Consider the following 230686-nt stretch of genomic DNA (forward strand, 5'->3'; position numbering starts at 1 on the left):
GCAATTACGTACAGAGTTTAGGAAACGAATTAACCTGCGCAATGATGCTATTATCGAGTTGCTTTACGTGATCGGAATTCGTATCGGCGAATTAGTGGGTATCGATATTGAACATATAGATCTGGAGGAAAAAACGGTATTGATCTTTGGGAAAGGTCGTAAAGAGCGTTTATTGTATATTTCCAGTAATGAGGTAATCCTCAAGATTAAAGCCTGGTTGCATCAACGTGAACATTTTGATCCCAATTCCAATGCTCTGTTTATCAACAAATATGGCGATCGACTTTCGATTTATTCCATAGAAGATATTTACTCGAAATACAGGGACTTATCTAAAGTCAGTAAAAAATCAACACCTCATTACCTCAGACATAGCTTTGCTACACACCTACTGAACAACGGGGCAGATTTGCGCTCAGTGCAGGAGATTCTTGGACATACGAACGTTAGTACAACTCAAATTTATACAGAGGTGTCTGTTGAACGCAAAAAAGATGTGCTCTCGCGGTTTAATCCGAGAAATAACTTAAAAGTGTAGAGTAAAACCTCCAAATAACTATAAATTATTTGGAGGTTTTATAGATTTGATTTCAAAGTTTGATTTTTTCTTTAGCTACTCAAGGTCTTCGTATGAAGGATTCAGTAAACATTTAATAAAAGATTTATCAACTTATGGAATTAAACTTTGGGTTGATATTCATAATGTTCCATTTGGTATAAACGTTCTAGAACATTTGAATGAGGTTCTAATTGAAACAAAGGAGTCTATTGGAGCAATTTTAATTATTAGTGATAGTTATTTCTTTAAAGAGTGGTGTCAAATTGAGTTTCAGTATTTCGTCAATAATAATATTCCTGTATTTCCGATATTATTTCAAATGACCAAGAAGGATATTCCTATGGAATACTCGTTTATAAAATCTCTAGATAGGGTAACAATTCATTCAATTAATGATGATAGTTATGAATATGCTATCAATAAAATTCTTACTGTTTATATTGAGAAAAATAAAAAGAAATACAATTTAACTAAAATTGAAAATACAATTTTTGAATCATTGATAAACAGTTATATAGAAACGCAGTATAAAGAATCTAATGTCATTTCTGCAAATAACATAGGGAGATACATTAATTACTTTTATAAGACAAACAAAATTGTCATTCCTAATTTCATTAATGTTTTAATAAACATAACGGAAATCAAGCTTCAATTTTATTTTAATGAAATGTTTACTCTTACTGACCTTGATGTTATTAACTTAGTGGGAAAAACTCTAATAGATTGTCATACTCAAAATCACGAATGTACTCTATTGTCTCTAAAATAGTATTAACTAACATATCAGGATCAGTTTCGGTATTTAATCGTGAGATAAACTTCTTTAAGTAATGAAAGTTATTGATGTTTAGTTCTATTTTTCCTGAAATGAACTTAGCAGCATATCCGGTCGCCCCGACTGGAATTATATACTTATTGTGTTCAAGTGCGCGAGAGTAATCACCTAGTACTCCCTTAGATACTTGAAGCTGTCCATCGTAGAAGTTATTTCCGAATAAGAATATTACTATCCCGACCTTCTTAATCATATCATCCTGGTACATTTTTTTTGCTTCAGTGTCTATATGATCGGCCTTACCCTTGATGAGGGGAAGCGTTTTTATAGATAAATACTTGCTTAAATCAACATTTTTCTCAGCAATGGCGTGTAGTGCACCACTTACTACTTGCGGACCTACTCCCTCAATTAAACCTGTAGAAATGTGATAGTCTTTTTTTATTAATCCTTCTCCTAGTTTACTCATCAAAATTGCAGCATCATGTTCAGTCCAAGCACCGTAATCTCTACAACTACCTGCTATGAAGATTCTTCTAGTGGCATTCTTCTTTTGAATTTGTGCTATTAATATAGGAATTTCTTTGTGATCATCTACAAATACAGTATTAATTCCAAACCTTTTCAAATCTTTTACTATGTGCCTTTGCTTCTCCATTTCATATAGACAATTGTCATATTCAACCTTCAGCTTTTTCTTTTCTGAAGTGTTGTCTGGGGTGTTTAAATATTTTTTTTCAATTTCTGAACTATCTATTCGTTTGGTTAAGCAATAATGTGTTCTAACATTTTTGGCTATTGCACGAATGGAGGATAATATCTGCAGAAAATCAGGGTCATTAAAACTATAGCCAATAAAGAGAAATGTTTTAGTTAAGAGTTGACCCGTGAGTGCGTTGATAAATAGTTGATGAGTACTATGAAAGGAACTATAATCATCTTTTGTTAAGACTATACTCTCTGGATTGCGTGAATCACCATGAAATTTATATATTGTCACATCAGAATTTTCTTTAGTTGTAGAGAAGTTTGAGTCAGAGATTTTCAGGTCATACTCTTTATTCTGTTTTTCAATACATTTCTCTATTATGTTGTCATAGTTAGTTGTCCAATACGTTTTAATTGGCATTGAAGCTAATATATCCATAGGGTCATTCTTTACATAATTATGAGAAAATTTTTGTAGAATGAGTGTTAATAACTCATGTTTACTTCCAGATCGACCATTCACGAAATATTGGGCAAGTGAAATTAAATCAGATTCCTTATCGACATCTAATTTAATTTCTCTAGCTAATTCTCGTAGAAGCTCTTTCCAATTAACAAAACCTGAATTTTGAGATAAACCAGCACCAGCAAAAATGGCGGCACTTTCCTGAAAAACAGCTTTTTCATAATCACGAATAAAAATTTCTTTGCTTATATCATCCATTAAACCCAAACCTTTCTTTTATTGATGTAGAACATAATCTTGTAAATTAAACATTACAGCACCTCATAAAGTCTTCTTAATCTTAGACCTCCAAATAATTTATAGTTATTAGTATGTAACTCCTCGATAGATTGCTTAATGCAATTCTAAGTCCTACTTTTATACCATATCTATAATTCGACACATTTCTATGAATTCCTCTAAAAATTTACAATAAAATCATAATTTCTGATTCAAAAGCCCTTTTTATACAATTTTGTAGGTATATAGATCCATGAACCTTGCAGTTTTACCATGAATTTTCCAAAAGGAGTTTGATCCCCTTTTATCGAATACAATATAAATAACAGCGGCACGGGAAAGGGTAATCTCACCCTTAACTTGTTGTTGATGTTTTCCAGTAAGATTCCCCAGTCCGTTTCGTGTTTAATGTTAAATAGGAGTAGTCTATTTCATTGTTCACGAGCTACACCTTAAGTTTTGCATCTAACATTCACCTCTGTAAGACAATCAAGGCAATTCTGCATGTATCGTCTACTTTCAGACATTACAAAGAACAACGTTTGGCTGCATTTCTAATGCAACACAGTCTGTACAGCATGCTCCTAATCATGACTAAAGTGTCCACACAACAGCATATCGGATTATGGGCTCTGAAATGAATTAGAACGAATGCACATGGAGGAGGCTGTAATGATGGCAAAAAAAGAAGTTGTAGCGATGCTGCTCGCTGGAGGGCAAGGCAAAAGATTAAAGGGATTGACCAAATCACTGGCCAAGCCTGCTGTTTATTTTGGCGGAACCTACCGCATCATTGATTTTCCTCTAAGTAATTGCTCCAATTCAGGCATCGACACCGTTGGAGTGTTAACTCAGTATGAGCCTCTGGTGCTGCACTCATATATCGGGATTGGCAGTGATTGGGACCTGGACCGCAAAAATGGCGGGGTATATGTGCTGCCTCCTCATGAACGTGAGGATGGAAGTAGCTGGTATCGTGGCACGGCGGATGCGATCTACCGTAACCTGAAGTTTATTGAACAGTTCGATCCTGAACATGTGCTCATTCTGTCTGGGGATCATATCTATAAAATGGATTACGAAAAAATGCTTCAATATCACAAGGACAAAGATGCAGACTGCACCATTTCGGTCATTGATGTGTCGCTGGAAGAAGCCAGCCGCTTCGGGGTGTTGAATACCTATGAGGACTACAGTATCTATGAATTCGAAGAAAAACCTCCTGAACCCAAGAGCACGCTCGCTTCCATGGGTATCTATCTCTTCAAGTGGGATGTGTTGAAACGTTTCCTGATCCAGGACGAGCAACAGGCATCCACCTCCTATGATTTTGGCAAAGATATCATTCCATTGTTGCTTGAAAATGAAAAATCACTATACGCTTATCCGTTTGAGGGTTATTGGAAGGACGTTGGTACCATTCGCAGTCTATGGGAATCCAATATGGATCTGCTGGATGAGGGTACGCCGTTTAATCTGAATGACCCGGACTGGCGCATTTTTACGCGGAATCCGAATCAGCCTGCACAATACATTTCACCATCAGCGAAGGTGCGAAATTGCATCATCAGCGAGGGCAGTGTAGTCCATGGAGAGGTCGATCATTCGGTCCTGTTCTACGGGATCGAGGTGGGTGCGAACAGTGCCGTAATTGATTCGGTCATCATGCCAAGAGTGAAAATTGGGCAAAATGTGCGTATTAACAGAGCGATTATCGCGGAAGGGCTGATCATTCCGGATGGCACACAAATCGCGCCTGCACCGGGTGATGAGGAGGATATACTGCTCGTGGACCAGGAAGAACTGGAACGCCAGCTTCGCGAGGGGATTTCGAGTAAAGCCTAAACAAAAGCCAAAAGGACGGTGCATGCGATGAAATCATTGATTGGAGTTATTAACCTTGACCATGAGCTTGAGGAATTGAAGGAATTGACGTATTTTCGCTGCGGTGCCGCCGTGCCTTATGCCGGTCGTTACCGTCTGATTGATTTTGTATTATCCAATATGATGAATGCAGGTATTGAGAGTATCGGTGTATTTGTTCGCAGGAAGTACCGTTCACTTATGGACCATCTGGGAGACGGCAAGCCGTGGGATCTGGACCGCAAGCATGGCGGCATGTTTATTTTGCCACCGGACTGGAACGATCCAACCGATACGTCACAAGGGGATTTGCAGCATTTTCACAATAATCTCGATTTCTTCCGCCGGGGTTCAGGGCAATATGTTGTCCATGCAGGTAGTCGGCACGTAACCAAAGCAGATCTGCAGGATGTGTACAGGTACCATATAAGCAAAGGCGCGGATGTAACGCTGGTCTGCAAAAAAGTGGATCAACTGCTGCCTGAGCATAACGCCTGTGTCAAAGTTGAAGATGACGGGAACGGTAATGTGGTGGACATTCACCAAAGCGCCGATCACCCGAATATATATACAGAAATTTTCATTATGGAAAAAGAACTGTTCCTGCGCCAGGTGCAGCGCTGCATCGCTCATGGGGAAAGCCATTTCTTCCGTGATGTAATTCAGAAAAACCCGGATGGCTTGAACATTGCGGCATATGCCTATGATGGCTATCATGCCGTGATCAATTCGATTGATAGCTATTACCGCAACAGTCTGGAACTGTTGAATAGCGGACTGTATGAGCAGCTGTTCAAGGAACAGCCTGTTCAAACCAAGATTAAATACGAGGCACCAGCCAAATACCTGGATACTGCCGAGGTGAAACATTCCTTGCTTGCGAACGGCTGCATTGTAGGTGGGGAAGTGGAAGACAGCATCCTGTTCCGTGGGGTGCATGTGGCGAAAGGTGCTAAAATTAAAGGCTCCATTATTATGCAAAAATGCTACATCGGAGAAGGCGCTGTTCTGGAGAACGTCATTCTCGACAAAGATGTGAAGCTAAGCGGCGGCCAGACGCTGATCGGCGACCCGTCGAACCCGTATATTCTGGCAAAGAGTACTATTATCTAATCCTAACACTTAACCGATATCATCTATAAATATATATAAAATAAAAATCCTGTAGGATGGATTTAAGGTTCATGGGCGAAAGTTGAAATGCAACTTCGATTGTGCCTGGCAACGTGCAAACGTAGTGGAGGGAACGAAATCGATTCTGAAGAAGCGTAGCGTTCGCCTTTGTCTCCAAATTTCAACCATGTATAAGGTTCATCAAGAAATTTGAGAGACAACAGCGATCGGAAGAACGATTCGTAACCGGAACGGGCTCTTAGCCGGAAGTGCAGCTTTGAAAGGTGTAGCACTCATGTGTAAGAAACAAGTATGAACCGCCACCATCCTACAGGATTTCACCGGGAGGAACCTTCTTTTGTTTGACAACAAGGAAACGTTCAAGAGTATTTTTAGACGCAATCTGGTCAGCAAATTAGGCAAACCATTAGCAGAAGCAACGCAGGAGGATGTCTATCACGTACTTGGAAGCATGATTCGCGAATATGTGGGTCAGGATTGGGCGGCGTCGAATCAGGGGTTTAAGCAGCGCCAGGATAAACAGGTCTATTACTTCTCGCTGGAATTCCTGATTGGACGTCTGCTCGGCAACAACCTGTTAAATGTGAATGAATTGGAACTCGTTCGTGACAGTCTGGCTGAACTGGGCTTCTCTTTGGAAGAAGTGGAAGAACAGGAGGCAGACGCAGGGCTCGGTAACGGAGGTCTGGGAAGGCTCGCAGCCTGTTTTCTGGATTCACTGGCTTCCCTCGGCTATGCGGGACATGGATGTGGAATCCGATATAAATATGGCTTGTTCGAGCAAAAAATTATTAACGGCAATCAGGTGGAATTACCCGATAATTGGCTCGAGAAGGGCAATGAATGGGAAGTGCGCCGTCCGGACAAAAAGGTGGAAGTACAGTTCTGGGGCCGTGTGGAAGCCTATGAACAGGATGGGCATTATCAATTTGTCATAAAGGATGCCGAATCGGTTGTAGCTGTACCTTATGATGTGCCTGTGATTGGTTATGGCCAGCCCCATGTAAACACTTTGCGATTGTGGAGTGCGGAGCCCAAGCGGGAGACTTCGCTCGATACACCTACGAACTATTACGGATATCTGGATTATAGCCGTTCGGTAGAATCGATTTCGGAGTTTTTGTACCCGGATGATTCCCAATACGAGGGCAAGCTGCTCCGTCTGAAACAGCAATATTTTATGTGTTCGGCAGGTGTACAGAGTGCTTTGCGTACATTTAACAAGCTGGAGCTTTCGTATGATCGATTGCCGGATAAAGTGGCGTTCCATATCAACGATACGCATCCAACACTCGTGATTCCCGAACTGATGCGGATTCTGATTGATGTCAAAGGTTATGGATGGGATGAAGCGTGGGATATTACGACCCGCACCGTATCGTATACCAACCATACAACGTTAAGTGAGGCGCTTGAAAAATGGCCTGTAGCCATGATTAGCAAGCTGCTGCCGCGCATTTACATGATTATTGAAGAGATCAACAAACGCTTTTGTGGCATGCTGCTAGAACGTTATCCCGGAGATCAGGATCGTATTCAGCATCTGGCGATTGTGGCGAACGATCAGGTGCGGATGGCTCATCTGGCGATTGTGGGCAGTCATAGCGTCAATGGTGTCGCGGCATTGCATACCGAAATTTTGAAAGAGCGGGAAATGGCTCCGTTCTATGCACTCTATCCCGAGCGCTTCAATAACAAAACCAATGGCATTACCCATCGCCGCTGGCTGATGCACGCCAATCCGAAGCTGTCGAATCTGATCACCGATACGATTGGAAGTGAGTGGATTAGGGAGCCGGGCAGACTGAATGAGCTGGTAGGTGTTGCAGGCGATGCTTCATTCCAGCAGCAGTTCCATTCCATTAAACGTAATAATAAGGAGCGACTGGCTGCGTACATCCTGGATCATACCGGAAAGGCGGTCAATCCGGATTCCATCTTTGATGTGCAGGTGAAAAGGCTGCATGGGTACAAACGGCAGCTGCTGAACATTCTGCATGTTATGCATTTGTATAACCGTCTCAAGAGCGATGCTTCGTTTGATATCGTGCCACGTACGTTTATTTTTGGAGCAAAGGCAGCGCCGAGTTATTATTTTGCCAAGAAAATTATCAAGTTGATTAACACGGTGGCAGATACGGTCAATCGCGATGCGGCCGTGAAAGATCGCCTGCAGGTATTTTTCCTGGAAAACTACTCGGTTTCTCTTGCCGAGAAAATCATTCCTGCCGCGGACGTCAGCGAACAGATTTCAACCGCAGGCAAAGAAGCCTCCGGCACGGGGAACATGAAGTTTATGATGAACGGTGCGCTAACCATTGGTACAATGGACGGCGCAAATGTCGAAATGGCAGAGCAGGTCGGTCAAGACAATATGTTTATCTTTGGTCTGAGTGCAGACGAGGTGCTTGATTATTACCGCTCCGGCAGTTATCGGCCGAATGAGATTGTGCAGCAGGATGAGCGAATTCGCGAGGTCGTGGAGCAACTGGTACATCCGGGAGCGTTCATTGACCGTGATGGTGAATTCTGGGATATTTATGATTCCTTGCTGGCACATGGAGACGAGTACTTTGTATTACGTGACTTTGCTGCCTATGCGGATGCGCATGCTGCCATTGATTTGGCCTACCGCGATGTAGCGGGCTGGACACGCAAGGCGGTGCTGAATACCGCTCAATCTGGCATTTTCTCCAGTGATCGCACCATCAGTGAATATGCGACGGACATCTGGGGCATTCATCCGGTGTCCGGACACTGGAAAGGTTAAATAATTATGGTTTAACAATCAAATCCCCTTGTACACTAGGTTGATCTCTGTTGGGTTCATCTACCTTCATCAGAGATCACTCCTTGTTGTACAAGGGGATTTTGGTATGTTGAGAGTTGGAATAGCCTGTTTTCATGTATGTATGGAAGTCCACGCCTGAGCAGCTGGACATGAAGATTGATATCCCTTTAAAATAGACCTTACCGCTGTGCGGAAAAAAAGGTCGGAGGATATGAGGAAATGAACGAAGGTTCATGGTTTTACTCCAGATGGATGCTCACAATCGTCGCATGTATGGCATTGTTATATGTGTTGATTATGGGTAACCTGCTCTTTGTGAGCGGGAGAACGCCTGGGATGAATTATCAATATAATCTGGTACCATTAGAGACAATCAAGCCTCTTCTTTTTGAGAAGAACAGATACCATACGGAAGCCTGGGTGAAGAACCTGTTCGGGAACATTGTTATGTTCATCCCGCTTGGGATATGGATTCCTTGGTTATTCCGCAGGTGTCGAACGTTTTTACCATTTACAGGTATTGTCGTCTTACTTTTGTTAGCTGTTGAGATTACGCAATTGATTACCCGTGTGGGTTCGTTTGATGTCGATGACATTATTTTGAATACGGTGGGTGCCTGGATTGGTTACATCGGGTTTGTCTTATTTATATACTCACAGAGAAGGACTCGAAATTAAACTGCGAATAGCAGTTAATGATCGGGTCTTTTGGTGTTCATGGATCTTTTCTGTTTATAAGAGGCACATTTCGGATAAAACATACTAACGGGTTATATAGTAAAGAGTGATGAAAGCGAGGTGGTCTATATCGTTTGGTGGAAAGAGAGTGTGGTGTACCAGATCTATCCCAACAGCTTCAAAGATTCGGATGGGGACGGTCAGGGTGACTTGCAGGGGATATATGACAAGCTCGATTATTTGACTGATCTGGGCGTGGATGTAATTTGGATTTGTCCAATCTACGATTCACCTGGTCATGATAACGGATACGATATCCGTGATTATTACTCCATTTTACGCAAGTATGGCACGATGGAGGATTTTGACCGTTTGCTGGCTGAGGCGCACAAGCGCGGTCTCAAGATCATGATGGATCTGGTGCTGAATCATACGTCGGATGAACATGCGTGGTTTGCCGAGTCACGTTCATCGAAAGTGAATCCGAAACGGGATTATTATATTTGGCGTTCAGGCAAAAATGGTCAGGTTCCAAACAACTGGGAGTCCTACTTTGGGGGTTCTGTGTGGAAGCTTGATCCGGAGACGAATGAATATTATTTGCATCTCTATACAGAACACCAGCCTGACCTGAATTGGAACAATCCGCAGATGGCAGAAGAGATGTATGAGATGGTGCATTGGTGGTTGGAAAAGGGTGTGGACGGTTTCCGTTTCGATGCGGTGGCGCATATCGCCAAGGCAGAGGGGTTACCCAGCGCACATAATCCGGATAATCTGCCGGTCGTTCCTGCGTACCAGCTTTTTTCCAACCTCGAGCAGGTGCATTCGATTCTGAATAAACTTAACGACATGATCCTGAAGCCTTATGGTCCAATGACTGTTGGGGAGACTTCCGGGCTTGGACCGGAACAGGCGCTGTCCTATGTGGGGACAGATCGGAATGAGCTCAATATGGTGTTCCAGTTTGAGCATATGTTTGTGGACGCTCAATCGTCAGGAATCGGCAAATGGAACGTTCGGGAGTGGAAGCTGCCCGAGCTGAAAGAAATTATGAGCCGCTGGCAGACCGTGCTGCATGACAGAGGCTGGAATGCCAATTACATGGGCAATCATGACCAGCCGCGTCCGGTATCCCGTTTCGGTGATGATGGAAAGTACAGGGTGCGCTCTGCCCAAATGCTGGCTACGTGGATGCTCACTCTGGAAGGTACGCCTTACATTTATCAAGGGGAAGAGATCGGCATGACCAATGTTGCTTTCCCTAATATTGAGGATTATCGGGATATTGAAACGATGAATTATTATCGGCAGCATATTGGACAAGGGCGAGCGAAACATGAAGTCATGCAAGCGATCTGGCGCAAAAGTCGTGATAATGCACGTACACCGATGCAGTGGGATGATACCAAACATGCCGGATTTACCGATGGTGAGCCATGGATACAGGTGAATGAGAACTATCCTGAGATTAATGTGGCGGATGCCGAACGTGATCCTCAGTCCATTTTGCATTATTACCGTAAACTAATCGCACTTCGCAAACAACATAAAGTTCTTATCTATGGGGTGTATGAGCTGCTTTTGCCGGATGATCCCGATATCTATGCCTATACCCGAACGCTGGATGATGAGCAGATGCTGGTTATTCTGAATTTCCGCGAACATGAGCCGGAGATGGAATGGCCTGAGGGATGGAATCAAGAAAATGCCAAGACGGTCATCAGCAATGTCAGCAGACGTTATTCCACCGATCAGGGTGCGATTTTTCTTCAGCCCTATGAAGCACGAGTTTACCGAATGCAGCGATGAGGTGTCATTTTGCTTTGGCGAAGAGTTTTGAATTATAATATGGGTTGAAAATCAAACCAAACGAACGCATATGTCAGGAGGATACCAAGTTGCTGAATATTACGTACCACGGACACTCCAGTGTACAACTGGGCACAGAAGAGAAGTCGTTGATCATTGATCCTTTCCTGCGTGGCAATGAACTTGCTGTCACCAAGCCGGAAGACATCAAGACCGATGCCGTTTTACTGACACATGCACATATGGATCACATTTTGGATGCTGAACCGATCGCCAAGGCCAACAATGCCAAGGTGGTTGCGATTGTGGAACTGGCTACATATATGTCATGGAAAGGTCTGGACACTATAGGCATGAATATGGGTGGAACGGTGGATCTTGGCTTTGCTCAAGCTAAAATGATTCAGGCTTTCCATACGTCCGGGATTGTGCTGGAAGAGGAACAACGGATCATGTACGCAGGATTGCCTGCAGGATATATTATTAACATAGGTGGCAAAACCATTTTGCATGCCGGTGACACTAGCTTGTTCGGTGATATGAAAATGATTGGTGACCGCCATGATATCGACGTAGCACTACTGCCTATTGGTGGACATTTCACCATGGGACCGGAGGATGCTTTGCAAGCCGCTGAATGGTTCAATGCGAAGCTGACAATTCCGGTGCATTATGATACGTTCCCGGTGATTCGTCAGGATGCCGAGAAGTTTGTGGAGCAGCTTGCTTCCAAAGGTCTGGAAGGCCGTGTGCTGGCACCGGGACAATCCCTAACCCTGTAATGCTCTTTTAATCACTGTTCAATCATAAAAGCAATACAAAGCTAAAGACGAATATCACGTCAAGATAACTGACGTGATATTCGTCTTTTTTCGGTTCCAAGTTCAATTTAGCACGCCATAGTTGGTCCGAATGACAAAAATCTTGAAATCCCATTGTTGAGGTTCAAGCTGCAATGTTATAAAAAATTACACGGAAACCAAACGGAAATCCGAATTGATCGAAAAACAGGGGGAGCGTTCATGTCATTTGTGAAATCATTGTTTTTTCAAATTATTGTAGCGGTTATCATCGGGATTGGTGTAGGCATTCTGTGGCCTGATCTGGGCAGTCTGCTGCAGCCGCTCGGAACAGGTTTCATCAAGTTGATCAAAATGATCATTGCTCCATTAATCTTTATGGTGATCGTGACAGGCATTGCCAAAATCGGTGATCTGAAATCAGTCGGACGCATTGGGTTTAAAGCTATTCTGTGGTTCGAAATCGCTACGACGGTTGCGCTGGTCCTTGGACTCGGCACAGCGAACCTGCTTCGTCCGGGTGCAAGCATGAACGTGGACCCCTCGACCCTTGATGCAAGTGGCATCGAAGCCAAAACCAATGGCTCTGAACTGCCGCATGTCGTCGACTTTATCATGAACATTATTCCAACAAGTGTTGTAGATGCCTTTGCACAAAATGCATTGCTGCAAGTGCTGCTCGTTGCCTGTTTGTTCGGGGTAGCATTAGCAGCAACGGAAAGTAAGGCGAAGGAGAATGTGCTGACGCTGATTGAAAATGTATTGGGAATCCTGTTCCGCATTATTGGGTACATTATGAAACTGGCACCGATCGGAGCATTCGGAGCCATGGCGTACACGGTTGGAGCGTATGGGGCATCCACACTGTCCTCCTTCGGCTTGCTGATTATTGCCTGTTACGGAGCAGCGTTACTGTTTCTGGTGATGCTTGCACTGGCTGCCTGGTGGATTACAGGGCTGAACTTACTGCAATTTGTAAAATATACACGTTCCGAAGTGATGCTGGCGATTGGCACAGGTTCCTCGGAAGTCGTTATGCCCCGCATGATGGACAAGCTGACCAAGGCAGGCTGTGACCGTGCTGTCGTCGGTCTCGTTGTCCCGACAGGGTACTCGTTCAATCTGGACGGAGCCTCGATCTACCTATCGCTAGCGACGGTTTTTCTGGCTCAGGCGGTTGGCATCGATCTGACACTGGGACAAGAGATTACGATTTTACTGGTGTTAATGCTTAGCTCGAAAGGTATGGCGGGTGTACCCGGCTCCGCATTCCTTGCTCTGTCTGCTACAGCTGTTGCTCTGAATGCATTCCCGGTAGCTGCAGTTGCCTTATTGCTTGGTGCGGATCGCTTCATGGATACGATGCGAGTATTCACGAATTTGATGGGCAACTGTGTTGCGGCATTTGTCGTGGCGAAATGGGAAGGGCTGCTGGACCAAAAACGCATGCGGGCTGTGCTTTCCGGGGAGATTAGTGCCGAAGAGCTGGAGAGAGAAGAACAAGCGTCCTTGTCCTCGGTGAAGTTGAACAAAAGGGAACAGGGGAAAGGAATGGTTTCGATGGACATGTTGTAAGAAACAGGAAGTGAACGAGCTTCGTATGAATTTTTAACTCATCATATTTTTAAATTTAAACCATCTGTTTACCCGCATGAAATTATGGGGGAACAGACGGTTTTTTTCATTTTAGATACAGATATCATGGAGTTCTCGAACGCAAGCAGCAAAATAAGTGTTACAGAGGAATCATTAATGGGGAATGTGTAGAAGAGGAAAAAGATAGCATATTGAAGTTTCAACTTGTATATACATGTTTAGTTATGTAATATATAAATGAAGTTAGGCCAAGAGAACCACATAAGCAATACAATTTATTGGAGGCGTTAACATGAGTTCAACCAACACAACTTCATCATCGTGGTGGAAGACTTCCACGGTGTATCAGGTATATCCCAAGAGTTTCAACGATACAACTGGATCGGGTACCGGAGACATTCGGGGATTGACCGAAAAGCTGGATTACTTGCAGCACCTCGGTATTGATATCGTGTGGCTGCAGCCCGTATATGTCTCACCACAGCATGATAACGGTTACGATGTGGCGGACTATTATCGGATTAATCCGGATTTTGGTACGATGGAGGATTTTGACGAACTGCTTAAAGGTCTGAAGGCACGTGACATGAAGCTGATGATTGATATCGTGGTGAATCACTCTTCTACGGACCACGAGTGGTTCCAGCAATCACGTTCTTCCAAGGATAACCCATATCGCGATTATTATATTTGGAAGGACCCCGCTCCGGACGGCGGTGTGCCGAATAACTGGCAATCCAAGTTCGGCGGACCTGCATGGCAGTATGATGAGCAGACAGGACAATATTTCCTGACGTTGTTTGACAAAACACAGGCTGATTTGAATTGGGAGAACGAGCAGGTACGCAAGGCAGTACGGGACATGATCAAGTTCTGGGCGGAGAAGGGTGTAGATGGTTTCCGTATGGACGTCATCAATCTGATCTCCAAGGACCAGCGTTTCCCCGACGATGATGGTAGCGTTTCCCCAGGCGACGGACGTAAGTTCTACACCGATGGACCACGTGTGCATGAGTACATTACAGAGATGTATGAAGAGGTGTTTGGACCACACAATATGGTAACGGTTGGGGAGATGTCCTCCACTACGCTGGAGCACTGTATCAAATATTCAAACCCTGCTTCCCGGGAATTCTCCATGACGTTTAACTTCCACCATCTGAAAGTGGATTATCCGAATGGACAGAAGTGGGAACTGATGCCTTACGATTTTGAAGCGATGAAACAGTTATTTAGTGAGTGGCAGACAGGTATGCAGGCAGGTGGGGGATGGAATGCGTTGTTCTTGAACAACCATGATCAACCGCGGGCGTTGTCTCGTTTCGCAGATGATGGCGATTACCGTGCTGAGAGTGCCAAAATGCTCGCTACGACCATTCATGGCATGCAGGGAACACCTTACGTATACCAAGGTGAAGAGATCGGGATGCCGAATCCAGTCTGGAATGACGTTAGCGAGTTCCGTGATATTGAATCGACCAATATGTACCGACTGCTTCAGGAAGAGCGGGGCAAATCCGCCGAGGAAGCATTCCAAATTGTGAAAGAGCGTTCACGGGACAATTCCCGTACACCGATGCAGTGGGATGGAAGCGAAAATGCCGGATTTACAACGGGTACACCGTGGATCAAAGTGGACGAACGATATCCGTCGATTCATGTGGCCCAGCAGATGGCTGATCCGAATTCGATCTATTATCATTATCGCAAGCTGATTGCTCTGCGCAAACAGGTTCGTGTGCTGACCGACGGTCTGTATGAACGTTTGGACGATGCACATCCGGATGTATTCGCATATGCGCGGACCAATGGAAGCGAGACGCTGCTTGTGGTATCCAACTTCAGCAAGCGAGACGTAAAATTTGCTTTCTCAGAAGCCGTCTGGAACGACCACATTGCGGATAAATCCGCAGAGCTGCTGATTGGCAATACGGAGGTATCGCCTGCACTTGAGCAAGAAATCTCCCTGAGCCCGTATTCATCCTATATGTGGCTTGTACCGCAACAGGACTAATTCACATTATATAAATGGGAAGTGACAATATGGCAATGGATAAAAAACAGGTTGAGGAGATCGTTCGCGCGGTCGGCGGCAAAGATAATATTGAAGCTGCAACGCATTGTGTCACACGCCTCCGGTTCGCCCTATACGACGAAAGTAAAGTAGATACGGAAAGTCTGGAACAGAACGATCTGGTCAAAGGCCAGTTCTCCTCTCAAGGACAATTCCAGGTAGTCATCGGACCTGGGCTTGTGGATAAAGTGTATGATGAAATGATTCAGATTACCGGAGGCGAACGCGCTTCCAAGGATGACGTGAAGGCCGTTGCGGGTAAAAAGCAAAACCCGATTCAGCGTGCGATCAAAACGCTATCTGACATTTTCATCCCGATCCTGCCAGCCATCATCACGGCCGGTCTCTTGCTCGGTATTAATAACATTCTGACAGGACCAGGCATATTCTTTGATGGAAAATCACTGGTGGATGTGTATCCGGCATGGAAGGATCTCGCATCTATTATTAATACCATCGCGAGCACAGCCTTTACCTTCCTGCCTGCGTTAATCGGTTGGTCCGCGGTAACAAGGTTCGGCGGCAGTCCGTTGCTCGGGATCGTCCTTGGTCTGATCCTGGTACATCCCGATCTGCTGAGTGCTTATGGCTACGCCAATGCAGTTAACGAAGGCACCGTGCCTACGTGGAATCTGTTCGGCTGGCATATTGAGAAGATCGGTTATCAGGGGCAGGTTCTGCCAGTATTGGTGTCAGCTTATCTGCTTGCCAAGCTGGAGATCTTCCTGAACAAAAGGGTTCATGATTCGATCAAATTGCTGGTCGTTGCACCTGTCACTTTATTGATTACCGGATTCCTGGCATTTACAATCATTGGTCCAGTTACATTTGCCATTGCGAATGGAATTACGTCCGGCTTGATCTATATTTACGATTCATACGCGGCTCTGGGCGGTCTGATCTATGGTGGACTGTACGCATTGCTTGTTATTACAGGAATGCATCATACATTCCTGGCGGTAGACGTACAGCTGATTGGTAGCCAAGGGGGAACGTTCCTGTGGCCGATGCTGGCATTGTCCAATATCGCGCAAGGTTCTGCCGCACTTGCCATGATGCTCGTGCTTCGTGAGAAGAAAATGAGAGGACTTGCGGCAACTTCATCCGTTTCAGCCTTCCTCGGGGTAACCGAGCCGGCGATCTTCGGGGTGAATATCCGTTATCGTTATCCGTTTATCTTCGGTATGGTCGGTTCTGCGATCGGCGGTGTACTGCTTACGATGAATAATGTTCAGGCAACCTCTATCGGTGTAGGTGGCGTACCTGGATTCCTGTCCATTTTCCCGAACAAATGGGGAGTCTTCTTCATCGGTATGGCGATTGTACTAGTTGTTCCATTCGTACTGACTGTTATTTTCGGAAGAGCGAAGTTGAGAAAAGAAGACCGCAACGCAGATCAAGCTACTGTAGCTGGTGGTCATACAACTTCAGCGAAATCAGCTTCTGGCACAACTACCACAAATGCAGTTGCAGAGCCACGCACACGCAGTGCTGCTCAGGTGGCGGATGAGCCTGTGAATACACTGGAAATCATGGCACCATTAACGGGTACAGCTGTTCCACTGGAACAAGTACCTGATCCGGCATTTGCAGAGAAACAAATGGGTGAGGGGGTTGCCATTGAACCTTCCGGCAATCAGGTCGTTGCCCCGTTTGACGCTCAGGTTGCCCATGTCATCAAGAGCAAACACGCTGTCATTCTTGAGCACGCGAGTGGCTTGCAGATTCTGATTCATGTCGGGATCAATACGGTTTCACTTAAAGGCGAAGGTTTTAACATGCACGTTGAAACTGGAGAGAAGGTAAGAGCCGGGCAAACGTTGCTTGAATTCGACCGCAAAGTGATTGAAGCTGCGGGATATCCGCTCATTACGCCAATCATTATTCCGGACGGTCAGGACATGGTTGATCGAGTGGAGGTCACTACTGGTGATGTAACATCCAACCAGAACGGTGTGCTTAAGGTTCATTTGAAAGGCTAAATTGACGAACAAATGGGAGCTGCGATATTCGCAGCTTCTTTTTTATCCTGATACGGAGATCAAGCTGAACCCATGCCATTTTTATGGAGTGACTCTTTATGGATTTCGTTTTTTTTATTTATAACGTGGTAAACTGTAGCTAGAATGTATGTGGCAAAGTTTCATGTTCACAGCGATCGGAAAGCTTGTTCATCAGGACTATGCATGTTCAGGTTGATAAATTCATATGGTTCAAAGAGAGTGGCTAGTCAATGGACGGAGGAGGAGAGCCATGACTCGTGTTGCGGTAATGGTCATTCATGGTCTGGGTATGCAAAAGGAAAATTATGCGGATACACTGATTTCGCGATTGCATAAGGAATTGGATCAGGTTATGGTGTTGCCGGGAGCAGCCAAACAGATGCTGGATATTGAGCCCGTATTTTGGGCTGACGTATTTGAGGATCGGGAAGAGGCGCTGTTTCAGCAGCTTGTCAGCTCTCAGGGATTGAACTATCAAGTGCTGCGTCGATTTGTTATACATTATCTGGCTGATGCAGTCGCGTATCAACCTGTGGAAAATCAAGGGCATAACTATGATGCGGTACATTATACGCTGAATCGGGCGATGCACGCACTTGCACAACGAAATGGGCCAGAAGCTCCACTCTGTATCATTGCACATAGTTTGGGAGCTGTGATTGCAAGTAATTTCTTCTATGATCTGCAATATCCGTCTAGTCGAACGCCCTCCATCGTGGATGTTACTTCCGCATTGGAACGGGGAGATACCTTAACGAGCTTTTATTCCTTTGGAACGACATTGCCATTATGGAGCTTACGGTATCATGATTTTAGCCGGCCGATTCAGGTACCTTCACCGTTGGCAGGGCAGTACTTTCCTGGGCTTGAAGGGGAATGGATTAACTTTTATGATCGGGATGATATTCTGGGTTACCCACTGCGACCTATTGATCCGGCCTATGAGGCAGCGGTCAACGAAGACGTGGAAATTAACTCTGGCGGTGTAATTGGGAGCTGGAATCCGTTGAGTCATGGTGGATATTTCTCGAATGGAACCATGAATCGGAGAATTGCACAGGGTTTGGCTCGAACGTGGACGTGGGTGAATCGTGGATCAAGTTAAATGTCAGATATGAAGGGAGGACAATAATTATGGAATGCAGGACAGGCTGTGCCGCATGCTGTATCGCGATTTCCATCTCATCGCCGATACCCGGGATGGCTGACGGCAAGCCCGCAGGTGTGCGCTGTGTACAACTGACGGAGGACAATCGCTGCGGAATCTTTGGTCAGAAAGAGCGCCCCGCTGTATGCAGCGGATTGCAGGCTTCGGAAGAGATGTGTGGCAGCACGGACCAGGAGGCGTTTGAGCGATTGAGCTGGCTGGAGCAGGAAACTGCCCCGAGTTCAGCGTGACAGAGTTGTTTTAAGGGAAAAGGATAATTATACTTAATATGGAAGGGGTTTGAGAAAAGAAAGGGGTATGGGATGAATGGGACTTGCCAAACGGTTTGTAATGGTCGTTGTGAATATGATTGGAGAACTGTGGATGGGATTCTACAGGCGAAACTCAGACTTCTATGACAAGCAGACATCAGGGGCAAAAAGCAAACTTGGCTATTATGCATTTATTATTGGGACGGCAGTTGTAACCGTGGGCGTTGTAAGCTGGATGTATAGTCGGGTTTATTCATAACTAAAACAAACACATAAAAGAGAGTATCCGCAGGCTGGAAATCAGTCGGATACTCTCTTTGCTATGTCTACTTATTATTTACGTGATCGAAGAGTGAGTGCTCGCCTCTTTTTTCCTCAACATATGCATGAGAATCATCATAAGGAGCCCGTCAGTGTTAATACAATAGAGTAACTCACGATTAGAATACCGTAGTCCCGAATGAAAGAGGGCCACATGAGCGGTTGGATGGTGATTGGCTCATTACGAAGCAGGACAGGAAGCTGATTCATCACTTGTCATCCACGGTCCTGCTGAATGGTTATCATTTATCTGTTCGCCGCAAGAACACGGGCAGAAGGCTTAGGTTCTTTGAACATCATATAGTACATCAGCGAGGAAATCACGTATAAACTGCCTGTAATGCTGAACGTGATCGCGTAACCCCAATACGTGCCGTAAGTGGTCACGAGGTAGGATTGAACGGGTCCCATGGTGGCCCATCCAATCATAAAGGCGGTCTGCATCAATGAATTGGCGATTCCACGGCGTTTGTCCGATACTCTGTCCACCAGAATAGCGGATTGAATCGGATTGGCTGCATTCATCAGCGCTTGTCTAAATAAGAAACTCACTGAAGCGATGAGCAGCAGATTCGTAAAGCCGGTCAACAGCAGGAAGGGCAGTGACATGACCTGGAAGATGACGACAGCTCGAACACTTCCCACCTTGGCCGCGAGTGTAGGTCCGATCAGCATCGATACAATGGTCATGATCTGACCCAATGAAATGAGCAGACTCATGGCACTTAAGGATACCGAAAAACGGTTGGTGAAATACAGATTCAAATAAGGTACAACCAGGCCAGAACCAAACCCGATTAATAATTGGGTTAAGACAAATTGACCGATCAAACGGGAATCTTTCTTTTGGCTAAGAGTAACGTTCTTGCTGCTTTGTTCTGCGGAATGAGCGACATCCTGTTTGCCATCCGTTGCAGATGTTGCAGATTCAGTGACAGGTTGCGCCGGAGTATACGCTTGTGGTGCCTTCTTATCCTCGGATACAAACAACATCGGAATAAACGCAACCAGTGTAGCTGCCCCACCTACGAACAATACCGTTTGCAAACCCGTGACTTTGGCAAGGCCAGCCGTATGAAGCAGGTCTGCAAATATGCCACCACCCAAGCTGCCGAGTACCTGAGAAGCGAGTACGAGGCAGGAGTAATAGCTGAACATCTTCAGTCGTTGACTTTTCTTCACATTCTCAGCGAGGAAGGGAATGGCCAGTACCTGAAATACGCCAGCGAAAAGTCCTGAAAATACAGCAAACCAGATCAGTCCGCTGGCAGAATAATCGAAGGAACGGCCAATCAGAAAGATTCCGCTGAATAATGCGCCGGTAATCAACAGCCGCTTACGGCTGAAGAAATCGCCGCATAGTCCGATAGGAACAAACATAATCGCTGTCGCAAGTGATTGAATACTTACAATCTGGCCGTTCATTGTATCATTGTAGCCTAGACCCTGAATGTACAGATTGTACAAGACAGAGAACATGCCATTTCCGATCTGATACAAGATGCTTGCCAGAAAAAACAATTGAATATTGCGGGACCAGCCCCGAATTTCAGCATGAATCTGTTGTAGAAGTCTCAAGTGGTTTCCCCCAGTCTGCCTGTGCAGTAATTTTAGTTTAACAGGAATGGGGGATTTGCGGAAGAATTGACCACTGTTTATTTTGTAGTAGGGGATTCCAGCACTCGGGCAATCACGAATCCATCGTAGCCTTTACTGCCTACAGTCTGTATTGCTGTAGCTTCAAGACGCGGGTTATCTGCAATTAATTTCAAGAAAGACTGAACGCCCTGAACTCTGTTGTCCGTACTGTCTGCATGGATAACTTCACCGTCCCTGACGATGTTGTCACCAATAATCAGACTTCCCGGACGAGCCAGACGCAGCGCCCATCGCAAATAGTCGGGATTACTCGGTTTGTCAGCATCGATGAATATGAAATCAAAGGGCTCTCTGTACTCTTCCTGAACGTCGGGAAGAGTAGTCAGGGCGGGACCCACTCGAAGGTCAACCTTGTGCATAAGTCCTGCACGCGTGAGGTTGGTTTGTGCCATCTCTGCATGGCGCGGCTCTGCCTCCAGTGTGACGATACGTCCGTTTTCGGGAAGGGCTCTTGCCATCCAGATCGTGCTGTACCCGCCAAGCGTCCCGATTTCGAGCACACGAGTTGCACCTTGTATTTGAAGCAGGAGCTGCAGCAATTTCCCTTGATTAGGTGCTACATCATGGGCGGGCAAGCCTGCGTCCACATTGGTACGTAGAGCCTGCTCCAGCAGGGAATCCGAGGGGATTAATAACGCGTTCAAATAGTCGTCGACTTGACTCCAGGTTTGCTGTTGAGTAGAACCATTCACATTGTTCATCGTTACACGTTCCTTTCCGATTGCATGTATTGGATTTCATACTTCAACTATAAAGTGAACAGATATATAAATAAAATATATATTATGTATGTTAATATAACTTTATATTATATAATTCAAGTGAAGAAGGTGTAGCGGTTGAATTTGCACGGATTACGATTGTTTCATGCCATTGTTAGATATGGGGGAGTCACGCGTGCGGCGGAAGAACTTAACATTAGCCAGCCAGCGGTATCCTCTCAGGTAAAGAAGTTTGAGCGGGAGTTGGGCATTCAACTATTTGCTTCGGAGGGGAGAAGACTGGTTCTTACCGATGCTGGAATGCAATTAACAGGTTACGCGGAACGTCTGTTCATGCTGGAGCAGGATGTAGAAAACTTTGTACAGGATTTTCGGGCAGGCAAGAAAGGACTAATTCGTCTTACCGCAACCTATTTGCCCTCGAATTTTCTGCTGCCGGGCTGGATTGCCCGTTTCAAGCAAATGCATGAGGATGTGGAGCTGGTTGTGAGCACAACCAATACCCGGATGGCTTTTGATCAACTGCTGCGTTATGAGGCCGAGATTGCGGTTTATGGTGGAAGTGGCATTACACATTCAGGTGTTGATTGGGACGAATTGTTTGAAGATGAAATGTGGTTTGTGGTACATCCCGATCACCCCTACGCGGGAAAGGAAATTGAGCTTCGGGAGATGGTGGCGGAGCCCTTCATCATGCGCGAAGAAGGCAGCGCTACACGGGAGCGTCTGGTCTCTCTTTGCACAACAAATAACCTGGCCGCTCCCCGCATTGCGCTTCAGTTCAATGGGTTGAACGAAACGATTAGTGCGGTAAAGGCAGGTTATGGGGCCAACTTTATTTCTTCTCTGGTCGTAAAGGAAGATGTACAACAGGGCAGGCTGGCACGAGTATTCGTTCGAGGTGTACAGTTGAAAAACACGGTAGCCGTCTGTACACGAGCAGGGGAAGTGTTATCTCCTGCTGCACAGCATCTGGTTGAACTCATCAGACAGGAAGCATCATTAATGAAATGAATCGTTCAATAATGGCATGAGAGCTAACTTTGAATGTCATCCGTCGACGCTGCTTTGGTTGTTCCTCTGGAGTATAACCGGGCGTACAGGGTGACTCCGCCAACGATCAGAGCAGGTATCCAGACTGCCATCATGGGTACGTGGTGGAACAACATCGCAGCTAGAATAACGCCGCCCAAATAGATCACAACGGCACCTGCACGAAGGTATGCATCTGCTGATAGCGCTTTGACCAGCGAGCGGATATTGGCGTGTCGAAGTCGCTGAAGGATGCTTACCGCATCCTCAACCACGGCGGCCAGATTATTGGTGAGTACGGTCGTTGAGATACCGGCAATCCCAATGCGGCGAGCCGCAGTCGTTTGCATCCCCATGGCGGCGGCCAGCATGGCAATCAGAAAATAGGATAGTTGTTCCGAATAAGGACTGATCATAGCGATGGCAAAGAGCAGAAGCAATATACTTTCTACAGTGAACACAGCTGTGACCCTGGCAGACCAGCCGTTTTTCGTCTGCACATGTCCGATCATGTATGCCGCAATGGCATTACCAGCAATAAAACCAATGAGGGCAAGGAGTGCACGCAGCACAACCAATTCCTGAGCACGGGCAATCGCAATCCCCAGCAGCACAATATTGCCCGTCATATTGGCTGTAAGCACATGCCCTAGTCCCAGATATCCGATCACATCGACCATTCCGGCAGACATGCATAGCAGCAGCATCGCGTACTTTTGGAGGGTATTTAGATTCATAATCATCCATCCTTTCCAAAAACGTAACCCCTCCAGTATACATCCACAACGCAAAATCCTTCAAAATGAAAATTGATGATGAAATGCACATTCCCCTTATCCGCTTATCAGCAAACTTGTTTAAATCGTGCCTACTTTGCAGCTAAGGTGCTGCAAGCCAGTCAAACATATTGTTCACTGCCGCCTCATGCATCCGCTCCTGAAAACGATGATCCTGTCCCCCATAAGCGTGAAATGTAACGTTGGCACCTCTACGTTTCAGCCAATGATACATCCGGGTTCCATGACTGTAATTCACCTGCGTATCAGACGTGCCATGCATGATCAGCACAGGACAATGGAGTTTGTGTGCCTTCGACAAGGGAGAACGGGCAAGATAAGCTTCCGGAACTGAACGTGGCGAACCGCCAAGCACCCTTTTCAAAGTACGTCTCAAGTCGGTTCGTTCATGATAGGTGCGTTCCACATCGGCGACACCGCTCCAAAGCACCAGTTTATATACCTGCCGAGGTCCTTCATTGTAGGTTGTTGCGGTATGTACGGCGTTAATGGCTCCACGCGAAAATCCCATCATTGAAATTCGCTTTGTATCGGCAAAGGGCCACTCTTGCACAAGTCGATAAGCGGCATGTACATCCTCGACATCTCGACCGCCATACTCGTCACGTCCTTCGCCACCCTCGTTACCACGATATGATGGAGCGAACACGATATAACCTTTATGGACAAATTGCTCCAGCCAAGCGGTATTTACCCCACCATAGTTGCCCAGCCCACCCCGGCAATAGATCAGAACCGGCCAACGTGCATCAATACCGTCCATGGTGTGTTGTTCTACAGGAGGGTAGCGGCTTGCGAGCTGTTGCATTTGCATGGATTCTTGGGTCACGGTGAAGCTTTGGAAGGCAGAGCTGCTATGGGGGTCTTCTAATGGCGAGAAGGCGGGTAAGGAGCACCCGTCAGGCAGGCATAAATAGCCTTTTACCCGAAGCGTATCGGACGAATACGTCACATGATAGAGCAGGGGGATCGACCTCTTTCATCGGAAATGTCGTGCCAATTGAGCATGATTCTTCTTTAGGATGCGCCTAAACGAGGTTCCCATACCTTTCCTTCAGCAACAGCCGTTCGGTGCGAGAAATTCGTTTATTGGCTCCATATGATTTATAATGGTTCAGGAGACATGTGAATTGACCTCTGTACTCTTATTTATAAAAACTAACTTTAGTGTGCACGAAGAAAGGAAGAAAACCATGATGAACGCTCCACATCCGATTGATCAATTCAAGAAATTTAAATATGAAATTACGAGATTTATGATGATCTATAAATTTGCTTTGGATCAAATGGAGACCAAAATTGAGGTGCTGAAGGAAGAATTTCAGTCCCTGCATGATTACAGCCCGATCGAACATACGAAATCCCGATTAAAGTCACCTGAGAGCATTATGAACAAGATGTTCCGTAAGAATCATGAGTTAACCTTTGAAAGCATCAAGGAAAATATTAAGGATATCGCCGGTGTGCGTATTACCTGCTCTTTTATCTCCGATATCTACCGGATTAAGGATATGCTGTGCAATCAGAGTGACCTGCGTGTGCTGGAAGTGAAAGATTATATCCAGAATCCGAAGCCAAATGGTTACCAAAGCCTTCATCTTCTGGTTGAGGTGCCTGTTTACATGTCTAATGGACAAGAGCGGGCGTGTGTGGAAATCCAAATTCGTACGATTGCGATGGATTTCTGGGCGAGCCTGGAGCATAAAATCTTTTATAAATATAATAAGGACGTTCCCGAGCGTTTAACGAAAGAATTGAAAAGTGCAGCAGACTCTGCTAACGCACTGGATCAACAAATGGAGAGACTGCACCGGGAGATTCAGGAGATCAAGGACGCCGATAACGAGCGTGATGAAGAAGAACTGCGCCGGATTATCATTAACAATCAACAGTTCACACTACCTTCCAACCTGCTCAAGCTGTTAGGAAACGGGGAACAATAAGGAAACGTGAGCTACCGCACGGAAAGGAATATGTTATTCATATGAAAAGTACACCAGCTTCATTAAGCACGAATTCTACATCCCGTGTACGTATGGCATTGATTCTGGGGACACTGTCGGCCTTTGGGCCGCTGTCCCTGGATATGTATTTGCCAGCACTGCCTACACTGGCCGATGAATTCCAATCATCCACTTCTTATGCCCAGCTCAGTCTTACAGCATGTATGGTCGGACTGGCGGCAGGGCAGCTGCTGGCTGGACCTCTAAGTGATGTACGTGGTCGTCGTATGCCGCTTATTGCAGGTCTTATTCTCTATACGATCGCCTCCATACTCTGCCTGGTCAGCCCAACGATGGGCTCTTTTGTTGTGCTGCGTTTCATTCAGGGAGCAGCGGGAGCAGCGGGAATAGTTATCTCGCGCGCAGTAGTGAGGGATGTGTATTCCGGGCCGGAGCTAACACGTTTCTTCTCCCTCTTAATGCTGATTAACGGGGTTGCACCAATTGCAGCACCAATTATCGGCGGGCAACTGCTCGCATATACGTCGTGGCGCGGTGTATTTATTTTGCTGAGTATTATTGGTATTTTGACTTTAGTTGCTGTTGTGGTTGGTCTAGGGGAGACACTGCCTGCAGAACGACGATCCAGCGGAGGACTGAAGCAGACGCTGGTTACATTCCGCAAAATCGCAGGGGATCGCCTGTTCATGGGTTACGCTTTAACCCAAGGTTTTGTATCTGCAGGCATGTTCGCTTACATATCGGGTTCGCCGTTCGTGCTTCAAAAAATATATGGCATCTCCCCGCAAATGTTCAGTATCTGCTTCGCCATTAACGGTCTGGGCATCATTTTGGCAAGTCAGATCGCCGGAAGACTTGCGGGTAAAGTATCTGAAACCCGTCTGTTGATCGCAGGACTGATAACGGCTGCGCTGGGAGGAACATCGCTGCTCATCGCCATTCTGGCAGGAGGTAATCTGATTTCGGTCCTGATCCCGTTATTTCTCGTGGTATCCAGTGTGGGTCTGGTCAATACGGCTTCCTTCTCACTGGCGATGGCCAATCAGGAGAAATCAGCAGGCAGTGCATCCGCACTTATTGGAGTGATGACGTTCCTATTCGGCGGTATTGTCGCTCCACTTGTGGGTCTTGGAGGAGAGGGCACAGCTGTACCAATGGGCATTGTAATCGCTTGTGCGGATCTGGGTGCATTGCTGATTTACGTTGTGATGGTAGGCAAAGGCAACATGGGGAAACGCCAGGGTAAACAGCGGCTGGCGTAAATTGTATAATGCGTAATTGCACTGATGAGAAAAATGACTTGCTGACAATACACTAAGAAAAAATGTAGCCATAAAAAAGCGCCCCAATTGAAGGCTCGTTCCTTCAACTGGGGCGCTTGTTCTATGTCTGAACGTGCTTTAGCAGAGAGCAAACAAAATCTGTGTATTAAGCAGGATACCTGGGGTAAGGAACGGATAGAAGTAACCGATGACAAAACCGAACAGATTGGTGGATGGCCACATTAAGTAAACGTCATTGTACGTGAATACAAGAGACCAGCGGTTATAACAGAAATTTTGCAGTACACGTTGCTCAGGATCACGTGGCGTTGCTACTCCTGATTGGGCAAATTGCACAGCCTGGGTCAGACTCTGTGGCTGTTGCTGGATAAATAGCGGTAGAAGGCCAGGGCTGCTTTTGATCAGGTTATACAGAAAAACCATCTCTGCCGGGGGTTGACCTACTGGACGAGGATAGGCACTAAGCAAGGTAGGCAGATTGCCTTGAGATAACTGTGCAGGCACACCCGGTGCCGTACCGGGGACGCCTCCAGGAAAGTAAGGAGGTTGACCGCCACTACCTCCGCCGGGAATGAATGGGGGATAGGAACCTGGTGCTCCCGGAAAACCTGGCACAGGCTGACCTCCTGGAGTGCCTCCCGGAAATAGTGGTGGCAATTGAAACGAACGATCCTCATCATATCCTGAATAGGTGTTATAAACGTAATTCATGTACGAACATCCTTCCTGTCGTCGTATTCTGGAATTAGCTTATGGCGGCATCCGCCTAAATGTGAATGGTTCGACTGAAGGGGCTTTCGACCTTGAAAGGCAAAGGCTGCATTGACAACTTCGTTGATAACAATTATCATTGTCAATGGAATTGGACAAAAGTACATACCAGTATTATATGCATGAATAATGTATAAACGTCTAAGTCTGTCATAACAACTCAATCCATTGAGGTGTTCATATTGAAAGGGGATAGTCACTTGTTTAAGAAAAATAAAAAAATGGTCATGCTTCTGATCACTGTAATGGTCATGTCCATCTGGCTGGCAGCATGCGGATCGAAGCCAGCAGACAACGGTACAGCAGCAGGAGAGAACAATACAGCAACGGAGACAGAGACACAGACAGAAGCTCCGACAGAACGTACATTGACAGATGCAATGGGTCACGAAGTGAAAATCCCTGCAAATCCGGAGCGGATCATCGCTTCGTATCTGGAAGATAATCTGGTTACACTTGGCGTTAAGCCAGTTGCCCAATGGTCCGTAGCCAACGGAATTCAGGAGTATTTGCAAAAAGATCTGGACGGCATTCCAACGATTGCCTTCGATCTTCCTTTCGAAGCGGTAACAAGCTTCAACCCGGATCTGATTATTATCGGTTCCGAAAGTGTGGTTGAAGGCGAGAAATACGCACAATACAGCAAGATCGCACCTACTTATGTACTTGGCGATGAGATCAACAGCGACTGGCGCAAAGCCCTGCTGAAAATCGGCGAAATTCTGAATAAAGGCGATGAAGCACAAAAAGCGCTGGATGATTACGAAGTGAAAGCCGCAGAAATTAAGGGAAAAATCAATACCGTTACAGGTGGAACGAAATCAGCAGCGGCCATCTGGTTGGTTAGCGGCAAATTCTTTATCGTAAGTGACAATGTATCCAGTGGTGAAGTGATGTACAAGGAACTGGGTCTTGCTGAGCCTGAAGTTGTGAAAGAAATCTCTGCGAATGCGACAGGTAACTGGTCTTCCATATCGCTCGAAAAATTGGCGGAAATGGATGTAGACTACTTGTTCTTTGTGAATAGTGATGAAGGTACTGGTTCAGAAGCACTGAAAGATCCGGTATGGCAAAGCATCCCGGCAGTGAAAAATGGTAACTTATTTGAATTTACCCGTTCGAGCAGCTGGTTGTATAGCGGAGTTCAAGCGAACCTTCAAATTATGGAAGACATTCAGAAAAGTATTGTAAAATAATAAATCAAATACGAAGCCGAATGTGTATACTCCTTGGTGCGATGAGCACCAGGGAGTTTTTTTGTGATTTCAATATTTTACGATATATAATAAAACAATGAAGCGAAGCTCGTGAGAGATGAGGTTCGTTTCACGATCACGAAAGGGGATAACTTATGATGCATACTTTGGACCCGCGAGAATTGACGGGCAGAGATAACTATAAACTGATGAGTGGTTCGGTGGTGCCACGCCCCATCGCATTTGTGACAACACTTTCTCATGATGGCAGCGTTATTAATGCAGCGCCCTTTAGTTTTTTTAATGTAGCCAGCTCTGATCCGCCGATATTATCCATATCCATTGCTCGCAAAGATGGCGTTATGAAAGATACGGCTCGCAATGTGCTTTCTGGGCAAGAACTCGTTGTACATATCTGTGATGAATCGATCGCTCTTGACATGAATGAGACTGCCGCCATGCTGGAGCCCCACGAAAGTGAGCTGGAACGGACAAATCTGACGACTGTACCCAGTACTGTGGTCTCCGTACCAGCAATACAGGAAGCACTCATTCGGATGGAGTGTAAGTTGCATCAGCATATTCCGATATCGAACGATGAGGGAAAACCTGTGAGTGATCTGCTTCTGGTTCGCATTGTACAATATCATTTCAGTGAGAACGTGTATGATCCTGCCACCAAATATATATTGATGGATCAGCTGAAACCGATCAGCAGACTGGCCGGGAATGACTATGCCAAACTTGGCGAGAGATTTACGGTGGTCAGGCCGGAGTAACAGCGGAGCAGGCTGAATGACCTGTTGAAGGACGGGTCTGGATAAAATAATAGTAATCGTCGTTTAATAAGGCGGACAACATGTGCGGAATTTGCATATGTTGTCCGCCTTTGCTTGTTTCATGAACATAAAGGGGGCAAGCGCTGAATAGACTTGTACTATATCTTGCACATGTGACAAGAACCTATTTTATATATAAGGAGGTTGGAGCCGATGAACCAACTTGATGGAACTGTAGCCGCAAGTATCATGGGAATTGGGACGGCATTGCCTGTTCACCGCATTGAGCAAAAGGATGTGTCTGCACGGCTCGCACAAGCGCTGGAGCATGAACCGGATTCCAGACGATGGGCCAAGCGAATATTCAACCAGTGCGGTGTCGAGACGCGTTATTCATGTGAACCGAACCTGCTGGAACCCGTAGAGTCTTGCCGTTATCTGCCCTTTACCCAGGCGGAGAACGTTCCGACCACAGCCGAACGTATGGCCAAATATAAGGAAGCAGCCGTTCCGCTTGGAATTCAGGCAGCACGTCAGGCACTCGAGGACGCTATCGTCTCGACTTCGGAGATTACACATCTCATTACCGTCAGTTGTACAGGGCAATTCCTGCCCGGTCTCGATGTGCGGCTGATTCAGCAGCTTGAACTATCGCCGCGTATTAACCGGATTCCGCTTGTGTTTCAGGGATGTGCGGCTGGTCTGAAAGCTATACAGTTGGCGAATACAATTGTGACGAGTGAGAGAGACGCTACGGTTCTTATCGTATGTGTGGAGCTGTGTACCCTTCATTTTCAGCCTTCCGCCAAGCGAGATGACCTGTTCGCAGCGTCCTTCTTCGGTGATGGCGCATCTGCCTGTGTTGTGGGCCTGTCCGGAACAGGACGCAAAGAACTATTTAGACTGGGGACCGGGCATTCCGTGTTGCTGCCAGACTGTTCGGAAGAGATGATCTGGGAAGTGGGCAATACCGGCTTCGATCTGTATCTCTCGCCACAGATTCCGAAGCTGCTCGGCTTACATCTTGGTCCAGAGGTCGAACGATTGCTGAACGGCAGCGATCTACCTGAGATCTGGGCGATCCACCCCGGAGGCAGAGGTATTGTGGATGCGGTGCAGAAGCTGTACCAGCTGTCAAATGAACAGGTCGCTTACAGCCGAAACATTTTACGGGATTATGGAAATCTATCCTCTGTGACCATTTTGTTTGTTTTACAAGCCATCCGCGATGATTATCGTAAAAATGAAGAAGCTTCCAGCGGAATAGCCCTTGCATTTGGACCGGGACTGACGGCTGAATTGCTTCCTTTTACTTATGTTCCTGCACCCGTTGAAGAAAGAGAACCAGTGAATCAAGGCGCGATTAAATAACGATTATAAAGAAACAGAATTACTAATCTGATAGCAGAGGAGCTTGGGTATGGGTTATCGCAGCCTTGCTGTCCTCATTAGCCGATATCCGCGGTTCATCATTCTCTGCTGGGTGTTTGTCATCGGGATGTCAGCCGTCTGGGCATGGAAATTGCCTGGCATTGTTCAGGATCATGGATTGAATGTGAACCAGGGAGATGCTCATGCTGTAGAGCTTATTCTGGAGAAAGAGTTCCATGTTCCTGCTGATCCGGTTATTCTTTTATTTGAAAAAAAAACCGGCACTACCTCCGCTGAATTCCGGGGCTGGATTAAAGATCGTCTGCAACAGGTGCGCACACTGTCAGGTGTAACGTCCATAATCTCTCCGCTTGAAGCACGTGGAAGCCGGATGCTGCGGGGGGATGTGGCTTATGCTTTGCTGGCGTTTGATGTACCGCCTCACAAGATGGGGGAGCCGCTGGAACAGCTGCGTTCCTTGCTTAAAACCGACGGTAAGGGAACGATCCGAATAACAGGGAAATCCGTTGTCCAGCAGGATGTAAACCGTCTCAGTTTTCGTGATTTGGAACGGGCAGAGGTTGTGGGATTGCCACTTGCCTTCGTCATTTTGTGTTTTGCATTCAGAGGTCTTTATGCAGCGCTGATTGCAGTCATTATGGGAGTATCCGGCGTCATAACGGCTATGGGAGTTACTTCCCTGATGGGTTACCATCTGGCGCTCTCCAACTTTGTAATCAACGTTATTCCAATGGTTGGAATGGCACTAAGTATAGACTTTGCCCTGATTATTCTCAGCAGATACAGAGAGGAACTCCAGCGAAGTCAGAATAGTGAAGAAACAGGTTCGGGCGACGAAGAGGTTCTCCAGAGAATGCTGCGTACAGCGGGAAGAGCCGTATTCTTTTCTGTGGCTTGTGTGCTGTTAGGGCTGCTCGGTCTGCTCTGGATTAGATTGCCGATGTTCGTAAGTGTATCCCTGGGAGCCATTGTCGTGCTCGTCCTATCGGTCCTGTTGAATATAACACTGCTGCCAGCCATATTATTCCTATTTACTGAGCGAATCTTTAGGCAACATTCCGGGAGTTCCATCTCTTCAAAACAGGGGCAGCATCAAAAATCGTTGCCGTCACGCTCGATTTGGGCATTATGGTCAGGTATGGTTATGAGACGGCCGATTCGAATGGCGCTGCTTGGAACGGGTACGCTGCTTGTTTTTGTTCTACCGGTTACCCGATTGGAGCTGGCCATTCCGGATGCTTCTTCCTTGCCTGACAGGATGGAGTCTCGGCAGGCGACTGAGCAGATCCAGCACATTTTTGGACAAGAAAACGTCTCTACAGTAGAAATTGTAATTGGTGGAACAGGAGAGCCGTTGACCGCATCCCACTGGCGAATGGCGCTGAGTAAAATGCGAGAGCTTCAGCAGGATTCGAATGTAGTGGCGGTTGAATCCGCATGGGGGATCATGCTGCCGGACAAGCTCTCAGGCCAAGCTCAAGCTCAAATGAACATTCCAGCACCTTCTTTGCGTGAAGCACTGAAAGAAACTACATCTCAGCAGCCTGCATGGTTGCGTTCGTATGTGTCCGACTCCTCCATTCGTATAGTGGCTACCATTCACGGAGTACCGGGCTCCGATGAAGCTGCATCCTGGCTCGAACAGATGAGGGCGAAGGACGTCGCTGACTCTATTTCTTCTATACCCCTGCGTTATGGGGGAGAGGCTGTCATGCAACATGAGATCATGCAGGAAGTTTCAGGCCAACTGCCCAAAGTGCTGGTGTTTGTTGTGGTATCCAATTATCTCGTATTGCTCGCAGCATTCCGTTCACTGCTCATTCCAATCAAAGCCATTCTGATGAATCTGCTCAGCTTGGCTGCTTCATTTGGCGTGCTCGTACTGGTCTTTAATCAGGGACATTTTGGCATGGAGCCATCTGCCATTGCCATTATGATTCCTGTGTTCATTGCCGGGCTTGTTTTTGGTATCTCGATGGACTATGGCGTATTTATGCTGACCCGCATTCAGGAGGTTTACAGACGAACAGGAGATAGTGATCTCGCCGTACAGCAAGGACTGGCTTCAACCGGACGTCTGATTACATCGGCGGCGGCGATTCTGCTGGCAGTGACTGTGCCGTTTGCGTTTGCTGACGTGGCGGGTGTCAAGCAGCTGGGAATCGGGATTACAGCGGCGGTGTTCATTGATGTAACCATGATCCGTCTGGTGCTGGTACCTGCACTTATGAAACTGATGGGCAGATGGAACTGGTGGCTACCAGGGCACAGGAAATAAATGGCTGATTAAGAAGGATGTTCTCGGAGCCTGAAGATCAGGTATTTGGGGATATCCTTTTTTTCATCAAAATAGTGTGAATTCAGACCAAAACAGGCAATAATGTTCAATTCACGGGCTGTACGGTGATTTATAATAGATTGGACAAGTCCAACATATATTTTTTTACATACGTCTATATAAATTGAACAATACATTTACACGAGAACGGAAAGGACAGAAATAACCTGAAGAAGCGGAGCTACAAGCTTTCTGAAAGAAAGCTCCATCGGAAGCATACACCGCGCCTTTATCCCCGGATTTTCCCCTTTGAAAAAGGGAATTCAAAAAATCTGGGGATAACAGCGATCGGAAGGTTGTTCTGTCATCGGAGTGGCAAGTGTAAATATTCTTTAGTTCAATTTATATATCATTTGAATCCACAGGAGGGATGAACGGCAATGTCGGATATTGAATCTTATTTGCAAAAACAAACAAGCCCGCGTGGACGCTCCGCTTACCAGACGGGTCAATCTCTTGAGCAATGGCGCAGTCAGTTGCGAGCACGGATTATAGATCGGCTGGGCGGTTTCCCAACCATGGCGGCGGAGCTGAATCCCGTATTGCTCGAACGCACCTCATGTGATGGCTACATTCGCGAGCGGGTTGAGATTACGACCTATGCAGGGTTGCGTATGCCCATTTATATGCTGATACCAAATGTGGTAAGCGCTACCAAAGAGTCGCGCCCAGCTATTATAGCCTGCCACGGTCACGGGTATGGCAGCAGGGAGATTTCTGGTATGGAACCTGACGGTTCACCGCGTAGAGGAGAGCCTGGACTGCACAAAGACTTTGCCGTCGCTCTTGTACAGCGTGGATATGTGGTAGCCGCTCCTGAATTGCTAGGATTTGGTGACCGAAGGCTGGAGGAGGATCGAGATGCACCACCTGGCGCAAGCTCCTGTACCAAAATTGCCGCCCATTTGCTCATGACAGGGCAGACCCTGGCCGGGCACCGAATCTATGAAACGATGCGTGTGCTGGATTACGTAGCCACACGTCCTGAAGCTGATCCAGCACGAATCGGCAGCATGGGCATCTCGGGTGGCGGACTCGTGACGGCATTTACTGCTGCATTGGATGAACGATGCCGTGCGGCTGTCGTGAGCGGTTACGCAAGTACTTTCCATGGCAGCATATTGGACAGAAATCATTGCCTCGACAATTATATTCCCGGAATTCTGAGGGAAGCCGAGCTGCCGGATATCATAGGTCTGATCGCACCCAGGCCGCTATTTATTGAAGCCGGAAGTGAAGATCAGGTTTTTCCCCTCCCAACAGCAAAAGAAGCCTACGCACGACTTACAGAGATCTATGAACAGGCGGGAGCACAGAAATGGCTTGATGCAGACTTTTTTACAGGTGGACATGAGATCAGTGGAGCGAAAGCCTATGACTGGCTGGATAACGTTCTATAAGGCAATCATACAAATGAACCCTTGAGAGGAGAGTTTAGTTATGAAATGGTCAAAATCCGTGCGGTATTTGCTCTGTCTTACCCTGTTTACTAGTCTGATTGGAGGTGCTCTGGCAGCTAATGGCGGACAGGTCGCCCAAGCTGCTGCGAATGAGTACAAATTTGATTTTGGTGCTGGAGCAGTTGAGAACGGTTACACTGGTGTGTCAGCAACGGAGGCCTACACTTCAGCAAAAGGTTATGGATTCAATACACCTGCCAATATGCGTAATGTCACTGCCTCTGGAACGGGTGTTGCAAGTGATGCCGTTCAGTTTGTCACGTTTGGCACGAAGAGTACGAATACGTTTAATGTGGATCTGTCCAATGGTCTTTACGAGGTCAAAGTGGTTCTCGGCAATACAGCCAGATCGAGTGTGGCGGCAGAAGATGTATACCAGATCATTAATATGACGGGTAATGGGGCAACCGATCAATTTCAAATTCCGGTGACGGATGGACAGTTAAATTTGCTGGTTACGGAAGGGAAAGAAGGCACGGCATTTACACTCAGCGCACTTGAAATTCGGAAAATATCGAATCAGACGGTGACGAACCGTACGATCTATATTGGTGGTGATTCGACGGTCTGCAATTACTATCCGCTAAGCAGCAGTGTACAGGGGGGCTGGGGACAGCTGTTTCCTTCCTACGTGAATACCAGTACATTTCAGGTTCGCAATATGGCCTCTAGTGGTCAATTTGCAAGAGGCTTCCGCGATGACGGACAGATGGAAGCGATTCTGAAGTATATTAAGCCAGGAGACTATTTTATTTTGCAGTTAGGCATTAATGATACCAATGCCAAGAACAATACAACCGAAGCAGAGTTTAAGGAGATCATGCGTGACATGGTGCGTCAGGCCAAAAATAAAGGAGCCACAGTTGTTCTATCGACGCCTCAGGGTCGGGCAACTGATTTCAATTCAGCCAATGTGCACACTGCGGAGAATCGCTGGTACAATGCATCTACACGTGCACTCGCTCTGGAAGAGGGCGTGACGCTTGTAGAACTGAACAAACTCAGTTCCGCTTATTTCACTTCCATTGGACCGGCTGCAACACTGGCCTTGTATATGACAGGAGACACGCTGCATCCGAATCGGAATGGTGCTGCCCAGCTTGCACGAATCGTTGCTGCTGATCTGAGAAGACAGGGACTGAATGGATTTTGATTCGGTCAAAATATAGCTTATTTCCCCTGCTCCACGAACATAGCTTGGACTAAGCTAAATCGTATAACCCCAAAATCCCCCCCAAGACGGCCACGTAACATACGGCATGTCCCGGGGGGATTGGATTGTAAACCAAGTGACTATTCCATCATATCCTTGGCTTCATGGTTGACCTTTTTACCTTTCAAGAGTGGTTCAAGTTCATCCTGGACACTCTGTTCCCATAGGGGTACGTCTGTGCGATAGGCAGCCCGTCCGTTGAGATGTCCGGCTACCGGTGCTGTGATAAATACAAACACAATGCCAAGCAATACCCGAGCACTGATATAGTTATCGAAATACCAGAAGAAGAGAAACGTTCCGCTCAGTACACAAAGTACGCCGAGTGTCGTGCTTTTGGTGGCGGCATGTGCCCGTAAATATACATCTGGCAGTCGGATCAGTCCGAATGCGCTAAATGCGCTCAGTAATGCTCCCAGCAAGACAATGAGCCCAATGACAATTCCGGCGGTTCCGTCAACGATCTCCTTCATTTTTGAATACCGCCCCCCGTTCAATGTATCGTGCAAATGCAACTGTGCTTAGAAAAGCGAGAATGCCAATCAGCAGAATGATATCCAGATAAGCTTGGGTATGAAGCATCATGGATAGAACAGCAACGATGGCAATGACGTTAATACCGATCGTATCCAGTGCCGTAATCCGGTCGGCCATGGAGGGGCCCCGCAGCACCCGGTACAGACAACCCAGGATTGCGAGGGAGAGAATAAGCAATGAAATGAACAACAGTGAGGATAACATTATCGTGTCACCTCCATAATGGCTTTTTCGAACGTATTTTTGATATCATCACTCATTTTCTGTTCGTCTTTGATATCCAGCGCATGAATAAACAATTTGCGTTGATTCCCCGAAATTTCAAGTGGAAGGGAACCGGGCGTCAGTGAGATGAGCAGACACAGGAGTGTAACTTCCCAGTCAGAGGACAGCTGTGTCTGATAGGTAAATATGCCGGGCCGAATATCAAGCTTCGGCTTCACGATCTGGCGAATAACTTCAATACTGGCCCGTACCAGTTCCTTGAACAGCAAGGCAATCAGCTTGATGATCGCCCAGACACGAACGATATAGAAGCGTTGCGGAAAGAACCGTCGCATGCTCCCAATCAGCAGCAGACCCAGCAGATAACCCGTGAGAAAGCCAACCCCATTCCACGCATTATTCAGAAACATCCATACAAAGGCTATGATCAAATTCAGTACAATCTGAAAGGACATACGCATCTACTCCTTCAAGACTGCATCAATATAAACATTAGGATGCAGCAGAATGTCGCCTGCGCGGGAGGTCAGTTGGAACATGCCCTCAGCCCCCACACCCATCGCGATGATGAACACAAACAGAATTCCGGCAGGGATGAGCAGGCCGTTCACAGCATAAGGTCTTCTCACTGCGCCTGCTGGCGGTTCACCCCAGAACGCCTGGATGAAGATGCGAAGAACCGAATACAACATCAGCAGGCTGGAAAGGACGGCAATGCCTGTCAGACCGTACAAGCCAGCCTGTAACCCGCCCTCAAATAGCAACAATTTCCCAGGAAATCCACTGAACGGTGGTATGCCTGCCAAGGCAAGTGCACTGATGAAGAACATCCAGCCAAGCAATGGGTAGCGGTGGATCAGTCCGCCCATATTGTCGAGTTTGGAGGTGCCTGCGACCGCGATCAGAGCGCCCCCGAGCAGAAATAGCAGTGTTTTGATGAGCATATCATGCAGCATGTAGAAGAGTAGACCTTCCAGCGAAGGACGACTGGCAGCAGCCATCCCGAAGGCTACAAATCCCACCCCTGCGATGACGTTGTAGATCAGAATTTTATTGACGTCACGATACGAAATCGCCCCGATTACCCCTAAAACCATCGTTGCTCCAGCCATCCAGCCGATAAGGGCGTGGAAGAAGTCCGGATCATGATAGAAAATCAGTGTGAATGTTCGCACAATGGCGTACAGGCCAACTTTGGTCAGCAAACCGGCGAATAGGGCGGTGACCACTGCCGGAGGGGCTGCGTAAGAGCCGGACAACCAGAAGAACAGGAACAATCCGGCCTTGATACTGAATACGATCAGAAAGAGGACTGCGATCAGGGTGATGACTCCACTCTGTCCAACTTCGGCGATCCGGTTGGACAAGTCGGCCATGTTTAATGTGCCGGTAACAGAATAGAGGAAGCCAATAGAAGCTACAAAAAGCGCTGAAGATACAATGTTAATCAAGACATACTTGATCGTTTCTCGTAACTGTCTTTCCGTACCTCCCAATACAATCAGTGCATAAGAAGAGATGAGCATCAGTTCAAAGCAGACAAACAGGTTAAACAGGTCTCCGGTAAGAAACGAACCGTTTACGCCCGCAATCAGGAAATGAAAGAACGGGTAAAAATGATGTTCTTCCCGTTCCTTATTCACACTGCGGAAGGCATAGAGCAAGCACGCCAGCGCAATGATCGAAGCGGCTACGACGAGCAACGCCGATACCATATCTGCAACCAGTACAATGCCGTAAGGTGGTTCCCAGCCTCCCATATTGAGCGTCTGTATGCCGGACTGTGTCACTTGGGTAATCAGCACGGTTGAAACGGCTGCCGTCAGCAAAAGGCCAATAACACTCACAACCCGCTGGATGTTTATTCGCCGGAAGAATAGAAGGGCTATAACCCCGGTAATCAGTGGCAGCAGAATGGGCAGAACAACAAGATTATTCATAAGGACGCCCCCTTACTTCTTCCATATCGTCTGTTTTCAGCTTCAAATAGGAACGATAGGAGAGTACAAAGAAAAAGGCGGTAAGTCCGAAATTAATGACAATGGATGTCAATATCAGCGCCTGGGGAAGTGGATCAACGTAGCGTTCTGCCTGTTCCCCAAGCAGTGGCGGTGCACCTGTTTTGAGACGGGACATCGTAATCAGCAGCAGATGCACCCCGTGAGTGAGTATGGACATGCCGAGCACGATCCGGAGCAGGCTCCGCGATAAGATTAAAAAGACGGCGACTGCAAACAAAATGCCAACGGCCACACACATCAATATTTCCATATCAGCGATCCTCCCCGATCTGTAGAATGATAGTCATGGTGACGCCCAGGACGGCGAGATATACGCCGAGGTCAAACAGCATCGCGGTGGCAAGTTCCGTTTCTCCGAGTATTGGAAGTTCGAAGTAGCCAAAGGTCTGGCTCAGGAAGGGTACGCCGAACAAAAACGAACCTGCTCCAGTCAATAAGGCAATGCCGAGCCCGATGGCCGTCAAGGTGCGAAAATCGATAGGTAACGCTTTGCGTACAGTATCTGTACTGAATGCCAGCGCAATTAACACGAGACCAGCGGCCGTCACCAGACCCCCAATGAACCCGCCACCCGGGTTATGATGTCCTGCAAAGAACAGATGCAGCGCGAAAGTCAAAATGATAAAGACCACAACCTTGGTCGTCGTTTGCAATAACACATCGTTGCTTTGCAGTGGAACGGTATCCCACGTTGACGAGCTGCGTTCACGGTTGCCATACTTTTTCGTATTGTCCGCTTTGTCATCCGCATTTTCATCGGTTTCTTCAGTCGGTTCTTTCTTGCGAAATTTCAGTCTAGCGCCAAGGTCCCTCGCTTCGAGATTCAGATTAATCATGGAGTAGATGGACAACGAAGCTACACCGAGTACCATGATTTCCAGTAGGGTATCGAAACCACGGAAGTCCACCAGCAACACGTTGACGACATTTTTGCCGCCAGCCAGATTGTAACTTTCCTGAATGAAAAAGTCGGAGATGCTCTCCAGTGACGCGGTTCCGCTCGCAGCTAATGCAACAAAGGTCATGACCACGCCTACCGCAATGGCAACGACCATATTCACACTAAGATAGCGTCGGCTTGATTTGCCCCGTTGCAGCTCAGGCAGATGGTAGAAGCAGAGCAGGAACAGTGCAACGGATACCGTTTCGACAATCATCTGGGTCAATGCCAGATCCGGCGCTCGGAACAGCACGAACAGTAATGTGACGAGGTAACCCACTGCGCCTGTCATAATGACTGCGGATAGCCTGTTCTTGGCAAAAGGGATCGAAACCGCTGCTGCAATCAGTGCGACGAGCAGTACTGCTTCATAGAAAGAAAAGGGGGCATTACCCTTGAAATTCCAGGTGATGTTTTCCCCTGAGCGGAAAAAGGCATAAACCAGCAATGCAACGGTGAACGAGAAAATGTATACCAGGTAATTACGAACCGAGCCATTCATATAGGCTTCGGTCCATTTGCGTGCATAATGCTGAAGATGATCGAGTACGACATGGTACATATTGTTTATCGTTAACCCTTGTGGGTAATGCTCATAAATCGTTCTCCAGCGCGGCAGCAGTTTGTACAATGTAATACCGAGGGCGATTACACCGATGGTCATGATTAATTCTGGTGTGATGCCATGCCATAGGGAGAAGTGAACATCAAAGTGTTCATTTCCGTTCAACAGTGATGGAAGTACAGCAGCCATCGCCGGTTCAATTAATGATCCAGCCAGCAGATTCGGGAATAGACCGAATATGATCACCAGTATCCCGAGAATAACCGGAGGAATCAACATGCCAACGGGAGCTTCATGCAGCTTCTCGGCAGGAATCTCGCTGCGGGTACGACCAAGGAACGTTTTGAACACAATAATAAGCGCGTAGATCAGAGTGAACACACTTGCAAGCCAGGCGAACACAGGCAGGAGTACACTCCATGATCCGAGTCCAAAGATGCGGAGGTGTGTTACTTCCACCATAGCCTGGAAGAACAGCTCCTTGCTTAGGAATCCGTTAAACGGCGGAATTCCGGCCATGGCGAGTGCTCCGACGAGCGCTACCGTAAAGGTCACTGGCATATATGAAGCAAGTCCGCCGAGTTTCCTTATGTCCCGCGTGCCTGTCTCATGATCCACAATGCCAACGACCATGAACAGTACCGCCTTGAAGGTAGCGTGATTAAACAGATGAAGCAGTGCTGCCGTAATGGCAACCGTGTACATCGCGGAGGATTCGCCATATCCGAAATAGATGGCCGCCGAGCCAACGCCGAGCAAGGACATAATTAGACCAAGCTGGGAGATGGTAGAATAGGCCAGGATGGCCTTAAGATCATTTTTTTTCACGGCAAGGAATGATCCATAACACAGGGTGAGCAGTCCAACCCCGGTGACGAGCCAAAACCATAATCCCTGTCCACCAAAGATGGGTGTAAACCGGGCGACGACATACAGCCCCGCCTTGACCATGGTCGCCGAATGCAGATAGGCGCTGACGGGTGTTGGAGCTTCCATGGCGTCAGGCAGCCAGATGTGGAACGGAAACTGCGCCGATTTCGTAAAAGCCCCAATTAGAATCAGCACAAGAGCAGGCAAGAATAGTGTACTGTCCTGAATCTGTCCCCATTCCGTAATGGTTGCCCGAATGCTGAACGTGCCCGTCATGAGATACATCAGCATGAATCCGGCAAGCATGGCGAATCCGCCAAATACGGTAATGAGGAACGACTTCTGTGCGCCTGAGGTGGATTCTTTACGTTTGTAGTGAAAAGCGATCAGGAGAAAGGACGTAATACTGGTCAACTCCCAGAATCCATACAACACAATCATATTGTCAGACAGCACCACGCCAAGCATGGCTCCCATAAACATCAGCAGATACAAGTAAAAACGGTTTAAGGCTTCTTTGGTATCCATGTAGAAAATGGAGTAGAGGACCACCAGCGTTCCTATTCCGGTGATTAACAATGTCAGCAGCAAACTTAGACCATCCAGATATAGATTAAATCCAATGTCCAGTGACGGAATCCAGGGGATATACCCGGATACCGTATTCTGCTGAGACACGGCGGGTACGAGGCTCGCAAAATAAACAAATAATAGGGCCGGGACAAGTAAAACCAGCCATCCCATATGTATTTTACGGAAGAAACGATGCAGCATGGCAAGTACAATACCAGCGGCAAAAGGCAGAATCACAGCAACATGAAGCAGGCTCAACATAACACCCCCAATGACTGAATTTCTAAAGCTCTTTGTTGTGGCAAACCGTGCTCATATGGCTCTGTGAGCATGCTTGCTCTCTATATTCATAACCCAAGTATGTATATACAGAATCGTGACTATTCTTTGAATGGAAGAAACACGGTGCGAATAGCGTTCCCATATTGTATGGATATGTATAATGAATACAGACATTATTTCCGATAAAGATGAAAACGAATAGGTGACATCCCGTAGTTCTTAACAGCATGAAATGATGTTGAAAAAAGCAAGCTGGTTTCACCGTTTATTGGAGGAAATTATGTCATTCAAGCTTAAAACTGTACTAACCATGACCTTCGCTGTGTTATCCCTGCTGGTCACATTGACGATTGGTTATATTCTCAGCCAGAAATCCTCTGTCGCTGTGGAAACCGAAATTGGTCACTCGCTGACGAGCACAGCTTCTCAGACCTCGGACAAGCTCGATCGCTTCATGTGGACGCGTTCAGGGGAGCTGGAGCTGCTGGGGCGAATGATTGCCCTCGAGGACCGCTTCGAACCTGCCGAAATGCAGGTGCTGCTCAATCAGCTACAAGATAGCTTTCCCACTTTCTCATGGGTTGGATTCATGAATCCAAAAGGAAAAGTGCTGGCTTCCACAAGCGGCATATTGCGCGGTGAAAATTTATCGGAACGACCTGTGTATCAGGAGGGCATCAAGGGTAAATTTATTGGAGATGTCCATGATGCAGTTCTTCTGGCGAAGCTGCTTCCAAACCCAACTGGCGAACCACTGCAATTTGTCGATATCAGCTTTCCGGTGAAATACAAGAACGGAGAGATTGCTGGCGTGCTTGCAGCACATTTGAGCTGGGCTTGGGCGAAAGAAGTGGAGGAAAGTGTTCTGGAACCGTTGAAGCATGAGGAAAAGGACATTGAGATGTTTATTGTCAGTCAAAAGGAAAATACGGTGCTGCTTGGTCCAAAAGAATGGATTGGCCGACCCTTGAAACTATCGGGTATTGAAACGGCGAGGCAGACTAAAAGCAGCTGGGCCATAGAAGAGTGGCCGGATGGTAAAGAATATGTTACGGGACTTGCAACCAGTCAGGGCCATCTGGACTATCCGGGTCTTGGGTGGACAGTAGTTATTCGTCAACTCAAATCAACGGCGTTTTCTTCCGTATCAGACATGCTTTGGTTTAATGTGTGGGCAGGACTCTCGGTTACAGTGTTGTTTGCACTTATTGGCTGGCTGATCTCTCGCCAGATCTCGGCCCCGATTGCGCGACTGACTCAAGTAGCGAATCGACTTGGTGCCGGAGAACAAATACAGATTCCGGAAAATCGAGGTTTCAGGGAAATTGAAGTGCTGTCACGTTCCCTGGGAGATATGTTGACTTCGCTGACGAATAAAGATTCGGAACTGGTTGTTATGCAAAATCTGGCACATTACGACCAATTGACGGGAATGCCGAACCGTACTGCGCTCGAACTCTATCTGGAGGAATCCTTGGAGATGGAAAGTGAAAATCACACGTTAACGTTCCTGTATATTGATTTGGACGGATTCAAAAGCGTGAATGATACGCTTGGACATCAGACCGGAGATGTTCTGCTGCAGAAAGTGGCTCAGCGCTTGACCAGTCTCAGTCATGACAAGGGGATCACGGTAAGGCTTGGCGGAGATGAGTTCCTCATTGTGCTCCGCTCCGTGGGAAGCAATCCAAGAGAGGAAGCACGTACTTATGCAGAAGATATCATACAGAGCCTGAATAAGCCGTTTATTATTGAATATGAGCGAATTCATATTGGCTGCAGCATTGGAGGCGCCGAGTATCCGACCAACAGTGGCAATCCAAGTGAAATTATCCGCATGGCAGATGAGGCGCTGTATGAATCGAAACGTACGGGCAAAAATAGAATGACATTCTATACAGAATTGAAGAACACAGTTAGAGAATAATATAATATAAAGTAAGAGGTAACTGATTAGCATACAGGCAAGGAGCGATGAGATGTCTGGAAAATATACCAATGTACCCTATGGCTATGAACCTCCTCCGGCTACCCGTAAAGGCACACTGATTTTCTATGATTCATTTGAGCATGTAACGGATGAACAGCTTGAACGCGCCGCTGCTACTGCGAACCAACGTTCTTTTGTGCAACTTGTACTCTATCCGTTGCATGAGAATACAGTGAAGCGAATGAGCAAGGACGGTGTGCAGGCATTTTACAAAAGGGAAGACCGTCTTCATGACTGGAGGAGGGAGCATGCATCCTTCCGTGTACGGGTGGAAGGCTGGGAAGGCAAGCGAAAGAAGTATACGCCGATCGAAGCAGCGCTGCGTCATATGGCAGAGGAATATCCCGCTCCCCATTTCCTGTATCTCACGGTGGAGATGGCAGATCAGTTCGCATCATTTGACTCGTTCAAAGATTGGATTAAGGAAGTACGTCTGATTATTGATGGAGAGCCCGTCAAGCTCCACCCCAAGCTGGAGCAAAATACACATCGCTGGGAATGGGCAGAGTGAACCGGTAAATTCGGAGTGACGATTAGCAATAAAAAAGTAGTGCTGTACAGCCGGTTTCCCGGTGAGCAGCACTACTTTTTTGCATTTTGTATGGAGTACTAGACCAGATCAAGGGACGTCATCGTTTTATTTTTCCCCGTTCGTTTGGCGGCATAGAGACATGCATCCACTTCCTCAAACAGCTTGTCCTTAGACAGATGGGAACTGTAGCTTTTGAGTCCGACACTTACCGTAATATAAGCGCCTTCAAGCTCCAGATGAACGATACGGGCAATCTTCTTGCGGATCTGCTCCACCAAGGCATAAGCTTGCTCGAAGGGTTGCTCAAACATTAAGAGTGCAAATTCTTCTCCACCATAACGCGCTGCGATATCGCTTGATGTGATGTTCTCCTGAATGACCAGGGAGACTCTCTCCAGAATGGCGTCTCCCACTCGATGCCCATATGTATCATTAATGGACTTGAAGTTGTCAATATCAATCAGAGCTAAATGCAGACTCATGCCATTATTTGCGTACTCAAACGCTTTTTCATAGTAGTCCTTAAAGGAGCTTTGATTATACAGATTGGTTAAGCCATCTGTCTTGGACTGCTTGCTCATAATTGCGTTTCGCACAATCAGATCCTGCTTGGCAAGCATACTGGCCTGAAGATCATCCAGTACCTCGACGCCGCTCGTAACAATCAATTGCGCAACATATGTACCTACAATGAGAAAAGCCGGAATGGAAACCATGTCAAACGAAGATAAATACAGCCGATAGGCTGGGTCACAGAGTACGATGACATAGCCAATCATCTGCATGAGGCATACCGTCCATACCCGTTTCTTGTTGAAGAACAGAACCGAAGCAAAGATCGGCAGCAGACATATGGCCAGTATAATGCGAATGTCGTAATTGACACGTATGATGGTCCAGGCAATCACCGTGCTGGCCACGGACATGGAATAGAAGGAGAAAAAACTGAAACGGCGTTCCACCCAACTGGCGATCAGAATGGATAAAGCGCTGGCTAATGTAGGCAAAAATAATACATGGATCATGAAGTCTTCCGGGGTGCGATCATAATCGAGAAACAGAAAGCAGCCTATTTGAATGACAACATGTGTTAAAATGACGACCCAGTAAGCGCGAAGCATTTTTTTAATCCATTTGGAATGCTTGAATTCGTACTCGGTTGGGATATGGTTGCTGCGTGAATGGGGACTCTTCAATATATCACCGCTGACTGCATCATAATGATACGACAGACGCTGCTCTCGTATACGTCAATTATAAAACACATTGCGCGAAACGCAAATCATTTAATTTGTTGTGTGAAAACTTATCTGACATCTTATAACGTGTTATCATCGATGAATTATTTGCTTGATTTCTGTGACATGACATTACACGAAGGTGAATGAATGGTATACTAATTAAATATGACCTCGGCAAATAACCCGTGGATTCGGGCGTCGGATTAGCTATAGAGGAGGCCGTACATTGGCAAAAGCAAAAGTTGCAAAAAGACCTACCCGGGATGAGTTTGAACTGGAAGAGTTGGGGAACCAACTGGTTGAGGCGTATCAAGAACGTTCGGAAGTGCTGCTGACCGTATGGGGTAAGGAAGATCAGGTTCATGGGGTGATTGTGAAGCTTGATTCACGTACTCGGCTAGTGCATGTGGAGTATACGGAAGAGGAATTTACGGCCAAAGTGCCGTTCTTGGACATTATGCGTATTGATTCACCACGGTACTGAACTGAACTGAATTGAGTTAGGTAATAGCATTTGAACAATGCGGGCATCCGCCCTGTCAAATCCATTCTCCCTGCATAAGATAACCCATACCTGTTGCAGAGGGGGTACGGTCAATGAGCGAAGTATTAGCTGGTGAAGGAAGAGGCTACGGCTATGGATATGGAGGTTTTACTTCTATAGGTGCCATTCTGGTTCTGTTCATCCTGTTGGTTATCATCTCCAAAGCATTCCTGGTATAATTATTATTCCAGATCAATAAAGGAAGCTCTGCCATCGCGGCAGAGCTTTTTTTGTTTATATATTATGTTGTCGTTTGCGACTGATCAATCCGTAGAGAACGACGATCACCACCGGGTAGAGAACAGCCCATCCGGCAAAAGGGAACACAATAGCTGTCGCCACAAAGGAAATCCAACTGATGGTTACCCCAGTACGACTGCCCTTAAGTAATTTAATGCCGGCTGCGCATCCACCAAGATAGGTGAGAATGAACGTTGCATTAGGCAACTGAATAAGTGTGGTGAGTGACACCAGACCTGATCCGTAGACACCCAACACAAGAGTGAAGCAGATGGCCAAGAATCCGATTGCAGCAATTGGTGTTTGGTAACGACTGGATAAGCGGGACATCCATTGTGGTGCAGATCCTTGTTTTGCCAGTGCATAGGCGACACGGGAAGCAGCACCAGCGTAGGCAATGACCGTAGCGGTGCAAATGAATATGCCAGTTAGCCCAGCAAGTAATCCTCCCCAGGAACCGAGAGCCTGACTAATGATCCATACGAGGGAGACATCTGCTCCGCCATGAAGGTAGCTTTGAGTTCCGACTGTCGCCAGTGCAGTCAGAAAATAGAGCACCCCTACAATGATGGCTGCGATCGTTACGCCTTTAATAGCCGCCTTGCGTGGATCAGTAAATTCTTCAGACAGGTGAGATACAGCTTCCCAACCGATAAAACACCAGAACAGAATGGCTCCAGCCTGGCCTACGCTGACCCAGCCACTCGGCATAAAAGGTGTGAAATGTATGGATTGCATATTCGGAATAGCAAATACAAATGCCATGACGAGCACGATAATAATTGCCAGCACAACGCCAATCTGTACCTTTCCGGCGACCTGCATGCCTACAATGTTAATGATCAATCCGGCCGCGAGCATGAGGGCAGCAATCACTGTTCTGTATCCTTCCCCGATTCCCAGCGCAGCCGTCATATAGCCTGCACCTGTAAGGGCAGCCACGGGAGCACCGATGGGAACGGACATGAGAAAGAACCAGCCCACTACGGCTCCTGCCCGTTGTCCAAAAGCGAGGGTAACGAAATGAGAAACGCCGCCTGCGTCCGGGTAACGGGCTGAGAGCAGTCCCATGGACAGGGCAAGCGGGAGAATTAGCAGCACCATGCCTCCCCAGGCGAGAAGTGAAGCCGGCCCTGCCAGTTCGGCAGCAAGTCCGGGTACGATCAGGACACCTGAACCGAGAACTGCACTTATATAAAGCGCAACAGCTTGCGGCATACCTATCGTTTTTTTGAGCTGCGAAGAAGATGTGTTCATGAAATAAAATGGCCTGCCTTCCAGAATGAAATGATTATAGAGCGAGAACTATGTAATTATATAGGAAGAGATGCAATCAGTCATTGGCGAATTTTGTAGAAATTTCGATGTCAGTCTTGTGGACGTTATGATAAAATAAAACCATCCCTAGAGAAAGAATGAGGTGTATGCCTAATGAGTAAAGAGTTGACAGAAGCTTTGAACGAACAGATGAACTTCGAATTTTATTCGGCTCACGTATATCAGGCGATGGCCGCTTACTGTTCCGGCGAAAGCCTGGACGGATTTGCCAACTTCTTCATCGTACAAGCAGAGGAAGAGCGGTTCCACGCGATGAAAATATACAAATTCCTGAATGACCGCGGACAACGCGCAACCCTTGCTGCATTGCCAGAGCCGAAGAATGAATATTCCTCGATGCTGGATGTATTTGAACACGGATATGCACACGAGCAGCAAAACACGAAGAAATTCTACAATCTGGCAGACATTGCTCTGAATGAGCGTGAACATGCCACGATGTATTTCCTGAAATGGTTCATCGATGAGCAAGTTGAAGAGGAAGCTCTGTTTGATAATATCATCCAGAAGTTGCGCCGCATCGAAAAAGACAGCAATGCTTTCTACATGCTGGACGCCGAATTTGGTAAACGCTCATTCACAGCTCCTGCGGAGTAAGAGGGGACTAAGCAAAAGTAATCAGGATATATTCGAATATATTTGAACGACACAAAAATCGATCTACATATGAAAAGTCTGCTTTCGAGCAGGCTTTTTTGTTATATCATTTTAAGCTTCTTCGCTTGTTTCATATCAATTCCAGACATGAATCTATCAGAACCCACAATTTGGGTTAATAGAATATATGTCAACATTGATCTATCCCGACGGATGTCCTTTTTCGAGCAAATCTATCAAATTCGTTTTATTTTTTTGGGTAATCTGACAAAAGTGTAACTCGAACGTAGCATTTGAAACGAGAATGGGCCGCACTCTTTTTGATAGTATTAGGAATATCGCCAAGGGCTGCAATGAGAGAAACATAGACACCCGGGGAAATACAAGACATAAGGGAGACTTTTATTATGCTACATATTCGTAAAACGTTCATCACCGCACTTGCTATTCTATTGATCATTCCGTTGCTATTGCCGCAGTCGGCTTCGGCTGCATCATCCGCATCTAAGAATGCTGGAAATAAAGCGAGCTCCAAGATCATATATCTAACTTTCGATGATGGGCCCACCGCTCACACGGGACAATTACTGGATATTCTGGATCAGTACAATGCCAAGGCGACATTCTTCATGCTTGGACCTCAGATGGAGAAGTTTCAGAAGGCGACCAAGCGTATTGTTGCAGACGGACATGGACTGGGCTTGCACGGCGTAACGCATGTTCCCGGTAAATTTTATAAATCCGCATACAGCGGTTTGAAAGAAATGCAGCAGGCCAATGAAAGCTTGAACAAAGTGGCAGGTGTCAAAACCAGTCTCGTTCGTACTCCATACGGCAGCAAACCGTATCTCAAACCGGCATATCGCAATGTTCTACTGGGTCAGGGTGGATTCCATCTGTGGGACTGGAATGTTGATTCCGAAGATTGGAAATACAAGAAGGATCATCAGAAAGTCTACAACAGCGTGATGAAGCAGATCCATAATGTGCAAAAGAGCGGAACCACCCCGGTGGTACTGATGCACGACCAGGAAGCGACATTGAAAGTACTTCCGCAAGTGTTAAAAACACTGAAAGCAGAAGGTTACCAATTTGAGGTGCTGACGAAGAAAATACAGCCCGTGAATTTCTGGAATGACAAACGTTAAAATGCTGCCAGATAACCAAATAAGCTAATCTCAATACCAGTTTCAAGGAGGACAACATGAGTAAACCTAAATTATGGATGACGATTCCTGTGACGACAGCAGTCCTGCTTGCTCTTGCGGGATGTGGTGGCCAGGATACCCAATCATCATCAACGGACAACATGTCCCCTGCGGTTGGCGAACAGGTTCAATCGGGCAGTGGAGGAGCTGATTTCTCCAGTGGAACCGAAGATAACGGAACAGATACAACGGAAACAACCGGGAAGGAAGGTTCTGCGGGAAGCGGGACATCGAGTTCGGAAACGGGCAGTAGCGGTCAAACCCAGCAAAGTGGGAACGATGTCATTCAGGACATTCGCAGTCAGCTGAAGATGAAGAACGCTTCGTTACCTACTTCATTTTCCCTGGAAAAGGGGAAACATCTGACTGCATCGATCACATCGAATACTTCAGATGCGTTCCACATTAACTTTTATTCCACTGACCAATCTGTTGCGGTTAACGATGCTTCGTTGACGGCCTCTGGCAGCAAGGTACCTGTTCTGGCATCCTATGAAGTGAAGACGTATAACGACCCGAACAGTACGGATATTTTCCCTGAGACAGATTTGAAAGACATTCCTGAGGACATGACTATGGATCTGGGACATGACATCAAGGGTGTGGCTGAAGGCGCGGCGGGCAGTCAGTATCTGACATGGACAGAAGGGAGATGGACGCTTCAAATTCGCTCGGTTTCCGAAGATAACATGAATAATCCGGGGATTGCGAAGAAAATGGTGGAATACCTGGAGTCCCATACACTGCCTGCACCAAAGGATAAAGGATTCGTAAATGTCGAGTACCCAAGTGGGGGGAAAAGCGTGAATGTAACGATCTCCTGGCAAGATGGCAAGCAGATTCATCAGCTCCAGACCGAGCAGGTGCCACTGGAAGCTTTGGGCATGGTTGTTTCTGTAAAATAAGCAAGGCTTTAAGTCAAGGCTTCAAAAGGAAATAGGCTGGTCGGAGTGAGTACTCCAGGCCAGCCTATCCTTGTATAAGCAAGGTACACCGATGGGACGGTGAACCTTGCTTATTTATGTTTCATTGGGTTAAAGCGGTACTTTCATTTAAACCACCCTTTTTCTTTGGAACGGGTAATGGCTTCAATGCGGTTACTCGCATTTAACTTGTTGAGGATAATAGAGATGTAATTTCGCACCGTACCGGTTGTAATAAAGAGATGTCCGGCAATTTCCTTTGTATTCTTTCCGTCTGCCATCAGGCCGAGAACGGCATTTTCCCGTTCGGTCAACGGGTTCTCCTGTACATAAGCCTCGTCCACCAGGTCGGGTGCAAAAATACGTCTCCCATTCATGACCTGACGGATTGCTTCGGCCAGTTCCTCGATCGGGCTATCCTTTAACAGATAACCGCGTACGCCGCCTTTCAAAGCACGTTCAAAATATCCGGTCCGGGCAAAGGTTGTCAAAATAATGACTTTACAGCTCATGCCTTTAAGTTCCTCAGCGGCCTCCAGGCCACTTTTGACTGGCATTTCAATGTCCATCAGACAGATGTCTGGTGTATGCTCCCTGACGAGAGCAAGAGCCTCCTGTCCATTGCTTGCGCGTCCTACCACTTCCATATCCTCTTCCAGATTGAGTAGGGAAGACAATGCCCCCAGCATCATACGCTGGTCTTCGGCGATTACGATCCTGATCATTGTTCATCCTCCTTTATCGGTTTGCGGACCAGCTTGGGAACATGGATGACAATGCCTGTACCTTGCATGTCTGTTCCGGAGCGAATATCCAGACAACCGTTCACAAATTCAAGTCGTTCTTTCATACCCAGGATTCCGGTACCGCGTCGTTCTTGCTTGCGGGTACGTTCTATTCCGACTCCGTTATCCTGAACCGTTAATACATTATCGGCCAGTGTCTCCTCGATACGGATGGTGCACACCGTTGCCTGACTGTGTTTGACGACATTCGTAACGGCTTCTTTCAGACACATGCCGAGCACATTTTCATTCAGCTGTGACGTATCCTGCAACTTCGGATTGCCTTCCAGTACAAATTCAATGGAAGCGGCTTTCAAAATCTGTTCGGCACGGAATAGTTCATCCACCAGTTGTGTGCCACGCATGTTGGTAACCATTTCCCGGACTTCCTTCAGGGCTGTACTTGCCGTCTGCCTCAGATCGTTCAGCTCAATCTCGGCTTGATCAGGATTATTGCGGAGCAGACGCTTCGCCAGATCGGTTTTCAGACCGATGAGAGAGAGCTTTTGTCCAAGTGTATCGTGCAGATCGCGTGCGATACGTTGCCGCTCTTCCATTTTCACCAGATCATCCAGCCGTTTGTTGGCATTCTCCAGTTGGCCTTCCAACTGTTCACGCTTGTTTTTGTTATACGTACTGATCGGAAGCAGAATGGATGCCATGAGACTAATGAATACAAACGGAAACTGACTGAGCAGCAGGGTGCTCTGCTTGATGAAACTATAATTGATGCTTAGAAAACTGGCTGCCAGATTCACCGAATAAAGGGTGAAGAAACCGGCTTTATTTTTAATATTCCCAATAAAGAAAGCAAGAAACAATGAGAAATAGGCATAATCATAAGCGATGGTCATCGTAATTGATATGGCAATCAACAGTCCAATCCACATATACACCTGCCAGCCCTTTGTGATGAAGGCAAGCAGATAACAAACAAAGAAGAACAGAATGATGAAAATTCCCGCCACCGTGGGCCACAATTTGGAATATTGTGAAATATAATAGAAGGGCAGGATGAAAAAGACGAGCCATACATACGGATTCAAACCTGTATTTTTATAAAAGAGCTGCATCCACTTTTGAATGAAAATTCTCCTCCTCGGACTTGCATTGTACTCAAACTTAGCCTGACTTTAGCATAAACTTCAGCCTGAATACAAGAAAACGAATCCGACAGAGTTAAGGCTTCTCTGTCAGACCCGCTGGGTTGTTTACTCGAATTGGCGGTTGAACGTAAGGCTTGCGAGATAAGCGTTTGATCTCTCTGAAACTGACAAATTGCTTGGATTCTTCGTCCCACAGACGGAAGCGCAGGGCAGCCAGACTAGAGCGCAGCGTAATCGTTGTAGCCTTTTGCAGTGGCGGTGTTGCATTATGTGCTTCTTCCAAATAATAGTTGGGAACACGCGGGCTCAAGTGATGCACATGGTGGAACCCAATATTGCCACTAATCCATTGCAGCAGTTTAGGCAATTTGTAATATGAACTACCTTCTACAGCAGCCTTCACATAACTCCATTCATCTTCATTCTCAAAGTACGTATCTTCAAATTGATGCTGTACGTAGAACAGCCAGATGCCGAAGAAACCGGAGAAGAAAAAGACGGGTGCCTGCACCATGACAAAAGCCTGCCAGCCGACGAGCCAGCACATAAAAGCATAGAGGCCAACGATCAGGACTGTTGTCAAATGGGTATTGATGCGTTCTTTGCGTCTTGCACCCTTACGGTTAAAACGATAAGCGAACAGAAACACATAAATCGGTCCAATACCGAATAAAACGACAGGATTACGATAAATCCGGTAGAACAGACGACCCCAAGGGGAAGCAGCTTTGTATTCCTCAACCGTCATTACCCAGATGTCACCAACACCGCGTTTATCCAGATTACCGCTGGTTGCGTGGTGAATGGAATGCTCGTTTTTCCATTGCAGATAAGGCGTCAGGGTTAATACACCTGTAATGGTGCCGAGAATGTCATTGGCACGCTTGCTTTTGAAGAATGAACCATGACAACAGTCATGGAAGATGATAAACGTTCTGAGGACAAATCCCGAGGCTACGAGGGCAATCGGAAATGCCAGCCAGTAGGACACAGACAGACTGTAATAGGCTGCGGCCCACAATAATAATAGTGGGAGTATGGAGTTGACTAATTGTTGGATACTTAGGCGAAGATTATTTTTCTCATAAGGGGTCACTTCTTTTTTAAGGGCCATTTCTTTGGTTCTGCTCATAGACGTACTTCCTCCTTCAATGGTCAATAACTGTAATCAGTTCTAACCTAACGCTTCCTGGGAAGATGTCTCCAAGTGAGGCGTTTTTATCATTGTATAAGAATGCGTCCAGTGCAGTAAGTCATAAGTGTCAGTACACTGTAATGATGAATATCAATGATGACCCATGACATTTGTCATGGGTGGTGAAGTGAAAATGCTCTGTAGAGCCTAAAATAACAGTAATTTCAGATTCCTTTGTACAATTCGCGCAACAATTTGTATTATGTATACAAATTTTGCTCATGGCATGGTAGAATCTATCTTTGAGTGGTTATGACAACTTATGAAACTGGTTGATAGGTTGATTTTCTGATGGATTGGATGGAGTGCATGATGAAGAAAAGAATAACGGATATTCTATTTATTATGGCGGGTGCATTTCTGTTTGCACTTGCGGTAAACCTGTTCGTCATCCCGAATGATCTGGCTGAAGGCGGCGTTACGGGAATTACAATTATTTTGTATTATCTCTTTGAATGGTCTCCTGGGCTGATGAACTTGCTCTTGAATGGTATTTTGCTACTAGTGGGGTACAAGTTTCTGGACAGAACAACAACGGTGTATACCATTATTGCGGTGGTATTCAACTCGCTGTTCCTGCACCTGACCGAGAGCTGGACGATTGCATCAGACGAGCTCTGGATTAATACCATTTTTGGTGGATTATTTGCCGGTCTGGGTATCGGCTTGATTGTTAGAGTAGGCGGCACAACGGCGGGGACGGTTATTTTGGCCCGACTTGCCAACAAATATCTGGATTGGAACATCAGTTATGGACTGTTATTCTTCGATCTGATCGTGGCGTTCTCGTCGTTCTTCATTATCGGGCCGCAAGGGTTGATGTGTACGATTGTTATGCTGTTCGTCGGCACGAAAACGATGGAGTTCATTATTGAAGGGCTCAATCCGAAAAAAGCAGTCACGATTATATCTACGAAACAGGATGCCATTGCTCAGCAGGTCATTGAGAAGATGGATCGGGGTGTCACTGTCCTGTCTGGTCATGGCTATTATACGAAGAATCCGAAAGAGATCTTATATATTGTCATTAGCAAACAAGAAGTTCCAATGCTCAAGAAGATTGTGCGAGCGGAGGATGAAATTGCTTTCATAACGATCCATGATGTGCGTGACGTATTTGGTGAAGGGTTCATTGAGTTGTCCAAATCGTAATAAAACGTATATATAAGGAAGTAAGGAGCTGCGGTGTTTTGGTCAAGACCCCATTTAGTAGACATTATAAAAAGACCCTAGGCTGCAAACTGGCGTCGGTACTCTACCGGTGTCAGTTTTTTCAGTTTTCGTTGTGGCCGTTTTCGGTTGTAAAAATGGATATATTTTTCGATTTTGCTTTGTGCTTCGGCAACCGTTCGTATATGATAAGGATTGAGTCCTTCCGTTTTGAGATGCGAGAAGAAACTCTCCATAGAGGCATTGTCATAACAATTTCCTCGGCGAGACATGCTGATTCGGGCGCCAACCTTTGGCAGCATGTCGTGGTAAGCATGAGATGTGTACTGGAATCCTTGGTCGCTGTGAACGATCAGTCCGGTCACGTCTTTTTGCTTCGTAAACGCCTTGCTGAATGTGCGGAGCACCAGTTCATTGTCGTTGCGTTCGCCTATTTCGTAAGCCACAATTTCGTTATTAAACAGATCCTTTATGGCTGAAAGATATACCCAGCGCTCTCCCACACGATACTGGGTAATGTCGGTCACCCATTTCTGATTCGGCTTTTCCGCACGGAAGTCGCGCTTCAAGAGGTTCTCTGCTACACGCTGCGCAGGTGCATACGAGCTGCTGGAGCGTCGTTTACGACGGATTCGAGATTGAATTCCGAGCCTTTGCATCAGGCGGAGCACCTTTTTGTGGTTCATCCAAATCCCTTGATCTTGCCAAAGGAACAACTGGAGCTGTCGATAACCATATTTGCCTTCATATCGTTGATACGTTTGAAGCACCTGCTTCTTCGCCTTTGCATCGCGATCGATTCGTTTACGTTTTACATAGGCATAAAACCCACTCCGGGACACGCCAAACACCTGGCATAGTTTCTGGATATCACCGTATGCCGCTACTTTTTCCATGATCTGAAATCTCTCTTGTTTGCTTCCTCCTTCCAGGTTACCAAGCACTTTTTTAGCAATTCATTCTCCCGTTTCAGGTTTTGCACATAGCGGTCTTGATCCAAGTATTCTTTCCGTCGACCTCGCTGATCCATCAGTCCAAACTCACCTTGTTCCCGATATTTTCGCATCCAGCGCTTCATTCGTCCTGGGTCATGAATCCCCAGATGTTCATTAATCTTTCGATAAGTCCACCCCTCAACCGTATGCAGACGAATAGCCTCATTTTTTATCTTCTCCGAATACGTTTTAAACTTTTGTCCTTTAATCGCCATAAAAAAATGCACCCCCTAGAATTTCATCGGCTAAACCCAGGGGTTTTTCCAATGTCTATTCTAAGGGGTGCACTTCATTTATCACTGCGGCTTTTTTGATTTATATGGTGTAAAGTCGAAATTAAATGATCACGATGAGATCAGGCCTTGATTTGTTAATCATATGATCCGATACAGAAAATAGCTCGTATCGCTGGACATTAAGCGGCACGGCAGCACGGATAATCTGGCAAGAGAACAGCGGTGAAAAATAAACGTAAAGAGAGCGGTCAGAATAATCTTACCTTTTGGGTTAAGTGGTATTCTGCCGCTCTCTTTCCGATGTGATATTTTCTAATCTGTAATTATAAGATATAATATGCATTAATCAGGCTATGGTATCCCTTCCTTCTGAACTCTTACAATGGTATTAGGGGACCGCTTCCCTGATTTTTTTAGTTTTTTGGACTGTGTCATACATATGAAGAATCGCCACGAGTTAGGCCAAGTTATACCAATGCTGAATATATTATCGTCATGTGGGAGAGTACAAGTGATGGACTTATTCTCAATCTATTTCAGCAGGAATTTGAAAGTGATCATCGCAGAGCGCGAGGGCAAGCTGCCTGTGCGTATATTGGCGACTGCACTGAGAAATTTGGAATCGCTGGGATATACGTTTTCGACGAAACTGATAGATGTGCTGCGCACCTGGGAACGTAATAGATTCATTTCCTGGTTCGAACGGCTGATGGACGAGCTTCGGCAGATAAAAGGAATCAACTTAAAGGAAACCCTTCTGTATCCCAGATTTCCCAAGAAAAAAATGAGTATTCAGGAAAGTCAATTTTATTTAAATACTTTGATGAATTCATGGAGACAGCAGCTTCTTGAAAAAAAGCAGGAACAGCGCATATTACTGCTGAACAAGCTGCGACTGCGTGTGATTCATCTCGGCAGTGAAGCAGATTTTTACCAAGTGGGAATGGACCTGCTTACAGCAAAATCTTCGCTGACGCCAGTTGCAAGAGAACAATTGATCTGGTTTGCAACAAAGTACGAAGGCTGGTCTGCATTTGAGCCTGAGGCAGGGCAAATACCTGTGAGGGAAAATGCAGCCGTTTATTGTGCGGCTTTATTGAAGGCAGGGCGTGCTTCGGTGAAGCAACTCCAGCGACATTTGCGCACAGCAACAGATATATTGCGGCTGGCAGTGGCGTGCTCCGAGGGAGATGTCAGTCTGAAGGAGAACACCCGCTTCCGTTCATTTACCCGATCTGAACGTCGGATAATACTTGCTTTATTGGAGGGTGCTTCGGACCCGTTACAAGATTTGTTTCGATATAAAGGGCGCTGGCAAAGATTGGCCGAGCGACTGCATCCGGGTGAATATCGTCACCGTTATCCAGGGGCCGTAGCGGCGCTGGACCAGTTGCGACGTGGGGAACGACCGCTTACCTTTCATGGCCGAGTGGAGCGGGCATTTGAACAGAAGGATAACCAGCTTATTCTGGAGACGCTTGCGGAACGTCCGGGAGAGATGGTCGGTCAGCTGGACCGAATGATACGTTCCGGTGTTCCGGTGCAGCAAGTGATCGGCAAAATGGAAACTGTGGGAGAGGAAGTATCAACAAGGGCGCTGCTTCGAGTGTTGGCCCATTTTGGCACACGGATGCAGTTTCAGGTCAGGAGGAGCTTTTTCCGCAAAGGCAACATGGCAAATCTGTATGTCTCCACTCAGCCGTTGCAGCCCCTCAACGTTGAGGATGTTCATGCGGTGACATCGACGGTAGAGCATACACTGTTGAAACGGTTTGCCTTGCTACCACCACTCGGTAATGTCTACATTGATGAAAGACTTCAAGAGTTTTCAGTTCCATGGGGAAAACGCCGGGCAAGCGAATCTCTTCGAGCTCTATCGCGTGCGTCATGGATATCGTTACCCACAGGAGATACCGTTCGTTTTTTTCTGTGGTGGAGAGAAGGCCTGGGCGGTGATGAGCGAATCGAGAGTGTGGATACCGATCTGTCGGGTGTACTGTATGATGAGGATTGGCGTTATATGGACCAAACATCCCGGACCCCTCTGCAATCGAATGAATATATAGCTGCAAATAGTGGGTTTATAGTGTCTGCACCGGATGGAGTGGCGAAGTATATGGATCTGCATTTGCCGTCCGTTTCTAGGTTAGGGGCACGTTATATTGTAATCATGGTTAACGCATTCAAGGATAATGCTATCCAGGATTTGCCGGAGTGTTATGCTGGCTGGATAATGCGTCAGGGGCCGCAGTCGGATGAAATGTTCGAACCTTCAACGGTGCAGGAGCGAATTGATCTGACGGCAACTTCCCGTAGTTGTATTCCGGCCATTATTGATGTACAGGAGCGGCGCATTTTGTGGTGCGATCTTGGATTGAAGAGACAGCCTAAAGCGCATCATCCGGTGGGGGACAACAAAGCCGATGTGGCCTTGATCGCCCGGGCAATGACGGAGTTGAAACGACCGGATTTATATACCTTATTCATGCTTCACGCTAAAGCGCGGGGAACATTAGTTGAGACATTAGGGATGGCCAATCTCGTATTTACAGCGGAACTGGAATCCAATCGTGTGGCTGAAGTGGCAGAGTATCTGACAGAAGGCCCACCGGTGGAACGCACTGTGATTACACCTCTGGAGCAAGAGTATATTATGAAGCAGTTTTTGTAACGAGGCAGGTTCGGATGTTTGGTCATAGTTCATTGTAAATAGGGGTATTTGTCACGTATGGACCTGCGCGGGTCACATGACAAGTACCCCTTTTGGGTGTGGATTATATTTCTGAGCATATAAGCAGCATGAAAGAGATACGGAGAAGTTAAAGGTGACTCCATTTCATATTTTATTCGTACATTCGTTGTTCGACTTCAGCAAAAGCGATATCAGGGCTCTCATCGGAGTTATCGATATAAGCCACGGCTGAGGAGGGCAACGGCCAAGCCACTTGTTTACGGGCAAGTGAAGCTGTGAAGGCATCCCAGTTCTCCAGCTTCCACTCATCCAGCGGGGATTGTCTGGCTGTAATCCGCTCATGATACAACGCTTCATTAGCAAGATAAATATAGGCCACACGTACATCCGTATCATCGAGGGAACGTCCAATTCGTGCGAGTTCCTGTTCGATCCAGTCTGGAGTTCCTATTTCTTTGGTAAAGGGCCCTACAACAACTGTATCGATACCCAATTGCACGTTGTCCAGTGCAGCATCCATCGTAATACGGTATCCCAAATCACGGCACAGCCGTTTGTATTCCGGTGAATCCCGATCGGATGGATCGAGTCCCTGCAGGGTCATTATTGCTTCAGCAGCTGGACGCAGCAGGATGTCCATATCAAAGAAAGCAGCTTTATGTTTACGCGAGAGGGCTTTGGCAAGGGTTGTTTTGCCGCTCCCGGCCCCGCCAAGAAAGAAAATCAGTTTGCTCATGGTTTGAATTGCCTCCTCATAATGAATAGAAAGAATATGTAATGTCTGAGTAAGAATAAGAGATTCATGATGATACCTCTGGTGTGAAATGACTTGTTTATTTTATCATAAACGCCTCCAATTGATAGCTTCCATGTTTGCGTTGCAAATCATCTATTCGTTAGCGATGACCACCGGGAAGGCTCCGATTCTTAGCATTGTTTTTCCTTTTATTGGATACGGAAATCACCTGATGTTTGATTATGCTATGCTCGGTTTACTTCTCGGTGTGTACCGTCGGAAGGATACCATTTCCAAGAAAAATGAAAAAAGACGGCAGAAGGTGGATGCCGACCCAACGACCAGTTCATAAGCATGCAAAATCATTACCGCATCTTGAAACGAAGGGATTGTAATGCTCGTTAAATGATTATTCACAGGAACCAGATGTGCCTGAGGTTTACCCATCCCTGGCTGTTGAAGGAGAGGCCACGAACGGAAGGCAGGTAGGCAGTCTCCACAGGTTTTTCAGTCAAATGGAATAATAGACTTTGTTGCGCCAAAAATTGTTCAATCCGGTTGAGTTCGGCAGTTCGGTCTGCGGATATTTGCGAAGCAACAACGGTTTGCAGCATCTCTTGTACACTCTTCTTGGAAGAGTCCTCCAGATGTTCGGATAAAGTGAGATAAAGATCGTATCTGCGCAATTCCTCATCCCGGTCCCGAATCAGGGAGAAGAGAATCAGATCGGATTCCAGTCTCAGGTTCCCTTTGAATTGCTCCATCGTGCCTATGCGGACAGTACATGTGAAGCCGTACATTTCCAATGACAATGCCAAACGTCTGGCATCCATCCGATATTGAGGAATGGTTGCGATGTGCAAAAGTATAGGGATGTCAAAAGTGCGGTGCTGAGACAAATGAGTTAACTTTTCTGCATTCATCAACACTTTATCAGCATCTGCTGGATCACCTTCATTACTTTCATTCATGCCATTCCCATATAATTCAGCAATACATGTCTGAACATGTGCTCTTATTTTCGGATCGCTTAGCGGTCCGGTTTTTTGTGTATTACAAGTAAGAAATTTGCGTACCATCACGCCTGCACTAATCTGTGTCCAGTCCTTACCCTCAGACGAGGATGGATTATGAACAAGGTGAAAGAAGGGAGATTCGATATCTTGCTTTTCATCCAAATGTGCAGGGGCACTCCACGGAATTTGTAGAATATCTACCCGGTCCAGATGGGCTCTGCCTTGAAAATACAACGGAAAAACTTCAAGTCTGCACAGGTGATCATCCCAGGTTGTGATCTTGAAAGGGCCTGTTCCTATAGGCTTTTGCATGGTAATCGGTAGATCAAGTTCATTGTCTCCATCTTTATGTTGCCCGTACGTGGCTTGTGAAACAATCGCTGCACGGCTCGTAGAAAGAAAGGGCAAAAACAGTTCATGAGGGGTTTTAAGCTTGAAACAAACGGTCAAGGGATCTGCTGCTTCAATCGATAGAATTTGTTTACTCACATCGCGGTATAATGTCCGCCGTTCTGTGGATTGCAGTCGTTCAAATGTATACACCACATCCGCGGCTGTCAGCAGATGTCCATTGTGAAAAGTAATCCCTTTACGCAAATAAAAAAACCATGTTTTCCGATCTGAACTGACATCCCAGGTATGAGACAGACAGGGAATAATCTCTCCGTGTTCATTACGTTGAACCAGCCCGTCGAACACATGACTGGTGACAAAAGATTCGGCCAGCAAATTGATATAAAGGGGATCAAGCGCATGCAGCTGTTGGCGGATCGGTAACCTGAGCGTATCAATTCGCTCATTATGGCTACCAGCTTCCGTATGGTGTCCAGAATAACCAAGCAGCCACTGGTTTAGGTGATCCTGCATTGTCATAGAACTGGAGAAAGCACCAACCTGTTCGGCAGCTTGCCTCAACTCGCGGCAATTCATGGCCTGCATCATGTATTCTGCTGCAATTTGATCAGCCGGAACAAGCAGGGTCAGCGTAGAACGCCGTCCACGTCCGCGCTGGGACACCCACCGAATCCATTCGTGGGCAACCATTTTTTTGACGATTGTTAACGTGTTACGGTGTGTACACTCGAGTAGTTCCGCGAGGTCAGATAGCGTTACTTCATGTTCTAATAGTTGACCAAACCGGCTATGAAGCAGCAAATATTGCTGATGTAATTTCAAGGTTTTGATTCCTCCTGGAGGTTGTAGCTGAACGCAATATAATAAAATAAGAAGTTTTATCGTTTTTAATTTCTATTTATATTCTTATTTTATCATCTAAAATGAAGCCTAGAAAGTTTAATGGAGGTTTTTCCCATGATTGATGCTTTTGCCCAGAGAGAGTACCCGAATTTGAAAGGGGAAATGTTGGAGCGTCAAGCGAGCTTCGACTTGGATGAAACAGACAGAGTTCCTGGGCTTCTTTTAATATGGCAATACATAGAGCTAAGCTAGAATTGTCCAAATTGAGAATGGAATAAATTCATCTATCTGTTTTCCAGCAATGAATTTATGCAAAATCCATATGTAAGTGTTATACTATAAAAACTAACCTATAAAGGGGGTGAATCCCTTGTTTGAACTTCAGGAATTGATACCGTATATATTTTCACTCGGACTCATTTTCACAGTCAGTTACGCGTATATTGCCCATCTGCATTGCGGCATTACAGAGTACTGGATGGAAGGTGGGGCCGGAGGTGGTCTGGAACCTGGATTGCCAACCTTGGCCTTGGACGGACAACACAGACCTGAAGCTTTAAGTCGAATCGTCAGACGAAGAGAATCCCCGGATGAAGATGAACCAGATTGCCATTCCTCGTTGTATGTACTTTCTACAAATCAACGAGGAGGATATATATGGAACATAAGACAAGCAAGGGGTTCACTTTTACATCTGGCAAGGGACGGATCTATGGCCTGATTGCAATTCTTTTTGCAGTGATGCTACTGGCTGGATGCAGTAACAACGTCTCAGAGATTAATTCATCAACACCGGGGTTCTTTAACCATTACGTTGTATTTCCATTGTCGTATCTCATTCAGCACATCGCAACGATATTTAATGGAAGTTATGGGGTAGCCATTATTGTGATTACCCTCGTAATCCGTCTTGCGTTGCTGCCATTGATGATGCGACAAGCAAAATCTCAGCAAGGTACCCGAGTGATCATGAATGCTATGAAGCCGGAGATGGATGCGCTCAAGAAAAAGTATGAGGGCAAAAACGACCCGGCCGATAAGCAGAAGCTTTCGCAGGAAACGATGGAGCTGTACAAGAAGCACAAGTTCAATCCGCTGAATATCGGATGCTTGCCAATGCTGATTCAGTTGCCTATTCTGTCAGGTATCTACACGGCTATTCGGCTTACGCCGGAGCTATCTTCTCACTCTTTTCTGTGGTTCAAATTAGGAGCGCCTGACTATGTGCTTGCAGTCGTGGTAGCAATAATTTATCTGATCCAAGCCAAAGTTTCGCAAGCCAATATGGCGCCGGAACAACGAAAACAATTCGCAATCATGGGATATATATCTCCTTTGATGATGGCCTTTTTCTCTTTGTCGGCACCTGCAGCGATGCCGCTGTATTGGACGATCGGCGGTTCATTCCTGGTCTTGCAGACGTTATTGTTCCGCAAATTGTATCCGGTTGAACACCCGCAAGAGCCCGTGGCTGTGCAGGTAAAGAACAAAAACATCAAACCTGCGAAGCCCGCTAAGTCCTAAGTGTTTACTCATGAGAATAGAATCATATAATTTAACGTATGCGTTGATATAACGGATATTCTGCACCATAATGTAGCGCAAAGATGCCTTGTCCCATGGGACAAGGCATCTTTTTTTGTATGTCCAGTTATAACATTCAAATAGCTGGTTCATCAGACAACTGGAAACGGGATACGAAATACCAGATTAACTCACGGCGGGAGGATACGTCTGTTTTGGCAAAAATGGATTTTAAATGATCCTGTACCGTGTAAGCTGATATATGCATCGCTTCCGCAATTTCTTTGGAAGAATAACTGCGCAGCACGTAACCCAATAGTTCTCGTTCCCGAATGGACAACCCATGACTCTCGGCGAGTAACGGCAGTAAGTCCTGCGGCATAGCCTGTTCAAGCCTGATCGCAATCTGCTCCGGACCTGAAAACTGCTGCATGCGGCTGGCATGAAGCACAAGGTAACGGCCATCCAGGAGTTGAATGCAGACTTTGGAAGGCGAATGAAGGATAGGTTCTTGGGCAATCATCAAATCGGTATCTGTACGAATCTGACGCAGTAAATGCGAACTGACTGCACGGACGGGGCGTGGCAATACATCTGGTCCCACCTGCTCCAGTAAACGTAATTGCGATAGCCAATACTGAGCGGGAGCATTCATGGATAACAGCTCGAAAGCGTCTGATGTGATCATAATACCTGGGTTCGAGGGACTTCCGCTCTTCATCTCGTCCATAAGAGTCAGACTTGTAGATCGTAACATCAATGCAATAGAAGGTGTCCAGGCTTGAATGCTCAGTCGTTCCTCTTCCGTGAATACGGGTTGTTCCGTCTTGCGATATAGGGTTAGATATCCCCAACAGGCTCCGCCACTGACCAGTACAGCCCGAAGTTCATCACCGAAACCTGCGGGTTGAAGGATGTTATGATACCGAGCGCTTGCTATAGGGTTTTCGCTTATCGATTCATGAAGGATTGCTGTATACTCACCGCTGCGAATCAAACCAGCATACTTATGTATGTCTTCTTCCATGTATTCATTAACGAACAGCAGATCATGAATGGCTTCAATGCCGTCTTCCGTCACGGCACCCGTTGAGAGAAGAGTCTGTGGATCAACCGTTGTGAAGCAATACGCGTCATAGGGAACGATATTCTGAATTTGTTTCAGTGCAGCTTCCCGGTAGGTGCGTGAGGTCCAGGTTCCTTTTTCGAGAGAAGTAATGAGTCGCTGGTTCCGTTCTATACGTGATGTCATAAAGCTTTCTCCTCTCCTCATGCAGATATCCCATTGTTCTGGGATTGTACGCTCTGCGTATCCTTTTATAATGAAATTAGACGAACGAAGAGTCAAGTCTAACTTGAATCCATGAGGAGTGTAGTATCAATGGACCACAATCAACCATCTATGAGCTGGGATACGGCGGATGAAAACCGTTACGAACAATCGATAGCCCTGAAAATTCCGGGTTATTCTCATATGCATGATCTGATGGAGCGACTGCTTGCCGCTTCTATCACGGATAACAACGAAGCTAAAATACTAATTGTCGGAGCAGGTGGAGGTAAGGAAATGGCTCTGCTTGGTTCTCGCCATGCGGGATGGACGTTTACCGGAGTAGATCCTTCCCAGCCGATGCTTCAGTTAGCAGAGAGAAGAGTCCGGGAGGCGGGGATCGAAGCCAGAGTGCAACTTAAATCCATGACGCTTGATGTGTTGCCGGAAGAGGGTGTATACGACGGGGCGACAAGCATGTTAATGCTTCATTTTATTCAGGGGATCGAGTCCAAAAGACGGTTCCTGTCCAATCTAGCGGCCAGACTCAAGCCTGGGGCGCCACTCATTATTGCAGCAGTGAATGCCGATCTTCATTCGCCTGTATATCCAACCATGATGCAAGCCTGGCAGGATCACATGTTAAGTAATGGTATTCAGCCTGAAGAATGGGAGCGGTTTGCAGCTTCCCTTGACCGAGAGTCGGACCCCATCTCATCTGAACAAATGATAGAGCTGATGAAAGAATGCGGATTCTCGCACATTACACGTTATTTCGGAGCATTCTGGGTGGAGGGATATTATGCGAAACGAAACTAAAACAGAGTCAGTGAAAGACCAGATTTGGGTTGTTGGCGGATATGGTCAGGTGGGGCAAATGATATGTACGCAACTGGGACGCTCATTTCCCGGCAAAGTATGGGCGGCAGGTACGCGGATGAACCGGGCTGAGGAATTCAGCCGATCTACGGGTGGTATAGTCCAGCCGCTTCAATTAGATGTACGAAAAGCGATAGATCCTGTTGTGCTTCAATCGGTCAAGTTGGTGATCATGTGTGTGGACCAGACGGATACCCGATTTGTCGAGGCTTGTGCGAAAGCAGGGACAGATTATATCGATATTTCGGCCAATTATGATTTTCTGGGTCAGGTCGAACAGCTGCATTCCAAAATGCAGCGTTCCAAAGCAACAGCCATGCTTAGTGTGGGACTGTCGCCTGGTGTGACCAATCTGCTTGTGCGTGAAGCAGGTGCCCATATGGAGCAAGTAGACGAAGCGGACATTACCGTCATGCTGGGACTGGGTGAGAAACACGGAAAAGCCGCGGTGGAGTGGACTGTGGATCAGATGAATGCTACCTATCAGGTCATGAAAAAGGGTAAGCCAGCCGAAGTGCAAAGTTTTCACGATGGTAAATGGATTGATTTTGGCGCAGATCTGGGCCGCAGGAAAGCATATCGGTTTAACTTTTCGGATCAACACGTCGTTGCTCGTACACTTGATATTCCAACGGTGTCCACCCGGTTATGTCTCGATTCCCGTTGGATGACCAGATCCATGGCAATCTCGAAACGTATTGGGCTGTTCACGCTACTGCGTATTCCCTCCCTTCGTAATGGTACGGTCAAGGCTTTTGGGATTATTCCAGGAGGCGAGCCGATGTTTGCAGTTAAGGTAGATGCAGTGGGATGGAAAAAGGGCAAACCAGTCCATGTGGAGCAGCTGCTGGTTGGTGAGCGTGAAGCAGATGCAACAGCAGCAGTTGCGGCGGCGGTAGCGGAGCGAATGTATCGGACGGAGCTGCCGCATGGCGTTTTTCACATTGAACAATGCCTTTCCTTGCAGCATATTCAGGAAGCACTTCGTTTTCCATTGAAAGTAACAACGAAGATTACGTAAATCATATATGTGGTTGGATCATTTTTTTGCTCAGGCTCTCCGATCTGCTATGATGGAACAAATAATCATGGATAGAACGGAGGCAGATCATGAACTGTATTGCTGTATTGCCTTATTACAAAGTACAGAGAGAAGTGACGGGGCTCGCACAGGAAGTACTGCATAGCGATCGGTCCATGATCCTGTACTCGGACAAGATTGTAACGAAATACCGCGAGTTTAATATTACGGAAGTGTTCGACATGTCCTTTCGGAGAATGGGGAATGAAGGTGGTTTTTTCTATCTACATACCAGCACCGGAGTCTATCCTTATATGGTCAACATAGATCCCAAGCCTTTTATCCAAAGTTTCAGAACGATGACGACTCAAAAATTAACTTAGTCTTGACCTTGCCGTTACGTGAAGGCTTATCCTCGGATTTGGAAGTAAGGCAATCCAAACCTAGAGGAGTTGTGAAACGAATGAGTATATTAATCCAGCAAGCCACAATCGTAACGATGAAAGACACCGATTCCCCCTTCAAGGGGGATATTCGCATTGTAGGCGACCGTATCGCAGAGATGGCTCCCCACATTCAGGCTCAACCGGGTGATGACATTATGGATGGTCAACATAAAGTGGCCATGCCGGGCTTGATCAATGCTCACCAGCATACACCGATGAGTCTGTTGCGGGGATTCTCGGATGATCTGAAGCTGATGGACTGGCTTGACCGTAAGATGCTTCCTGCAGAAGCAAGGATGACACCCGAAGATATATATTGGGGAGCACAATTATCCATCGCCGAGATGATCCGTTCAGGAACTACAGCTTACGCTGATATGTACATTCACATGAATGAAATCGCAGAAGCGGTAACGGAAACCGGTATTCGGGCATCGCTCACACGCGGCATGGTATTCATGGAGGATGACGGAGGGCGCAGATTACAGGAAGCGGTCGATTTGGTGCAACGTTGGTCGGGTAAGGCTGAGGGTCGAATCACGACGATGTATGGCCCGCATTCTCCCTATACTTGCCCAGTAGAACCTTTGCGGGAAGTCATCGCGATGGCGGAACAGGAGAACGTGCCTATCCATATTCATCTGGCTGAGACGAAAGAGGAAGTTGTGAAGATTCGTGAACGCTATGGTATGACGCCAACGGAGTATTTGGAAGAGGCAGGTATGTTCGAAAAACTACACGTACTGCTTGCGCATGGCGTACACCTGAATCGCAGAGATATTGGCAGATTGAAAGGCATGCGTGGTGGAGTAGCGCATAATCCGGTCAGCAATCTGAAGCTTGGCTGCGGAATTGCCCCAATTACCGAGATGATTGCACAGGGAATTAATGTGGGTCTTGGAACTGACGGGGCAGGCAGTGCGACAACCATCGATATGTTTGAAGAGATCAAGGCTGCGACCTGGCTGCAAAAGCTGGATTATGGTGATCCTACCCGGTTGTCGGCAAGAGAGGTACTACACATGTCTACACGGGGAAGTGCAGGTCTGTTGAACCTTCAGGATGAAGTAGGTGTGCTGGAAGTTGGGCGCAAGGCCGACCTGATTCTGATTGATCTGAAGAAACCGCATTTGCAGCCGGTTCACGAGCTGGAATCATTGCTTGCATACAGCGTGAATGGAGCTGATGTAGATACCACCATTGTGAATGGTCGTGTACTGATGAGAGGCAGGCAGCTGCTAACGATAGATGAGGAAGAACTTTTCCGTCAGGTAGAGGTTCGTTCGAAGCGTATTGTGGAAGGGATTTAAGTATTGGGACTGAAAATTGAATGGAATCGATCGTGTGAAACGTCTTGAACCATTGGTTCAAAGGCGTTTTTTTTCGTATTTTGCTAGGAATTGGTTTTTTCATGTTCAGAATCGGTTCAGAAGGGAGCGATATACTTGATTTATATTTTTAAAAATTTGAAATTTATCAAGGGGGTACATAAAGGTGAAGGATAAACCAATTGGAACAAGATTTGCGCCACTAATGAAAAAAAGTATGCTGACGGCGCTGGGGCTCGGAATCGCCTTGCCACTTGGAAGCACAATCCCTTCGGTGCAAGCTGGAGCACCATCAAGTCAAGCCATAATCACCGCACCTGTATTAAACGAAGATATTAACTGGCTGGCGGAAACCTCAGCTACGAACGGGAGTGAACAGAGATCCATAGTGGTAGATGGTTCGTTCGTAACCGTTGATTTGATGGATTATTTATCCTCCTTCGATCTGGTGAACGACAATGAACTGTACGCTGAATCGAACGATACCTCCGTTGCGTCAGCAAGGGTTAGAGAAGGACATTTGATTGTGCAAATCCAGAAAGCGGGTACAGTCACCATTAAGTTGCTTGCCAAACACACTTCGGGGACATCCATTCAGGATCATCTAGAGCTACAGGTTACGAAACAAGGAGATACCAACGGAGACGGTAAAGTTGACTCAAGAGATGCTAAAGCTATTTCGGATTTCCTAAACACGCCTAGATTTCGAGGACCAACGATGAGTGAACTCAATCGCATGGATGTAAATCGTGATAGTACGCTGAATATGACAGATTTGAGTGAGTTGTTTAGAGGATATACGCAGCGCAGTTTGGGAGCCACAGATAACCATTATGTCTTGACGTTTAAGCAGATTCAGGATGCTCCATATGCCGTGAACGCTGAACTGACGGGTGAGATGAAAATGGGAAGCACCATTACCGGTACATACAATTACTTGGACCTTGAGGGTGACGATCAGGGTGATAACCCATTGTATCAGTGGTACAGTGCTTCTGATGTTACAGGAATAGACAAGCAAGAAATTACAGGTGCCACGTCAAAAGAGTACTTGATCAGGGTTGAAGATATTGGAAAGTACCTGTTCCTGAAAATCACTCCACAAGCGATGAAGGGTGAGATTAAGGGAGAAGGGGTTATCGTGGGTGGAACCGCAGCTGTGACTCAGGGTGCTTTAAGTGCCGACGTACAAAGCTTGTCTCCAGTCAATGGAACTACTGGAGTTGGGGTCAATGATCCTTTGGTCATTACGTATACCGTTCCTGTTTATGATGTACCTCAGCGTTCCGGAATTTACATCAAGATCAGAGATTTAACAGAGAACCAAATCGTTAAGGAATACTCCGTTAAAGATCAAGATTACACCATAAACGATAATATTGTCACGATCACTAACCCAGGATTGACTTATGGTCACCAATATTCAATAGAAGTACCATGGTTTTTCTTTTATGGAGGCGAGGATTCTCATTATGTTAATCCAATCGGATTAAGCACACTGCTCATGTGGACATTTACAACCGAAGAAGGTCCACCACCAACTCCTTAATATTCACGTAGTTCAACTGTGGAGAAAGTTCAAAACACCAATAATAAATATCATCTCAAGTCACGAGAAGGAGGTCATTCCATGTTCCAAACCAGAAAGAAGCAGATCCGGGCCACTGGAAAAATATCCAAACTGCTTGTCATCATTGCACTGTTCTCATCCCTTGTGCTGCCAGGTGTGGCCGGAGCTGCACCGGACAGACCGGTGAAAATTACGCTTGATAACGTCAGTGTACAAGCAGGCCAGTCGGTGCACGTTCCCGTGAAATTTGAAGTACCTGATTATGGAAGAATCGGTGCCTATAATATGCAGGTGGAGTATGACGCATCTGCATTGCAGATTATAGCCATTACTCCAACGCACGGTAAGACTGAAATTCCGGCATGTCAAACGGACGAGCAAGGCTGCTTCCAGTCTTATTATGATAACGAAGCAGGTTGGGCTCGTATCATTTGGTCCGATTTCACAGGCGATCATCGGCTTACATCCACACAGCAGCTATTTGATATTGAGATTAAAGCTAAAAGCGGCACTGCTGCCGGGACAAAGCAATTGGTTATCGATACGTTAGACAGTGAGCATTTGAGCTTAAACGATTCAGGATATGGGGTCCTCAGCCAGCTTACAGGCGGAACGATAACGATTACATCTGGTACGACACCAGTAACACCATCTCCCGGATCAGGAAGTTCAACAGGTGGTTCTAACACCACTTCACCAGTCGTTACACCTGTTCCGTCTACTGCGGTAACAAGCAAAATTGTAGATATCTATGTAAACGGTCAAAAGCAGGAACAATCGGCAACCGCAGAGACCGCAACGGTAGAGAACCGAGTTGTAACTACGGTGAAGGTGGATAACGACAAAGTGCTGAACCAAATCAGCGACGGACTCAAAACGTTGTTGCTGCCAGTAAGCGGCACAGGAACCAATACAGTAATTGGTGAGCTGAATGGCAAACTGATTAAGGCCATGGAAAACAATAATGCAGAACTGGTTATTCAGACAGATCAAGGGACATACACCCTTCCTGCAAATCAAATTCGGATTGATTCAATTTCCAAACAATTGGGGACATCGGCTGACCTTGAGGATATCGTGATTCAACTGACGATTGCGCCAGGCTCTAAGGAAGAACAAGCAGCTGTGACAGCAGCGGTGAAGAAACAAAATAATGCATCTGTCGTAGCATCTCCGGTCGATTTTAAGGTGAGCGCAACTCATGGAGGAGTACGGGTAGACATTGATCAGTATAGCGCTTATGTTGAACGCTCGATTAATCTCCCGGAAGGCGTGGATTCGTCGAAGATCACAACGGGCGTAGTGCTTCTGCCAGACGGAAGCATTGTACATGTACCAACCAAAATCGTTCAGGCAAACGGAAAGTATTCTGCTGTCATTAACAGCCTGACCAACAGCACTTATGCGCTGATCTATCATCCGGTAACATTTGACGATGTATCGAATCACTGGAGCCGCAGTGACGTGCAGGATCTGGCATCACGCCTGATTGTGCAAGGTATAGGCGAGAACAGTTTCTCACCGGATCGCAGCATAACACGTGCGGAATTTACAGCCATCTTGCTGCGCGGCCTTGGACTTCATTCCACCAAAGGCACTGAAAAGACAGCATTCAAGGACGTGCAGACAGGAAGCTGGTATGAAAATGACGTACAAATTGCAGTTTCCTATGGACTGATTAGTGGTTATGCGGATGAAAGCTTCCATCCCAATGGCAACATTACACGGGCCGAAGCCATGACTATTATCTCACGTGCATTGGATTTGGTTGAATTGGAACAGGCGTCAGCATCCGAGACAGAAGAGTTGCTAAGCACCTTCACGGACAGTGGAATCGTACAAAACTGGGCTGCAGAAGGAATAGCTTCAGCCGTCAAGCAAGGTCTGGTGCAGGGCACAGATGGCAAGTTGATGGCGAATACCGCAATTAGTCGTTCACAAACTGCAGTCATCGTGAAAAGATTGCTTAGCAAAGCCGGACTAATCTGATATTTCTCTAAACGATGAACGTTTAAAGCGAATGAAGCAAAACGAAGCAAACGGAGTCCTAATGAAAGTAGGGCTCCGTTTGCTTTTCCTTACATATTGATTTTTGACAGCTACAATTCTTTTGCCAGGCAGACGCGAATGGTCCAGTTCATTATCAGTTCACACAAATTTGTTAGAATGTGAAATGGCCAATATAGATAGGGTGTATGACTTGGAGAGGAAGAGATCAAGATGACTATATTAGAAGTTAAACATGTGAAGAAATCATACACGCTGTATGGTAAGGAAAAGGTCCCTGTGCTCCACGATGTGAATTTGAGCTTTGAGACAGGAGAATTCGTCTCGATCCTTGGTGAATCGGGTTGCGGAAAGTCAACCCTCATGAATATTATTGGTGGAATGGACTCCGATTTTGAAGGGGAGATCCTTGTTCGTAGGAAGAACTTAAGTGCCATGACTGAGAAGGAAATGGATGATTATCGCAAGAATAATATCGGCTTTGTGTTTCAAAATTTCAATCTGATCCCGCATTTGTCTGTGCTGGAGAATGTTACGATTGCCATGCAAATGACGGATACAAGTGAAAAGGAACGAAACAAGCGCGCTATAGATATTTTGACCGAGGTCGGGCTGCAGGAACATCTGAATAAACGGCCCAATCAGCTGTCGGGTGGACAGAAGCAAAGGGTCTCCATTGCTCGTGCATTATCAAACAATCCAGACATTATTTTGGCGGATGAACCAACAGGTGCTCTGGATCGGGAAAATGGGGATCAAATTCTGGCTTTGCTGGACAGCATTGCGCAAAAAGGAATGTTGGTAATAGCCGTAACCCACTCTCAGAAAGTAGCTGATTCCGGTACACGTATTGTGAAGGTAGAGGAGGGACGAATTAAGGATGATATCCATTTAAAAGATCGTTCCTTGACTACCTACGAGGGTAGTCGTGGTGCTTCCAGAAACCTGGGCTTACTGGCTTCTTTCAAAATGGCTCTCAAAAATATGAAGCTCAACGGCAAGCGTAATGTACTGGTAGCATTAGGTGGGTCGATCGGGATTTTAAGTGTACTCCTGATGCTCTCCTTGGGTAATGGGATAACGACATATATGAACGACGAAATCAATTCAAGCATGGACCCGTTACTCGTGGATATAACGAAGCCGAGTGAAGAAGCCAAAGATATGCAAGGCCCCGAAGCCTTGATGGCAACAGGTGAACCGTTCACAGAAGCTGATATTGAGACCATTCGCAAATTCCCTAATGTGGATCATGTAGAGACGATCACTACCATTACAGGCAAATCGACTATGGTTCATGCAAAGCAAAGTGTGGCACTCACGCAGTTAACGACGTTAACGGACGCTTTTGATCCAGCAACGCTAACAACGGGTAAGCTTCCGGTAGAAAATGAGATGATGTTACCCCTCGATACGGCGAATAAATTAAGCGGAAATGACCAAGCTGAATCCATGATCGGCAAGTCTGTGTTTCTATATATCAGTGAGATGGATGGCAATAATAAACCGGTAACTTTGGAGAAAGAAATAACCATATCAGGTATTTATGAAGCGTCAGATCAAAGATCACCCATGCAGCAATCACCGGGTTACATTTCATCACACACGTTGGAGCAAATGTATACGGACAAAGGAATAACGATTGGGCCAATTCAGGTTAACGCTTATGCAACCGATATGAAATATGTCAATGATATTAATGCTGCTGCTGTTGATGCGGGCTTCTCAGGCTCCCAGACGGCAAAAGTTATGGAAAATATCACGACATATGTGAACATGGCCACGATCGTTCTGTCTGGTATTGCAGGCATTTCGTTGATTGTATCTGGTATTATGATACTGGTTGTGCTTTATATTAGTGTCGTGGAACGAACAAAGGAAATCGGAATCCTTCGTGCGATTGGAGCAAGAAAGAAGGATATCAAGCGAATTTTCTTTTCTGAATCGGCTCTATTGGGGGTATTCAGTGGTATCATTGCGGTAGTATTTGCGATAATTATTAGTTATGTTTTAAATATTCTTTTGGACAATGCGTTTGGAGCAAAACTAATTAACTTATCCGGATATTATATCTTGTTCGGAATCCTTGTAAGTACAGTGATTAGCATCATCGCTGGTTTGATGCCTTCATCGAAGGCTGCCAAGCTGGACCCGATGGAATCCTTACGATATGAATAAAACCAAGTATTGAATAATGAAAATTGCGGAAAGGATAATGGATACATGAACACGATTCTGGTGGTGGATGATGATTCCCATATCCGCAAATTAATCCGAATTTATCTCGAAAAAAATCAGTTTTCCGTCGTGGAAGCGCCGGATGGCCAAGAAGCACTGAACATCCTCTCTTATACCAAAATTGATTTAGCGATTGTAGATGTGATGATGCCCCGTGTAGATGGCATTGAACTGACCGAAGATATTCGATCTTATATGGATATTCCGATTCTGATGGTGACTGCCAAAGGCGAATCCAAGGATAAAGTCAGAGGATTTAATGCAGGGTCAGACGATTATTTAGTAAAACCTTTTGATCCTGTAGAGTTAATCTTGCGTGTGAAATCCTTAATGAAGAGATACAACAAGATTTCATCGAATGTTATTCATATAGGCAGTGCAACGATTGATTTGAGCAATTTGACGGTCGATGCAGGAGCACAAACGGTAGAATTGAAAAAAAAGGAATGTGAATTGTTGTTTGCTCTGGCGAGTTTGCCAGGGCAAATATTCACACGTACACAGCTTATAGAAGATATATGGGGAATCGATTATGAAGGTGATGAGCGTACCGTTGATGTGCATATTAAAAGGCTAAGAGAACGGCTGGAACCGATCCCCGAGCTGATCATTTCGACGATAAGAGGACTTGGATATCGTTTGGAGAGTGTATGAAAATCGTGAGGAAAAGCCTGCGTTTACGAATCGTAGTTACCTTTTTTGGTATTGTGATCGTCAGTTTAATTCTCTCCTTTATACTAAATATGCAGTCTCAGGCAAACACACCGAATCATTCCATGATTACGATTGCCGAAGATATAGCTACGATGATCAACCTGATCGATGATCCGGAAAAAGTGAAAACAAGCTTAAATGTTTTTGCGAGATACGGCTTGAATATAACTTCCGTGAATGAACAAAGTGAATTGCTTGCCTCATTACCAGATGATAAGGTTAATAAATTATTTGATAAGAATACGACGAAAGCGTTTATGATGTCCAACAAAGATGAAACAGCAATCGTCGGTGTTCCCAGGATGAATGAAGAGAAAGATGCGCTTCTGATCAAGATTAATTTTTCATCGATTTTTCATAATGTGAAACGTACATTATTTATATCGCTATTAACTGTCTTAGTCATAGGAAGCTTATTAATCATGTTCATGTCTGGGTACATTGTGAGACCTATTAAAAGGCTAACTGCTGCAGCTAAGAAAATGGCCTCAGGCGATCTGTCTGTCCGATTGAAACATAATAATCAGGATGAGTTTGGTGAGCTCATGGAGAGCTTTAATCATATGGCTAGTGAGTTGCAAAAAATAGACTCGGTGCGTGATGATTTTGTCAGTAACGTCTCTCATGAAATGCAGTCTCCACTAACATCGATCAGAGGATTTACAAGAGCGCTGCAAGATGGCGTCATCCCATTGGAAGAGCAGAAAGAGCATCTGGATATCATATATGAGGAAACATTACGCCTGTCCAGGTTAAGTGATAATTTACTTCGGTTAGCCTCGCTGGATTCAGAGCACCATCCGTTTAATCTCACCAGCTTCCAATTAGATGAACAATTAAGAAGAACGATTGTATTAGCGGAACCCCAGTGGGCGCACAAAAATATCAGGATTGAATTGGATTTATTGCCTTGCGAAATCACGGTCGATAAAGATCTGTTTGAGCAGGTCTGGCAGAATTTAATCAACAATGCGATAAAATATACGGGTCTCGATGGGGTCATCCACATCGCAATCGAGATGTCTACGTCATTCGTGAAGGTATCGATTAGAGATTCAGGACAAGGAATACCAGAGGAGGCCCTTCCGTATATTTTTGATCGATTTTATATGGTGGACAAAGCGCGGAGCAGTGCTCTTAGAGGCAATGGATTAGGTCTTTCCATCGTGATTAAAATTTTGAAATTGCATGATTGTACAATTGATGTGGAGAGCAGGGTTGGAGAAGGAACGCAGTTTACGGTTACGATCCCCAAAACTTTGACTACAATTAAGTAAGCTCTATTAGCAATATTGAAGCAACCGTGTCCGTATCATTACAGGACCCTGTTGCCTAAATATTGCTTTTTGTTGAGTGCTGCGTGAAATATCTCATATATTGTTTTGTTTAGTGGCAGATGATTTGATAAGATAGAAGAGATGCGAGTATCAATCCATTTGTAGGGTGACGAGAGTGAATTAGATTCAACGTTTATTCTATCCGCTCCCCCTGCACATCTATGTGAATATATGAACATAACAATTTATTATATACAGAATGGAGCCATCCAATGAAATATCGCAATATGGAAGATTGCATTAATGATCTGGAGCAGCACGGACATTTGATTCGCGTGAAGGAAGAAGTGGACCCTCATTTGGAGATGGCAGCGATACATATGAAAGTGCATGAGGCAAAAGGCCCAGCTCTGCTTTTCGAAAATGTGAAAGGCTCCAAGTTCCAGGCTGTTTCGAACCTGTTCGGTACACTGGAACGAAGCAAATTCATGTTCCGTGGAACGCTTGAAGGTGTACAACGTGTCATGGCTGTTCGGGATGATCCAATGAAGGCACTCAAGACGCCTTTTCAGCATATCAGCACCGGTCTTGCCGCCTGGCAGGCTCTTCCTAAGCAGAAGTCCATCAGTTTGCCTGTAACCGCGCAAGAAATTCAAATCTCGGATCTGCCGTTGATCAAGCATTGGCCCATGGATGGTGGGGCATTCGTTACGCTGCCTCAAGTCTATTCGGAGGACCCGGACAACCCAGGCATCATGAACTCCAATCTGGGCATGTACCGGGTACAGCTAAGTGGTAATGATTATGAACTGAATAAGGAAATTGGACTTCATTATCAGATCCATCGCGGAATTGGTATTCATCAGGCCAAAGCAGTCAAAAAGGGAGAACCCCTGAAAGTGAGTATATTCATTGGGGGTCCGCCTGCACATACACTTTCTGCAGTGATGCCTTTGCCTGAAGGACTCAGTGAGATGACTTTCGCGGGGCTACTTGCTGGCCGGCGTTTCCGTTACAGCTATAAGGATGGGTATTGCATCAGCAATGACGCCGATTTTGTCATCACGGGTGATATTTACCCGGACGAGACGAAGCCTGAAGGACCGTTTGGTGATCATCTTGGATATTACAGTCTGACCCATCCGTTCCCACTAATGAGAGTGCATAAAGTGTACGCCAAGCCGAATGCGATCTGGCCATTTACCGTGGTGGGTCGTCCTCCGCAAGAGGATACGGCATTTGGGGATCTGATTCACGAAATTACGGGTGATGCCATTAAACAGGAAGTTCCCGGTGTGAAAGAAGTCCATGCTGTCGATGCAGCAGGAGTGCATCCGCTTCTGTTCGCGATCGGAAGTGAGCGCTATACGCCCTATCAGACGGTAAAACAGCCAACAGAGCTGCTGACGATTGCAAGTCGCATTCTGGGCACAGGCCAGCTCAGTCTGGCAAAGTATTTGTTTATCACAGCTGAAGATCAGCAACCGCTGGATACGCACCGGGAAGTGGAATTCCTGACGTACATCCTGGAACGAATGGATCTGCAACGGGACATTCATTTCCATACCAACACAACGATCGATACGCTGGATTACTCGGGAACCGGGTTGAACAGCGGCAGTAAGGTTGTTTTTGCAGCCTATGGGGACAAGAAACGGGAATTGTGCCTTGAAGTACCAGAGACATTGAAGGATATCCGGGGGTATGACAATCCACAGCTCGTGATGCCAGGAATTGTAGCTATTCAGGGTGCGCCATTCAATAGTTATGCGGATACAGAACAAGAAATGAAGGCATTGACGGACATGCTGAAAGAAAAAGGAGACTTGTCTTCCTGTCCGATGATCGTCTTATGTGATGATAGTTCTTTCCTGAGTGCGAACCTCAGCAACTTCTTGTGGGCGACATTTACGCGAAGTAATCCTTCCCATGATATGTACGGTGTGAACAGCAGTTACAACTATAAACATTGGGGCTGTGATCAGATCATTATCGATGCCAGAGTGAAGCCGCACCAGGCGCCACCGTTAATTCCGGACCCATCTGTTGAGAAAGGCATTGAACGCTTTTTCGTACAGGGAGCGAGTCTGAGCTCGATCAAAATATAGTTGAATTCTGTGAAAGCCCAAAGATTTTTTTGGGCTTTTTGGTTATATATGTGTAAAACAAGATGTCCATGATCTAAACAAAAATTCAAACCGGGACTTTTTTGAAAATGGGACTGAGAATAAAGTCTTATACGTTCGTATTTCCTTTTACGATTAAGGTCGTTTGGACTATGGAGAAAAAGAATGTATTTATCGATATAAAGTAGTATAGGGATTTTTGGGACCCGGACTAACGGGTACTGTTGACTATAAATGATTGTTCAGGGGGAATACCGATTTGAGAATCCATATTATGAACCTGCAAGATGGAGACCGTCTGACTGCGGATACATTCAGCGAAGCGGGATTACACGTTCTGGGTCAGGGTACTGTGATCAAAAGTGAAGATATCACCTTGCTGATGCAGCACCGCGTAGACTATGTGGATATTGAACCACGCGAGGAAGAAATCACGGAAGCGGAATTCTTTGCTGCTGCGGCAAAATTTGCATCTGGAGCAAGCACAAGCACAAGTACAAGCACTAAGGAAGAACCGCCTGAAGAAGAAATGAAATCCCAATTTATACAAACTGTACATAATTATCAATCCGCGTTTCTCGAAGCGCTGACGGTGGGCAAGTTCAACGCAACCATGGTGGACGATGCGCTTCAACCGATGGTGGAGGGATTGGACGAGCAAAAGGATGTCGTACATCTCCTGATGATGCTGGAACGGGATGATGTCAATAACTACACACATTCCATTCAGGTTGGACTGTTGTCATTTTACCTGGCTAACTGGCTTGGTTATTCCCAAAAAGAAAGTTATCAAATCAGTCGTGGTGGCTATCTTCACGATATTGGCAAATGCAAGGTATCTCATCGGATACGCAACAAAGTGGAACCGTTAACCGCAGATGAACAGCTCGAATTGCAGCGTCACACGATATACGGACATGATATTATCAAAAGCTCCATGACCGATGAAGCTACGGCGCTTGTAGCTCTTCAGCATCATGAACTGGAGGATGGTACCGGATATCCGATGCAACTGAAGAAAGACGAAATTCATCCATATACACAGATCGTATCTGTCGCTGACATATACATCGGGATGAGATCCGGCAGTCACGGAAGCAGCAATCCGAACCTGATCAATAACTTGCGCGATATTTATGCGATGGGATTTGGCAAATTGAATGAGAAGCCGGTTCAAGCCTTGATGCAGCATCTGCTTCCTAATTTTATTGGTAAACAAGTACTGCTGAGCAACGGCGAGCGGGGTGTTATTGTCATGAACAATACATCCGATATTTTCAAACCACTGATTAAGGTGGAATCGGAACAATATCGTGATCTGTCCAAAGAACGCACGCTTGCCATTAATGAATTAATTATCTAAGTTTGAATAACAAATGAATGCATAAAGAAAACGGGCCTCCTATACGATAACAGGGGACCCGTTTTTAAGTTTTTGTCATACCCCTGGCGTTGTTCTTCATGGTGACCAGGAGTATACTTTGCAAAGACCTTAATCTTCCTTTTTAGGGAAAGGAAACAGAAAGGGAGTGATCGTCCTTGATTGAAGTGGTAACCGAGATTACAATACATGCGCCCATTGAGCGATGTTTTGACTATGCTCGGGACATTGATATTCATACCCGGACCGTCTGGAAACATACCCGTGAGCAGGCTGTAGCGGGTGTTACAACGGGCAGAATTGGTGAAGGCGATACGGTAACTTTCGAAGCGAGCCATTTCGGGATAAGACAGAAGCTGACTTCCCGGATCGCCGAGTACAATCCGCCGTATCTCTTTGTGGATCAGATGGAGAAAGGTGCTTTCAAGAGCATGAGACATGAACACAGCTTCAACAAGCTTGGAGAGCAGACCACTTCTATGAGGGACACACTGAGATTTGAAGCTCCCCTTGGTGTTCTGGGTTGGGTTGCAGAGCGGATTGTACTCAAGAGGTATATGCAGGCTTTCCTGGAGAGCCGTAATTTGAAGCTAAAGGCGTTACTAGAGAATAGATAGAGCCGATCTGTAAGGAGGAAATGATAGTTGATGGAAAACGAATATTTTGTAGGTTGGGGCACACTTGCCCTTATTAATGCCGGACTTGCTCAGGGAAAAAACAGAAGTGGTCTTAACTGGTTTCTGATTTCCCTGTTATTTGGTCCGTTAGCCACTCTGTTTATTGTGGTATGGAATAAGCTGGATTAAGTGCTTTTATTGATCCGAATTCCGATGGATATATCGATCAATGGTCCAGAACAGAAGCGCAGCGGCACTCACACCTGCACCCAGCCAGCAAACGCCAGTCCAACCTGCCCATGCATAAACTTGAGTAGAAGCAATGGAGCCGGTAGCACTTCCTATTGAATAAAAGATCATGTAGGCGCCCGTCAAACGGCTCTGCGCCTCAGGTCGAACTTCATAGATCAGACTCTGGTTGGTGACATGTACGGCCTGCACGGCAAGGTCCAGCATAATTACCCCAGCTACAAGCAGCCATAAAGAGTGGTGAACATAGCCAATGGGCAGCCAGGATAGAAGCAATATGACAAGAGCGACGCCCGTCGTCTTTTGTCCCAATCCCCGATCAGCCAGTTTTCCAGCACGTGCAGCAGCCAGCGCACCAGCAGCTCCCGCAAGACCAAAGGCTCCGATAGCAGTATGTGACAGGGAAAGGGGTGGAGCGCTAAGCGGCAGCACCATGGAAGTCCACAGGATGCTGAAGGCTGTGAAGATCAACGTGGCGAGAACGCCGCGTGTTCGCAGAATAGGCAGCTCCCGGTATAGTTGCAGGACAGAAACGATTAATTGGGTATAGGTGAGTTTCTCTCGCTTGGGTTCGTGTTTGGGCAATACAAGAAAAAGAGCGATAATTCCCAGTAATGTCAGACTGGCAGAGAAGAGATAGACCGATCTCCAGCCGATCCAATCGTTTAGGGTGCCTGCTACGGTTCGCGCCAGTAATATGCCTATGACGATCCCGCTTGTGACCAGACCGACGATACGCCCTCGTTCTGAAGGTGCAGCCAGGGAAGCGGCAAAGGCAACCAGTGTTTGTGTAATCACGGCAAGCAGCCCGATGGCGGCCATTCCAATGAATAGAATCTGGCTAGATGATGAGGTACCGACAGTAACCAGGGCGATTACGGATAAAAGCATCTGGATCATGATCAGCTTGCGCCGGTTCAATAGATCACCAAGTGGGACCAGTAATAACAATCCGAGGGCGTAACAAATCTGGGTTACGGTAATAACGATTCCAATAGAGGAATGAGAGATTCTAAACTCGTCAGCAATGGAGTCGAGCAAAGGCTGGGCATAATAAATGTTGGCTACCGCCAGTCCGCTGCACAGGGCAAATAACAGCGCGACAAGTCGGGACATGCCTGGACGTCCTTCGCTGAAGGGATGTGCTTGATGAGATGCATTTTGCATGGATGATTCACCTTTCTGTATTCGAATGTGGTAAGTTAGGTGGAGCGGTAAGAACACGGTTGAATTTAAATATACCGATCAGTACATTATGATTCCGAATAAACATACTTCACGCTTTGACACGATGTCAAGAAATAAAATGGAATGGTTGATTTTTCTTTTATAAATAAAGATATTTTTGACATGGAAATTGGATCTAGATTAAAATAGATGTATACTGATCGATACATAAAGAGGGTGAATACATGGTTAGACAACGGGAATTTGATACGGATCAGGCACTGGAAGCAGCGATGCAGATTTTCTGGGATAAGGGATTTGAAGCGACATCCTTAAGTGATTTGACAACAGCCATGGGGATTCAGCGGCCCAGTCTATATGCGGCTTTTGGTGATAAAAAGGAATTATTCGAAACGGCACTTCGCAGATATACGACGTTGCATGCCGCTCAGGTCAGATCCAGGCTGCAACATACATCTTCTGTAAAAGAAGCCTTCCGTGCTTTATTTGAACATATCGGAGCAGAAGGGGATGTGACAGATACTCGTCACGGCTGTTTTTGCATCAATACGATGGTTGAACTGGCTCCGCATGACCCCAAATTCGCTGTCCTGACACGCGAGCACCAGATGTATCTGGCGGCGATTTTCAAGGAGACGATTGAACGGGGGCAGGAAACAGGGGAATTGTCTAATGATCTCGACGCAAGTGCGCTGTCCAAGTCTCTGGTGGTATCGATGATTGGATTGACCGTAATGATGAAATCGGAGCCGGATCGCTCATTTGTGCAGCAGAGTATTAAGGTTACGTTATCGTTGCTTGAGGAATGAGGGGAGAATTTCATTTTTAGAAAGGGTGTTCATATGGAACGTTATTTTCATAGGATCTACCTTGTCGTTTTATATATTATAGGTGTGCTGCTAACAACGTACGGTGGGATGGGGATCATCGAGTTCAGTTTGATTGTAATTGCCGTGCTTGCTTTTATTGCTATTGTGGGTTCCCTGACAGAGAATAGCCAATCGAAATTGGATACGATTTTTGCGAAAATACGGTCCTTGTTTCTAGTGGCGATGGCCATTTTGGTCACGGCGCTGCTTTTCAAACTGTTTTGATGTGAAAGAGAGAAGCGGGAGCGTGTTCCTGCTCTTTTTTGTGTCTGGGGACATTGGGCAGATCGGGTCTGAGTTGATACAATACAGATAGGGTATAGATAAAATTAGGATGTATCATATGATTTACATCATATCAGGTAACATTTAAACATTGTTCGATGATGCACATATTGAGGAGGAGATTCAACCATGCAGACGAAGTTGCGTTGTGCCATATTGGATGATTATCAGAATGTAGCCCTTTCTTCGGCGGATTGGACTCCTATCCTGGATCGGGTTGAGGTTCAGACGTTCAATAATTACATGGGATCAGAAGAGAAGGTCGTTCAGGAACTGCAGGATTTTGAGATTATTGTCTTGATGCGTGAGCGTACCCCTTTTCCTGAATCCGTGATTACACAATTGCCCAAACTCAAGCTTCTGATTACAAGCGGCATGCGCAATGCCTCCATTGATCTCCAGGCCGCGGAAGAAAGTGGTGTAACCGTATGCGGCACGGAAGGTAGCTCGAATCCCCCGACGGAACTGACCTGGGCGCTGATTCTGGGTCTGTCCAGACAGCTGGTAACTGAAAATAACGCACTGCGTTCCAATCGGAATTGGCAGAGTACAGTGGGCATGGATTTGTACGGAAAGACACTGGGACTGCTCGGTTTAGGCAAGATTGGCAGCCGGATGGCAGAGATTGCACACGCCTTTGGCATGAACGTGATCGCCTGGAGTGAGAATTTGACACAGGAACGAGCGGAGGAACAGGGAGTCCAGTGGGCAGAGACGAAGGAACAGTTGCTGGAACAAAGCGATATTGTTTCCATTCATCTGGTGCTCAGTGATCGCACTCGTAATCTGATCGGACGAGCCGAGCTGCAACGGATGAAAAATACTGCTTTATTGATCAATACGTCCCGTGCAGGCATTGTGGATCAAGAGGCGATGGTCGAAGCTTTACAGAATGAGTGGATTGCCGGGGCCGGTCTAGACGTATATGAACAGGAACCTCTTCCTGTGAATCATATGTTGCGTACACTGCCAAATCTTCTGGCAACACCGCATTTGGGTTATGTGACTCAAGGAAACTATGCCATTTATTTTAACCATACCGTAGAGGATATTGAGATGTTTATGAAAGGAACACCGATTAGACAATTGCTTTCGAAGAAGTAATTGCTCGGAGGTGGGTTTGAGATAAAAGGGTGTGAATGAAGATAAAAAAAGGTGTTTCTCAGGACAAAATTCATTCCTGGTGAGCACCTTTTTGTGTTTATCGAAGGTTTGGACTGTCCATTAAATCCGGTGTCTTCGCAATCATTCTTATGCGCGTGGTCCTTGTGAAGATGAGCGGATCATGGCAACGCTGGACTCGCGCACAATTAACCGTGGCTCAAATTGAATATGTTCGTAATCCGTGGTGCTCATCTCTCGAATCCGTTTTAACAGCAATTCCGTAGCAAGTCGGGCCACTTCTTCGCCCATAATCGAGACTGAACTGATCTGCGGAGACGTAACGGTAGTCCATTGGTTATTATCAACGCCCACAACTGCGATATCTTCAGGGACACGAACGCCGAGTTCTTTAAACCGATTTACCAGTCCGATGGCGACCATATCGTTAATCGCGTATACGGCATCTGGCATGTGAGTCAGTCCATAGAAATAATCCGCTGCATTAGCTCCTGTATTCAATGAAAAATCTTCTCCGAAGTAAACAAGCGAGATATCTACATGTCCGAGTGCTTGCTCATAAGCCCGATAACGCTCTTCAATAATGTCTTTGGGAGCACCGGCATATGCAATGCGGGTCCGTCCAATCTTAATCAGATGTTCCATCACCAATTTCCCTTCAGGCTGTGAAAGAGAAACGACATCAGCTTTCATGCCAGGGTCCAGCTTTTTACCGTAATTGATCATGGAAATGGGAAGGGGAGCTTTATCAATTAAGCCAGGCAACGTTTTGGGATAAGCCAAAGGCATGAAAATAAGCCCGTCCACGTGCAATTTTTTGATCGTACGAATGGTTTCCAGTTCCGTTCGTGCATTACCCGCCGTATTGATTTGAACCACATGATACCCATGCTGCTTAGCCGTTTGTTCAACAGACCAAGAGATCTCGGGAATGATAGCATTGCGTATGTCGGGAACAACCAGTGCGATCTGATGTGTCTGGCGTATTTTCAAACTCTGGGCAGAGGTATTGGGGACAAATCCAAGCTCCTCAATGGCCTGCAAGACTTTATCCCGTGTTTTGTTGCTGATGCCATCGGAATTGTTAATGGCTCGGGAGACGGTAGCGATACCTACACCTGCAAGTTCTGCAACGTCCTTGATCGTAATCTTCTGATCTTTACTCACGTTTAGTTAACCTCACTTCATCGGAAACGATTCCTAATTTTGAAAATATGTACGAAGGGAAAGACAATCCTATACCTTGATTATAACATTCGAGCCAATAACTATCCCGTGAATACGATAGAAAGGACAGAGATGTCTGTTGGTTTTCCAAAAGAATCGAATGGATCAATAGAGATAAATCGCGCATTCTATATCCATTGAATTAAACATATACAAGAGAACGGACAGAAAGCCACAGAGCAAAAAATGATCGATATATTGAGAACGCCGTTATTACACCAGAATTATCGACGTGAAATTCATAAGATAGACATAAGTGTGACAAATTATGTTTGACAGCCTATTCAAAATGTGACATATTTAATTTACGGAAACGTTTCCGATTATATCAAAAATTATGATCTGGGAGATGAAACAAATGAAAGCATTGCGTTGGCATGGAGTAAAAGATTTGCGACTCGAAAATATTGATGAACCCCGCCCTGAACAGGGAAAGGTTAAAATAAAAGTCGAGTGGTGTGGGATCTGTGGCAGTGACTTGCACGAGTACACTGCTGGTCCAATCTTCATTCCGGCTCAAGCACCACATCCGCTAACAGGGGAACAAGCACCTGTTGTGATGGGGCATGAATTTTCAGGACAAGTCGTTGAAGTAGGAGAAGGCGTGACACGTTTTCGGCCAGGTGACCGCGTTGTGGTGGAACCAATCTATGCATGTGGTCATTGTGAAGCCTGTAAACAAGGGAAATATAACTTGTGTGATCAGATGGGTTTCTTGGGCCTGGCTGGGGGAGGCGGAGGTTTCTCGGAGTATGTAACGGCTGAGGAATATATGGTGCATGCCATTCCTGATTCGATCTCGTACGAGCAAGGAGCGTTGGTGGAGCCTTCCGCAGTAGCTCTTCATGCTGTTCGTCAAAGCAAACTGAAAGTCGGCGACACTGCGGCTGTTTTTGGTGCGGGTCCAATCGGGTTGCTGGTTATTGAAGCGTTGAAAGCTTCTGGCGCATCGGATATTTATGTTGTGGAATTATCCAAGGAACGTAAAGCCAAAGCGGAAGAACTTGGTGCCATTGTTATTGATCCTACACAATACAATGTGGTGGAAGAAATTCATGCACGTACACAAGGCGGCGTGAATGTAGCTTATGAAGTAACGGGTGTACCACCGGTACTGCAACAAGCGATTGATTCAACGCGTATTGGCGGTGAATTGATGATCGTCAGCATTTTTGAACAGGAAGCACCGATTGTGCCAAACTCCATTGTCATGAAGGAGCGTACGGTCAATGGCATTATCGGTTATCGTGACGTATTCCCGGCTGTGATTAGCTTGATGGCTAAAGGTTTCTTCCCAGCTGACAAGCTGGTAACCAAACGAATCAGTTTGGACGAAGTGGTAGAACATGGATTTGAAGCACTGCTGAAAGAGAAAAACCAGGTTAAAGTTTTGGTGAAAGCAGAGTAAATTTACCAAGCCAATAACAAGACGAAATAATAGAGTGGAAGTCCGCAACAGGCAAACAGCTAGAGCTCAACTGGAACTGATGTGCAAAGGGTAGGCAGCCACAACGAAAAATCACAAATAGACAACGCATCATGGGATGCGATTGTCTATTTTTTTTGCACAAAACGGGCGGAATTTGTTGCAAGTACGTTTCATTTTACATAATATAAAAAGATACAATTTGTATCATTTTGAAGTAAAGGTATTATCTTATAAAAATGAAGGAGGAGCGGACATGCAGAGGAATACGAAGTGGGCAGCCGTGATTTTGACGATCGTTGCAGGCATGGGCTGGCTGCTTATGGGTAATTCGAAACCCAAAAACAATGTTTCAACCGATCAGCAGCCGACTGCCGAACGGGCACTTGCCAAGGTGTCCAATGCACCCATCACATCAGCCGATGTGACGTCCAAGATCGAGTTGCTTGGAAGACCATTTAAGAAAGCACCGTATGCCAATAATGTCTGGGACTTGCAGCTGTACAGAGGAAAAATATATATGGGCCACGGGAACAGCAGTAATTTAGGTGTTTCACCTAATGCGGGTCCTATTCCAGTCATTTATTACGATACAGCCAATTCCAAATTTATAACCCAGTCCGTCACCAATAGCAATCCGAGCATCGTACCCTCGAATAAATTATTCGTAGATGAGGAACAAATTGATATTTATAAAGTGCTGAACGACAAATTATATATTCCCGGAAATGATTCGGATGGTGAGCAATGGGATATGGGAAACTTCTACCGGTTAGATGGAGATGTATGGACCAAGTATCGCAATCTGCCCTTAGGTGTACACGTATACGATTTGGCGTCCTATCAGGGCAAACTGTTTGCAGCGCTGGGTACCGAGCAGAAACCGACCGTATTAATCTCTCATGATCAAGGCGAAAGCTGGCAAAAATTCGCCACTATCAATACGTTTGGCTTAAGAGCATATACGCTATTTGAAATCAAGGGCAAATTATATGCATCGGGCATGATGTATCCTGCCAATAAAATTTGGGGCGATAAAACCAATATATTAGAGATTAATGAGAAGCTTGAAAAGAAAGATGTCGTCATCTATGGCAGCAAAATGCTCCCGGGATTATCCTATCAAACGGGCACCGTTCCGTATAATAAAATAGGGAAAAATATTAATTTCAACAATAAGCTGCTTTATATTGCCGGGGGGGTATTCAATGATGGGCAACTGTTACCCAAATCCTTGAATGTGATGACCGACATTAATCAGGCAACACGCGTCATTTTGCCAGATACTCAAGCTCTTCCTACGGATCTACTGCTTCGGGACGGGAAAGTCTATGTGCTTACCTACACACGAAAAAGTGCGAACCTCTATATAAACCGGGTGTATCAATCGACAGATCTGAACACATGGAATGAAATCCTCCGTTTTAACCAGGACACGTACGCCAAGTCTTTTGAAGAACACGAAGGTGATTTCTACTTTGGGCTAGGCACAGACCCCGACGTTCTATCGACTTCATCAGGCAAATTACTCAAAGTTAATCGCAATGATATCCCTGTTAATTCTAATTAAACGTAAGGAAGATTATGGATTATATACTATGCTTCATCCACATTATTGGTTACAGAGAGGGCGGTTTAGGTTAAAAGTAGGGCAGGCTGAAATTGTAGAACTTCTTAGATGAAGCTACATTGAGCCTGCTCTATTTTTGAGTTCAAGAGATTATTAATCCCTTTATTCAAAAATTTGAAAATAAAAATCAGAAACTAAAAATAGAAAGGTAATATATCTTAACCAATTCGCTGAATAACATCTGTGGTAATTATACAAGAGCGTGTGCAAGAAAATGTATATGTTTTCTTCCAATCTGGTCGTAAAGGAGCAACACACAATGAATGTACCGTCAGCTTTGTTTAAACCATTTACCTCGGACAAGCTTACCTTGTCCAACCGGATCGTCATGGCGCCCATGACTCGTGGATTTTCACCCGAAGGAGTACCTGGACCTGAGGTCGTGGAATATTATCGTCGCAGAGCAGCCGGAGGTGTAGGGCTAATCATTACGGAAGGAACGGGCATTAATCACCCATCATCCATTAGTTGTCTGCCGCCGAAAGGCGGATTTTTCACCTCCCTATAATAATAATTTCAACATATGAAAAATTCACAATAGAAAACCATTTTCGCACCGCATACACCTTTTCTCATTCCCTCCAATCACTCACGCCCAAGGAATAACACCCAAGAAGTACCACATGTTAACCCCGAACGGGGAATTTTTTTGCGTTATTCAGGCTATATCTCAGAATTTGTACTCGACCCATCTCCATTTTGAAAATGAAGCACCTTATGATAAGGTTATGCCTGAACCACATTCAGCCTGAATGACAACAACGCTTAAGGAGGATGAACATCCTTGTATAGCCATAATCGCAAGTTAAAAAACAAACATATACACACGCTTCAAATGTTGTTTCTGCTATTCGGCATAGTCCTGCTCTTATCCGCATGTGGGCAGTCACAGAAGCCCTCCTCGTCTGAGAAAAATAACAATAATGCCGGAACGGAGACCAATGCGAATTCAAACACAGGTGCAAACAATCAGAATGATCAGGATAATCAACAGAATACAGTGCCTCCACAGGAAGAGAAAGACCCGGTACATGAGCAGCTTGACCAATTGTCTTTGGATGAGAAGATCGGACAAATGATTCTGGCGGGTGTTCAGGGAACCACTTTGGATGCTCAAGCGAAACGGATGATTACGGATCAGAAGGTGGGCGGGATTATTTTCTATGCGAATAATGTCTCGACCGTGTCAGGAACAGCAAAGTTCGTGCAATCCATCAAAGATGCGAATCGTTCCAATCCGGTTCCTATTTTCATGAGTGTGGATCAGGAGGGGGGCAAAGTTAGTCGTATGCCGGAAACGGTTGAGACTATACCCTCCAATGGGAAAGTGGGCAAGACGAAGGATGCTGATTTGGCTCAAACGATGGGCAAATTGTTAGCAAGACAAATTCAGCTGTTAGGTTTTAACGTCGATTTTGCTCCAGTACTGGATGTAAACAGTAATCCGAATAACCCGGTAATTGGGGATCGTTCATTTGGAAGTTCAGCCAGTCTGGTCTCCCAAATGGGTATGGCCGAGATGAAGGGGCTGCGCAGCGAAGGGATTATTCCGGTGGTGAAGCATTTTCCCGGTCATGGAGACACGTCAGTGGACTCCCACTTGGATCTGCCTGTCGTGAACAAAACAGAAAAGCAACTTGCCCAGCTGGAGTGGATTCCGTTTGAGGCAGCGGTGAAGGAACAAGTGGAAGCGGTTATGGTAGCCCATATTTTGTTTCCGAAGCTGGATCCCGACCATCCGGCCTCCTTGTCGGACGTCATTATTGGTCAGCATTTGCGTGGAAAACTCAAGTATGACGGTGTGGTCATCACAGATGATCTGAGCATGGGCGCGATCGCGAAAAATTATAAGCTGAACGATGCCGCTGTAGCGACGGTTCAGGCAGGGAGCGATATTTTGCTGGTAGCTCACAGTTATGAGAGTGCCAAAACTATTTTTGATACGCTGAAGAGTGCGGTGAAGTCAGGGAAGATTTCAGAATCCCGAATTAATGAAAGTGTATATCGAATTCTGGCTTTGAAACAGAAGTATAACTTGTCCGATGAGCAGCAGCCGTCTGGCGATTTGAAGCAGCTGAACGCTGACATTGTGGATTGGCGCAAGCAGGTCGATGCCCGATAGTACCAACCTGTGTTATGATTTTGGAAAGAGAATTGCATATTCCATTACGACAGGTTAGAGGTGAGACCTTTTTTATGTATACGATAATGATTATTGAAGATGATCCGAAGATTGCGGGTCTTCTTCAATCCCATATCGAGCGATATGGTGACAGGGCCGTTGCGGTTGAGGATTTTGAGCAAGTCGTTCAGCAGTTTGAACAAATTAAGCCGCATGTCGTGCTGCTGGATATCAACTTGCCGAGTTACGATGGGTTCTATTGGTGTCGCCAAATTCGCTCCATCTCCACATGTCCGATTATTTTCATCTCGGCCCGGAGTGGCAAGATGGATCAGGTCATGGCGCTGGAGAACGGTGCGGACGATTATATTACGAAGCCGTTTGAGCATGAGATTGTCATAGCCAAAATTCGAAGTCAGCTGCGCCGGGTGTATGGCGATTACGCTGCGCGTCATGAAGAGCGCAAGGTGGAGCTGGATGGATTAACTGTTTATCTGGAAAGATTGGAGATGGAGCTCGGTGACCGCAAGATACAGCTGACCAAGAAAGAAACCATTTTGCTGGAGACGTTGCTGCGTCGAAGTCCCAAACTGGTTAGTCGTGAAACCATCTTGGAAAAGCTGTGGGACGATTCGTTTGTGGATGATAACACACTTAGTGTGAATGTGACCCGAGTTCGTAAACGATTGACTGAGCTGGGAATTACAGATGCGCTGGAGACAGTGCGAGGTTCAGGTTATCGACTCAACAGTAATTGGAAGGCATCGTCGCCCTCATGAAGTTGTTTATCAAAGAACATATTGTACTGACTTGTTGGGTAATCGTTGTGCTTCTCACTGTGGTGGCGGTCTTCTGGTATGACGGCTATGATCACTGGTTAACGGCCACGTATGCGGTATCTTTAGGGTTAGTCCTATATGCAGGTTATCTCATTTATCGGTATCTGTCCCATCGCATGTTTTATTCCCGGATGTCACAACGAATGAATGATCTGAAAGAATTTGTTCCACTGAATGAGCCCGCGCCCTTGCCGCAGGCATTGTCAGAACTGCTGGACTCACAGTACGGTCATTATTATGCGCATCTGCATCGTCTGGAACAGCGTCAACAGGAATACCTGACTTTTATGAATCAATGGGTTCATCAGATGAAGACACCTTTGTCCGTCATTGAACTGACGGTTGAGGATCAGGAGGATGAGGACCCCCGTTTCATCAGCATTCGAGAGGAAGCAGACCAGATGAGACGAGGGCTGGAAACGGTGTTGTACATGGCGCGGCTGGAGACATTTGAACAGGATTTCAGTGTGGAACCGGTATCCCTCAAGGCGGCCGGAGAAGAAGCCATCCATGAGCTGAAACGGTTCTTCATTCGCAATCACGTATATCCCGAGATGAAAATTGATTCTGCGTTAGTTGTTCAGTCGGATGCAAAGTGGATTCGATTTGTCCTCGTACAGCTGTTATCCAATGCGATCAAGTACTCTTCCGGGGGAAACGGGCAAAAGGTAACCATCCAGGCTTATGAAGCCACACGGTCCATCATTCTTGAAGTGAAGGATCAAGGAGTGGGTATTCCCAAGTCGGATCTCAACCGAGTGTACCAGCCTTTTTTCACCGGAGAGAATGGGCGTCATTTTAAAGAATCCACGGGGATGGGATTATATATTGTAAAAGATGTCCTGACACGAATGAACCATCGGATTGATCTTACATCCATTCAGGGAGAAGGGACAACGGTAACCATTACATTTGAAACCTGAAATATAAATCTGCATGATACGGAACGAAATGAGAAGACGTCTGGTGCCCTGACAGGGATCGGCGTCTTTCTCATTTTCTACATAGTAGAGGACGATTGTCTGATAAAGAGACTAGATAATCTTACAATAATGTCATGAAGATGAAAGGTTAATCCATAGGAGAATGGTCAAAACTTCGATAGACTGAAATCAGAAAGTAGAGAACGACCTCGAATGGCGATGAAGTTCAGTTCAACTTGGTTTAATTCAAATACGAAATCTAAAAGGAGCCATTAACCTATGGAGATATGTTCAGTAAAACAGATTAGCAAAATTTATAAAGGGATCGTGTCATACGAAGCCTTATCAGGTATTGATCTCAGTATTCAGGAGGGTGAATTCGTTGGCATCATGGGTCCATCAGGCAGCGGCAAAACAACATTGCTAAACATGATTTCAACCATCGACCACCCTACTTCAGGGGAACTGAAGATTGCAGGTAAGAACCCGTTTGAACTGAATCACGATGAACTGGCTTTGTTCAGACGCCGAGAGCTGGGGTTCGTATTTCAGTCGTTTAACCTGCTCAACACACTCACGGTAAAAGAAAATATTGTCCTGCCGCTTACGCTGGACGGCGTACCGGTTGAGGAGATGAATGAACGTGTTGATCGACTCGCAGAGAAGCTCGGCATCGCATCTCTTCTGAACAAACGCACGTATGAAATTTCCGGAGGTCAGGCCCAGCGGACCGCAATCGCACGAGCCCTGATCCATTCTCCCAAGCTGGTGCTGGCCGATGAGCCTACAGGAAATCTCGATTCGAAGGCAGCGCGTGATGTAATGGAGATGCTGGAACGTCGCAACCAGGAAGATCGGGCCACCATGCTGCTGGTCACGCATGACGCTGTTGCGGCAAGTTATTGCAGCCGGGTTGTATTTATTAAGGATGGACGACTGTATAACGAAATTCATTATGGAGATAACCGATCGACGTTCTATCAACGAATCATCAACGTATTATCCCTGATGGGAGGCTCAGGACATGAATTTTCGCCAGTTCGCCATTAATAATGTTGTTCGCAACAAACGAATTTACCTGGCCCATTTTCTGAGCAGTACGTTTTCCGTCATGATCTTTTTTACGTATGCGCTGCTCTTGTTTCACCCAGATCTGAAGGATGGACTGAAGGGTTCAAGTGGGACAGTGACCATGCTTGCGAATCAGGGGTTTTTGATTGCTGAGATCATTATTTTCATCTTTTCGTTTCTGTTTCTGCTCTATTCCGTAGGTTCATTTCTAAAGACGCGTAAAAAAGAATTCGGCATATTTCAAATCATTGGCATGACACGTAAACAGATGAACCGACTGTTATTTATGGAAAACTTGTGCATTGGACTCGCCGCCATTGTGGCAGGCGTTGGATTAGGAATGATCTTTGCCAAGCTGATCCTGTTGATCTGCGGTTCGATGCTGGCGGTGGAAGAAAGTCTCCGATTCTATTTTCCATTAAAAGCAATCGCACTTACTGTCGGAGCATTTCTGCTGCTATTTGTTGTGATTGCGCTGAGCTCATCGCTGCTGATGCGAAAAGGGTCATTGATTGACCTTGTAAAATCAGAGGAAAAACCAAAACCCGAGCCAAAGGCTTCTCGTCTTTTAGCACTTCTCTCCGTCATACTCATTGGGGGTGGATATGCGGGTGTATTTGCCTTTGTATGGATCACATACTCTTTCCCTTTGCTGCTTGGTAGTGTTGTTTTGGTTATTGCAGGCACGTATCTGTTATTCACCCAACTTAGTGTGTATGCCATTCGGGCGCTTAAAGGCAATAAGCGTTTGTTTTTCCGCAAAACGAATTTGCTGTTTTTGTCCGAACTTACCTATCGAATGAAAGATAATGCGGTCATGTTTTTTATGGTGAGTATAATCTCGGCTTCCGCCTTTACAGGCATTGGTACGATGCTGGCGATCGCTGATCCGGGATTGTCATCCATGACGAATCCATATGCATTTACTTACCAGAATTCATGGGATACACCTGGCGCAGAACGGCACATCAGGAAGATCGAAGAGACACTGATTGATAATGAGGTTCCTTATCAGAAAGGAAGTTATACTCCGCTGTTTGATGACGAGGGGAACTATATCATCAAACTAAGTGAATATAATCATCTTGCCAAGGCACTTGGTTACAAAGAGCGAACTTTGGAGAATGTCAACGACTCGTTTATGACACCGGGTAATCTTACGAGTCGCAAGGAATTACGTGCACAGGCCGGGCAGGGTTCAACTCAGAAAAATATCAGTATGTGGGAAGTTCAAGAAAAAGTCAGATTAATAACACCTGCAACCGATATCGTCATCCCTACTGAATACAAAAGGGACGTTTATGTGGTATCCAATGAGCTTTACGACAAGATGAATAAGGAATTTAATATTCAAATCGAGGCTGATGAAAATTATTATCCCGATAGAAAGACGCAATTTGTTGTGACAGATTGGATGGGAACGCGGAAGTTTGCTCCTGATCTGATTGAATCCATTCAAAATGACTCAAGTAATCGGGGCTACTTCGAGATCAGCGCTCTCGTGCTGGATTGGCTTAATTCCAAACAAACCAATGGCATTATTCTAATTCTAAGTGGGTTGATTGGCATTGTCTTTTTCACCTTTGCTGCAAGCTTTACCTACTTCCGTTTATATGCGGATCTGGAACGGGACGAAGAGCAGTACCGCATGATTGGTAAGATGGGACTGAGTCGCCCGGAGCTTCGCAGCATCGTAACCAGACAGCTGGTATTGATGTTTTTCCTGCCAATAGCCTTGGCCATTATCCACAGCTCTGTTGCATTCGTTGCATTACAGCAGTTGGTTGATTTCTCTGTTATGGGTTATACTTTGCGCATTTTCCTCGTATTTGCATCCATGCAGATTCTATTTTTCCTGCTGGTACGCTGGCGCTATCTGCGTCATATGTATGCCAAATTGATCTAATATGAATCTATACAACAGGCACCGGCCCTTAGGTTCGGTGTCTGTTGACTTTTTCCTGTAAAGCAAAGTACTATTTCAATAGATACAATATGTATCATTTTGACGTAGCTTGAGTCTTGAAATGATTATAACTATTAACAACATTTAGTTTTCCTAGCCTTTCTAACTGAGAAGGAGGATTACATTGAGCATAACGATGTCCCGTGGACAAGCTTATCTGCAACGGTTGAACGACGAACGGAATGTATGGCTGGATGGAGAACGTATTGGCGTAACAGCGCATCCTGCCTTCCGGGGAACCTTGCAAACAATTGAAGGTCTGTTCAATCTGGTGGATGATGCGGACACGAGAGAAACAGTGGCTTATTGGGATGAGCAGACGAATGGATATGTACATCAGGCTTTTCGAGTCCCCCGTAGTGCTCAGGAGATCAGTGACAGGGCGGCAGCCTTTCGATTGTGGTCGGATCGCACCTATGGGGTAATGAGCCGTCTCTCGGATTACGCCCGATCCCGCCTGACCGGATGGTACGCCACACGGGATGCGATGGCTGTATATGACCCGGCCTATGGAGGTAAAATCGCTGCCTATTATGATGAGGCTAAACGGAAGGATGCCTTCCTGACAATTGTGCAGCGGGACCCGCAGATTAATCGTGCTCTGCCTGTAGGGGAAGATGAAGATGCGATGCTTCGAATCATTCGCACCAATACAGAGGGCGTTGTCCTCCGTGGTGCCAAGATGGTGGCAACTGCTGCTCCATATGCGGACGATATCATTGCATATCCGATTCAGCGCATTCCTGGACATCGTCCGGAATTGGCGCATATGGTTATAGTGGCAGCAGGAAGTCCAGGATTACATATGGTATGTAGAGAATCTTTTGCAACATTAGATTCAGATACTGCTCATCCGCTCAGTAGTCAGTATGATGAGATGGATGCTATATTATTTTTTGACGACGTATTTGTACCTTGGGAGCGTGTACTGCTGCACAACAATTCGGAAGCGGTATGGCAGATTCGCTGCAACGTGGCATCCTCCAGTCTGGCTTATCATCAGAGCATTATTCGGCTGCATTCGAAGCTGGAATTCATTACAGCCATCACGTCTTCCATTGCCAAGGAGATTGGAGTGGATGCCTTCCTGAATGTACAGGAACAGCTTGGGGAGATGATCAGCCAGATGCATACGATTGAAGGACTCATCATCGCATCTGAGGCACAGGCTGCCCCGGATGTTCATGGGAACTGGCTACCATCATTCAAATATATCGAAACAGCCCGTAATCTGGGGAACCATTATTACCCGCGCGCTGTTGAGATTTTGAAGACTATAGCTGCAGGTGGCCTTATTCAGATTCCTTCCGGGAAGCTGGAGCTCGAAGGTAGTATCAGCCCCTTGATGAACAAGTATCTAGGAGGCGTAACGTTGCAGGCACCGGAGAAGATTCGATTATTTCAGCTCGCCTGGGAGCTGACAGGAAGTCCGCTGGGAGCCAGACATGATCTGTATGAACGTTTCTATGCCGGTGACCCGGTACGCAATCGGGCGAGTCAGTATGTGCAGTGTGACAAAGAGCGATTATATGCACGAGTTGAACCCTGGTTACGCAGCAAGTGATGAATGATACTGAAACTTTACTTATTTTAGCTTTATATTTGAAGCTCTGGCCTGATGCCCGGGCTTTTTATTTAGGTTATCTTTAGAAATGGTTTAGATTGATTTAAGAGACGTAGTATATAGTAGTAACGTATAGACATATGAACAATAGCAAACGGAATGTACGAATTCGAATGAAAACTGAATTTATTGAAATAGGAATGAGAGGATTCGCATGAGATACACACTATTAATTGCAGATGACGAACCCGAAATTGTGGAACTGCTTCAGCTGTACCTCGAGAAGGACTACAACATTGTGACAGCCGTTAATGGGGTAGATGCGCTAGAGTGTATCCGTTCAACTCAGATCGATCTGGTCATACTGGATATTATGATGCCCGTGATGGATGGACTCCAGTTGATCAAACAAATCAGGTCCACGCACCATATGCCTGTTCTGTTCCTGTCGGCCAAAAGCCAGGATCATGACAAAATCCTTGGACTCGGACTAGGTGCCGACGACTATATTTCCAAACCTTTCAATCCCTTGGAAATTGTCGCCAGAGTGGAAGCTTTGCTCAGAAGAGTCAATCAATTTGACGCACCTGACGTGCCTGCTGCCAAGGAGTTGAATCTTGTGCTCGGTGAGCTCAGGCTTGATCGATCCCAATGTATCCTTTTTCGCTCGGGTAAGCCTGTGACATTGACCTCTACAGAGTACAAAATTGTGGAGCTTCTGCTGGAGCAGCCAGGCCGTGTCTTCACCCGTAAAAAAATATACGAAGCCGTTTGGGGAGATTATTACGCGCATGAGGACAGTACGATAATGGTACATATCAGTAACATTCGGGAGAAGATCGAGCGCGACTCCAGGCAACCGGAATATTTAAAAACGATAAGGGGACTGGGATACAAAATTGAAGCGCCCATGGAAAGCTAGAGAAAAGAGACTGTTGCAAACGTCCCTGACACTGGACTTTTTGCTGTTCAACTTCTTTTTGTTGCTACTGGTAGCCATCGTGTACATTATCATTAATCTGGATGTGGTCGATTTCCGTATATCGGATCAGGTGGTTGATCCCGATCTGAATGTGGAGGCGCATGTGTATGTAACAGAACTGGAGAACGAATGGCTATCAGGTAGTTCCGATGAGGCCAATAATACCGAGATTCAGCGTCTCAAGGACAGCGGAGGATGGATTGAAGTGCTGGATACGGATCGCAGGGTCATTCGTTATATCGGGGACAAGCAGGATTCGTTCACTCAATACAGTGAAGCTGAGCTATATGCAGGACTCGAAAACCGAAATGAACAGCCGTACTACTACTCCATTAGTCCGCTTACGTCAGAGGGAGCTGCAAAGTACGTTTTGCTGAAGATTCCGCGTGATCTGGTCAGTGTGCGAATTAATGATAATCAGCTGATTACCAATTTGAAGCATCCGTTGTCGTTTTACATTATGATCGGGATCGGGTTGGTCTTGCTGTTAATATTCGTATACAGTTATTGGGTCGCCCGTCGAATCAAAAAACCGCTAAGTATTCTTTCTCTGGGTCTTACCCAGATGATACAGGGGAATTATAGTACACGCATGTCCATCTCGGCAGAGCGGGAATTTGTCCAGATTGGAGAAACCTTCAACTATATGGCGGACGTCATTGAGAACACATCTGCGGAGAAGCGTTATGCGGAAGAGAGCAAGCAGCGACTGATTGTGGACCTGTCACATGATCTCAAGACCCCGATCACGAGTATTCAAGGATACGCCCAGGCTTTGGTGGAAGGGCGAGGGGAAGACAAGGATAGGCAGCAGCGCTATCTGGGATATATCTACAATAAGTCCGTTCAGGTCGCACGCATGATTCAGAATATGCTGGAATTGCTCAAAGTGGATTCACCTGACTTCCGTATGCACATTCAGCAGCGGGAAATCGGCGAGTTTGTACGTGAAATTATGGCCGACACGTATGGTGAGATTGAGCAAAACCATTTTGGCCTGCATGTGCTCGTCCCTGATGAAGAGATCTATGCGAGGTATGATCCGGAACTGTTGTCCAGAGTGATTCAGAACCTGATTACAAATGCCTTGTCCTACAACCCGCGGGGGACGGAGCTGCGTGTGGAGTTAATCCCACTGGACAACCATGTAGTTATTGAGGTTGCTGATACCGGTGTGGGTATCCCTCAGGAGCTGTGGGCAACCATCTTTAATCCATTTGTGCGCGGGGATGAGGCTAGGACGGGAACCGGGGGTACGGGGCTTGGACTGGCAATTGCGCGGCGGAACACCGAGAAAATGGGGGGACGATTAACACTTTCCCAGCGTGGACGAGAGACGACGGTGTTCACTATACAGATTCCGAAATAAAGAACCGACATAAAGGATAAGGTTGACATAAACATTGTGTCATTCTGATCGTAATTTGCAACATGCTCATATAGAAAAGGTTAAGTGGAGGGGAAACTTTTTGTTCAAAGTAAATTCGTTTGTACGTTTCAGCATTGCACTGGCACTGATACTGATTAATATCTATCTGTTATCACGTGTCAGCTTTATTTTCCAACCGCTTGTTACCATGATTACGGTGATTACCGTGCCGATGATGTTGTCCGTATTCTTTTATTATCTGCTGCGGCCACTCGTCAATTACATGGAAAAAAAGAAGCTGAATCGCACACTTAGCATTCTGCTGATCTATCTGGTGTTTGGTATACTGTTCGCCCTGTTTATTATAGGGTTATGGCCTTCACTCCGCGAGCAGTTGATCAATCTGGTAGAAAACGCACCAAATCTGATCAATTCACTGAGTTTGCAGCTTAAAGAGCTGGAACAGAACGGTGCCATCAAGGCTTTGTTCCCGGAAGGGTCGACCCCGTTTTCGCAGATTACGGAGTACATTAACAAAGGCTTCACCTTTGTAACGAACTATGTGAGTGGATTCTTCTCACTTATATCCAGCTTTGCGATTGTTCTGTTTACTTTCCCGATCATTTTGTTCTACATGTTGAAGCAGGGAGAGAAATTCGGCCGTAAGCTGGTGCACATTGCACCAAAACGCTTCCAAAAAGACAGCCGTGACGTGGTACTTGAGATCGATCAGGCGTTAAGCGGTTTTATTGTTGGACGAGTTCTTGTGAATCTGGCACTGGGCGTGCTGATGTATATCGGTTTCCTGATCATCGGTCTCCCGTATGCCCTGCTGTTAACCGTAATTGCGGTCATTATGAACTTTGTTCCGTTTATCGGGGCGATTCTGTCCTCCGTTCCTATTGTCATTATGGGACTGGTGGTATCCCCTTCGGTTGCGATCTGGTCACTCATTATTATTCTGGTAGCACAGCAAATTCAGGATAATCTGGTTGCACCGTATGTATTCGGCAAAAAACTCGATATTCACCCGCTTACCACCATTATATTGGTGCTGGGCGCAGGTGATCTGGGCGGCATTATTGCCATTCTGATTATCATCCCTGTCTACATGATCGTTAAAATTATTTTGGTTCGAATCTATCAGCTATTCTTTAAGGACAAATGGCAGAATGCTTAAACATTTATAACTTATATAGAAGGAGTGGAGATCATGTCTGAAATCATCCCACAACCATACATTGAACCTGAGTATATTGAGCCACAATTGGTTCAAATGGGCGCTATTCATATTTCCAACGATGTAGTATCCAAAATTGTAGGTATGGCCGCTCAGACTACAGAGGGAATATCCTCTATGTCTGTTGGTCTTACGGAAGGAATCGCCAAGAGTATCAGCGGAAAAAGCTTGCAAAAAGGGATTGACGTTGCGATCAAAGATGATCAGGCATCCATCCAACTGCGAATTAATGTTCAATATGGCAGGAAGATGCATGAAGTCTGTCAGGAACTTCAACATAATGTGCAGCAAGCTGTGGAGCAATTAACAGGCATTATGGTGAATGAAATTAAAGTTCAAGTGGTAGGCGTAACCATGCAGGAGCAAGTTTAAAGCAGAACGATTAGAACGAACGAATGGAATTCAGTCATAAGCAGGTAGTGATATCCTGTGTAAAAATACAAAACAGCACGTTCCCATTAGCTGCATAAATGGGAAGGTGCTGTTTTGTGTTTGCGATAATACGTAGGGGCTTCGCCCATAACTTTTTTGAACATTTTCGAGAAAAGCAGCTGGTCCGCATATCCAACGGAACGGGAGATATCCCCAATGGTCAAAGCCGGGTCCAGCGTCAGCTCAGCCGCCCTGCGCATGCGGTAATTGACCAGATAAGACTGAATGCTGGTGCCCATCTTGTCTTTGAAGAGGGAGCATAAGTAACTGCGCTGCAACCCAACATGAGACGCAATGGACTGTACGGTGATGGTATTGGCATAATTAATCTCAATGAAATCCATGACCTGAGTGACATAGGTTTCTTTTGTATAGTCCTGGAACGGAATAGGTCTATCCTCACTGGCCCGATCAATCAAAATGGAGAAAAACTGAAAGAGCAATCCCGTCATGCTGATCTCCCATCCCTTATGGGTGTTGCGAGAGCTAATCATGCGGTGCAGACAGGAGCGCATCTCGTCATCGTCATTACCCATCTCAAAGATCGGATGGTGCTCAGACAGGCAAGCCTGCTGTAATAACGAAGGGCAGGTGCTTCCTTGGAAAGCAACCCAGCTATACTCCCACGGATCATCCTGATCTGCTTCATAATGAACGACAGAATGAGGCACGATGAGGAACCCTTGTCCTTTGTGCAGCGTAACCTTTTTGCCTCCAACTTCGAAGGTACCTTTGCCGTCCAATATGTAATGGATTTTGTAATAATCCCGCATGGCCGGGCCGAAGTGGTGACCGGGTGCGCAAGCTTCTGTGCCGTAATGAAGGAGCTGCAGCTCCTGAAAGTGATTGTTTTTGCACATATACGTAATCAAGGCTATTCACTCCTGTTATGAGGTCGTTATACCTTGCATTTTAACATATAAAAGGTGAAAAGGAATCGTTTTATAAATATCATTTGATGAAGATACCAATCATTTTTCCATATCGTTGTAGTGAAATGCCATATCGTTTTAGATGGAAATTGTCTAAGATGAGAGGGTATTCAATAACTTTTACAGGAAAAGAGAGATTAACCATGCCTTATACTGCGAGTGAACAACGATACAGTGAAATGAAGTATGCACGCTCTGGCAAAACCGGAATTAAGCTGCCGCAAATAGCCCTTGGCTTATGGCAAAACTTTGGTGGAAACCGCACCCTGGATATTCAGGAAGAGATGATCCTGCGCGCATTTGATCTGGGGATTAACCATTTCGACTTGGCCAACAACTATGGACCACCTCCAGGATCAGCCGAAGAGAATTTTGGTGTCATTCTCAAAAAACATCTGCGTCCTTACCGCGACGAACTGCTCATCTCAACCAAGGCAGGTTATCATATGTGGAACGGTCCTTACGGGGAATGGGGTTCTCGCAAAAACCTGATTGCTAGTCTGGACCAAAGTCTGAGCCGGATGGGACTGGATTACGTAGATATTTTCTATCATCACCGTCCAGATCCGGAGACACCGCTCGAAGAAACGATGACTGCGCTGGATCATATCGTTAGACAGGGTAAAGCTCTGTATGTAGGCTTGTCCAACTATGATGCCGAACAGACGAAAGAAGCAGTTACTATTTTGCGTCGTCTCGGAACACCTTGTCTGGTTCACCAGCCAAACTATTCGATGCTGCATCGCTGGATTGAGGATGGATTGCAGGATGTGCTGGATGAGCACGGCGTAGGATCGATCGCCTTCTGTCCACTTGGCCGCGGACAATTGACGAATAAATATGTGGACAAGATCAAGGAAGAGCGCGCTAATCCAACAGGCAATCTGAGAAAAGAAGCCTATACGGACGAACGGATCGCCAAGTTCGAAGCCCTTCAGGCGGTTGCTGAACGTAGAGGTCAAACGATCTCCCAATTGGCGCTGAACTGGATTTTGCGTGGTAACCGAGTTACTTCCGCTCTGATTGGCGCAAGCCGTGTGTCACAGATCGAAGAAAACGTAGCCGCCCTTCAGGCACCAGACATGACGACGGAAGAGCTGAGTGAAATCGAAAGTATCTTGGATGGCATTGGAAACTACGCTTGGTAAACTTGTAACGCAGAGATACGACTTTGTAGATTCAGAGTCATGTCTACAATGATTAAATGGATCCATTTGTTATAGATATGTTGGGATAACGAAGGTGTCTTCCTGTAGTCGGGAGGACACTTTTTTTGTCTTAAATATCATTCTTTATATGTAGAGATAGACCTTTTAGAGCTTGTCTTAATTGACCTGTGTTTATTTTTTTCTTAAACTATTTCATATCATAGCACCAGGTCCTAGGATTTAGGGTATAATATATAGATGCTATACATTTGAAATATGAAGGAGAGGCTCCATTTGAATTTTCAACAGTGGATTTCGCCTGAAACCTATAACCTGACATCCGAGATGGAGAATCACCCGTCGGATCGGGTTGCACTTAGATGGCTAAGCGATCATAAAGAATTGGAAGAGATCACTTATGGTGAGTTATTGAAACAGGCCAATCGTCTTGCTGGAGGCTTGCGTGATCTTGGTTTGGAGAAGGGCGACCGGGTGCTGGTCATGGTACCACGCCGGATTATTGCCTATGTTATATACATTGCCTGCCTGAAACTGGGCATTGCTGTTATTCCTTCTTCCGAAATGCTGCGTGCGAAAGATCTGGAGTATCGTCTTCGGCATTCCGAGGCCCGGGCTGTCATTGTCTGGTCCGAGACGACTGCTGAAGTTGAAAAGATAAATGCAGATTTGCCAGCGTTGGCACATCGCATCGTTGCATCACCAAATGGTGATGATAGCTTACCTGGAGAAGGCTGGGTCAATGTACACCAGTTAATGCAAGGCCAGTCCGATACGATGGCTGCAGTAGAAACACATCGTGACGATATGGCTATTCTCGCTTATACCTCCGGTACGACTGGTAATCCAAAAGGCGTAGTACATAGTCATGGTTGGGGGTATGCCCATTTGCGGATCGCTTCATCGTTATGGCTGGATATTCAGCCTTCGGATACGGTCTGGGCAACGGCTGCACCGGGCTGGCAAAAATGGATCTGGAGTCCGTTTCTGTCCGTGCTTGGAAGAGGGGCGACCGGACTGGTTTATAATGGATCATTCCAACCCAAACGTTATCTGGAACTGTTGCAGGAGCATCAGATCAACGTCTTGTGCTGTACGCCGACGGAATATCGGTTAATGGCCAAAGCAGACGATCTGGGTCACCATGATCTGTCCGCACTGCGCAGCGCCGTGTCTGCTGGTGAGCCGCTGAATCAGGAAGTAATTGAAATTTTCCAGCGTCACTTTGACCTGACGATCCGGGACGGATATGGACAAACCGAGAGCACGCTGCTGATCGGCAGCTTGAAAGATGCTCCTGTACGAATCGGTTCCATGGGGCAGTCCATTACACCAGGCCTCATTGAGATCATTAACGAAGAAGGACAACCTGTACCTGCTGGTGAAGTAGGGGATATCGCAGTGCATAAGGATATGCCAGCCTTGTTCCGTGCTTATTACCAGGATGAGGGACGGAAGGAAGCGAATCAGCGTGGGGATTATTTTGTAACAGGTGACCGCGCACGCAAAGACGAAGAAGGCTACTTCTGGTTTGAAGGCCGCAGTGATGATATCATTATCAGTTCGGGTTACACGATTGGACCGTTCGAGGTGGAAGAAGCGTTGATGAAACACGCCAGCGTGAAGGAATGTGCGGTCGTAGCAAGTCCTGATGAGATCCGTGGTAACGTAGTGAAAGCATTTGTAGTGCTGAGAGACGAGTCTCTCGCATCACCAGAACTGGCGCGTGAACTGCAAAACCATGTGAAGGAATGGACAGCACCCTACAAATATCCACGTAAAATCGAGTTTGTAGCCGATCTTCCGAAAACAAACTCCGGTAAAATCCGCCGGATCGAGCTGCGTGAGCAGGAGAAACGCAAGGCTTAAATGAATGTGCAGCAATAGTCATTCAAATATGAATCAGGAGTGAACACAACCATGAGTAATTTTGAACAATCCTTTGAAAAATCGTTGGAACAATACGCAGAGCTGGTTGTCAAAGTCGGCGTAAATATTCAGAAAGGACAGGATCTGCTCGTAACGGCACCCATCGAAACATTGGAATTCACCCGTCTGATCGTGCAAAAAGCGTATGCGGCTGGCGCCAAGTATGTACAGGTTGATTTTGATGATGACGATATTACACGCAGTCGTTTTGAACATGGCTCTGATGACAGTTTTGATTATTACCCGGCCTGGAAGGCGGAAATGATGGAGAAGTTTGCCGAAGCAGGCGGCGCTACGCTCACGATCAAAGTACCTGACCCTGAATTATACAAAGGCATCAATTCCGACAACGTTTCGCGTGCAACCAAAGCGGCGGCTCATGCACGTCGCGGATTTTCGAAATATACACGTAACCACGAAATTAGCTGGTGTCTGATCAAAGCGCCAACCAAGGCGTGGGCGAACAAAGTATTTGCCGACATTCCAGAGGAAGATCGCATTAACGTGATGTGGGAAACCATCTTCAAAATGAACCGTGTCGATGGCGGAGACGCTATTCAGAACTGGAAAAAACATCTGGACACCCTGAATGCCATGAGTGATTTGCTGAACAAGAAAAATTATAAAAGCTTGCACTACCGCGCACCCGGAACGGATTTGAAAATCGAACTGGTGAACAACCATATTTGGGGTGGCGGCGGTAGCGAAAACAAGCAAGGTGTGTATACCGTTGCGAACATGCCGACAGAAGAAGTATTTACCATGCCGAAGCGCAGTGGAGTCAACGGATTTGTCAGCAGCACGATGCCGCTGAATCTGAACGGACAACTTGTAGATCAGATGAGAATTACGTTTAAGGATGGACAGGTCGTTGCTTTTACAGCAGCTTCGGGCGAAGAGCATCTGAAAAACCTGTTTGCCACCGATGAAGGTGCGCGTTATCTTGGTGAAGTGGCCTTGGTGCCGCATGATTCCCCAATTTCTAACTTGAATCGTATTTTCTATAATACCGGTATTGACGAGAATGCATCCTGCCATCTAGCTGTGGGAAGTGCATATCCATTCAACATGAAGGATGGTACGACGATGTCTAACGAGGAATTGCTGAAACATGAATGCAACGTCAGTCTGACCCATGTGGACTTTATGATCGGCTCCGCGGGGCTGGACATTGATGGTGAGTTGCAGGATGGTACGGTGGAACCTGTATTCCGCAAAGGGAACTGGGCATTTTAATTGGTGAGAACAAGGCAATAAGTTATAAACAAAGGCGACTTCAACGTTGGAGTCGCCTTTGTTGTTTTTGGCATCCACAACAACTATGAATGATTTATAGCGGCTTAACGGGGACACATATTTCGCAAAAATCCAGAAGAAGCAGATCACCCGCATACCTTTCCATAATGGGTTTGTTGTCCATGATACACCCATTGCTCTGCAAATACGGAAAAATCTCGGTCCAGGCTTGCTTCATATCTTCTGCTGTATGTTTGACTTTGCAAACCAGATATGGCCCGCCAGGAAGTTCTGCTTCTTCAAGATGGGGAGCCGACTCATCCAGGCCATAATCCTCCGATATGACAATACAAGCATCATATCTGCATTGAGAGGGGAGGGTGGTTTCCGGATTATCCTGCGGAATGCCGAACAAGATGGTCGACCTTGTAAGCAGGCCTTTGGATCTTGCCCAGGTCTTTAACGTCTCCATCGCGTGGCTGTTGGCAGGGCCATACGGCCCCACTTGACGCACATAGGCAATTCGGGATGTTGGCAGGTTTTCGATGTGGAATTCCATTGGTTTTCATTCCTTTCGTTGCGGTTATGGGTTACATCTCGAATGCTATCATGGTATAAAAAAATATTCATATGTATTTTTGGAAAAAGAAAGATTGGTTTGACGTGCGATTTCTTTATTCTCGGAAGATAGAAAAGAGGCCGATGATCTGATCATCAACCTCTCTTTTGTAATGGAATCAGTGAAAAGTTACGGATATCACTTTCCCAAGTTATTCTGCATGCATTTTGTTGAAGCTGACATATTCGTTAATCGGTTTGCGGTATCCGCGCGGACGTTGTTTGGCGTCTGACTTTTTGCCGATTGTAATCAGCATGGCAGGTACATAATGGTCTGGAATATCCAAGCTACGTTGCAACTCTTCAGCGTCGAAGCCAATCATGGGGCAGGTGTCCCAACCACGATCCTGAGCGATCAGCATCAATTGCATCGCTGACAAGCTGGCATTACGAATTGCATCTTCCCTCTGGAAGAACCTTCCCCGAGTTTCGTAAAATTCAATGACGCTCTGCGATTCTTGCTCGTATTGGAACGGAGTAAGCGCGCCAAGGTTCAGCAGGCCCTCATTAATTGTACGGATGTGATGGTGTGCGTTGACATCTCCGAGGACAACAATGACCGCAGAGGCGGTTTTAACTTTATATTGCTGTGAAGCTTCATAGACTTTTTCTTTCTGAGCCGGGTCCGTCAGCACAAGATAGTGCGTATGTTGGAGGTTAAAGGCGGAAGGTGCGAATTTGTTCAAGGCAAACATTTCATGCAATTCTGAATCTGGAATCTCAATTCCTTCTTCAAAAATAACGGCGGATCTGCGGTTTTTGACCAGATTCTCCAATTCACTCATGGTAGTTCCCTCGCTTATGTATGGTTTATAAACTGACTATATCACACTAGGTTACTTTATGTAAGTATTATTTTCGAATAAGACAAGATCTGCCTGCCATACGATAAAATAAAACAGAAAAGGTGATTCATGAAAACATTCATCACAAGGTACAGGGCTGGAAAGTCGCGTAATGAATTTCAGGTATACGTCATCGAATCCTCCACGCTAAAACGTTTTTTGGTGGTGGAGATGGTATTGGGTACCCTCGCTTACAATGTTGCACTGTATCTGTTTCATAATGCACTTCTGGCTGGCGTTGGTTCCTGGGCCGGGACGGAGAGTGTGAAGAGGCTGCCAGTCGTTTTCAGAAAAATAGCAGGTCGGCAGGAAGGCTCAGGGGGCATGAGCATGTTTTTTACTTAAGAAATAGGACGGCTTATGGGCCCCAGGCTTTCTTTTTCAATCGTAAGGAACACCGGACACGTTATTTCCTAAAATGCTCCAAAAAATGTTACATATGGCCTAAACCCCGTTATAACGTGTCTGAGGTTCCTTAGCATTTTGCAGGGCGCTACAACCTCTCATATCACGTCTCATCTTTGTACACTCCATGTCTTCTGCTCCAACTCCGAACAAGGAGAGAGGAACACCATGATAAATAAGTCTGACGGCCATTCATCTCACCACCGTACCCCGCAAAAAAATTTCGACAATCTCCTTACCTAAATTTAAAGTGGAATCATGTTCTCTTAATGTATCTACCTTATTGCCGATGACCATCATTGTTGAGAAGGTTTGCGCGAGAAGCATGGAATTGTTGCTTCGAAGAAGGTTATTATCCATCGCATCTTTAAAATAATCAGCCAGTTCTACGTAAATTTTATTTTCCGCTGCTCTGATTTCCTCGATCTGTTTCTCACTCAAATATCTCTCCGCTTCTCTGAGAAGAGTCTCAATCTCCGCATGAGGATTAGCTAACCTTGCTTCTGCCACATGGAGCAGTCCTGTTTCCAGATTGTCTGCTTCTCTTAATAATCGTGACGTAGCTTGGTGCACATGTTTAAACATGGTTGTAACCGCAATCTTAAAAAGTTCCGGTTTACTGGTGAAGTGATAATAAATGGATGGTTTAGAAACATTGCAAGCTTTAGCGATCTGTTGGAGTGAGACAGGTTCATACCCATGCTCCATAAACAGCTTGGCGGCCGTTTGAAGAATTATTTCTTGTACGGGTAAATCCTCTCCTGCTTGTTTGGGTCTTCCTGGTGAGCGTTGTGAATCTGTATTCATTTTCATGAGTACCTCCGTGAATATTTTATGACAACTTATCCAATGAATAAGATTGGACTTGTAATTTTACTTACCGGTAAATATAATTTACTAGAACTGATGCAGCAATGCAATGATAACCTAATCCAAAATAATGATTGAAAGAGGTTTTAACTTTGGCAAAAACAGAGAAAAAAAACAAATGGACTAAAATATTGATAGGGGGAGTTTCCCTCATCGTAATTGTAGTCATTGGCTTATTGGTATATCTCAATTCGATAACCTACAGTCCTTCCGAACAAGCGGAACTCGCATTCCAGAACGATAATCAGGTCAAAGTAACAGAGGTCAAAGACGGTTATAAATTTGAGCCACAAACCGGGGAAGTAATCGAACCGAATATTATTTTTTATCCTGGAGGTTTAGTCGAACCGGAAAGCTACTCACCATTTGCCAGAGAACTGGCTTTACGGGGGCATCGCGTATATATTGCGGAAATGCCACTGAATCTAGCCATTTTTGGTCAAAATAAAGCGGACTCCTTTCTTGAAGAACACCCAGACGAATCATTTGTTATTGGGGGTCACTCTTTAGGAGGTTCATTTGCAGCGAGATATGCTTCGGAACACAGTGAGAAGCTTAAGGGTGTATTTTTCTTGGCTTCTTATGCGGATGAGGGCGGATCCATAAAAGACACTGATTTATCTGTTTTGCAAATTACAGGTACAGCAGATGGAGTTCTCAATAAAGAAGCTTGGGAAAGTGCCAAAACCAATCTACCTGCTGACACTTTGTATGTCGGTGTAGAAGGAGGGAACCATGGCCAATTTGGCTCTTATGGGAAGCAAAAAGGGGACAATGATCCAGCGATTGAGGAAGAGCAGCAATTAAAACAGGTCGTTGATGCTGTAGAGGAATGGAGCACAGAACTGAATAGTAAACCTTAAATCTGCTATGAATCGAACTTAACCTTTACATCAATGTGGTTGAGCTGATCCTTCTCTATATGATTTGGAGAACGATTAAATTGTTATAGATATAATGCAAGCAGGACGTGGCCCAATTCGGCCCCGTCCTGTTAGTTGTATCTGTCATTTACATACAATAGTCATATGAGAGTGGAGTGAATACCTTTTGTCATACAGATTACTACTGTTTATTTGGCGCGCTCCAGGTACTGTTCGAGTGTAAGGTTCTGGCTCGTAATTTCCCCCGCAATATACACGCCAACATAACGCACATGCCATGGCTCATAAGAATAGCCTGTCAGTTTCTCCTGATCTTTGCCATAACGAATGATAAATCCGTATTTATGTGCATTGGCTTTCAGCCATTTGCCTTCTTTGGTGTTTCCAAAGCTTTGTTGCAAATCATATCCCGCTGATGCACTGGAGATATCCATCGCAAGACCCGTCTGATGTTCACTTTGTCCAGGACGAGCACTGGTTTTATTCGCAACGGCTTCGCCTTTGATACTTGCATTACGGTCAAAAATGGATTTTTGGGTAGCATAAGAGCGATAACCGGACACGGCTTTGATATCAATGCCGTCTTTTTTTGCTGCTGCGAACAAGTTCTCAATTGCTGTGGCAGCTACTTTACGCATTTGCTTTTTCGGACTGGAGCCGGAGAAGCTAAATGGGATGTTAGGAACAACCAGATCCTGAGGGGCATAGGTTGAAGGCAGGTTTCTCTTTTTATTCACTAGCACAACCGTGCTTGATAGATTTGTTACCGTTGCCAGGCCACTGCTGCTCGTTTTGATTGTGCGTCCAGGTGCATTATCGTGCAGGAATTGAGTGAAGCTGGAGCTGGTAGCAGATGCGACCGGATTCAGTTCCTTAGTGAAGGGCAGCGTTGTGAATGCTGAGCCTGCTACGACAGAACCTATAAGTATCGTGGATACGATGGATTTACGTGTAAAAGATTTCATGATGTGTGTTCCTCCTCGGGTTATATCAATCTCGTTCTTTGGTATATACCGAGTATACTAGAGGATTATATCCATAGGTTCTCCAATTGTTTCCGAGTTGTAAACAAAGTTTGCGAGATTCATAGCTTTTAATTGTCTGACGAGAAAAAGAGCACAAAAAAAGACTCTGCACCTTTTGTGCAAAGTCTTTGTGTATACATCGATAGGCTAGGCGAATCAAATGCTCATTATTTCAGCCACGAATGTTTGGATTACAGCTCGCATGAAACAGAATTGCCGGAGCTTCCAGCAGCCACTGCGCGGGCATCCCGAACACGGACATTGCTGCTGAGTACACCGGAATCACTGCTTAATTTGAAGGAAGGATAGTTGGGCTCCGTGTCCAGCTTCATGTGCTGCTCCAGGTTTAACTGTTGTTTCGGATCGACATAGAATGGCACCAGATTAGTTTCAATTTGTACATCCAGAGCTTCGGGTTCATCCACGATAAGTATGGCGATAATTCCGTTACAGCCACAACCTTCCATGTCATAGATTACTTTGAAATAACCGGGCTGATCCTTCAGGCTTTCAGTTAATCGCGCAGCAGCCAAATCTGTAATTTGAATATGCATATCGCTACACTCCTTTATATGTTGGCATAATTGTAATGGTAAATGGAATAATTCAACTTCTACTGTCATTATACCACTTTGGCAAAAATCAAAGCATTTATTTTCTTGACTAATCACCAGAAGCCGTAATGATTCTGTTCATCAAGGAAGCGTCATGGAACGTCGTGAAACGATTCGTCTTGCTTGGCAGTGCTTCCGTTGATGAAGACGGACCTATATTTGGCAAAGTACATCAAAGCTTGAAGGAGCTTGCTCCTGAGTGGACTGTACTACAGCTTTCCTATTTTATGGAGAACTTTACAGAGGGACCGCATCGGGAGACGATGAAGCAACTCGGGAAAATCTATAGTGCTGCTGGTGACGGTAAAATTGGTTTTGTCAGCGCAGATGATATCGCGGCAGTTGCCTTCCATGCTCTGACAGATGTTGTCCCCCATAATACAGCTCATATCATTACAGGGCCGGAGACATTGTCTTATGGTCAAGTTGCGGACATCATTAGTCGTTTATTGGATCAGCGTATTGATCATGATTCATTGTCGGATGCAGAACTCAGAAATAGCCTGATTCATGCGGGAATGCCGGAAGATTACGCCACGGCTCTGGCTGGACTGGATGTATTCATCCGTGAGGAAGGAAGAGAAGATCAAACGACGGAGACGGTGTTGAAAATCACAGGTGATTATATGTGTACGCTTTTGGGGAAATAGATGAGAATGAATGTTTGATAAAAGGGAGAGAAGAGAACGGATGATTCAGTTCGAAAATGTATCCAAGCAATACCCTGATGGAACCCATGCTCTGCGTCAGGTGAATCTCAACATTAATAAGGGAGAGCTGTTCGTCATGATTGGTCCGAGCGGTTGCGGCAAAACCACAATGCTCAAAATGATCAATCGTCTGATCGAGCGGACAGATGGGACCGTACGAATTAATGAACGGCCTATCGATGAATATAACATTCATGAATTGCGGTGGAATATTGGATATGTGCTGCAACAGATTGCGTTGTTCCCACATATGACGATTGCCGAAAATATTGCGGTTGTTCCTGAACTCCGAAAGTGGAAGTCAGAGCAAATCAAGGAGCGCGTACATACTTTGCTGGACATGGTCGGACTGAAAGGCACCACATACAGTGATCGCAAGCCTGCTGAGCTATCGGGTGGACAACAACAGAGAATCGGTGTATTGCGCGCACTCGCTGCCGATCCCGAAATTGTACTGATGGATGAACCGTTCAGTGCACTTGACCCGATGAGCCGTGAAAAATTACAGGACGATATTCTGGATATTCAGCGTCAGATGAAGAAGACGATTGTGTTTGTTACCCATGATATTCAGGAAGCGATGAAGCTGGGTGATCGTATCTGCATTATGAAGGATGGGCAAGTATTGCAGGTGGGTACCCCGGAAGAACTAATCCAGCAGCCAGTCAATGAATTTGTACGTGACTTTGTCGGCAGTTCTGGTCCGGATAGGAGTTCACAGCCTGTATCTGGTGGGGGCGACCCGATGTATGAATTAAGAGCGGCCTCCGGCGAACAAGAACGACTGATTTCTATATTTGATCTTGAAGCGATCATGTCACCGCTCTCACCCGGGCATGTGCCGAAGTCGGCCAAAACGGCTGTTCCCGTATCGATTACGCTGCCGGATTTAGTGAAGATCATGGCTTCTCATGATCATTTACTGGTCGAGAAAGACCACCAGATTATTGGCCAGGTCAGTCGAGCCGATCTGATCCGGTACTGGTCCGAGCAGCTGCAGGAACGAGGTGAAGCACATGAGTAGATTTACGGAAGTATTCAGCGAGCGGAAAGGACAGTTGTTGTCTGCCCTCCTTGAGCATATTCAAATCTCATTTATCGCGTTGTTCTTTGCCGTTCTGATCGCTATTCCGCTTGGCATTTATCTGACACGCAAGCCAAGAGTGGCTGAACCGATAATTGGGGTAACAGCCATATTGCAAACGATCCCGTCTCTGGCTCTACTCGGATTGCTCATTCCTTTATTCGGCATCGGTACATTTCCCGCGATTGTTGCGCTTGTAGTGTATGCCCTGCTTCCGGTACTCCGCAACACGTATACGGGCATATCCGAAGTCGATCCTTCCATGGTCGAGGCAGCGAATGCAATGGGCATGAACAGTCGTCAACGTCTGACCAAAGTGGAGCTGCCACTCGCGATGCCTGTCATTATGGCAGGCATCCGTACCGCAATGGTTCTGATTGTAGGTACAGCAACACTTGCAGCCCTGATTGGTGCAGGGGGTCTGGGTGAACTTATTTTGCTTGGTATCGATCGAAATGATACGGCATTGATTATTCTGGGAGCCATCCCAGCCGCATTGCTTGCCATTTTGTTTGATGTGCTGCTCCGCCAGTTCCAACGTTTATCGTTCAAGAAAACGCTGGTCACTCTTGGAACACTCGCTCTGGTTGCCATTCTGGTAATCACGATTCCTTGGCTCTCCCGTGGAGGGCAGAAAGATCTGGTTATTGCCGGCAAGTTGGGTGCTGAACCGGAGATTCTGATTAATATGTACAAATTGCTGATTGAAAAAGATACCGATCTGAAGGTTGAATTGAAACCAGGATTGGGAAAAACCACATTTCTGTTCAATGCACTGAAATCAGGTGATATTGATATTTATCCAGAGTTTACGGGTACCGCCATCTCTGAATTTATGAAGGAAACCGCAGTTAGCACTGATCGCACAGAAGTGTATGAACAAGCAAGAGACGGGATGTTGAGCCAATTCAATATGGTTCTTCTGAACCCGATGGATTACAACAATACGTATACGTTGGCCGTACCTCAGAAGGTTGCCGATCAGTATAATTTGAAGACGATATCCGATCTCAAGTCAGTACAGCAGCAGATCAAGGCAGGATTCACACTGGAATTCTCTGATCGGGAAGACGGTTATGTTGGAATTAAGAAGAAGTATGGCATCAAATTCCCGAATGTGGCCACAATGGAGCCGAAACTGCGTTATGCAGCCGTTCAGCGTGGAGACATCAATTTGCTGGATGCTTACTCCACAGACAGTGAACTGAGACAGTATAAACTCGTTGTGCTGGAGGATGATCAGGCATTGTTCCCGCCATATCAGGGGGCGCCGATGCTCCGCAAAGAAACGGCAGACCAATATCCGCAGCTTGTGGAGGTATTGAATCAACTTGCAGGCCGGATCACGGACGATGAGATGCGTCAAATGAATTACGAAGTGAACGTTAATGGAGCCAGTCCAGAACAAGTGGCAAATGATTATCTGCAAAAAGCAGGGTTACTATAGCTTGATATTCACGGTTATACATGAAGAGGAGGAACTACCATGACACAACCTTATGATCTGATCGCGATTGGAACCGGAAGCGCTGCAAGCTCTGTTATATCCCGCTGCGCCGAAGCCGGATGGAACATTGCCGTGATTGATGAACGAGAGTTTGGTGGAACCTGTGCGTTGCGGGGCTGTGATCCCAAAAAAGTCCTTGCAGGAGCGGCTGAACTGATCGACTGGAATGAACGAATGAAGGGCAAAGGAGTGGAAGGTAACGCTTCTATTCAGTGGTAGGATCTTATGGCGTTCAAGCGAACGTTTACGGAGAGTATTCCGAGAGCAAGCGAGGATAAGTTCAAGCAGGCCGGGATGGACACCTTTCATGGCAAGGCTTCTTTCGTCGACGAAGATCACATTCGTGTAGGGGACGAAGTGCTGCAGGGGAAACATATTCTAATCGCAACAGGTGCGCGTCCGGCGCCACTTCCTATTGATGGGGCAGAGCATCTGAGATACAGCGATGATTTTCTTGATCTGGAACAGCTGCCGGATAAATTGGTTCTGGTGGGTGGAGGTTACATTGCTTTTGAATTTGCCCATATTGCGGCCAGAGCTGGTACGGAAGTTCATATTATTCATCGAGGTGAACAGCCGCTGGAGCAGTTTGATTCACAGCTGGTGGATCTACTGCTGCAAAAATCCGAAGAGGTAGGCATTCACGTGCACTTGAATGCGGAAGTGAAGGCGATTCGTCAGCAGGGAAACACATATGTGGTCAGTGGAACCCGCAATGGGGCTGATCATCAATGGCAATGTGGACTTGTCGTTCACGGAGCAGGGCGTATTCCGAATGTAGAGGGGCTTGAACTGGAGAAGGGAAATGTAAGCTATACGAAAAAAGGCATCTCCGTTAATGAGTACTTGCAGAGCGAAAGCAATCCAAGAGTCTACGCGGCCGGCGATGTTACCGCAACGGAAGGACTTCCGTTGACTCCGCTCGCAGGCCAAGAATCACGCGCAGTATCCTTGAATCTGCTTGAAGGCAATCATAACAAACCTAATTATAAAGTAATGCCCTCCATTGTATTTACCGTGCCATCCCTGGGTTCTGTTGGCCTTGATGTCGAGCAGGCCAAGAAAGAGGGCTATGAGGTGAAGGTAAATGACATGTCGAAATGGTATACTTATAAACGTACGAATGAAAAATTTGCCATGGCCAAAGTTGTAGTCGACAAGGCAACAGGACGCATCCTGGGTGCCCATGTATTGGGTGGCAAAACAGAAGAACTGATTAACCTGTTCGCTATGGCAATTCAGTTCGATTTGACAACCGATCAGCTAAACACCATGAATTTTGCATATCCTACAGCCGCATCGGATATAGGCTCTTTATTTTAATGTGATGGTGTGGAAGGAAGGGAAGAATCATGTCAGTTCATTTTCATCGGATTCATGAAGCCGAGTGGACAACCGAACCGGTTCAGGCGCGAACGGAAGGTGACCGTCTAATTGTGGAGGCACAGGAGGGCAGTGACTTCTGGGAGAAGACCTTCTATGGTTTCTGTCATCAGAATGGACATGCCATGCTTGCTCCATGGGATGGAACCAAGGCAATCGAAGTATCATTTGATCTGAGTTCATTCACGGAATTATATGATCAGGCAGGGTTAATGCTCTGGTATGGACAGGATCAATGGATCAAGGCGGGGGTTGAAGTAAATGACGGCGTGGCTCATGTAGGGGCGGTCGTAACGGATCGGTTTTCCGATTGGTCGCTTTCACCTGTACCGGAGTGGGGTGGACGCATCGTTACCATTCGGGCTTCATACCACGACGAAGCCGTAGTTATTCGTGCCCGCACGGATGAGCATCCTTGGCGTACCATTCGGGTCGCGAGGTTTGCCTATCCGACGAACAAGCAGGCAGGACCGTTTCTCTGTTCTCCGAAGCGTGCCGGGTTCGAGGTTGCGTTTACCAAATGGAAATTGACTGAACCGGATCAGGATCTGCACACAGACCCTCCCATTGCCGATTAAGATGGGTTTGGTTGGAAAATGTGACGCAATTGCAACAAACGAAAACAAGCAAGTCTTCCTTGGTGGAGGACTTGCTTGTTTTCGTTTCCATTAGGCAGCGCCATAGGTTAATTTATCAAGCCTACAACGGATTATGTTGGGGTTTATTTAAGTTTTTTTTCACATGATGCTGCACTGCTGCTGTAGCTTATTATCGAAGTCTTGTTTATTTGTTTGAATCCGTGTTCTGGGAGCCAGACTCGATGTCATCAGCATCCTCTTCACCATCACTTGTTTCGTTCAGCTCACGCATACGTTCCTCGTAATCATCCAGAAACCATAATGGGTCCATGTTATCTTCCTCGCCATTATAATTGATCAATACTTCTTCACCGGCTTTGATATCTTTATAGGCATAGAAGTCAAAGGTGTGGTTTTCGAAGTTGATGTCATAAGTGGCATTAGGCTCGTAAGAATGATTGATCAAACTGCCGTAGCCCAGCAGGATAGCCGTATGATTGGCTCCGTATTCGAATACGTAATCTTCGATAATTGTTTTCTCAACATGTTCGTGGTCTTCATTGGGATAAGGGACAACCGGAGCCTGATGGATCAGCTGGCCTTTCGGAATGTCTACGGTCGCAAATACGCCGCGGTTAAATTCACCATTACTCAATTTGGATTGTTTCACTTCAATCATGATTTTCACCTGATGCTCTCCAAGAGAGCTCCATTCTTATAGTAGTAAGTCGTTTAAGCAAAAATTTTAACTCATCCATACCTATAAGGCAAATGTCATTGATATCAGTTTGACTGGATCAGGGGTCATAACGAAGGACATTTCATCGAAAGATGGTGGTAAATTTACAATATGGCGTTGAGTTGTGCATGATATAACGCTTATAATATACAAAGAATTAAGTCTATATAGAAAAGGTGTCATGAATGAGCATATTAAATGTCGAAAAATTAAGTCACGGTTTTGGTGACCGTGCTATCTTTAACAACGTTTCTTTCCGCCTCCTGAAAGGCGAACATATTGGTCTGATCGGGGCCAATGGTGAGGGTAAATCCACCTTCATGAACATTATTACGGGTAAACTCCAGCCCGATGAAGGTAAAGTGGAGTGGTCCAAACGCATGCGTGTCGGATATTTGGATCAGCACGCTGTGCTCAGCAAAGGACAATCCATTCGTGATGTCCTTCGTGGTGCGTTCCAGTATTTGTTCGACATGGAACAAGAAATGAATGATATGTATGGCAAGATGGGCGATGTAACTCCGGAGGAATTGGAACAACTGCTGGAGGATGTAGGTACGATTCAGGATACGCTGACTAACCAAGATTTCTACATGATCGATGCCAAAGTCGACGAGACAGCACGTGGTCTGGGTCTGACCGATATTGGTCTGGATAAGGACGTAAACGATCTTAGTGGTGGACAACGTACGAAGGTACTTCTCGCCAAGCTGCTGCTTGAAAAACCGGATATTTTGCTCCTGGATGAGCCTACGAACTATTTGGATGAATTGCATATCGAATGGCTGAAACGCTATTTGCAGGAATATGAGAATGCCTTTATTTTGATCTCGCATGATATCCCGTTCCTGAACAGTGTAATTAACTTGATCTATCACATGGAAAATCAGGATCTCACCCGTTATGTGGGCGATTATAGTCATTTCCAGGAAGTCCATGAGATGAAAAAACAGCAACTGGAGTCGGCGTATAAGCGTCAACAACAGGAAATTGCTGATCTCAAGGATTTTGTGGCCCGTAATAAGGCAAGTGTGGCTACACGCAACATGGCGATGTCCAGACAGAAGAAATTGGACAAGATGGATGTCATCGAAATCGCCAAGGAAAAACCGAAACCACAGTTTAACTTCCGTGATGCAAGAACGTCCGGCAAGCTCATTTTCGAAACAAAAGGCCTTGTCATTGGTTACAATGAGCCGTTATCGAGACCACTGGACCTGCGCATGGAGCGTGGTCAGAAGATCGCTCTCGTTGGTGCGAATGGTATCGGTAAAACAACCCTGATGCGCAGCATTCTGGGCGAGATTCCAGCTTTGGAAGGTACCGTTCAGCGCGGTGAACATCTGGAGATTGGATATTTCCAACAAGAGATGAAGGATGCGAACTACAATACCTGTATCGAAGAGATCTGGCAGGAGTTCCCTTCCTATACCCAATTTGAAGTGCGTGCTGCACTCGCAAAATGCGGACTGACGACCAAGCATATTGAGAGCAAGGTCGCGGTACTGAGCGGTGGCGAGAAAGCCAAAGTGCGTCTTTGCAAACTGATCAATAACGAAACAAACCTGCTCGTACTCGATGAGCCGACGAACCATCTGGACGTTGATGCGAAGGAAGAGTTGAAACGTGCACTCAAAGCCTACAAAGGCAGCATTCTGCTGATCTCTCACGAACCTGAATTCTATCGTGATGTGGTTACAGAGACATGGAATTGTGAGTCGTGGACAACGAAGGTATTTTAAGATAATACAATACGAGCGAGCTTGCATAAGCTCGGAGGGTGAGAAGAGGCGCGAATTTTGCTTGCAAAACAGGCAGAACTCGCGCCTTTTTTGCGTGGTTTTAACGAAAAATGTTTGAGCCCAATTCACAGTTGACAGCTTGAATAAGGCAATAATATAATCCAAGAAAGCGATTACATTTATATATTAGAAACCTGTTTCACTGCATAGGGGCAAGAAAGACACGGTATTCCGTATGGGTATCATTGCACTTAGAAGGGAAGACAGGTCTTTTTTCGCACTATAATGAAACCGGTTTCATTAAAATGAGGAGGTGGACCACGCTTTGTACTGACCGCTGGCTGCTGAGAAGGGTAGGCTGAATAACAACACCGCGCGTTCAAGAACCATGCTTTCATCTTTCACCCCAAAGGAGAGAATGAACATTGGATAAACTCAGGAAACCAATGATATTTATGTTATCTGCAACCCTTGCACTGTCTTCCGGGCCGTTGATGCTGCCGAGTAAGGCGTATGCCGATCTGAGCAGTATACCCGCCACGTTGCTTCAGGACGATTTTTCGGATGGGAATTACACGGATTCACCTGCGTGGAACGTAAACTCAGGCAATTGGGAAGTACTCGCGGACCCGACAGATACGTCCAACTCCACGCTTTTCCAGAGTGACACCAATGAAGGCATCATCTCTACTGGAGACTCCATGTCGGACATGACCGTGTCCATGCGCTTTTACACGGGAGCCGGTCAGGGGTATCCGGGAATATTGCCGCGGTTTCAGGATAAGAGCAACTTTTACTATTTTCAAATGCAGGTCCCCAATAATAAACTCGTTTTCTCCAAACGGGTGAACGGAACAGATACTACTTTGAAAACGGTGGACTATGCGTTTGCCAAAAATACATGGTACACACTCAAAGTGGTGTTATCCGGTACCACCATTCGCGGGTATATCGCGGAAAACGGCTCCGATCGGTTGGTATTCGATCTGGTCGATCCTACATACACGACAGGTACCGTGGGCATTCGGAATAAGTGGCAATCGGTACATGCAGATGACGTGATCATTGCCGAGCAGCCGCCGGGGAACGATATCCAGCTCTCTATTGCCGAGCAAACGGCGTCTTCGGTTTCACTGCAATGGTCTGAAATCGCGGGTGCATCAGCCTATCGCCTGTACCGTTCCTCTACGCCTGAAGGCGGTTATTCTCTGGTAACTAGTACCGGATCTTTGGGACACACGGATGTAGGATTAAGCGGGGATACGGTGTATTATTACAAACTCGCTTATGAATACGGAGGTCTAACCGAGTCATTATGGACTGCTCCGCTGGAAGTTCGGACGACTGCGGCGGCACCACAGGCTCCTGGCGAATTAAAGGCCGAAGCACTCAATACCACAAGCGTGAAGCTATCTTGGTCCGCCGTGGACAAGTCAACGGGTTATCGCGTGGTTCGGGCCGAAGCTGGCAGTGAGCAATACGAGCAGATCTATGAAGGTAAAGGGCTAACATTCACGGATAATGCACTTGAGCCGGACACCAGCTACAGCTATCGTGTGACGGCCTTTAATGCAGCTGGTGAGTCAGCGGCCACTGTTGCAGAAGCCACGACATATTCCATTGACTCTCCTGCAGAGTTTGCTGCCACAGCTGTGACGGATACTTCAATCTCACTGGGGTGGAATGCCCTTACCGGATCTGATGTAACGTATACGCTCTCCAGGTCTACCAGTGCTACGGGTACGTATCAACAGGTCTATAGTGGGAATGAAAACACGTTTAACGATAGTGGTCTGACGATGGGCACAGGATATTTTTACATCATTCAGGCGACCGTGGACGGCGTAACTTCTCCAGCATCCGCACCGTTGGGTGTTGCCACACTTCGCACAAGCATCACACCGGGGCAATTGTGGCCAGATCTGGAAGGTAAACCGATCGATGCGCATGGGGCTGGTTTTTTCTATGATGAACAGACGGAGACCTATTACTGGTATGGCGAATATCATAAGGGCGGCTGGCCAGCTGTTGGTGTGCGTGTGTATTCATCGAAGGATCTCATGAATTGGACGGACCGAGGCATGGCTCTAACAACACTGCAATCCATGGATGATTTTGATAATGACCCGTTGATCTCCAAATTGTATGCGGGGCGTGAGGACCGCGTGGATATCTGGGCAGATATTCGCAAAGGACGGATCATTGAACGACCAAAGGTCATTTACAACGACAAAACGAAGAAATACGTGATGTGGGCTCACATGGATGGTGATAAGGACCCTTATAACGATAATGCGAACTACGGTAAGGCGCGTGCCGGTTATGCGATCAGTGACTCTCCGACAGGGCCTTTTGTGTATCAGAAGAGTTACCGGATGGACAGAGCTCCGGAAGGGGAGAAAGATTACTTCCCAAGCGATAAGGGCATGGCACGTGACATGACGTTGTTCAAGGATGATGACGGTACCGGTTATCTGATATATTCCAGCGAAGAAAACCTGACACTCTATATCTCCAAACTGAATGAAGACTACAGTGACGTAACAGGGTGGCATAAGGAAGGACGAACGGATGAAAAAGGCAATCCGGTACGTGATTCGACCTATCAGGCTGAGTATGGCATAGATTACGTGCGTGTGTTCCCGGGAGGGCAGCGCGAAGCACCGGCGATGTTTAAGTATCAGGGGAAATATTATATTTTGACTTCCGGGGCTTCCGGCTGGGCCCCTAACGAAAACAAAGTGACGGTGGCGGATAACATTTTTGGCCCGTGGTCAACGCAGACCAATCCGTTCGTGCGTACGTTGCCGAGCGATCCCGATCCAGGCAAGGCATTCGGCACACAGACCACATCCGTCATTCCGGTCGATCCGGAAAAAGGCAAGTTCATTTACGTGGGGGATACGTGGAATGGTGGCAATTTCTCGAATGACGCTGCAAAATACGTGTTCTTGCCCATTGAGTTTGGAATAGGCTCCGACATCGCGATCAAGTGGTATAACAGCTGGACACCTGATCTGTTGAATTCGATGGGCAAGGTTGATATTGCTGATCCGTTGCCAGAAGCCGTGGCATTAGGCAAAGTACCATCCCTGCCAACAACATTGAATGTGCGCGAGGGTGGTGAACTGGTGTCAACGCCAGCAGTATGGACAATTGATAACCGGGTCATGACGGCAGAAGATTTTGCTAAGCCAGGACCGCTCACGTTACAGGTAACGACACCGGAATATAACAACAAAAAGCAGGCAGTTCGCGTAAACGTCATCCCGGAAAACACACTCTATTTCGTGAATAGCGGAGGTTACGAAACGGCTGATTATAGTCTCATGGGTGCCTATATGAAAGGAACACTTGCCAACCCGGGAATGGCAGACCAGATGTACGCTCCGGTGGAGGGTCGCAATTGGGGGTATACCAGCGCAGATGCACTGTCATCCGGTTCAAATGGCGGAGATATATTCTCGACCGTACGTTATCTGAACGGTGGCAATGTCAGCAATTCACCTAAAGGCACGGACTTAACCTATAGATTTGATGTGCCAAACGGGACATACGATGTCTACGCCGGATTCAACGATCCGTGGAGCAATACATCGCGCAGAGCTAATTTCTTCATCAATGGCACCAATACCGGTGCAGTTACTTTTACGCCTGCCAGCGTTAGAGCCCACAAAGGCATCAGCGTGTCGGACAACAAACTGGAGTTGACCGTGCGCAATACGGCATCGCAGGACCCGATGATTAGCTGGATTATGATCGTTAAACCTGACGCCGCGCCACCTGCAAATGATAGTGCTGGCCTTAATGCTGATGCGTTAGATTCAACGAGCGCAACGCTTCGCTGGGATGCTCATCTTGGTGCAGCAAGCTACAAGCTCTACCGCTCAGATCGTGAGCAAGGAGAGTATAAGGTGGTCTACAGCGGCAATGGACGGGAGTACACGGACAATGAACTGAACCCCGGCACGGAATATTATTACAAAGTGGAAGCTTTGGATGCGACGGGGCAATCCTTGAGAGGTGAATCTTCCGCTTATCAGGTGCACACGGCTCAGCAGAGCGCTGCGGATGTAGCAACAGGGATTACGGCACTGGAACAGCCTTCCGCAGGTGCAAAAAAACTGAAGTTACCATCCGTACCACAAGGTTTCACGGTGAAGATCGCTTCCAGTTCGGTACCGTCGGTCATTCAAACCGATGGAACGATTGTCCCACCATCTAAGGAAACAACAGTAACACTGGAGCTGGAAATTACTCGAACTTCTGACGACAGTAGAGCCTTGACTGTACCGTTGACAGTGAAGGTGCCGGCATCTGTTCCTTCCCCTGGAGGCACGGACCCTGGTTCGGGCGGTAATCCAGGCGGCAATTCCGGTGGGAATTCAGGAAATGGTTCTGGTTCAGGCAACAATGGCGGACAATCAGGAAGTGGAAGTCCAAGTGCAGAGAATGCTGTACCACAACCTAAACCGGAGAAAGACCGTTCCGTTCTGGAGTTGCAGGGACAGTCTGACCAGAAGGGTGTAGTGCAGTCCAACGTGGACGCTTCAACGATTAAAGAGGCTTTTCAAGTTGCACCTTCAACATATGCGGGTCAGCGCTTGGTCGAACTTCGGCTGAAGCCGGTTTCGGGAGCAACGGCATATGAAGTATCTCTGCCTGCCTCTGCGTTAATAGATCAGGGTGAGTCACATGTGTTCAACATTGTTACAGAGCTGGGGATGTTGGAGCTTCCTGCGACACTATTAACGAAGGATATAGTTGGTGATGGGATTGCATCCATCCGATTGGTCAGAACGGAGCTACCAAAAACAGTCGCAGATCAGCTTGGCACGCAATATGGAGTCCAGCTTGAACTTCAACTGGATGATCAACCATGGCCATCGGAAAGCGAATTGAACCTTCGTCTGCCTTACCAATCATCACAAAATGCTCAGCAGGATCGGATTGTAGCATTTGTCATTGGCGCGAACGGTGTGGCAACCCCGTTGCCGCAAAGTTACTACGATCAAAAAAGCGGGCAGCTTGTATTTTCCGTAACATCACTCACAGGAAATTATACTGTTGTGTCTGTGGAGCAGACATTCGCAGATCTTGCAGAAGTGCAGTGGGCCAAGAAAGCAATGGAGGCTTTGGCTGTCCGAGGTGTAATTGATGCTGAGGCAAGCGGTGATTCCACCCAGTTACATCCAAAACAGGAGATGACCCGCGGCCAATACATGCAATGGTTGATGACTGCGCTGGGCTTGAATGCTTCTTCCGGGAATGCGTTCTCCGATGTCAGCACTGATGCCACGTATTATAAAGCAGTAACTGCAGCGCGTTCGCTTGGCATCACTAGCGGCACCGGGGACGGGCGCTTTATGCCTGAGGCAACCATCACCCGTCAGGAAATGATGACGCTGACGGTGAGGGCACTTGGAGCGGCCGGATTGGTCGAGCCGGAATCAGCTTCGGTGGAAAGCCTTGTACAGTTCCGCGATGCTTCCACGATCCGATCATATGCCCGCGATAGCGTAGCCATGCTTGTGAAGCTGGGCATCGTCGGCGGATACAACGGAGAGGTGAAGCCTCTTGCCCAAGCGACTCGTGCCGAATCGGCCACACTGCTGTATGCAATGATGAGCAAATTGATTTGGCCTAACTGACAATAACAACCATTTTATCCTAAGAAGAGAAGGCTTACTTCAACCTGGATTACAGGAGTAAGTAAGCCTTTTTCTTTTTGCTTATGCGCCCTGGCATGGGGGATAACTGGATGGTGAAGTCACTCTTAACGAGCAAGTCGCTTTCTTTCCGATTGTAGAGGTTACTTGTAATGTCTGCCGATTTGATACGCTTGCTCCATCAAGCTCTCGATATGGGTTTTGGAATCGGATATCGTTTCATAGAGAAACTCCACTCGGGATTCCTGCAATCTTGCATAACCCGCAATCCCATTATTCAGATAGTTCGAAATCATGTTGTAATAATCGTATTTATGGAATGACGCCTCCGTTCCTCCAGCTAGTGCAATCCAGAGTGCCTTTTTGGAGTTTGTTTTGTTCAGCAGCCCCATGTTCCATACCTTGTCCAGATAGGCTTTGAGCATGGAAGGAACGTTGTACCACCATACCGGGAAAATAAATACAATGGCATCAGCCGCAAGCACACGATCCAGCTCTTTGCGAATCATAGGAGCATGCTGTTTGTCGGGATTTTGCCAGTCTCGCTCATCTTCTATACGATATAGTGGATCAAATCCGTCATGATATAGATCGAGGATATCGATTTCATGGGAATTCTCCTGTATCCCTTCTATAAAACGATTCATCACGGCAAATGTTAGGGAGTCCTGTCTTGGGTGAGTAACGACCAATTTGATTTTCATGTATGAGTAACTATTGAGAAGTACGCACCTTCGAGTGCTGTAGATACCTTGAGGTTCTTCGGTTACTTATGATAATGGATATACATATATGTGATTTAAGGGGGATTACCAGTGGAACAGGAACTGAAAAGATATGAGAGTGGTGTGCAGGCAATCATCGACCGCATCTGTCTGTGGGGAGAGAATCTTCTGGACAGAGTATATGGAGATAAAAACAAAGTACTGGAGAATCATTTTAGCGAATAAATTCCGCTTTCGACTTCGAACTAACTGCTCCCGAATTAAAAAACAACAAAAACCTTCCTGAATCGAGGAGAAGGGTATTTGTTGTTTTTTGCCCTTTATCAGTGAAACTGATAAATACCATAAAATCATCGAAATTGACCCCTACCATCGGGTATGGTAGGTTCAAGAGAGTAGAAATTAATATGATCATTTTAGTAGGAATTAAAATTGACGTAATGCGCGAGGTGGCAAATGGTGGAACTTCAAGTGACAAACAGCCCTTTTAATCAGGAACAGGTTGAGCTGCTCAATCGCCTTATTCCTACATTGAACGATGGACAGAAAACGTGGCTTAGCGGATATCTGACAGCCATTCAGGGATTTGCGGCTGTAGCTGCACCTGCTGGTGTGGAACAACAGCCTGCATCTTCAGCAGGTATTACTCCTGAAAGTGCACCTGTTGCGGCGTCCAGGGAAGTTACGGTACTCTTTGGATCACAAACCGGGAACTCCAGTGGACTATCCAAGAAACTGGCGAAAAAGCTGGAAGAGCAGGGGCTTCAGGTGACCCTGTCGTCAATGGGAGATTTCAAACCGAACGGACTGAAAAAAGTAGAGAATCTTCTCATTATTGTCAGCACACATGGAGAAGGCGAACCGCCGGATAATGCGATTCCGTTGCATGAATTCCTGCATAGCAAACGAGCTCCGAAGCTCGATGGATTGCGTTACTCCGTATTGGCTTTGGGAGATACTTCGTATGAGTTCTTCTGTAAAACAGGCAAGGATTTTGACATTCGTTTGCAGGAACTTGGCGGAACAGCGCTTGTACCACGTGTGGACTGTGATGTAGATTTTGATGAAGCGGCTGCAGAGTGGATGAATGATGTGCTTGCTTCACTCAGCAGCACACCGGCTGCTGCGGGAGCGGTAACCAGTGAAGCAGTTGGAGCCGCAGTAAGCAGCGGTGAATCCGAGTTCAACCGGACGAATCCATTCAGAGCTGAAGTCCTGGAAAATCTCAACCTGAACGGCAGAGGATCGGACCGCGAGACACGTCATATCGAATTGTCTCTGGAAGGTTCCAATCTGGACTACGAGCCGGGCGATAGCCTCGGTGTGTTCCCTGAGAATCATCCACGCCTGGTCGATGAGCTGATCGCAGCCATGGAATGGAATGCGGATGAGCGCGTTACGGTGAATAAAAGTGGAGACCAGGTTTCTGTACGTGAAGCATTATTGCGTTACTTCGAAATTACTGCTGTCACAAGACCCGTTGTGGAGCAGCTGGCAAAGCTGAGCCCGGGTAGCGGGTTGCCCGCTCTGCTTGCAGATGATTCGGAATTCCGCAAAGTCATGAACAGCTGTGACTTGCTGGATATAGTACAGGATTATCAGCTTAAAGGTATTCCGGCTGCATCATTCGTAGCTGTGCTTCGCAAAATCCCGGCACGTCTGTATTCGATTGCAAGCAGTTCGAAGTCTTTCCCGGATGAAGTTCATCTTACTGTTCGTACGGTACGTTACGAATCACGTGGCAGAGAGCGCTACGGTGTGTGCTCTGTTCATCTGGCTGAACGAGTTGAACTAGGGGATACATTACCTGTATTTATTCAGCAAAATCCAAACTTCAAACTGCCGGAGAACCCGGATGCTCCAATCATCATGATTGGACCAGGTACAGGTGTAGCTCCGTTCAGATCATTCCTTGGAGAGCGTGAAGAGACGGGTGCAGAAGGCAAAACGTGGCTGTTCTACGGCGATCAGCATTTCTCCACCGATTTCCTCTACCAGACAGAGTGGCAGCGCTGGCTCAAGGACGGCGTTCTTACGAAGATGGATGTCGCTTTTTCCCGTGATGCAGAAGAGAAAGTATATGTGCAGCATCGGATGCTGGAACACAGCAAAGAGCTGTATCAGTGGCTACAGGAGGGTGCAGTTGTATATATCTGTGGTGACGAGAAACGAATGGCACATGATGTTCATGCTGCACTCGCAACCATTCTTGAACAAGAGGGTGGCCTAACACCTGAACAGGCAGCGGAATATCTGACACGTTTGCAACAGGAAAAACGGTATCAGCGGGATGTGTATTAATTACAGATCATATGCCGGATAAGGCATCCCGGAGATACGAGAGGAGAAAGCAGCATGGCTTATAATAACTTACTTAACCCGCAGCGCACGAACAGTGATGTGGAAGATATAAAGATCAAAAGTGACTACTTGCGTGGAAGTCTGACTGAAACGCTGGCGGATCGGATCAGTGGTGCGATTCCTGAGGATGATAACCGTCTGATGAAACATCACGGCAGTTATATGCAAGACGACCGTGACCTGCGTAATGAGCGGAATAAATCCAAGCTGGAGCCTGCCTACCAATTCATGTTGCGTGTGCGTGCTTCCGGAGGCATTGTTACACCCGAACAGTGGTTGATGATGGATCGTGTAGCGCATAAATATGCCAATGAAACGATTCGTTTGACGACGCGCCAATCATTTCAGCTGCATGGTGTGCTCAAATGGGACCTCAAAAATACCATTCGTGAAGTAAACGATTCGTTGCTCAGCACCCTTGCTGCATGTGGCGACGTGAACCGGAACGTCATGTGTAATCCGAATCCGGACCAATCGGATATTCATGCTGAAGTATATGAATGGGCATGCCAGGTGAGTAATCATCTTGACCCACGCACTCGTGCGTACCATGAGCTGTGGCTGGATGGAGAGAAAATTATCGATTCACAGGACGCGGATGAAGAAGTAGAGCCGATCTACGGCAAAGTGTATTTGCCGCGTAAGTTCAAAATCGGGATTGCCGTTCCACCATCCAATGATGTAGATGTGTTTTCGCAGGATCTCGGCTTTATCGCTATTGTAGAGAATGGCAAGCTGCAAGGCTTTAACGTATCTGTCGGCGGGGGTATGGGGATGTCTCATGGTGATCCGAAGACTTATCCTCAGGTGTCTAAAGTCATTGGTTTCTGTACACCAGAGCAAATGATTGATGTTGCGGAGAAAACGGTTATGATTCAGCGTGATTATGGGGATCGTGCTGTGCGTAAACATGCCCGTTTCAAATATACAATCGATGACCGCGGCCTCGCCTGGTTCGTGGAAGAACTGACGAGTCGTCTCGGCTGGAAGCTGGATGCGGCGCGTGAATTCCATTTTGAACATAATGGAGATCGTTACGGTTGGGTAAAAGGCAGCAACGGCAGATGGCACTACACCTTGTACATTCAAAATGGACGTGTAAAGGATGTGGACGGTTATCCGCTCATGACAGGTCTGCGTGAAATTGCCAAAATCCATACCGGAGATTTCCGTCTCACAGCGAATCAGAATCTCATTATCGGAAACATCAGCAGCCAGAAGAAGAAAAAGATTGAGGCACTGATTGAGCAATACAATCTGACCGATGGTGCTCACTACTCGGCGCTTCGCAGAAGTTCTATGGCTTGTGTGGCGCTTCCGACTTGTGGTCTTGCCATGGCGGAGTCCGAACGGTATCTGCCTTCACTGATCGACAAGCTGGAGCCTGTACTGGACGAAGCAGGGCTGAGAGACGAAGAGATTGTCATTCGTATGACGGGTTGCCCGAACGGCTGCGCGAGACCGATGCTGGCTGAGATCTCGTTTATCGGCAAAGCTCCGGGAAAATACAATATGTACCTCGGCGGAAGTTTTACCGGGCATCGCTTGAACAAATTGTACAAAGAAAATATTGGCGAAGCCGAAATTTTGGATACATTGACTCCAATGGTGAATCAATATGCCAAAGAGCGCCATGATGGTGAGCATTTTGGAGATTTCGTCATTCGTGCCGGTTATGTGCCTGAAGTGCTGGACGGTCAGCAGTTTCATGCCTAAGTAGATGAATTTGTGCAGAGAAGCATTCCCTAGGGAATTGCTTCTTTGGCGTTTTTGGATCGTTTTTCTTTGGGATTTCGGAACGTAGCAAGGTGATATTGACTTGGCTTTTACCATTTTTTCGTGAGTCTAAACTTGTTGAAGTAAGCCCAACAAGATATAATGACAAAGTAGAAAGCAGATTATATGTTGAAAGTGAGCGGAAACGATATGGGTCGTAAGTGGAATAATATTAAAGAAAAAAAAGCTTCAAAAGATGCAAATACCAGCCGGGTCTATGCTAAATTCGGCGTTGAGATTTATGTAGCTGCCAAGAAGGGCGAACCGGACCCGGAAGCGAACCGCGCACTGAAAGTCGTGCTGGAGCGTGCCAAAACGTATAACGTACCCAAAGCCATTATTGACCGTGCCATGGAAAAGGCAAAAGGCAGCGGGGACGAAAATTATGAAGAACTTCGTTATGAAGGATTTGGGCCCAATGGTGCCATGGTGATCGTGGATGCCCTTACCAATAATGTGAACCGTACTGCACCGGAAGTGCGCTCTGCATTTAACAAAAACGCGGGGAATATGGGTGTGAGCGGATCTGTTGCTTATATGTTTGATCCTACAGCGGTAATTGGGGTAGAAGGCAAAAACTCCGAGGAAGTACTGGAACTTCTGCTTGAAGCAGATGTGGATGTACGTGATATCGTGGACGAAGACGATGCTGTGATCGTATATGCAGAACCGGATCAATTCCATGCTGTACAGGAAGCATTTAAAGCTGCCGGTGTTACTGAGTTTACCGTAGCCGAGCTGACGATGCTTGCGCAAAACCATATTGAACTTCCAGAGGATGCACAAGCCCAGTTCGAGAAGCTGATTGATGCGCTTGAAGACCTTGAAGATGTTCAGCAAGTGTACCATAACGTAGAGTTCGTTTAAGCGAATTACACGAATTAAGCGAAACGTGGTTCGATTGCCAAAAAGAGTGTCTAGCCAATCAACGGATTGGACAGACACTCTTTTTATTGTTCTCCTATGAGTCGGATTGCAATGCACCAGGAGATTTTTTCGATTTTGCCGATTTGCTACCGCCAAACTTGAATAACACAATACCGCCCACGATGACAAGAACGCCCAGAAGCTGGTTCCACGAGAATGGGATTTGTTCCAGTCCAAGCCATCCCATGGAATCAAACAGCAAAGCGAAACTTAACTGGGATGTAAGTACGATCGAGATCGCAAAGGTGGGACCAAGCAGCTTCATGCCCTGAACGAGACAGAAGACCACCCCAACACCGATGGCTCCGCTAAGCCAGTACCAGGGCTGCATATGTTGGAAGCTGAACGTATTCTCTCCCTCCACCAGCAGAGAAATCAGAAAAGATGCAATAAACCCGGTGAAAAGCACCATCGTTGTTGTAGACCACGAGCCGGTACGTTCATTAACCTTACTATTAAAGATGGTCTGCAGACTGACAAGAGAACCTGCCAGTAACGCAAGCAAAATACCTGTAATGATCATAGGATAGAGATCTCCTTATTCATAGATGTTGTGACCCGCCACTTCTGCCAGACCTGCCCGATCTTTGACCATAATAAAGCCCTGATCCCGCATGATTAATCCATCTGCACACAGCTTCTGAATCACCCGATTCAAATGCCGATAACTCGTACCGATCAGATTCGCGATATCTGTCAAATTAAAGGCGTCCAGTTCTTCGTGGACAACAGTTCCCGCTTCTTCGGTAGAGATGGAGAGCAGATAGCTGGCTAATCGAACCTCGACCGGATACATCAGGTTGAAGTTGGAGAAGTTCGAATCGATATAAAACTTGTGGGAAATAATTTTGAGCAAAAATTTCAACAGGGGTGCGGAATCGCTGGCGAGTTCAGCTAACCATTGATAATGAATGCGCAGCATCACGACAGGTGAGACCGCCTGTACGGTGTTCACGATGTTACTCTCCCGAACGTACTCAATATCACCAACCACCTCAAGCGGTGTTTTGAAGCAAAGAACGAGTGTTTTATCCTGTGGTGAGGTCGTGAAGATTTTGATTTTCCCTTCGACCAGCACGTATAAATATTCGGATGTTTCGCCTTCACGGCAGATTAATTCGCACTTCTCGAAGTGGCATAACGTCATATGCGGATGCAGGGGCTCGTGAAATACCGATTCGAGTTGATACTGTTTCAAATAGTGCAGCAATTGATGATGATTCTGGAATTCTTCCATAGTGTATTTCACCCCCGACTTTATAATCCACCAGCTAGAGCTTCATAATAATGACGCCCGTAACCATTAATGCGATACCCAGAAATTGCGGTAGTTTCATTTTTTGCTTTACAACACCAAACCATCCGTTACTGTCGACCAGAAAGGTCAGGAACAGCTGTGCAATCAACAGGGCTGAGATCGTAAAAGTTACCCCAATTTGCTGGATTGCCGTGACTTCGCTGAAAATAATCACTGCACCAAACGCCCCTCCCGCCAGGTACATGGGCTTCACTTGCTTCAATCCTTGCAGGTTGATGTCCCGCACGAATACAAGGATCAGAGCCGCCAGAATGAACCCGGTGAGTTGGGTAATGGTTGCGGCTTGCCAGGTGCCCATGTCCGTACTGATTCGGGTATTGGCAACCCCTTGCAGGGTAATGCATGCACCGCCTAAAAGTGCAAAAATAATTCCTCTCATGGTTGTACTCTCCTTGTCGCGTCATTACTTCTTCGATTTCTATTAAATGATATATCCACTCAAAAAGCCAAGGACAAATGTCCTCAGCTCAGAAGTCATAGCATTTAGAGTACAATAAACCCTCCGCAAAATCCAGACAGAACCCACGATGGTTCGTGATTCTGAGAATCACAATACTTGAAACACCGGTTGCTCACCAATAAAATGAACAGGCAATTTCGGAAAAGCTGTAGCCAATCGTTCAGACAAAAGCTTCATCCCGGAAGCCTCACTCTCGGCATGACCAATCATAAGAAGAGCCTTTTGTTTTCCTTGCTGCACAGCATCACGCATGTACTCCGGTGTCTCCCATTCGAATCCTTCACCAGCGACAATTAGATCCAACTCTTCCTGTTGAAGCAGAGGAATGTTTAGATTGCCGTTGCCTCGAAAACCAACAAGCACTGCTGCTCGTCTGCATATCATCTTTGGATCACCAGCTAGGCGTACATATTCGATGCCAAGCGAACGTTTTATATGTTCCGCAATAAGCTGAACTGCCATTCCTTCCGGAAAGGACAGAATGTCAGCTTCCGGTTTACGAAGTGCTACAGATGATGACCATCCTAATGCCTGAACCAATCCTTCCGTAATGCCATCCGGTTGAAAGCGGTGAATGGCATCATGGCAACGATAGATCGCAATTCCACCGTTGTCGATTAGCGTTCTCTTGGTTTCATAGACCGGATCATCAGCTAGCCAATCGGTATGGCTATGATGATTATAGAAGGGAGGTTCATGAGCGATAATTAGATTAGCTCCGCGCTGTATGGCATGCTCAATCACATGTTGTGTAGGCATAAAAGTTACAAAAATACCTGTGACCGTTTGGTTGGGTGAACCCGTAATCAGTTGATCCACGGTGTGTTCAGGTAACTCAACATTTTCCGTGAGATGTTGTATAATGTCTTGAATCGTTATGTTCATAGGTATAATTCCTCCAGTGACAGGATATAGGATTAGTTTACCATTTTGAAGAAAGAACGGCACTTTAGATTAGACTTGCTAGATGGGGGAAAAGAGGTTATACTAACCAAAAGAAACGGAATGAACGTTCATTCCTAAAAGAAGGAGGGATAGATTCATGGCTAAAGGCAGCAAAAAAGATGATATTTTTGCAGCTGCTTTAACGCTTTTTGCCCAGAGGGGGTTCGATGCAACAACCATGCCGATGATTGCGGATTCGGCTCAGGTAGGAGCGGGAACCATATATCGATATTTTACGAACAAAGAAGTATTGTTGAATGAACTCTTTCAGAAAAGTATCAGGGAGTTCCTTGATGCCTTGAAACATGGCTTTCCGGATAAACCCATTTCTGTACGTGAGCAGTTTCATCATATATTCCGTGGATTGTTCAAATTCGCTGAATCCGATCCTGACCGGCTAAAATTTATTAATTCTACCGGTAATGCACTACATTTTCACGATGAAAGCAAGGAAAGCGTCAATGAATTTATGGGGTTTCTGAATGACTGCATCCATAAGGGACAGCAGCAGGGAGCTATTCTTATGTTGCCGACAGAAGCATTAATGAACATTGTCTATGGTGCTTCTATGCATTTGTTTGAACACTTTAACAAAGGTCTTTTGGAAGCAACGCCGGAGTTAATGAACCAGCTTGAAGAGTGCCTGTGGAATGCCATTAGAGTCCATTGATTCTATTGGCCTTTTTTACAACATAAACGGAATGAATATTCATTCCTATACTAGACATAAGGTGTGTGAGGATAAAGTATGAGTAAACTTAGAAACCCCAGAACGCTTTCCTTGATTTTATGGATACTTATTACCGTAGTTTCAGTAGTGACGATGCCTGATTATGGTCAGCTGGTCAAAGAAAAAGGAGAAATTTCAATTCCTGAAACGGCTCAGAGCCAAATCGCTGCTACGATGATGAAAGACATGGATAGTGATAGTGGGAATACCTATTCAATCATCGCTGTATTTAACAGTGGAGAAGATGCACAGGCATTAACCAAGCAGCAGAAAACGGAAATCGAATCTGTTTTGTCCAACCTGAAAAATCAGGAAAAACAACTGAATATACAGACGCTCACAACCCATCTGGATGGTGAAGAGCAAGCTGATCGACTTATATCCGAGGACCAAACCACGATTTTAACCCAAATCACAGTCACTAAGGATGAGGATATTCCCCTTTCGGAAGTGGTGAGTCAGTTAAATGAGGCGACAGCCATCTCAGATGTGAATACATATCTGACAGGAGCAGATCTGATTGGTGATGATTTTGGCAAATCGATTGAGGATGGGGTACAGAAAACAGAGATTATCGCGGTTATTTTTATCCTCGTTATTCTGATTATTATTTTCAGATCGCCGATTATTCCCGTTATCTCACTGCTTACGGTGGGTATATCTTACGTTGTTTCATTGGCGATTGTGGGTCATCTTGTAGACTTGTTTAACTTTCCGTTCTCTAACTTTACCCAAGTGTTTATGGTTGTGATTTTATTTGGGATCGGTACGGATTACAATATTTTGTTATACACCAGATTTAAGGAAGAGTTGAGCAGACAAGGCGGGGATGTACTTCTCGCAACCAAAACGACGTTTAGAACGGCAGGACGTACTGTGTTATATAGCGGTATTGCTGTATTCATCGGATTCCTTGCTTTGATGCTCGCCAAGTTTCAGCTGTACCAGGCAACCTCTTCCGTGGCATTTGGAGTAGCGGTTCTCATTATTGTCCTTAATACGTTGAATCCATTCTTTATGGTTGTATTAGGGAAAAAGATGTTCTGGCCATCGAAGAAATTTGAAGGTCACGCAGATAGCCGCTTATGGGGATTTTTGTCTCGGAACGCGGCAAGAAGACCATTTCTTGCAATCATTCTTGTTGCCGTGATTAGCATTCCGTTTTTGTTCAGCTACAGCAACCGGCTTAGTTATAATGATCTGTTTGAGGTCAATAACAACTATACATCCAAACAGGGAATTAATTTGATCATGGATCATTACGCGCCAGGCTTCTCTGCCCCAACCACATTGGTTGTACAATCCGAGCAGTCGATGGATAACCAAACGCTTTTAAAAGCACTGGATGATCTGACGGATAAGGTATCCAAAATGGATGGTGTGTCCGTAGTTTATAGCGTTACCCGACCAACCGGAACAAAAATCAAGGATTTGTATATCAATGATCAGGCGGATGAGCTTAATCAAGGTATCGGGAAGGCGAACAATGGAGTAGGCACCATCAACGAAGGATTATCTTCTGCGGCAGGCCAGTTGCAATCATCCAATGATCTGAGTGATGTGCAGCAGTTGATTGATGGTACAAGCCAGTTGCAAGAAGGAGTCTCAGCTCTGGGGAAAGCCATGAATCAGGTGACGGTCGGGCTGAGCGATGGGGGGAAAGGCGCAGATACATTGAAAAACGGCCTGGCTACCCTCAGAGATAAAGTAGGTATACTATCTAAAGGTACAACGAAGTTACAACAAGGATATGCTGATCTTGAACAGGGACTAGGTTCGTTCAGTGATGCCTTTACAAGTATCAAAACAGCAATTCAGGGTGCACTAGATGCCTACGCTCAAATCGAAAGTAGTATGACAAGACTCATTACGAATCATCCTGAGTTACAGCAGGAAGAAGACGCGGTACAAATCATGGGCATTGCCCAGGCGGCTCAAAGCGATCTGAACAAGTTATACACACAGATGGACCCGCTGATGGTGCAGTACAATGGTGCTCTGGGTTCATTCAAGGAAGCGAACAAAGCCCTGGCTCAGGTTAACGAAGGTTTAACTCGGGTGACTTCGGGTGTGGGTCAACTTGAAGGTGGAGCCGGAGAGTTATCTGCAGGTCTGGTTAATGGTGCAAGTGGCAGCAAGCAGATCGCTGGGAAAACGTCTGAAGTTGAAAAAGGACTTGTACAAATTAATCAAGGACAACATCAGTTATTAACCGGTCTGAACGACCTGCAAGCGAAGATGGGTGAACTGAAATCGGGACTCACCGCAAGTACTGAAGGTCTTACAGAAGTTTCCAAAGGTCTTGGGGATGCAGAGGAGTATTTGGGCAATCTGGGACAGTCTGATGCAGCCAAAAGTTTCTATATTCCTGAAGAGGTATTAACAGGAGAAGAGTTCCAAGCATCGCTAGATACTTATATGTCTGATGACCGGAAGACTGCGGAAATATCCATCATTTTAACAGACAATCCTTACTCTAAAGAGGCGATGGATGTTGTCCGAAATCTGAGCAACCAACTGAACACAGCCCTTGTTGGTACGGATTTGAGCGAAGCCAAAGTGGCGCTTGGTGGGGTGCCTTCACAAAATCTTGATCTACAAAAATTAGCTGGAGGTGACCTGAGCAGAACTTCCTTGATTATGTTGATTGGGATTGGGCTCATTCTTCTGGTAATCATTCGTTCATTCTGGCAGTCCGTAATCATTGTTGGCTCGTTGTTCCTGACGTATTACGTTGCGCTTGGTCTGAATGAATTGTTAGTAGTGGGGCCGCTTAACGTGGATTATCTGAGTTGGAACGTTCCTTTCTTCAGTCTGATTATGATCGTTACACTTGGCGTGGACTACAGCATTTTCCTCATGATGAGATATCGCGAGATTGAAGGTGATCCGGTTCATAAAATTACGGAGGCTTCCCGCAATATCGGAGGAGTCGTCATCTCTGCCGCTGTTATTTTGGGAGGTACCTTTGCTGCCCTGATTCCTTCCGGTGTAGTTACATTGATTGAAGTTGCTATATCTGTCATCATTGGATTGGTATTACTCAGCTTTGTGATGCTTCCGATCTTGTTACCGGCCTTAATCAGTCTATTGCATAAGTTAGCGAATTGGGGCTATGAATCCAATGAAAATAAATAATGAATATTACTCTATGCTTAGCTAACGACTTCTGACCAACATATTTCAGGCGTCGTGAGAGGGGATTTTTCAGGCTATTGAAGACCGCTGCAAAATGTATAGAGGGAAGGTATTTAAACTGGATATCAGTTTGAATGTCTTTCTTTTTTCTGCTAATTAGGAAAGTATTATTTTCATCACCGCAGGTCCAGGACAAGTGTTATAATGATGAATATGGATACACTTGTTCGTATTCACACGCAGAGGAAGGTGAAACGGAATTCAATGAAAGAGGATTCAAGACAACTGGAATTTATGGAGATCGACCTGAGCGAAGAGCCGATCACAGCGGCAGTCCCGGTTCCTGATCGTTCAACGATTGTCCGTGCTGATTTTGATATAAGATTGCCTGGCGGCATATTGTCTTCGGAGAAAAGGTTTGTAGAGGAAGGAAGGCAACTCGTTGAAGTAGAGGGGGAGCAGGCTCCCTCGGTTCCTTTTATGAGTTATTGGCCGACTTATGGTGTTATGAACAAACCCCAGCGCAAGTGGTATATGTATTGGAGGACAGAAGTCAGGCAGGGACGTTTCCCTGATACGGATCTGTCCTATCTGTTTGTTCATATTTATGAACTGATTAACGGAATTGGTTGGCAGGAACCACAGGAGGGTTACGACCAATTAAAACAGCTATGGATCAACTATCGTGAACGGCTTCCGCAGTTGGATGTATACATGCAGGAATGGATTATTGATTATGATCTCGTACATGAGTTGAACATGTCATTATCCGAGATGGTGGAGCTTTCGAGTGGCTATCTTACACCGGAGATTTTGGATAAGGAATTGCACCGGCTGTTAAGCAGCAATATATCGGATATCTCGCTGAAGCTGTTACAACGATATTATGACTACGACATTACGCTCAGCAAATTTTACAGGGATGGCGGCAAAGAAATTTTGGAACAGTACATTCCCCGAGTCATGGCTTTGGTTGATTCTTATCTGATGCGTACACGCAAGGTCGGCATATTGGATCAGTTTGAGCTAAATCATGAAAGGACGATCGAACGTACGTTGTTTCGAAAGGCCGTATATGACGACTCCATTTATGGAAAATCGGTTCGAATAACATATGTTCCGATTGGAGAGCATGCAGATTTTGTCCAGTTGGTAACCCGGGTTTTTCGATGCACGGAAAATAAATGCCGTGAACTGCTTGGTTTCCGAGGGCGACTTCGTGGAAAGACCCTTGAACCTGAGCTTGCAAATGTGATTGAACGTTACCTGGACAAAGCCTTTGCAGTCGAGCAAATGCCAGTAGTAGAGCAACCGATAGTCCGCATTGATGCGGAGAAACTTGCATCGTTGCAGCAGGAAAGTGAATATGTGCGCAGAGCACTCATGATCGAGGAAAATCGTACCTCCGAAGATGAGGATGCGAACAATGCGAGCAGCCAAGCTCCTATAACGATTCAAAATTCAACGGATGACACTAAAAGAGCTGAGGAGTCAGACCAACCGGAGGTTGGCTTTGAGGGAGCGCTTAAAACTGACGGAGTTCATGAAAGCGGGATTAGCGAGCCATTATCATTACAATGGGAGGCGAATTTTTCTGCTGATCTGGATGAAGAGTGGTTGCAGTTCTCTGAAATGCTGTCTTCGCAGCATGTACAGGCAATTCACGCCTTGCTTGGTGTCAACCCGGATACGGACCTGATGCGGGTGTCTGAGCAATACGGCACGATGCCTGCACTCCTGTTGGATGAAATGAATGATATGGCTATGGAAACGATTGGTGATCTACTGATTGATGGTGATCGCATAGTTTCCGATTATATAAATGTGTTTGAACATGTGAAGAGGTGATTGGGCAGTGGCAGAACTTAAAATACCGAAGCGGCTGACTACCGCACTAGTGAATTCGTTGACAGCGGGCGTTGTGCCACGAATCGGACTGGAGCAGATTGCTGTTGGCCGGAAGTCTGAAGTGGACGCGATCTTGCGGGATATGGACAACATTGCGGAAGGCGGGGCAGCTTTTAAGCTGATTACAGGAAGGTATGGAAGCGGAAAAAGTTTTCTGTTACAGATGATTCGTAACTATGCGATGGATCGGGAATTTGTTGTGGCGGACGCCGATTTGTCACCTGAGCGCAGACTGGTGGGAACCAAAGGTCAGGGGCTTGCAACATACCGTGAGCTGATGACTCGTCTGTCTACTCGTACACGTCCGGATGGCGGGGCACTGGAACCGATTTTGCAAAAATGGATCGCTGGTCTTCAGCAGCAAGCGATGCAAAGTCAGGGCTTGCGCCCGCATGATCCGTCTCTTCCTGCTGAAGTCGAGAAGCAGATCTATGCGGTGACGAACGAAATGCAGAATTTGGTGCATGGATTCGATTTTGCCAAGGTGCTGGCTTCGTACTGGAACGGGTATAAATTGGCGGATGATGACCGTAAACAGGCAGCGCTGCGCTGGTTGAGAGGCGAATTTGCAACCAAGACAGAAGCCAAGAAAGAGCTGGCTGTCGGCGTCATCATTGACGATGATAACTGGTATGACTACTTCAAATTATGGTCCGAATTCACGGCACGGATCGGTTATAAAGGACTGCTGTTGTTCATAGATGAAGCGGTGAATCTGTACAAAATTACAAACAGCATATCCCGGCAAAGCAACTACGAGAAGCTGCTTACCATGTTCAATGATACGATGCAGGGCAAAGCAGAACACCTGGGTATCTTTGTAGGCGGCACACCACAATTTGTGGAAGATGAAAGACGCGGACTCTTCAGTTATGAAGCACTTCGTTCGAGACTCATTGATGGCCGCTATGCAGCAAGAGAATATGCGAATTATACCGGACCGATCTTGAAACTTTCGATGTTGTCCCATGAAGAGATTTTGATTCTGTTGCAGAAGCTGCGTCAGATACATGCCCTACATTTTGGCTATAGTGCAAGTCTGACGGATGAGGATTTAGTTGATTTTATGCAAACAGCGGTCAACCGGCTAGGCGCGGATGAGTTACTGACTACACGTGAAGTGGTACGGGACTTCATGGATGTGCTGCACACGCTCCATCAGAATCCTGAAGTGACCTATGTTCAATTACTTGGTGAGCGAGCAGTCAAACCGCAGGAAGCAGGAAAAGGAACGGATTCTTCATCTGCTGATGATTTGGATGATTTTCTGGCGGAGTTTGAATTATGAGTGAGAACCCTTTCTATCGACTGGCCCCTTTTGTACAGGAATTTATTTATAAAAAAAGATGGGAATCACTTCGGCCAGCCCAGATTGAAGCTTGTAATATTTGTTTTCATACCCCACATCATATGCTGATTGCGGCAGGTACAGCCTCCGGCAAGACGGAGGCGGCTTTTTTTCCTGCACTGACCGAGCTGCATGAACGGCCCTCCAAATCCGTGGGCATCTTGTACATCGGGCCGCTTAAGGCACTCATTAATGACCAATTCGAGCGACTAAAGGACCTACTGTCCGAGGGGAATATTCCGGTATGGCACTGGCATGGGGATGTGCCTCAGGCAGAGAAAACACGTCTCATGCGAAGTCCCTCCGGTGTGCTTCAGATTACGCCCGAATCGCTGGAAGGTCTGCTGATGAATCGTCCCAATGCCATTCCGGCGCTATTTCATGATCTGCGATATGTCATCATTGACGAGGTTCATGCATTCATGGGAGCGGACCGAGGCATTCAGGTGTTGAGTGAGCTGGCGCGAATTGAACGTATGGCTGGATGTAAACCGAGAAGAGTGGGATTATCTGCGACACTAAGTGATTATGAAGCTGCTACAGCCTGGCTCGCTGCTGGAACTAATCAGGGGGTGGATGTGGTTTCTTCCCCCGGTGGTCGCAAGCTGCGTTTGCGGGTGGAGCATTTTTCGTTTCCGGATGCACGGGATGAAGAACAGGCGGAACATCTGCATAACGCACGTAAAGTCTATTACGACTTCATCTATGAGAGTACACATCGCAAAAAAGCTTTGATATTCACCAATAGCCGAACGGATGCCGAAGTCACTATACTTGAGATGCGGCGTGTCGCCGCACGGAGACATGAGCGTGACGTATTCCATGTTCATCATGGGAGCATTTCCGCCATGTTGAGAGAAGAGACCGAAGCTGCCTTGCGAACCGGATCAGGGCCAGCAGTAGCTGCGGCTACCGTAACGTTGGAACTGGGGATTGACCTGGGTGAACTGGAGCGGGTTGTGCAGCTTGGAGCACCTTATAGTGCATCGAGCTTTGTTCAGCGCCTTGGACGGTCAGGCAGGCGTGAGGATATGGCTTCCGAGATGTTATTTGTATGTCCGGAAGAAGAGGATGAGGAAGCTCAATTGCCTGCTCGAATGCCATGGACACTTATGCGGGCTATTGCTGTTATTGAATTGTATGTAAAAACCAAGTGGGTTGAACCCCTTGAGGCCCGGAAGATGCCGGTGGGTGTGCTCTATCATCAGACGATGAGTATACTGAAAAGCATGGGGGAGGCTGAACCCAAAGAATTGGCTGAGGCCATGCTTTCGCTCGCACCATTCGCGGAGATTCGTGCAGATCAATATCAGATTTTTCTAAATTATCTGATTGAGACTGATCATCTGCAATGGACAGAAGATCGGACTTTAATCATCGGGCTTACGGGTGAGAAAACCGTCAATAACTATCGCTTTTATGCGGTGTTCAAAGATGATGAAGAGCACAAAGTGCTGAACGGTTCCGAGGAGATCGGCTCCATTACAACCGTGCCGCCACCTGGATACTGTTTCTCTCTTGCCGGGAAACTGTGGAAAGTGGAAGAGGTCGATCACAAGCATAAAGCCGTGTATGTGAAGGCGGCTAAAGGCAAAGTGGATACGTTATGGCTGGGTGCGGGTGGGGACATTCATACGACGGTCGTCCAGAAAATGCGTGAAGTACTGTCCGACACGGTGATATATCCGTATCTGTCTCCGCAAGCGGTAAATCGGTTGGAACGCGCCCGGCGACTTGTACGTGAAAGTGGATTACTGAAACAGGTTGTCATTCCAGCCGGAGGAGATTCCTTGTATGTATTACCTTGGGTGGGAAGCAAGTCTTTCCGCACACTGGAACGTTTAATGAAGCACAATTTGTCTGACAAGCTTGCCTTGCGATCTGTTGTACCTATGGAGCCTTATTATTTTGTGGTGTCAGGAAAAGTGGATGGCCGCACACTTTTGGCCGAGATCATGAGTGAATGTCGATCAGCGAAAGACGCATCTGCGTTACTTTCAGAGGATGAAGCACCGTATCTTGGTAAATATGATGAATTTGTGGCTCCTCCATTGATCCGTGAGGCTTTTGCAGTGGATGGATTGGATTTAAATGGTCTCAAAGAAGGATTGCAGCAAACGTTAACATGGGATTCTTCATCTATGAAATGACGTAATAACGTATGTCTTTTGTTTTTAATTTGGATTAAAAAAATTTAAATTGTGAATCAGGGTTGACACCACCTCACCTGCCATGTAATATATGAAAAGTCGTCACACACGAATCGCAAACAACAAATGCATATATCATTTCGTATAACCTCGCAGGCCGAAAGTGTACACAGGGCGAGGGTCTCTACGGGAAGCCTATACTTCCTAACTACGATGCCAGGAATCATTGTATTCCTTGCTCGTAGTTAGGATTTTTGCATTTGGATGGTGTCTGTGACCTTGGCATAAATCAAACATGCGGACGCATTTTTCGATCATCAGGAGGTTTATCTACAATGAAATATTATCTGTCCGTTCTCGCAGGAGCGATGAGCTATGGCATATTATCCACAATTGTGGTTCTGGCTTACGGCGAAGGGTACAAACTTGGAGAGGTTGTGGGCACACAGCTGATCACGGGCTTTATCCTGTCCTGGATGCTGGCATTATACTCGAAGTTTAGAATGAAACGGAAATCACAGGCAGATGGAAAACCATCAGCAGCTGTAGCAAAAGCATTCCAGAAATTAACGTGGAAGCAGCGTTTGCTGTTAATGGCTGCAGGGACACCGACGGTAATTACGGGTCTTGTCTATTATCAGTCTTTGCGGTATATTCCCGCGTCACTAGCCATTATTCTTTTGTTCCAATTTACGTGGATTAGCGTATTGATTCAGGCCGTGAGTAAACGTCAGCGTCCTGACAAGGTAACATTCCTGACTTTGATTATCCTGTTTGGCGGAACATTGCTGGCAGCAGGTTTCCTGGAACAGGGACTCGGAGAGTTTAACGGCTTGGGCATAGCGCTTGGCTTAATGGCGGCTGTAAGTTACTCCCTGTTTGTAATGTTCAGTGGTAGAGCGGTTCCATCAGCACATCCGGCTTTTCGCAGTGCATGGATGGTGACCGGAGGTCTGGTCTTGCTGTGCATCCTGTTCCCGCCGACGTTCCTGTTTAACGGATTGATTTGGAGCCAGCTGCTTGTCTTCGGATTGTTGCTTGGCTTCTTCGGAGCTTTTATCCCGCCAGTACTGTTCGCAGTAGGTGTGCCTCATATTGGGGGCGACATGGCCGGAATTCTTGGTGCAGTTGAGCTCCCAATCGCGGTGCTGCTCTCAGCCATTGTGCTTCACGAGCATGTGAGCCCATTGCAATGGATCGGGGTTATTGTGGTGCTAATTGGTGTAGCGTTGCCAGAGATCTATAAGTTACGGATGAGACGAAGTCGAAATACACCTATATATTCCTGATTGGCGAATAGATAGAACGATAAAGACAATAGCTATAGCTGAAAGAGCCTGAGTGATTCAGGCTCTTTTTGGATGAATATATTTATTGGGCTAAATAACGTACCATCGATATGGCCCATTCGAGTCATTTTCAATTTTAACTGGATGGGGTATGCTGAAGAAGAGTTGCAATAGAATGGGAACATAGACAGAGGAGCGTTGAGATGAAAAGCTGGATTAGCAAAACCTGGCCTTGGCTAACGCTGGGTCTTGTTGTAGTTGTGGTGCTTGGATCGTTTATGGTGTTTTTTTTGGCGAAGGACATGTCCCCCGGTTCAGGAAGTGCTGTAACGGCCAAAGTCGAGACGGCAGAGGATTTGAAGGGATATGAAGTTATTGATGTTAATGTAAGCAACGACGGCTTTGAACCTAATGTTATTGAAGTTAAAGCCGGAGTTCCAACCAAAATTAACTTTATCCTTACCCGCAAGGTTACACATGTTAAATCGGTAGCGGCTGACAAGCTGGGTATGGATCTTTACATGCAAAAAGGAAACAACTATTATACTGTAGACAAGGATATCCAACCTGGTGAATATGAACTTCACTGCGGTATGTACATGATTTACGGAACAATTAAGGTCATATAATGGACAGGAGCAAAGATTCTTCAATGGAATCTTTGCTCCTCTTTTGTGTGCGTGATATCATGGACTAGTGATCAATTTCATCTGGAGGTGGCCAAATATGAAAGCGCTTTTTATTGGAGGAACGGGTACCATCAGTACAGCAATTACCGATCAGCTTGCGAAGCAAGGCTGCGAACTTTATTTGATCAACCGAGGAAATCAAAATGATAATTTGCCTGCGCAAATCAAAGTGCTGCAAGCCGATATTAACGATGAAGCACGGGTTGCGGAGCTGATTGCCGACCTGGAGTTCGATGTTGTCGCAGACTTTATCGCGTTTGTACCTTCACAGCTGGAGAGAGATTACCGTTTGTTCAAAGATAAAACAAAGCAGTTTATATTTATCAGTTCGGCATCTGCCTATCAGACACCACTTGCTGACTATCGGATCACGGAAGGTACGCCATTATCCAATCCGTATTGGGAATATTCGCGCAACAAAATTGCCTGTGAAGACTATTTGATGAAACAGTATCGTGAAGAAGGATTTCCAGTCACCATTGTGCGTCCAAGTCATACGTATAGTGAACGTTCTGTACCTCTCGGTGTACATGGAGCAGCGGGAAGCTGGCAGGTCCTCAAGCGCATACGAGAAAATAAACCCGTACTCATTCATGGAGATGGCACATCTCTCTGGACCATAACGCATAACCGTGATTTTGCCAAAGGATTTATTGGCCTTATGGGCAATATTCACGCGATTGGTGAATCGGTACATATTACCTCAGATGAGTCAGTAACCTGGAATCAGATCTATGAAATTATTGCAGGAGTGCTTGGTGTCAAGCTTCATGCGGTGCATGTATCTTCCGAGTTTTTGGCGGCGTGCAGTGATCAGGATCTTCGCGGCGGTCTGCTGGGAGACAAGGCGAATACGGTTGTATTTGATAACAGTAAATTAAAAAGGCTTGTTCCGGAATTTGTGGCAACCATTCGGGCTGATCAAGGAATCCGGAGTACCATAGAATATATTCTTGCACATCCTGAATTGCAGACCGAAGATCCCGAATTTGATGCGTGGTGTGACAAGGTGGTCGGAGCATTGGATGAAGCGTTACTGAAAATTAGAGATGAGAAGTGAGGTGAGCATATGTCGCAAACCGGGCATCGACTGGTAAAAGAAATTACCAAAACCGTCACTTTGGACTATTTGCTGCACATTCCTGAGAAGGAGCAACCACTTGCAGAGGACCAGAAATGGCCTGTCATTTTGTTTCTTCATGGTGCAGGGGAACGCGGTAATGATCTGGACATGCTTAAAGCAAACGGGGCTCCGCTTATTGCCGATCAGGACAAGAGTTTCCCGTTTATCGTGATTTCACCGCAATGTCCTGTGGACGAATTTTGGGGTATGCATCGCGAAGCTGTTATGGCCCTTCTGGAACATGTTTTGGAAACCGAAGCAGCTGACCCAAACCGGGTGTATCTTACAGGTCTGAGTATGGGCGGGTATGGTACTTGGGATCTGCCCCTGTTTTACCCCAATACATTTGCAGCATTGGCTCCTGTATGTGGGGGAGCGGACCCTTCCAAAGCGGAAGAACTGCGTAATATACCGATCTGGGCGTTTCATGGGGCCAAGGATGACATCGTTTATGTTACGGAATCCGAGAAGATTGTTCATGCGCTTGAAGCGTTAAACGCGGATGTGAAGCTGACGATATATCCTGACGGTAATCATGATGCTTGGACCGAAACGTATGACAACCCGGAGCTGTACAAGTGGTTTCTCAGCCATTCGTTATAATTAATGAATCGTGAATTGACAATATTCAGCATTCTTAAGTATTTACTTTCGTTATTTGAATCGTTATAATCAAGAAAAAATGACACTTGTTAGGGGAGGCACCCCAACAGAGGACTTTGTTCCTTTGTTGGGGTGCCTCCTTTTTTTGGTGTGCAGAAAAGGAGAGCAGACGTTGAAGAAATCTGAGAAGCGTATTAAAAAACAGGCCGAGCAGCTTACCAAAGTGGTACTGGCATTTGCCTTGCTGTCACCCCAAGCCTTGCTGGTCGAATGGGGTTCAACGGCCGTTATGGCTGAAGCTGTGGAAACCATCAGTATTGTATCCGATACTTCCAGCATGAAGGCTGTTCAATCCTCCAAGGTGAAGGTGGAGATGAATAGTGATGGCAAATATAGAATTGTGTTGCTTCCTAATACAAACGTATTTTACGGTGGCGATACCGGGAATGTATCCACCATTATTGATCATAACGGAACACCCGTTAATTTTAAGTCGCTGCCCCTTAATTATTATCGAATCAATAATAATGTAATCGAAATGTCTAGGCAGAAAGACAACGTAGAGTATATTTTGCGCGTGTCCATCGTTAATGCTACATCTCAGGGCGGTTATATGAAGGTGGAGCTGGAGGCTGTTAACCGCAGCGGCTCTACGCTCAATCTGGGAGGTACGTTCTATTGGGATACGATGGTAAATGGCAACGATGCTTCTCCGTTTGAAGTGATTGAGAACGGCTGGCGCAATTATAGCGGTGGTGTTCAGGTAACCGCTTTTTATGCCAACACGTATAACGTTGTGGATGCGGATCGCATTTTCATGGGGCAGTACAATAGCCCGGATAACGCGCAGCTGACAGGTGGTTCTTCTCCATCTTCCTTTACGCCAGGGCAGACCGTTACCGCAACGGATACTGCTGCGCAGTTTTGGTGGGACGGCAAAGCAACCGCGAACCAGGCTTCACGCAAATTTTCGACGATTGTGGGGATTGGTCCCAAAAATGCACCGCCTTCATTTGCACTATCGGCACCGTCTTCGGGCCAGACCTATTACAAAGGAGAACAGCTTCAAATATCCGGTACAACCCGGGATACGGATGTGGGAGATCTTCTGACTGTCAAATGGTCAATCGACGGAGGCTCCGAAAACATGTTGACACAGATGACGGCTACAGGTTCCAATCAGTCGTTTAACACGAATTACACATTGCCTGACACGCTCGCAGATGGCGCACATACGTTGCAGGTATGGGTTATGGATGACAAGGGAGGGGTCTCCTCTGCGGGCACGGTCAACTTCACGGTGAAAAGTTTCGTTGTTCCGGGAACACCGACATTTACATCAGTCAACAATAATAATCTGACGGTGAATTGGGACAAGAAGGAAAATGATGCTTCCGTGACGTATGAACTGAAAAATGTAACGACGAATCAGACCTTCGATACAGGTACATCAAATAGCCGGCAGGTGACCGGGCTTACACCGAATACTCCGTATTCTTTTGCTGTGCGCGCCAAAAATTCGGTCGGTTCCTATACGGGATATTCAAGTCCAGCTAGCAAGTTTACACTAGCCAATGCACCAAGCGATGCAGCTGTGAGCCAGTCGGGTAACTCCGTTACGGCTAGTTGGAACAACAATGGCAATCCTGCGGGAACGGGTTACAAAACGGAAATACGTAACTCCGTCGGACAAGTGCTTGTATCGGGTACAACTTCATCAACTCGTACTGAACTTGCGTTAACTGGACTTGCAGACGGAATATATGACGTATATGTAGCAGCACTGAATGGAGAAGGCATACAGACTGCATTTGCCTCTGCAGGTCAGATCACAAAGGACACAACCGGTCCCACCGCTCCCTCGATAGCAATCAATCCTTCTTCTTGGACTAAGGAAGATGTCCTGGTTACGATTACAGCAGGTTCGGATGCCTTAAGTGGTGTGCAGAAGACACAGTACAAACTAGGGATTGGAGGAGAATGGAAGGAATACACTGCTCCCTTTACGGTTGCTTCTGAAGGAAACACGCTCATAATTGCACGAAGTATAGATGCATTTGGCAATACAGGACAGGAGGCTTCGGTTATAGCGCGAGTGGACCGTACAGCTCCGACACCTCCCGTCATTTCGTTAAATCCTCCGGAGTGGACCCATTCGGCAGTAACGGTGACGTTAACGGCAGGTACGGATGAAGCAAGCGGAGTCGGTCTTACGCAATATAGGCTTGGAGGTGAAGGGACTTGGGTCGATTATCGAGAGCCATTTACCATCCATACGGAAGGAATAACCGAGATTCAGGGGCGAAGTGTGGATCGGGCCTCTAACGTCAGTGCGTCAACTTCAGCCACTGCCCGAATTGACAAGACTGGCCCTGATGAGCCAAAGATTACACTCAGTGATGATGAATGGACAAACCAGGATGTGTCTTTTGAAATCACCAGTGGTGAAGATACAGGCAGTGGACTTGCCAAAAGCCAATATCGTCTTAACGAACAAGGCCCCTGGATCGATTACACTGGAGAAGTGAAGGTTACCGAAGAAGGGCAAACCACCGTATATGCGCGCTCGCTTGACAAGGTAGGGAATGTAAGTACTGTTGCGAAAGCACTCATTCGACTGGATAAGACCGCTCCAACAGAGCCGGTTATTACATTAAGTCAGTCAGGCTGGAGCAAGGAAGCTGTACAATTTACGATTGCTGGCAGCGTAGATGAACATGCCATTTCGTATGAATATAGTTTGAATGATGGTCCATATATTGCAGGAAACTCAGGCACAGTGAGTTCAAACGGTCCCAACGTCATTCTAGCCAGAGCGAGAGATGCTGTCGGAAACGTTAGCAAGGAGATTAGTCGTACAGCTTATGTCGATCAGGTTGCTCCAACGATTACATTTACACCGAATGGACAAGGCTGGATTGACACTAATATATCTGCTACCGTTCAATATGAAGATCCTGATTCGGGTATCAATGAGAATTCGCGATTGTACAGTGTGACCAACAGTACCGCATCGCCAGACAACTGGAATGAAGCCCGCTCGAATGAGCCTGTAATTTCAATTGAATCCGAAGGCATTTGGTATATCCATGCCAAAACAATAGATATGGCAGGGAATACATATGAGACCGTATCAGCACCTTATCAGATCCAGCACAAGCCACAGCAACCGGGGAATGCGAGCATCACACAGATCAGTGAGACTTCGGCAGAACTTACGTGGGATTTGCCCACAGGAGAATGGTATACCGACGGGTATCAGTATGAAATTATAAACCATACGACAGGCCAGTCCTGGACACTGGATTATCCTAAACATACACTCACTGATCATTCCCTGAGTGGTGGTCAAGTCTATGATTATGAAATGAGAGTTCGAAACCATACTGGCATCAGTGATGCAGTATCTGTCCGTGCACTGACAATCCCCGCGGCACCGGGATCATTACAAGTTCAAAAAGTCGATTCCCAGCCTGAGCTGGCAGAAGTACATTTTGATTCGGTTCAAGGTGCTACTGCGTACCGGATCACGGCAGCAACTTCGGATGGAAGTATTGTTTTTGACCAGATGATCTCCGATTCTTCCAATATTCCGTATATGACCAATCTGGTCCCGGGGAGCATTCATACGATTTCGGTCACAGCACTGAATGAGAGTGGTGCGGGAGAAATCAGCAGGGTGGGATTCCTGACATTGCCTGCAGCACCTGGTGAATTTGCGGCAGTGCAGATTCGGGAGCATGAGATCTCTCTGGGATGGGAGACGGTAACGTCAGCAACGTATTACAGCCTTTCACGCAGTGGAGCTGGAGTCTACGAAGGATTGGAAAAGGAGTATGTGGACGCAGGTCTGGATAGTGGAACAGAGTATAGCTATGAGTTGCTGGCCGCAAACGAGACAGGAGAAGGCCCGGTAACAAGCTTGCAGAAGCTGATAACATTGCCGGGGGCCATTGAAAACCTGAGTATAGATAATGCTACAACAACGAGCATGCATCTCAGTTGGGAGCCTGTAAGAGGCGCGGAGCGATACGAAGTCTTTGTGAATGGGGAGAAGCGGGAGACGCTGCTTGCTGGAACTCATGAATATCTGCTAACGGGATTGACCGCGGGAACGTTGGTTCAGGTGCACGTTCAGGCAGGCAATGGAAGTGGACAAGGTCAATCCAATCGAGTATCTGGAACGACGCTTCCCGAGAGTCCTTCAGGTCTTCACTTTGTTCAACCTACTGAAACAGGAGCAACACTCAGATGGGACGCAGTCCCCGGCGCAACGAAGTACCGGGTCGTTCTTGAGGGGCAGAGTTATGAGATTTCAGATACACAGCTTGAAGTCCATCAGTTATCAGGCAGCCGCCACTATACGTATCAGGTGCAGGCCGGAAATGCTGCCGGTTACGGTGCACCCACAAGCGGAGAACTGCTTACTTTGCCAACCAGACCTGAAGGACTCAAAGTAACACGTACGGATGAAACAAGTATTGGAGTGGAATGGCAATCTGTAAATACAGCCGAATCCTATATTGTGAGTATCAATGGGACGGAAGTGGGGCGAACTTCGGGACTTGCCTATACGGCTAAAGAATTGTTGCCAGGTATGGAGTATTTAGTGGAAGTACAGGCCGTGAACACGTCTGGAGTCGGTCAGTCCGCCAGCTTGATTCGATTATCCAAACCGACCGCCCCTTCAAAAATCGTTGTTGAACCAGGAGTACATAAAGCCACCTTGTCATGGGCTTCGGTAGCAGGTGCCTCGGAGTATGTAATTCAGCAGGGGAACAAAGAGATTTACCGTGGAACAGAGCCGATGACCCTTATTTCAGGACTTGAGGATGGAACGATGCATCATTACACACTTGTTGCAGTGAACAGACAAGGGACCCCATCCGAAGCGACGGGTATATCCATACTTACATTGCCTGAGAAACCAGTTGAGATTAAGGCATCTGAAGTGTCGGAAAACAGTCTTAGTCTGGATTTTAGCAAAACAGGGGTAAAGGGTGCAGATGAATACATCATTGAACGCAATGGGCGAGAGATTGCTCGCATGGATGCGAGTGAAACCCGATTCGTAGATGAGGGTTTGTCGCCAGGCACGAAATATACGTACAAGATCCGGGCGGTTAATGCAAGTGGTTCGGGTGCTTCCCTTGCCTATGGAATAACAACTCAAACCATGCCACTATCCTCAGATGGGATTACAGTGATCAAGGGAACGCACGCGTTTGATCTGGCATGGGAAGCAGTAAAGGGAGCCGCCGCATATGAAATACGCAATCAGACAACGGGGGAAGTACAGACTGTGTCCGAACCATCGGTCCATCTCGCCAGTTTATTGGATGGCACGACGTATGCGTTTGAACTTACTGTCATGAATGAGGATGGTCACCGCTCTTCTCCTATTCAGGTTCTTTTGTTGACCAAACCCATATCCCCACAAACAGCAAGTATTGCTGCGGTAACCGATCAATCGGCAACGCTGGATCTGAGTGGCAGCGCCACACGAGGCGCAGAACAATTGATCATTTTGCGAGATGGTATTGAAATTGACCGTATTCCGGCTGACAGTATCTCTTATGAAGACAAGAACTTGACGCCGGGAGAAAGATACACTTATACGGTTATGACTTCGAATGCTTCCGGCGATAGCGATACGGGATTTGATGTTCAATTGCGTACGCTGCCTGCAACAATTACGGAAACGCTGCATCCAGACGTGATTGAAGAGACGGAGGCAGTGATTAAGTGGACAAAGGTTCAAGGTGCAGAGGGTTACATTGTAATGATAGCGGACGACGAATTTACAACAATTACAGAGAGTGATTTGACTGAGGTTACCCTTAAGGGGCTAGTCAGTGCAGCCCAATATGATCAAGTACAGATCGTTCCTTATAATACAGCGGGTAATGGGATCCCAATGGTCGTTGCTCCATTTTTCACGCTGCCTCATGTCGATTCTATTGTGATGAAGCTATATCCGGAGACGGATCATGCCAGACTGGAGTGGGATTTTCCTTACCTCAACGAAACGTTTGTGGTTCTAATGGATGGTAATGAGCTATATAGAGGCAGACAAAAAGAGTATATCGTAAAGGAACTTCAGGGCGGAACGAACTACTCCATTGAACTGTATACCGAGAACGAGCAGGGGGATACATCACATAAGCTTAATTATACGGTGTTGACCAAACCGGAAGCTCCCAAGGAAGTGGAATATCGTTCGACACAGGAGAGCATACAACTTCAGTTCGAAAAGAGCCATGTCAAGGGGGCTGAGCAATTCATCATTGAACGTGACGGTGCGGAGATTGGCCGAGTGTCTGTTGACGAGCCTTATTACGAGGACCAAAGGCTTGAGCCTGGTGTAAATTATGTGTATACCATCAAAACCGTAAATGCTTCCGGTAAGAGCGAGGGCGGCTTTAATCTAACAGCAGTAACACTGCCAGGCAAAATTCCTTCTCCACCCCAGGTGGAAGAACGCGCTCAGCACGGTGCAGATATTATATGGGATATGATTCCTGGTGCAGCAGGCTATCGCATCTATCAGGAAGACGAGCTGATTGCAACAACAATGGAAACGTCGATACATGTAACTGAATTGAAAAGTGCCCAGCACTATTCTGACTTTTCTATTGTGCCTTTCAATGAGGCGGGAGACGGAGAGACAGTTAATGTACCTGAGTTTGAGACATTGCCATCAGAAGAATTCACCGTTTCAGCGATCTCCCAGAGCACAAGCAGCATTGCATTGAGCTGGAAATTGGAATCTTTGAATGAAACGATCGTGCTTTCCAGTGGTGGGCGGGAGATTTATCGTGGAAAGGATCGAAGCTACATCTGGACAGGCCTAACGGGTGGGCAGCGCTATGATGTCATATTGTGGACTGAAAATTCAGCCGGGGAAAAAAGTGAAAGCCAGCAGGCCACGGCTGTGACTATGCCGTATCCACCTTCAAGCGGAAGTGGGGCTGGTTCGCCTGTACCTTCCTCCAAACCGGAGGATGCTCAGTCCGTTGTGTCCCAACCTGAGCAAAATGACAAAGCGGAAACAGCCGTCAAGAAAGAGGTCAAGTTCATTGATATTGGTCAAACATTCAATAAAGATCAGATTATATGGCTGGCAGAGCAAAACATCATTCAAGGTGTAAGTGAAACCCGTTTCGAACCCCGTCGTCCCATTACAAGAGCTGAGTTCACAGCACTTATTGTGCGATTAATGGGTCTGGATACATCTGCCGATTATCAGCATGCTTTTCAGGATGTGAATGATCAGGATTGGTTTGCCCCTGAGATCGAAGCAGCCGTAAGTCGTGGTATGGTACATGGCATGGGAAATGGTAAATTTGCTCCTTATGCACTCGTAACCCGAGAACAGGCATCGAAAATCATTGCGAATGTTATTCGTAAAATCAAGCCGGAACCCGCAACTTCCCGTCGTACTTTTACGGATCAGGTGGATGTGTCGGATTGGGCCAAAGAAGAGGTCGAAGAGCTTGCTGGAATGTACATGCTTACCGGGTACGAAGACGGCAGTTTCCGACCCATGCAGCATCTGAGCAGATCTGAAGCCGCAGCCCTGATCTTCCGACTGAACAAACTGATCCGTATTATAGAAGAAGGTCAAACTATGGAGGAAGAGAAGCGAACTATGGATGATAAAGGAACGAGTATAGACCTAGACGCTAAGACTAATACGTCGAAATGGAGTATAAAAGTCTTGGATTGAATCACATGTAAATTCATCATTTCATCATCGCCAGTTGCGACATTATCGGTTGTTCGACTTTTAATGTTATAATAGGTTGCCAATATGATAAAAAAAGGGTAATGGACAGTGGTGATGAATGATGAATAATAAATTTATCCGAATCTATGAAGATATTGCAGCTCGTATTCGGACTGGAGAAATTGAAGCAGGCACGCTGCTTCCCTCGGAACTGGATTTATCGGAAAGTTATCAAACGTCCAGAGAGACAATTCGCAAAGCGCTGAAAATGCTGTCTGAAGAAGGTTATATTCAGAAAATTCAAGGTAAGGGCTCCATTGTATTGGATATACGTAAAATTGATTTTCCTATTTCGGGCCTCGTCAGCTTCAAGGAACTGGCTAAAAAAATGGGACATCGGGCCAAAACGTACGTTAAGGTTTTTGAAGAAAAAAAGGTCGATCAGGCCTTGTTCAAAAAAATCAATTTTGGTCTGAATGAAAAGGTCTGGGAGATCAGACGTGTGCGCAAAGTGGATGGCGAACATGTCATTCTCGATAAAGACCATATAAGCCAGAGGCTTATTCCTGGTTTGAGCAAGGAAATATGTAATGACTCCATCTTCCAGTACATTGAGGAAGAGCTTGGGCTGACCATCTCTTTTGCCAAAAAGGAAATTTTGGTGGAGGAGCCTACTGCTGAGGATAGGGAATTGCTTGATCTCGAAGGATTCCACAATGTAGTTGTGGTTAGAAGTCAGGTTTACCTGGAGGATGCAAGTCAATTCCAGTTCACAGAGGCAAGGCATCGCCCGGACAAGTTTAGATTTGTGGACTTTGCCCGGCGGAGATGACATCCATTGACCATGCATATGAAACAGAGGGTACCTGTTCACTTCTTTTAGGGGTGAACGAGGTGCTCTCTTTGTTTTGAAAACGATTTGAAGTGTTTAAGGGGGAGATTGCCAAAGAGGGAGTGTGATGATGGCGGAGGTAGCGAGTACAAAATGAATTCCTTATCATGGTAAAAATAACTTGACCAGTAAGCGTTTTCATTTTATTATATGTCCATAACCTTAACGATAAAGTAAATAAAACTAAAGTGTTCATCTATTTTTAGGTTATTTATTATTTTTAATAACCTTATTTTATGATCAGTTACTCTTGATTTTAGTTAACTTATTGCCTTGAGCAGGGTTAATTGAAATAAATAAAAAAATGTAGGAGGTTCTAGCGAATGGTCAAGTTGCAAAAGTGTACAGTCTTTACCGTAATAGCTGCACTTATGTTGGTGATTCTGGGGAGTGCTGCACCGAAAGCGTCTGCTGCTACAGGATTTTATGTAAGCGGAGGCAAATTGTACGATTCCACTGGCAAGGCATTTGTTATGAGAGGTGTCAATCATGGACATTCATGGTTTAAGAACGACCTGAACACGGCTATTCCTGCAATTGCCAAAACGGGTGCCAACACCGTACGGATTGTGCTCTCCAATGGCGTGCAGTACACCAAAGACGATCTGAACTCCGTTAAAAACATCATTAATGTTGTAAGCGCAAACAAAATGATTGCGGTGCTTGAAGTACATGATGCAACAGGTAAGGATGACTATAATTCGTTGGATGCAGCAGTGAATTACTGGATTAGCATCAAGGAAGCACTCATTGGCAAAGAAGACAGAGTTATCGTAAATATCGCGAACGAATGGTATGGAACATGGAACGGCAGTGCTTGGGCTGACGGATACAAAAAAGCGATTCCGAAGCTGAGAAATGCCGGGATTAACAATACGTTGATCGTGGATGCAGCGGGCTGGGGGCAGTACCCACAATCCATCGTGGATTATGGACAAAGTGTATTTGCAGCAGATACACAGAAAAATACTGTGTTTTCGATTCACATGTATGAATATGCCGGTAAAGACGCGGCAACCGTAAAAGCCAACATGGAGAGCGTGTTAAACAAAGGTCTGGCCCTGATCATCGGTGAGTTCGGTGGATATCACACGAACGGGGACGTCGATGAATATGCGATCATGAAATATGGTCAGGAAAAAGGGGTAGGCTGGCTTGCATGGTCCTGGTATGGCAACAGCTCCGATTTGAACTATTTGGACTTGGCTACAGGTCCTAACGGAAGTTTGACATCCTTTGGAAACACGGTTGTGAACGACACTTATGGAATCAAAAATACTTCAAAAAAAGCAGGGATCTACTAAGGTCTATTGGGTCTAGTATTTCTAAAAAAGATTCATCCAATCAACTAGTGACATTAAGCTTGTTCTGACCAAAAATTCTCTTCCAAACACTCTGACCAACACGTCAGGGTGTTTTTTATTGAAAGAAAAATCATTAAAACAGAAACTCTTTTGAATTTTTCCGTTTATATTTAAAATCTTTTGTTTTCAAAACAAAACAAAGATGATAAACTCTGATTAGGAATAAAACAAACATTATCGGAGGGGAACAAATGGTACAGAGTTTATGGAATTCATCACAGGCTTCGGAGAAAACAACCGGACTGGAGCAACTGGTCTACCGATCCAATCTGATTGGGTCAGATCGCCGTGTATGTAACATTTTCGGAGGCAATACGTCTACCAAAACGACGGTGAAAGATTTTCGCGGCCGTGATATAGAAGTGATGTATGTAAAAGGCAGCGGATCTGATCTGGCTTCTATGCAGGCGAAGCATTTTACAGGCCTTGGACTCGAAGATATTCGTCCATTAATTGAACGGGAATCCATGTCGGATGAAGAGATGGTCGAATACCTGGGTCATTGCATGATCGATTCCAAACACCCGCGTGCATCCATTGAGACGTTGCTGCATGCATTCCTTCCATATAAACATGTGGACCATACCCATCCAGATGCGATTATTAGTCTGTGTTGTGCAGATAACGGAAAAGAACTGGCGAAAGAGATTTACGGGGATCGATTTGTATGGGTTCCTTATGTGCGTCCAGGATTCACACTATCCAAGATGATTGCTGAAAGCGTATTCTCGAATCCCAATGCCGAACTGGTTCTGATGGAGAAGCATGGACTTGTGACTTGGGGAGAAACATCGGAAGAATGTTACGCCCAGACGATCAAAATTATTAATGAAGCGGAAGCCTTCATTGAAGCACGTGTCGACGAAGGAAGCCTGTTTGGCGGAGAGAAGCATCCTGCGTTTGAGGCAGAAGTGCGTCGCCAGATCGTATCCAAAGTAATGCCGACCATTCGGGGAGCGGTATCGGATAGCAAAAAAATGATTTTGTCCTTTGACGATCAGGAGGATGTGCTTGCCTTCGTTGGAGGAGTGGATTCGCCGAAGCTGTCACAGGTAGGCGCGGCGTGCCCGGATCATTTGGTGCACACCAAAGTGGTACCTCTATTCATCGATTGGACACCGGACGCGGAGGATATTGAAGGGCTGAAATCCAAACTGGTGGAAGGCGTAGCCGCCTACAAAGAACAATATCAACACTATTTTGAGAGCAACAAAAATGATGGTGACGTGATGTTCGAAGCTGCACCTCGCGTCATTCTTATCCCAGGTGTGGGCATGATCAACACAGGCAAGAGCTGGGCACTGTCCCAGGTGAGCGGGGCATTGTATCATAGAGCCATTGCCGTGATGCGGGGTGCGACAAGTCTGGGCCAATTCGTATCCCTCAGCGCCAATGAATCCTACAATGTGGAGTACTGGCCGCTTGAGCTTTACAAATTATCGCTGGCTCCGGCGGAGACTGAGTTTTCCCGCAAAGTGGCGTTTATTACCGGGGGTGCCGGTGGAATTGGAAGTGAAACCGCACGCAGATTGGTATCTGAAGGGGCACATGTCGTTCTCGCGGACCTCAACCTTGAAGGAGCACAGAAGGTAGCTCAGGAAATTAACGACCAATATGGTGCCAATCGAGCATATGCATTGAAGATGGATGTAACGGATGAGGAAGCCGTGCAATCTGCGTATGCCGAAGTTGCTGTACAATATGGCGGCTTGGATATTATCGTGAACAATGCAGGCCTGGCCACCTCTAGTCCGTTTGACGAAACATCGTTAAAAGAATGGAACTTGAACATGAATGTGCTGGGTACTGGGTATTTCCTCGTGGCACGTGAAGCCTTCAAGTTGATGAAACAACAGGGGATTGGCGGCAGTATGGTATTTATCGGGTCCAAAAACTCAGTCTATGCGGGTAAAAGCGCCTCAGCTTACAGCTCGGCCAAAGCACTTGAGGCTCATTTGGCCCGCTGCATCGCGGCGGAAGGTGGGGAATACGGTATTCGTGTAAATACGATTCTCCCGGATGCCATCCTGCAAGGTTCAGCGATCTGGAACGGTTCATGGAGAAATGAACGTGCAGCAGCCTATGGTATCGAACCGGATCAACTGGAGGAGTACTATCGCAAACGTACAACTTTGCTCGTCAATATTTATCCGAGAGATATTGCGGAAGGCATCGCCTTTTTTGCCTCTTCCAAATCAGAAAAAACAACCGGTTGCATGATGACGATTGATGGCGGTGTGCCGGCAGCATTTACACGATAATAAGGAGGGTTCTCGCACATGGAAAATCAGGTCAAGCAAGCATATGAAGCAGCCAAATCATTATATGCTCAGCATGGAATTGATACGGATGAAGTGCTGAAGAAGCTCGCGGAGATCAAAGTGTCTGTTCACTGTTGGCAAGGGGACGATGTAAAAGGTTTTCTGAATAAAGATGGGGAACTTACGGGTGGAATATCCGTTACAGGTCAATATCCGGGGGCTGCAACGACACCCGCAGAGCTTCGGGCAGACCTGGAGCAAGCCTTCTCCATGATTCCCGGTAAACATAAGGTCAATTTGCACGCGATCTATGCGGATACGGACGAACAAGTAGAGCTGGATCGGATTGAGCCGAAGCATTATGAGAACTGGGTGAAATGGGCCAAAGAACAAGGGCTCGGTCTGGATTTCAATCCAACCTGTTTTTCACATGAAAAATCAAGTGACGGTTTCACGCTAAGTCATTCCGATCCGGCGATTCGCAAGTTCTGGATTGATCACTGCAAAGCATCCCGCCGCATTGGCGCTTACTTTGGCGAGCAGCTGGGCCAGACTTGTGTAACCAATGTGTGGGTGCCGGACGGGTTCAAGGATAATCCGGTCGATCGCATGACACCGCGGAAGCGGCTGAAGGATTCACTTGATGAGGTGTTTGCCGAGAAGCTTGATCCGAAGTATCATCTGGATGCGGTCGAGAGTAAGCTATTTGGCCTCGGCTCAGAAGCGTATGTCGTTGGTTCTCATGAATTCTATATGGGCTATGGACTGCAAAATGATACGTTAATCTGCCTTGATGCCGGACATTTTCATCCAACGGAAGTTATTTCTAACAAACTATCTTCACTGGCCCTGTTTACCAACGGCATTCTGCTGCATGTTAGCCGTCCAATGCGTTGGGACAGTGACCATGTTGTCATTATGGATGATGAGCTGCTGGAAATTGCTCGCGAATTGGTACGTCATGATCTGCTTCCAACGACACATATCGGACTCGATTTCTTTGATGGAAGCATCAATCGAGTTGCTGCGTGGGTAGTTGGCACACGCAACACCATTAAAGCATTGCTGCGTGCGATGTTGGAACCTGTGGATGCTCTGAAATCAGCGGAGCTGGAAGGGGATTACACCCTTCGTCTTGCTTTGACAGAAGAGTTTAAGTCCTATCCTTTCGGCGCGATCTGGGATTATTATTGCGCCCAGCAGCAAGTACCTGTACGTGAACAGTGGATTGCTGAGATCAAAACCTATGAGCAGGAAGTTTTACTTCAACGAGATAAATCTTTCGTATAGGATGATGCAGGCCACGGTGGAGAAGTTTTCCACTGTGGCTTTTTTGCATGGAAACAGCTGCGAAATGCATAACTGCGGTCAGAATTTCCATACTAAAAATACATAGAAAAATGCAAAGCTTCAATGCTAGTACTGCAACGTAGAGGAGGATGCATCCGATTTGAATCTCGCCCACAACAAACTGTATATCGCGGCACTTGGCGGCTTGAATGAAATAGGTAAGAACATGTATCTGATCCAATATAATCAGGACATCATTGTCATCGACTGTGGCTCCAAATTCCCGAATGAAACCCTGCCGGGCATTGATCTCATCATTCCGGATGTGACGTATCTGCTGGAAAATCAGGACAAGGTGAGGGCGCTTGTGGTTACTCATGGACATGAAGACCACATTGGCGGCATTCCCTATTTGTTAAAACAAATCCATATCCCGGTGTATGCATCCAGACTGACACGAGGATTAATTGAACTGAAACTGAAAGAGCATGGGCTGCTGCGCAAAGCAGATCTGCATACGGTTGATTCCAAATCCAGCATTACATTGGGTGGAATTCACGTTTCTTTTTTTGCGACCAGTCATAGCATACCGGATTGTCTGGGTATTTTCTTTCAGACGCCTGGGGGAAATGTCGTCCATACCGGGGATTTCAAGTTTGATATGTCACCTGTAAATGGGCCGTATCCCGATCTGCACCGTATGGCCGAGATTGGCAAACAAGGTGTGCATGTTCTGCTGTCCGAGAGCACCAATGCAGAGAGACCCGGGTTCACCCCTTCCGAGCGTGTCGTAGGTGACCACATATTGGACGCGTTTATTCGTGCCAAACAAAAAGTGTTTATTTCAACCTTTGCGTCCAACGTAAGCAGGGTTCAACAAATTGTAAATGCAGCATTCGAGACGGGGCGCAAGCTGGCTCTGCTGGGCAGAAGCATGATTAATGTAGTGTCCGTAGCCAGTGAACTGGGTTACCTGGATGTACCTGAGGGACTGCTCATTGAGGCCGTTGATTCGGACCAGTTTCCACCTGATGAGGTCGTTGTGCTCTGTACGGGAAGTCAGGGTGAAACGATGGCTGCTTTATCCCGTTTGGCGGCCTCCAAACATCCTCATGTGAAGATTGCACCTGGAGATACCGTTATTATTGCCGCTGGGGCGATCCCGGGGAACGAACGCAATCTTGCGCATGTCATTGATAATCTGTATGTGCTCGGAGCACGCGTCATTTACGGTTCAAGCGGAGCAGCAGGCATGCATGTATCAGGACACGGCAGCCAGGAAGAACTCAAATTGATGATGACCCTGATGAAGCCTGATTATCTAATTCCAGTTCACGGTGAGTTTCGGATGTTGTATCAGCATAGACTACTGGCCGAGTCGGTGGGGATCGAACGGGATCATGTATTCATCGTGAACAATGGGGATATGATTCAGTACAAAGACGGCGTGGCATCTCCTGGTCCCAAAATTGCTTCAGGCAACAGTCTGGTCGACGGTCTGATCATGGGCGACGTCGGGAATATCGTTCTGCGTGATCGCCGGCAACTGTCATCCGATGGAATGCTGGTGATTGTGACTACGCTTAGCAAAACAGAGAAACATATGGTGACAGCCCCTGAGATTATTTCCAGAGGTTTTGTGTTTGTGAAGGACTCCGAAGAATTCATGAAAGAGCTTCATGAGCTTGTTCAGAACAAGATGGATGAGTTAACCGGAAGCGGAGCGAATCAGTGGAATGTGATCAAAAGAAAGCTGAAAGACGAGATCGGTCATTACATCTACGCCCAAACAAAACGAAGACCAATGATTCTGCCCATTATTATTGAGGTTTGAGAAAGTGGAGCAGAGCCGATGTATAGAGATTAAGATGAAGATGAGGATTAAAATTAAGATTAAGATCGTCAAAAGCCTGAGAAATGTAGGATCATACCGTTTTTCGTATGAACCACACATTTCAGTCAGGCTTTTATTGTTAACTAACCTATTGATCCTTCAGCAATCCAGATTGTCTCACAGAGGAGAGGAACTGGTGGAATTGCTCGATGTTTAATTGCTGTGCGCTATCCGAGAGGGCTACAGCAGGATTGGGATGAACTTCAACCATAACACCATCTGCACCTGCTGCAAGAGCTGCCTTGGCACATGGGGCAAGGATATCTTTACGCCCGGTAGAGTGGGTGACGTCCACAAGCACAGGCAGGTGGGTTTCCTGTTTCAGAATCGGCACAGCAGAGATGTCTAGTGTGTTTCGTGTTGCTTTTTCATAGGTGCGAATGCCGCGTTCAATCAGCATAACTTGTTTGTTCCCGCGGGAGACAACGTACTCCGCAGCATGAACGAATTCATCAATGGTTGCCGCCAAACCACGTTTCAGCAGAATAGGAATCTGAACATCCCCGGCAGCCTTGAGCAGTTCAAAGTTTTGCATGTTACGGGCACCGATCTGGATGACATCAATATACTGGCCAGCCAGTTCAATATGGCTCGGGTGCACAATCTCACTAATGGTCTTCAATCCGAACTCGTCGGCAACTTCCTTCAGAATTTTCAATCCTTCGATTCCGAGTCCCTGGAAGTCATATGGAGAAGTACGAGGTTTAAATGCCCCTCCGCGCATTACGGTAATGCCGGCCGCTTTCAGCGCTGCTGCGACCTCGCGTACCTGCTCATAACTTTCAACCGAGCATGGGCCAGCGATCATAATGGGTTTGCCTGCGCCAACCTTGACGTTTCCGATAGACACGACAGTATCTTCCTGCTGATTTTTGCGGCTAACGAGCAGCTGTTTCTTGTGTTCGTCGACCTGAAGGTTCAGGGAAGCCTGGAAAATCTGTTTGAACAGAAGTTTGATGGCATCGTCTTGGAAAGGCCCCGGATTGGCAGCAGTCAGTTCCTCCAGCATTTCTTTTTCGCGAACCGGATCAAATTTGGGTACACCCTGTTTTTCCTTGATTTGACCAATTTCCTGTGTAATTTGGGCGCGTTCTGACAACAAGTGCAGGAGGTTATGATTAATCTCACTCAATCGGCCTCTTAATTGTTCCAAGTTCATGCTTTGATCCATGCTGATCCACTCCTTCAATTTAAATTTATGAAAAAACACAAAAAGGCCCTTCATCCGTAAGGGACGAAGAAGCCGTGGTACCACCCTAATTAGAAACGGTCCTGCTGATTGAATGCAGATCTGTTTCTCACTTTGACCTTTTAACGCAAGGAACGGATTGTCCTAGAAGCTATATCCATGAGGAGCAGCTCTTCAGCAATCGGCTCGGGAGTGAACTTCGGCGGCATGTTCCTTTCGGGTGCTCTCAGTCTTCGGCACCGCGTCCCTGTAATGAACGATAACTCCGCGTACTCTTTCCGTCATAGCCTGTATGAATAATGATATTCGGTTCTGTATTTCATGATGCACGTTATGAATTGAAGTTATACTAGCATCTCATGTTCCTTGTCTGCAAGAAGCTGAATTAATGCCATGCATCAATAACGCTTTACCGTGACGCATTAAGCAACCACTTCCCGTGTTCCGTGAGATTTACTAATAGCTTCATGTAATAGTATTCGCAAGGGTAAGTCATTCCAAGTATAATATAAGGTAATATAAGTGAATTCAAGCGAATGAGAATAAGAGGAGAAGTTATGAATAAAACGATTTCGGATATCGCCCAAATGGCAGGCGTGGCGAAGAGCACCGTCTCTCGTTTCCTGAATGGTGGTTCTGTTAGTGACGATACACGGCAGAAAATTGAGCGCATTATTAAACAATACAATTACGTACCCAATACGTTCGCACAGAGTCTTAAAGCCAAAAAAACCAGTATTATTGGAACGGTTGTTCCTCGTCTGGATTCCTTTGCAACCTCTCAGACATTGATCGGCATCGATGAAGAATTAAGAAATAATCAGTATCAGATGCTAATCGCGAATACGAGCCAGGATATGCAGCGCGAGATTGATGCCATATATGACTTTGCCAGACAGAAGGTATCCGGCATTATTCTGCTTGCCGCAGAAGTGACCGATGCACATCTCAAAGCCGTTGAAGACATCGGAATTCCAGTGCTATTGGTAGGGCAGCAGCATGAACAGTTACACAGTCTGGTTCATAATGATGATCAGGCGGGGTATGAGATGGGTAAACATGTTGTGGAAAAGGGCCATCGGAAAATCGTCTATATTGGCGTTACCGAGAGAGATCAGGCAGTGGGTATCCATCGCAAACAGGGGTTCAAGCGTGCGATCGACGAATGCGGCGGATGTGATGTGACATATTACGAGACAAGCTTCAAAATGTCCGAGGCGATCATTACCGCAGAAGCGATTTTGAAAGAAAGCAAACCGACCATTATTGTGGCCGCAACAGATAACATCGCACTGGGTGTGATGAAGATTGCTTTTTCCAATAAGATACAAATTCCGCAGGATTTATCGGTTACCGGATTTGGCGGTTATGAAATTACCGAGATGATTCACCCTACACTAACGACAGTAAAATATCATTATTTTGAGGCAGGTCAAGTGGCGGCCCAGCATATTATTCGTCTGGTAAAAGGCGATCCAGTGGAGCAGTGCACGATCCTTGATGTGGAGATTATTCCACGAGAAAGCGTTGACAAGATATAAATGAATCCTTTATGATAATTCCATCGAACCGGTTCCACTCCGAATATCCATTACGGATATGGGAACACGGTGGCAGGCGAAAAAGCCATATGGAATTATTTTTTTGAGCGTATTGGAACCGGTTCCTCTAATTTTGGGTTTTACTTTTCGCTAGGATGGAGAACACTTTTTATGAAAATGACTAGAGAGCAACGCTACAGACGAATCGAGCAGGCAGAGCCTGGAGAAATAGGCAAGCTGGAAGCTTTGATCTCTGCTTGTCCATGGAGACAGCATTACCATATCCAGCCGATAACCGGACTGCTTAACGATCCTAACGGATTCTCCTATTACCAGGGATATTATCATCTGTTCTATCAGTGGTTCCCACTCGGGACCGAGCATGGAATGAAGTATTGGTATCATACCCGTTCAAAGGATCTGGTGCATTGGGAAGAAATCGGAATCGGAATCCAGCCGGGCGACACATATGATTCACACGGGGCATATTCGGGCAGTGCTATTGAAAAAGATGGCCAGCTCAATCTGCTATACACTGGCAATACAAGAGATGAAGACTGGATAAGGCATCCGTATCAGTGTCTGGCGATTATGCATGAAAGCGGTTCAATAACCAAAGTGCATCAACCTGTGATTTCAGAAGTACCTTCTGGCTACACGGAACATTTCAGAGACCCCAAGGTTTGGCAGCAGGGTGACACGTATTATTGTGTGATTGGAGCCCAGCGTGTAGATGAAACAGGATGCACCGTATTATATGGCTCGTCAGATCTCAGAAACTGGACGTTTCTTGGAGAGATTCATACTGGGCTACCTAACTTTGGCTACATGTGGGAGTGCCCCGATTATATGGAGATGCAGGGTAAGGGTGTGCTGATCTTTTCGCCACAGGGAATAGAGAGTCAGGGAGATGAGTATCAGAACATTTTTCAGTCGGGCTATCTGATTGGCGAACCACTGGATCTTCAGACAAGGCACTTCGAACATGGTTCATTTCAGGAGCTGGATCGTGGATTTGACTTTTATGCCCCGCAGACGATGCAGGCGGCAGATGGAAGACGAATTTTGGTGGGCTGGATGGGACTTCCCGATTTGGAGTATCCGACAGATAAGAGTGGATGGGCACATTGCCTAACAATTCCGCGGCAGTTGTCACTCCGCGAGGGGAAATTAATTCAGCAGCCAGTCTCTGAAATGGTGAAGCTGCGTGGGGATTCTGAAGGGACTCACATGGAATTCACAATGGATCATGAGACTCGATCTTTCGCAGACTTTGCTGGAATGGCTTATGAATTGGAATGTGAAATCCGTGATTTTGACGCTGAGGTAGTAGGCATTGAATTGCGGGCGAGTGCAAAAGAGAAGACCGTGTTGCAATACGATCGGTTGACTCAGAAAGTAACCCTGAATCGTTCCCAGTCAGGCGCCACGCTCGCGGATCAGAACGGGAATGTGCGACGCTGCGCATTGAACGCAGACGTGCTGAAGTTCCATATCTTTGTGGATTCTTCTTCTATTGAGATCTTTGTCAATGATGGAGAAGAGGTATTCACAAGCCGTATCTTCCCAAGCAAGGAAAGTGTGGAGATTCGCTTCTTTGCACATGAAGGCAAGGCAGCATTTCAGGCATCAAAATGGGATTATTAGATATAACGTGAGAGGAATGAAGAACCATGTCGGATAATCAGCAGATTGCCCAGGACGTTATTCGTGCCATCGGGGGCAAAGAAAATATCGCATCATTTGCACACTGTGCAACACGTCTTCGGATCATGGTGAATGACAAGGACAAGATCGATCAGAAGCAGGTCGAGAACATCGACAAAGTCAAAGGGGCCTTTTTCAACTCGGGCCAGTATCAGATCATTTTTGGAACAGGAACAGTGAATCGGATATTTGAAGAGGTTGAGAAGCTGGGCATCGAAGGATCTTCCAAGGAAGACGTGAAGAGTCAGGGCAAAAAGGAAGGCAATGCTTTTCAACGGGCCATTCGCACGTTCGGTGACGTTTTTGTACCGATTATTCCTGTGTTGGTCGCAACGGGGCTCTTCATGGGTCTGCGCGGGCTGCTCACTCAAAATGAAATTCTATCGCTGTTTGGTGCAACACCGGAGGACATTTCGCCCAATTTCCTGTTATTTACTCAGATCCTGACGGACACGGCATTTGCATTTCTGCCTGCACTCGTAGCCTGGTCTGCGTTCCGCGTGTTTGGAGGGAGTCCGGTTCTCGGCATCGTTTTGGGTCTGATGCTTGTGAATCCGGCACTGCCGAATGCATACGCTGTGGCCGATGGATCAGCACAACCGCTGCATATGTTCGGATTCATACCGGTGGTCGGGTATCAGGGTTCCGTACTGCCTGCCTTCTTCGTCGGATTGATCGGAGCGAAGTTTGAGAAGGTTCTGAGAAGACGCGTGCCAGAGGCGCTCGACTTAATTCTTACCCCTTTTATTACGCTGACGGTCATGATTACACTTGGTCTCTTTGCAATTGGTCCGGTATTCCATTCTCTTGAGGAGTGGGTACTGCATGGAACAACAGCTGTATTGGGACTGCCATTTGGTATTGCGGGCATTATTATTGGTTTCTTCCATCAAATTATTGTTGTTACTGGTGTTCATCACATCTTTAACTTTCTGGAGATTCAATTGCTGGAGAAAACGGGCTTTAATCCGTTCAACGCGATTATTACCTGCGCTATGGCTGCGCAAGGAGCAGCTTGTCTGGCGGTGGGCTTGAAGACCAAAAATACAAAGCTGAAAGCACTCGCACTGCCTTCGTCATTCTCTGCATTTCTAGGGATTACCGAACCTGCTATCTTTGGGGTTAACTTGCGGTATATGAAACCGTTTATCATGGGCCTTGTCGGAGGCGCTGTCGGTGGATTTATCGCGTCCTTGTTCCATTTGCAAGGTACAGGTATGGCGGTGACGGTTATTCCGGGCACCCTGCTGTATTTGAACAGTCAATTGCCTTTGTACATTTTGTCCAACGTGGTGGCCATGGGAATTGCCTTTGCACTTACCTGGTTCTTCGGATATAAGGATCAGCCGGTTGCGGAGGAAGTTCCGAGCCATGCTGGAGATGAGAGCAAGACGGAAGTTCTGTCGCAAAAGTCAAACTCCTCTGCCAGCCAGGCCGTTAACCATCGCACCAAGGTAGATTTGTTGGAAATTGCATCACCGATCACAGGCACAGCGGTTGCTTTGGAGCAGGTTCCTGATCCTGCATTCTCGGAAAAGCATATGGGAGAAGGGATCGCTATCGAGCCTTCTGAGGGCAAAGTATTTGCACCTTTTGACGGCGTCATCGCTCATGTGATGAATAAAAGCAAACATGCGGTAATCCTTGAACATGACACAGGTGTTCAGATGCTTGTGCATATTGGAATTAATACCGTTGGACTGAAGGGGGAAGGCTTTACCGCATATGTGAATAGCGGAGACACCGTAACCGCAGGTCAACTGTTGATTGAATTTGACATGGAAGCGATCCAGGCTGCCGGGCTGCCATTGATTACACCTGTGCTCATCCCGAATGGGAACGAAAAGATCGAACAGGTGATGCCAATTATGACAGGCCCTGTTCAAGCTAATGGAGAAGCACTAATCGTTGTGAAATTTACTGAACCACAATAAGCGTAAACTTTTGAAAAAGACAGGTTGGAAAATGCAAATAAACCCGGTGTATATCACCAGGGTTTCTTTGCATTTTTATGTATCTTTTCTTCTAAACGGAAGGTGTCAAAAAGAATAATACGTCAGTGCGTATTGCATCAGAAAGGCACGAATTTCTTCCCGGCTTAACATCACATTAGATGTGCTGGCTTGCTCCAGGTTAAGAAGCAAATTGCTGACGGCTTCATGCAGGAACAGTATGCGTTCATTTCCCCATAGCTCTTGATGCTTCTGGATACAATGCATGACCTGTGACAACTCCATACCTTTTAAAGCTCTGAACACCGAAGCCCATTTTACCAGATCAGAGGGATGAGAGCCTACAGGCAATTCAAATTCGGCAAAACCATGAACATTCCCGCATGAGATTTTGAACAACCCACAGTAGCAGGATGAACGTTCCTGCGCTATGAAGGGTAATTTTCGCATATCGTACCGAATAATCTCCATGGAACTAATCCGGGTATCAACACAAATCTCCGTTCGAATTTCCACATCACAATCTGCAATCACACAATCCAACCTCCATAGGCAAAATCACCTTATCGTTTTCTATTGTTTTTGTTATCCTGCCGATTATATTACGGCTGAACACAGCTCAAGTAAAACCAACCGGAATGGAAATACGCCTGATTTTCCGATGTTTGATTTGGAATTCACACATGTAAGCGATTAACAAGAGATATATCTTCGTATTGGACTCGAATAACTCGATTTTTTCATCCGCTTATGACAGACCTAGCAACATGCCGCATGACTGCGAAAAGAGGAGATTAGGCAAGAATTGCTCACCTGGATTGTCTGGAATCGATCAGAACGGTGCAGAAATCGCATGCCGTTCAATTGCAGAGACGCAGACAGAGGACTATGATTCGCACATAACATACTCTAATGGCATTTGCAGGATTTGATGTGAAGGCGAGGTTGGCGGCAATGGATGAAGCAATGATGGTGGTATCGACAGGACACGGTGAGGCTGGAAAGAATTTTGTGGATGTATTATTGAAGAGGGGATTTGCAGTTGTCGTGCTTGTACACAGCGAAGAAGAGGGGGAACAACTTCAATCGCTTGGTGCAGTCACCGTGCGTTACATTCAGGAAATGGCAGACCGTAACCAGCTTCCGCTCGAATTTGTAGTAAAAAACGCCTTTGTATTCGAAAATAGCTTGCCGCAGTGCTGCCAGGACATTGAGCTGTGTCGCAGCTTGTGTCCGCAACAACTCTATGTCGTTTCCAGCAACAGGGCTCCTGTTGGGCTTGTTTATAAAGGTCTGGGAGCAACATATGTCATTCACAGCCGGAGTGGAGATGTTTCATTTTTATTGTAAATCACTTAATCGTGGATTCCCGTCGCCAGTCGAATGAACCAATTATAAATGAAAAACGTTGTGTCCAGAGCCTGTTGCCCTGAACACAACGTTTCGTGTATTTCTATATGCTAATTCCAATTCCAATATGCTACACATTGAGCTGTGAAACCCTATTAGGAAGAGATTCCGACAACACTGGAGCCATTCTTTGTAATTTTGTACGTAATGATGTCTCCGCTCCAGAAGTGGAATTTGAGAATCACTTCGCCGTTATTCGTTTCGTTGAAGAAGTTTTGTTTCAGTTCAATCACGTTGCTGCTATAATTCGGACTGAAAGTGTAGGCAAATTCTTTGAAAGAAGTCCAGTTTTGTGGACCTGCATTTCCTCCACTTGTATAAGTGGCTTCCATGGTGGCCAGCTGATTGCCATTAAAGGTAGTCGGAATCGCAAACGAGCTCGTTGTGCCTGTTACATTGCTCAGTTTAGGCGTGTCATACTTGATGATATTCAGGTTCCAGTTTGCACCTTTGTTGAATTTGACGGTCAGCTTGGCATTAACCCCAAGATTGCCGGAAGTGGTCAGTCTCGTTAACAGGCTCGATTTCAACGTCAGCACATCACCACTGATCGTGTAATCTGTACCTTGAACAAGAGTAGTGCTGCCATTAGCAAGTGAACTAAATGTATTGCCATTGAAATTCAGTTTTACTGTTTTATCCTGAATTGCAGCCCCTTTTTTCAGATAAACCAGATCGGATTCAGCTGTGGAGGAGCGACCTGTCCAGCTTGCTTTCATCGTGTTATATAGATCCTGATCAGACCAGGTGAAGCTGGTACGGCCAAAATGCTGTCCATTATCCCATAACATAGTGGTCATCTGTTTCTGACGCAGGTATTGGCCGATAAATTCGAAGAATTTCAGCTTCTCACCTTGCTCGATGACACCTGTGTGCTGATCAAAGCCGAGTAAGCCATACTCACCGACGATAACCGGAATCCCTTTGGCTGTGAATGCATTGTACACTCGGTCAAATGTAGTCGTAATATCCTGTTGCACTTCAGCATTATATTTGGTGTACCCTGCAATATTCACGCTAAATGGCCAGAAGCCATAGTAATGAACGGTAGCGATAATGTTCGGGTCATTCAATTTCGCAATTGTCTGGGATAATGCATCCAGATCTGGTTGAGCGGAAGAGGTATGCATCGTTGGCAGGACCAATGGACGTGTTGCATTATTTCCACCCGATGTTCTCACGATGTTATGAAAAGATACATTCAACTCATCCAGCAAAGCGTATGCTGTAGCGGTATTCGTTGTGTCACCGGTGAAGCTTGGTTCATTTACACTTTCGAACATCAGCTTAGTGGATGAGTTTTTGAATTTGTTAGCAATTTGAGTCCAGACAGAGTTGTAACGAGCGAGAACATTGGCATGGTCATTCTCCATATAGCTGATCCACTGCCAGGAATCGTGATGGATATTGATCATGACATACAGATTGGCATCAAGCGCCCAGTTTACAACTTGTTGTACACGATTCATGTAAGCAGCATCAATTGTATAGTTGGGTGCTCCTCCTATATGAGCTTGCCAGGTCACAGGAATACGAATGCTCTTGTAGCCTTGATTGGCGATATTTTGAATCAGCTGCTGAGTGATCAGCGGGTTACCCCAGGCCGTCTCATCTGCACCAACAGCATCCAGCGAGTTACCCAAGTTCCAGCCCGGCTCCATCGCAGTGACATAAGACTGAATATTGGTTGGAGCAGCGGCTGCACTTGTCTGGATCGAGTCATCTGTAGCAGCAGAAGCGATGGCGGATGAGAACAGGGACAGGATCATTGTTGCTACAATAGTGAGTGAGAGGAACGATTTGCGGTTTTTGTTCATTAACATATTCTCCTTTGTAATGATTATTGTTGAACTAATATAGAGCGCTTACAAAAAAAATGAAGATTTAAGCTCGGCATAGAACAGGACTCTGGATAGATTTAAATGGAATCACCACCAAATTAAGTATTGAAAACGTTTTCTGAAATGCAAATATAGCACGATTCATCGAAAGTAAATACCCTCGTAATTAGCACAAAATCCATGTCATAATTAGAGATTAATGGATTATTTTATTCTAAATTCATTCAAATAAATAGCGTTGCATTACATTCGTGGTTGAAGTTAAATAAATCTCAGGAGGGGATATGGAATGAGACTGGATGCGCATCAACATTTCTGGAATTATAATATTCGTGAATATGGTTGGATCGAGGAACACATGAGCGTCATTCGACGATCGTTTCTTCCAGAAGATTTGGAGCCTCTGTTAACCCGTGCAGGGATATCCGGTTGTATGGCGGTACAGGCCAGACAATCGTTGGAGGAAACCGAATGGCTTCTGGACTTGGCAGAACGGCATGAGTTCATCAGGGGTGTTGTTGGGTGGGTGGATTTGTGTTCTGTAGAAGCTGAGCATCAACTTGAGAAGTATGCATCAAGCCCTTGGCTGAAGGGGGTGCGTCATGTAATACAGGATGAACCGGATGTCCAGTTTGTATTGCGTGACGATTTTCAGCGCGGAATTGCTTTGCTACAGCAATATAATCTGTCCTATGATCTGCTCGTGTCCAAGGAGCAACTCCCTTATGCTGTAGAGCTGGTTAAGATGTTTCCTGAACAGCGATTTGTACTTGACCATTTGGCGAAGCCCGATATTAAGGCAGGAACGGTTTCCCCTTGGAAGGAAGCGCTATACTCTTTGTCAGAACAACCGAATGTATACTGCAAATTATCTGGAATGATAACGGAAGCCGATTGGACAAACTGGAAACAGGAGGACTTTGCTCCTTATCTGAATATCGCCTTAGAAGCCTTTGGTCCGGATCGTGTGATGTTTGGCTCGGATTGGCCTGTATGTACGGTGGCTGGTACATATGCTCATGTGCTTGAGATTATCACAAAGCATACTTCTTGCATGTCTGAGGTAGAGAAGCAGATGATATTCGGCGGCACCTGTGCTACCTTTTATCAGTTATCGTGATTGAATTAGACAGCAGAATCAGGCTTCACGATGTTGACAGGTTCCCTAATTCTTGTTAAAGTTTTAACCAATCCGCATAATTGTGATCTGGGAATGTTACCGATATGGGCATAACCTGAGCTGGCTTGTATACACTGCAACGTGTATTCGGGCTGGTTCGGGTTTTTTGTATTTAAGTTGAACGAACGATTTTACATTGGACACTGCGCTGCCAGAACAATCCTCCGATCGCTGTTATCCCCAGATTTCTGGATTCCCTTTTTAAAGGGAAACCTGGGGATAAAGGCGAAGCGTATGCTTCCGAAGCTGCTTGCTTTCAGAACGCTTTTAGCGTTGCTTCTCCAGATTTTATCTGTCCTCGCCGTTTATGAAGTAAATGTGTAGTTCAACTAAATATTTTGTCTTATTAATGTTTCATGCGATTGGAGCGGATAACAGAATTACATATTTGGAAGGAGAATACGAATGACTAATTTTAAGTTTCCCAAAGACTTTTTGTGGGGTGGAGCCATTGCTGCCAATCAGGCAGAGGGCGCTTATCTGGAAGATGGCAAAGGGCTGAGCATTGTTGACTTGCTGCCGACAGGAGAGAATCGCAGAAGTATCATGAAGGGTAATGTCCCTGCATTAACCCCGCTGGAAAACGAGTTCTATCCTTCGCATGAAGCGATTGATTTCTATCATCGTTATCCCGAGGATATCGCGCTGTTTGCCGAGATGGGATTCAAAGCACTGCGTGTATCGATTGCCTGGGCGCGGATTTTCCCAACCGGAGAAGATGCACAGCCGAATGAAGCGGGTTTGCAATTTTATGATCGATTATTCGATGAACTGTTGAAGCATGGTATCGAGCCCGTGGTTACGCTTGCTCACTTTGATGTACCGGTTAATCTAATTGAGAAATATGGCAGCTGGAGAAGCCGTGAGTTGGTGACTCTGTTCGAAACCTACGCGAAAACCGTATTCAGTCGTTACAAGGACAAGGTAAAATACTGGATGACGTTCAACGAAATTAATATGCTGCTGCATCTGCCATTCCTTGGCGCGGGTCTAGTCTTCAAGGACGGTGATCATGTGAAAGAGATTCAGTATCAGGCAGCGCACCATCAATTGGTGGCAAGTGCACTGGCGGTTAAAGCCTGTCACGAGATCATCCCGGGCGCAATGATCGGCTGTATGCTCGCAGCAGGAAGCTTTTATCCCTATACCTGTAATCCGGAAGATGTGTTCCAGGGCATGGAGAAAGACAGGGAGTCCTATTTCTTCATTGATGTTCAGTCACGTGGAGAGTATCCGGGCTATGCCAAACGTTTCTTCAAGGATCATGGATTGAATATCGCCATGCAGCCAGGTGATGCGGAAATTCTGAAAAACCATACGGTTGATTATATCGGATTTAGTTATTATTCAAGTCGGACAACCTCCACCGACCCGGAAATCGTCAAAAACATGACAAGCGGCAATGTATTTGGTTCTGTGGCCAATCCATATTTGGCCAAATCGGAGTGGGGCTGGACGATTGATCCCAAAGGCTTCCGTATTACAGCCAATCAACTGCATGACCGATATCAAAAACCGCTGTTTGTTGTAGAGAATGGATTTGGAGCACATGATGTGGTTACCCCTGAGGTTGAGGTTGATGATGCCTACCGCATTGATTATCTGAAACGCCATGTTGCCGAAATGGGTGAAGCTTTGCAGGATGGTGTAGAGATCATCGGTTATACAAGCTGGGGGCCTATCGATATTGTCAGCGCTTCTTCAGGAGAGATGAGAAAACGTTATGGTTACATCTATGTAGACCGTGACAATGAAGGTAAGGGTGATTTGAAGCGGATCAAGAAAAAGAGCTTCCATTGGTACAAAAAGGTAATTGAATCGGATGGCAGCAATTTAGAATCAGAATAAGCAGGGGAATGAGGGACATTCTCCATGACCATATCGGAAGGACCACGCTTTATGGAACTTCCGATTGTTCCCTCGTTGAAAGCGTTGACATATGTGTCTCTTCGCGCTATACTTGACGCAATTATATCGTTTTGGGATTGTTACTACTTGAAGTAGGCAAAACCTAAGCACCAAAAAAAGCAGACCAACATGTCTTGTTTATTTTGCGATGCTTCAGGTTTTTTTTGTATGCCCAAAAGGCGATATATGACTGCCAAGAGAGTGGATCGTGACGGGGGGATTGAAGTGAAAATAGCAAAGGTTATCAACAATAACGTCATTAGCATCTATCAGGCGGATGGAGCAGAGCTTGTGGTGATGGGGCGTGGGATTGCCTTTAAGAAAAAGCCGGGGGATAAAGTAGACGAGACCCGCATCCAGAAAGTATTTGCGCTTAAAAACAAGCAGACATCCGACAATTTCAAAATGCTGCTGCGCGAAGTGCCCATGGAACTGATCGAAATTGTGGAAGAAATTATTACTTATGCGAAAGATAATCTGGGCCGTAATCTGAATGAAAATATTTACGTTTCCCTAACAGATCATATTAACTTTGCGATTGAACGATATCGTGAAGGGGTAGAAATCAAGAATGCACTGATGTGGGAAATCAAACAGCTGTACAAGGCTGAGTTCGGACTGGGCCTGAAAACGCTGGAGCAGATCAAGTCCAGACTTGGTATCGAGCTTCCACCGGATGAAGCAGCGTATATCGCCCTGCATATTGTCAATGCGGAGATGAATGAAGAAGTCATTACAACGATGAACATCACGAAGTTTATTCAGCAGATTATTAATATAGCCAAATATCACTTCAAGATGGAATTTGATGAGGAGTCTCTCAGCTATTTTCGCTTCATTACGCATCTGAAGTTCTTCTCCCAGAGGGTATTAAGCGGCACGCATTATGACAATAATTATGACCACTTTTACGACATGATCAAAGAGAAGCACCCGGAAGCGGCGGCATGTACGGAGAAAATCGAAATGTTCGTCAACAAGGAATATAACCATCAGCTTACCAACGAAGAGAAATTGTATCTGACCGTCCACATTGAACGAGTCGTAAATCGATAATGATTAAAATGTTGACAAATTTGGTTAAATCATAATAATATGAGATTAACAGGAATTGAATACGATTTAACTGGGATTGTTACTGGTTATGCAGGCAAAACCTAAGTCATGAGAAGACAGGACCCATGTGTCCAAACCTTACTCAAGGCTTAGGTTTTTTGCGTGCAAAAAAATCGGTAAGATGCCTGTTTTAGTAATTATGGGGGTGCACATCATGAGTCAGGAAAAACTTGCAAAAGAGATCGTCGAGCTGGTCGGCGGGGAAAAAAATGTGGTATCACTGGTACATTGCGCAACACGTTTGCGATTTGTATTGAAGGATGACGCCAAGGCAGACAAAGCCAAGCTGGAAAAGACAGAAGGAATCATCGCAGTTAAGGAAAACGGGGGTCAGTTTCAGGTGGTTGTTGGCAATAAGGTGCCTGAGGTTTACAGCGCCATTGGTCAGATCAGCAACATTTTGGATGATTCTTCCGAAAAGGAAAAGCCGAAGAAGTCCGCAAAAGGCATAGGCGGCATTATCGATGTGATTTCGAGTATTTTCGCACCGCTGCTAGGGGTAATGGCGGGAGCTGGTATTTTGAAAGGGCTGCTGCTCATTGCAAGCAATGTCGGCTGGCTGGAAACGACAGAAACCACGTATAAGATCCTATTTGCAGCAGCAGACAGCCTGTTTTATTTCTTACCTTTGCTGTTAGCGGTTACAACCGCTCGCAAATTCCAGGGTAACATGTTTGTGGCGATGACCATTGCTGGCGCATTAATCTATCCTTCCATCGTAACGCTCAAGGCAGAGGGAACGCCAACCGATTTCTTCGGTATCCCTGTCATTTTGATGAATTATTCATCTACCGTTATCCCTATTATTCTGGCAGTCATCGTCATGAGCAAATTGGAGAAATTCTTCAATAAAGTTCTTCACGAAAGTGTGAAAAATTTTGTCACTCCATTATTTTTGCTTGTCATTATGGTTCCTCTTACCTTGCTCGTTTTTGGTCCATTTGGAGTATATGTAGGTAATGCCATTGCATCAGGTCTTGTGGCCGCCTTCGGATTCAGTCCGTTATTGGCAGGAGCCGTTATGGGTGCAAGCTGGCAGCTGCTCGTTATTTTCGGGATTCACTGGGGGCTCATTCCCGTATTTATCAACAACATTGCTGTATATGGACGCGATGGTGTCAAACCAGCTGCGACGGCTTCCATCTTCGCACAGACCGGAGCCGCATTCGGCGTTATGCTGAAAACCAAAAATAAAAAGCTGAAAACGTTGGCGGGTTCATCGACATTGACAGCCTTGTTCGGGATTACCGAGCCTGCCATCTATGGTGTCACTCTGCCACTCAAACGTCCATTCATCGCAGGAGTGATCGGGGGGGCTGTCGGTGGGGCGATCATTGGTCAAGCGGGTACTCAGGCATTTGCTTCGGGCGCACCAGGATTACTGACTTTGCCGATCTTCTATGGACCGGGTGGAGAAGGCTTCCCTGGATTGATCCTGGGGATCTGCGTATCCTTTGTAGTTTCGGCTGCATTGACATATATCTTGGGCTTTAAAGATCCGGTGGAAGAAGAAGAACAAGAAAAAAGCACAGAATCCACCAATGCATCAGTAAGAACAGCGGATTCCGTGGATCAAGAAGTTCTTAGCCCGATTGAAGGGACGATTGTTGAACTGACTGAGGTGCCCGATCCGGCATTTTCATCCGGCGCGATGGGCAAAGGCATTGCGATTGATCCGGCCGTTGGCCGAGTCGTTGCTCCTTTTGACGGTACCATTACTGTGGCTTTCAAAAAGAAACATGCCCTGGCTGTTGTATCGGATACAGGTGCGGAGATTTTGGTTCATGTCGGGGTGGATACAGTCAAGCTCGATGGTCAGCACTTTACATCACATATTCAGGAAGGTGATCGGGTTAAAGCGGGAGATTTGCTGCTGGAATTCGATATCGCGGCAATCAAGGCCGCTGGTTATCATACGGTAACCCCTATTATTGTTACGAATTCTGCGAATTATGAGGAAGTGGTTCCTTTGATTACGGGACAAGTTCGGGTACAAGCGCCGTTACTTACCCTGTATGGTGGAAAAGGACAGGAACAAGAGTAGAAATAACCAAAGCCGTGTCCTACGTGGAACAGAACGTTTTCTGTTTACGTGGACACGGCTTTGTTTATGACTTCAGTTCCGTTAACTAAGTGAATATCAGGATTCGGCTCTTACAACCGTTGAGTTCATATTGCCTGTCAGTCGTTGTGGAGGGAAGACCATGCGTACAGGTGCGATGATGATCGCAGCGAACAAGGCTTTGATCAGATCACCGATGATGTAAGGATAGAATCCTTGTATCATGGCTTCAGGTAATGACATTTTGTAAGCATAGGCCAACCAGGGCACACCCGAAACATAGATCAACATTGAACCAAATACCTCAAATACGATAAAGGCCAGGAAATAACCAAAGAATCCGTTCAGTTTGATTCTGCTGAGTAATAGCCCAATGAGTAATGCCGAGAAGGGCCACATCATCACATATCCCCCGGTAGGCCCAAGGAGTACTGCAAGTCCACCTGCGCCATGCAGAAGCGGGAAGCCGATTGCAGTCAGGATGACGACCAGAGTGATACTTAGAAAACCATATAATGGGCCAAGCAGTCCGCCTGCGAGCATAACCGCAAGGGTTTGCAATGTAATTGGCACAGGAGAGAAACCAATGGGAATACTTATGTAACCAAACAGAACAAGTATGGCTGCCATGAGTGCGCTGAATACAATACCTCGCAAAGATAATTTCATGTTTGAACATTCCTTTCAATTTTGGTAATCTTATTGTTAACCGATTAAACGGATGTGGTTAACGATTTGGATCGTACCACAAAAGATTCAAAAAGGAAAGGACCAATTTGCGATGCAAGACGTTACACCTTTGATAAAACTAGAGAATGTCCGTGTTCATTATGTGTCCGAGTCAGGACGTGTTCGTAAGGCAGTGGATGGGGTTTCGTTGGAATTAGCTCCCGGTGAATGGATAAGTATTGTGGGAGCTAATGGTAGCGGCAAAAGTACGCTGGCTGGACTGCTAATCGGATTCACTCCGCTATCCGGCGGAGAAAGGAAGGCTTCTTCGGAACTGGTTGTTCGTGGAGTCCTCCAGCAGCCTGATGCGCAGGTACTTGGAGACACCATTGAGGAGGAATTTCATTTTGCCTTATCCTCGCTGCTGGAATCTCCTGATGAACAATTACGCCGGAGAGAGCACGCATTACATACGGTAGGACTTGAGCATCCGCCAGAGGCGGCAATATCGATGCTGTCTGGAGGACAGAAGCAGCTGCTTAATATCGCGGTGGCGCTCGCGGCCAAACCGGATGTACTCATTCTGGACGAACCTACGGCCATGCTTGATCCGGGAGCCAGAGAACGAATGGAGGCGGTAGTCCAAGCCATTGTCCAGCAAGGGACGGCGGTAATCTGGATTACGCATCATTTGGAGGAAGCGACGCTGTGCGATCGAATTATTGCCATGCAACAGGGACGCTGTGTTTACGATGGAGTGCCTGCGGCTTTCTTTTATGGAAAAGATAAGGAAGAGACGACGGCTGACGCTGGAAAAGAAGCACAACAACCATCACCCTGCGAACAGCTTGGGCTTGCTCCACCTTTTACAGTGCAGACGGCTCTACTGCTAAAACGGAAAGGTCTGCTGCAACATGCGACACCTCTGCGACCAGAGCAGTTGGTTAAGGAGGTAGCCCTTTGGCAATCGAATTAGAACATGTAGGTATAGCTTCATCACAACCTGACAAAAGAGCGCTGCTTCAAGATATCACTGTCCGACTGAACCGTGGCGAAATCACTTTATTATTAGGCTGCACAGGATCAGGCAAAACCACACTGCTGCAAACGATCGCTGGCCTAAAACCTCCAGATGAGGGTAGCCTTAAGCTGGACGGAGAGCCTTTCTGGCATAACGGGAAAGTGCCGCAGTCCATTCTGTTGCAAATGGGGCTGGTCTTTCAATTCCCAGAGCAACAGCTGTTCGCCCGAAGCATTGGGCGTGAATTTGCTTATTCTCTGCGTCCATATCGTCTACCGGATGAACAAAAGAAAAAGCAGATTTCCGAAGCACTGGAGCGCTGGGACTCCCCAGCGGGTCAGGGAGGGGAAGGACGATTCCATTCGGACAGATCCCCCTTTGCACTAAGTGGGGGGGAACGGAGAAGACTGGGGCTTGCCCTGGGAACTGCTACGCAGCCTTCATGGCTATTGCTCGATGAACCCAGCGCCGGATTGGAAGCGCAAAGTGTTGTCATGCTGCTGGATGCATTGGATCAGCATCGAACTGCAGGCAAGGGAGCCATTGTGGCTACACACGACCTGGACACATTTTTGCCGCATGCAGATCGGGTTCTTTTGTTACAGGAGGGACGTCTGGTTGCTGATCTCACACCACGGGAACTTCATACAAGGCCAGATCTGCTGGAGCTTGCCGGAATGGGTCTGCCACCCTCAATGCAGCTGGCACAACAATTTGCGGCGGCGGGCATTCATTTTCCTTCTACTGCGTTGACCCCAGAGGAAATGGCTGAAGGTATTGTTCATTCCGTCAATGAGCCTATTGGTAATGAGGATCAATTCAGAATAGATAAAGCAAAGCTTGCCTTATCAAGCTCCGACACTTCGGATGGAGAAGGCACACAAGAGGCCATATACACCCACGCAGAATCAGGATCAAGCAGAGGACTGTATGGCGCTATGGACCCGCGTTTGAAATGGATTTTATACATTTTGCTCGTGACCGCTACGATGCTTCAACACGACTGGTTAGGTCTCTCTCTTACGTTGGTGCCAGTCATCTTGGCGCTCGTTGTGCTGCCACGGCAGGCACTTATGGGATGCTTGAAATTAATGAAACCGCTCGTAGTGTTCTTTCTCGTATCAACCGCGTTGTCGGGCACAACTCTTTCTACAGAAGGTGGCGGCCTACAGTTCGGATTTTCCCTGGTACAGGCGGAGGGGACGTTACTGAATGTATATCGTTTGTTTATCGTTACGTTGGCAAGTCTTTGGTTTTCACTGACTACGCCTTATGGCCGCATGGTTGAGGGACTGAATTGGGTACTTGGTATCGGCGAAAAAATCAAGCTGCCCGTGTCGTCGTTTGCACTCGCCGTGTCTTTAATCTTTCGTTTTATCCCGATGATCTGGAGTGAATGGCAGCGATTCTCGCTGATCGTCCGGGCACGCGGCAAAGCTGCATTACGACCGAATACGGTACGGGTACGTGATCTTGGCCCGATGGTCATTCCCTTGCTCATGGCGTTGTTTCAGCGTGCAGAAGATATGACGATTGCGATGGAAATGCGGAAAGTTAGAGAGAATTCCCTGCTTGGAGCACGTTCCTCCTTATTGGTATGGTCCAAACGAGATACATGGACTTGCATAATCGGACTTATTGTTTTTGTATTTTATATCTGGATCAGGGATTGAAATGCAGTGTTTGCCATGGATCATGCATAAATCCTTTCATTTCCGCTCAAAATAAACATGCTTTGATCACCACGAAGCAGATATGGAGGGACGAACGATGAAGGATAAATTTCTGCAAGAGGAAAGGCAAGAATATACCGATGTGTCCACGGTGGAGTCGCAGCGAAATGATATCACACTCGAAGAGTTCCCAGAAGGTCCTTACGGCTCATCTCTAATGTCTGAATCTCTTGGCAAAAGCTCGCCATGGCGAGTGGATCAAAGGACCGCGCATCGTTTCGATTATGAAAATCATGAGCTGCACGAAGGGGAGGTTCGGGATTATCCCGGTCAGGACGTCTACGATGAAACGGTCCCCGATGATGTAACCAAGCCTCAATACCCGGAAGAAGAAGAATCGGAATGACGTATTATATAAAATAGATGATAGCCTTCGGCAGGATTTTCCTGTCCGGGGGCTATTTTTAGTTGTATCGTTGATGAAAACAAATCTCCTCAAATTCCACAATATGGGTTATCATAGGCGTAGCTCATATTAAGAAAGATTGTGAGTATCAATTATAACAATATAAGGAGATAACCATGGATCTATTCTGGCGAATGGGTAGAAGAATTTCTAAGGAACTCAGGACATCTTAATTCGCTTTCAAGTCTTCATTTGAAAAAGTAAGGAACTTCAGACACGTTATTTCGCGAAATCTATGACAAAAACGCTGCAAATGGCTGGTTTATCCTAACATAGCGTGTCTCAGGTTCCTTGGATTTCTGTGGTCACTTTAAATCCATGAATAAGACACCTCAGATTCGTTAACGCTCGGCTCAATGCTCTGTTCCCGAGCATTGCTCAGTTCCACTTCGGCGTTCAGTAGGTTTGAAGACACACTTATGAATTGGGGGATATCCAAATGAGAGAGATTAACTATAGCGATTATTTTTGGCAGGATGATAAGGTTAGACTACGTGCTTTGCGTGAGGAAGATTGGGAGGATCATTATTATAACCGGTTTGATTCACCCGCTCGTCGTTTACTGGAATGTGAAGTCGAGCTACCACCTACGAATGCTGAAGCAAAGAAATTTACGGAAGCCTTTTCCGATTTCTCTCTAGACAGAGGGCGGATCATGTTCACGATTGAAAATATGGATGGTGAGAATGTCGGGGGCGTGAACCTGAACAGCATCGATGAGCGGAATGGTACCTTTAGCATTGGAATTCAAATTGACAGGGACCATCGCGGAAAAGGATACGGGACGAGAGCCGTTCGAATTTTGCTGAAATATGCCTTTTTCGAGCGCAGGCTTAATAAATTTAATGATTCTGTTCTTGAAGGTAATGAACCTTCCGCAGCCATGATGAGAAAGCTTGGATGTGTGCAGGAGGGTGTGCGTCGTCAGGTGATTTATACCGATGGGAAATACCAGGATATGATCCTGTTCGGATTAACCAAAGACGAGTTTATGAAAAAGGAGGGACTTGCGTGAGTCCCATTTTAAAACAGATCAGTACAGTGTTTATCCCTGTTCGTGACATTGGTAAAGCACGTGAATGGTACTGCGACATATTGGGTTTACCTGTCGACGGGGAGATTTTATTTGGTCATCTGTACATTATTCCGATGAATGGAACACGTATTGTGCTAGATAGCAAAATTTATTCAGAGGATCGTACATTTAAAACGCCAGCATTCCATTTTGACACGCTTAACATTGTAGAAGCTTATACGTATATGCAATCCAAAAATGTAAACATAACAACGCCAATAGAGCATGATCAATGGTTTAACTTCCTGGACCCGGACGGGAATTGGCTGATGATCTGCCAATGTTAATTAGATGAACTTTAGTTGCAAGTTAAGGAGAAAACATATGAAACAAACCAACCAAAGTGATGAATTAATCATTGATTGCAAAGATATTTATTTGCGCGAGTATCGACTTGAGGATTTGGAGAAATTGCAGGAAATCACCTGGCAACCTGAGGTTTACGAATTTTTGCCGGGATGGAATGCTGCGGTTGAAGATAGAGCACTTTGGCTCACTCAATACGAAATCCCTGAGAATCAGAATTTTAAACAAGCTGTTTTGGCGGGAGGGGACATTGGGGACTTCTGTTTACGGTTGGCTATCGTACTCAAAGAAAATGATGAGTTTATTGGATGGTGCTGTTCGGGGATCAAGGACGAACTGCCAGCGCCCAATCGGGAGATTATGTATGGCATTTCGAAACACTTCCGGAACCGTGGCTATACAACGCAGGCAGTACAAGGCATAACGCAGTATTTATTTGAAAATACAAACGTTGAAGTATTGAATGCCATTGCTTTATTAACGAATCAGGCATCGAATAAGGTAATACAGAAATGTAATTTTGGATATCTGAATAGGATTGAAATCGAAAATGAACCGTACAACCATTACCAACTGTTGAAGCACCAATGATAACTCCCGATACAGATGCACTATATACAAATAAACCAATCCGCTACTAAACAAATCCCCCTCTCATCTCTCCGCAGAAATGAAAGGGGGATTTGTCATATGATAAGAGTCGCAATAAAACGGAAAGCTTCGTCTTACAAGCCTCGTTCAGCCTAGGATTCACTCTTGACCAAAGGCAGCAAAATCGTAAATTCCGTTCCTGCTCCTAGTTGGCTGCGCACTGTAATTTTCCCGCCATACGATTCTACAATCGAACGGGTAATGGCAAGTCCAAGACCTGCACCCCCTTGTTTTCTTGAACGGGAAGAGCTTGTGCGATAGAAGCGTTCAAAAATATGAGGGATATGCTCCGGTTCAATTCCAGAGCCGTTATCTTTGACGGTTAACTCGGCTTTATGCTGAGCGGCATATAACGAAATACTGATGGTTCCCCGATCTGAATCGGTGTGCTGTACTGCATTGTGGAACAGATTGAGTACAACCTGTTTTAATTTGTGAGCATCAGCCATTACATGAACTTCAGCGGTCAGGTCGAGATGAACCTGTCTTTCCTGAGCCATCATGATCAACTGTGGCTGCATTTCGAGCAGCAGACTGTCAAGTTGGATGACTTCCTGCTCCTGCTGAGGCGCCTGATCCAGCTTGGTCAGCATCAGCAGATCCTCTACAAGTTTGTTAATCCGCACCGATTCACCGTACATGCTGTTCAAAGCGCTATATAATTGCTCGCTGTTGGAAGCTGCGCCGCGCTTAAGCACCTCAATGAATCCGTGAATGGAGGTAAGAGGGGTACGCAGCTCATGGGAAGCATCAGACAGAAAACGCTGCATCTGCTCTTTTGACTCCCGTTCCGCTTCAAACGAGTCTTCAAGCCTCTCGAGCATGCCGTTAAATGAAAGCGCCAGCTGATCCACTTCCTGTTGTCCCTGGACAGAGGGAAGGCGTTCGGCCAAGCTTCCTGCATCGATCCGTTGCACTGTATCTACCATACTGGACAAGGGAATCAGTGTCCGGCGAAGTGCCTTGGCGTATAGAACGAGTCCAGCCACCATAGCCAGCAGGGATAACATCAAGAAGATCAGAAGCTGTTTCACAATCAAATCTTTTAGCGGTTTTGTAGCGGTGCCCATCTGCACCATGGGTAAGCCGCGATTACGCGGTCCAGGCGAGGAGAAGACGATTAACTGCTCATTGCCTTGATTATCCGTTACAATCCGGTACGGAACATGTTGTTTATCGTTAATCCGATCTGTGATGTTCTGATATTCAACTGACGTCAACCGAGGAGCGGTCAGACCGTCTTCACCAAAAATGTCCTCGAAGCCACTTTGATTATCAAATAAGGCGAGTGAACGATCAGGAATGTATAAGAAACGATTGCCTGATCCTCTTGGATCTGATCCAGATTGCCCACCAAAAGGATTGTTCGTCGCACCACCTCGTGAAGACGATCCGAGCCACACAGGAGGCATGGACATGAGCTGCTCTTCCATGGTTTTCGCCTGGTTGCGATATAGAAAGCTTTCCATAATCCAGAATTGAAGAATGCCAATTAACAATAACAGAGCAGCCATAATAAACAGCGATCGCGCGAGTAATTGAGAGCGGAGCGAACGTGGTGATATCCATTGATGAAGCCATGTCCAAAGATGTTTATCTTTCTTTAATAAAGAGGTCATTAGAGATCCACCCTATATCCGACACCTCGAAGTGTACGAATGAGCTTATGTTCTTTATCCCCCAGTTTGTCACGCAAGGAGCGGACGTACACCTCCACAATATTCTCTTCTCCACCAAAATCGTATCCCCACACGCGGTTCAGAATGGTCGCTTTACTCAGGACAATACCATGATTAAGCACGATGAATTTTAATAGTTCATATTCGGTTGGAGATAACTCCAGAATCTGATCGTGATAGGTAATCTCTTTGCGTTGATCATCAATTCGGAATGGACCATGAGTCACTGCTCCTATTAATAAAGGAAACTGATTACGCAGCCTTGCCTGAATCCGTGCAAGCAGTTCATCGAACGCAAAAGGCTTAATCATATAATCGTCAGCACCAAGCCATAGACCTTTTACCCGATTCTCGACTTCGTCTTTGGCTGTCAGCATAATCACTCCGACCTGTGCACCGCTCTTGCGCAGACGTTCAACAACCTCAAACCCATCCATCTCGGGCATCATGACATCCAGAATGGCCATATGTGGACGGAAGTCGAGTGCCAATTCAAGCGCAGCGGCTCCATCCGGGGCCGTACGTACGTCAAAGCCTTCGTTGCTTAGTCCAAGCTCCAGAAATTGCAAAATATGTGGTTCATCATCTGCCAATAGTATTTTAATGCCAGTACTTAGCTTCATAAGCAGGCGTTCCCTCCCGTTAAATCCATCGATTACATACCCTCCATTCTAGAGGTCTATATGCTGTATTATCGCTCGCCAAACTGAAAATTAGCTGAAAAGTTTGCAAGTTATCCTCAGGCAACATTCAGCGGGCACTCATCCCAGTTTTACTTTGGCATGTCACAATAGTAGACATGAAGAACTTGAAGGAGTGATTGAGATTGAATAACGCCAAACGAAGGATTGACCTTGTCCTTCTGCCGATTGTTTTACTGGCGGCATTTTTGAACGGGTATGGCATCTGGAACGACCAATATGCCAATTCCTATTATACGACCGCCGTCGGGAGCATGCTGAGAAATTTCCATAACTTTTTCTACGCATCGCTCGACTCGGCTGGTTCGGTAACCGTAGACAAACCACCGGTTGTCTTCTGGATTCAAACCGCTTTTGCTTACGTTTTTGGATTACATGGATGGAGTGTTATTTTACCGCAAGCGTTAGCGGGGATCGGTTCGGTGCTGCTGATATATTTCATGGTCAAGCCTACATTTGGTCTTGCCGCAGCGCGAATCTCTGCACTTGCGATGGCGACTGTTCCTGTTGTGGCAGCGGTCAGCCGTACCAACAATATTGACAGCATGCTGGTATTCACGCTGCTGCTGGGTTCATGGTTTTTGTTCAAGGGAAGCAAGCAAGGCAGTACATGGCGTATCCTGGTTGCCTTTGCACTCATTGGACTTGCTTTTAATATGAAAATGCTGCAAGCCTACATGATTCTTCCGGCTTTTTACTTGTTCTATCTGCTTGCCTTCAACGCAAAGTGGAGAAGAAAAATCATCCTGCTGATCGGAAGTACGGCGGTGCTGGCAGTCGTTTCCTTATCCTGGGCAGTCACCGTAGATTCTATACCAACAGATGAACGGCCTTATATCGGCAGCAGTGAAACCAATTCGGTGCTGGAGCTGGCTTTTGGATATAACGGCTTATCCCGTCTCACGGGACAACAGAACAGATCAGCGAATGCAGGCATGCCAAACGCCTCTGATGAAGGCAAGGCCCGTGGCAACGCAGCTTCCCAGACATCAGCATCCGATCAGTCGGGCAGCGGCTCGGCTCCAACAGGCAATGCACCGGGAAATGGTGAAATGGGTGGCATGAACGGAATGACTTTCCCGGGCGGTCAGATGCCAAACGGTGGCGAGATACCTAATGGAAGGAATTTCGGAGGCGGTAATGGCGGCGGTGGAGGCATGGGTGGCATGTTTGGTACAGGGGAAAAAGGTCCTCTGCGCTTATTCCAGACCGAACTGTCCGGCCAGGCCAGTTGGCTTTTGCCGATGGTATTACTTGGCTGCATCGCGATTTTTGCAGGGTTAAGACGGAGAAATATAACCGATAAGCACAAGGAAGCTTTGTTCTGGCTGGCCTGGCTGCTTCCGGTAGCTGCTTTCTTTAGTGTAGCTGGTTTCTTCCATCAATATTATCTAATTATGCTCGCACCTCCAGTAGCGGCATTAACCGGAGCAGGATTCGCAGCGATGTGGACGGCTTATCGTGAACGCAATGGCTGGCAAGCCTGGCTGCTTCCGTTATCCGTGCTGCTTACCACCATCTTCGGCTGGTACATCATGCAGGTGTATAACGAAACGATCGGGGCAGGTTGGTCTATAAGTGAATTGATCGCAGGCATTCTGATCACGATTATCTTGATTGTGATGCTTAATCGTTCACACCCATGGAAACAGGGTTTGATTATCGCAGGCTTCATGGTCATGCTGATCGGTCCGACCTATTGGGCATTTACCCCTATCACATATGGAGGCAACAGCATGATTCCGGCGGCTGGACCGACAGGTTCCAATGGGATGTTCGGCGGAATGGGCATGGCAATGGGAGATAGACAAGGTGATCGCAATGGTGGAGGTATGGCTCCGCCGAATGCATCGAATGAAACCGACACCGATCAGGCTTTCCCACCGTCCGATGAAGCTGACCCGAACAATGCGGGTATGGGAACACCTCCGAATTTAGGCGGAAACATGAATGGCGGAGGAGGCATGCCGATGACAGGCGGTCGAGGTGGAGCAGGAAACCGCAACGAAGAAGTGGACACTACAACACTGAATTATCTGAGAGAGCATAACACAGGTGAAACCTATCTCTTCGCAACCACGGACTATAGCCAGGCAGCTCCATATATCATCGATGAGAATGAAGCAGTTATTACACTTGGCGGGTTCTCGGGCTCAGATCCGGTGTATACCACGGAAAAACTGGAACAACTCGTGAAGAGTGGACAAGTGAAATACTTCATGGTAGGTGGCATGGGCGGTCGAGGTGGCAGTTCGGATATCGGCGACTGGATCAAGGAGCATGGTACCGAAATTCCAACGTCAGAGTGGAAGACAGGTACGGATAGCGGTTCCGGTTTCGGTTTCGGTGGTCAAACCACGTTATATGAAGTGAAATTATAAGCATGATCGAATGGTATAAGGGAGGGAACGAACATGGCTCAAAAGTGCCGTTACAGCATTATCATTCCAATGTATAACGAAGAAGCGGTGATTGAGGAGACTTATCGGCGTCTGAAAAAAGTCATGGGCAGTACGGGAGAGAGTTACGAGCTTCTCTTTGTCAACGACGGTAGCGTGGACCAAAGTGCACAGATGATCCGTGACTACGCGCGTTGGGACGAGAGTGTGAAGTTGATTGATTTTGCACGCAACTTCGGTCACCAGATCGCGATTACAGCAGGGATGGATTATGCAGCAGGCGATGCAGTCGTCATTATTGATGCGGATCTTCAGGACCCTCCCGAACTGATATTGGACATGATCGTCAAGTGGAAAGAGGGCTATGAGGTTGTCTATGCCCGTCGGACCAGACGAAGCGGGGAGACCCGCTTCAAGAAATGGTCGGCAAGCCTGTTCTACCGCGTACTGCGTGCGTCGACGGATACGGATATTCCAGTGGATACCGGGGATTTTCGTCTGATTGATCGCAAGGTATGTGATGAGATGAAACGTCTTCCGGAAAAAAATCGATTTGTCCGCGGTCTGGTCAGTTGGGTGGGGTTCCGTCAGACGGCCATTGAGTATGAACGGGATGAACGCTTGGCAGGGGAGACGAAATACCCGCTGAAACGTATGCTGAAGCTGAGTCTGGACGGCATTACCTCCTTCTCACACAAACCGCTCAAGCTTGCAGGTTACGTAGGAGCTGTTCTATCCATCGGCGGTTTCATCTATATGCTAAGTGTCATCGCTTCAGCGATATTTACAGATTCAACGATCAAAGGATGGCCTTCGATGGTCAGCATCATGCTGATTTTTAACGGCTTCATTCTGATCATGCTGGGCATTCTTGGCGAGTATGTTGGCCGAATCTATGATGAAACGAAGGCGCGTCCGCTCTATATCGTAAGAGATGTGTATCAGGTGGAAAGTCAGTCGAGTCAATCACGGTTAACGGGCAGAGTTGCTCATCATGACTAATCGTTTGGTCACTATATTTAAGTTTGGAATTGTGGGTGTCCTGAATACGGCAGTGGATGCAATGGTATTCACGTTGCTCGCTGCTGCAGGCGCGCCTGTTCTAATTGCCCAGGTGATTTCGTATAGCTGTGGGATCGTGAACAGTTACTGGTGGAACGGCAGGTGGACCTTCCAGGATGCGGGAAGACAGGGCAAAAAAAACGAAATCATGCGTTTTGTAATTACCAATCTGGTGGTTCTGGCGTTATCCTCCCTGATTCTGTACATCTGCAATAGCACTTTAGGTTGGAGCGTTGTAATGAGTAAAATACTGGCGACTCTCTCAGGCATGGTTATAAACTATATTGCCAGTCGGTATTGGGTGTTCCGGGCAGATTCCTTTCAAGGATCTAACCCTTCATCTGATGCTAATGAAAGGAGTGTTTCATGATATGAGAATTAAAAAAGCAGTCATTCCGGCAGCGGGGCTTGGCACCCGATTCTTGCCGGCAACCAAGGCACAACCCAAAGAAATGCTGCCGATCGTGGACAAACCGGCCATTCAATACATTGTGGAAGAAGCGGTACAATCGGGTATTGAAAATATTATCATCGTAACCGGACGCAATAAAAAATCGATCGAGGATCATTTTGACAAATCGGTTGAATTGGAGCATTCCCTGTATGCCAAAGGCAAGCAGGCACTATTGGAAGAGGTGCAAGCGATCAGCGAAATGGCCAGCATTCATTTTATCCGGCAAAAAGAGCCGCTTGGATTGGGCCATGCGATTGGATGTGCTCGTCAATTTGTGGGAGATGATCCGTTTGCCGTACTGCTTGGAGATGATATTATGGTGTCTGATCCCCCGGCGCTCGCACAGATGATTCATTTATATGAAAAGACAGGCAGCCAGATTGTTGGCGTGCGGCAGGTGCAACCTGCTGACGTGAGTAAATACGGAATTATCGACTCTCTGGGGGCAGACGACAGGGTTCACCGAATTACCAATCTGGTAGAGAAACCTTCCATTGCAGAAGCGCCCTCCCGAACAGCTGTGATGGGACGTTACATTCTGAAACCGTCCATCTTTCCCATTCTGGATCGAATCGAGAGAGGGGCTGGAGGGGAATATCAGCTAACGGATGCGCTGAAAGAAGTAAGCCAGGTGGAAGAACTGCTGGCTCTTGAACTGGAAGGGCGCCGCTACGATATTGGTGATCAGTTCGGATATATTCAGGCGATCTTGGAGATCGGGCTGATGCGTAAGGAATTACAGCCTATGTTAACTCCATATTTGCAGAAGCTTGCGACCCAATGGGCATAGGGATTGATATATAGCAGAGGTTTAGATCTGCTGTAGGACGAGGTCTCCTCTGTGTCATGGTTCTGGCATAGACTCCAGCGTTGTACAATGGTGCCTGTAACGCTACAATGAGCAGGAAGTTCAGTTGCTCTTTGAGGAGTGAGGAATCATGAGTGAGGCTATCATCAGGGATCTTATTCAGTATATGGACGTGGAGGATAACGCCGCCATTCAATACATTCAGACCGAGCATCGGATGAAACTGGGACTCTTTTGGGGGATCCAGGAAGGCAGCCGCGTTCTGGAAATCGGTTGTGGTCAGGGAGATACAACGGCGGTGCATGCACATCTGGTGGGGGAGCACGGGTATGTTCATGGTGTAGACATTGCACCAGAGGATTATGGTGCACCACTGACCGTAGGTGAAGCGGCAGCCAAACTGCGGAAATCTCCGCTGGGTGACCGAATTCGAATGGATTATGATTTTGACATTCTAAGTGATCAGGCCCAATTCGGCGAAAATGAGTTTGATGTGATTGTACTTTCCCATTGTTCGTGGTACTTGAAATCATTTGACGAACTCGCCCAGATTCTTAGCAAGGTTAGGAAGTGGGGGCGTCAGTTATGTTTCGCCGAATGGGATGCACGAGTTACAGATGTGAGCCAGCTCTCACATTGGTTATCCGTTCTGATTCAGTCCCAGATCGATTGTTGCCAAAAAATAGTGAAGAAATAGCCATTTGCAGTAATTTATAAGAAAAACGTCTATCGACGTACTTTCACAGAAGACAGACCGCGTTTAGCTGAAGTTTTTCTTGCGATAATGGAATGGTTCAGCTCCGCTGAAAACGTATAAATTCCATGATCTAAAAAAATGTGTTTACTTCACAATGGTAATTTTGATATTATAATCGCAATATCAAATGCGACGAAGAGATGAGTAGATAAAATTCATTCTTTCACAGAGAGCTCCGGCAGCTGAAAAGGGGTAAAGAATTTTTTATTGAATAAAGACTCAGAGCAGCACATCGGAACTTTAAGGATTGAGGGATGGTGTGACAGGAGCTCCTGTTACAGAGCGAGAGTATATGCGGATGCGGCATAATTGAATGCAGTTATCCTTAACTCGAAGAGGCTGGTATGGCGACATATTGGCGAATCTGGGTGGTACCACGAGTGTAACAATCTCGTCCCTGAGACTTTTGTCTTGGGGATGGGATTTTTTGGTTTTTCCGGGATGTTAGCTACACGCTTTGGAAATGCCTGAATAGTGTTTAATAAGGGGAAACTCACACCGAAAGGAAATGATGATTTTATGTCAGCAAAATTGAAAGTCGGTATCGTCGGAGGAACGGGGATGGTGGGTCAGCGTTTTGTAGATCTGCTCAATGAACACCCATGGTTTGAAGTAACGGCTATTTCAGCAAGTGCCAACTCGGCAGGCAAAACATACGAAGAATCCGTACAAGGCAGATGGAAGCTCGCTGCTGCGATCCCGGAAGCCGTGAAAAACATCGTTGTGCAGGACGCTTCCCAAGTGGAAGCTTTTGCGAGCCAGGTTGATTTTATATTCTGTGCTGTAGATATGAAAAAGAATGAAATTCAAGCGCTCGAAGAGGCTTATGCCAAAACGGGAACTCCGGTTGTTTCCAACAACTCGGCTCACCGCTGGACAGCGGATGTACCCATGGTTATTCCGGAAATTAACCCAGGACATCTGGACGTGATTGAAGCTCAACGCAAACGTCTTGGAACGAAAACCGGATTTATCGCAGTTAAACCAAACTGCTCGATTCAGAGCTATGTACCTGCACTTCACGCGTTGCGCGAGTTCAATCCAACTCAAGTGGTGGCTTCCACATACCAAGCGATCTCAGGCGCAGGTAAAAACTTTACCGACTGGCCGGAAATGCTGGATAACGTGATTCCATACATCGGTGGCGAGGAAGAGAAAAGTGAACAGGAGCCGCTGCGCATCTGGGGAAGCATTCAAAATAATGAGATTGTAAAAGCGTCCTCACCATTAATTACAACACAATGTATCCGTGTACCGGTAACAGATGGTCACTTGGCGACAGTATTTGTATCCTTTGAGAAAAAACCATCCAAAGAAGAAATTCTGGACCGTTGGCTGCAATTCAAAGGTCGTCCGCAAGAACTGGGTCTGCCAAGCGCACCGAAACAGTTCATTACGTATTTTGAAGAAGAGAACAGACCACAAACGAAGCTGGATCGTGACATCGAACGCGGTATGGGTGTTTCAACGGGCAGACTGCGCGAAGACTCCCTGTATGATTACAAGTTTGTCGGACTGTCTCACAACACGCTGCGCGGAGCAGCAGGCGGTGCTGTTCTGATCGCTGAATTGCTCAAAGCAGAAGGATATATTCAGCCGAAATAAACAGGCATTGTGGAAATAGGAATAGAAGTAATAGAATATCACTGACAGGTTACCCCTTTTAGTAGACAAGAGTATGAGCATCTGGGAAGATGAATTTATTTTTGTTGAACAGAGGGGTATTTTCATATCAATACATATGAAGCAGGAACACGTGAATCCAATATTCCAGAACAGGAAGGGGATTGTGATGGACGGTCAGCTGGTATTGCGTCGAGTCCGTCTTACAAGTGGTGAAGAGGTGGATGTGGTTATCCATGAAGGCAGGATTGTGAAGGTCGCTCCTGGTGGAACGGAAACCGGAGATCGGATATGGGAATCGCCTGGAGCTTACATATCCAGCGGATGGATCGACATGCATGTGCATGCTTTTCCAGAGTTGGATCCTTACGGGGACGACATGGATGAAATCGGTGTAAAACAGGGCGTTACTACGATTGTGGACGCAGGCAGCTGCGGTGCTGATCGAATTGGCGATCTGGCGATAAGCGCTCATAAGGCGGCTACCCGGCTGTTTGCCTTTTTGAACATATCTCGCCTCGGCTTGCTGCGTATTGACGAATTGTCGAATCTGGACTGGATTGATCGGGACAAGGTGTTACAGGCTGCCCGGGCATATCCTGAGTTCATCGTGGGATTAAAAGCGAGAATCAGTGGAAGTGTGGTTGGCAAAAGCGGACTGCAGCCGCTGTATTTGGCAAGAGAGTTTTCGCAGGAAACAGGCCTGCCGCTTATGGTTCACATTGGATCAGCCCCACCGGATATTCGTGAGGTGATGCCGCTCATACAGGGTGGTGATGTGGTCACTCACTATTTGAATGGAAAAAGCAATAATCTGTTCGATGAAGGAGGCGCGCCGCTGGAAGTATTGAAGGATGCCATCAAGCGTGGTGTGCATTTGGATGTGGGACATGGGACAGCGAGTTTTTCATTTCAGGTTGCAGAAGCTGCCAAGATGCATGGCATTGACCCGGATACGATCAGTACGGATATTTACAGGGGCAATCGTCTGAACGGCCCGGTCTACAGCATGTCTAATCTGTTAAGCAAGTTTCTGGCCCTTGGCTACTCGTTGAGCGAGACGATAGATCGGGTGACCGTACGGGCAGCAGAGTGGCTGGGCAGACCGCAGCTGGGGAGAATTCAGGCAGGTGATGAAGCCAATTTAACTCTTTTTCAAGTGGTAGACAAGCCTGTAACGCTGGTGGACTCCGAGGGCGTAAACAAGATAGCCAGCCGTCAAATTGAAGTAAAAGGAGTGATTGTGGGTGACCAATTCATTGAATGTTAAATATGGACTGAAACGTGTTATCAACGCCAGCGGCCGGATGAGTATTCTCGGCGTATCTGCACCGACGGACACAGTCATGGATGCCATGAAGCAAGGCGGGCAGAGTTATGTGGAGATCGCAGACCTTGTAGACAAATCAGGGGACTATGTGTCCCGCCTAATCGGCGCCGAAGCGGCCGTTGTTGTCAATTCCGCATCAAGTGGCATTGCGCTCGCCGTAGCTGCCATGGTAACAAAGGGCAACCGCCTCGCAAGTTTGAAGCTGCATCAGGAATTCATTACGAACAATGAAATTGTTATGCTGAAAGGCCACAATGTACAATACGGAGCTCCTGTGGAGACGATGGTTTACCTTGGTGGTGGGAAGCTGATCGAAGCTGGATATGCCAATGAAGGTCGGGCGGAGCATATCTCGGATGCGGTTTCCGACAAAACAGCTGCGATCTTGTACGTCAAATCCCATCATGCGGTACAGAAAAACATGATTTCCATAGAGGAAGCCTGGCAGGTTGCCCAGAAGTGTGAGATACCGCTCATTGTCGATGCGGCTGCGGAAGAGGACCTGCACAAATATGTGAAGTATTCGGATTTAGCCATATACAGCGGCTCCAAGGCCATTGAAGGCCCAACTTCCGGCATTGTGACAGGTAAACGAACCTATATCGAATGGTTGAAGGTCCAGCTTCACGGGATTGGGCGCAGCATGAAAGTTGGTAAAGAAACAACGTTTGGCCTGCTTCAGGCTTTGGATGAATATGCAGTCAAAGCGGACCATAGTGAGCAGGAAAAGGATTCCTTGCAGGCGCTAATGTCACTCAATCAGATAGCCGGGATTCAGGTATCGATCGTCCAGGACGAAGCGGGCCGGGCGATTTACAGAGGGCGCATTCAGGTCGACGAGGCGAAGGCGGGGATCAGTGCCAAACAGCTCAATGAGGAGCTGAGGGGCGGACCTATCGCCATTTATACACGTGATTATGGCGTAAGGCAAGGTTATTTCGATATTGATCCCCGTCCGCTGATGGGGGATGACATGCGAGTCATTGAAGATCGAATTCGACAATTGACAGGAGGAGAAGGAAATGTCTGAGATTGCAAAACGATTTTATAACAATCGGGTGGCTTTGAATGTGCTCGCCAAGGACATTACGAATGCAAAAGAGGTTTTTGATGCGGCTGAGGGCCATGTTCTGGTCGGCGTTCTTTCCAAGGATTATGCCACTGTGGCTGAAGCGGTGGAAGCGATGGAAGCCTATGGGCGGGAAATTGACAATGCCGTTTCAATTGGACTAGGTGCCGGAGACAATCGACAGGCTGCTGTCGTCGCCGAAATCGTAAAGCATTTTCAGGGCAGTCATATCAATCAGGTATTTCCAGCAGTTGGCGCTACCCGAGCGAATCTCGGGGACCGGGACAGCTGGATTAACAGCCTCGTCTCCCCGACGGGTCAGCCGGGCTTTGTCAATATTTCGACGGGTCCAGTGAGCGCTGCCCAATCCGAGCTTGCCGTGGTGCCTGTACACGCGGCCATTGCATTGGTACGGGATATGGGTGGCAATGCACTGAAGTATTTCCCGATGCAGGGGCTAAAAAGGGAAGATGAACTGCGAGCGGTAGCGAAAGCGTGTGCAGAAGCGGACTTTGCGTTGGAGCCTACCGGTGGCATCGATATGGATAATTTTGAAGCCATTCTCGAAATCGCACTGGAGGCGGGGGTTCCGCAGGTTATTCCACATGTGTATTCCTCCATTATTGATCAGGAGGGTCTGACCATTGTAAGTGATGTGCAGTCGTTATATGCATCAATGAAGTCGCTGGCGAAGAAGTATGGTTAAACGCGTAGGGGCTTTTGGCGAAGTCATGATGCGACTTGAAGTTCCGGGACATGATCTGTTGATTCAGAGTAATCGGCTAAAATACTCCTTTTCGGGCAGTGGGGTCAATGTAGTATCGGCGATGACACGTTACGGATATGCAGGCCTGCTGGTGTCGAGGCTTCCGGTCAATCCGTTGGGTGATGCCGCCGAATCCTATTTGCGCGGATTGGGCCTGAGCACCGAATATGTGCGTCGCGGAGGGCAGTATATCGGGATGTACTTTCTGGAGAATGGTTATGGGGCCAGACCTGGACGGGTGACTTACTCTAACCGGATGGAGAGCAGCTTTAATATTGCGCCTGAAGGCACGTATCCCTTTGCGACAGTTGCATCAGGCATGGACGCTATTCATTTCTGCGGAATCACGCTGGCGATGAATGATTCGGTGAGACTGACGATGAAACAATTGGCACAGGCGGTCAAAGAACAAGGCGGCACAGTTGTTTTTGATTGTAATTATCGTCCTGCTTTATGGGGGGATCAGGGTTATGCCACGGCGAAGCCGCATTATGAGGAAATGTTGCATTTGTCAGATATCGTCCTGATGAATGAGCGGGATGCTCTTCATATTCTGGGGTTAAATACGGACAAAGTACAAAGGGAAGAGCAACTGACTGAGCTCATTCCCCTGGTTGCTGAACGGTATGGCGTGCGTACCCTTGCCGGAACGCATCGTACCATATACAGCGATAACCGACACTGCCTACAGGGCTATATGTTCAAGGAAGGGGTGTTCGCTTATTCCGAGCCGCTGACCTTTTCTGTTTATGACCGGATCGGCGCGGGCGATGCGTTTGCGAGCGGCATCATGTATGGTGAACTGGAGGGGTGGATGCCAGCGGAGACAATCTCTTTTGCTGCGACAGCCGGAATGCTGGCGCATACCGTAGCAGGTGATACACCAATGGCTTCCACTGGAGACATCATCCAGGCGAGGAACAGCACCGTGCGTGATGTAACAAGGTAATATTTTAGTGGAGAATGCCTGGAACGTAGAGCGATAGATGCTGATCTTCTTCTCTATTAAGATTGTCTCGGTATCGTGTGGCACGAAAACTTTTGTTACAATAGTGTAGCGAACGATGAAAGGCTGGAAAGGCCGTTTTGCTTCGGTATTTGGATGACATCGTTACTATACATATCTGTTACAAGGGAAGAAGGGATCTGCTCATGTCGTCACAATCATCATCCTATGAAGGGCAAAAGGCTGTTTTTCTGGGAGACAGCATAACTTTCGGATATGGACTCCAGGAAGGGGAATATCCGTATCCGGAGCTGGTTTGCAGCGCATTGGGATTTCAATCCCATGAGAATCATGGCATTTCCGGAAGCAGTGTGGCGGACGGAGGGTTTGAACCGATGTGTAATCGCATTGGGCAGATGCACGCGGAAGCGGATGTTATCTTTTTCATGGGCGGAAGAAATGACTTCTCCAGTGGTATGACGGCATTTGGCGATATCAGTACTTCGCCCAATTCGAAGGATACCTTTTATGGGGCGCTTAAACATATAGCAGAAGAGTTGATCCAGCGCTATCCAACCAAGCTGATCGTGTTTCTTACTCCGCCCCATGGATCAAGTGAAGCTGTCCCAGAAGACCTGCCCAATACGGTAACCAGACGGATATATAGTGACTATGTCGCTGCGATTAGAGAGGTGGCGTCGCTGTACTCCATGCCGGTCTGTGATCTGTGGAATATTGCAGGAATCCAGCCATTGCTGCCTGTGCACAAAGATTTATACTTTACAGGTGATAACGGTGTACCTGATGGGCTCCATCCCAACCAGGCCGGACATGAAAGAATTGCCTCCAGAATTGTAGGCTTTTTAAATACGTTGTGATACCTTGTGAATTAGTGTGAGGAAAAGAGAAATAGAGTGAGTGAATTGGGACCTGCGGGTAGGCACTTTCATCATAAGTGTCACTTAGTGCAGGTCCTTTGTGTTATAGAGATTCAGGATATGTTCTAAAAATTTGATATTAAAACGAATATGGTAAATATTACATTGTAAATTCATGAGATTTCCGGTATTTTTATTAACGGCAAACTTTTCTTTTGTGAAATAGAAGTAGATTGTCTTAGCAGGTAGCAATTGAAATGAAGAAGAAAGGAGGAAGAAATATTATGTCAGAAGTTGCTAGTCAAAGAGTACATAAGCCAGGACCACAGCCAGTAAGTTTCGGTAGTTGGATGCTCACGTTGTTCCTTATGATGATTCCGCTTGTAAACATTATTATGTTGTTTGTATGGGCATTTGGAGATTCCAATCCTTCGAAAGCCAATTATGCCAAAGCATCGTTGCTGTGGGCAGCGATTGGAATTGTAATATGGATACTTCTCGTTGTTCTGGGTGTTTCAGCAGCGTTCTACGATTCGAATTATTAGTTTTCAAGAAGACTTAGCAAATAGTGTATAGTAATAATACCCCAAAAAAGCGCCGACAATATTGTCGGCGTTTTTGATTTTATTTTGTACTAGGCTGCAGACGTCTTATCAGCATTGTGAAGTGTCTGCGAGCGGCGTCCAAGCAGATATCCTGCAAGCGAGGCCAACATCTGCTGAAATACCATGCCGAGCACAACCGGGACGGCTACTGGTGGAGGGAAATACGATACGGCAAGTACCGCTCCTGAACTAATATTGCGCATGCCTCCGTTGAACACAAGTGCGACCTGATCGGCTTCATTCCAACCGAGTAATCGGGCAACGAAGTAACTCAGAGCATAGCCAAATGAGGCCAGAAAAATAATGATCGCTGCCAGACCAGCGAGCTGCCAGTTAAAGTCAGACAAATAGGGAGCAACAACAGAGCCATTAATCGCAACAACCGCTGCCATGAACAATTTGGAGAACGGATTCAGTCTGGGCCCCCAGACGGGGACAATGGCCCCTTTGGTCCATTCATTCAAAAGCATCCCAAGCAAGGAAGGGACAACGATCATCCAGAACAAACTGCTCATCATGGCTGCTATATCCAGCGATACGCTAGTGCCGATCAGCAAGGATAACACGCCAGGTACAACAAAAGGAGCAAGTATGGTGTCAATCAGGATGATCGACAGCGTCAGAGCGATATTGCCCCGATAGATGCTAACCCAGATAAAGCTGCTCACACCAGTCGGAATAAGGGCAGCCAGCACAAGGCCAGTTATCGTGTAGGCATCCGTTGGGAAAACGAGATGACCCATGCCCAGTGCAATGAGAGGCATCGCCAGATGCAAAATAAACAGACAAACAAACAGTGGAAAAGGCTTCTTCAGCACGTTCACAAAATCCCGTATCCCGAGACTGATGCTTCCCGCAAACGTCATGAATGCAAAAAGCCATGGCGACAAAAAGGTATAAGAAGAAAGAAGACTCCCGCAAAGAACGCCAATAATAATACTGATTGGAGTAATCAGTGGCATGATGCGGTTCAAGCGTACATTCAAGGCCTGAAGCATATTCATGACATCCCTTTACCGTATGATTCCTTTATTATACATGTTAATAACGCTGAATGTAGACCCATTTGCAATGAAGTATACGGAGCAGTTATCATCAATCTGGAAGAAACACTTTCAAGTTGAAGAAGGGGAGAGGGTCATGATTAAACGGAAAAGAAAGCACACAATGATGATGGCAGGCCTCATTGCGTCAAGTATTCTTGTGATATCGGCCTGTTCCGTTGTGGAACAAGCGAATCAAAGTTTGAATTACGTTAGCGGGGCTACTGATTATATAGAGCAAGTATCGAACGCTGGAGCAGATCTGCAAGAACTCGCATCTGGAGCGGTGAGTAACCCGGAAATAACAACCCAGGTACAGGAGAAAATTGATCAGATTCAGGCGGAAGCCAGCGAATTTTCTCAGCTGACAGCACCAGCTATAGGGGAAAGCATTCATGAAAATCTGGTCAGTTACAACAATCAATTAACCGAAGTTGTGGATCAATTTGAGAACACGCTTGCAGAGCAAGGTTTTACGGCAGAAAACTGGGAGAAGACAGGGATTCCCGAATTGATCACCAATATTAATGGTTTGAAAGATCCGTTAAGCGGTCTTGGAATCGAGGCCAATTAAGATTTAAACCAGGAAATGCCTTGAGTATAAAGCGGCTTCATGCCCAAAAAGGACGGTATACCGGAGTGATTTTGATCACTTGCGGATATCGTCCTTTTTATTTTTCTAATATTAAGATGTTGATTTGCCACGGATTTTGGAGCTTAGATCCTCAATCTGCTCATCCAGAACATTTCCAGCTTTACTCAGAAAGCCTGTAATAAGCTCCAGCTCTTCCTCTGTGTAAGTGGATGCCAGATTAACCATAGCCGCATGAAGGGTGAGGTATGTGCTGCTGACTTCTTCCTTGTTTTCGTACAAAGGCACAATGATGACTTTACGGCGGTCATTGGGGTCATTTTCCCGGCGCACAAAGCCGTTCTTCTCAAGCCTGTCAATTAATGTTGTGACACTTCCTGTCGCCAGACCGGTAAGTTTTGACAGCTCACCTGCAGTGATTGGACCTTTCTCACGCAGGATATCCACGGAAATGAAATCGTTATTGTACAAGCCCAAAGAGGCAGCCACATGCTGCTGATATAACACGGTTCGGGTACCCAGGCTCCGCATTCGCAACGTAAAATTCTCCTGTAATTCGGTAGGTTGTTGTTGTTGATCTCTTGACAAAAGATAACCCTCCTCTTAAGATGACATATATCTTGATTATCGAGATATTAGATTTACGAGATAATAAATGTTGGAGAAGCTAGATTGACGAATGAATAATTTCAACTTATTTTAACGAACTCTGTACTTATTTGCAAAGGGGACGATCGGTTTTGAGAGACACAATGATGATTAAAGGTGCACGGGAGAACAACCTGAAAAATATTTCACTTTCGATTCCGAAGTATAAGCTGGTTGTTCTTACAGGTCCATCCGGCTCCGGCAAATCCACGCTGGCAATGGATACCCTTCAGCGAGAATGCCAGAGACAATACATGGAATCGATGGGATTAACATCGGATTCGATCAGCAAACCAAAAGTGGAGTCCATCACAGGTCTTTCTCCATCCATCAGTGTAGGACAGCATATTACCAACCGGAATCCACGCTCAACGGTAGGAACGGTGACAGACATATACACTTACGTTCGGTTCATTTTTTCCAGACTTGGAGACCGTATATGTCCATCCTGTAATGGCACCATTTCACCATCGTGGGAAGCGGCTGGTCATATAGCTGAGGAAGACGAATATATGGGTCATCAGACTATACATTGTCCACATTGCAATGCCGAGCTGGAGAAGCTGGGCATGTCACACTTTTCGTTCAATAAACCGGAGGGTGCTTGTGATACATGCAGTGGGCTAGGTCATGTGGCATCAGTCAACGAAGCGGCTGTATTCAATCCGGAGCTTAGTGTGAGGGATGGAGGTGTAGCTTCGTTAAATGGTGTGCATCGGGATATCCAGATCCGAATTCTGGTTGCAGCTGGACAGCATTTTGGATTCGGATTCGATCCGGATCGTCCATTGAAGGACCTTGGTGAAATTGAGCGCGATTTGCTGTACTACGGCGTCGAGAGCGAAGCGTTTAAGCAGCATTACCCTAATATCAAGCCCATCCAGGGAACCAAGTTCGAAGGTGTGATCCCCGGATTGTGGCGACGTTATAAGGAAAAGGAAGGAGAAGGTGGCGGAACGGAAAAAGACGGACGTTTTTTTCATCAACAGCAATGTCCTGAATGTCAGGGGGCTCGTTTGAAAAAAGAAATTCTTTCGGTAAGCGTAGCTGGCGCATCCATCTCCGATGTCACCAACTGGTCATTCAGTAAAGTCTTGGAATGGACGGTAGGGCTGCAAGAAGTAATCTCACCCGAGGCACATCACCTGCTTGATCCCATCCTTCATGATCTGCCCACCAAGTTGAAACGCATTATGGATGTTGGACTTGGCTATCTCGCCATGGATCGCCAGACGGTAACCTTATCTGGTGGTGAAGCCCAGCGATTACGACTTGCATCGCTTCTGGGCTCTGGTTTAACGGGCGTATTGTATATTCTGGACGAACCGACGACAGGGCTTCATCCGAAAGATACCATTGGCCTGATTCACGTACTTCAGGAGCTTCGTGATCTGGGCAATACGATCCTCGTCATTGAACATGATATCGAGATGATGCGTGCTGCCGATCATGTGATCGACATTGGACCTGGTGCTGGAGTCAATGGAGGGAAGGTTGTTGGTGAAGGGAGCCTGGAGGATTTAATGGCAAGTGAGCTTTCGGTTACGGGAGCTTATCTGAGAAATGAATCTGTGGCTAGTCCTTCTTATAACCGAAGAACAGGTACGGGGCAGCATCTTGCCATTCGGGGAGCGCATTTGCGCAACATTGATATTCCGGTTGTATCTTTTCCATTAGGCACGCTGATCTCCGTAACGGGTGTTTCGGGGTCCGGCAAATCTACGCTTGTATTTGATATCCTCGCACAGGGAATGGAGCCAGACCAGAAACCATCAGGTTGTGAAGAGATAACAGGCTTGGAGCACGTAGGTGATATCGTTATTTTTGACCAAACGCCGATGGGCAGAATGCAACGGTCGAATGTTGCCACCTACACCGACGTATTTACGCACCTGCGCCAGCTGTTTGCTGGTTTGCCAGATGCCAAGGCACGAAAGCTTACTGCGAAGCATTTCTCGTTCAATACACCCGGAGGGCGCTGTGAAACCTGTCAAGGCCTGGGAGTGTTGTCTGTGGACATGAACTTCCTGCCTGATCTGGAGGTAACTTGTCATGACTGTAAGGGCAGACGATTCATGGATGAGGTGTTACAGGTTCAATACGAAGGATTCTCGATATCCGATGTACTGAATATGTCAGTAGCCGAAAGTCTGCCTGTTCTGAAAAGTCAGACCAAAATCGCCGATCTCGTCGAGATGTTGTGTGAAGTTGGACTTGGTTATCTCCAATGGGGTCAATCCGTCAAAACATTGTCAGGCGGTGAAGGTCAACGGATCAGGCTGGCAAAAGAGCTGAGTAAAAAGACCAAAAAACACACGCTCTATCTGTTGGATGAGCCAACAACCGGCCTTCATCCGTCAGACATCAAGCAGCTCCATATTTTGCTGGATAAGCTGGTTGAGTCGGGGAATACCGTTGTCGTTGTAGAGCACAGTCTGGAATTGATTCGGGAATCCGATTGGGTTATTGACATTGGTCCAGAAGGCGGAGCTGCGGGTGGCGAGCTGGTAGCCGAAGGTACGCCAGAGCAGGTGGCTGAGGTCACGGCTTCCCATACAGGACAATTTTTGAAGCGTATATTAGCCGAGGGGCTTTAATCAGGATGGATAAGGGGAAAAATAATCATGGTAAAAAGCAATAAATTAGGCGTTATTCTTGCAGGCTTGCTGCTTGCCATTCTTATGGCTTCGATGGATAACACCATCGTAGCCACTGCAATTGGTACCATTGTGGGTGATCTTGGCGGATTTGATAAATTAATGTGGGTCACCTCTGCCTATATGGTTGCAGAGATGGCGGGTATGCCGATCTTCGGTAAACTATCGGATATGTATGGCCGCAAGCGGTTTTTCATTTTTGGAATCATCGTATTTATGATTGGTTCTGCATTGTGCGGGACGGCGGATTCCATCATTCAGCTCAGTATTTATCGTGCGATTCAGGGAATCGGCGGCGGGGCGTTGATGCCGATCGCATTTACCATTATGTTCGATGTCGTTCCCGCAGACAAACGAGGTAAAGTGGGGGGACTTTTCGGAGCAGTCTTTGGTTTATCCAGCATTTTCGGACCGCTTCTCGGCGCCTATCTGACGGATTACATTCATTGGTCCTGGATTTTCTATATTAACCTGCCACTCGGTCTGATCGCTTTTGTCATGATAGCATTCTTCTATAAAGAATCCGTAGAGCACTCCAAACAGAAAATTGACTATTTTGGCGCATTCACACTGGTAGCTTCCATTGTGTGCCTCATGTTTGCACTTGAACTCGGAGGCAAGGAATATGCCTGGAATTCCAGCATGATCGTGGGTTTGTTTGCCGCGTTCGCCGTGCTGATGACTGCATTTGTGTTCATAGAGCGGCGTGTGGCAGAACCAATTATTACATTCAGCATGTTCAAAAACCGGCTGTACTCCACCAGCAATCTGATGGCCATATTTAGCGGTGCAGCCTTTATTACAGCGTCCATCTATATCCCCATTTATATTCAGGGCGTACTTGGTGGATCAGCTACCAACTCCGGTCTGGTTCTGCTGCCGATGATGCTTGGATCAGTTGTAACAGCTGCGGGTGGAGGAGCCATGCTTACCAAGCTCAGATACAGATCCATCATGTTACCCACACTCGCGCTGCTGGTTATTGGTATCGCCTTGCTGACAACGTTAACGACGGATTCCTCCCGATTTATGGTGACCATCTTCATGATTCTGGTTGGTCTGGGCATTGGGTCTTCGTTCTCTGTATTGAGCAATGCAGCCATTCACGGTTTCTCGGCAAGACAGCGCGGTTCGGCCAGTTCAACACTTAACTTCAACAGGGAACTCGGTATGACGTTGGGAATTACGGTATTTGGTATCGTACAAAGTCACGTATTTGCGAGTAAGTTGGTCTCCTTCTTTGGAAATAGTAATGGCAGTGAGCAGAGCGGTGGCGTAAATCTGAGTGATCCCAGCTTAGTCTTAAAACCGGACACACGTGGTGATATTCCTGCGCCAATGTTGGAAAAGATTACAGAAGCATTGTCCTCATCCATCGTTCATACGTTTGCCTGGGCTATTATCCCGGCCGTTGTTGCTCTGTTGGCTGCGTGGTTTATGAGTAAGGAAAAATTCGACCCTGCTTCCGAATCCGATGAATATTTAGCTTCACACTAGCAAGACTATGTAATGGATTTGTGTGCTGGATATGTCATGTTTCTCATACTGGAGAAAACATTTCCCATGGTTTGACAAGGCGGTTAACCGTTTAATATGATTAAAGAACAGAAGAAAATATAGTTGCTTACTTTAGTGTGAAAAATATGTTCTTATCAAAGGAGACCTGCGTTATGTCTGAGCATAATGGAAAAGTAATCATTATCACCGGCGGAGCGAGTGGGATTGGTAAAGAAACAGCGCTTCAGCTTTCGGATCTGGGTGCAACAATTGTCATAGCTGATTATAACGAAGAGGGTGCCAAAAAGCTTGCATCGGAGATTGAAGCAGGTGGCGGCACAGCCGGAGCATACAAAGTAGATGTGTCCAAAGGAGACGAGATCAAAGCCCTGATCGACTGGACCGTAGAGAAATACGGAACATTGAGCGGTATTTTCAACAACGCGGGCATTGGACTCGTGAAGCCATTTCTGGAGATGGACCCGGAATCCTATCATAGAGTAATCGATGTTGACCAACACAGTGTGTATTACGGCATGTACTATGGCGCCAAGAAAATGGTTGAACTGAATGTACAGGGTACCATTGTAAATACAGCTTCGATCTATGGAAGTATTGCTGCGGTGGGAAGCTTTAACTACAATGCAGCCAAGGCAGCTGTCGTGATGATGTCCAAATCCGGTGCTTTGGAACTTGCCGAACATGGCATTCGTGTGGTTGGTGTAGCGCCAGGCTTTATTGAGACACCGATTTTGGGTGATGACAGAGCGATGAAGGATGCGCTTGCCACCCAACATATGCGCGGAGAGCTCATTCAACCGGAGAAAGTTGCGAGTGTTGTAACCTTCCTGTTCAGTGACGCTGCCAGTGCAGTGAATGGTACAACGGTTGCAGTAGATGATGGATTCCTCAGCTTCAAAACAAAATAAGATTTGGACGATAAGGTAGTGCAGTCCGTCTCAGAGAAATAACAGGAAAAGGGCTGTCTCAAAAGAAATTCTGCCTCGCTCCAAGCGCTAACGAACCTACCGCACCTCAAAAGGTGGATCATCAACGCTTGCAAGATTTAACGAACCTCAGTAACGCTATTTCGTCATAAAACGTTGTCAAAACCTAAAAAATTGACCAAATCGACGAAATAACGTCTCTGTGATTCGTTAGTTCTCAGATCCGGGCAAATGGGAGCGAATAGCGTGTCTCAGGTTCATTAATACAAAATAACACGAATAAGGGATGTCCCCTGTCATATTCATGACTTATGGGACATCCCCTTTTTGCAATCAATATAAGAAGAGTATTTATTATGAAAATAATTCTATATAGTCATCCCGGTAGTTCAGAGATCATGATACAATAAGCAGGCATGCGTCTTTTATCATTTTGTGGTGTCATAGACAATGCGCACACCGAGAGAGCCATAGCTCTCTTCTTTGTAGTGACATTGGGAGCATGTTTTTGTAGCGCATAACGCATCAGAGTGAACTTGTAATTTTTCGTTGCACTGCGGGCATCTATTTTCAAAAAGAGTCTTCAACACGTTAAACATGCTTAATCACTCATTTCGGATTAATTTACTTGGTTTTTATTATAGCCGATTATTTTAACTGCGTATACTGTTTTTTGCATCATTTTTTACACGGCAAGAAAGGAAGAAAAACCGATGGATACTCTGCTTTTTGTCATCATGTTTATACTGGGTCTGGTCGGTTCCTTCTTCTCCGGTTTGTTGGGTATAGGTGGAGCCATAATTAATTACCCGCTGTTGTTGTATGTACCTTCTCTCATGGGACTGGAACCGTTCTCAGCACATGAGGTGTCGTCAATCAGTATGTTTCAGGTGTTTTTTGCCTCACTCGCTGGTGTAATGGTCTACATTAGAAGAACAGGGAACGGGAAAAAGAGCGAAGTTCTCATTCATAAAGGTCTGGTGGCTTACATGGGTTCCAGTATTTTGGTTGGGAGTCTGATCGGCGGCTTCATATCCGGTCATCTGAATGGACAAGTCATCAATCTGATCTATGGCATTCTGGCCATTATCGCGATTGTACTTATGCTGATTCCTGGTAAGGGAACAGAAGACACGGCTGGACAGTTGACATTCAACACTTATGTTGCCGCAGGATCGGCTCTTGCCGTAGGGATCGTCTCGGGAATTGTTGGTGCGGGTGGTGCATTTATATTGATTCCGATCATGCTCACCGTGTTAAAGATCCCTACCCGGACGACCATTGCTTCTTCACTTGCGATTGTGTTCATCTCCGCCATTGGTGGGGTAGTGGGCAAGATTCTGGGTGGAGACATTCCGCTGGAGCCCATCATTTATACGGTGATCGGGAGTCTGCTTGGTGCTTCACTTGGTTCCAAAGTGAGTTCAATGATTAATGTGAGACTGCTTCGATATGGACTGATGGTTCTTATCGCCATTACAGCAGTGAAGGTATGGTCTTCGATTTTGTAAAAACCACATAGGATTGAAGTGACCGTGACGATTTCGTAACCAAACGGATGGAATGCCGTATAAAGGTTATGAACATGAGCTGGCGAATTTGTTGTTGCATGAATTCTCATCAGTTTTCGTCCATGGAGCACCCTCAAACTCCTTTCATGGATACATGTTTAACATTATGAGAAGTTGAGGTATCCATCCTATGAATAACGTACTCACAGATCAGGCTGATGCAGGATATCGGCTGGCTGAGCAGAAGGCCGCTCAGTATTTTACTTCTCTTCATGAACAACTTCTGAATAACACGTATACCACTGCGCTTACGCAAGATTTTCACTTGTGGCAAAAGAAACATATTCAACCTTTTTCCTGGTTATCTTTTTTATCACCAAGTCGAAGAAAACCGGATTCCCGGGATGCTCATAGATATATCCATTGGCTGAATGTTACAGGCAAACTGGATGATTACTTGGATCGCAGTATTTCTTACATTTATATGCGGGATCTGGGCAAAGCACTGGATTCCCCGGACACCCAAGCACGTATTCAGCGTGTCGCTCAGGATACCAAAGCGTATTTTATGCGTTCAAATACAACCCACCGCAAGGGAAGCCCGGATTATATCAGTCTGGCCGCTTTGTATCGCTGGGCTCAGAAGGAGAACGTGGAAACAGCCGTTATCTGGGTCATCAGCAAATTAAAAAATGTTGCATCCAATATCCCCAAAGAATTGGATGCAGAACAGGCGCAGCGCAAGCTGCTCAAGATCATTCTTGGCGTTGTTGTGCATGTGAACGATGATATGAATGATGAGACTCCCCAGGCAGAACGTTCCGCGAGGCTGGACGCTGCGATTAGGCTCGGTTATTCTTACGGACTGACCTATCCTTTTATTGATGACCTGCTGGATTCGCAGGCGTTGACTGCGCAAGAGAAGGAACAGTATTCTCTCTTAATTCGCAATGCGCTTCTCACCGGGATTGTGCCGGATATCGGCGAATGGAAGGGAGACAATCTCAAAGTCATTCAATATGTTCATGCCGAGCTGCGTGATGCGTTCGAGTATATCAAGAACTACCAGCGCCCTGAGACGCAGCGCACATTCTTCGAGCAATCCTATGTATTCTTTCAATCTCAGGAAATAGACCGTGCCAAGAAACTATCGAACGCGAATTATTCTAATGAAGAACTTTATATTCCAATCATTATTAAATCCTCATCCTCCAGACTCATTGTTCGTTCCGTGCTTAGTGCATCGGCGGATGAAGGGTTTGATCAGCGGACGTTCTACTATGGCATATATAATCAGCTCGCAGACGATTTTGCAGATATGTTTGACGATATGGAGGAGGAGGCAGTAACTCCTTATACTTACTATCTGAAGTATCGTGACCTGCGGCCCGATCTGATCAATCCGTATGAACTATACTGGGCGGTTATCTCTTATCTGATTCATGAGGTGTACCATTCAGATGCGAAGACCCGGGAGGTCATACTGGATCGGGCTATTAATGGTCTTAAGCGTTGTAGAGAGCGTTTGGGTCAAGAACAATACAACGAAGTGATGAACATCTTTGCCTCCGGACAACCTGAATTCAATCGCCTCATTCAGCAAATGGTGCGAAAAGCCGATGATGTGGATTTCCTGGATAAATTGCTGCGGGATCAGGTCATCCACCAATTGCAGAATGACAAGCGTGAAAAACAAGATTTTCTGGATACGATTCGCACGGTTCGTGAACAGATCAATATTGAATTACAGATATTCAAGCCTGCTGGACTTCCTGAAATGAAAGGCACACTTATTGATGCAGCAAATTACAGTTTACAAGGAGATGGGAAGCGGCTAAGGCCGATCCTGACCTGGGTGATGGGTGTGCGTGAATATGGTCTGCATGAATCATCGATCATTCCTCTTCTGAGATCACTGGAATACATGCATACGGCTTCACTGATCTTTGATGATCTGCCGACCCAGGATGATGCTTCGACCCGGCGAGGTCGTTCTACCTTGCATCAGATGCACAACAGCGCAACTGCGGAATTGACTGGTTTATTTCTCATCCAAAAGGCCATTGGCGAGCAATCTTCTCTCAATCAGTTTGATGCCGCTACCGTACTTACCCTGATTCAATATTCGGCTGAAAAAGCAGAGGATATGTGTATGGGACAGGCGATGGATCTGAATGCCAAAGGTAAAGCCTTGACCCTGGAACAATTGAACATGATCTGTTTCTACAAAACAGGTATTGCTTTCGAGGCTGCACTTGTGATGCCAGCCATTCTGTCTCAGGTGAAGGAAGTGGAGATTGCCTCCTTAAAGAAGTTTGCGTATCATGCGGGTATCGCTTTTCAAATTAAGGATGACCTGCTGGATCTGGAAGGGGATCAGCGGGTACTTGGTAAGCCAGCAGGTCAGGATGTACGGAACAATAGCTCCACCTTTGTATCCATTCTGGGTGAGGATGGCGCGAAGAAGAAGATGTGGGAGCACTATTGTCTCGCAACCGATGCGCTAAACGAAATGCCAAAGTCCATTTCTTTTCTGAGGCATCTGTTGGATTACATCATTGGACGGGAACGATGAGAGCTTTTCCAGACCGACCCCATGCTCAGCAGGATTATATGAAATAAAACAAAGCTGCCTGGATTCCTAGAATCCAGGTCTTCTTTTGTTTTAATGACACAAACTCTTAGATAATGAGATGTTTCAATAATGGAAAATTCGGGTACTAAGCAAATATTGTGTTTATACATCAAAAGGAGAGCTTAAGATGCAGGTTCAAAAGGTCGATCATCACGAATTGTTTGAGCAGATTTATAGTCAAGCACCTATTGGGATTGCACTTGTTGCTCCAACAGGACAGTGGATGAAAGTGAATCCTGCTTTTTGCAGTATGCTGGGTTATACAGCTCAAGAATTAATCCATCTTCATTACCAGGAGATCACCCATCCCGATGATTTTGCACAGGATCTGATGTACGAACGCGAACTGTGTGAGGGTAAATCGAACGAGTACAAATACGAAAAGCGTTATATTCAGAAAAATGGAGATGTTTTATGGATATCACTGCATATATCAATGGCTAGGAATGAAGTCAGTGGTGAATCTTTGTACTTTATTTGCCACGTTGTAGATATTACGGATCATAAAACAACCGAACAAAAGCTGCTTCAAACGGAAGAAATGTTCAAACTTATTTCCGATAATGCACAAGAAATCATCTATATTGCGACCATTGACGGGATTTGTCGCTATTGTTCTCCTTCCATTTATAATCTGCTTGGTTATACGCCAGAAGAAGTGGTTGGCAATAACAATACTGCCGTGTTCCACCCGCAGGACCTGGATCGTGTCTCACAGATCGATTTGAGCACAGGTCATATGTTGAATATGCAGGCTCGCCATAAAGATGGGCACAGTCTTTGGTTTGAAACCACCTATAAGGTTATCGGGGAGCCTGGGCAAGAACAACAAATCCTGGCCATTGGTCGCGATATATCGGAGAGAAAGAAACATGAGGAAATTAGTGCAGAGGCTGAACGAATAGCCATGATCGGCAGGTGGGAGTGGAACATGCTGAGTGGCCATGTTTCCATGTCTGATCAGATATACGAGATGTTTGAAATAGATAACAACAAGAAGTATAAGGCCAGCGATATCTTTCCATTCATGGAACAGGCAGAGGAGCAGCGGTTGAAGGACTGTATTGAATGGGTGAAAACAGGCCAACCGCTTGATTTTGAATATCGGCATCGAGGGTCAAATGGTAAAGAAAAGTATCTTCATCTGCGAGGGTTAATTACCTTTGATGAGGATCAACAACCGATACAGTTAAACGGAACTTTGCAGGATATTACAGAGCGTAAACTCGTTGAATTCAAACTTCAGGAATCGGTGGAACGTTATACTTCACTCAAGAAATATAATCATGATGCCATCATTTCTTTTGATATGAACGGCAATATCATAAATGCCAACCCGGTAGCTATGAAAATGACGGGATGCCCGGTCGTAGAAATGATCGGAACCAGTATAAGCCGGTTTATCGGAACGTACCATCTCGGATTGATTCTCAATAGCCAGTATGAGATGGCTGAAAAAGAAATCAATGCTATTCAGCACGTAAATGGTTCAGAGACAGAAGTTTTGGCAACGCTTGCGCCAATCATTATTAATGAGAAAAACGTAGGGTTCTACCTGATTGCCAAGGATATTACGGAACAGAAAAAGCTTCTTGTAGCCAAAGAGACTGCCGAACGAATGAATAAGGCCAAAAGTGAGTTTTTGGCGATGATGAGCCATGAGATCCGTACACCTATGAACGGCGTGATTGGGATGACGGATTTGCTTCTGGATACGCCTGGTCTTAGCGGAGAACAAAAGGAATACATTGAAATCATCCAAAAAAGTGGGGATTCGTTGCTTGCGATTATCAATGATATTCTGGACTTTTCCAAAATAGAGTCGGGTAAAACCGATCTGGTGGATGAGCCCTTTGATCTGAAGGAAATTGTGACTGAGACGGTTAATATCGTAACGCCAATGATTCGGGAGAAACAGTTGGATCTTCGTTTAAGCCTGGATGACGCCATTCCTGTTCCTTTGTTCGGAGATGCTTACCGTCTAAAACAGGTTCTAACCAACATCATCGGCAATGCTGTGAAGTTCACCCCGGAAGGCAGTATTGAAATCGAGGTGAAGGTTACCGGACAAGAATACAATGACGTTCAATTTCAGTTCAAGGTGAAGGATACAGGGATTGGAATTCCAGTGGAGAAAAGAAAGCATTTATTCGAAGCCTTCTACCAATTGGAGAATTTCATGACACGTAAGCCCCAAAGTACGGGTCTTGGACTGGCCATCAGCAAGAAGCTTGTAGAGCTTATGCAAGGTGATATTTGGATTGAAGAGTCCGACGATCCGGGTTCTACATTTATGTTTACGGCCTCGTTTAAAGCCAGCAACATGGAGGAATTCAACAGATACGATTTACAACAGAAAAAGAATAAAACAGATCAACTTCGAATTCTAATTGCCGAGGACAATGAGGTGAACCAGCTTGTTCTGCGTCGGATGATTGAGAAGAAGGGACATCTTGTCGATTATGTAGTGAATGGAATAGAGGCAGTGGAAGCTGTCAAAAGAAGTGCGTACGATATTGTGTTTATGGATGTGCACATGCCTCGACTGAATGGATTCGAAGCGACCAGAGCCATTAAGGAATCAATGCGGCCAGAGGCATGCCCTTATATTGTTGCGGTTACTGCGAACGCAGTTCGTGGGGATATGGACAAATGTCTGAAGGCTGGAATGGATGCGTATGTAAGCAAACCAATTAAAAGTGAATCCATTATGCAAGTGATGGAGGAATTCTACAAAATAAAGAAATATCCCACTACTTACAATTGAATTCAACATTCCGTAGGAACGGATTCTTGATTGGCAATGGAGCCGCTAACTTATCCATGGATAAGTTAACGGCTTTTTTGCTATTGTCCCATTCCGGGAATGACTAAATTACTGATTTTTGATCCATAGTTTGGAGATATCCATAAACCCAAACTCAGCGGTATGAAGGCCAAAGAGACTTTGATTAAGCAGGGCTTTTTTGTTCATGTGGCAGCCATACAATATCCAGCAGTGATCGCGAAGCAAATCCTCGGCTTCATTGAGCATCGCAGACCTTTGCTCTTCATTCTGCTGAAGGAAATTCTCCATCTTTCGATAAAATATGGACTGTAAATCGGGTGATAAACAAATATGAAAATAGTTACGTTTGTTGATGAAAAAATTAATCATGCCAAATTGCCAGTCATCTTCCAAAACTTCTTCTGCGATAATCAAGTCGGCTTCGCTTGTTTCTCTCACATTGGGAAATTCAACGAAGGGTTGCAACTCAATACATAAACCGATGCTGGCTCCGCGTTGTTTAAGCCATTCTGCTTCTTTTTGATCTTTAGCTACAGTATAAGCAAGTATGATCTTTTCTCCCTGGTATCCGCTGCTGTACAGGAGCTCACGGGCATCCTCAAGTGAAGACTCGCGCCAAGCATGCTCTGCGCTTTTCCAGGGAAGAAAGCTGTTTGCCGGTGTAATTCGATTGCTGCCAAGTTCCCTCACCACAGCGACTGGATCGAAAACAATGCGCATGGCTTGCCGAAATTCCAGTTGATGGTGAATACCGGCTTTACGAAAATTAATCAGCATATATCGGCATCCTGTTGCTGGATAATCAACACTGTTGCTCCCCGTATCGTCTGTAGCCAATTTCAGTCGGTCTGTTCCTGGTAACTCATAATGACGTTCATAAGGACCCAGATTGGGCACAAACCAGATATCTACTCGATCCAGATGAGGACGGATTCCATAATAGGCATCGAATGCGCTAATGACCAGCACCGTTTCATTTATCTCATTGATCCGAAAAGGTCCGGTACCGATCAATTGCTGGGAGACATCGACATCATAGGGGAGAATCGTCATTGAGACACAACTAAGCAAGTTCAGGAAGAAGCGATTAGGCCGACTTAGATAAAAACGAATGCAGTAATCCCCGACAACTTCGGTACGCTCAATATCCCGGTACAGCCAAATGAATGGACTGTCTACAGTACGCAAGCGCTCTAATGTAGCTTGCACATCCCGGGATGTCATGACCCGACCATGGTGGAATCGCACACCTTTGTGCAGATAGAAAATCCAAACTCTTTGATCCTCGTTGTACTCCCACATATGCGCCAGATCCGGCAGGAAGGTTCCTGTTTTGGCGTCATAGGTGATTAGCGTGCTGCATACCTGCCCAAGCAGATAGGTTTCAAAAGCAGTATATACAAAAGCAGGGTCCAGGCCTGCCAATCTTCGTGACCTCACCATGCGAAGCACGTCCTGACCGGAAGAGCTCTCGGCATGACTGTGGAATCCCATCTGCTTATTCAACGAATTCAGCAGCCGCTCCCGGAGAGCGTCGTTCTTCTCTGTGCTGCCGATCAACTCGATCGCTTCCTTCATTTTGCCTCTGCCCATGAGCTCCAAAAAACTCTCCTCGAGCGCCTCATTCACACTGCGCAGCAATGTCATCTCAGAATGATGACCCCGGCCACGCCCGGGCTGCCAGTGTATAAAGCCTTGTTCCTCCAGCTTGCGCAGAATAAACTTCACGTTGCGTGGAGTACAGCATAGGGCAGCAGAAAGGCTCTCGATCGTTACCGGAACTGCTTCATGAAATTGAAGAGAGAGTTCTTTTGCTGTGGCAAGACGCAGATAATGAGTTGTTGCTGTATCCATATGAAGTGCTCCTTCTTAAAGGGTGAAATGTGCTCAAATTTTCTTACACTTTTATTTCCCCCTTTGATCCATACAATTATACATAAAGGGATAGGGCAAAGGTAGCCCATCTGAGACAAAAACATCTAGAACAGGAGAACCATACGCATGAAGCAGCATTTACGTCAAATTCACCCTTTAGCCTGGACAATCATTGTTGGAACGATGTTTGGACGTCTGGTGACGTCCATGAGCATCCCGTTTTTATCTATTTATCTAACTCAGGTACTGGGAGCTACACCCACACAGACTGGAATTACCGTCGCGGTCAGTTCTCTGGCGGGGGTCATGGTCAGCTTTTATGGAGGTTATATTTCCGATCGAATTGGCCGCAAAGTGGTCATGATGGTCTCCGTATTTGGCTGGGCCTGTGTTTTCTTCATCTTTTCAGCAGCTGAGCATCTGTGGGTATTTTTTGTAGCCAATACGTTAAACGGTTTATGCCGCGCCGTGTTTGAGCCCACGTCACGTGCACTTCTATCCGATATTACTCCACCGCAAAATAAACTGCTTGTCTTCAACCTCAGATATGCCGCCATTAATCTGGGGGTTGTGTTTGGACCAATTATTGGTCTTCAGCTTGGATCAGCGGAGTCTACGTTTCCGTTTATGATCTCCGGGTTGGTATATATCGTTTACGGCTTGGTTTTGTTCCTGCAATTTCGATTGCAGCGCGCAAATCTGCCGGAACATGTTCAGGTTACTGCACCTCGTTTACGAGATGCACTCGCTACTACTGGACGCGACCGTGTATTTTTGCCAGTACTTATCGGGACTACGTTTTGTGTACTCGGGTATGGGCACTTTAGCTCGACCCTGGCTCAGTATGTGGCCCAGAATCCACTTTTTGAACATGGAAGTCAAGTGTTTTCCTATATGCTTTCACTCAATGCGTTGACTGTGCTTGTAATTCAATTCCCGATTGTGCGGGTGGCCAGCAAATTCCCGCCGGTTGTGCCCCTCATTCTAGGAAACTTGCTAGTCGCTACAAGTCTGTTCCTGTTTGGCATAGCCGAAGGCGTTATGCTGCTGATTCTCAGTGTCATTCTGTTCACCATTGGGGAAGTGCTCATGTTCACCATGATGGATGTGCTGATTGATCGTATTGCCAAACCCGAATGGAAAGGGACGTACTTTGGCACAATTGGATTCAATAACTTAGGCAGCGTCATGGCACCGATTCTTGGAGGGCTCGTGTTAACCCAATTTGGGACGGGGAATGGCCTGTTCGTTTTTGTACCGTTGGCACTGACCACTGCGCTGGGCCTGCCTTTTCTTATCGTAGCGCATAAACGCCTTGTCATTAGGGAGAGGGAGGTTGAGGTTTAATCTAAGAGAAATTCCCTATTGGGTTATGAGCGTTGAAATCACAGCATATAATGTTCAGTGATATGAAGGAAATAACAATTGAGTTAATATTATCTTGACGGATTACGGTGAAGCGAATACAATAAACAACAAATATGTGTGACGGGTGGTTAAGATGAACATGTTCCAGACAGGGCGAATTCTAAATCGATAACTGAATACGCATGAGCAAGTGACTTAACCAATGTTTTTGGTGTTGGCGTTTGGACAGTCATGTTTGTGCACCCCTGTCGTGGACGCTCATCATTATTGCGTGCAGAGGAGAAATCCGGAAACGCTTTTTATTTCATATGGTTCTCTTATTGTTACAAGCTGTAGATGAACATTAGTTCATTTATGGCTTTTTTGCATGCATTTCCACTCAATTTGTTGCACATGGAAGGGAGATTTTGCAGTGCTTTTTGGTATGAAACTACCCTTAAGGGGAGAAAGAGAGGCAGCGATATGAAACAACCTACTCAAAGTTATACCATTTGGTTTTCCCAACGAACCGGCAGTACTCTGTTGGGTGAAGCATTAAGTTCTACGGGTGTCGCAGGATATCCGAGCGAGTGGCTGCATTATCAGCATAAGAGCCCAGACACATTAAAGCATGAAGATCTGGAGCAGATTTGGGATCAGGGAACAACCTCGAACGGAGTATTCGGAATCAAAATTAATTTTGAACAACGATGGATTGATGCATTCCGCAGTCTCTATAGTCTGCCAACAGCGTTATCGCGGGCTGAGGTATGGAGTAGGGGCTTCCCTAATTGCACCAAGCATATCTACATGACGCGTCGCAACAAAGTCAGATTGGCTGTGTCATGGTGGAGAGCCATTGTCTCGGGTGAATGGCACCGCAAGCATGGGGACAGTCCTCAGTTACAAGATATTGCAGACCAATATAATTTTGATGCGATTAAACATCTGCTTGTGGAGAGTAATATGTGCGAAGCAGCAATTGAAGATTTCTTGTCCGAATCAGGCATTGTGCCGCTGACGATTGTTTATGAGGATTTTATAGCAGATTACGAGGGGACCGTCATGAAAGTGCTAGCGTTTTTGGATGTTCAATCAGACGGCGTTAAGGTATCGGCCCCTTCCTTTGACCCGATTGCAGATGAGATCTCTGAACAATGGGTACAACGATTTAGGGAAGAAAGCCAGAGAGGATGGGAGAATGTAAGATGGTAAACAGACATGGCAAGATTTATCCACGGGTTGGAAATGTTGCATTTATTGTTATTATGTATGATTCATCTTAGTGAGGGACCAAAATGCTTTGAATCACAAGAATGAAATAGAAATGTTATACGAAGGGGTGAGGGGCTATGCCCAAAACAGAGAAACGCTCCATGTCCTGGCTGCTGCAATATCTAAAACCCGTCAAAGGCCGATTGGCCTTGCTTATGGTGATGTTGCTGACGTCAACGGGATTGCAGCTCCTGAATCCACAAATTATCAAACGATTTATTGATACGGCCGCAAGTGGGGGAGTTCTTTCTAGCCTGTTCCAGCTTGCCGGATTGTTTCTGGTTGTTGCCGTCGTCAATCAATTGATTACAGTAGCCGTTAGTTATCTGGGTAATGATGTGGCCTGGCGGGCAACGAACCGATTACGGGGAGATCTCCTGAAGCATTGTCTGCGTCTGGATATGCGGTTTCATAATGTGAAGACGCCGGGAGAGATGATCGAACGGGTGGATGGTGATGTGACGAGTATCTCCAACTTCTTCGCGATGTTCATTGTACAGGTGGTTGGAAGCTTTGTCTTGCTTGCCGGAATCCTCGGATTTATGTTCAGCGTAAACGTACCGATTGCGATCGTCATGACGGTGTTTACATTGTTATCGATTCTGTTTATGGTGTTCATTCGGAATCTGGGAGTAAACTCTTCCAAAAATGAGCGGGAAGCGAGTGCATCCTTATTTGGATTAATTGAAGAGCGTATTGCGGGAATTGAAGATGTTCAAGCAAACGGGCATGTCCCGTATGTGATGAATCGTTTTTATCGTACGATGCGTGTTGTATTTCAAAAGGGAAGGAAAGCCTGGCTGCTTCGGGTTATTCCCTGGAATACGACGGTCATTCTGTTCGCCCTTGCGGTCACGGCAGTACTTCTGCTCGGTGTTCATTACTACATGCAAGGCATTATCAGCATAGGAACCCTGTTTCTGATATATCAATATACACAGATGCTTAATGATCCGATTGAGATGTTGGGCGATCAGGTTCAAGAGTTTCAGAAGGCTAAATCAGGTATGCTTCGTTCGAGAGAACTGTTGTCTTTGCGCAGTGAGATCGAAAACGGACAAGAGGATCAGCTGCCAAAAGGGCCGCTTGGTCTGGAATTCAAGCAGGTGAACTTCAGTTATAACGAGGATAAACCTGTATTGCAGAATATTAACTTTGCCATTAAACCTGGCGAACGGCTGGGCATCATCGGTCGTACTGGTAGCGGAAAATCAAGTCTCAGTCGGGTACTTCTGCGCTTGTACAATCTGGATAGCGGAACAATTCGTGTGGGTGGCAAAGATATTACAGAGCTTACCTTGCCTGCACTTTACCGCAGGGTTGGTATGGTTACGCAGGATGTACAGCTGTTCGACGGTACGTTGCGAGATAATTTAACGCTGTTCAACCAGGATGTCTCGGATCAAATTATTAAGGAGACAACGGATCGACTTGGATTAAGTCATTGGATCGAATCACAGCCCGCAGGGTTGGACACACATCTGAAGGCAGGTGGTTCTTCATTGTCCGCAGGGGAAGCTCAATTGTTTGCCCTGACGCGAGTATTCCTGACTGAACCTAGCCTGGTTATTCTTGATGAGCCTTCCTCACGGCTGGATGCCGCTACAGAGAGCATGCTTCAGTCTGCCATCGATCAGTTGATGAAGCAATGTACGGGAATTATTATTGCACATCGCCTGGCTACTTTGGAGAAGGTCGATCAGATTATGGTACTGGGTGATGGCAAGGTACTGGAATTCGGAGCCAGAGAAGAACTCGCCAGCGATCCGGCGTCACATTATGCCAGATTGCTGATTACAGGGCGAGAGGAGGAATTGGCGTGAATGTAACAGGATTTATAGGCCGTTTGTTTCGATTCAGGCCTTTTCTATTTTTGATTAACGGATTGTCATGGTGCATATTTCATTCTTTGCCACTAGCAATAGGGATTGGGATGCAGTGGTTCTTTGATCGGGCAACGGCAGGTTCCAGTGATTATATGTGGCTGGCAGCTCCGCTGATCTTCATTGCTTTGATCAGAGCGGTAAGAGTAGGCACGTTTTTTGCCGCATTCTATGCATGGATCACGTATATCTACCATATTCAGGCCATTCTGCGTACCAACATGCTCGCTGGCATTATGCGCTGGCCAGGACGTAATCTGCCAGCTTCACCGGGGGAGGCGATGAGTCGCTTTCGGGATGATGTGGATGAAGTGGTTGAGTACGTAGAATCCTGGGTGGATTTTTGGGGAAGGCTCGTGTTCGCTATCGTATCCATCGTCATCATGGCGAACATTAACTGGAAAATCACTTTGGTAGCTGTTTTGCCACTGGTAGTCGTAACGTTGCTGAATAACTTATCAGGTAATCGGGCTCGTCGATATGCTCAGGTCAATCGTGAGTCGACAGGACGAATCACCAGTTTCATTGCTGAAACCTTTGGGGCTGTGCAGGCACTGAAACTTGGGCAGGCAGAAGAGCATGTCTCTGCTCGTTTTAACAAATTGAATGAAGAACGTCGTCAAGCCGCACTCCGGGATAATCTGTTCAAACAGTGGATGAGATCACTTAATCAGCATGTGCTCAGTATCTGTACAGGTCTCATTCTCCTGATGTGTGCGGCCGAGATGAAATCCGGCAATTTCACTGTAGGTAATTTTGCTTTGTTCACCAGTTATCTTGCCAATATTGGCTTTAGTATTTCATTGTTTGGCTATATGGTATTCCAGCATAAACGACTCAAAGTATCATTTGACCGGATGAGAACCCTGTTTCGTCCTGGTGAGGAAGACCGGATCATGGATTTCAGAGAGACTTATCTGAATGAAGATCCGCCTGAGCTTCCTAATGAACAGAGAGATCCCACAGAGAAGCTAAGAGAGCTGGAGATCAGCAATCTGGCGTACCAATATCCACATTCTGCAAATGGAATACAGGATATCAGCTTCCGTGTGAAGCGGGGACAATTTCTGGTCATCACTGGACGGATCGGTTCTGGCAAATCGACTCTGGTCCGCACACTTCTGGGACTGCTGCCCAAACAAGAGGGCACGATTCGCTGGAATGGTAAAGATGTAGATCCCGCTACCTTCCTGATGCCGCCCAGAGCAGCATATACGCCGCAAGTACCTCGACTGTTCAGTGATACGCTGAAAGAGAATATTGTTCAGGGCAAACAGGGCCGTACGGAAGTCGCACTTGCAAAAGCCATACGATTGGCTGTAATGGATAAGGATATTCAAAACCTGGATCAAGGACTCGAAACATCCGTAGGTCCAAGAGGTGTTATGTTGTCTGGTGGTCAGATCCAGCGCGCAGCAACTGGGCGCATGCTGATGACGGAAGCGGACTTGTTCATCTTCGATGATCTGTCCAGTGCACTGGATGTAGAAACCGAGCAACAGGTCTGGGAAGGTTTGTTCCAGGAGCCGGATGTTACATGTATTGCGGTGTCTCACCGCAGAGCAGCACTTGCGAAGGCAGATCATATCATCGTCATGAAGGATGGACGAATTGAGGCCGAGGGCAGCTTGTCAGATTTGCTTGCTACTAATGAAGAGATGCAGCTGCTTTGGCAAGGTGAGCAAACACCGGTTAAAGTGGGATAGGAAAAGATATACGATATATAAAAATGAAAAAAGCCGTACAGACAACTCTTATCGAAAGAGTTAAGATCTGTACGGCTTTATTATTCCTCATTGGGTCAATCTTTATTTGATTAGCTGTGCAATCAATGAATATGCAATAATGACCAGGAAGATAATCGTGATGTGGTTAATGGAGAAAATAAACATTTTATGTGACCATTTCTTGGTTTCTTTTTTATCGAAAGTCGCCACACTAAGAATAAGCCACGCCAAGCTTACCAGAAACGCAACAATGGCAATGAACGGGCTTAGCGGCCAGAACAAGAAGCTGGAGAATAACAACAATACCAGATAAACATTCGTCTGGATGTATGTCCGTCTGATTCCTTTGACGACAGGAAGCATGGGAACGCCAGCCGCTTTGTATTCGTCAAATCTCCGGATGGCAATGCCATAGAAGTGAGGCATCTGCCACAACAGCATGGTTACAACCAAAGCCCAAATTTCATAATGACCCAGATCTGGCGAAATGGCTGCCCAACCGATGAGTGGAGGAACAGCACCCGAAAGACTTCCTACTTCCGTATTATATACCGTTGTCCGCTTGGTCCACATCGTATAAGGGAACACGTACAACAATAGTCCCAATATGCCGAATACGGCAGCCGAAGGGGAAGCGATATACAACATGATGCCCCCGATAATCGTAATGGCAATACCGAGGATCAAACCTGTTTTGGTATCTACACGACCAGTTACCGTTGGACGTGTTTTGGTGCGTTCCATGATCGCATCGATATCCCGATCATACAAATTGTTAAACACCCCGGCCGCTCCGATAATCAGGGAAGACCCGATGACAGAGAGGATAATGGGTACAATATTAGCTAAAATGGATGCATCAAATACATACAAAGCCAAACTTAAACCGGCAAACATGGCAATCAGATTAGATTTGATGATTCCGATCTTGATTGTATCAAAGAATACTTTCGGAATCGAGCTAGTATACTCCAGGCTGATTTCGGGCCGTGACCCTTTATTCAATGTTTTCAAGAACTCACTTCCTATATCTATTCTTATATATCTCGTGGTCTTATTATAGCATCCAATACACTATGTGAATTAATTAACGATTTAGGTTTTAAAATAATGTCATTTGATTGTGAACAATTTAAAAACACGGTTCTTTTTAATTGTTAAAAATGATTTTCTGTGATACAGGTCATTGAAACCGAATAGCAGCGATAACAAGAAAAGAATATTTTTCTTGCATGTTGAGTTTGTTTTGTTTATTGTAGATATAACAGGTCTTTAATAGTATTAAAGTAATTGCTTCTTGCATTGTTGCTATTAGAGAACAACTGCAAGTGGCACGATGTAATCAGTATAGGCTTTTTTTGTAATAATAAAGGATATTGAATATCTGGAAAGGGTGTTAAAGATGAATCAAAAGATGGATGTATTAATCATAGGCGGAGGACCAGCGGGTCTTAATGCTGCACTTGTACTGGGACGAGCTCGCAAACATGTTGTGGTCATAGATGATGAACGCCCGCGCAATTGGGTTACGCGTGAAACGCACGGTTTTCTGACGAGAGATGGCGCAAGTCCACGTGAATTTCGGAAGGTTGCGAAAGAACAGATTAGCGCTTACCCGTCTGTTCATTTTGTAGGGGACACAGCGACTTCAGTGACAGGAACAGATGGTGATTTTCAAGTTACAACGGTTCAAGGAGAAGTCTATCGCACGAAGAAAATTTTGTTTGCAGTTGGGAAAAAAGATCTACCACTGGATATTAACGGGTTGACAGAGGTATATGGCAAGAGTGCTTTTGTCTGCCCTTACTGCGATGGTTGGGAATTAAGAGATCAACGGCTTGTCATCATTGTGAATGGAGCGAAGGCATTTCATATGGCCAAGACTATTTCCGGCTGGACAAGCCAGTTTACCATTTGCACGAATGGACCTGATGAATTAACGGATGAGCAGCGGGAGGAATTGAAGCAGCATGGAGTTCCGGTATGGGACTCTCCAATTCAATCCATTGAATCAAGCGATGGCATGGTGCAGCAAGTGGTGTTAGAGGATGGTACCGAAATCTCGTGCACAGGGATTTTCTTTGGACCGAAACTAACGGCTGGATCACAACTTCCGCAGACGATAGGCTGTGAGGTTACGGATGCGGGTACAGTCGTTGTAGATGATTTCGGCAAAACGACCGTAACGGGTGTGTTCAGCGCTGGAGATGCAGCATCGGAGTTGTACCAGGCCATTGCTGCGGCGTCCCTTGGTGCATTAACCGCTGTAACGATTAACAGTGAGCTTAATATGGAAGCCTGGGATGAGCGCGGTAAACATTTAAACCCGTAGAATTACGTTGTACAATTTCTTGTCCAGTACTTTGCACAAACGATAAGTCAACAAAATAGATCAGATCAAAAAGGGGATTGCAAACGCAATTCCTTTTTTGTGTTTAGTAGATCTTTTAGAAGATCTTCTCCGCCGGGTAAGTGGACCGGTTCCGTCCATTATTGGCATAAGCCCAATATTTGATTTTCATTCGTTAACGGTTTATAGTTGTATCAAATGATAGATAATACTATCATTTTAAACTCTGGGAGAGGGTGTTTAAAATGAGCATTGCAACTAACGTTCCACAGCCCAAAATGTACGGACCGCTCGGGAATCTGCCCTTGATTGATAAAGAGAAACCAACATTGTCCCTTGGACAGCTTGCTGAGGAATATGGACCGATATATCGACTGACCGTTCCTGGTTATTCCGGATTGATTGTATCTGGCCCAGATTTGGTGGCTGAGTTATGTGACGTGTCTCGTTTTGATAAATTTGTATACAATGAACTCGAAAATGTACGTGCCTTTGGAGGTGATGGTTTATTTACAAGCAGAACATCCGAGCCGAACTGGAAAAAGGCACATAATATTTTGCTTCCCACCTTTAGTAAACAGGCAATGAAGGGTTATCATCCAATGATGGTCGATATAGCCGAACAATTGATAAACAAATGGGCACGTTTGAATTCCAACGACACCATTGATGTAGCAGACGACATGACACGACTTACGTTGGATACTATTGGACTATGCGGTTTCTATTATCGATTTAACAGCTTTTACAGACAGGACCACAGTCCTTTTATCGAAAGTATGGTCCGTGCATTAAATGAAGCTATGCAGAAAAGCTCACGCTTGAAAATCCAAAATCTGCTGATGGTGAAAACCAAACGACAGTTCGAGGAAGACATTCAAACGATGTTCTCATTAGTTGATCAGATTATTGAGGAACGTAAAGCAAGTGCTGCTCCTGAAGAGGTTGACTTGCTCGCTCGTATGCTGAATGGCAAAGATCCGGCAACCGGAAAAACGCTGGACGATGAGAACATTCGGTATCAGATTATTACATTCCTCATTGCCGGACATGAAACGACGAGTGGTTTGTTATCATTTGCCCTTTATTTTTTGCTGAACAATCCAGAAGCACTTCAAAAGGCCTATGATGAGGTAGACCGGGTATTGGTGAGTGACTCACCACAGTACGAAGAAATCCTTCAGCTTCCTTATATCCGCATGATTCTTAGCGAATCGCTACGTCTATGGCCAACCGCCCCGGGATTTGACGTCTATGCCAAAGAAGACACCGTCATAGGTGGCAAGTATCCACTGAAAAAAGGGGAGAGCTGCAGTATTCTTCTGCCTCAGCTTCACCGTGACAAAGGCGCCTGGGGAGAGGATGCAGAGCAATTCCGCCCGGAACGTTTTGAAGATACGACTCAAGTGCCTCACCATGCGTATAGACCGTTTGGCAATGGGGAGAGAGCATGTATCGGCATGCAGTTTGCTCTATATGAAGCAACCCTTGTACTCGGGATGGTACTTAAACATTTTGAACTGGTAGACTATAGCAACTATCAGTTGGATGTGAAACAAACGTTAACGTTAAAACCAGGCGATTTTCGAATACAGGTGAGAGCACGGACCGTTTCACCGAAACTGAGTACATCTGTTGCTCGCTCGGATGAAAAGCCGAATCAGGATCAGGGTATGCATACAAATGTAGCTGGTCATAGTGCTATGAAGGAATCGATGACGACTTTGGTAAATGCCAATCCAACCATACTGGTTCTATACGGCTCCAACCTGGGGACGGCAGAAGGCATTGCCAGAGCTTTTGCAGATAAAGCTCGTTCCTATGGAATTCCAAGCGAAGCCGCAACATTGAATGAATGGATTGGCCGTCTGCCCAAAGAGGGGATCGTTCTCATCGTGACAGCTTCGTATAATGGTAAACCTCCGCAAAATGCAGCGGCATTTATCGAGTGGTTAAAGGAAGCCGAGTCAGAGAAGGTGCAAGGTGTGACCTATGCAGTTCTGGGCTGCGGGGATCGGAGCTGGTCCAGTACCTACCAGAGCATTCCTCGATTGGTCGATGAGAAGCTTGCGAGCTTGGGAGGCAACAGGCTGTTACCTCGGGGAGAAGCCGATGCAGGCGGGGATATGGAGAAACAAGTGGAAGAGTGGCAGCGGATGTTGTGGCCCCAAATGTTAAAAGCGTTGGGGATTAGCGAGGAATCTATGGAGCACTCCTCACGAAGTACAATTCAAATGGAATTTGTTCGCGAGAAAGCCGATCTGCCACTTGCACAAACCTACAATGCCAGCTATGCCACTATAGTGGTAAATGAAGAGCTTCAGGAAATGGATAGTGGGCGGAGTACACGTCATATTGAGATGCTGCTGCCTAAAGGCATGACCTATAAAGAAGGCGATCATCTTGGCGTATTGCCCCTAAATGCAGATGAAATCGTGAATCGCATCCTGCATCGTTTCGGATTAAAAGGGGACGTTCAGATCCAATTAACTTCGAACGAGACACAGTTGACACATCTTCCTCTGAACCGTCCTGTCAAAGTGAATGAATTGCTCCGTTCCTGCGTTGAGCTGCAAGCACCTGTTACAAGAACGCAGCTGCGGGAGTTAGCTAACAATACGGTGTGCCCACCTCATAAGCGTGAGCTGGAGGCGATGCTCGAAGAGAACAACTACAGGGAACATATACTTGAAAACAGAACTACCATGCTGGAACTGCTGGAAAAGTATGAGGCCTGTGAACTGCCGTTCGAAAGATTTCTTGAACTGCTGTCTCCACTCAAACCCAGGTATTACTCTATATCCAGCTCTCCACACTTGAATGCCAAGCAGGCGAGCATCACAGTGTCCGTTGTGAAAGAGCCTGCTTGGAGCGGCAACGGTGAATTCCGTGGTGTGGCTTCATCCTATCTGGCAGACTGCCAGACGGGAGAGAGTATTTCGATGTTTGTACGTACGCCAGAACCCGGATTTGAGCTGTCAGAAGAGCCGGATGTTCCAATTATTATGGTGGGTCCAGGGACGGGTGTTGCACCGTTCAGAGGTTTCCTCCAGGCCAGATCTGTGCTAAAAGAGAGAGGATTGCCACTGAGCGAAGCACATTTGTTCTTTGGTTGCAGGAATGATTCGGATTTCATATATCGTCAAGAACTTGAACAATACGAACAGGCAGGCATCGTCAAGCTGCACACAGCTTTTTCACGTGTGGAGGATAAGCCCAAAACGTATGTGCAGCATCTGATGAATCAGGAGTGGGGGCAGTTGCTCCATTTGCTTGATGAAAAAGGGAGAATCTACGTATGTGGTGACGGAAGCCAAATGGCTCCCGCCGTCGAAGAGACTTTGAGGCAAGCATACCAGAAGGCGAAAGGTGCAACCCTTCAGGAGGCAAAAGATTGGCTCAATCAGCTCCAGGCGGAGAGCCGTTACGTTCAGGACGTGTGGGCAGGTAAAAGACCCGTTGAATCGGCTAAAGCTCCTGTATGTTGAGACACGTTAAGATGGAGGCGGCGATAAGCCGCCTTTTTCTTCTGTTGTTGGATGATGTGAGAAGAGAAAAGATCAGTATGTGTTCACATTAACTAAGTTATATACTTAAAAATCAAATAATAGTTCACACATTTTGCATCAAATATTTTCACTATATGACAAATATTACATTTTAATAGAAGCCTGTCTTATATGATAGAACTGTACTCCAAAACGAAAGGAAGATGAAGATGAAGATGAAAAAGAAACTTATGGTCGGTCTTTTAACTGTCGTTGCATGTTTCACGCTAGGCTCTACATCTTTTGCAGCTAGTGTACCTTCAACTTCAACAAGTAGTTTACCAGAAAGTACACAAGTAGTTCCTTACGCACAAAAGTATATAACCTGGCAGACCATTCTACCCAAATCTCAATTCCCAACGCTTGGTGATATCCCGGTGACAGCAAGTTATAATGTTGATCCGTACAGGGGAATACTTACATTAAAATCAGTCGATGGTCAGACAGGCTATACGTGGACTGTTACCTATGAGGGCTATGTCACCTATTAATCAATTAATCAATTAATCATTGAATAATGCTACCTATCCGAAAAACAGCCGCTGATCTGGAGTTTCTCATCCAGATCGGCGGCTGTTTTAATTTGGCTGATACGATCTCTTGACAAAGAAATTATTTTGACGCAATATAATAAATAAACTTTATAAAGTATATAAATAAAGTAGTTTAACCAGCATTATTGTGTTCATTTACTTTTAATTTATATGCAGGGAAGGGATCTATTTATGGCAACTTGGTTTCTTATCATTATCTACCTTGCGTTTATCAGTCTGGGGATTCCGGACTCCCTGCTAGGTTCAGCCTGGCCCGTCATGTGGCCTGAACTTGGCGCTTCGTTTGGGTCAGCAGGAATTCTGTCAATGGTTGTTGCAGCGGGAACCATCGTTTCAAGCTTGGCCAGTGGCACGGTTATTCAAAAATGGGGAACAGGCAAGGTTACGTTAATTAGCTGTTGTCTGACTGCCGGAGCACTCCTTGGATTTTCCTTCGCACCTTCATTGGTATGGCTCGTCATTCTTGCCATTCCTCTGGGTCTTGGAGCTGGAGCCGTTGATGCTGCGCTGAATCATTATGTAGCTGAGCACTACAAGGCACACCATATGAACTGGCTGCACTGTTTCTGGGGTGTGGGCGCGACGACAGGGCCGATCATTATGTCGTATTACATTGCGGAACATCATTCCTGGAGAAGCGGGTATACAGCTGTAGCCGTCGTCCAGTGCTGTCTCGTCCTGATTTTGTTTGCTACGTTGCCGTTATGGAAGCGTGTTGCTGCAAGTCGGGAGAGTACGAGTCGGAAAAACGAATCAGATCTTGTGCAAGCGGACAACACGTTAGTACAGAGTGAGAACAGACCCGAACGGAATGTATTGAAGATTAAGGGAGTCAAAAACTCACTGATCGCATTTCTGTTTTATTGTGGCGTGGAGACGACGGTCGGTTTATGGGGAGCCAGCTATCTGGTAGGAGCAAGAAACATCTCGGCAGAAACGGCTGCGGGCTGGATCTCCTTATACTACGGTGGCATTACGCTTGGAAGGCTGATTACAGGCTTTATCACGTTAAAAATAAAAAATAGAGTATTAATTCTGGCTGGTCAAGTGACCGCCATTGTGGGCGGAATCATTTTGCTGCTTCCATTATCGATTTCGTTTGCACTGGCTGGATTTATGCTGATTGGATTGGGGCTGGCACCCATCTATCCCGGGCTTCTTCATGAAACTCCAAATCGATTCGGCAAAGCAAATTCTGCCCGATTAATGGGATATCAGATGGCACTGGCGTACACAGGAACCACATTGCTTCCTCCGCTTTTTGGCGTTCTCGCTGCGAAAACCAATATCGGCTTATTCCCGCTGGTTGTACTTGTTTTCCTTATCCTGATGCTAGCCAGCTCAGAGCAAGTGAATCGTATTTTGAAAAAAAGGATTCTGAATGGGTAGAGCTGATAGGGGTGTAACAGGGACAGGGCTTGGTCTTCTAATTGTGAGATGAAGAAAAGGGAGTGCTTAACATGTTATCATTAATATTGTTATGTTTAATCGTATATGTGGGGGCATATGGGTGTTTGGCTGTGTCTAAACAGCCCATGGATGTAAAACCTGTGCGGTCCTTCGATGATTTCTTCGAATAAGCCATACCACATTTCATTTAAAGAATGATACACAAAAAAGCGAGGAACTTACTCTCGCTTTTTTTGTTGTGTGCAGAATCACAGAATCATCACAATTCATAGAGATGCTCTTAATTAAGAGCGCTTTCACGGAAATCAGCCTAAATATAAGGGTTGACAGTGGTTTTTGAAACGGTTTTAATTATATAGACCGATTGTTATAATTCATTTAAGGATGTGGCTTTATTGAGTGAAAAGTCTAATGCTAGAGAACTCATCGTCAGCACAGCAGCCAGACTGTTTTTTTCACAAGGATATCATGCGACCGGTCTAAATCAGATTATTAAGGAGAGTAATACGCCAAAAGGCTCGTTATATCATTATTTCCCACATGGGAAAGAAGAGCTCGCCCTTGTATGCATTCAAAGTGCCAATGACCATATCATGCAGAAATTTGAGGAAACCTTTGCTGCACATGACAATACCGCAGACGGAATTCAACGATTTATTCATGACATGGCTGTTGAAACCGAAGCCGCTGGTTTTACTGGCTTCCTGCCATTCAGCTTCTGGGCTGCCGTGGAAACATCCTGCATCAGTCAACAATTGCGGATCGCCTGTCAGGACGTGTTTGCAGGATGGCAGCAAATCATTACGAAACATCTGATTTTGGATGGCATAGGTGAAAAGAAAGCAAAAGAGATGGGACTTCTCGTCATTTCCTTAATGGAGGGCGCATTGATTATCAGCCTGACCAACCAGGACAAACAGCCTTTGCTGACGGCTGCTGATTATTTGTCCGTTTTGGCGAAGAATGCAAAAGAGAAGCAATAAGCTTCGTAAAGAGAGAAATAGAAATCGTCAGATTGTTTGAGGAGGATGGGATCGTGGAGGCTTCCATGAAGGCTGGTTCTGTACAGGATCAACAAGAAACAAAACAATATAAAGTATTTCCGATTTTATTCGCCATGTTACTTAGCGGCTTTATTGGTCTGTTCGGTGAAACAGCACTAAATGTAGCATTGACACCGCTTATGGGCTTGCTCGAAGTTGGGCCTACTACGATTCAATGGTTAACGACGGGTTATTTGCTCGTTTTGGGTATTTTGGTGCCGGTTTCCGGTATGCTGTTACAATGGTTTACAACAAGACAGTTGTTCACCACTTCTCTGATTTTTTCAATAGTAGGAACGCTTGTTGCTGCTATCGCACCAAGCTTTGAAATTCTGTTGGTGGCACGGGTATTGCAAGCTGTAGGTACAGCTCTGTTACTGCCACTAATGTTCAACACCATATTGGTTATCTTCCCGATTGAAAAACGTGGCGCTGCCATGGGCTTGATCGGTTTGGTTATCATGTTTGCACCAGCAAGTGGTCCGAGTATCTCGGGTCTGATTCTGGCCAACCTGAGCTGGCACTGGATCTTCTGGATCTCATTGCCGTTCTTCATTATTTCATTAATATGCGGCTTGCTGTTCTTACCGAATATCTCGAAGTTGACCAAGCCCAAAATTGATGTTCTTTCCATTGTACTTTCCACACTTGGTTTTGGTGGCATCGTGTATGGATTCAGTAGTGCAGGAGGACATGGGGATAGTGGTGGTGGCTGGACCAGTCCTATTGTTGTAGTCACACTGGTTATTGGAGTAGTATCTTTGCTGCTGTTCAGCATCCGTCAATTGAGAATGAAACAGCCGATGATAGATCTGCGTGCTTTTAAATATCCCATGTTTACAGTCGGCTTGATTTTGATCTTCCTTAGTATGATGATGATGTTGTCATCCATGCTGATCCTGCCGATGTACCTGCAACAAGGTATGGCGGTTACGGCTCTTACTGCCGGTCTGGTTCTGCTGCCGGGCAGCTTGCTGAATGGATTCTTGTCCCCGGTTATGGGGCGTCTGTTTGACAAATTCGGTCCGAAGTGGCTTGTAATTATCGGTCTTGCGATCGTAACTGTTGTACTCTTCTTGTACACAGGAATCACTCCGACAACGACTCTGGGCA

General features: G+C 46.2%; 182 protein-coding genes, 2 pseudogenes and 1 other annotated feature (2 of these 185 only partly in view). Of the genes and pseudogenes, 137 read left to right on the plus strand and 47 right to left on the minus strand.

Going from position 1 to position 230686, the window contains the following annotated elements; genetic code table 11:
* Nucleotides 1–538, plus strand: partial view of a tyrosine-type recombinase/integrase gene (locus BMW94_RS01920; RefSeq protein WP_090993913.1) — the 3' portion only. 401 nt of this gene lie to the left of the window's left edge; 538 of the gene's 939 nt are visible here — the last part of the coding sequence; the start codon falls outside the window, past its left edge; its stop codon occupies nucleotides 536–538.
* A gap of 46 nt (nucleotides 539–584) precedes the next feature.
* The gene (locus BMW94_RS01925) at nucleotides 585–1331 is read left to right on the plus strand and encodes a toll/interleukin-1 receptor domain-containing protein (RefSeq protein ID WP_175480552.1); all 747 of its coding nucleotides are present in this window, start codon (nucleotides 585–587) and stop codon (nucleotides 1329–1331) included.
* On the opposite strand, the gene BMW94_RS01930 is transcribed toward BMW94_RS01925, so the two are convergent.
* A complete protein-coding gene (locus tag BMW94_RS01930; protein ID WP_090993917.1) occupies nucleotides 1258–2769 on the minus strand; it encodes an SIR2 family protein in 1512 nt (503 codons plus the stop codon). The genes BMW94_RS01925 and BMW94_RS01930 overlap by 74 nt on opposite strands.
* Before the next feature lie 696 nt (nucleotides 2770–3465).
* On the opposite strand from BMW94_RS01930, the gene BMW94_RS01935 reads away from it, so the two are divergent.
* The 12 genes from BMW94_RS01935 to BMW94_RS01990 all read left to right on the plus strand — a co-directional run bounded on the left by BMW94_RS01935 (nucleotide 3466) and on the right by BMW94_RS01990 (nucleotide 19219).
* Nucleotides 3466–4635: a glucose-1-phosphate adenylyltransferase gene (locus BMW94_RS01935; protein WP_090993919.1), complete on the plus strand. Its 1170-nt coding sequence runs from the start codon at nucleotides 3466–3468 to the stop codon at nucleotides 4633–4635.
* Nucleotides 4636–4662: 27 nt separating this feature from the next.
* Nucleotides 4663–5766: a glucose-1-phosphate adenylyltransferase subunit GlgD gene (glgD, locus tag BMW94_RS01940; protein ID WP_090993921.1), complete on the plus strand. Its 1104-nt coding sequence runs from the start codon at nucleotides 4663–4665 to the stop codon at nucleotides 5764–5766.
* A gap of 358 nt (nucleotides 5767–6124) precedes the next feature.
* Nucleotides 6125–8557 carry a glycogen/starch/alpha-glucan phosphorylase gene (locus BMW94_RS01945; RefSeq protein WP_090993923.1) on the plus strand — a complete coding sequence of 811 codons (2433 nt, stop codon included), beginning with the start codon at nucleotides 6125–6127 and terminating at the stop codon, nucleotides 8555–8557.
* Nucleotides 8558–8797: 240 nt separating this feature from the next.
* Entirely contained in the window at nucleotides 8798–9256 is a 459-nt protein-coding gene (locus BMW94_RS01950) for a VanZ family protein (RefSeq protein ID WP_090993925.1), read from the plus strand.
* A gap of 120 nt (nucleotides 9257–9376) precedes the next feature.
* Nucleotides 9377–11068, plus strand: coding sequence for a glycoside hydrolase family 13 protein (locus tag BMW94_RS01955; protein WP_090993927.1), 1692 nt, complete (start codon nucleotides 9377–9379; stop codon nucleotides 11066–11068).
* A gap of 89 nt (nucleotides 11069–11157) precedes the next feature.
* Nucleotides 11158–11850 (plus strand): metal-dependent hydrolase, encoded by a 693-nt coding sequence (locus tag BMW94_RS01960; RefSeq protein WP_090993929.1) that lies wholly within the window; start codon nucleotides 11158–11160, stop codon nucleotides 11848–11850.
* Between the two features lie 240 nt (nucleotides 11851–12090).
* On the plus strand, nucleotides 12091–13443 hold the full coding sequence (dctA, locus tag BMW94_RS01965; RefSeq protein WP_090993931.1) for a C4-dicarboxylate transporter DctA: 1353 nt from the start codon (nucleotides 12091–12093) through the stop codon (nucleotides 13441–13443).
* 313 nt (nucleotides 13444–13756) lie between these two features.
* Nucleotides 13757–15478 (plus strand): alpha,alpha-phosphotrehalase, encoded by a 1722-nt coding sequence (gene treC, locus BMW94_RS01970; protein ID WP_090993933.1) that lies wholly within the window; start codon nucleotides 13757–13759, stop codon nucleotides 15476–15478.
* A gap of 29 nt (nucleotides 15479–15507) precedes the next feature.
* Nucleotides 15508–17520 (plus strand): PTS system trehalose-specific EIIBC component, encoded by a 2013-nt coding sequence (treP, locus tag BMW94_RS01975; RefSeq protein ID WP_090993935.1) that lies wholly within the window; start codon nucleotides 15508–15510, stop codon nucleotides 17518–17520.
* 271 nt (nucleotides 17521–17791) lie between these two features.
* Nucleotides 17792–18646 carry a chemotaxis protein gene (locus BMW94_RS01980; RefSeq protein ID WP_079694492.1) on the plus strand — a complete coding sequence of 285 codons (855 nt, stop codon included), beginning with the start codon at nucleotides 17792–17794 and terminating at the stop codon, nucleotides 18644–18646.
* A 29-nt stretch (nucleotides 18647–18675) separates the two neighbouring features.
* Complete coding sequence (locus tag BMW94_RS01985; RefSeq protein ID WP_024631858.1) at nucleotides 18676–18939, plus strand: YkgJ family cysteine cluster protein; 264 nt, start codon at nucleotides 18676–18678, stop codon at nucleotides 18937–18939.
* 76 nt (nucleotides 18940–19015) lie between these two features.
* Complete coding sequence (locus BMW94_RS01990; protein WP_090993937.1) at nucleotides 19016–19219, plus strand: hypothetical protein; 204 nt, start codon at nucleotides 19016–19018, stop codon at nucleotides 19217–19219.
* A 137-nt stretch (nucleotides 19220–19356) separates the two neighbouring features.
* Here BMW94_RS01990 and BMW94_RS31090 read toward each other — a convergent pair whose 3' ends face one another.
* The 3 genes from BMW94_RS31090 to BMW94_RS02000 form a co-directional block, all read right to left on the minus strand.
* Nucleotides 19357–19491: a hypothetical protein gene (locus tag BMW94_RS31090; RefSeq protein ID WP_302847975.1), complete on the minus strand. Its 135-nt coding sequence runs from the start codon at nucleotides 19489–19491 to the stop codon at nucleotides 19357–19359.
* A 36-nt stretch (nucleotides 19492–19527) separates the two neighbouring features.
* Nucleotides 19528–20859, minus strand: coding sequence for an MFS transporter (locus tag BMW94_RS01995; RefSeq protein ID WP_090993939.1), 1332 nt, complete (start codon nucleotides 20857–20859; stop codon nucleotides 19528–19530).
* A 77-nt stretch (nucleotides 20860–20936) separates the two neighbouring features.
* Nucleotides 20937–21641: an O-methyltransferase gene (locus BMW94_RS02000; RefSeq protein ID WP_090993941.1), complete on the minus strand. Its 705-nt coding sequence runs from the start codon at nucleotides 21639–21641 to the stop codon at nucleotides 20937–20939.
* Nucleotides 21642–21779: 138 nt separating this feature from the next.
* On the opposite strand from BMW94_RS02000, the gene BMW94_RS02005 reads away from it, so the two are divergent.
* The gene (locus BMW94_RS02005; RefSeq protein WP_090993943.1) at nucleotides 21780–22676 is read left to right on the plus strand and encodes a LysR family transcriptional regulator; all 897 of its coding nucleotides are present in this window, start codon (nucleotides 21780–21782) and stop codon (nucleotides 22674–22676) included.
* 23 nt (nucleotides 22677–22699) lie between these two features.
* Here BMW94_RS02005 and BMW94_RS02010 read toward each other — a convergent pair whose 3' ends face one another.
* Both BMW94_RS02010 and BMW94_RS02015 read right to left on the minus strand, forming a co-directional pair.
* Complete coding sequence (locus tag BMW94_RS02010; RefSeq protein ID WP_175480554.1) at nucleotides 22700–23431, minus strand: YoaK family protein; 732 nt, start codon at nucleotides 23429–23431, stop codon at nucleotides 22700–22702.
* Between the two features lie 142 nt (nucleotides 23432–23573).
* Complete coding sequence (locus BMW94_RS02015) at nucleotides 23574–24299, minus strand: alpha/beta hydrolase family protein (RefSeq protein WP_254790074.1); 726 nt, start codon at nucleotides 24297–24299, stop codon at nucleotides 23574–23576.
* 388 nt (nucleotides 24300–24687) lie between these two features.
* Here BMW94_RS02015 and BMW94_RS02020 point away from each other — a divergent pair, with 388 nt between their 5' ends.
* Nucleotides 24688–25434, plus strand: coding sequence for a GTP pyrophosphokinase (locus BMW94_RS02020; protein WP_090994245.1), 747 nt, complete (start codon nucleotides 24688–24690; stop codon nucleotides 25432–25434).
* A gap of 41 nt (nucleotides 25435–25475) precedes the next feature.
* Nucleotides 25476–26717: a multidrug effflux MFS transporter gene (locus tag BMW94_RS02025; protein WP_090993949.1), complete on the plus strand. Its 1242-nt coding sequence runs from the start codon at nucleotides 25476–25478 to the stop codon at nucleotides 26715–26717.
* Between the two features lie 138 nt (nucleotides 26718–26855).
* On the opposite strand, the gene BMW94_RS02030 is transcribed toward BMW94_RS02025, so the two are convergent.
* On the minus strand, nucleotides 26856–27449 hold the full coding sequence (locus BMW94_RS02030; protein ID WP_090993951.1) for a hypothetical protein: 594 nt from the start codon (nucleotides 27447–27449) through the stop codon (nucleotides 26856–26858).
* A 260-nt stretch (nucleotides 27450–27709) separates the two neighbouring features.
* Here BMW94_RS02030 and BMW94_RS02035 point away from each other — a divergent pair, with 260 nt between their 5' ends.
* The 6 genes from BMW94_RS02035 (at nucleotide 27710) to BMW94_RS02060 (ending at nucleotide 35827) form a co-directional block, all read left to right on the plus strand.
* Entirely contained in the window at nucleotides 27710–28705 is a 996-nt protein-coding gene (locus BMW94_RS02035) for an iron-hydroxamate ABC transporter substrate-binding protein (RefSeq protein WP_254790075.1), read from the plus strand.
* Nucleotides 28706–28863: 158 nt separating this feature from the next.
* Entirely contained in the window at nucleotides 28864–29484 is a 621-nt protein-coding gene (locus BMW94_RS02040; RefSeq protein ID WP_090994250.1) for a flavin reductase family protein, read from the plus strand.
* 213 nt (nucleotides 29485–29697) lie between these two features.
* Nucleotides 29698–30855 carry a type III polyketide synthase gene (locus BMW94_RS02045; protein ID WP_090993953.1) on the plus strand — a complete coding sequence of 386 codons (1158 nt, stop codon included), beginning with the start codon at nucleotides 29698–29700 and terminating at the stop codon, nucleotides 30853–30855.
* 49 nt (nucleotides 30856–30904) lie between these two features.
* Nucleotides 30905–33154 carry an MMPL family transporter gene (locus BMW94_RS02050; RefSeq protein ID WP_090993955.1) on the plus strand — a complete coding sequence of 750 codons (2250 nt, stop codon included), beginning with the start codon at nucleotides 30905–30907 and terminating at the stop codon, nucleotides 33152–33154.
* A gap of 440 nt (nucleotides 33155–33594) precedes the next feature.
* Entirely contained in the window at nucleotides 33595–34614 is a 1020-nt protein-coding gene (locus BMW94_RS02055) for an alpha/beta hydrolase family protein (protein ID WP_090993957.1), read from the plus strand.
* Nucleotides 34615–34654: 40 nt separating this feature from the next.
* On the plus strand, nucleotides 34655–35827 hold the full coding sequence (locus tag BMW94_RS02060) for a rhamnogalacturonan acetylesterase (protein WP_090993958.1): 1173 nt from the start codon (nucleotides 34655–34657) through the stop codon (nucleotides 35825–35827).
* A gap of 140 nt (nucleotides 35828–35967) precedes the next feature.
* On the opposite strand, the gene mnhG is transcribed toward BMW94_RS02060, so the two are convergent.
* From mnhG to BMW94_RS02090, 6 genes are read right to left on the minus strand one after another with little or no spacing between them, the layout of a single operon-like run.
* Nucleotides 35968–36360, minus strand: coding sequence for a monovalent cation/H(+) antiporter subunit G (gene mnhG / locus BMW94_RS02065; RefSeq protein WP_062324636.1), 393 nt, complete (start codon nucleotides 36358–36360; stop codon nucleotides 35968–35970).
* A complete protein-coding gene (locus tag BMW94_RS02070) occupies nucleotides 36344–36628 on the minus strand; it encodes a Na(+)/H(+) antiporter subunit F1 (RefSeq protein WP_053782045.1) in 285 nt (94 codons plus the stop codon). Before BMW94_RS02070 ends, mnhG begins: the two co-directional genes overlap by 17 nt.
* Nucleotides 36628–37104, minus strand: coding sequence for a Na+/H+ antiporter subunit E (locus BMW94_RS02075; RefSeq protein ID WP_090993959.1), 477 nt, complete (start codon nucleotides 37102–37104; stop codon nucleotides 36628–36630). The genes BMW94_RS02070 and BMW94_RS02075 overlap by 1 nt, the downstream gene beginning before the upstream one ends.
* A 6-nt stretch (nucleotides 37105–37110) precedes the next feature.
* Nucleotides 37111–38589, minus strand: a complete 1479-nt coding sequence (locus tag BMW94_RS02080) for a Na+/H+ antiporter subunit D (protein WP_090993960.1) — start codon at nucleotides 38587–38589, stop codon at nucleotides 37111–37113.
* Nucleotides 38582–38920 carry a Na(+)/H(+) antiporter subunit C gene (locus BMW94_RS02085; RefSeq protein ID WP_024631879.1) on the minus strand — a complete coding sequence of 113 codons (339 nt, stop codon included), beginning with the start codon at nucleotides 38918–38920 and terminating at the stop codon, nucleotides 38582–38584. Before BMW94_RS02085 ends, BMW94_RS02080 begins: the two co-directional genes overlap by 8 nt.
* Nucleotide 38921: 1 nt before the next feature.
* Nucleotides 38922–41876, minus strand: a complete 2955-nt coding sequence (locus tag BMW94_RS02090) for a Na+/H+ antiporter subunit A (RefSeq protein ID WP_090994252.1) — start codon at nucleotides 41874–41876, stop codon at nucleotides 38922–38924.
* A 304-nt stretch (nucleotides 41877–42180) separates the two neighbouring features.
* On the opposite strand from BMW94_RS02090, the gene BMW94_RS02095 reads away from it, so the two are divergent.
* Together BMW94_RS02095 and BMW94_RS02100 are read left to right on the plus strand one after the other, a co-directional pair.
* Nucleotides 42181–43827 (plus strand): sensor domain-containing diguanylate cyclase, encoded by a 1647-nt coding sequence (locus tag BMW94_RS02095; protein ID WP_090994254.1) that lies wholly within the window; start codon nucleotides 42181–42183, stop codon nucleotides 43825–43827.
* 52 nt (nucleotides 43828–43879) lie between these two features.
* Nucleotides 43880–44401, plus strand: a complete 522-nt coding sequence (locus BMW94_RS02100) for a hypothetical protein (RefSeq protein WP_090993961.1) — start codon at nucleotides 43880–43882, stop codon at nucleotides 44399–44401.
* A gap of 98 nt (nucleotides 44402–44499) precedes the next feature.
* On the opposite strand, the gene BMW94_RS02105 is transcribed toward BMW94_RS02100, so the two are convergent.
* Nucleotides 44500–45618, minus strand: coding sequence for a GGDEF domain-containing protein (locus BMW94_RS02105; RefSeq protein WP_090993962.1), 1119 nt, complete (start codon nucleotides 45616–45618; stop codon nucleotides 44500–44502).
* 271 nt (nucleotides 45619–45889) lie between these two features.
* Between BMW94_RS02105 and BMW94_RS02110 the strand changes: the two genes are divergently transcribed.
* Together BMW94_RS02110 and BMW94_RS02115 are read left to right on the plus strand one after the other, a co-directional pair.
* Nucleotides 45890–46147, plus strand: coding sequence for a YolD-like family protein (locus BMW94_RS02110; protein WP_064638843.1), 258 nt, complete (start codon nucleotides 45890–45892; stop codon nucleotides 46145–46147).
* A gap of 113 nt (nucleotides 46148–46260) precedes the next feature.
* Nucleotides 46261–46386: a dihydroorotate dehydrogenase gene (locus BMW94_RS02115; protein ID WP_090993964.1), complete on the plus strand. Its 126-nt coding sequence runs from the start codon at nucleotides 46261–46263 to the stop codon at nucleotides 46384–46386.
* A gap of 55 nt (nucleotides 46387–46441) precedes the next feature.
* Here BMW94_RS02115 and BMW94_RS02120 read toward each other — a convergent pair whose 3' ends face one another.
* Nucleotides 46442–47704, minus strand: a complete 1263-nt coding sequence (locus tag BMW94_RS02120) for an amino acid permease (RefSeq protein ID WP_090993966.1) — start codon at nucleotides 47702–47704, stop codon at nucleotides 46442–46444.
* Between the two features lie 174 nt (nucleotides 47705–47878).
* On the opposite strand from BMW94_RS02120, the gene BMW94_RS02125 reads away from it, so the two are divergent.
* The 3 genes from BMW94_RS02125 to BMW94_RS02135 all read left to right on the plus strand — a co-directional run bounded on the left by BMW94_RS02125 (nucleotide 47879) and on the right by BMW94_RS02135 (nucleotide 50495).
* Nucleotides 47879–48382: a ferritin gene (locus tag BMW94_RS02125; protein ID WP_076291009.1), complete on the plus strand. Its 504-nt coding sequence runs from the start codon at nucleotides 47879–47881 to the stop codon at nucleotides 48380–48382.
* Nucleotides 48383–48789: 407 nt separating this feature from the next.
* Nucleotides 48790–49530, plus strand: a complete 741-nt coding sequence (locus BMW94_RS02130; RefSeq protein WP_090993968.1) for a polysaccharide deacetylase family protein — start codon at nucleotides 48790–48792, stop codon at nucleotides 49528–49530.
* 56 nt (nucleotides 49531–49586) lie between these two features.
* The gene (locus BMW94_RS02135) at nucleotides 49587–50495 is read left to right on the plus strand and encodes a hypothetical protein (protein ID WP_090993970.1); all 909 of its coding nucleotides are present in this window, start codon (nucleotides 49587–49589) and stop codon (nucleotides 50493–50495) included.
* Nucleotides 50496–50638: 143 nt separating this feature from the next.
* Here the strand turns inward: BMW94_RS02135 and BMW94_RS02140 are convergent, their stop codons facing one another.
* The 3 genes from BMW94_RS02140 to BMW94_RS02150 form a co-directional block, all read right to left on the minus strand.
* Nucleotides 50639–51238 carry a response regulator transcription factor gene (locus BMW94_RS02140; protein ID WP_090993972.1) on the minus strand — a complete coding sequence of 200 codons (600 nt, stop codon included), beginning with the start codon at nucleotides 51236–51238 and terminating at the stop codon, nucleotides 50639–50641.
* Nucleotides 51235–52371, minus strand: coding sequence for a sensor histidine kinase (locus BMW94_RS02145; protein ID WP_175480555.1), 1137 nt, complete (start codon nucleotides 52369–52371; stop codon nucleotides 51235–51237). Before BMW94_RS02145 ends, BMW94_RS02140 begins: the two co-directional genes overlap by 4 nt.
* A gap of 106 nt (nucleotides 52372–52477) precedes the next feature.
* Nucleotides 52478–53536 (minus strand): Delta(5) desaturase DesA, encoded by a 1059-nt coding sequence (locus BMW94_RS02150; RefSeq protein WP_090993976.1) that lies wholly within the window; start codon nucleotides 53534–53536, stop codon nucleotides 52478–52480.
* Between the two features lie 375 nt (nucleotides 53537–53911).
* On the opposite strand from BMW94_RS02150, the gene BMW94_RS02155 reads away from it, so the two are divergent.
* Entirely contained in the window at nucleotides 53912–54751 is an 840-nt protein-coding gene (locus BMW94_RS02155) for a YitT family protein (RefSeq protein ID WP_062324740.1), read from the plus strand.
* Between the two features lie 77 nt (nucleotides 54752–54828).
* On the opposite strand, the gene BMW94_RS02160 is transcribed toward BMW94_RS02155, so the two are convergent.
* Together BMW94_RS02160 and BMW94_RS02165 are read right to left on the minus strand one after the other, a co-directional pair.
* Nucleotides 54829–55665 (minus strand): IS3 family transposase, encoded by an 837-nt coding sequence (locus BMW94_RS02160; protein ID WP_090993978.1) that lies wholly within the window; start codon nucleotides 55663–55665, stop codon nucleotides 54829–54831.
* On the minus strand, nucleotides 55653–55979 hold the full coding sequence (locus tag BMW94_RS02165) for a helix-turn-helix domain-containing protein (RefSeq protein ID WP_254790076.1): 327 nt from the start codon (nucleotides 55977–55979) through the stop codon (nucleotides 55653–55655). The genes BMW94_RS02160 and BMW94_RS02165 overlap by 13 nt, the downstream gene beginning before the upstream one ends.
* A 535-nt stretch (nucleotides 55980–56514) precedes the next feature.
* Between BMW94_RS02165 and BMW94_RS02170 the strand changes: the two genes are divergently transcribed.
* On the plus strand, nucleotides 56515–58671 hold the full coding sequence (locus BMW94_RS02170; RefSeq protein WP_090993980.1) for a hypothetical protein: 2157 nt from the start codon (nucleotides 56515–56517) through the stop codon (nucleotides 58669–58671).
* 172 nt (nucleotides 58672–58843) lie between these two features.
* On the opposite strand, the gene BMW94_RS02175 is transcribed toward BMW94_RS02170, so the two are convergent.
* On the minus strand, nucleotides 58844–59428 hold the full coding sequence (locus BMW94_RS02175; protein WP_090993981.1) for a P-loop nucleotide/nucleoside kinase family protein: 585 nt from the start codon (nucleotides 59426–59428) through the stop codon (nucleotides 58844–58846).
* Between the two features lie 413 nt (nucleotides 59429–59841).
* Nucleotides 59842–61620, minus strand: coding sequence for an ABC transporter substrate-binding protein (locus BMW94_RS02185; protein ID WP_090993984.1), 1779 nt, complete (start codon nucleotides 61618–61620; stop codon nucleotides 59842–59844).
* Nucleotides 61621–62011: 391 nt separating this feature from the next.
* Here BMW94_RS02185 and BMW94_RS02190 point away from each other — a divergent pair, with 391 nt between their 5' ends.
* On the plus strand, nucleotides 62012–62362 hold the full coding sequence (locus BMW94_RS02190; RefSeq protein ID WP_175480556.1) for a hypothetical protein: 351 nt from the start codon (nucleotides 62012–62014) through the stop codon (nucleotides 62360–62362).
* Complete coding sequence (gene yidC / locus BMW94_RS02195; protein ID WP_079694471.1) at nucleotides 62299–63165, plus strand: membrane protein insertase YidC; 867 nt, start codon at nucleotides 62299–62301, stop codon at nucleotides 63163–63165. Before BMW94_RS02190 ends, yidC begins: the two co-directional genes overlap by 64 nt.
* Nucleotides 63166–63301: 136 nt before the next feature.
* Here the strand turns inward: yidC and BMW94_RS02200 are convergent, their stop codons facing one another.
* Nucleotides 63302–64417, minus strand: coding sequence for a helix-turn-helix transcriptional regulator (locus BMW94_RS02200; protein WP_090993986.1), 1116 nt, complete (start codon nucleotides 64415–64417; stop codon nucleotides 63302–63304).
* 129 nt (nucleotides 64418–64546) lie between these two features.
* Here BMW94_RS02200 and BMW94_RS02205 point away from each other — a divergent pair, with 129 nt between their 5' ends.
* The 13 genes from BMW94_RS02205 (at nucleotide 64547) to BMW94_RS30350 (ending at nucleotide 80228) form a co-directional block, all read left to right on the plus strand.
* Nucleotides 64547–65254, plus strand: a complete 708-nt coding sequence (locus BMW94_RS02205) for a class I SAM-dependent methyltransferase (RefSeq protein ID WP_090993988.1) — start codon at nucleotides 64547–64549, stop codon at nucleotides 65252–65254.
* A complete protein-coding gene (locus tag BMW94_RS02210; protein ID WP_090993989.1) occupies nucleotides 65238–66335 on the plus strand; it encodes a saccharopine dehydrogenase family protein in 1098 nt (365 codons plus the stop codon). The genes BMW94_RS02205 and BMW94_RS02210 overlap by 17 nt, the downstream gene beginning before the upstream one ends.
* An 89-nt stretch (nucleotides 66336–66424) precedes the next feature.
* Nucleotides 66425–66718 (plus strand): hypothetical protein, encoded by a 294-nt coding sequence (locus tag BMW94_RS02215; RefSeq protein WP_063563436.1) that lies wholly within the window; start codon nucleotides 66425–66427, stop codon nucleotides 66716–66718.
* Between the two features lie 80 nt (nucleotides 66719–66798).
* The gene (locus tag BMW94_RS02220) at nucleotides 66799–68091 is read left to right on the plus strand and encodes an amidohydrolase (RefSeq protein ID WP_090993991.1); all 1293 of its coding nucleotides are present in this window, start codon (nucleotides 66799–66801) and stop codon (nucleotides 68089–68091) included.
* Between the two features lie 184 nt (nucleotides 68092–68275).
* Nucleotides 68276–69658: a dockerin type I domain-containing protein gene (locus tag BMW94_RS02225; RefSeq protein ID WP_090993993.1), complete on the plus strand. Its 1383-nt coding sequence runs from the start codon at nucleotides 68276–68278 to the stop codon at nucleotides 69656–69658.
* Between the two features lie 81 nt (nucleotides 69659–69739).
* Complete coding sequence (locus BMW94_RS02230) at nucleotides 69740–71668, plus strand: S-layer homology domain-containing protein (protein ID WP_090993995.1); 1929 nt, start codon at nucleotides 69740–69742, stop codon at nucleotides 71666–71668.
* 231 nt (nucleotides 71669–71899) lie between these two features.
* On the plus strand, nucleotides 71900–73864 hold the full coding sequence (locus tag BMW94_RS02235) for an ABC transporter ATP-binding protein/permease (protein WP_090993997.1): 1965 nt from the start codon (nucleotides 71900–71902) through the stop codon (nucleotides 73862–73864).
* Nucleotides 73865–73909: 45 nt separating this feature from the next.
* A complete protein-coding gene (locus BMW94_RS02240; protein WP_090993999.1) occupies nucleotides 73910–74578 on the plus strand; it encodes a response regulator transcription factor in 669 nt (222 codons plus the stop codon).
* Nucleotides 74575–75915: a sensor histidine kinase gene (locus BMW94_RS02245; protein WP_090994001.1), complete on the plus strand. Its 1341-nt coding sequence runs from the start codon at nucleotides 74575–74577 to the stop codon at nucleotides 75913–75915. Before BMW94_RS02240 ends, BMW94_RS02245 begins: the two co-directional genes overlap by 4 nt.
* Nucleotides 75916–76187: 272 nt before the next feature.
* A complete protein-coding gene (locus BMW94_RS02250; protein WP_090994005.1) occupies nucleotides 76188–78023 on the plus strand; it encodes a UbiD family decarboxylase in 1836 nt (611 codons plus the stop codon).
* 277 nt (nucleotides 78024–78300) lie between these two features.
* Nucleotides 78301–79404, plus strand: coding sequence for an HD-GYP domain-containing protein (locus BMW94_RS02255; protein ID WP_079694462.1), 1104 nt, complete (start codon nucleotides 78301–78303; stop codon nucleotides 79402–79404).
* A gap of 176 nt (nucleotides 79405–79580) precedes the next feature.
* On the plus strand, nucleotides 79581–80039 hold the full coding sequence (locus BMW94_RS02260; protein WP_090994007.1) for an SRPBCC family protein: 459 nt from the start codon (nucleotides 79581–79583) through the stop codon (nucleotides 80037–80039).
* Nucleotides 80040–80066: 27 nt separating this feature from the next.
* A complete protein-coding gene (locus BMW94_RS30350; RefSeq protein ID WP_167434798.1) occupies nucleotides 80067–80228 on the plus strand; it encodes a hypothetical protein in 162 nt (53 codons plus the stop codon).
* Nucleotides 80229–80234: 6 nt separating this feature from the next.
* Here the strand turns inward: BMW94_RS30350 and BMW94_RS02265 are convergent, their stop codons facing one another.
* Nucleotides 80235–81455 carry an MFS transporter gene (locus tag BMW94_RS02265; protein WP_090994009.1) on the minus strand — a complete coding sequence of 407 codons (1221 nt, stop codon included), beginning with the start codon at nucleotides 81453–81455 and terminating at the stop codon, nucleotides 80235–80237.
* Nucleotides 81456–81700: 245 nt separating this feature from the next.
* On the opposite strand from BMW94_RS02265, the gene BMW94_RS02270 reads away from it, so the two are divergent.
* From BMW94_RS02270 to BMW94_RS02280, 3 genes are all read left to right on the plus strand, one after another.
* Nucleotides 81701–82285: a TetR/AcrR family transcriptional regulator gene (locus tag BMW94_RS02270; RefSeq protein ID WP_090994010.1), complete on the plus strand. Its 585-nt coding sequence runs from the start codon at nucleotides 81701–81703 to the stop codon at nucleotides 82283–82285.
* Between the two features lie 33 nt (nucleotides 82286–82318).
* Entirely contained in the window at nucleotides 82319–82570 is a 252-nt protein-coding gene (locus BMW94_RS02275) for a hypothetical protein (protein ID WP_090994013.1), read from the plus strand.
* A gap of 189 nt (nucleotides 82571–82759) precedes the next feature.
* On the plus strand, nucleotides 82760–83734 hold the full coding sequence (locus BMW94_RS02280; RefSeq protein WP_090994015.1) for a D-2-hydroxyacid dehydrogenase family protein: 975 nt from the start codon (nucleotides 82760–82762) through the stop codon (nucleotides 83732–83734).
* A 147-nt stretch (nucleotides 83735–83881) separates the two neighbouring features.
* Here the strand turns inward: BMW94_RS02280 and BMW94_RS02285 are convergent, their stop codons facing one another.
* Complete coding sequence (locus BMW94_RS02285; RefSeq protein WP_063563449.1) at nucleotides 83882–84919, minus strand: LacI family DNA-binding transcriptional regulator; 1038 nt, start codon at nucleotides 84917–84919, stop codon at nucleotides 83882–83884.
* Nucleotides 84920–85337: 418 nt separating this feature from the next.
* On the opposite strand from BMW94_RS02285, the gene BMW94_RS02290 reads away from it, so the two are divergent.
* From BMW94_RS02290 to BMW94_RS02350, 13 genes and pseudogenes are all read left to right on the plus strand, one after another.
* Nucleotides 85338–86387 carry a 2,3-butanediol dehydrogenase gene (locus BMW94_RS02290; protein WP_090994017.1) on the plus strand — a complete coding sequence of 350 codons (1050 nt, stop codon included), beginning with the start codon at nucleotides 85338–85340 and terminating at the stop codon, nucleotides 86385–86387.
* A gap of 274 nt (nucleotides 86388–86661) precedes the next feature.
* Entirely contained in the window at nucleotides 86662–87975 is a 1314-nt protein-coding gene (locus BMW94_RS02295) for a hypothetical protein (protein WP_090994019.1), read from the plus strand.
* Between the two features lie 319 nt (nucleotides 87976–88294).
* Nucleotides 88295–88501, plus strand: a pseudogene (locus BMW94_RS02300) (12-oxophytodienoate reductase); the annotation flags it as partial.
* Nucleotides 88502–88819: 318 nt separating this feature from the next.
* Entirely contained in the window at nucleotides 88820–90157 is a 1338-nt protein-coding gene (gene nagZ / locus BMW94_RS02305) for a beta-N-acetylhexosaminidase (protein WP_254790077.1), read from the plus strand.
* 74 nt (nucleotides 90158–90231) lie between these two features.
* Nucleotides 90232–90936: a response regulator transcription factor gene (locus BMW94_RS02310; RefSeq protein WP_090994022.1), complete on the plus strand. Its 705-nt coding sequence runs from the start codon at nucleotides 90232–90234 to the stop codon at nucleotides 90934–90936.
* Entirely contained in the window at nucleotides 90933–91919 is a 987-nt protein-coding gene (locus BMW94_RS02315) for a sensor histidine kinase (RefSeq protein ID WP_090994024.1), read from the plus strand. The genes BMW94_RS02310 and BMW94_RS02315 overlap by 4 nt, the downstream gene beginning before the upstream one ends.
* A gap of 279 nt (nucleotides 91920–92198) precedes the next feature.
* Nucleotides 92199–92969 (plus strand): ABC transporter ATP-binding protein, encoded by a 771-nt coding sequence (locus BMW94_RS02320; protein WP_072732602.1) that lies wholly within the window; start codon nucleotides 92199–92201, stop codon nucleotides 92967–92969.
* Complete coding sequence (locus BMW94_RS02325) at nucleotides 92944–94896, plus strand: ABC transporter permease (protein WP_090994026.1); 1953 nt, start codon at nucleotides 92944–92946, stop codon at nucleotides 94894–94896. Before BMW94_RS02320 ends, BMW94_RS02325 begins: the two co-directional genes overlap by 26 nt.
* 196 nt (nucleotides 94897–95092) lie before the next feature.
* On the plus strand, nucleotides 95093–96520 hold the full coding sequence (locus BMW94_RS02330; protein ID WP_090994259.1) for a 4-hydroxyphenylacetate 3-hydroxylase family protein: 1428 nt from the start codon (nucleotides 95093–95095) through the stop codon (nucleotides 96518–96520).
* Between the two features lie 214 nt (nucleotides 96521–96734).
* Complete coding sequence (locus BMW94_RS02335; protein WP_090994028.1) at nucleotides 96735–97442, plus strand: response regulator transcription factor; 708 nt, start codon at nucleotides 96735–96737, stop codon at nucleotides 97440–97442.
* A complete protein-coding gene (locus tag BMW94_RS02340; protein WP_090994030.1) occupies nucleotides 97420–98871 on the plus strand; it encodes a sensor histidine kinase in 1452 nt (483 codons plus the stop codon). Before BMW94_RS02335 ends, BMW94_RS02340 begins: the two co-directional genes overlap by 23 nt.
* 100 nt (nucleotides 98872–98971) lie before the next feature.
* Nucleotides 98972–100051 carry an AI-2E family transporter gene (locus BMW94_RS02345; protein ID WP_090994032.1) on the plus strand — a complete coding sequence of 360 codons (1080 nt, stop codon included), beginning with the start codon at nucleotides 98972–98974 and terminating at the stop codon, nucleotides 100049–100051.
* A gap of 33 nt (nucleotides 100052–100084) precedes the next feature.
* Nucleotides 100085–100483 carry an Asp23/Gls24 family envelope stress response protein gene (locus tag BMW94_RS02350; RefSeq protein WP_090994034.1) on the plus strand — a complete coding sequence of 133 codons (399 nt, stop codon included), beginning with the start codon at nucleotides 100085–100087 and terminating at the stop codon, nucleotides 100481–100483.
* 86 nt (nucleotides 100484–100569) lie between these two features.
* Here the strand turns inward: BMW94_RS02350 and BMW94_RS02355 are convergent, their stop codons facing one another.
* A complete protein-coding gene (locus BMW94_RS02355; protein WP_090994036.1) occupies nucleotides 100570–101415 on the minus strand; it encodes an AraC family transcriptional regulator in 846 nt (281 codons plus the stop codon).
* 203 nt (nucleotides 101416–101618) lie between these two features.
* Between BMW94_RS02355 and BMW94_RS02360 the strand changes: the two genes are divergently transcribed.
* From BMW94_RS02360 to BMW94_RS02370, 3 genes are all read left to right on the plus strand, one after another.
* Nucleotides 101619–102623 carry an aldo/keto reductase gene (locus tag BMW94_RS02360; protein WP_090994038.1) on the plus strand — a complete coding sequence of 335 codons (1005 nt, stop codon included), beginning with the start codon at nucleotides 101619–101621 and terminating at the stop codon, nucleotides 102621–102623.
* Between the two features lie 345 nt (nucleotides 102624–102968).
* On the plus strand, nucleotides 102969–104510 hold the full coding sequence (locus tag BMW94_RS02365) for an acetate--CoA ligase (RefSeq protein ID WP_254790090.1): 1542 nt from the start codon (nucleotides 102969–102971) through the stop codon (nucleotides 104508–104510).
* A 51-nt stretch (nucleotides 104511–104561) separates the two neighbouring features.
* Nucleotides 104562–105806: an aminopeptidase gene (locus BMW94_RS02370; RefSeq protein ID WP_090994042.1), complete on the plus strand. Its 1245-nt coding sequence runs from the start codon at nucleotides 104562–104564 to the stop codon at nucleotides 105804–105806.
* A gap of 94 nt (nucleotides 105807–105900) precedes the next feature.
* Here BMW94_RS02370 and BMW94_RS02375 read toward each other — a convergent pair whose 3' ends face one another.
* Together BMW94_RS02375 and BMW94_RS02380 are read right to left on the minus strand one after the other, a co-directional pair.
* The gene (locus tag BMW94_RS02375) at nucleotides 105901–106365 is read right to left on the minus strand and encodes an AraC family transcriptional regulator (RefSeq protein ID WP_090994044.1); all 465 of its coding nucleotides are present in this window, start codon (nucleotides 106363–106365) and stop codon (nucleotides 105901–105903) included.
* Nucleotides 106366–106576: 211 nt separating this feature from the next.
* A complete protein-coding gene (locus BMW94_RS02380; RefSeq protein ID WP_090994046.1) occupies nucleotides 106577–107209 on the minus strand; it encodes a nitroreductase family protein in 633 nt (210 codons plus the stop codon).
* 129 nt (nucleotides 107210–107338) lie between these two features.
* Between BMW94_RS02380 and BMW94_RS02385 the strand changes: the two genes are divergently transcribed.
* Nucleotides 107339–107614 carry a hypothetical protein gene (locus tag BMW94_RS02385; RefSeq protein ID WP_090994048.1) on the plus strand — a complete coding sequence of 92 codons (276 nt, stop codon included), beginning with the start codon at nucleotides 107339–107341 and terminating at the stop codon, nucleotides 107612–107614.
* 252 nt (nucleotides 107615–107866) lie between these two features.
* On the opposite strand, the gene BMW94_RS02390 is transcribed toward BMW94_RS02385, so the two are convergent.
* Complete coding sequence (locus tag BMW94_RS02390) at nucleotides 107867–108487, minus strand: TetR/AcrR family transcriptional regulator (RefSeq protein WP_254790078.1); 621 nt, start codon at nucleotides 108485–108487, stop codon at nucleotides 107867–107869.
* Between the two features lie 149 nt (nucleotides 108488–108636).
* Here BMW94_RS02390 and BMW94_RS02395 point away from each other — a divergent pair, with 149 nt between their 5' ends.
* Nucleotides 108637–109407: an alpha/beta fold hydrolase gene (locus tag BMW94_RS02395; protein ID WP_090994050.1), complete on the plus strand. Its 771-nt coding sequence runs from the start codon at nucleotides 108637–108639 to the stop codon at nucleotides 109405–109407.
* A 209-nt stretch (nucleotides 109408–109616) separates the two neighbouring features.
* Here BMW94_RS02395 and BMW94_RS02400 read toward each other — a convergent pair whose 3' ends face one another.
* Both BMW94_RS02400 and BMW94_RS02405 read right to left on the minus strand, forming a co-directional pair.
* Nucleotides 109617–110393, minus strand: a complete 777-nt coding sequence (locus tag BMW94_RS02400; RefSeq protein WP_090994052.1) for a M15 family metallopeptidase — start codon at nucleotides 110391–110393, stop codon at nucleotides 109617–109619.
* Between the two features lie 251 nt (nucleotides 110394–110644).
* Nucleotides 110645–111007: an iron-sulfur cluster biosynthesis family protein gene (locus tag BMW94_RS02405; RefSeq protein ID WP_090994054.1), complete on the minus strand. Its 363-nt coding sequence runs from the start codon at nucleotides 111005–111007 to the stop codon at nucleotides 110645–110647.
* A 128-nt stretch (nucleotides 111008–111135) separates the two neighbouring features.
* Here BMW94_RS02405 and BMW94_RS02410 point away from each other — a divergent pair, with 128 nt between their 5' ends.
* The 5 genes and pseudogenes from BMW94_RS02410 (at nucleotide 111136) to BMW94_RS02430 (ending at nucleotide 116329) form a co-directional block, all read left to right on the plus strand.
* Nucleotides 111136–111717: an NmrA family NAD(P)-binding protein gene (locus BMW94_RS02410; RefSeq protein WP_175480557.1), complete on the plus strand. Its 582-nt coding sequence runs from the start codon at nucleotides 111136–111138 to the stop codon at nucleotides 111715–111717.
* A 40-nt stretch (nucleotides 111718–111757) separates the two neighbouring features.
* The gene (locus BMW94_RS02415; RefSeq protein WP_090994056.1) at nucleotides 111758–112801 is read left to right on the plus strand and encodes an ABC transporter ATP-binding protein; all 1044 of its coding nucleotides are present in this window, start codon (nucleotides 111758–111760) and stop codon (nucleotides 112799–112801) included.
* Nucleotides 112794–114308: an osmoprotectant update ABC transporter permease/substrate-binding subunit OpuFB gene (gene opuFB / locus BMW94_RS02420; protein WP_090994057.1), complete on the plus strand. Its 1515-nt coding sequence runs from the start codon at nucleotides 112794–112796 to the stop codon at nucleotides 114306–114308. The genes BMW94_RS02415 and opuFB overlap by 8 nt, the downstream gene beginning before the upstream one ends.
* A gap of 39 nt (nucleotides 114309–114347) precedes the next feature.
* Nucleotides 114348–115691: pseudogene (locus tag BMW94_RS02425) on the plus strand (NAD(P)/FAD-dependent oxidoreductase).
* A 29-nt stretch (nucleotides 115692–115720) separates the two neighbouring features.
* A complete protein-coding gene (locus BMW94_RS02430; protein WP_090994059.1) occupies nucleotides 115721–116329 on the plus strand; it encodes a DUF1349 domain-containing protein in 609 nt (202 codons plus the stop codon).
* Nucleotides 116330–116534: 205 nt separating this feature from the next.
* Here BMW94_RS02430 and BMW94_RS02435 read toward each other — a convergent pair whose 3' ends face one another.
* Complete coding sequence (locus tag BMW94_RS02435; RefSeq protein WP_090994265.1) at nucleotides 116535–117008, minus strand: SET domain-containing protein; 474 nt, start codon at nucleotides 117006–117008, stop codon at nucleotides 116535–116537.
* A 245-nt stretch (nucleotides 117009–117253) separates the two neighbouring features.
* Between BMW94_RS02435 and BMW94_RS02440 the strand changes: the two genes are divergently transcribed.
* Together BMW94_RS02440 and BMW94_RS02445 are read left to right on the plus strand one after the other, a co-directional pair.
* On the plus strand, nucleotides 117254–118810 hold the full coding sequence (locus tag BMW94_RS02440; RefSeq protein ID WP_063563476.1) for an ABC-F family ATP-binding cassette domain-containing protein: 1557 nt from the start codon (nucleotides 117254–117256) through the stop codon (nucleotides 118808–118810).
* A gap of 425 nt (nucleotides 118811–119235) precedes the next feature.
* The gene (locus BMW94_RS02445; protein ID WP_090994061.1) at nucleotides 119236–124461 is read left to right on the plus strand and encodes an S-layer homology domain-containing protein; all 5226 of its coding nucleotides are present in this window, start codon (nucleotides 119236–119238) and stop codon (nucleotides 124459–124461) included.
* A 161-nt stretch (nucleotides 124462–124622) separates the two neighbouring features.
* Here the strand turns inward: BMW94_RS02445 and BMW94_RS02450 are convergent, their stop codons facing one another.
* On the minus strand, nucleotides 124623–125183 hold the full coding sequence (locus BMW94_RS02450; RefSeq protein ID WP_090994063.1) for an NAD(P)H oxidoreductase: 561 nt from the start codon (nucleotides 125181–125183) through the stop codon (nucleotides 124623–124625).
* Between the two features lie 111 nt (nucleotides 125184–125294).
* Here BMW94_RS02450 and BMW94_RS31095 point away from each other — a divergent pair, with 111 nt between their 5' ends.
* The 4 genes from BMW94_RS31095 (at nucleotide 125295) to BMW94_RS02465 (ending at nucleotide 130208) form a co-directional block, all read left to right on the plus strand.
* Nucleotides 125295–125429: a hypothetical protein gene (locus tag BMW94_RS31095; protein ID WP_302847976.1), complete on the plus strand. Its 135-nt coding sequence runs from the start codon at nucleotides 125295–125297 to the stop codon at nucleotides 125427–125429.
* A 234-nt stretch (nucleotides 125430–125663) separates the two neighbouring features.
* Nucleotides 125664–127505: an assimilatory sulfite reductase (NADPH) flavoprotein subunit gene (locus tag BMW94_RS02455; RefSeq protein ID WP_090994268.1), complete on the plus strand. Its 1842-nt coding sequence runs from the start codon at nucleotides 125664–125666 to the stop codon at nucleotides 127503–127505.
* A 54-nt stretch (nucleotides 127506–127559) separates the two neighbouring features.
* The gene (cysI, locus tag BMW94_RS02460; RefSeq protein ID WP_090994065.1) at nucleotides 127560–129281 is read left to right on the plus strand and encodes an assimilatory sulfite reductase (NADPH) hemoprotein subunit; all 1722 of its coding nucleotides are present in this window, start codon (nucleotides 127560–127562) and stop codon (nucleotides 129279–129281) included.
* Nucleotides 129282–129491: 210 nt separating this feature from the next.
* Nucleotides 129492–130208 carry a YebC/PmpR family DNA-binding transcriptional regulator gene (locus BMW94_RS02465; RefSeq protein WP_064640900.1) on the plus strand — a complete coding sequence of 239 codons (717 nt, stop codon included), beginning with the start codon at nucleotides 129492–129494 and terminating at the stop codon, nucleotides 130206–130208.
* Between the two features lie 94 nt (nucleotides 130209–130302).
* Here the strand turns inward: BMW94_RS02465 and BMW94_RS02470 are convergent, their stop codons facing one another.
* From BMW94_RS02470 to BMW94_RS02485, 4 genes are all read right to left on the minus strand, one after another.
* The gene (locus BMW94_RS02470) at nucleotides 130303–130788 is read right to left on the minus strand and encodes a DMT family transporter (protein ID WP_090994270.1); all 486 of its coding nucleotides are present in this window, start codon (nucleotides 130786–130788) and stop codon (nucleotides 130303–130305) included.
* 18 nt (nucleotides 130789–130806) lie between these two features.
* Complete coding sequence (locus tag BMW94_RS02475) at nucleotides 130807–131505, minus strand: Crp/Fnr family transcriptional regulator (protein WP_090994067.1); 699 nt, start codon at nucleotides 131503–131505, stop codon at nucleotides 130807–130809.
* A 34-nt stretch (nucleotides 131506–131539) separates the two neighbouring features.
* A complete protein-coding gene (locus BMW94_RS02480; RefSeq protein ID WP_024633836.1) occupies nucleotides 131540–131965 on the minus strand; it encodes a DMT family transporter in 426 nt (141 codons plus the stop codon).
* Between the two features lie 168 nt (nucleotides 131966–132133).
* Entirely contained in the window at nucleotides 132134–132931 is a 798-nt protein-coding gene (locus tag BMW94_RS02485) for a Nif3-like dinuclear metal center hexameric protein (RefSeq protein WP_090994069.1), read from the minus strand.
* Nucleotides 132932–133088: 157 nt separating this feature from the next.
* Here BMW94_RS02485 and BMW94_RS02490 point away from each other — a divergent pair, with 157 nt between their 5' ends.
* The 15 genes from BMW94_RS02490 (at nucleotide 133089) to BMW94_RS02560 (ending at nucleotide 161339) form a co-directional block, all read left to right on the plus strand.
* Nucleotides 133089–133661 carry a TetR/AcrR family transcriptional regulator gene (locus BMW94_RS02490; protein WP_090994071.1) on the plus strand — a complete coding sequence of 191 codons (573 nt, stop codon included), beginning with the start codon at nucleotides 133089–133091 and terminating at the stop codon, nucleotides 133659–133661.
* A gap of 78 nt (nucleotides 133662–133739) precedes the next feature.
* Entirely contained in the window at nucleotides 133740–136859 is a 3120-nt protein-coding gene (locus BMW94_RS02495; RefSeq protein ID WP_090994074.1) for an MMPL family transporter, read from the plus strand.
* A 264-nt stretch (nucleotides 136860–137123) separates the two neighbouring features.
* A complete protein-coding gene (locus BMW94_RS02500; protein ID WP_175480558.1) occupies nucleotides 137124–138707 on the plus strand; it encodes a TerB N-terminal domain-containing protein in 1584 nt (527 codons plus the stop codon).
* 7 nt (nucleotides 138708–138714) lie between these two features.
* Nucleotides 138715–140055, plus strand: a complete 1341-nt coding sequence (locus BMW94_RS02505; protein WP_090994078.1) for an ATP-binding protein — start codon at nucleotides 138715–138717, stop codon at nucleotides 140053–140055.
* A complete protein-coding gene (locus tag BMW94_RS02510; RefSeq protein WP_090994080.1) occupies nucleotides 140052–142265 on the plus strand; it encodes a DEAD/DEAH box helicase in 2214 nt (737 codons plus the stop codon). The genes BMW94_RS02505 and BMW94_RS02510 overlap by 4 nt, the downstream gene beginning before the upstream one ends.
* 335 nt (nucleotides 142266–142600) lie before the next feature.
* Nucleotides 142601–143554, plus strand: coding sequence for an EamA family transporter (locus BMW94_RS02515; protein ID WP_090994082.1), 954 nt, complete (start codon nucleotides 142601–142603; stop codon nucleotides 143552–143554).
* Between the two features lie 203 nt (nucleotides 143555–143757).
* Entirely contained in the window at nucleotides 143758–144183 is a 426-nt protein-coding gene (locus tag BMW94_RS02520; protein ID WP_090994084.1) for a cupredoxin domain-containing protein, read from the plus strand.
* Between the two features lie 97 nt (nucleotides 144184–144280).
* Nucleotides 144281–145303: an SDR family oxidoreductase gene (locus BMW94_RS02525; RefSeq protein WP_090994086.1), complete on the plus strand. Its 1023-nt coding sequence runs from the start codon at nucleotides 144281–144283 to the stop codon at nucleotides 145301–145303.
* Between the two features lie 9 nt (nucleotides 145304–145312).
* Nucleotides 145313–145969: a carboxylesterase family protein gene (locus BMW94_RS02530; RefSeq protein WP_090994087.1), complete on the plus strand. Its 657-nt coding sequence runs from the start codon at nucleotides 145313–145315 to the stop codon at nucleotides 145967–145969.
* A 172-nt stretch (nucleotides 145970–146141) separates the two neighbouring features.
* Complete coding sequence (locus BMW94_RS02535; protein ID WP_175480559.1) at nucleotides 146142–153698, plus strand: fibronectin type III domain-containing protein; 7557 nt, start codon at nucleotides 146142–146144, stop codon at nucleotides 153696–153698.
* A gap of 121 nt (nucleotides 153699–153819) precedes the next feature.
* Nucleotides 153820–154530, plus strand: a complete 711-nt coding sequence (gene treR, locus BMW94_RS02540) for a trehalose operon repressor (RefSeq protein ID WP_090994090.1) — start codon at nucleotides 153820–153822, stop codon at nucleotides 154528–154530.
* A gap of 383 nt (nucleotides 154531–154913) precedes the next feature.
* The gene (locus BMW94_RS02545; RefSeq protein ID WP_072732626.1) at nucleotides 154914–155894 is read left to right on the plus strand and encodes a glycoside hydrolase family 5 protein; all 981 of its coding nucleotides are present in this window, start codon (nucleotides 154914–154916) and stop codon (nucleotides 155892–155894) included.
* A 251-nt stretch (nucleotides 155895–156145) separates the two neighbouring features.
* Nucleotides 156146–158215, plus strand: a complete 2070-nt coding sequence (locus tag BMW94_RS02550; RefSeq protein WP_090994092.1) for a bifunctional aldolase/short-chain dehydrogenase — start codon at nucleotides 156146–156148, stop codon at nucleotides 158213–158215.
* An 18-nt stretch (nucleotides 158216–158233) separates the two neighbouring features.
* Nucleotides 158234–159505 carry an L-rhamnose isomerase gene (gene rhaA, locus BMW94_RS02555; RefSeq protein WP_064638766.1) on the plus strand — a complete coding sequence of 424 codons (1272 nt, stop codon included), beginning with the start codon at nucleotides 158234–158236 and terminating at the stop codon, nucleotides 159503–159505.
* 160 nt (nucleotides 159506–159665) lie between these two features.
* Entirely contained in the window at nucleotides 159666–161339 is a 1674-nt protein-coding gene (locus tag BMW94_RS02560) for a ribonuclease J (protein WP_090994094.1), read from the plus strand.
* Between the two features lie 148 nt (nucleotides 161340–161487).
* Here BMW94_RS02560 and BMW94_RS02565 read toward each other — a convergent pair whose 3' ends face one another.
* Entirely contained in the window at nucleotides 161488–162570 is a 1083-nt protein-coding gene (locus BMW94_RS02565; protein WP_090994096.1) for a bifunctional 3-deoxy-7-phosphoheptulonate synthase/chorismate mutase, read from the minus strand.
* A gap of 575 nt (nucleotides 162571–163145) precedes the next feature.
* On the opposite strand from BMW94_RS02565, the gene BMW94_RS02570 reads away from it, so the two are divergent.
* The 3 genes from BMW94_RS02570 to BMW94_RS02580 all read left to right on the plus strand — a co-directional run bounded on the left by BMW94_RS02570 (nucleotide 163146) and on the right by BMW94_RS02580 (nucleotide 167770).
* On the plus strand, nucleotides 163146–164129 hold the full coding sequence (locus BMW94_RS02570; protein WP_090994098.1) for a LacI family DNA-binding transcriptional regulator: 984 nt from the start codon (nucleotides 163146–163148) through the stop codon (nucleotides 164127–164129).
* A gap of 171 nt (nucleotides 164130–164300) precedes the next feature.
* Complete coding sequence (locus BMW94_RS02575; protein WP_090994100.1) at nucleotides 164301–165776, plus strand: glycoside hydrolase family 32 protein; 1476 nt, start codon at nucleotides 164301–164303, stop codon at nucleotides 165774–165776.
* 26 nt (nucleotides 165777–165802) lie between these two features.
* Nucleotides 165803–167770, plus strand: a complete 1968-nt coding sequence (locus BMW94_RS02580; RefSeq protein ID WP_090994102.1) for a sucrose-specific PTS transporter subunit IIBC — start codon at nucleotides 165803–165805, stop codon at nucleotides 167768–167770.
* 105 nt (nucleotides 167771–167875) lie between these two features.
* On the opposite strand, the gene BMW94_RS02585 is transcribed toward BMW94_RS02580, so the two are convergent.
* A complete protein-coding gene (locus BMW94_RS02585) occupies nucleotides 167876–168322 on the minus strand; it encodes a hypothetical protein (protein ID WP_090994103.1) in 447 nt (148 codons plus the stop codon).
* 399 nt (nucleotides 168323–168721) lie between these two features.
* Between BMW94_RS02585 and BMW94_RS02590 the strand changes: the two genes are divergently transcribed.
* Nucleotides 168722–169138, plus strand: a complete 417-nt coding sequence (locus BMW94_RS02590; RefSeq protein WP_175480560.1) for a hypothetical protein — start codon at nucleotides 168722–168724, stop codon at nucleotides 169136–169138.
* Nucleotides 169139–169293: 155 nt separating this feature from the next.
* Here the strand turns inward: BMW94_RS02590 and BMW94_RS02595 are convergent, their stop codons facing one another.
* Nucleotides 169294–171015 (minus strand): cellulase family glycosylhydrolase, encoded by a 1722-nt coding sequence (locus tag BMW94_RS02595; RefSeq protein ID WP_090994108.1) that lies wholly within the window; start codon nucleotides 171013–171015, stop codon nucleotides 169294–169296.
* Between the two features lie 313 nt (nucleotides 171016–171328).
* Between BMW94_RS02595 and BMW94_RS02600 the strand changes: the two genes are divergently transcribed.
* The 4 genes from BMW94_RS02600 (at nucleotide 171329) to BMW94_RS02615 (ending at nucleotide 177287) form a co-directional block, all read left to right on the plus strand.
* Nucleotides 171329–172159 (plus strand): amidohydrolase family protein, encoded by an 831-nt coding sequence (locus BMW94_RS02600; protein WP_090994110.1) that lies wholly within the window; start codon nucleotides 171329–171331, stop codon nucleotides 172157–172159.
* A gap of 465 nt (nucleotides 172160–172624) precedes the next feature.
* Nucleotides 172625–174067 carry a 6-phospho-beta-glucosidase gene (locus BMW94_RS02605; RefSeq protein WP_090994112.1) on the plus strand — a complete coding sequence of 481 codons (1443 nt, stop codon included), beginning with the start codon at nucleotides 172625–172627 and terminating at the stop codon, nucleotides 174065–174067.
* A 285-nt stretch (nucleotides 174068–174352) separates the two neighbouring features.
* Nucleotides 174353–175183, plus strand: coding sequence for a BglG family transcription antiterminator LicT (licT, locus tag BMW94_RS02610; protein ID WP_090994274.1), 831 nt, complete (start codon nucleotides 174353–174355; stop codon nucleotides 175181–175183).
* Nucleotides 175184–175397: 214 nt separating this feature from the next.
* Nucleotides 175398–177287 carry a beta-glucoside-specific PTS transporter subunit IIABC gene (locus BMW94_RS02615; RefSeq protein WP_090994114.1) on the plus strand — a complete coding sequence of 630 codons (1890 nt, stop codon included), beginning with the start codon at nucleotides 175398–175400 and terminating at the stop codon, nucleotides 177285–177287.
* Between the two features lie 96 nt (nucleotides 177288–177383).
* Here BMW94_RS02615 and BMW94_RS02620 read toward each other — a convergent pair whose 3' ends face one another.
* On the minus strand, nucleotides 177384–177974 hold the full coding sequence (locus BMW94_RS02620) for a biotin transporter BioY (RefSeq protein WP_090994116.1): 591 nt from the start codon (nucleotides 177972–177974) through the stop codon (nucleotides 177384–177386).
* Nucleotides 177975–178104: 130 nt separating this feature from the next.
* Between BMW94_RS02620 and BMW94_RS02625 the strand changes: the two genes are divergently transcribed.
* From BMW94_RS02625 to BMW94_RS02650, 6 genes are all read left to right on the plus strand, one after another.
* Nucleotides 178105–178950 (plus strand): ATP-binding cassette domain-containing protein, encoded by an 846-nt coding sequence (locus BMW94_RS02625; RefSeq protein WP_175480561.1) that lies wholly within the window; start codon nucleotides 178105–178107, stop codon nucleotides 178948–178950.
* Nucleotides 178935–180668: an ATP-binding cassette domain-containing protein gene (locus tag BMW94_RS02630; protein WP_090994120.1), complete on the plus strand. Its 1734-nt coding sequence runs from the start codon at nucleotides 178935–178937 to the stop codon at nucleotides 180666–180668. The genes BMW94_RS02625 and BMW94_RS02630 overlap by 16 nt, the downstream gene beginning before the upstream one ends.
* 97 nt (nucleotides 180669–180765) lie before the next feature.
* The gene (locus BMW94_RS02635) at nucleotides 180766–181074 is read left to right on the plus strand and encodes a hypothetical protein (RefSeq protein WP_090994122.1); all 309 of its coding nucleotides are present in this window, start codon (nucleotides 180766–180768) and stop codon (nucleotides 181072–181074) included.
* Nucleotides 181075–181573: 499 nt separating this feature from the next.
* Nucleotides 181574–182149, plus strand: coding sequence for a GNAT family N-acetyltransferase (locus BMW94_RS02640; protein ID WP_090994124.1), 576 nt, complete (start codon nucleotides 181574–181576; stop codon nucleotides 182147–182149).
* Nucleotides 182146–182496, plus strand: a complete 351-nt coding sequence (locus BMW94_RS02645) for a VOC family protein (RefSeq protein WP_254790079.1) — start codon at nucleotides 182146–182148, stop codon at nucleotides 182494–182496. The genes BMW94_RS02640 and BMW94_RS02645 overlap by 4 nt, the downstream gene beginning before the upstream one ends.
* Before the next feature lie 37 nt (nucleotides 182497–182533).
* Complete coding sequence (locus tag BMW94_RS02650) at nucleotides 182534–183106, plus strand: GNAT family N-acetyltransferase (RefSeq protein ID WP_090994128.1); 573 nt, start codon at nucleotides 182534–182536, stop codon at nucleotides 183104–183106.
* A gap of 152 nt (nucleotides 183107–183258) precedes the next feature.
* Here the strand turns inward: BMW94_RS02650 and BMW94_RS02655 are convergent, their stop codons facing one another.
* Both BMW94_RS02655 and BMW94_RS02660 read right to left on the minus strand, forming a co-directional pair.
* Nucleotides 183259–184785, minus strand: coding sequence for a sensor histidine kinase (locus BMW94_RS02655; RefSeq protein WP_090994130.1), 1527 nt, complete (start codon nucleotides 184783–184785; stop codon nucleotides 183259–183261).
* On the minus strand, nucleotides 184785–185468 hold the full coding sequence (locus tag BMW94_RS02660) for a response regulator transcription factor (RefSeq protein ID WP_063563521.1): 684 nt from the start codon (nucleotides 185466–185468) through the stop codon (nucleotides 184785–184787). Before BMW94_RS02660 ends, BMW94_RS02655 begins: the two co-directional genes overlap by 1 nt.
* Before the next feature lie 203 nt (nucleotides 185469–185671).
* Between BMW94_RS02660 and BMW94_RS02665 the strand changes: the two genes are divergently transcribed.
* From BMW94_RS02665 to BMW94_RS02720, 12 genes are all read left to right on the plus strand, one after another.
* On the plus strand, nucleotides 185672–187927 hold the full coding sequence (locus BMW94_RS02665) for a glycosyltransferase family 39 protein (protein WP_090994132.1): 2256 nt from the start codon (nucleotides 185672–185674) through the stop codon (nucleotides 187925–187927).
* A gap of 33 nt (nucleotides 187928–187960) precedes the next feature.
* Nucleotides 187961–188947: a glycosyltransferase family 2 protein gene (locus BMW94_RS02670; protein WP_090994134.1), complete on the plus strand. Its 987-nt coding sequence runs from the start codon at nucleotides 187961–187963 to the stop codon at nucleotides 188945–188947.
* Nucleotides 188940–189377 carry a GtrA family protein gene (locus BMW94_RS02675; protein ID WP_090994136.1) on the plus strand — a complete coding sequence of 146 codons (438 nt, stop codon included), beginning with the start codon at nucleotides 188940–188942 and terminating at the stop codon, nucleotides 189375–189377. The genes BMW94_RS02670 and BMW94_RS02675 overlap by 8 nt, the downstream gene beginning before the upstream one ends.
* 1 nt (nucleotide 189378) lies before the next feature.
* On the plus strand, nucleotides 189379–190251 hold the full coding sequence (galU, locus tag BMW94_RS02680; protein ID WP_090994138.1) for a UTP--glucose-1-phosphate uridylyltransferase GalU: 873 nt from the start codon (nucleotides 189379–189381) through the stop codon (nucleotides 190249–190251).
* Between the two features lie 148 nt (nucleotides 190252–190399).
* Nucleotides 190400–190966, plus strand: a complete 567-nt coding sequence (locus BMW94_RS02685; protein WP_254790080.1) for a class I SAM-dependent methyltransferase — start codon at nucleotides 190400–190402, stop codon at nucleotides 190964–190966.
* Between the two features lie 183 nt (nucleotides 190967–191149).
* Nucleotides 191150–191428 (plus strand) — a binding site (T-box leader).
* A gap of 117 nt (nucleotides 191429–191545) precedes the next feature.
* On the plus strand, nucleotides 191546–192631 hold the full coding sequence (gene asd / locus BMW94_RS02690) for an aspartate-semialdehyde dehydrogenase (RefSeq protein ID WP_063563527.1): 1086 nt from the start codon (nucleotides 191546–191548) through the stop codon (nucleotides 192629–192631).
* Between the two features lie 187 nt (nucleotides 192632–192818).
* Nucleotides 192819–193919, plus strand: a complete 1101-nt coding sequence (locus tag BMW94_RS02695) for an amidohydrolase/deacetylase family metallohydrolase (protein ID WP_090994140.1) — start codon at nucleotides 192819–192821, stop codon at nucleotides 193917–193919.
* The gene (locus BMW94_RS02700) at nucleotides 193897–195009 is read left to right on the plus strand and encodes a DgaE family pyridoxal phosphate-dependent ammonia lyase (RefSeq protein ID WP_090994143.1); all 1113 of its coding nucleotides are present in this window, start codon (nucleotides 193897–193899) and stop codon (nucleotides 195007–195009) included. The genes BMW94_RS02695 and BMW94_RS02700 overlap by 23 nt, the downstream gene beginning before the upstream one ends.
* A complete protein-coding gene (locus BMW94_RS02705; RefSeq protein WP_090994146.1) occupies nucleotides 195002–195754 on the plus strand; it encodes a 2-dehydro-3-deoxy-phosphogluconate aldolase in 753 nt (250 codons plus the stop codon). The genes BMW94_RS02700 and BMW94_RS02705 overlap by 8 nt, the downstream gene beginning before the upstream one ends.
* Entirely contained in the window at nucleotides 195747–196763 is a 1017-nt protein-coding gene (locus BMW94_RS02710) for a sugar kinase (protein WP_090994148.1), read from the plus strand. The genes BMW94_RS02705 and BMW94_RS02710 overlap by 8 nt, the downstream gene beginning before the upstream one ends.
* 203 nt (nucleotides 196764–196966) lie before the next feature.
* Nucleotides 196967–197638, plus strand: coding sequence for an SGNH/GDSL hydrolase family protein (locus BMW94_RS02715; RefSeq protein WP_090994150.1), 672 nt, complete (start codon nucleotides 196967–196969; stop codon nucleotides 197636–197638).
* 284 nt (nucleotides 197639–197922) lie between these two features.
* Nucleotides 197923–198183 carry a hypothetical protein gene (locus tag BMW94_RS02720; protein WP_254790081.1) on the plus strand — a complete coding sequence of 87 codons (261 nt, stop codon included), beginning with the start codon at nucleotides 197923–197925 and terminating at the stop codon, nucleotides 198181–198183.
* Nucleotides 198184–198272: 89 nt separating this feature from the next.
* On the opposite strand, the gene BMW94_RS02725 is transcribed toward BMW94_RS02720, so the two are convergent.
* Nucleotides 198273–199241, minus strand: a complete 969-nt coding sequence (locus BMW94_RS02725; RefSeq protein WP_090994152.1) for a bile acid:sodium symporter family protein — start codon at nucleotides 199239–199241, stop codon at nucleotides 198273–198275.
* Between the two features lie 142 nt (nucleotides 199242–199383).
* Between BMW94_RS02725 and BMW94_RS02730 the strand changes: the two genes are divergently transcribed.
* Nucleotides 199384–199860, plus strand: coding sequence for a DUF6376 family protein (locus BMW94_RS02730; protein WP_090994154.1), 477 nt, complete (start codon nucleotides 199384–199386; stop codon nucleotides 199858–199860).
* Nucleotides 199861–199971: 111 nt separating this feature from the next.
* Here BMW94_RS02730 and BMW94_RS02735 read toward each other — a convergent pair whose 3' ends face one another.
* Nucleotides 199972–200409, minus strand: coding sequence for a MarR family winged helix-turn-helix transcriptional regulator (locus BMW94_RS02735; RefSeq protein WP_175480563.1), 438 nt, complete (start codon nucleotides 200407–200409; stop codon nucleotides 199972–199974).
* Between the two features lie 209 nt (nucleotides 200410–200618).
* On the opposite strand from BMW94_RS02735, the gene uvrA reads away from it, so the two are divergent.
* From uvrA to BMW94_RS02765, 6 genes are all read left to right on the plus strand, one after another.
* Complete coding sequence (gene uvrA, locus BMW94_RS02740) at nucleotides 200619–203123, plus strand: excinuclease ABC subunit UvrA (protein ID WP_090994158.1); 2505 nt, start codon at nucleotides 200619–200621, stop codon at nucleotides 203121–203123.
* A 27-nt stretch (nucleotides 203124–203150) separates the two neighbouring features.
* Nucleotides 203151–204680: an MDR family MFS transporter gene (locus BMW94_RS02745; protein WP_090994160.1), complete on the plus strand. Its 1530-nt coding sequence runs from the start codon at nucleotides 203151–203153 to the stop codon at nucleotides 204678–204680.
* 173 nt (nucleotides 204681–204853) lie between these two features.
* Complete coding sequence (locus BMW94_RS02750) at nucleotides 204854–205609, plus strand: SDR family NAD(P)-dependent oxidoreductase (RefSeq protein WP_090994162.1); 756 nt, start codon at nucleotides 204854–204856, stop codon at nucleotides 205607–205609.
* A gap of 731 nt (nucleotides 205610–206340) precedes the next feature.
* Nucleotides 206341–207138, plus strand: a complete 798-nt coding sequence (locus tag BMW94_RS02755) for a sulfite exporter TauE/SafE family protein (RefSeq protein ID WP_090994165.1) — start codon at nucleotides 206341–206343, stop codon at nucleotides 207136–207138.
* Nucleotides 207139–207328: 190 nt separating this feature from the next.
* Entirely contained in the window at nucleotides 207329–209713 is a 2385-nt protein-coding gene (locus BMW94_RS02760; RefSeq protein ID WP_090994167.1) for a polyprenyl synthetase family protein, read from the plus strand.
* A gap of 187 nt (nucleotides 209714–209900) precedes the next feature.
* Nucleotides 209901–212540, plus strand: coding sequence for a PAS domain S-box protein (locus tag BMW94_RS02765; RefSeq protein ID WP_090994169.1), 2640 nt, complete (start codon nucleotides 209901–209903; stop codon nucleotides 212538–212540).
* Between the two features lie 108 nt (nucleotides 212541–212648).
* Here the strand turns inward: BMW94_RS02765 and BMW94_RS02770 are convergent, their stop codons facing one another.
* Nucleotides 212649–214415, minus strand: a complete 1767-nt coding sequence (locus BMW94_RS02770; protein WP_090994172.1) for an ABC transporter substrate-binding protein — start codon at nucleotides 214413–214415, stop codon at nucleotides 212649–212651.
* Between the two features lie 147 nt (nucleotides 214416–214562).
* Between BMW94_RS02770 and BMW94_RS02775 the strand changes: the two genes are divergently transcribed.
* The 4 genes from BMW94_RS02775 to BMW94_RS02790 all read left to right on the plus strand — a co-directional run bounded on the left by BMW94_RS02775 (nucleotide 214563) and on the right by BMW94_RS02790 (nucleotide 220647).
* Nucleotides 214563–215783: an MDR family MFS transporter gene (locus tag BMW94_RS02775; protein WP_090994174.1), complete on the plus strand. Its 1221-nt coding sequence runs from the start codon at nucleotides 214563–214565 to the stop codon at nucleotides 215781–215783.
* Nucleotides 215784–216266: 483 nt separating this feature from the next.
* Entirely contained in the window at nucleotides 216267–216998 is a 732-nt protein-coding gene (locus BMW94_RS02780; RefSeq protein WP_090994176.1) for a Stf0 family sulfotransferase, read from the plus strand.
* A 137-nt stretch (nucleotides 216999–217135) separates the two neighbouring features.
* Nucleotides 217136–218881, plus strand: coding sequence for an ABC transporter ATP-binding protein (locus BMW94_RS02785; protein WP_090994178.1), 1746 nt, complete (start codon nucleotides 217136–217138; stop codon nucleotides 218879–218881).
* Nucleotides 218878–220647, plus strand: coding sequence for an ABC transporter ATP-binding protein (locus BMW94_RS02790; RefSeq protein WP_090994180.1), 1770 nt, complete (start codon nucleotides 218878–218880; stop codon nucleotides 220645–220647). The genes BMW94_RS02785 and BMW94_RS02790 overlap by 4 nt, the downstream gene beginning before the upstream one ends.
* Before the next feature lie 102 nt (nucleotides 220648–220749).
* Here the strand turns inward: BMW94_RS02790 and cyoE are convergent, their stop codons facing one another.
* Nucleotides 220750–221625, minus strand: coding sequence for a heme o synthase (gene cyoE, locus BMW94_RS02795; protein ID WP_302847977.1), 876 nt, complete (start codon nucleotides 221623–221625; stop codon nucleotides 220750–220752).
* Between the two features lie 445 nt (nucleotides 221626–222070).
* Here cyoE and BMW94_RS02800 point away from each other — a divergent pair, with 445 nt between their 5' ends.
* From BMW94_RS02800 to BMW94_RS02825, 6 genes are all read left to right on the plus strand, one after another.
* The gene (locus BMW94_RS02800) at nucleotides 222071–223000 is read left to right on the plus strand and encodes an NAD(P)/FAD-dependent oxidoreductase (RefSeq protein ID WP_090994184.1); all 930 of its coding nucleotides are present in this window, start codon (nucleotides 222071–222073) and stop codon (nucleotides 222998–223000) included.
* A gap of 263 nt (nucleotides 223001–223263) precedes the next feature.
* On the plus strand, nucleotides 223264–226506 hold the full coding sequence (locus BMW94_RS02805) for a bifunctional cytochrome P450/NADPH--P450 reductase (protein WP_090994187.1): 3243 nt from the start codon (nucleotides 223264–223266) through the stop codon (nucleotides 226504–226506).
* Nucleotides 226507–226736: 230 nt separating this feature from the next.
* Nucleotides 226737–227057: a hypothetical protein gene (locus BMW94_RS02810; protein WP_254790082.1), complete on the plus strand. Its 321-nt coding sequence runs from the start codon at nucleotides 226737–226739 to the stop codon at nucleotides 227055–227057.
* 234 nt (nucleotides 227058–227291) lie between these two features.
* Nucleotides 227292–228509 (plus strand): MFS transporter, encoded by a 1218-nt coding sequence (locus BMW94_RS02815; RefSeq protein WP_090994189.1) that lies wholly within the window; start codon nucleotides 227292–227294, stop codon nucleotides 228507–228509.
* A 416-nt stretch (nucleotides 228510–228925) separates the two neighbouring features.
* A complete protein-coding gene (locus tag BMW94_RS02820; RefSeq protein WP_090994191.1) occupies nucleotides 228926–229513 on the plus strand; it encodes a TetR/AcrR family transcriptional regulator in 588 nt (195 codons plus the stop codon).
* 65 nt (nucleotides 229514–229578) lie between these two features.
* Nucleotides 229579–230686, plus strand: partial view of a DHA2 family efflux MFS transporter permease subunit gene (locus BMW94_RS02825; protein WP_090994280.1) — the 5' portion only. 374 nt of this gene lie beyond the right edge of the window; the window shows 1108 of its 1482 coding nt (coding positions 1–1108); the start codon lies at nucleotides 229579–229581; its stop codon lies beyond the right edge, outside the window.

This window comes from Paenibacillus sp. OK003 (genome assembly GCF_900109515.1).
Lineage (GTDB): Bacteria > Bacillota > Bacilli > Paenibacillales > Paenibacillaceae > Paenibacillus > Paenibacillus marchantiae.

Bases quoted from the DNA above. Each gene is read 5' to 3' on its own strand.
- BMW94_RS02660 (WP_063563521.1), bottom strand. From the start codon at position 185,468: ATGAAGCTAAGTACTGGCATTAAAATACTATTGGCAGATGATGAACCA.
- BMW94_RS02230 (WP_090993995.1), top strand. From the start codon at position 69,740: ATGTTCCAAACCAGAAAGAAGCAGATCCGGGCCACTGGAAAAATATCC.
- BMW94_RS02520 (WP_090994084.1), top strand. From the start codon at position 143,758: ATGAAAAGCTGGATTAGCAAAACCTGGCCTTGGCTAACGCTGGGTCTT.
- dctA (WP_090993931.1), top strand. From the start codon at position 12,091: ATGTCATTTGTGAAATCATTGTTTTTTCAAATTATTGTAGCGGTTATC.
- BMW94_RS02155 (WP_062324740.1), top strand. From the start codon at position 53,912: ATGAAGAAAAGAATAACGGATATTCTATTTATTATGGCGGGTGCATTT.
- yidC (WP_079694471.1), top strand. From the start codon at position 62,299: ATGGAACATAAGACAAGCAAGGGGTTCACTTTTACATCTGGCAAGGGA.
- BMW94_RS01935 (WP_090993919.1), top strand. From the start codon at position 3,466: ATGGCAAAAAAAGAAGTTGTAGCGATGCTGCTCGCTGGAGGGCAAGGC.
- BMW94_RS02075 (WP_090993959.1), bottom strand. From the start codon at position 37,104: ATGTCCTTTCAGATTGTACTGAATTTGATCATAGCCTTTGTATGGATG.
- BMW94_RS02215 (WP_063563436.1), top strand. From the start codon at position 66,425: ATGAACTGTATTGCTGTATTGCCTTATTACAAAGTACAGAGAGAAGTG.
- BMW94_RS02210 (WP_090993989.1), top strand. From the start codon at position 65,238: ATGCGAAACGAAACTAAAACAGAGTCAGTGAAAGACCAGATTTGGGTT.
- BMW94_RS02770 (WP_090994172.1), bottom strand. From the start codon at position 214,415: ATGGATACAGCAACAACTCATTATCTGCGTCTTGCCACAGCAAAAGAA.
- BMW94_RS02045 (WP_090993953.1), top strand. From the start codon at position 29,698: ATGAACCAACTTGATGGAACTGTAGCCGCAAGTATCATGGGAATTGGG.
- BMW94_RS02120 (WP_090993966.1), bottom strand. From the start codon at position 47,704: ATGAACACATCTTCTTCGCAGCTCAAAAAAACGATAGGTATGCCGCAA.
- BMW94_RS02200 (WP_090993986.1), bottom strand. From the start codon at position 64,417: ATGACATCACGTATAGAACGGAACCAGCGACTCATTACTTCTCTCGAA.
- BMW94_RS02250 (WP_090994005.1), top strand. From the start codon at position 76,188: ATGAAATATCGCAATATGGAAGATTGCATTAATGATCTGGAGCAGCAC.
- BMW94_RS02270 (WP_090994010.1), top strand. From the start codon at position 81,701: ATGGTTAGACAACGGGAATTTGATACGGATCAGGCACTGGAAGCAGCG.
- BMW94_RS02240 (WP_090993999.1), top strand. From the start codon at position 73,910: ATGAACACGATTCTGGTGGTGGATGATGATTCCCATATCCGCAAATTA.
- BMW94_RS02480 (WP_024633836.1), bottom strand. From the start codon at position 131,965: ATGAGAGGAATTATTTTTGCACTTTTAGGCGGTGCATGCATTACCCTG.
- BMW94_RS02060 (WP_090993958.1), top strand. From the start codon at position 34,655: ATGAAATGGTCAAAATCCGTGCGGTATTTGCTCTGTCTTACCCTGTTT.
- BMW94_RS02410 (WP_175480557.1), top strand. From the start codon at position 111,136: ATGATTCTGTTCATCAAGGAAGCGTCATGGAACGTCGTGAAACGATTC.
- BMW94_RS02450 (WP_090994063.1), bottom strand. From the start codon at position 125,183: ATGAAAATCAAATTGGTCGTTACTCACCCAAGACAGGACTCCCTAACA.
- BMW94_RS02140 (WP_090993972.1), bottom strand. From the start codon at position 51,238: ATGATCAGGATCGTAATCGCCGAAGACCAGCGTATGATGCTGGGGGCA.
- BMW94_RS02685 (WP_254790080.1), top strand. From the start codon at position 190,400: ATGAGTGAGGCTATCATCAGGGATCTTATTCAGTATATGGACGTGGAG.
- BMW94_RS01980 (WP_079694492.1), top strand. From the start codon at position 17,792: ATGACTCGTGTTGCGGTAATGGTCATTCATGGTCTGGGTATGCAAAAG.
- BMW94_RS02015 (WP_254790074.1), bottom strand. From the start codon at position 24,299: ATGCAACAGCTCGCAAGCCGCTACCCTCCTGTAGAACAACACACCATG.
- BMW94_RS02465 (WP_064640900.1), top strand. From the start codon at position 129,492: ATGGGTCGTAAGTGGAATAATATTAAAGAAAAAAAAGCTTCAAAAGAT.
- BMW94_RS02605 (WP_090994112.1), top strand. From the start codon at position 172,625: ATGACTAATTTTAAGTTTCCCAAAGACTTTTTGTGGGGTGGAGCCATT.
- BMW94_RS02490 (WP_090994071.1), top strand. From the start codon at position 133,089: ATGGCTAAAGGCAGCAAAAAAGATGATATTTTTGCAGCTGCTTTAACG.
- galU (WP_090994138.1), top strand. From the start codon at position 189,379: ATGAGAATTAAAAAAGCAGTCATTCCGGCAGCGGGGCTTGGCACCCGA.
- BMW94_RS02325 (WP_090994026.1), top strand. From the start codon at position 92,944: ATGAATTTTCGCCAGTTCGCCATTAATAATGTTGTTCGCAACAAACGA.
- BMW94_RS02080 (WP_090993960.1), bottom strand. From the start codon at position 38,589: ATGAATAATCTTGTTGTTCTGCCCATTCTGCTGCCACTGATTACCGGG.
- BMW94_RS01950 (WP_090993925.1), top strand. From the start codon at position 8,798: ATGAACGAAGGTTCATGGTTTTACTCCAGATGGATGCTCACAATCGTC.
- BMW94_RS02575 (WP_090994100.1), top strand. From the start codon at position 164,301: ATGAAAATGACTAGAGAGCAACGCTACAGACGAATCGAGCAGGCAGAG.
- BMW94_RS02280 (WP_090994015.1), top strand. From the start codon at position 82,760: ATGCAGACGAAGTTGCGTTGTGCCATATTGGATGATTATCAGAATGTA.
- BMW94_RS02805 (WP_090994187.1), top strand. From the start codon at position 223,264: ATGAGCATTGCAACTAACGTTCCACAGCCCAAAATGTACGGACCGCTC.
- BMW94_RS02070 (WP_053782045.1), bottom strand. From the start codon at position 36,628: ATGTTATCCTCACTGTTGTTCATTTCATTGCTTATTCTCTCCCTCGCA.
- BMW94_RS01930 (WP_090993917.1), bottom strand. From the start codon at position 2,769: ATGGATGATATAAGCAAAGAAATTTTTATTCGTGATTATGAAAAAGCT.
- BMW94_RS02205 (WP_090993988.1), top strand. From the start codon at position 64,547: ATGGACCACAATCAACCATCTATGAGCTGGGATACGGCGGATGAAAAC.
- BMW94_RS02815 (WP_090994189.1), top strand. From the start codon at position 227,292: ATGGCAACTTGGTTTCTTATCATTATCTACCTTGCGTTTATCAGTCTG.
- BMW94_RS02040 (WP_090994250.1), top strand. From the start codon at position 28,864: ATGCATACTTTGGACCCGCGAGAATTGACGGGCAGAGATAACTATAAA.
- treP (WP_090993935.1), top strand. From the start codon at position 15,508: ATGGCAATGGATAAAAAACAGGTTGAGGAGATCGTTCGCGCGGTCGGC.
- BMW94_RS02385 (WP_090994048.1), top strand. From the start codon at position 107,339: ATGAAAACATTCATCACAAGGTACAGGGCTGGAAAGTCGCGTAATGAA.
- mnhG (WP_062324636.1), bottom strand. From the start codon at position 36,360: ATGAAGGAGATCGTTGACGGAACCGCCGGAATTGTCATTGGGCTCATT.
- BMW94_RS02600 (WP_090994110.1), top strand. From the start codon at position 171,329: ATGAGACTGGATGCGCATCAACATTTCTGGAATTATAATATTCGTGAA.
- BMW94_RS02670 (WP_090994134.1), top strand. From the start codon at position 187,961: ATGGCTCAAAAGTGCCGTTACAGCATTATCATTCCAATGTATAACGAA.
- BMW94_RS02135 (WP_090993970.1), top strand. From the start codon at position 49,587: ATGAGTAAACCTAAATTATGGATGACGATTCCTGTGACGACAGCAGTC.
- BMW94_RS02755 (WP_090994165.1), top strand. From the start codon at position 206,341: ATGGATACTCTGCTTTTTGTCATCATGTTTATACTGGGTCTGGTCGGT.
- BMW94_RS02545 (WP_072732626.1), top strand. From the start codon at position 154,914: ATGGTCAAGTTGCAAAAGTGTACAGTCTTTACCGTAATAGCTGCACTT.
- BMW94_RS02705 (WP_090994146.1), top strand. From the start codon at position 195,002: ATGTCTGAGATTGCAAAACGATTTTATAACAATCGGGTGGCTTTGAAT.
- BMW94_RS02360 (WP_090994038.1), top strand. From the start codon at position 101,619: ATGCCTTATACTGCGAGTGAACAACGATACAGTGAAATGAAGTATGCA.
- BMW94_RS02485 (WP_090994069.1), bottom strand. From the start codon at position 132,931: ATGAACATAACGATTCAAGACATTATACAACATCTCACGGAAAATGTT.
- BMW94_RS02295 (WP_090994019.1), top strand. From the start codon at position 86,662: ATGCAGAGGAATACGAAGTGGGCAGCCGTGATTTTGACGATCGTTGCA.
- BMW94_RS02170 (WP_090993980.1), top strand. From the start codon at position 56,515: ATGGACTTATTCTCAATCTATTTCAGCAGGAATTTGAAAGTGATCATC.
- BMW94_RS02510 (WP_090994080.1), top strand. From the start codon at position 140,052: ATGAGTGAGAACCCTTTCTATCGACTGGCCCCTTTTGTACAGGAATTT.
- BMW94_RS02550 (WP_090994092.1), top strand. From the start codon at position 156,146: ATGGTACAGAGTTTATGGAATTCATCACAGGCTTCGGAGAAAACAACC.
- BMW94_RS02130 (WP_090993968.1), top strand. From the start codon at position 48,790: ATGCTACATATTCGTAAAACGTTCATCACCGCACTTGCTATTCTATTG.
- BMW94_RS02720 (WP_254790081.1), top strand. From the start codon at position 197,923: ATGTCAGAAGTTGCTAGTCAAAGAGTACATAAGCCAGGACCACAGCCA.
- BMW94_RS02020 (WP_090994245.1), top strand. From the start codon at position 24,688: ATGAACGCTCCACATCCGATTGATCAATTCAAGAAATTTAAATATGAA.
- BMW94_RS01985 (WP_024631858.1), top strand. From the start codon at position 18,676: ATGGAATGCAGGACAGGCTGTGCCGCATGCTGTATCGCGATTTCCATC.
- BMW94_RS02050 (WP_090993955.1), top strand. From the start codon at position 30,905: ATGGGTTATCGCAGCCTTGCTGTCCTCATTAGCCGATATCCGCGGTTC.
- BMW94_RS02775 (WP_090994174.1), top strand. From the start codon at position 214,563: ATGAAGCAGCATTTACGTCAAATTCACCCTTTAGCCTGGACAATCATT.
- BMW94_RS02430 (WP_090994059.1), top strand. From the start codon at position 115,721: ATGTCAGTTCATTTTCATCGGATTCATGAAGCCGAGTGGACAACCGAA.
- BMW94_RS02695 (WP_090994140.1), top strand. From the start codon at position 192,819: ATGGACGGTCAGCTGGTATTGCGTCGAGTCCGTCTTACAAGTGGTGAA.
- BMW94_RS02650 (WP_090994128.1), top strand. From the start codon at position 182,534: ATGAAACAAACCAACCAAAGTGATGAATTAATCATTGATTGCAAAGAT.
- BMW94_RS02635 (WP_090994122.1), top strand. From the start codon at position 180,766: ATGAAGGATAAATTTCTGCAAGAGGAAAGGCAAGAATATACCGATGTG.
- BMW94_RS02515 (WP_090994082.1), top strand. From the start codon at position 142,601: ATGAAATATTATCTGTCCGTTCTCGCAGGAGCGATGAGCTATGGCATA.
- treR (WP_090994090.1), top strand. From the start codon at position 153,820: ATGAATAATAAATTTATCCGAATCTATGAAGATATTGCAGCTCGTATT.
- BMW94_RS02025 (WP_090993949.1), top strand. From the start codon at position 25,476: ATGAAAAGTACACCAGCTTCATTAAGCACGAATTCTACATCCCGTGTA.
- BMW94_RS02730 (WP_090994154.1), top strand. From the start codon at position 199,384: ATGATTAAACGGAAAAGAAAGCACACAATGATGATGGCAGGCCTCATT.
- glgD (WP_090993921.1), top strand. From the start codon at position 4,663: ATGAAATCATTGATTGGAGTTATTAACCTTGACCATGAGCTTGAGGAA.
- BMW94_RS02655 (WP_090994130.1), bottom strand. From the start codon at position 184,785: ATGACCTCTTTATTAAAGAAAGATAAACATCTTTGGACATGGCTTCAT.
- BMW94_RS02580 (WP_090994102.1), top strand. From the start codon at position 165,803: ATGTCGGATAATCAGCAGATTGCCCAGGACGTTATTCGTGCCATCGGG.
- BMW94_RS02160 (WP_090993978.1), bottom strand. From the start codon at position 55,665: ATGGAAAAAGTAGCGGCATACGGTGATATCCAGAAACTATGCCAGGTG.
- BMW94_RS02765 (WP_090994169.1), top strand. From the start codon at position 209,901: ATGCAGGTTCAAAAGGTCGATCATCACGAATTGTTTGAGCAGATTTAT.
- BMW94_RS02725 (WP_090994152.1), bottom strand. From the start codon at position 199,241: ATGCTTCAGGCCTTGAATGTACGCTTGAACCGCATCATGCCACTGATT.
- BMW94_RS02810 (WP_254790082.1), top strand. From the start codon at position 226,737: ATGAAGATGAAAAAGAAACTTATGGTCGGTCTTTTAACTGTCGTTGCA.
- BMW94_RS02440 (WP_063563476.1), top strand. From the start codon at position 117,254: ATGAGCATATTAAATGTCGAAAAATTAAGTCACGGTTTTGGTGACCGT.
- BMW94_RS02710 (WP_090994148.1), top strand. From the start codon at position 195,747: ATGGTTAAACGCGTAGGGGCTTTTGGCGAAGTCATGATGCGACTTGAA.
- BMW94_RS02315 (WP_090994024.1), top strand. From the start codon at position 90,933: ATGAAGTTGTTTATCAAAGAACATATTGTACTGACTTGTTGGGTAATC.
- BMW94_RS02335 (WP_090994028.1), top strand. From the start codon at position 96,735: ATGAGATACACACTATTAATTGCAGATGACGAACCCGAAATTGTGGAA.
- BMW94_RS02235 (WP_090993997.1), top strand. From the start codon at position 71,900: ATGACTATATTAGAAGTTAAACATGTGAAGAAATCATACACGCTGTAT.
- BMW94_RS02290 (WP_090994017.1), top strand. From the start codon at position 85,338: ATGAAAGCATTGCGTTGGCATGGAGTAAAAGATTTGCGACTCGAAAAT.
- BMW94_RS02150 (WP_090993976.1), bottom strand. From the start codon at position 53,536: ATGAGCAGAACCAAAGAAATGGCCCTTAAAAAAGAAGTGACCCCTTAT.
- BMW94_RS02530 (WP_090994087.1), top strand. From the start codon at position 145,313: ATGTCGCAAACCGGGCATCGACTGGTAAAAGAAATTACCAAAACCGTC.
- treC (WP_090993933.1), top strand. From the start codon at position 13,757: ATGAGTTCAACCAACACAACTTCATCATCGTGGTGGAAGACTTCCACG.
- BMW94_RS02030 (WP_090993951.1), bottom strand. From the start codon at position 27,449: ATGAATTACGTTTATAACACCTATTCAGGATATGATGAGGATCGTTCG.
- BMW94_RS02390 (WP_254790078.1), bottom strand. From the start codon at position 108,487: ATGAAAATGAATACAGATTCACAACGCTCACCAGGAAGACCCAAACAA.
- BMW94_RS02055 (WP_090993957.1), top strand. From the start codon at position 33,595: ATGTCGGATATTGAATCTTATTTGCAAAAACAAACAAGCCCGCGTGGA.
- BMW94_RS02375 (WP_090994044.1), bottom strand. From the start codon at position 106,365: ATGGAATTCCACATCGAAAACCTGCCAACATCCCGAATTGCCTATGTG.
- BMW94_RS02500 (WP_175480558.1), top strand. From the start codon at position 137,124: ATGAAAGAGGATTCAAGACAACTGGAATTTATGGAGATCGACCTGAGC.
- BMW94_RS01990 (WP_090993937.1), top strand. From the start codon at position 19,016: ATGGGACTTGCCAAACGGTTTGTAATGGTCGTTGTGAATATGATTGGA.
- BMW94_RS02800 (WP_090994184.1), top strand. From the start codon at position 222,071: ATGAATCAAAAGATGGATGTATTAATCATAGGCGGAGGACCAGCGGGT.
- BMW94_RS02785 (WP_090994178.1), top strand. From the start codon at position 217,136: ATGCCCAAAACAGAGAAACGCTCCATGTCCTGGCTGCTGCAATATCTA.
- BMW94_RS02125 (WP_076291009.1), top strand. From the start codon at position 47,879: ATGAGTAAAGAGTTGACAGAAGCTTTGAACGAACAGATGAACTTCGAA.
- BMW94_RS02760 (WP_090994167.1), top strand. From the start codon at position 207,329: ATGAATAACGTACTCACAGATCAGGCTGATGCAGGATATCGGCTGGCT.
- BMW94_RS02275 (WP_090994013.1), top strand. From the start codon at position 82,319: ATGGAACGTTATTTTCATAGGATCTACCTTGTCGTTTTATATATTATA.
- BMW94_RS02010 (WP_175480554.1), bottom strand. From the start codon at position 23,431: ATGAATCTAAATACCCTCCAAAAGTACGCGATGCTGCTGCTATGCATG.
- BMW94_RS02370 (WP_090994042.1), top strand. From the start codon at position 104,562: ATGAGTAATTTTGAACAATCCTTTGAAAAATCGTTGGAACAATACGCA.
- BMW94_RS02350 (WP_090994034.1), top strand. From the start codon at position 100,085: ATGTCTGAAATCATCCCACAACCATACATTGAACCTGAGTATATTGAG.
- BMW94_RS02405 (WP_090994054.1), bottom strand. From the start codon at position 111,007: ATGCATATTCAAATTACAGATTTGGCTGCTGCGCGATTAACTGAAAGC.
- BMW94_RS02175 (WP_090993981.1), bottom strand. From the start codon at position 59,428: ATGAGCAAACTGATTTTCTTTCTTGGCGGGGCCGGGAGCGGCAAAACA.
- rhaA (WP_064638766.1), top strand. From the start codon at position 158,234: ATGGAAAATCAGGTCAAGCAAGCATATGAAGCAGCCAAATCATTATAT.
- BMW94_RS02615 (WP_090994114.1), top strand. From the start codon at position 175,398: ATGAGTCAGGAAAAACTTGCAAAAGAGATCGTCGAGCTGGTCGGCGGG.
- BMW94_RS02310 (WP_090994022.1), top strand. From the start codon at position 90,232: ATGTATACGATAATGATTATTGAAGATGATCCGAAGATTGCGGGTCTT.
- BMW94_RS02715 (WP_090994150.1), top strand. From the start codon at position 196,967: ATGTCGTCACAATCATCATCCTATGAAGGGCAAAAGGCTGTTTTTCTG.
- BMW94_RS02145 (WP_175480555.1), bottom strand. From the start codon at position 52,371: ATGCAGCTCTTTTATAAAAATACAGGTTTGAATCCGTATGTATGGCTC.
- BMW94_RS02435 (WP_090994265.1), bottom strand. From the start codon at position 117,008: ATGATTGAAGTGAAACAATCCAAATTGAGTAATGGTGAATTTAACCGC.
- BMW94_RS02220 (WP_090993991.1), top strand. From the start codon at position 66,799: ATGAGTATATTAATCCAGCAAGCCACAATCGTAACGATGAAAGACACC.
- BMW94_RS02365 (WP_254790090.1), top strand. From the start codon at position 102,969: ATGGAGAATCACCCGTCGGATCGGGTTGCACTTAGATGGCTAAGCGAT.
- BMW94_RS02735 (WP_175480563.1), bottom strand. From the start codon at position 200,409: ATGCGGAGCCTGGGTACCCGAACCGTGTTATATCAGCAGCATGTGGCT.
- BMW94_RS02100 (WP_090993961.1), top strand. From the start codon at position 43,880: ATGTCTGGAAAATATACCAATGTACCCTATGGCTATGAACCTCCTCCG.
- BMW94_RS02595 (WP_090994108.1), bottom strand. From the start codon at position 171,015: ATGAACAAAAACCGCAAATCGTTCCTCTCACTCACTATTGTAGCAACA.
- BMW94_RS02415 (WP_090994056.1), top strand. From the start codon at position 111,758: ATGATTCAGTTCGAAAATGTATCCAAGCAATACCCTGATGGAACCCAT.
- BMW94_RS31090 (WP_302847975.1), bottom strand. From the start codon at position 19,491: ATGAATCAGCTTCCTGTCCTGCTTCGTAATGAGCCAATCACCATCCAA.
- BMW94_RS02165 (WP_254790076.1), bottom strand. From the start codon at position 55,979: ATGGCGATTAAAGGACAAAAGTTTAAAACGTATTCGGAGAAGATAAAA.
- BMW94_RS02565 (WP_090994096.1), bottom strand. From the start codon at position 162,570: ATGGATCAAAGCATGAACTTGGAACAATTAAGAGGCCGATTGAGTGAG.
- cysI (WP_090994065.1), top strand. From the start codon at position 127,560: ATGGCTTATAATAACTTACTTAACCCGCAGCGCACGAACAGTGATGTG.
- BMW94_RS02780 (WP_090994176.1), top strand. From the start codon at position 216,267: ATGAAACAACCTACTCAAAGTTATACCATTTGGTTTTCCCAACGAACC.
- BMW94_RS02525 (WP_090994086.1), top strand. From the start codon at position 144,281: ATGAAAGCGCTTTTTATTGGAGGAACGGGTACCATCAGTACAGCAATT.
- BMW94_RS02620 (WP_090994116.1), bottom strand. From the start codon at position 177,974: ATGAAATTATCTTTGCGAGGTATTGTATTCAGCGCACTCATGGCAGCC.
- BMW94_RS02265 (WP_090994009.1), bottom strand. From the start codon at position 81,455: ATGCAAAATGCATCTCATCAAGCACATCCCTTCAGCGAAGGACGTCCA.
- BMW94_RS02750 (WP_090994162.1), top strand. From the start codon at position 204,854: ATGTCTGAGCATAATGGAAAAGTAATCATTATCACCGGCGGAGCGAGT.
- BMW94_RS02745 (WP_090994160.1), top strand. From the start codon at position 203,151: ATGGTAAAAAGCAATAAATTAGGCGTTATTCTTGCAGGCTTGCTGCTT.
- BMW94_RS02085 (WP_024631879.1), bottom strand. From the start codon at position 38,920: ATGGAAATATTGATGTGTGTGGCCGTTGGCATTTTGTTTGCAGTCGCC.
- BMW94_RS02000 (WP_090993941.1), bottom strand. From the start codon at position 21,641: ATGAACAATGTGAATGGTTCTACTCAACAGCAAACCTGGAGTCAAGTC.
- BMW94_RS02640 (WP_090994124.1), top strand. From the start codon at position 181,574: ATGAGAGAGATTAACTATAGCGATTATTTTTGGCAGGATGATAAGGTT.
- asd (WP_063563527.1), top strand. From the start codon at position 191,546: ATGTCAGCAAAATTGAAAGTCGGTATCGTCGGAGGAACGGGGATGGTG.
- BMW94_RS02570 (WP_090994098.1), top strand. From the start codon at position 163,146: ATGAATAAAACGATTTCGGATATCGCCCAAATGGCAGGCGTGGCGAAG.
- BMW94_RS02115 (WP_090993964.1), top strand. From the start codon at position 46,261: ATGAGCGAAGTATTAGCTGGTGAAGGAAGAGGCTACGGCTATGGATAT.
- BMW94_RS02380 (WP_090994046.1), bottom strand. From the start codon at position 107,209: ATGAGTGAATTGGAGAATCTGGTCAAAAACCGCAGATCCGCCGTTATT.
- BMW94_RS02095 (WP_090994254.1), top strand. From the start codon at position 42,181: ATGTCATTCAAGCTTAAAACTGTACTAACCATGACCTTCGCTGTGTTA.
- BMW94_RS02245 (WP_090994001.1), top strand. From the start codon at position 74,575: ATGAAAATCGTGAGGAAAAGCCTGCGTTTACGAATCGTAGTTACCTTT.
- opuFB (WP_090994057.1), top strand. From the start codon at position 112,794: ATGAGTAGATTTACGGAAGTATTCAGCGAGCGGAAAGGACAGTTGTTG.
- BMW94_RS02495 (WP_090994074.1), top strand. From the start codon at position 133,740: ATGAGTAAACTTAGAAACCCCAGAACGCTTTCCTTGATTTTATGGATA.
- BMW94_RS02475 (WP_090994067.1), bottom strand. From the start codon at position 131,505: ATGGAAGAATTCCAGAATCATCATCAATTGCTGCACTATTTGAAACAG.
- BMW94_RS02675 (WP_090994136.1), top strand. From the start codon at position 188,940: ATGACTAATCGTTTGGTCACTATATTTAAGTTTGGAATTGTGGGTGTC.
- BMW94_RS02320 (WP_072732602.1), top strand. From the start codon at position 92,199: ATGGAGATATGTTCAGTAAAACAGATTAGCAAAATTTATAAAGGGATC.
- BMW94_RS02400 (WP_090994052.1), bottom strand. From the start codon at position 110,393: ATGAAATCTTTTACACGTAAATCCATCGTATCCACGATACTTATAGGT.
- BMW94_RS02330 (WP_090994259.1), top strand. From the start codon at position 95,093: ATGTCCCGTGGACAAGCTTATCTGCAACGGTTGAACGACGAACGGAAT.